Here is a 230686-nt window from a genome sequence, read left to right as displayed (position 1 = left end):
CCGAACGCCATCGCCGAAATTGCGGCTGCCTCTTCCCATGTGAAACTCTCCGCCTTTTTGAGCGCTGCTTCGCAGCATTTTTTGTGGTCGCGCCATTTGATCTCCCGCATTGCTTCAATAAGACTCGAACCGTCCGAACGTAGATCGTATTTAATTCCGACTTCAGTATCCACCACTTCGGACATAATCCCTATATTTGGGCAAACGACGGGTCTGCCGAAGGTTAGCGCAAGGAAGAGGTTTCCGGATGTGAAGATTTTTTTGTAGGGTAGTAAGACAACGTCGGAGGCCTGGAAGTAATATTGGACATCCTCTTTGAGGACGAACCGTAAGCGCGGGACTATCCGCGGGTCGAGATCAGCGGTGGTGGAAAGCCATTCACTAATGTGCCTGTCGGATGGATTACCCGCGACAAGAAGGATGTCTTCGGGGGCGGCAATCTCACGGAATGCTGCAACCGCCTCCTCGATACCTTTGTATGGCCTCACAGGACCAAAAATAAGGTAGACAAATGACTCCGGCTGCAGACCTAGTCTCTCCCTTGCTTCGGCCCTTGTACAGTTATTTGGGAAAACCGTCCTAAAGTTGCCGTGGGGAATCTTGTGGATGTTCTTGAATGTTAAGAACCTTCTTGAAACCGTATGTCGCGCCCCCTCGAAGTGCACGAAGATAACATCTGCAAGATGCGCAAGGCAGAAGCGAGTTAGATACTCAAGGAGGATATTGTGTCTTTCATGGGGAAATATATTATGTACAGTCCAGGCTATCTGGTAGCCTAGAGATCGCGCCTTTAAGAGCAGCTTACAGAAGGAAAGAAAACTCTTGAAGAACTCCCATGGCGCCTCTTTTGAGTAAATGTATGCCGGCCAGTGAAAATGTATAATGCTGATCTTACCTGCATTTTCTTCCAGCCAGGTTTCTCCCAGCCTTACACCTCGTGTATCGACAAGGTGATAACCCTGTTTCTCAAGAGCTTCATAGTATAGCCAAAAATAGTATGTGTCGTCGGCGGGGGTGGGGAAGGATGCAATATAGACAGACGGTATGTACTTGGCTTTTTTGTGAGGACAGTCTGTATTTTGCATAGCTCTTACTTGCTCTTTTGGACGTGTAATGTGTCTAGGATTATTATTTTTTTTCAAAAAAGTCCAGGGCTTTCCTCAAAGGTGATGTAATCCGCCAGCTCCAGGAGTTCAGCAAGGCCGCTAACTGTTGTTCCCTCGTCTCCAAGACCCCTTCTAACCTGATGCATTCCAGTTCCCTTGCTTGTTCAAGCTCTGCCAGAGCCTCGCAGCGTTGCTCGTACTCTGCCGCCTTAGCGGCCATGGCCTGGAGCTGTTTTTCAAGTTGTGTCCGTATCCTTTCTGCGGTCACTACCTCTACTTTTGTTAATGCTAAATCTTGCTCCTTGTTTGCCAGCTGCTGCATTAGGTTGATGTAGCGTTGGTACGAATCTAGAAGAGACCTGAACATGGCGGGATCTCGTTGGGGTTGGGTTGCCAATCGTGGCGTTGCGACTAGGTCCTCATAAAGTGACTGGAATCTCCTGACGTAGATTTGGGCATCATAGCTTTTGACGAAGTGTTTATAGGCTGCCATCCCCATTAATGACATCGTCTCACGATTTCGGCATAACGCGCAGATGTTCTCGGCTAAGGCCTGAGGGTCATCAACAGGCACGATGAACCCAGTTTCACCGTTCACAATCATTTCCGCGGTCCCACCGCAATCGGTGGCAACAACTGGCTTGCCTGAAGCCATAGCTTCTAATGCGACAAGTGGGAAGCCTTCTTTTCGGGACGGGAGCACGAAGACGTCGGCGCCAGCAAGCAATTTAGGGACGTCTGTTCTATGTCCGATGAGAAACACGGTGTCGGCGAGGTCTAATCGGGATATAGTTTGTAGCAGTGCGTTACGGGTCTCGTCTGGGCCCTTTCCTGCGACAACGAACTTGATCCTCGAGTCTTGTGTCTTAGTCATTGCAGCCGCTTCAATTAAATTGTCTACTCCTTTGTACTTGCGCAAAGAAGCGACCGTCAGGGCGACGATATCATTCGGCGCAAATCCCAGCTCAGTTCGGAGAGAATTGTCGGAACCCGGGTTGTATTTGCTACTCTCGATGCCGTTGTGGATCGTCACAAGTTTCGTTTTCGGAATATCTCGCGCCAGTTCGGCCATGGCTTCTGAAGAAACTACTACGACTACTTCTGAAAGAAGATCGATGACTTTGTGAAGTAAGGGGATTGGAATGAGGGGCGAGAGGCTCGGGTGTCCCTCTAGTGCTTCATGGATATGCCAGATATGCCTTGTCCCGGTCAATGATGCAGCAACCGCGCCTTCCCAGATGACAGATGTGCTAGTGTGGACAATATCTGGCACCTCATCCCTGATTATTTCCACAAGGTGTTGAATTCTAGCTTCGCTATCCTGTTGGCCAAAGCACATGTCTCCTTCGTTTTTTGCCCACCATTCACACCGGTGCACCAAGGTTTTGACGCCCAAGTTGTGAAGGCGTGCTTGAAGCGGGCCTTCCGCAGGAACTACCACAATAGGCACAAACTTGCTTAGATCAAGATGCTGGACCAGCGTGAGCAGACATCCTTCGGCGCCATACATGTATGGGGAGTGAGATATGTAAAGGACTTTTATCTTAGGCATTTTCAAGTACACGTTCGAGCTGGCTTCTTGAAAGAAGATGTTTTGTAAAGGTAAATCGCGTCCTGAAGACAAAACTAGGATGGTACTTAAAAACGGCGCTCATAAGGGCCCTAGCAGCGTCAAGTTTGTTTTTGTTCAATAGCAAGCGGCACCATGGCTTATAACTCTGCACGATTTCTTTCCCTTCTGCACCGGTCAGTGGTGCGGCAAGAAAGGTGGAGAGCCCTTGGAGCACTGCGTCTTCAGGTTGGCCATTTTCTCTTGCTTTGGCAAGTTCCCTCGCTACTTGCGCCAATCGTTGTTGTGAAATTATTCTTTTGAATGTAACTGCATTGGGATTGAAGCGGTAAGCGTACAAAGGGGTCGGAAGGTTCTCAAGTGGATATCTTTGTGCGAAGCGCAGCCACAAGTCGTAGTCCTGCGCCGTGGTGAAAGCTTCAGTATATCCGCCCACGGCCTTGATTGAGCTATGCCTGAAGAGGACGGATCCGTGCCAGAAACAATTGTAAGATTTGAGCTTGTGCCGGATGGTGTCTGAATCGCAGGGAGGGTTGAAGAAAGCAAGCTCGTCGCCTTGCGTATCTATGACTTTTACAGACGAACCAACCATGGCGACATCTGGCTTGTCTCTTAGAAACTGGACTTGCGTCTGGAATCGATCTGGCATGGAGACGTCGTCTGCGTCCTGCCGACCTATAAATTCTCCTCTGGCTAAGCTGAGAGCTCGATTGAGTGACTTGGTAAGCCCCGCGTTCTCCTGGTGGAGCAAGAGGATCCTCTGGTCTGAATAAGACTCGAGAATTTCCCTCGTGTGATCTGTGGAACCATCGTTGATGATGATAAACTCTAAGTCTCTGTAGGTCTGATTGAGGATGCTGGACACTGCCTCAGCTAAGTAGTCGGCAGCGTTGTAAACGCTCATAATAACCGATACTAAACCACTCACAGATTCCCGTTGAAAGTTGTAATTATTGTTTTTCAATCAGGGTGTCTCCAGCACACTTACGGGACAAAATGTCGCCTAACCTCTTATCCCAAATAGGCGGTTCAAAATGTTCACGTCCCGCAGAAGGGTGAAGGGTTATCTCACCAAAAATTGGTCTCCCGTTGACATCGTAAAAGTCAATCCGAATAAACTTTTCTTTTCCTGCTAACTTTTCAGCAAGGTTTATCATTTCATCTAAACATGCTGGCCTGACTAATGTTCCCTGATGGCAAGGATACACATGACGTATAGGTAGGACCTTAAATTGTCTATTAAGCAGAGTCAATGTGTGGTTTGTAAAGCGATCCATGTCGACTTGAATTAGTTCAACTTTTCCATTGAAGCAAAAGAACTTATAGTCATATGGGATTCTGCCCTCAAACGTAAGCAATGGTTCGATTAACAATTGAGGCCTCACCCACCGATATTGCCATTCTGCAAAATATTTCGAAAAGTCACGGCATAGCCATTGTTGTGTGAGGCTATGAATGCTTAACCAGTCAGCTGCTTTTTTATCTGGAACTACTAAGTTCATTCCTGAACCGTTATTCGCTTTAATAATGAAAGATTCTGGAAGCCTTTCCTTGTTAACGTCGCGAATATCTGTCCCAGTCCATAAAATTTCAATCAAATATTGTTTGCCAATAATCTTCTCAACGTAATCTCTGACTCTAATTTTGTCAGCAAAATCGATGTAAATCATTTTTCGTGTAGTCAGCTTGGATCGCTGTATATGCTCGTTGAATGTTCTCGGCACTACTAGGTTGGGAGTCGAGCCAAATCTTTTTTTATAATCAGTTAGGATCTTGTACAAATCAGATGGCCATAGTATGGCATCAATAATAAACATTAAAGGGAAGCAATCGTAGGGGCGATATTTTCCCTTTAACTTGACTCCGAAGCGCTCAGTTACTTCTAAAAAACTAACAATGAATTTCAACAAGGAATTATTTCCCATAGTTATGGTTATTGAATAGAAATTGATCCATTGTTATGTACTAAGCCAAAAGCAAATTCTTTACCGTATACTTCAAGTACCGCTATACTTGATTTGACGTCAATACTAGTATATTCGTAGTCAGTAGAGTGTTCCGAAATTGATAGGTTCAGAAGATACTTGCCTGGATTTAGTAACATCTTACATTTAAAAGTAACCATCATTTCATCATTGTGATGCTTGGCGCCGATATGCATTCGACGCTCATGGTAGGAATGGACTCCTAGTAAATTCTGCCCTTGGAGACTTTTGATCATCATGCCTACGCAAGGGGTCATGACAGTGTCCCGGAAAACAACTTTCATCCAGACACTGAACGTGCTGCCAGTCTGAAGTGCAACAGTTTCTGCACCATCCTCATCAAAGACCTTGAATTCTATGATTTCGGCCGCGCCACTGATGAAGTTTTCTTTTCCCGCTGTTGGATTTTTCTCCTGTTGAGTTGTTGTCTTCGCGGGTTCCTGGGAAGCGGGCTTTGGAGTTGCAGATGTTATTGCTTGTCGTGCATGTTCACGCTCCCTCTGTAGTCTGAAGTAGGCCTGCGCTACCTCATTCGGAGGACCTTGGGCAAATACCCTGCCGCCGTCGAGCATGTAGGCTCTGTTGCAAAGTGAGGAAATTGTGTTCATGTTGTGTGTTACGAAGAGCGTGGTAACCCCGTTTGACATCAAGTCTCTGATTTTGTCGTAGCATTTTGCTTGGAACATCATGTCGCCGACTGAAAGGGCCTCGTCTACTATCAGTATTTCAGGCTCAACGTTGACCGCAACTGCAAACGCCAGACGGACAAACATGCCACTGGAGTACGTCTTCACCGGTTGACGGATGAAATCGCCAATATCTGCGAAAGACAGTATCTCTTGTAATTTGTCATCGATCTGGGCGTGCGTGTAGCCCATAAGCGTTCCATTGAAGTAAACATTTTCAAGGCCGGTCAACTGTGGATTGAATCCGGCTCCTAGCTCTAGTAGAGCTGATATTCTACCGTTCACTGTGACAGAGCCAGTAGAAGGTGTAAGAACGCCTGTAATCATTTTCAGTAAAGTGGATTTACCTGCACCGTTTTGACCGATAATGCCTACAGTTTCCCCGCGGCAAATGCTGAGAGTGACATCTTTTATGGCATAAAATTCTTGGTGATACTTCTTGCGTAATGGGTGAAGTGCCTCCTTTAATCTATCCCGAGAAGAGTCGTAAAGCTTATATGTTTTAGTTAGATTGCATACATCGATAACAGTTTTGTCACTCATGTAGTCCTTCTTCGCCTGAAGTCTGGCGTTTATCTATGAACTATTCAAATTACGTCAGCAAAATGTGGACGAAGTCTCCTGAATACGATCGCGCCAACGAAGAAAATGAATGTGGTAACAGACCAGAAATATATAGTGAGTGTGTAATGGGATTCCCAAAACCATTGCTTGTAAATGAAGCTTTCTCTATATCCTTCAACTATATAATAAACTGGGTTCAGCTTGATTAAATTCAAAGTGTTGGTCGATAAATGTTTAGGAGACCAGAATATAGGGGTCATCCAAAAAGCAAATTGAAGAATCATGTTCACTATCTGACCTGTGTCGCGTATGAATAATGTCAGTGATGATGTTAGCCATGATAGACCAAGCAACAAGATAATTGCACAGATAAGATAGTAAAACACCTGGAGATTGTACAGCGAAGGAGAATACCCGTATATGCCAAACATTGTGAATATGATTAAAATGAAAAATACGTGAATGATCAGGCTTGAAAATATCTTTATAACAGGCAACATTCCAATACTGAAAACAACTTTTTTCACAAGAAATGAGTTTTCTACAATGCTGCTAGCCCCGCTTGATAGACATTCGGCGAAGAAGAACCACGGGACTATGCCTGATAACATCCAGAGGACAAATGGGAAGTTGTCCATAGGTTGAGTTTTAAATCCTACTTGGAATACAAACCACACGATGGCTATATAAATAGTGGGATGGATGAAGGCCCAAAATATTCCTAGGTATGACCCAAGGTATTTTCTCTTAAAGTCGGCTTTCGTCAGTTCTACTATGATGTGACGTTTCGTCAGAAGTTCTGCCAAAAATGCTAGAAACTGTCTTATGGCATTCATAATTTTTTTTCCAAAAGTTTTTAAGACGTAAGCTAAGACATTTGGGGTATTCTGGCATTGAACGCAGAGGAAATTCCCGAGCCCCTTGCATTGCCACTTCCGGGAAGACAAGATAGCGACAGCCTAAAACACGTGGAAACAAGCCTTGTTAACATAAACGAAAGGTGAGAAAAACTCCAGGGAAATAAGGAGTCGTACATGTAACAGCTGTCAAGGTTATAGTAATGCAGGCTTAAAGACAAAAAGGGGGTAGCCTATGCTACCCCCCCCCTCTATGTTTGAAAAAGATTATTTTTAATCTACCACAAAATTCTCTTCCACTGCAGCACCCCACCTACTTTGGCACAAACCTCAACGGCGTCATCAGTAGCCCCCTGAGTCACCCAGATGGTGCCACGGGTTGATTGATTGGCATCGTCGCAAATGGGTTGTGAAAGGGCGTTAGTATTTAATTTGACTCCACCGGCCACCTCTAATTTCTGAGATGGTGTGCTGCTGCCGATACCGACATTGCCGGAAGAAGTTACACGTAAGCGCTCCACGGGATCTTTGGCTCCAGAGGGCGATGTGGAAAATACAATGTATCCAGGGGAATATGTTGAGAGCGGCCCTTCTGTGAATACTTCTATGCTCGCAGCACTACTGTCTTGGAGAGATGGATTACTATTCTGACCATCGTATGCCTTGAAGAACATACTACCGATCCGATCGCCTGTGTTCAGTGGCGAGGGGCTGGCAGAGGTTCCGCGTGCGTGAGAGAATATGAATCCGCCCGCATATGCCGAGCTGCGGATTGTGGTGAACGCACCATAAGGTCCGGTGCCATCTGCCCCTCGAACCTCGAGGGTTCTTGCAGGAGTTCCTGTCCCGATGCCAAACGTCCCACTTGGTGTTGCCGCAACTTTGATGTTACCTGCAGTGTCCTTAATGGCCAATTTCACGGCGGTCGCAGCTTCAGTCGCACCTTGCTGAACTGTTAAAGTAATACCATCTGTAGGAGTCGCTACTTTGCTTATAATGGTAGATTGGGTCTCTGTATTCGGCAACTGAGAAGCTGGAACTTTTCCCGTTGCATCCAATGACGCGTAACCATTTGCTATACCTTTAGACGCTACAGACTCTGGCGTAAAACCGAGAGTGTTCTGTTTTGCGTTTAAGGCATTTTGAAGGTCGGTCTGACTGGTCAGGGAGCCGGTTATTGCCCCCCAAGACCCGCCGATGGGGAGGTTGGTGAGCTTAGAGCCATCACCGATGAAGGCTGATGCTTTTACACTTCCAACTACCTCCAGTTTCTCCGAAGGAGATGTGCTGCCGATGCCAACATTGCCTGTTGACGTTACTCGTAACCTTTCGACTGGGTCCTTCACTCCTGTCGGAGTTGTAGAGAACGTTATGAAGCCAGGGGAGTAGGTTGAGAAAGGACCTTCAGTAAAGACTTCTATACTCGCAGCACTGCCATCTTGCTGAGACGGGTTGCTGTACTGCCCATCATATGCTTTGAAGAACAAGCTCCCTATCCTGTCACCTGCTGATAGGGGGGCTGGGCTGGCAGAAGTGCCGCGTGCGTGTGAGAAAACGAAGCCACCAGCAAACGCTGAGTTCCGTATCGTAGTAAACGCGCCGTAAGGGCCTGTACCATCGGCTCCTCTTACCTCCAATGCTCTGGCGGGAGTTCCTGTGCCGATACCGAACGTGCCATTGGCAACTGCTGCAATCTTGGTATTACCAGAAGCATCTTTTACTGCGAATTTTACTGATGAAGAAGCTTCTGTGACTTCCTGCTGGACAGCAAGCACCCCGCCATTTATCGGAGTGGCGATCTTGGTGATGATGTCATTCGGGGTGTCAGGTGATCCTGCGGGGCCTTGCGGGCCTTGGATACCCTGCGGACCTTGCGGACCCGTTGCACCGGCATCACCCTTCGGACCTTGCGGACCGGTCGCGCCTGCTACGCCCTGCGGCCCTTCGGGACCGGTTGCCCCGGTGTCGCCTTTGGGACCTTGGATGCCCTGCGGCCCCTGCGGACCGGTAAGACCGATCAACCCGGGAAGTCCGGGCTCTCCCGGAGGTCCTTGGATACCCTGCGGACCAACCGGACCGGACGGGCCTTCCGCACCCTTGGCTGCCATAAGCTGCCATGCCTGGCTTGCACCGGGAACGTCGTTGACGGTTGCGGCGGCTACAGCGATGTAGCTGCTGCCGTTGTACTGGATGGCATCGTCGACAACGTAGTCTCCGGCTGCCCACTCTCCTTTCCAGTTCATCCCTTTTTGCCCTTGCTGACCTGCCTCGCCTTGCGCCCCCTGGATACCCTGCGGACCCGCCGGACCAGTGAGACCGGCAACCCCCTGCGGACCTTCGGGACCTGCAGGACCGGTAAGACCGGTGTCACCCTTGGGACCTTGCGGACCGGTCGGGCCTGCGGGACCTGCGACGCCCTGAATGCCCTGGGGACCTTCCGGACCGGTCAAGCCGATCGGCCCTTGGAGACCCTGGTCGCCTTTGGGACCCTGCGGACCAGCCGGGCCTGCCACACCCTGAATCCCCTGCTCGCCTTGCGCACCTGCCGGGCCGGTAAGGCCGGTGTCACCCTTGGGCCCTTGCGGACCGGTCGGGCCTGCGGGACCTGCGACGCCCTGAATGCCCTGGGGACCTTCCGGACCGGTCAGGCCGATCGGCCCTTGGAGACCTTGGTCGCCTTTGAGGCCCTGGCTGCCTTGGTCGCCCTTGAGACCTTGCGGGCCGGTCGCACCGTCGAGACCTTTTGCGGCGACAAGCTGCCACACGCTGCTTCCCGGGCCGGGGACGTCGTTAACGGTTGCCGCCGCTACGGCGATGTAGGTGCTTCCCTGGTACTGCACGGCGTCGGTCTTGACGTAGTCTCCGGCTGCCCACTCGCCTTTCCAGGTCATCCCCTGTCCTGCGGGACCCTGCAGACCTTGCTCGCCTTGCGGACCGGTCGGGCCCATCGGACCTGCCACACCCTGCGGGCCCTGCGGACCGGTTGCGCCTGCGGGACCTGCTACACCCTGAATGCCCTGCTCCCCTTGCGGACCCGCCTGGCCGGTAAGACCGGTGTCGCCTTTGGGACCTTGCGGGCCGATCGGACCCGCGGGACCTGCCACGCCTTGAATGCCCTGGGGACCTTCCGGGCCGGTCAAGCCGATCGGGCCTTGGAGACCCTGGTCGCCTTTCGGACCCTGCGGGCCGATGGGGCCTGCGGGACCTGCCACACCCTGGATACCTTGCGCCCCTTCAGGACCGATCGGGCCGATATCGCCCTTGGGTCCCTGGATGCCCTGGATGCCTTGATCGCCCTTCGGACCCTGAGGACCGGTCGCGCCTGCTGCACCGTCTGCACCTGCCGGGCCTTGCGGGCCGGTCGCGCCTGCGGCACCATCGAGACCTTTAGCGGCTACGAGCTGCCACACGCTGCTTCCCGGGCCGGGAACGTCGTTGACGGTTGCATCTGCCACGGCGATGTAGGTGCTGCCGCTGTACTGCACGGCGTCGGTCTTCATGTAAGTTCCGGCTGCCCACTCGCCTTTCCAGGTCATCCCCTGACCTGCGGGACCCTGCAGACCTTGCTCGCCCTGCGGACCGGTCGGGCCCATCGGACCTGACACCCCCTGCGGACCTTGCGGGCCGGTGAGGCCGGTGTCGCCTTTGGGACCTTGCGGACCGGTCGGACCTGCGGGACCGGCTACGCCCTGAATACCTTGCTCGCCCTGCGCGCCTTGCGGGCCGGTGAGACCGGTGAGACCGGTGAGACCGGTGTCGCCTTTGGGACCCTGCGGACCGGTCGGACCTGCGGGACCGGCTACGCCTTGAATACCCTGCTCGCCCTGCGGACCAGCCGGGCCGGTGAGACCGGTGTCGCCTTTCGGACCCTGCGGGCCGGTGGGGCCAGCGGGACCTGCTACGCCCTGGATGCCTTGCGCCCCTTCGGGACCTTGCGGACCGGTGAGGCCGGTGTCCCCTTTGGGGCCCTGCGGGCCGGTGAGGCCGATGGGACCGGTCTGGCCGGGTTCGCCTTGCGGGCCGGTTGCACCTGCGGCACCGTCGAGCCCTTTCAGGGCGACGATCTGCCAGATGGTGGTGCTGGTGCCGGGGACGTCGTTCGCGGTCGCCGCGCTGGTGGCCAAGTAGGTGCTTCCCTGGTACTGCACGGCCTCGGTGGTGTTGTAATCACGCGGGGTCCACTCGCCTTGCCAGATAATGCCTCTGGGGCCCGGCCCACCTTCAGGCCCTTGCGGTCCCTCCAGACCCTGCGGACCCTGCGGACCTTGCGGACCCTGCGGTCCGGTCGCGCCCATGGGGCCTACGGCACCCTGAACACCCTGGATGCCCTGGATACCCTGCTCGCCTTGCGGACCGGTTGCGCCGGTGTCCCCTTTGGGACCCTGCGGGCCGGTGAGGCCGATGGGGCCCTGGATGCCTTGGATGCCTTGGTCGCCCTTCGGTCCCTGCGGACCGATCTCACCCTGGATACCCTGCGGACCTTGGAGGCCGGTGTCACCTTTCACACCCTGGATGCCCTGATCGCCCTTGGGGCCTTGCAGACCGGTCGGGCCGATCTCCCCCTGGACGCCTTGGATACCCTGAATACCCTGGGGACCCTGGGGACCCTGGGGACCCTGGGCTCCGGTGGCGCCGGTTTCACCCTTGGCGGCCATGGGCTTCCAGTCGAGCGGCGACTGGTCGGGTACGGCGTTGATGTTGGCGCGAAGCGCCACGTAGGAGCTGCCGTTGTATTGCACCACGGAGTCTTTTGCGTAGCCGGGCGTAGCACTCCAATCACCCTGCTGGTGCAGCGTGTTGGTGAGGTTCGAGCCGTCGCCCGCGTAGGAGGTGGCGCTTACGTTGCCGTCTGCGGTCACGTTGAAGGTGGTGCTGCCGGTACTGTCCTTGACGGTGAGTCGGTTCACCTCGGCGCTGGCTGCGCCGGAAACCAGTCCCACGAGCAGCGTGGCCATGCCAAGGCTCCTGTAGTACTGCCTTCTCTTGAACTTCTTTCCCATTGGATCTGCCTCCTTTAAAAATTGAGCATCGAAAATTTCAATAAGTAAGTTTCACAGGGCTATTGCAGTACCAGCCCATCGAGGACGGCCTCGCCGTTGTTTATCGTCAGCGAGTGGAGCTGTGTCGAACCGGTCTGGTTCTGGAATTGGCCGTCGTAGCCGCCTCTTACCGTGACGGAGCGGTCCGCGTCAAAGAGCAGGTCCTCGAGGGTGGTCACCGCGAGGCTCTGGATCACGCTTCCGGAGAAGGATGCCTGGTAGGCCGCCTGCAGCGAGCCGTAATACTCCTGGGTCCCCATGATGCGGAAGGGGGACTTGAAGAAGGCGTAGATGGCGTGGTCGCCGTTCACCGGGCAGAAGGTGAAGCTTGTGGATGCGCTGTTCTGCCAGGCTCCGTCGACCTGGAAGTCGCCGAAGGTGAACCCGTTATCCGGCATGGTGGTGAAGCTCTGGCACGCCCCCGCGGCAACGTTCACGTCGCCGGAAGGGGTGATGCTTCCCCCGGCCCCAGCGCTCGCGTGGATCACGTAGCTGCTCACGCCGCTGCCGGAGAGCGATACCTGCCGGTCGGCAGCGTACGGGTCGTTGGACGGGATGTGCAGGAGCGCGCTCTTCGCCCCCGCGCTTGCCGGGGTGAAGCTCATGGTGATGTTGCAGCTTGCCGCCGGTGCGAGGGAGACCCCGGCACAGCCGTTGGCGGTGATTGCAAACTGCGCCGCGTTGGTTCCGGTGATGGTCGCGCTCCCCACGCTCAGGTTGTATTGCCCGGCGTTGGTGACCGTGACCGTCTTCGTGGCGCTCGCGTTGATGGAGACGGAGCCGAAGGCCGCCGGGTTGGGGGTGGCGGAGATGACGGGGAGGAGCTTCGTCGCGACCTTCAGGGCCGTGTTGGTGACGTCGTAGTAGGCGATGTTCACGTTGTGATTCGCGTCGACGACGAGCGCTGTGTACTGGCCGTAGTTGGTGCTGCCGCTGTCGGGGACCGCGGCCGGGGTGGTCCAGACGCCGTTAGGGGAGCGCTGCGCGTACATGAGCTGGCCGGTGCCGCCTCCGTTGTTGCTGTAGAAGGCAACGTGCACGATGTCGAGCCCGTTTGCCTTGATCGAGGTGAAGGCCCCGGCGCTGCCGACGGGCCCGAGGTCGTAGGGGGCGCTCCAAGTGCCGCCGGTGGCCGCCTGCTTGTTGATGTACTGCAGGCGTTTGTTCGCGTCGACGTAGACCACGTGCAGGAGGTCGTTGTTGTCGACGGTGATGGCCGGCGAGGAGACCGTGGTGTCGGTGAGCGTCGAGGTGACGAAGCCGCTTTCCAGCGCGGTCGGGTTCTCTGCGTACATCAGGCGGCCGTGGCTGCCGTTGGTCGGGTTGTAGTAGACGATGTGGATGTTGCCCAGCGAGTCGAGGGCGAGGTCGCTTTGTTTCCCCGCGCCCGCCTGGGGAAGCGTCGGCTCGAACTCGTGGTAGTACATGTCGCGCTCGTTCGCGTACCAGAGGTTGTAGCCGTCGGTGTAGCTTATGAAGGTGTTGCTGTTGGTCATGCTGCAGGGGGAGCCCTGGCAGAACTGCACCGCGCCGGTGAAGGTGTCCGTGGTGGTGTTGGAGATGGCGGGCTGCGGGTTACCCATGGGGTCGAGGCCGCCCGCTATGTCCTGCAGCTGCCAGTTGTTGGCGTCCACCGAGACGTAGAAGGGGGCGCCCGCGTAGCCCGCAGGGTTTAGGTCGCTCCACTTTCTCGCCGAGACGTACTTCCTCTTCAGGGTTACCGGGTCGTAGGTGTAGGCCATGACCCTGGGACCGGCCGGGGTGTAGACCGTCGCGGTTCCCGCGTTGGTGACGTTGGGGATCGGGATCGTCTGCGACGCGCTCCAGGAGCCCGAGGCGTTGGTGGCGAGTTTCAGCACCGGTGTCGCCGCGGAGTTGTCCAGGTAGCCGATGGCGAGCTTGCCGTTTTCCGGGTTGGTCGCCATGGAGCAGAACTTGCCGGTGTCGGTGCCCGTGTTGTCGACCGTGGTGACCCCCCAGGAGGTGACCGGCACCACCGGGTAGAAGACGGCGGTGATGCTGTGGTTCGCGCTCACCTCGGGGAAGGTGTAGGAGGTGACCGCGCCGAGCGGGGTCCCCATGTTGTCCGGTCCGGTGCCGTCCACGTAGACGCCGGCGATCAGGTAACCCGGGTTCGGCGTGATGGCGAAGGTCTTGTTGAGCCCGCCCGTAGCGCTCACCGCGCCGGAGGGGGAGATGGTGCCGCCGATGTCGGGAACCATAGAGGTGTTGTAGACCGCGGTGTAGATGGTGTAGTTGGCAGCCTGCGTGGTGGTCCCCTTAAGCGTCACCTGCTTGACCGGGAAGTTCGGGTCGTTCGAGGCGACGTTGAGGAGGGCGCTCTTGTCGCCGGCGGCGAGCGGCGAGAAGCGGACCTCGGTGCTGCAGCTTGCCCCGGGGGCGAGGGAAAGCCCGGCGGTGCAGCCGTTGTTGCTAGTCACCACGAACTCGGAAGCGTTCGCCCCGGAGATGGTCGGGACGCCGGAGAGGGTGAGGTTGGTGGTGCCGCGGTTGGTGACGGTGACGTTTTTCACCGAGGCGGAGCCCTGTGCCGTATAACCGAAGAGAAGCGGCGCAGGGGCGGCGTCGATGGCCGGGGCCGGTTTGGTCGCCACCATGAGCGCGGTGTTGGCCGCGTCGTAGAAGGCGATGTTCACCCGGTTGTACTGGTCGATGGCGAGGGCGGCGTACTGCCCGTAGTCGCGGCTCGCACCGGTGTAGGTGATGGTGTCGACGGCGCCGAAGGAGGAGCCCCCCGCGCTCTTCATGGCGTAGGCGAGGGCATTCGTGCCGCTGTTGTACCAGGCGGCATGCACGTTGTTGGCGCCGTCGACCTTGAGCGAGAGGTAGCCGCCGGTCCTGCCGCAGGCGCCGAGGTTGACCGGAGCGCTCCATACGCCTCCCGAGGCGGGTTTGCTGGTGTACCAGACGTTGTAGCTGGAGCCGCTGCCGTAGCTGTAGACGACGTGGAGCACGTTGTTGCCGTCGATGGCGATGGCGGGGTTGACGAGGGCGCTGCCGGTGACCGACTGCAGTACCGAGGCCTGCCCGGCCGCGGTCGGGTTCTTCGCGTACATGAGCTTGCCGTTTGAGTCGGCGTAGACCACGTGCACGCTGCCGAGACCGTCGATGGCGAGATCGCTTTGCACCCCGGTCGTAGAGAACTCGTACCAGGCCATGTCGCGCTCGTTGGCGTACTTCAGCTTGTTCCCGTTGTTGAAGGTGATGAAGGTGAAGCCCATGTACTGGACGGCTCCGGTCTGGGTGCCGGTGGCGATGGCGGTCATCGCCTCCTCCGTGCTCCCGTCGAGCGGGTTGATGCCGCCGCCGATGTCCTGGAGCTGCCAGCCGTCGCCGTTGATCTTCCTGGCCCCCTGGTACATGGTCCGTCCGGTGGCGGAGTTGTAGGAATAGGCCATGATGCGCGGCCCGCCGGGCGTATAGACGGTCGCCGTCGAGGCGTCGCTCGCGTTCGGGAGGACGTTCTTCAGGCTCTCCGTGTACCAGCCCCCAGACACGTTGTTGGCGTATTTAAGATACGGGGCCCCCGAGGTCGAGGTGTCCAGGTAGCCCAGGTAGAGCTTGCCGGCCGGATCGACCGCCACGGAGAGGTTCTTTCCGGTGGCGCTCGCCGAGTTGTCGACCACGGACGCATTCCAGGTGGAGGCGCGGGCCGGTTGCAGCGACAGCAGTAATAGAATAACGGCTGCTGCGAGGTGATAGGCGCTTCTAAGTGTCACGGTACCCTCCTTTAGATTAAAATCTGCCGGCAGGTGGACGGCAGCGCTGAAATGAGAGCCGGGCGGGCAGTGCCCAGGCTCTCGCAAGTCATTTTGGTTAAGGACCCCTGTGCGGAGGCGGATTTAGGGGGGGATCGTGGCCTGACAAAGGCAAATCCCCCCTGCCCCCCCTTCGCAAAGGGGGGAACGTGGTGTCATGTTCACTGCTTCAAGAGGAACGCACACCTGCTTCCCCTGAATTCCTGATGAACCCTTCGCAAAGGAGGGGCTTCAGGCCCTATGCGACCCTTCGACGCACTTGTCGCCGTTCCCCGGAAGTCTCCGATGAAACCTCTGCGAGAGGAAAGGGGCTGTGCTCTTTGTACGTGTCATACGAAAGTCATTGTCCGTTACGGGTGAGGCTGATTGCGGTGATGGAGGGCAGGGCGCTTGGTAACGGTCAAGCAATGGGTGGCGAAGTTAGCAACATTGGTACCAATGTATGAATTATTTATAAGTATCGAATTTTCTACATTTTCATATGTTGGTGTGGGGGAAAGGCGTAGGACGTTGTAAGTGTTTTACCCACATGTGGGTGAGGAACGGGTGGATTTGCCCCATATCTAAAGGTATAGAGGGGGCTGGCCCAGCCATCTGTCTGTCCCCTCCTCCCTACATCCAAAGATATAGAGGGGGCAATGTTGGATGATTGATGAGCGGGTAATAATTAACAGTGAGGGCGCCGGTGGCACTGATGGAGAAGATTTTAGTAGAGGAGGGGGAGGTAGGGACGGGGGGGAAAGGGGGGGGAAGGGGGACTGGGGAAAGGGGGACTGGCACCTGCGGAGCCAGTCCCCTTGTCGTCACATTATCCGGCGTCCAGGAGCTCGTGGAAGGTGAGACGGTAGCGCTTGAGAAGCTTCAGCATCTCCAGCGTCCCGATTCTTCGGTGCCGCATCACTTCGGCACGCTTCGCCAACAGCTTCGGAAGGGCGATAGCGGCGTCGCGCATACCCCTCGCCACGGCCAGGACGCATTCCTTCTTGCTCCCGCTGGTCAGAAACTCCCCGCCTGTTCCTTTTGCCCCAATGACGACGCGTGCCTGCGCGAAATAACGCATCAGGGTGGTCACCGGGAGAAGCAGAAGGAGCGGGAAAGGAAGATTTTTTAACGCGGCGTAAAAATGATTGCGCTCGACCAGGTAGAGCTTGAACGGGGAGAGCGCACCGCCGGTCATGGAGTATTTATGGTAGACGACGGCGTCCCGCGCGAGTACCGCGCGCCACCCGGCGACTCTTCCCCTAAGCCCCAGGTCGGTGTCCTCGCAGTAGGCGAAGAAGTCACCGTCGAAAAAACCGATTTCATCGATCATGGCGCGGCGGTAGAGCGCCACGCAGGCGGAGGGGAAAAGGATTTCCGGGACCGCGGCCGGAGCGACTTCGGCAAAGCGCTTGCCCCTGCTGTTGCCGCGCGACATGCCGTCCAGGCAGACCGCCATGCCGAGGCTGTCGACCCGTTCCGGTTCCTGGTAGCTCAGGATCCGGCACCCCACCATACCTGCATCGGGATGCGCCTCGGCTGTCGATACGAGCTTTTCGAGCCAGTCCGGCTCGGCCTTCGTGTCGTTGTTCAGGGTGACGAGGTATGCGCCGCGTGCGAAGGGGAGGGCGGCGTTGTTGCCGTCGGCGAAGCCCCTGTTTTCACTGAGCGCGACCAGGCGCACCTCGGGGCGTCCCATGAGGTACTCGACCGAGCCGTCGCTCGAGCCGTTGTCCACCACGATCACCTCGAAATCCCTGAAGGTTTGGGCAGCCAGGCTGTCAAGGCACTCCGGTAGATGGATCAGGCCGTTCCAGTTCACGATGATGATCGATACGCGCATCCATGCCTCTGTCTAAAATAACTACATAAAGCTTTCTTGGCGACAAAACATAAGCAAACAGGGATGAATGGGATAAAGGGGATAACAACAAAGGCAAAAGGCTTGAGGTTTTGAACCCTTGGATGTTTAAAGGTTTAAGCCTTTATCCCTTTCCTTCCCTTCATCCCTGTTAAATTGGTTTTTCCTTAACTTTCAGGCAAATCCCCCCTGCCCCCCGGTGCCATAGTGTGACATTTACCGTGCGGCTGACACGCCTGTCGGTGTTTGTCTGTGTTTTTTTTAATTGCTTGCGCGGAGATATTTATATTAATATCGACCGCCTTTCAAGGAAAAACGGAGCCTCTCTGCGGCGGCATAGATCGAGAGATTCGAATTTATTGGTCCGGATCTTGTATTCATTACCGGTCAACGTGTTTTGCGATGGTTCGCTACGCCATATGGCGTTGGCTCTGTGAGGGAACATGAGGATTCTGGCAATAATTCCGGCGTATAACGAGGCCGGCAACATAAAGGCCGTGATCGAAGACCTCAAGTCATTTGGCGGGGATATCCTCGTCGTCAACGACGGGTCGACCGACGCCACCGCCGCCATCGCCAAAAGCATGGGGGTACTGGTGGTTTCGCACCCCTTCAACCTGGGGATCGGCGGCACGGTGCAGACCGGTATCAAGTACGCCTTCCAAAACGGCTACGATGCGGCGATCCAGTTCGACGGCGACGGCCAGCACAGAGGCGACCAGATCTCCAGGATCGTCGAGCCGGTGCAAAGGGGGGAGGCGGACCTGGTCATCGGCTCACGCACCCTCCCCGGCGGCTACAAGATGGGTGTCACCCGCTTCATCGGCTCGCGCATCTTCCACTGCCTCATCCGCTTTCTCGCCGGCAAGGCGATCGAGGACCCGACCTCCGGCTTTCGCTGCTACGGCAGGAGAACCCTCGCCCTTTTTTCCCGCTTCTATACCGACGACTACCCTGAGGTGGAGTGCATCATCACCGCGGCCCGAAACGGCCTCAAGGTGCTGGAGGTCCCCGTGCTGATGCGCGGGCGGCTCTCGGGACACTCCTCCATCACCAGGAGAAAATCGGCCTACTACATGATGAAGGTGACCCTCGCCATGGTGATCGACGCCATGCGCGGCAAGGAACTGATCGAGGAACCTTAATACGTGGACCTGACGAAACTCGCTTCACTTGCCATCAGCATCGGCATCTTCCTCTTCGTCCTGTGGCTCGTGCGCCAGCGCCGCCTGCGGGAAAAATACGCCATCCTCTGGCTTTGCACCTCGCTTTTCGTGGTGCTTTTGACCGCATCCAGGCGGGTGCTCGAGGTGGCGGCGCTTTCCGTCGGCATCTACTATCCCCCATCGCTTTTGTTCCTGGTCGGCGTCCTGTTTCTGCTTATGGTGGTGATCGGGCAGTCGGTCACCCTCTCCAGGCTCTCCGAGAGTAACCACAACTTGGCCCAAGAGATGGCGCTTCTGAAAAAGAAACTCGAGGATCTGGGCGGGGAGGGGAAGGAAGTGAAGAAAGGGGCGGAGAAGGGGTGAATTACTGAGCCGTCGCCCCTCATTGTCGCACATCTTTCGAGCAGCACGCGAAGATGCCGGTTTTAAAAGGTTGTATTTACTGGCAATCTTTAGTATATGAATGCTTTGCCCTGGCCTGCGGGCGCTTCTTTAAAGCGTGAACCGGGCCGGGCGGTTGCTATGTTTTATACTCCGCCTGCTCGCTGGAGCGGGATATCGGAGATGGAGGGCCCTGTTTTGGTCAAGTTCGTTCTTTCGTTGTTGTTGATGTCTTTTCTCGTCTCTTGCGGGTCCATCTCGGCTCCTTCGGTCACCGGCAACGAGGCGGCGACACCGCCGACCGAACTCGCGGTGGCGAAGACGACCTCCACCTCGGTCGTCCTCACCTGGAGCGCCGCTGCAGGCGACGTATACGCCTACAAGATCTACCGCGACGGCACCGAGGTCGGCACCACCATCAAGGCGGGCCCGGCAAGCGCCGCGCCCACCGTCTACAGCGACAACAACCTGAACCCCGCCACCACCTACGTCTACTCGGTGGCCGCCTCCTCCACCTTCGGCAAGGAGACCGCCTCGCCGAACACGGTCATCGCCACGACCCTCCCCGCGGGGCCGCTCGACCCGCCGACCCGGGTCACCGTGACCCAGACCACCGTCGATTCGGTCTCCCTCACCTGGGAGGCCTCCAACTACACCGTTCCCGGCGCCGTGCTCACCTACTCCATCTACCGAAACGGCACCCTGATCGGGACTACCACGGCGGCGGCGGGGCAGGGTGGGACCTTCACCGACACCAAGCTCTCGCCGGCGACCACCTATTATTACAGCGTCTCGGTTTCCACGGAGTCCGCGCTTTCGCCGCCGGTCCAGGCGACCACCGCGAGCACCAGCATTTCGCTTTCGAGTACCGTGATCACCTTCGCCGGGAGCCCCGCACGGCAGGGTTCCGCCGACGGGCTAGGCGGTTGGGCGACCTTCTACCAGCCCTACGGGATGGTGCGCATGGGAGGCTACCTCTACCTGGCCGACAGCGGCAACCACACCATCCGCCGCATCGACATCGCCACGAGCGAGGTGAGCACCGTGGCCGGCACCGCGGGAAGTATCGGCGCCGCGGACGGCATCGGTATCGCCGCCCGGTTCAACACCCCGCGCGGCGTCGCCACCGACGGCATCTACCTCTACATAACGGACAGCGGCAACAACGCGATCCGCAGGTTCGACCCGGTCTCCGGATCGGTCGTCACCTTCGCGGGCACCATGGGGGGGAGGGGCTTCCTCGACGGCACCGGCGCCGATGCGCGCTTCTACGCCCCGCGCGGCATCACCTCGGACGGGACGTACCTCTACGTGGCGGACACCTACAACAACGTCATCAGGAAGATCCGCATCGCCGACGCCGCCGTCACCACCTTGGCCGGCACCAAGGCCAAGGGGACCAACGACGGCACCGGACCGGGGGCTGCTTTCTTCTACCCGTACGGCATCACCTGCGACGGTCCGAACCTCTACGTCACCGACACCTGCAACCACACGATCAGAAAGATCGTCATCGCCACCATGCAGGTGACCACCTTAGCGGGGAGGGCCGGGTACTCCGGGAGCGGGGACGGTGTCGGGAGCGACGCCGGGTTCTACTATCCGGACGGGATCCTGAGCGACGGCACCAACCTCTACATCTGCGACACGAGCAACAGCACCATCAGGCAGGTGAAGATCGCCACCGGCATGGTCGCGACCCTTGCCGGGAAGGCAGGTGCGGCGGGCACCACGGACGGCTCTGGCACCGTGCCCCGTTTCCGCACCCCGCGCGGCGTGACCATCTCCGGCAGCCAGCTCTTCATCACCGATTTTGCAAGCCACACGGTGCGCCGGATCACCTTGCAGCCGGCAAACTGACGCAGACTCTAGCCTATCGTTTGACATGGGAGGGGGGCCGTGGCTATAATGGCCCCCTTTTCCATCACCACACACACCTTTGGAAAGGCGGTAGCATAATGCGCGCATTTTATCTGTTGGCGGTACTCTTTGGGCTCATTCTCGGCGGCTGCGGCGTCGAGTGGTTGCCGCCTCCTCCCCAGGTGCAGCAATTCTCCTTCACTCCGAGCTCCGTGGACGGGGTCGCCACCGGTTCGACCCAGACCTCCAACACGGTGACGCTTTCCATGGACACCTCGAACGCCAACATCAGCGTGAGCGGCGGGGAATACTCGGTGAACGGGGGGACCTTCACCTCGACCGCCGGGACCGTTGTGAACGGTGACACGGTACAGGTGCGGCATACCGCGGCGAGTACAGCAGGGGGCACGGTAACCACCACGCTTACCGTCGGCGACAAGCGCGCCAGCTTCTCGAGCACCACGGCGGGGGGCGCCGACGCCTTCTCCTTCTCGCCCGCCGCGGTCTTCAACGTTGCCGCGGGCTCGACCCAGACCTCCAACGCGGCCACCGTCAAGGTGAACGGCACGGCGCCGATCAGCGTGACCGGCGGGGAATACTCGGTGGACGGCAGCGCCTTCACGAGCTCGGCCGGCACCATCGGCGCGGGCACCCACACGGTCCAGGTGCAGCAGACCGCGGCCGACGGGTTCCTCGCCACCACGGCCACCACCACGGTCACCATCGGCGGGACCAGCGCGAGCTTCCTCAGTTCCACGACGAGCGTGGCCGACCAGGTCGTTGCGGCGAGCGGGGCCGCCAACTCGCTGGTGACGACGCAGGTGACCCTGCACCTGGTCAGCGGCAATTACACCCTTCAGGTCGTCGACGGCTCCGGCTCCTACTCTTTGACCGGGGGAGACGACTACAAAGACATCTCGGCGGGTGCCGAGACCGTCGCCCTCACCGACGGGCAGACCATTTACCTGCAGGACCTCGCCCTGTCAGGGGGCGTCTCGACCACCTTCTTCGCCATCGACGGCGGCACCATCGAGTACGACGTCACCGCGAAGTAGCAAAACGCGTCGCAGGGAATCATCAAGGGAAGCCGGTTTATGCCGGCTTCCCTTTTTTTGCGCCTTCAACCCCCGTGCGCTGCCTTTCATTGGACCGGTTTTACCGGGGAGGGGACGGCCGCAGGGGGGGGAGGCGCGCCGCGAAGCGACTTCGTCCGTCGGGTTGCGGGGTAACTCCCCTCGCCCTCGCCTCTTTTTTCTTATATCCGTACAACTTTTTCTTACAAAAGCTTGCTTTTTTACCTACAACGAGTAGAATCTCATGAGCCTGCGGCACCTCTCCGCCTAATTAACCCGTCGTCACCTTCCTCGTATCCATCGTAAAGCGTAACCGTTTCGGAGGTCGGCATGATCAAGAAGGCACTGCTGTTGCTCGTCATCCTCACCTGTCTCCCCTCGCTCGCACTGGGGTGGACTCTGACCGCCAGGATCGGAAGCCCCTCGGGAAGCATCGCCGGCGGCTCCCCTTACAAGACCATCACCACCGGAACCGGTTACCTGACCATACCGGCGGGCGACACCACGGTCGCCGTCACCCCGTCGGCCGGTTACACGGTCTCGATGGTGACCCTGGACGGCGTCACCCTTGCCGTCCCCGCGGCGGGGGGGAACGTCGCCATCCCGCAAGAGGGAAAAACCTCGCGCACCCTGATCGCCTACTTCACCGCGGCGACCTATTCGATGACGGCGAACCAGTCGGCGGGGGGCGTGATCTCGCTGCAACGCATAACGCCGACGGTAAGCGCCATAACCACGACGACCCTCACCGGGCTGCGCACCGGCAACGTGGTGCGCGTCACGGCGACCCCCGACTCCGGAAACAGCGCCACTTCACTCTCCGTGGCGGGGAGCCAGGTCTGGAGCGGAAGTTCTCCCACGGCGGTCACCTACGACTACACGGTGGGGACGAGCAGCGTGAGCGCCCAGGCGAGCTTCGTGAGCATCCCGGTGGTATCGGCGCGCATAGCGACGGCCTCGGTGCTTACTTCGGTCAACACGGCGGTGGCCCTCGACGCCTCCGGCTCCACGAGCAACGATCCGCCTCTTTCCTACCGCTTCCAGGTGGTCTCCGGCGACCCCGCGGCGGTGACGCTCTCCCCGGCCGGGCCCGGGACCGGCGCAGTCACGAGCTTTTCCGCTTCCCTTCCGGGTGACTACGCGGTGCAGGTCACGGTCACCTCGGCGCGCGGCGCGACCTCCACGGCGACGACACCCGTCATCACCGTGCTGACCAAGGCGGGCTACGACTCCGCGCAGTGCGTCTCCTGCCACGGCAACCGGGACCCGGCGGTGGTCGCGGCGTACCAGCAGTCCACGCACTACCTGGCCGCCGGGGTGAGCTGTTCCGGATGTCACAACCCGGACGGCAGCCTCGGGCATCCATACCTCACCGCGCCGGGCACCTCCTGCCTCCCTTGCCACACTACGGTCACGCCACAGGTGGCGGTCGACTTCTCCGCCTCCCCGCACGTCAATACCGGCTGCAGCGGATGCCATTACGACCACACGGCGACCTCCACCTTCAACCGTTGCAGCGCCTGCCACGGCTCGCCGCACCCCTGGGAGAGCCTCGGCATCTGCGGCCGCTGCCACCTGACGCACAACCCCTACACGATCACCGCGCCGCCGCCGCACTTCAACTCCTTCTCCACGGCGCGCTACGTAACCTCCCGCATCACCTGCGACAACTGCCACCGGGCCATCGACGAGGCGGGGGTGAGCACGTTTAACATCTACAGCGCGAACCGGCAATGGGGCCGCTCCGGCAAGAGTGACAGCAACTCGGCGGCCTACGTCTCCTTCGATTTCAAGACGCTCGGGACCGCGCTCCCGGCGACGCCGGCGACCTCCGCGGGAGTCGACTGCGTACGCTGCCACACGACGACGGGATACGTGAAATACGTCGACTCGGCCTTCCAGGACATCGCCCCGTTCGAAGATCCCGTCGGCCAGCGGGCCCGTGAGATGATCGTCTGCTCGGCCTGCCACACTCCGACCCCCTTCCTCTCCTACGACATCGTGGACTGGGACACCTACACCTACATCCCCGCCTTCAGCAGGCGCGACGTGGCGCAGGTGACCGCCTACTACAACTACAGCACGGCCGGCGTGAAGGTGCTGAACCCGGTCACCATGCCGTACGACGCCGGGGAATCGAACAACTGCATCGTCTGCCACACCGGCCGAAGCGGCGGCAGCACGCTGCGGATCCTAGCGCAGCGCTACGGGAGCTCGGGCACCTTCTGGGGCAACGTCACCTTCATCGACCCGCACGGCATGGCGGCGGCGGGGATCCTGTACGGCAAGAACGGCTACGAATTCTTCGGCAAGAGCTACAGCGGCACCTTCGCGGTGCACGGGGCTTTGGGGGGCGACGACCCGGGCGCGTGCATCTTCTGCCACATGTCCGCGGACCAGAAACACACCTTCTCGCCGGTGGAGAAGGACCCCTCAGGGGGGATCACGGCGATCACCGCCTTCGCCCCTACCTGCAGCGGCTGCCACGACCAGACGGTGAAGCCGATCCCGCTCAACGACCCGGCGCAGCTTGAGGCGAAGAGGCTGGAATACGGCTCGGCGCTGAAGGCGCTCGCCGCGGTACTGGCCCGCAAGGGGATCAACTACAACGGTGCGCTTGCGCCGTACTTCTTCACCACGGCAAACCAGGCGCTGCAGGGCGACGCAACCGCCTTCCGCAACTGGCGCGCCTTCTACGTGGCCGGCAGTCCTCCCCTGTACAGCGGCAGCGACCTCATGGGGGCCGCGTTCAACCTGAAGCTGCTCGACGCAGAGAAGGGGGGGTACGCCCACAACAGCTACTACGCGAAAAGGCTTACCTACGATTCCATCGACCTGGCCGACGACGGCAAGCTGAACGCGACGGTCGCGGTGACGCTGCAGAACCTCGCGGCGACGGACAAGTTCACCGAACAGGACCGGGCGCGGGCCGTGGCGTGGGTCGGGACAAGGCCTTAGCCAATGGGCGGTTGATGATGGATTGTCGATGAATAACGGCAGGTTGGCGTCCGGATGAGGGGCGTGCGCCCGGCTTGTGTGAAAGCCCTTCCCCCGATGCGCGGGGGGAGGGCTTTTTTGCAATTTTCAATATTTTTTCATCTGGACAAAGGGTCTTGGGCTGGCGTATTATAAAGCGCCGTTTTGACCTTCGCCGCACGCCATTCACCCTATTTCCCCTCGCCTCACGGAAGAAGGTCGAGTGAGGGGGGTAGGCTGTGCTGCGGCCAACCGTCCCTTGATGGCAACGCCCTCACCCGGCCTTCGGCCACCCTCTCCCGGAGGGCGAGGGTATGGGCGTAGGCCGTTGCGTATAAGAGGCGGGCAAAAGGCGATGCCGTTACGCCAATTGGCGGAATGGCGGGGGAGCGTACCCCAATGATAGCCGGCACATCGTGCCAACCTCCCGTTTTGTCACGCTAAAGTCGCGTTGTTTCGTTATTTTCCCTGCCGCTTCTCTTTGGGAGCGCTTATTGCTACAGCATCTCTCGTCCCGGCACGGCCGGGGCGAGAGCCGCGCGGGGCGCGGTTCTCGGGGAGGCAGACCGAGTCGTCCGGGTGAGGATACCCGCACGTGAACAAAGAGGAGGCAGGATGCTGTTTCATATTTTCAAGCGATTTAACGTAATTTCTGCCGCAGGCACGCTGCTAGCCGCCGCGTTCGTCGCGCTCGTACTCCTTTTGGCGCCGCAGGCTGCGCTGGCGACGGTGGCGACGGTGACCAACAACAACGTCACCACGAGCCACTGGAAGCAGGGGAGCCAGGAAGGGTATTCCGTCACCGCGACGGTTACGGTGCCGACCGCGCAGGGGGGGTGGGCCGTGATGAACCTCTCCGGCGCGCAGATCTCCACCCCGGTCGCCCTCACCCCCGACAGTGCCGGGACCACCTACACCGTGACCGTACCGGTGGCGGCGCGTCCCGCCGTTGGCGAGGCCTATGCCGTTGACATCACCTACTTCGACAACCCGGACACCCCGACGCCCCCCGAGACCCTGAACCTCACCGTGGGCGCGGTGCTCGACTCTTTCGCGACCCCCACCTCCCCCAACTGGGGCGTCGGGGCGACCACCAACCCGACCTTCACCTGGCAGGCTCCGGCAGCCCCCCCTGCGGGAGGCGTGGCCGGGTACCAGCTTTCCATAAGCGGCCTCGACGAAACTCCCTGGGTCTCCGCGCAGCTCGGCGCGACGACCCTCTCCGCGCAGTACACCCAGAGCGGGACGTTCCCGGCCGGGCTTGCCGTAGGGGTCACCTACCCGTGGTCGGTGTACACCCTGGACGCTGCGGGCAACAGCGCCGAAAACCGCGACGGCCTGGTCATGATCGGCGCCAACATCTCCGGCACCGTGACCGATTTCTCCGGCGCCCCGGTGGCTGACGCCACCGTCTACGTGTACACCGTCGGCACCAACAGCCAGCTCGTCACCTCCACCACCACGAGAGCGGACGGCAGCTACCTCGTCGGCGGGCTCAACACCACCAACTACTGGCTCAAGTACTCCAAAAACGGCAAGACCGTCTATTACAACAACCGTCTCGACGCCTCGGACACCTACGCCAACACCTACGCGGTGCTGAAGAGCGGGGTGAACGCGGTCCTTGGCGGTTGGGGCGCCATCTCCGGCAACGTGGTTACCAGCACGGGCGCCGGCCTTGTCGGGTACACGGTGCAGATTCTCACCTCGGGCGGCCAGGCGACCTCCTACCCGGCGGTGACCACGACCACCGCGGGGGCTTTCACCTTCCCGCTCCTCGCCCCGGGGACCTACAAGGTTCGGGTCATCGGCGCGAACGGCTACGCCACCCTTGATTACCCCTACTCGCTCACCGTCACCGACGGCTCCATCACCCAGCTTCCCGGCAACGCGGTGCTCTACAAGATCAACTTCACCGGCACCGTGACCAACTCCCAGGGGGCGCCGGTTTCCGGCGTCTGGGTCTACCTCTACACCTCGGGCGGAGTGCTGACCGATTTCCCGGGCGCCGTGACCGGTGCGGACGGTACCTATACCGCCGCCGGAGTCGCCGTCGGGAGCTACAAGGTCCTCTTCGACGCGGGGTCGAGCTACGCGAAGCAGTACTACAACCACAAGGCGAGCCTCGCCGCCGCGGACACCCTCACCGTCGGGGCCACCGTGACCACCGGCATCAACGCGGTGCTAGGCTCCGGGATCCCGACCGTCACCGCCTTCACCGTCCCCGCGACATCGTCGTCGCTTACCGTGAGCGGGATCACCTTCACCGCCAGCGAGCCGACCTACGGCGTCGCAGGCTACATGATCACCGAGAGCGCCACCGCCCCTGCCGCGTCCGACTCCGGCTGGAAGGCGACCGCCCCCACGAGCTACACCGTCAGCGGGGTGGGTGATATCACCCTATACGCCTGGGCCAAAGGGGCAACCGGCCTCGTCTCGGACTCCGTCGCACGCAGCGTGACGGTAACCTACGTCGCCCCCGCTGTTACCATCTCCACCCTTTCCGACCAGGCGGTGACCGCGAACCAGGTGCTCAACGTTGCGGGCTCCGCGGCAACCGGTGTCACCACCCTTACAGTAAATGGCCAGACGGCTAACCTCGCGGCAGACGGGAGCTTCAGCTTCCCGATCAAACTAGCCGCCGGAGCGAACACCGTCGAGGTCGTGGCGAACGGGAGCACCACCTTCACGCGTAGCATCACCTACGACGCTACGGCGCCGGCCCTTTCGGTCACACAACCCGCCGACAACCAGGTCACCACGACGGCTGACACCACGGTGTCGGGCACAGTTGTTGCTGGTGCTACCGTGTCCGTTTCGGTCAACGGCGGCACGCCGGTACAGGCGATCGTGAGCGGGACCGACTGGATCGCGAACGTCACCCTCGCGGCCGGGATGAACACCATCGAGGTGGTGGCCGACCTCTCCGGCAAGAAGAACTATGGCAAGCGTACCCTCACCCTCGTTTCCACGCTCCCCGACCTCGTCGTCACCGCACCGGTACAGGACGTGATCATCGACAAGAGCACCCAGGTGATCACCGGGACCGTCTCCTCCGGGGCTACCGTCTCCATCAGCGCCGGGGGCACAACCTACACCCCGCAGGTGACCTCGGGGAGCTTCAGCCAGGAGGTGAGCTTCGCGGCGCGCGGCTCCTACCCGGTCACCGTGACGGCGACCTCCACCGCCGGTACGAGCACAGCAGTGAGGAACCTCATCGTGGAGCGCAGGATCGGGGACTGCAACAACTCGGGCGGGGCGATTTCCGCGGCCGACCTGCAGTACGCGATCAACATCACCATCAAGAAGGCCGGCTTCAACTACAGCACCTTCTGCGACGTGAACCTCGTGAGCGGCGTCCTTACCCCGGACGGCAAGACCAGCGCCACCGACGTCCAGACCCTCATCAACGTGCTGATCAAGAAAGCGGGGTGGACCCTCCCCTAAGGGACGCCCCGACAAGGAGAGTACATGAAACTGAAGACCTTGCTGTTCACGCTGCTCATGCTGTCCTGCACCGGCCTCGCCTTCGGGGCGACCGTCACGGTCGGCAAGCCGTACTACACGGCGAACAACACGGTGACCGTGCCGGTGATGCTGGCAAATAACGGCGCCAGCATCTCGATCCTGTCGCTGGATCTCACCTACGACCCCGCCCTCTACAGCGCGCCGGTCGGGACGGTGGGGACCGCGGCGAGCTCGGTCGGCAAGGCTCTTTACGGCAATGTGATCTCCTCGGGTAAATACCGGCTCCTCATCGCCGGCGGGATGACCGAGAGCGCCACCGATCCCAAGGGGGGGAGCCTGAACGACGCCTCGACCGGGACCAGCGCGGCGCTCCCGGACGGGGTCGTGGCCACGGTCACCTTCACGCCGTCCGGCTCCACGCTCTCCGACATCACCCTTTCCGGGGCGGCGGACGCCGCCGACGCGCAGGCGAACCAGGTGGCGGTGAACGGGGTGGTCGGCGGGACCTCGGGGACCCAGTCGATCGGCAAGATCGGTGACTGCAACGCAAGCGGCACGGTCTCCGCGGCGGACCTGCAGTACGCCATCAACATCGTCATCAAGAAGCCGGGCTTTACCTACAACAACCTGTGCGACGTGAATCTCGTCTCCGGCACGGTCACCCCGGACGGCAAGACGACGGCAACCGACGTACAGACGCTCATAAACGTGCTGATCAAGAAAGCGGGGTGGGTACTCCCCTGACGGTCCACATGATTTTGTTTCAGGAAAACAATAGACGGAGGTCACAATGAGAAGAAGATGGTACTTTTTGCTAAGCCTGCTGATGCTGGTGCTGATCCCGCACCTCGCCATGGCAGCGCCCTCCCTCACCATCAGCACGGTCACCTCGGCCGCAAGCGCCAATGCCACGGTGAACGTCACTCTGGCCAATAACGGTGCTGCGCCGTCCGCGTCGACCCTCATCCTGGAGATCGGCTACAACCCGACCAGGCTGAGCGCCGCCCCGACCGCTGCGATCGGCGCCGCTGCGACCGCCGCTGGAGCGAGTTTCGCCTCCACCGTGAACACCGTGAACGACACGCTCTCCACGGTCAACCTCTCCATTTCCGGCAGCACCGCCATCGCCGATGGAGTCGTCGCCTCGATCACCTTCCCGCTGGGAAGCGCCACCGGTTACGTCATGCCGGTCACGTTCAACGTGGCGCCTGACGTCTCCAACGCCGACGCACAGCCGGTGACCGTTACCGCGGTGAACGGCAGCATCACGGTGGCCGATGCCACTGCGCCGACCGTATCCACCTTCACCATCCCGGCCACCTCGACCTCCAAGACGGTTACCATCTCCGCCCTCACCGCGACCGACAACGTCGCCGTCACCGGTTACCTCGTGAACGAGTCGAGCACCAAGCCCTCCGCCACCGCGACCGGATGGAGCACCACCGTTCCGACCAGCTACACCGTGACCACCTCCCTGTCGGTGGGTGTTGCGAAGACCGTCACCCTCTACGCCTGGGCGAAGGACGCCGTCGGCCTCGTTTCCGCCTCCCAATCCGCCGCGGTCAGCATCACGCTTGCCGACTCCGTCGCTCCGACGGTGACCGCGATCACCGTCCCCTCGACCTCCACCTCGCTCACCGTGTCCGTCTCCGGCTTCACCGCGACCGACAACGTGGCGGTCACCGGCTACCTGCTGACCGAGACCTCGACGAAGCCTGCGGCAACCGACGCCGGCTGGAAAACCGCAGGTTCAGGTTGGACCAGCTTCACCTTCACCTCGGGCGGCGCCAAGACCCTTTACGCCTGGGCCAAGGACGCGGCGGGCAACGTCTCCAACGCGCTCACGAAGAGCATCACCATCACCCTGCCGGACGCTGAAGCGCCTGTGGTCTCTGCCTTCACCGTGCCGGCCACCGCAACCTCGCTCACCATCCCCGTCAGCAGCTTCACCGCTACCGACAACAAGGGCGTCACCGGTTACCTCGTTACCGAAAGCGCAACCAAGCCCGCCTCCACCGCGACCGGCTGGAGCGCCACCGCACCGACCAGCTACACCGTGACCGGCACCGTGCCGCAGGGTGTAGCCACGAACGTCACCCTTTACGGCTGGGCGAAGGATGCCGCCGGCAACGTCTCCGCCGGTGTGAGCGACGTCGTCGCCATTACGCTTCCCGACACCACGAAACCGGTGGTCGGCACCTTCACCGTTCCCGCCACCGCAACCAGCGCCACCGTGGCCGTCACCGTGGCCGCCACCGACAACCTGGCCGTCACCGGCTACCTGATCACCGAGAGCGCCACCGCGCCCGCGGCCGACGCGACCGGCTGGACCGCCAGCGCCCCGACCAGCTACACCTTCACCGGCCTGCCGCAGGGGAGCAGCAGCAAGACCCTGTACGCCTGGGCAAAGGACGCAGCCGGCAACGTCTCCGCCGCGCTTTCGAAGAACATCACCATCACCCTGACCGGCCCGACCCTGACCCTGACCGGCATGCTCGCCGACGGCGCTACGACCAAGAACCCGGCCCTCACCGTGGCCGGCACCGTGACCGGCACCTCGCTTTCCGCCCTCACCGTGAAGGTGAACTCCGGTGCGGCGCAGAACATCACCTACGATCAGAACGGCGCGTTCTCCACCGCGGCCACCCTCGCGGAAGGGGCCAACACCGTCGTGGTGACCGCCACCGACGCCAACGGCCAGACTTCGGTGACCAGGAGCATCACCTACAACCCGACCGCCGCCGACCTCTCGGTGACCACGCCGGTTACCGACAGCTTCGTCAAGAGCTCTCTCGTCGACGTGACCGGTACCGTCGGCGCGCCGCAGACTACCACGCTGACCATCGCGCTCAACAGCGGCACCCCCGCGACCGTCGCCCTGAACGGCGGCAACAACTTCACCTATCAGCTGACCCTCGTGAAAGGGGCGAACACCATCGTGGTCACCGCTAACGACACGGTGAACGGCCCGCACACCCAGTCCATCACCGTCACCTACGACCCGGATGCGCCGGTCCTCGCGGTAACCGCTCCGGCCGACTCCTTCGCCACCGCCAAGTCGAGCGTAACGCTCAGCGGTACCGTGACCGATGCCCTCACCGCCCCCGCTGTCGTAGTCAAGCTCGACGGCACGAACATCCCGACCCAGCCCGTGGTGGGCACCAACGGCTCGTTCAGCGCGACCATCGACCTGCCGACCGTTAAGACCTACTCCGTCACGGTAACCGCCACCGACGAGTCCGGTAACAGCTCCGTGGTGACCCGCACCGTCATCAGGAAGAACCCGAGCGGCAACCTGAACGACGGCGTTTCGACCCCGACCATCACCGACGTACAGAACGTGCTCAAGTTCGCCCTCGGGCTCGCAACCGCAACCGCCGATCAGAAGACCAACGTCGACGTAGCCCCGCTCGTCAGCGGCAAGCCGGCCCCGGACGGGTCGGTGGACGCAGGCGACGCCCTGGTGATCCTCGAGAAGATCACCGGTGCCGTAAGCTGGCAGTAGGCCATCACTAACTAACAGGAGAGAAACCTATGAAAATCTGGAAAGGACTATTCGTCGCAGCTCTTCTGATGCTCACTGCAGCCTGCGGTGGCGGCGGTGGGGGAAGTAAATCCACCACGGTCACCGGGGTCGCGGCCGCCGGCGTCATCAAGGGGGGGACCGTGAAGGTCTTCGCCCCTTACAGCAGCGCAACCGGGGCCGACAAGAAGCAGCTCGGCGCCACGGCAACCACGGATGCCAACACCGGTGTCTACTCCGTAAATATCGGGAGCTACACCGGTCCGGTGATCGTCGAGGTGTTCGGCAACTACACCGATGAGGCGACCAACCAGACCGCCACCATCCCGTCCACCGCTCCGCTGCGCGCCATGGCGGTCACCACCGCCGGTAAGGTCGATGTCGCCGTCACGCCGCTCACCGAGCTCGCCGCGCGGCAGGCGATCACCCTCTCCGGAGGGGCGGGCAAGAAGGTCACGGCTGCCAACATCGACACGGCCAACGCCCAGATCTCGGACCTGTTCAAGGTGAACGACATCATCGCCACCCAGCCGCTCGACGCGAGCGCACCGCTTTCCGGGAGCGCGGACCAGAAGAACTACACCCTGGTGCTCGCCGCGCTTTCACAGGTGGGGAACGACCCGACGAAGCTCGCCACGACGCTCGACACGGTGGCCGCAGGCATCAACAGCGCCGGGGTCATGACCGATCCCGTGGCGACCAGCATCACCGATGCACTCGACGCCTTCGTGGCTCCCACGAACACCAACAACAAGACCGGGATTACCACTGCGACCCTTCCCGGCGAGCTGGCCGACATCGGCGCGACCACGGTGACGCTCACCATGGTCCTCACCGGAACGGGCGTGAAGAGCGTGCAGACGGACATCACGCTCCCCGCCAACGTGAGCGTCGAGACCGACAACACGGGCGCCTTTGCCGCCGGCGTGCTGACCAACCTGATCGGCGGGACCAACGTCTCCCTCGTCGGGAGCGAGCTCACCGCGAGCAGCGTGCGCGTGATCTTCAACCGTGCGGACGCGACTCCCATGCCGGCCGGTGATATCGCCACCGTGAAGTTCCTGGTGGCCCCCGGTGTAGCCGCACCCGCCGCTACCGCCTTCACCACCGCCAACACCATGCTGAAGGACGCAAACGGGGTTGTGGTGACCGGCGCAAACCTCGCCCTCGTCAAACGCTAGCGAGACGGCCTTCGGGCCTGATTTGCCGCAGTACAAAAAAGGACCTTCCCGGCAGGGAAGGTCCTTTTGTCGTTATGGGTGGCGGATTGCCTTAACCGCGAAGCGCCGTAGCTCAACTCGCACTCACCCCGTGCGAAGCTTTCCAGGAAATTCCTTAAAGCAGGGTGATCATCCCCACGAAGCAGAGCTGTCGGCACCACGTTTCCCCCCTTCGCAAAGGGGGGAACATAACGCCTGCTGCTCTGCTTCGTGGAAACGATCACCCTGCTTTCCCGGAATTCCCTGATGAACCTTCGCGAAGGGGGGAGCGCGTGGTCACCGGCGGCGCTTCGTGGGCGCACTTGTAGTCATTCCCTGGAAAATGAAAAGGGGGCCCTGGTTGTGGCCCCCTCTGCGATGCTGCCGTGCTCTTCGCTTATTTACTGGTCTTCGTCGAGCACGAGCCCCCTGGAGAACACGATGTTCTCGAAGGTGCGCTTCAGGCTCTTGCTGGTGAAACTCGGCATGATGGCTCCGGGGAAGATGGTGATCTCGGCACCGTTTTTCAGCTTGGTGACGGGAATGGCGGCCCAGGTCTTGCGCCCGTCCTTTTCGAGGCAGACGTAGGTGTAGCCGTTGGAGTCCAGGGTCTCGACGACCTTACCGGAGAGAACCGGCTGGTAGGCCGGCTTGGCCTCAGCCGCGGGTTGCCCCATCGGCGGATGATTTGACGGCATCGCGCCGGGCGCCTTGGCATCGCCCGCAGCCGCCTGATCGAGGGCTGGGTGGTTGGTGGGCATCCCAGCCGGTTGCCCGGCAAGGGCGGACTTCTGCTGGGGGATGACGTAGGGCTTGCCCCCTTTTACCCCGGCGGAAAAATGGATGTACGGGAAGACGCGCCCAAGCGCCGTGCTCTTGAAGTTCACCATGTCGATCCCAGGGACGAGGGCGATCTGTTCCCCGGTCTTCACGTCGGAGAGGGGGATGGCGGACCAGGTGCTGCGGCCGTCCTTTTCGATGAGGAGGTAGGTGTAGGAATCGACGTTCATCATCTCCAGCACCTTGCCTTCCAGCACAGGTTCCGGCATAGGAGCCTCGGCGGGCGCGTTCTGCGGCTGGGGCGCCACGCGCGCATTTTTGCTGGTCCCTGCACAACCGGTCATAGCAGCCACGGCCACAAGGCCGACGGCGATTCTCATAGCAGTTTTCTTCATTCAATGCTCCTTCTCTGGTTATATGGGACCGGCCGGTGGAAGTACCGTAAGAGACGGGTGACCGGCGACACGCCCACTATTTTTACCTCATTTCCACTATTTTTAAAAGATTATTGTGCCGCCGGCGTTTTTCTGATGCCTGCTCCTAGCTGTCTCCATTTCCGGCGTTTCTGTCACAGCGCTCGCTCCTTCTGAAGCGGATCGCGTTCCCCGATTTTTATGACAATTTCCTCGCCGTTCATGCAGCGGCATCGGTGGCGAGGGGGGCGACGGTTCGGGCAGTTCAGATTTTGCTCACCCCCGCCCTGGCGGCTGCACACCCCTCGTTAACGGCACTGCCAGCCACCTGCGGTGCCACCCGTCCCGGGCCGGTGCGCCTGGCGTCGCAGACTTCCCGTGCCGAGGCAGGCGAGCGATGGGGCTCCTGCCGGGAGGCTTGGGGGAGGGGGGGGCGCCCCCGGCCGCACGGGCTTGGGAGCGGGAGGTGAAAAATAGGTCGGGTGAAAGTGTGCAGCTCTTGAACAGGTGGTTTTTGAAAGTAAATTTCATCGTCTTGGAATCTCTTGTGGAAATAAACTGCAATTACGGTGGTTTGTAAGTTTTTTTCCGACGTGCCATGTTCCGGTATCCCCCTTGTAATGGGTAAGACAAACACCCAAGGAGGTAACGGAACATGCGAGCTAACAAAAGAACCAACAAAATCGTGTTGACGGCCGCTGTTGCGATGACCCTTTGCTCCGCTCTCACCCAAGTGAACGAATCGGCGGCTTTCCAGCCCATCGGTGTGGCTTCCAGCGGTAACGGCGAAACCTGTGCCCTGACCCTGCAGATGCAGAACAAGCAGTTCCGGGCGCTCTACATGCAGAAGGTGGCGCAGTACCAGGACGGCGCGGCCCCGAAGGTGGCGAGCGTCGAGGAGATGTACCAGAACATCGAACCGGCCTCTTTCTTCCCCGACGACAACGAGCCCGTTTCCAACACCATCGGCGTCGATCCTCTGAGCCGCGACTGCCTCGGTTGCCACGACGGCTCCAGGGCAAGCGACGTCACCATCAACTTAAGGAACGACCCGTTCCGTCGCCAGCAGATGCAGGGGACGGCGAAGGATCACGCGATCGGGATGGATTACGCGGCCTATGCATCCAACCCCCGCGATTTCAAGCCGGTGTTCGGCAACCCGAAGATGGTCTTTGTGGACGGCAAGGTCGGCTGCCTCACCTGCCATGATCCCGCCAACCAGGAACGCGGCCACCTCGTCATGAGCGACCGTCGCAGCGCGCTCTGCCTCACCTGCCATAACAAGTAACGAAAAAAAAGCGGCGCGGGAATCTTCCCGGCGCCGCCTTTTGTCTGCAATTGCTTCCCCTTTTAGGGCGGGGTCACCTCGATGGTGGCCCTTCTGTTTTTCGACCTTCCTTTTTCCTCTCTGTTGCTCTCGACCGGCAGACGGCATCCGAAGGCCTGCTCGGTAAGCTTCACCTTCACCCTGCCGATCTTCTTGAGGAGCGCCTGCTTTACGCTGGTCATGCGTGCTCTCGACAGGTCGACGTTCCTGTCTGAAATCCCGCTGCGGTCGGTGTGCCCCTCTATGTGGACCTCGCTTCCGGGGTGTTTCTTCACGTAGGCGGCGATCCTGTTGATCTCGGCCATGAACTGCGGCTTTATCGCGGCACTGCCGTTGTCGAAGAAGATGGTCGTCGACGGTTTCTTAAGTACCCGCGGTTTCTGCGTCGCCGGAGGATCGATGGGGCAGAGGATGGATTCGATCATCCCCTGCGAGGACGCATCGGGAAGCGGCGCCGCGAGCGGCTCGGCAAGCTCGACCTTCACCGGTACTTTCGTTTGCGGGGCGGGCTCGGGCTGTGGCTGTGGCTGTGGCTGTGGCTGTGGCTGTGGCTGTGGCTGTGGCTGTGGCTGTGGCGGCGCCTCGACCGGTTTCGCCGCGGCGGTTACCGTCTCCTGCGGCGCTTCCGTCTTGGGTTGCTCCGGCTGGTTCAAAAGACCGGTGACCGCGGCGACCGGTGCCGCGATAACCGCGGCGGGAAGCGGAACCTGCGTCGGTGTTTCCGGCTCGGCCGGTTTCTCGGGCGCCTTCTTGCCCGGTTCCTGCTGCTTGTCGAAATCGATGACCGGGACGGCGGGTGCCGCGGATCCTTTTCTATCCGCCGGGGGAGGAGGAGGCAGCGGCAAGCGCCTGATCTTCGTGTCGCGGTCCATGAGGAAGCTTAAGCCGAGCATGTACTGGAAGTCGTTGCGGCTTCCGACGTTGAACAGGATGTTCTGGCGCACGTCGAGCCGCAGGGCCAGGTACTCGGTGAGGAAGTACTTCATCCCGCCGCCCCAGGCAAGCAGCGGTGAGCCCCCGGTCGTGGTGGGGCGCTCGATCACCATGCCTCCGGCGCCGACGGCTAGAAAGGGTACCAGGCGCTTACGGGGGAGAAACGGATAGATCGCGTCGACCCTCATCAGGTAGGCGCGGGCCTTGGTGTTGTCCTTGGAAGAAGTGGAGGAGGCGTAGGAGAGCCCTCCCTCGATGCCGAGGCTGTCCACTATGCTGGTGCCGACGATGTCGTAGCCGAACCTGATGTCGTACACGAGGCTGTGGCGCAGTTCATCCTGCCCGGAGAATTTGAGGCCGCCGGCGGAGACGTTCAGGGTGTAGTCGTGCGGGGTGTCGGCGGCCCGAACCTGGGACGTGTCGGTGAGCGCAGCGAGGAAAAGCAGGGCGCATGCCGCGGCTTTGACTCTTGATACCGGTTTTTTTACGGTTTTTTGCATAGGTGGCACTCTGTGGATGGTTGTCTGCAAAAAGATGTTCAAGGCGCGTTCCCGCGCTCCATGTCACACGTATTTCTCGATGAGCTCCTCGAGGATCTCGCCGATGGTGGTTCTGCGGTAGGCGGAGGCGATCTTCAGCTTCAGGTGCAGGTCCTGTCGGATGTTGGCGGTAAGGCGCACGTCCCCCTCCGGTACGAGCCCCGAGACCCCCTTCGGCGCCGCTTTGGAGACGGGCGCCTTCTTCCGCCCGGGGGCGACGTCCTTCTTGGGGCGCTGGGACTTTGCCGGCACCTCGCGTACCGTGGCGGCAGGACTTTGCCGGGGCGCTTTGGGAGCGGGTTGCGCTGCCTGCATGGCCGGAGCGGGGGGAGGGACCGGCGCCGGGGCGGCCTCGAAGAGCCCCATCTGGTTTTCCATATCGGACATAGGTGTTCCTTTGCGAAAAATCCCCGGCACTATAGCAAGCAACCCCTTGCCGGGGCAACTGTTTTTCGGACTCCGGCGGCAGCGGAGCAAGGCATGCCCGTCGCCGGCAGTCCCGCCTCGGGAGAAAGCAAGGGCATGCGCGTCGCGTCGGGCTCGAAGGGGCTTTGACCGGGCGCTTTCGCCGCTTGGCGTGCCGGGATAGGGCTAAGGGGACGTGCGCCGTTTCCGCAGCTCGAGGTAGGCCGATTCGATGCGCTCCAAAATCGCCTCCATGCTGAAGTTTGCCGTGACGAAGTCGCGGCCGCTTTGGGCCAGACGCTCCCTTTCCCCTTCGTTTCGCAGCAGTGCGATCACCGCGTCGGCGAAAGACTCCGGGGTGTCAGCCACCAAAAGATGCACTCCAGGAGAGGCGTTGATCCCCTCGTTGCCGATGCTCGTAGTGACCACCGGGGTGCCTGCGGCCAGGGCGTCGAGGATTTTAACGATGATGCCGCCGCCGGTGAGTATGGGGGCGACGAACACCGAGGCGCTCTTGTAGACCGGATCGGTGTCCTCGACGAACCCGGTGACCTTGGTGCCGGGATCGGTCTCCGGCAGCCGCAAAAGCTCGTCGGGGGGGCCGTACCCTGCGATGACGAATTCCGCCCCGGGAAACTCGCGGCGCACGAGCGGCAGCACGCGGGAGTGGAACCAGAGCGCAGCCTCCACGTTCACCGGCCGGTAACGGTACGAGGCGAGGAAGAGCAGGCGCTCGGGAATCCTCGGATAGCTGACGTCGGTCACGTCCATTCCGGCCGGAATGGGAACGGTGGAGACGTTCAAGCAGGGCGCGAGCTCGAGCAGGTAGCGCCGGTCGAATTCGGACATGGTGAAGATCCGGTCGAAGCGGGACATGACGGCGCGTTCCACGCCGCGCACCAGGCGCCAGCGCAGGGCATGCCAGAGTCTTGCCGCACCGCTGGAGCGCTCGAAGGCGCGCCTTGCCGGCTTGGTGATGACGTCGTGGGCATCGAGTACCATCGGGGTTTTCCCGCGCCGGATGAAGAGGGCGGTCTCCACCCATTCGACCTGTACGAGGTCGTAGTCGCCGGTGCGGATGAGCCGGTCGGCGAAGCGGCTGAAGGCTAAGTAGTTGGCGACAAGGCGCAGTGAGCCGAAAATTCCCCTGCGGGAGATGCGCGGGTAGCTGAAGGGATGGATGCGGGCGCAGTAGGGGGATAGCTCGGCGAGGGATGCTTCCTCCCCCTCTTCGAACCGGGTGGCCAGGTGGATCTCGTGCCGCTCCGAGAGCCGGCGCAGCAACTCGTTGACGTAGCGTCCCCCGGCGTGGTAGGCGTTTTGCTGCGGCAGGAACAGGGAAACGAACAGGATCTTCATGGCGGGGCGTGCTCCGCTTGCGGGGCGGCGCGTGGACGCCCGGGTGATGTTCTCTGGGGCGACAGAGTAACCCGATTGCGGCGCATTGGTAAAGCTAAATCTCCGAGTGGAGAGCGTCGGAGTTGTTGACACTCTTGGCTCCCCATTTAGAATGTTTAATCGTGCAGGCAAGTCACAACGACGCGGAGCAAGACATGAATCCGGATCTGACAAGGTTGACACCGGGGCAGAAGCTGATGAAGCAGGCGATCCACGAGATCGACGATTATTTCGGCGAGGGAGTGGCCTTCAAGAACATCGATTTCCTGGGAGAGTACATGCAGGCCCTTGCCATCCTCGAGCTGAAGGAGACGCTCAGGAACAAGCTGTAGGGCGCCCCCGGGGGTCACACGGACGGCGGGAGTGTTTTCGGAAGCGAGAACCAGAAGCTCGCGCCGCCGTCCACGGTCCCTTCGGCCCAGACGCGTCCTCCGTGTCTCAGCACGATGCGCTGGACGATGGCGAGCCCGACGCCGGTACCCTCGAACTCCTCGTTGGCGTGCAGGCGCTGGAACAGCCCGAACAGCTTGTTGGCGTATGCCTCGTCGAAGCCGACACCGTTGTCCTTCACGAAGATGTCGGTTTCCCCTTTCAGTTCCAGGGAACCGACGGCGATTCTCGCCACCTCTTTGCCGCGCGTGAACTTGACGGCGTTGCCGATCAGGTTGATAAGCACCTGCCGCAGCATCGCCGCGTCGCCTAGCACCACCGGAAGCGCGGTCACGTCCCATTCGATCTTTCTGTCCCGCACGTCCGTCTGCAGGTCCGCCACGATCTCCCGCACCAAAAGACCCAGGTCCACCCAACCCTTCATCATGTCGCTGCGCCCCATGCGGGAGAAGGCGAGCAGGTCGTCGATCAGCATTCCCATCCTCGTGGCGGCGCCGCTGATCACGTTGAGGTAGTGCCTGCTCTTGTCGTCGAGGTTCGCCCCCCCCTTCGCGTTCAACAGGTCGACGAAGCCGATGATGTGCCTTAAAGGCGCGCGCAGGTCATGGGAGACCGAGTAGCTGAAGGATTCCAGCTCCCGGTTGGTCGCGGCGAGCTGGTCCAACTGGTTCCTGAGGGCGAGGTTCAGTTCCAGGATCTTGGCCTCACCCTGCTTTTGCAGCGTGATGTCGCGGATGACGGCGAACACCCAGGTGGCGTCCTGCGCGGCGATCGGGTTCAGCATGATGTCGACCGGGATCTCCGCGCCGTTTTTGTGGCGTCCGTAGAGCTCCAGGCCTATCCCCATCTTGCGGGCCCGCGGGTCGCCGAAGTAGTTGCGCAGGTGCTGGCGGTGGCGTTTGTGGAAGCGCTTCGGAATTAGGAGCTCGATGCGCTGTCCGAGCATCTCCTCGCGCATGTAGCCGAAGATCACCTCGGCCTGCTGGTTCACCTTGCGGATCACCCCGCCGCCGTCCACGACGACGACGGCGTCCGGGGCCGTCTCGAAGAGGCGCTCCAGCATGTTGCGGCTCTTGGCCATCGCCTCTTCCGAGGCGCGCCGCTCCGTGTTGTCGTGGAGGATGAGGGAGTAGCCCAGAATGACGCCGGTATCGTCCTTCAGCACGGTGAGCGCGATGGAGGCCCAGAAGCGGCTGCCGTCCTTGCGAAGGCGCCACCCCTGCAGCTCCAAACTCCCCAACGACCCCGAGACCGTCAGTTCCCGCTGTGGTGCGCCGGACTTCACCTCTTCCTTTGGATGCAGCAGGGAGTAGTGCCGTCCCAGGACCTCGTCCGCCTGATACCGGGTGATCCGCTGGGCCCCACTGTTCCAGGAGACGATATCCCCTTTGGCGTCCAGAAGGATGAGGGCGTAATCCCTTACCTGCTCTGCCATCAGACGGAAGAGCAGGTCCCTTTCCGGCGTCGATGCCTGGGATGAGCCTGCGGCTTTCATTTCCATGTCATCTTTTTCTTTCATGACGTCCGCCCCGCCGTTTCTTGCCGCCGCCAGTGCGCGCGGGCATATGCTATCTTGCCGGGACCACGGTGACGAAGCTCTGCATCCAGTTCGTGCCGTCACCCTTGGCGCCGTCGCCGCCGTCGCTTCCCAAGTACTTATAGGTGAAGCGCAGCCGCTCCCCCGCCGTGACGGGGACGGGGAGCTTGACGGTGAAATCGGCGCTCCGGTCAATAGGCAGGTCGTTCGGAATGATGTAGCTCACGTTGCGCGTTATCTCCTTTCCGGCTGAGTCAAGGGGCGCCACCCATATCTCCAGTCCGTGCATCATGAAGTAACGGACGTTTTTGACCATCCCCTGCACGACGGTCCCGCCGTCGGAAGGCTTCACTTCCCATCCCATGACGAGATCGAACTGGCTGTACCGCTGCGGCATGGCCTGAAGGCGCTGCTGCTGCGGGTCCGGGTAAGTCGCGCAGGCGGAGAGAAGGGCTACTGCTAATAAAAGAATGACGGTCGGTCTTCTCATGACTTTGGCCTCCTTTGAACCAGTGCCTATTTTACGCCAGGGGAGGGTAATGCACAATGCGGGGCGCCGCAATGAAAGGGCCACGGAGGGGATGGGAGTGATGGGAGTGATGGGAGTGATGGGAGTGATGGGAGTAGGCGGGAGTAGGCGGGAGTAGGCGGGAGTAGGCGGGAGTAGGCGGGAGTAGGCGGGAGTAGGCGGGAGTAGGCGGGAGTAGGCGGGAGGGGAGCTTCCCTTGCTCCCCTCCCGCCGGGGGTGAAGTTGCACGAGCGGGCACCCTGGTCCGGGGCTAGCGCTCCTGCTCGAGGCACATGCCGCCTAAGCCGCGCCCCTTCTTGAGTTCCTTGAACTTCGCTGCCTGCTCAGGCGTCAAAAGGGCCAGGACTTGCTTCGCGACCGCTGCACGGGCGACGGCTAGATCGGCCTGCAGCGCGGCGACCTTGGCGGACTGGGCTCTGATCGCCCCCTCGTCGGCACTGCCTGAATGCACGAGGTCCCTAAGCGCGCGGCGCTCGGTTCCGAGGGCCTCGAAAGTCGGTTTGTTTTTCTGCCGCTCCGCCTCGAAGAGCGTGCGCACCTGCTGCTTCTGCGCGTCGGTCAGACCGAGCTCGCGGGCCATCTTTCTAAACATCCCGCCGTGCCCCTTGTGCTTTTGCTGTTCGCATCCGCCCATGCGTCCACCTCCATCGGCGCCATAGCCGGCAAAGGCGCTCTGGCTTCCGAGGACGGTGGTGGCGGTAATGCAGGCAAAAAGTACCAGACGCTTCATTTGTCTTTTCATGTCGACACTCCTTTTGTATTTCACTCTGTGTTGAGTCTCTTTGTTGTTGCCGAAGATGAAAAGACTCTACCTCCCGAATGTGTAGACAATGTGGAAGAAGTGAGGAAATCACGGCAAAGGTCACGGGAGGCGTCCCACGCTCAAAGGGGGCAAGGCTCTTACTCACGGCGTTTTTTTTTGCCTGTGGGGTTCTTGCCATTGCCTTAGGTATTGCTAAGATATCTTAACGATGCTTGCGCGACTGACCAGTATCTCAAGGAGGGATAGGTATGAAGATTCCGGTTGTGTTTGCAGATGAAAGACGCGGGTTGGTAAAGGCGGAGGAACTCCAGAAGCTGATAGATCAGGCGGCGATCGTCTCCTTCCTGCGTAGTGACGGCGAGTGCGTCCAGGTCGGCGTCGACAGCGTGCGGGGGATGGGGGGCAGGGTCTATCGCGGCCCCGAACGCAGGGGTAACGTACTGTTCTGCTGACCTTTTCAGACGCCGCACGGCAGCGGGCCGGCCCCCATGGGAGCCGGCCTTTGCTTTTTCTTCAGTCGCCGTCCCCACTGCACACCTCTCTCTGTTATACAAATCGGCCAAAATTTTCAATTTTGCAAAACATGGTGCATGCCTTTCGCATTTTTGCGAAGCGCCCCGCCGGGTCGCTCTCTCCGCACCAAGCTGCTGATATCACGCATCATACCGGTAAAACGATGCCGGTAACGGACGCGAACCGCTTTTGCCGTTGTGCGAAAAGGGGACGCGATGAAAAACCGCTCCGGGACGATGCGCTTCGTCGTAAAGTACCGTAAATACAGCACAAGCAAAAAATATACAAAACTTTAAAACGTTGGTATGCAGGTTGCTAAGGTCTGTGGCAAGAGTCGTAAATCCAACTATGGAGGTATAAAGGCATGGCACAAGCATCATCTAACAAGGGCTGGCAGGTCGTCTTCGCCGGAACCGGAATCAACCTGGCGCTCGGGGTGTTGTATGCCTGGAGTATCTTCAAGGGGGCCATCAAGTCGTCCATCGAAAAGGGCGGCCCCGATGCCTTCCAGTGGAGCTTGAGCTCCATCAACGATCCCTACGCACTCTGCTGTCTCGCGTTCGCCTTCTCCATGATCCTCGCGGGCAAGTGCCAGGACAAGATCGGTCCGGCCAAGACCGCGCTGATCGGCGGCATCCTCGTCGGGGCGGGCTTCACCCTCATGGGTTACTCGAACAGCTACGCCGCCTGGGTCACCGGCTTCGGCGTCCTTGCCGGCTCCGGCTTCGGGTTCGGCTACTCCGCCGCCACCCCGCCGGCTCTCAAGTGGTTCTCCTCCAAGAAAACCGGCCTCATCGCAGGCATCGTGGTCGCCGGCTTCGGTCTGGCACCGGTCTACATCGCCCCGCTCTCCAGCTACCTCCTGGGCGCCTACGGCATCCAGCAGTCCATGTACATCCTCGCCGCCGGCTTCGCCGTCATCGTCTGCGGCCTCTCCTTCGCCCTCGTGAACCCGCCCAAAGGTTACGTCCCGGCCGAGCCGGTAGTGAAGGGTGAGGAGAATGCGGCTCCGGCCAAGAAGTCCGGTTACGACGCGACCGTCAGCGAAATGCTCAAGTCGCCCAAGTTCTACATGCTGTGGGCCTGCTTCTTCATCGGCGCCGGCGCCGGCCTCATGGTGATCGGCTCCGTGGCCGGTCTCGCCAAGCACAGCATGGGCTCCATGGCCTTCGTGGCGGTAGCCATCATGGCGATCGGCAACGCCTCGGGCCGCGTGGTGGCCGGTGTCCTCTCCGACAAGATCGGCCGTCGCGCCACCCTGACCATCATGCTCGGCTTCCAGGCCATCCTGATGTTCGCCGCGGTCCCCGTGGTCGGCTCCGGCTCCGCCGCGATGCTCGTTCTCCTCGCCTCCCTGATCGGCTTCAACTACGGCTCCAACCTGACCCTGTTCCCCTCCTTCGCCAAGGACTACTGGGGCTTCAAGAACTACGGCCTCAACTACGGCGTCCTCTTCAGCGCCTGGGGCGTGGGTGGCCTCGTCATGGGTCGCGTCTCCGAGATGATGAACGCCCAGCCGGGCGGCCTGAACAAATCCTTCATCCTCGCCGGCTCCTGCCTGGCCTTTGGCACCGTGATCACCTTCTTCCTGCGTGAGAAGAAAGCGGTCGAGGTCGAGGCCGCCGAGGTGGCGGGCGAGAAGGTCGCCGTCAAGGTTTCCGCATAGGATGGTTTTCAACTGATGTTGTAAAAAAGAAGGGCCATGCAATTTCTGCATGGCCCTTCTTCGCGTGATGATGCTATTATGTCGCACCCGGCTGTAACAAAACACCGCCCCATCTGGAGATCCCCGTGTCCGGAGAAGATTCAGCCTTGGATACCAGCTACGTCACCATCATGCTGGTCGTCTTCCTCGTGGTGACAGGTCTTGCCATCGACATCGGCTACATGTACGTAAGCGAAGAGGATCTGCAGCATTCCGCCGAGATGGCGGCGCTTACCGGCGCCCAGAACATCAAGCAGCGCTACCTTCAGCAGGCCCAGACCGACCCCAAGCTGCTTGCCGGGGTCGCGGGCGACCTGGTGCAGGCGCAGGCGCGCGGCGCGGCGGTCGATCTCGTCACCGGCAAACATGACGCCGCCGCCCTGGTGGGACTCCTCAACAACAACGGCAACGCGCTCACCGGCGACAACGACATCACGGTCGGCTTCTGGAACATGAGCAGCCGCAGCTACACCCCCGGCGCGACCCCTGTGAACGCCGTGCAGGTGAGAACGAGGCGCACCGCCGAGAGCAGCTCGGTAGGCCTTGGCTCCCTGGGGACCTTCATCGCGAAGATCAGCGGTACCGACAGCTTCGGCACCACCCCGGTCGCCACCGCGGCCCTGGTCCCCGGGACCCGCGCCAACATCGCCGTCTGCGCCGAGGCGACCCCCGCCTCCTGTACCTTCCCGGAGATCTGCAGCATCCCGGAGCGGCGCATGAGCCACGCGCCGTGGGGCGCGCAGGAAAAAGGCGCCCTCGCGAACCGTTATCTCTACACCTCCCTTTTGCATCCGGTCACCATCACGAACGCCATGTCCGATCTCGTTTGCCAGGAGATGCCGGTCCAGGAGGTGTGCGGTCTACCGATCTTCACCGCGGCAAGCGGCAGCGATGCGATCCTGCGTGACATCAAGGCGATGATGTACGATCCGCAGGTGGACCGCTCCAACAAGGAGTACGACAAAAACGGCAAGCTTGTCGGGTGGTGGCTCATCGTTCCCGCTACCGACTGCTCCTCCTTCGAGCCCGGCGGCAGCTATCAGCAGCACACCGTGACGCGGTATGCGCTGGTGCGCATCAGCAGGATCTGCACGACGGGAGCGCCGGGATGCGGCAAGACGCAGACACAGGCGGACCAGCCGGCCAACGCCTGCGTTCCCGGCGGGGAAGGGCTCTACATCGACCGTATCTCAAGCGTCGCCTGCAACGATCCGCGAAAGCGCCTTCTGCCGGGCCTGCGCCCGGTGCTGGTCGATTAGGAATGGTTGCCAAGGCGTGAGGTGCCCCATGGATCCGCGCCGGGAAGATACCCCGCAGGAACTTTTTCAGGCGATCGAGGAGTTCAACTCCGGCGCCTGGTTCGAGTGCCACGAGACGCTAGAAGAACTCTGGGTGGGTTCCAAGGGGGAAATGAGGGACTTCTACCAGGGGGTGCTGCAGATAGCCGTCGCGCTGCACCATTGGCGTAACGGCAACTTCAAGGGGGCCGAGGGGCTTTTGGAGCGCGCCTGCGACATGCTGCGCCGGGTCGCCACGCCATGCCGGGGGGTGGATGTCGCGCGGCTCGTGGAGGACGCCGGCGTGATGCGCGCGGCGCTTGTCTCGCTTGGGGCCGAGCGCATGGCCGAGGTCGATGCGGCCCTCGTGCCAAGGCTGCATCTCCTGTCCCCGACGCCATCGCCCTAACCCTCTCCCGAGGGGAGAGGGGAGACGCCATGTAGCTTAAGTCATCAGTGGTCTGGAAACATAAACGCCGCCCCCGTAAGGAGGGCGGCTTTTTTGATACGGTAAGACGTTTCTACTTGAGCAGGGTGACCTTGCCGTCGTCGAGGTCGTACTTGGCTGCGACGATCTTGATCTTCCCTTCCTTCACTTCCTTGGCGAGGAGCTTCGACCGCTTGGGAAGCTGGGCGGCGACCGCCTTCGCGTTGATCTCGGAGGCGCACTCGATGATCTCTTCCTTCGCCTTACCCTTGCACTGCTCCTTCGCCTTCTTGGCGGCGGGGGCGATCTCCTTCACGATGGCGCCGATGTTTCCTTCCGGCTTGCCGCCTGCCACGGTCGCGGTGACGGCGCCGCAGCGCTCGTGCCCAAGCACCATGATGAGCGGGCTGCCGAGGTGCTCGGCGGCGTACTCGACGCTCCCCAGCACGAGCGGATCGGCCACGTTGCCGGCGACGCGCACCACGAAGACTTCGCCCAGTGCCTGGTCGAAGATCAGTTCGGGCGGGACGCGGGAATCGGAGCAGGAGAGGATGATGGCGTAGGGGTGCTGGCTCTTCGCCAGTTTGCCGCGCGCCGACGCGTCGCAAAGCGTCCCGGCGGTCATCTTGCTTTCCACGTAGCGGGCATTGCCGTCCATCAGTTTCTGCAGGGCCTGGTCGGCGGTGACGCCGCTACCCTCGCCGGAGGCGAAGGCGATGCCGGCCATTGCCGCCAGAGCCGTTGCCGCGATTGCGATCCTGCGTGCCAACTTGCTGCTTTTCATATGAACTCCTCCTTTTGATGTGTCGGGGAGGCCCCGAAACTGGTTCAGCCGCCGGTCGGGCCGGGGCAATTGCAGATCATTGGAAAAAGGGGCGGCCCATTTTACATGAAACGCAGGATTATGCCAGTCCAATATGGAGGCTCTAAAGATGGAGCGGATGGCGCGCGATGGGTTCGCCAAGCGGCGTGATGGTTGACAAGGGGGAGCGCTTTGGGGCAGAGTGGGGCGGCAAATCAACCCAGTGAGGTGAGGATGTTCCTGTTGAAGCTGTTGGCGGTCGGGGTACTGGTGATGGTCGGCATCGCGGCCATCGCGTTTTTGGAAGAGAAGCTCGTGAGCGGGCCGCGCCGCAAGCAGATCGCCGAGCGGGCGAAGCAGAAGCTTGCCGCCTCGAAGGAAAAGAGGGAAGGCTAGTCCCCCTTGCCGAAATATATGCCGGCGGCCATGGCGCAGAGCACCACGATGGAGAAAAAGGCGAAGTGCCAGTCCCGCTCCTTGGTGAAGATGATGCTTGCCGCCACCACGCGCATCACCGGGGTCCCCAGCAGCACGAGGAGTCCGGCGGTGATCAGTTTCGGCGCCACTACGGTCATGCCCATCGCCATGAGCGCGATTCCCACCGCGAGAAGCGCTGCGGCGATCAGTGAGCCCAACCGCAAAAGCCGCGCCAGCACCAGCTCGATCGGGTGCACCTCCGCGCCCGCCTCGTGATCGTTACCTACCACCACTTCACCCCCTTGTAGATCATCTCGAGCGCCGTGTAGGCCAGGATCGGCATGAAGAAGAGCCTGATCTTGCTCGCTTTCATGTGCACCATGAGGCGCGCGCCTACGATCGCCCCGATCAGCACCCCCAGAACGACCGGCCCGGCCACCAGCGGCTTCACGTCGCCGCGCGCGAAGTAAACCACCGCACCGGACGCCGCGGTAACCCCGATCATGAAGTTGGACGTGGCGCTCGAGGCCTTGAACGGCATCCCCATCACCTGGTCCATGGCCGGGACCTTGAAAATCCCCGCCCCGATCCCCAGTAGTCCCGCGGCCGCTCCCGAGAAGTACATGATGATGAGCCCCGGGATGGTGCGGCTCACCTGGTAGTCGATCCGGCGTCCGAGCGCCTTGTCGTAGTAGGACCCCTTGAGCTTCAGCCGCTGCGAGATGGCGTCGGGAATCACTTCCTCTTTATGCTCCTCCTTCCTGGTGCGGAACATGTTGTAGGCAGAGTAGGCGAGGAGGACTCCGAAGAGGATGAACAAAAGGCGCTGGTTCACCCAGGCGGCAACGAGCGCGCCGGTCAGGGCACCGGTGGCGGTTCCCATTTCGAGCCATATGGCGACCCGGGTGTTGGTGAGGCGGTCTCTCAGGAAGGCGACTGCGGCTCCCGTCGAGGTGGCGATGATGCAGACCGTGGAGGCGGCCACCGCGGTGCGCATCGGCATGTCGAAACCGAGGGTCAGGGCGGGCACGATGATGATGCCGCCGCCAAGACCGAGAATGGCGCCCACCACCCCGGCCAGAATCCCCAATACAAAAACGAGTATGAAGGTGATGACCACTTTTAAGCCCCTCCGACCCGGCAAACGCCGGCGCTTTGCAACCGGCACAATCTACCTTTTCTGCACATCCTTTACAAACAAAAAAGGCTAACAGGAAACCAATGTTACGCGGTCGGAGGCCCGCTCCTCACGCATGCCGGTGCGCAGGTGAGACTGCTTAAACATTGGGCTTCTCTGCCTCTTTTTTGCCTTCGCCGGGAGCCGGTTGTATGTCTGTATCGTGTGATTACAGCAGCTTAGCGACATGAACAGGAGCTGGCACGGCTCCTGCTAATTACAGCGCAAGGTACGAAGCACAGCGAAGTGCACGTGACCGAAGAATGACAGGCAAAGGCGCCTCTCCATTATGGGTGAGAGGCGCCTTTTTTTATGCAAATTCAGTGAAAGGGGGAGGTTCAGCCGGAAGGCTGAAAGTCTGAGAGAGTTTGTCGAAAAGAAGATAGAACAAAAAAACAATTACAAAGGAGTAACGACATGAAAAGAATCACCAAGAGTCTCATCATGGCAACGGCGCTGACCATCGCAACTACCGGGATCGCAATGGCGACCCCCTCCACCCAGATCTGGATCCCGTCCACCGACGTGCAGGCCTTCAAGTCGCTGCACCTTGGCATCGACAACTACACCCGGACCTCCTCCGGCGGCTCCGATTTCCGTCCCAACGTTTACGACCTTGGGCTCACCGCCGGCGTACTCCCCTTCGAGAAGGTTCAGGCCGAGGTCGGCGTGGACTATATGACCTACGGGGTCAACGCGCTCGACAGCAACCCGATCTCCTTCAACGCCAAGCTCGGCACCCCTGAAGACTCCCTCTTCTCCGGCTCCCCTGCGATCGCCTTCGGCGGCTACGGCTTCGGCACCAAGAAGGACCTGACCGACAGCAACATCGTGTACGGTCTCGCCGCGAAGACCCTCCCGGTAGTGGGACGCCTCTCCGCCGGCTACTACGTCGGCAACGACAAGGTGATCGGCGACAAGAACGACGGCGTGCTCCTCTCCTGGGACCGCACCATGAGCGAGATCTCGGACAAGCTCTGGGTTGCCGCCGACTATCAGGGTGGCGACAACACCGTGGGCGCTTTCAGCTTCGGTGCCTCCTGGGCCTTCACCAAGAACGTCTCGGTGATTTTCGGCTACGACATCTACAACGACCAGTCCATGGCCGGCAAGAACACCTTCACCACCCAGCTGGACATCAATTTCCCCTAAGCCGGGAGGCGTAAGAACCAGTACAGGTGGGGGAGGTGCCGTGGCATCTCCCCCATTGCTTTTGCCCGACTGACATATTTTCCCGCATCTCGAAACTTTTTTCGACAAAAGGGTTGACTCTGCCGTGAAGGCTGTGTTACAAGTTGGGACTCAATGACGCGGGGTGGAGCAGTCTGGTAGCTCGTCGGGCTCATAACCCGAAGGTCACAGGTTCAAATCCTGTCCCCGCAACCAAAATGCTACAAGGGGTTAGCCGAATAGGCTAACCCCTTTTTGCGTTCAGCGTGTACCAGCTCCCAGCATGGGATTCCTGCCCCTGATAAGCGTCATGCACCAAAAATGAGTCTGTTTATTGATGCAGATCAAGGAATCGTGACTGTCACAGTGCTATTCCTGTAATCATGAGCATCATTCGCATGACCATACGGAACGTTGTCATTATCCTCCTGATGCTCGTTCTGACTGGGGCTGCCACTGTTCGTGCATATACCCTGGAAATGCCGGCGGCTGAAACGGCGCACGCCGGCTTGTGCCATGATGCGGACAGCGGCACCGATCACGGCTCGACCGGCAATGACCAGTCCGATATCCATTGCTGCGAACTTGATTCCCCATACCTCCTGCCATCTTCCATTTGCCTCATGGCTCCCGCCGTGACCGGCATGCTTGCCTCCCCTTTCTACTGCAGGCCGCTTGACGGTTACGCCCGAAGGATATATAAGCCACCCCGATAATCCGGTTGTTGCAGTTGATTCCCTGATCCCAAGGCTTAACTGACATGCAAGACAACAGGAGATATTCGACATGAAAATCATGCATACACTGAAGATAACTTTGACAGGACTCGTCGCAGTCTTGGCGCTTTCTTTCGGCTCGCCCCGCGATGCGGCGGCCCACTGTGACACGCTTGACGGCCCCGTCATTCAGGACGCGCATAAGGCGCTGGAGGCGAAAGACATCACCCCAGTTCTCAAATGGGTGAAAGCGAAAGATGAAAAGGCGGTCAAAGCGGCGTTCAACAAGGCACTGGCGGCGAAAGGCGGTCACAGTGAAGCGGCCCACCACAAGTTCTTCGCTACTCTCGTGAAGATCCATCGTGCGGGGGAGGGCGCCCCTTTCACCGGATTGAAGCCTGCCGGTGAGGTGGAGCCTGCGGTCGCGGCGGCGGACAAGGCTCTTGTCGGCGGTTCAGCTGATGCCCTCGTGAAGCTCGTCACCGATGACGTTACGGCGGGCATCAAGAAGCGCTACGAGCGTGCGGCCGAGGCCTACAAGCACAAGGACGAAAGCGTCGCCAAGGGGCGCGAGTTCGTCGAGGCGTATGTCGAGTTCACGCATTACGTGGAAAGGCTGCATATGGACGCCACCGGCAAAGGTCCCCACGGCGAGCATAAGGAACATAAGGAGCAGGGCAAGCAGCACGGCGACCACGCCGAGCACGGCGCCGACAAGCATTGACGTTTAGACGAAAGAGGCTACGAGCCTGAGATGAAAAGGGAAGTGCCGGTTGCGATTGCTGCAACCGGCACTTTTTTTATGCGCCCACGGAATTCCTCTCTTGCGCAAGAAATTCCGACGAAGGGGGAAGCGTGTTTCGGCTTGTGCTCCGACGTCTCCTCAATATGTCAGTGCCGCTTCGGTGGGCCCACAGCAATTGCCTCCCCTTAAGCGAAATTCCTCCGGGCGCAGTGAAGAGGAGAGTTGTCGACGGACCGTAGCACAGTGCGAGGCCGGAGCGGACATCCTCCCCATCAGATACCGCTCGAAATTCTTATCGTGGGTTCCGATGTGGTGGAGGACGACTTCGCGCAATTCATAAAGATCGTTCAAATTGTGCTGGGAGCGGGACCAGCGCCAGCAAAGAGCGGCGATTGTTTTGCAGATCACCACATGATCGAGTTCATGTCTCGTCCTCTCGGGATAGTAGGTAGACAGCATGGCCGTGTTCTCCGCGCGGGCGTGCTCCATGGTGTTGCTCAGGAGAAGCTGGAGCCCCTTTTCCGCCCTTTCCGCACAACCATGCTCGGCATTAAAGATGACGTAGTCCATGACTTCGAGGATATTGGCGTCTCTGCTGTCGTATCCGTACCCGAGTTCATCGCGTAGCTGCAACTGCTGTTCCATGGCTTTCCCGTCTCCATTGTGATTCCCGACACTCGCCAGGTACGCCCTTCCGCCCTGATGCCCTACAAAAGGTCGAAGGTCTTGCTCAGTTTCAACTCGATGCGGTACCCCTCTGAGGGAGTATTGGCTTCATACCAGCGGGCGAAGGGGAACATGGCGGCAAGTCCCGCCGCGAAGCCGCAGGGTTTGTACTTGAACGCCACCTTGGGCCCGGCATACCACTCGTTCTTGGAATCGTTCTGACTCTTGCCGTCCTTCTCGCTGCTGGCGTTCCAGTCGAACTGCGATTCCGCCCCCATGTCGAAATAGTCGTTCACGGCATACCCCCAGGCGCTGGTGCTCCTGACGTAGGTGGGCTTGCGGTAGGAGTGGGAGCCTTCGGTGAAGGTGTAGACGTGGATCTCCTGGTCGAGACGGTGCGAACCGGTGGAGTAGGTGAGGCCCACGGCGCCGCCGGTGCCCCAGGCAGCGTTGCCGACGAAGTCGACGCTTTTGCTGTTGACGTCCGTCGTCGGCACCACGAGGCCCACGTCGACCGCCAGGTCGAAGAGCGCCCCTTTGGATTGGTTCATCAGCACCTTGTGCAGGGCGATGGCGGTGTCGCCTATCCACCCCAGGTGTTCCCCTGCGCCGGTCACGTTGTTCTTCTTGTAGACGTCGTAAAGGGGGGTCGCCGTGCGGACGTCGAGACCTTCGGTGATGCCGTAGCGCAACTTCACCACCCCGACGTTCTTGGTCAGCTCCACGTTTTCGTTCACTTCGTTGCTTCCCTTGCGGATGCCGTCGGTCTCGCAGTACTGGTAATTGAGAAGGACGCCGAGCTTCCCCACCGGGAAGCCGGTGCCGGCGGGACCGAAGGCCGAGATGGTCGGCCCGAAGGGGCGGGGGGCGGTGGGGGCGTCGGCGCCCCAGGAAAGGCCGGCGCAGGTGCAAAGTGCCACGAGGGAAAGCGGGATGATGCGCTTGCTGAATTTCATGACTTACTCCTTTGATCTGTGTCGCGTCGGTTGCTTACCGAACTGCGGTGAATGAAGCGTTGTCCTGCGGATAAGGCACCAGCCTGACGCCTGCCTCTTTCGCCCTGGTCACCCCGCCGTCGACGTTCGTCACCGAGGTGAAGCCGTGCTGCACGAGGTACCGGCTGACCTTGTCGGAGCGATTGCCCGTCCTGCAGATAATGGCGATCCTCTCGTTGGGGGTGACGTATCGCTTCAGCTTGGCCAGAAAGGCGTCGGCATCGTAGCTTTTGTCCTCCCGGAAGAAGGTGAGGCCGAGGGCACCCTTCACGACGCCGGTTTCCCGCCATTCTTTTTCCGTTCGGATGTCGATGATTTTCACGCCTGACGAGAGAAGCTCGGGAGTGAGCGGGGCGTAGCGGACCTGGCCGGCGGCCAGGGCGGCCAGGCTGCTGAGGATCAGGAGGAAAACGGTAAGGATCAGAATTCTCATGGTCATATGCCTTTTTGCGGATGGATTCAGGTGCCGGCCGGGAGCAACTGATACAGCACGGTGCTCATGGTGTTGAAGAGGCCGAAGAAGAGCAGGATCCCCACGACCATGAGCAGCAGACCGGTGAAGAACTCCATCTTCCTGATGTGCGTCCTGAAGCGTTTGAAGAAATCGAGAAAACCGTGGAAGAGCAGGCCCGAGACGATGAACGGGATGCCGAGCCCCGCGGCGTAGCTCCCCAGGAGGAACATGCTTTTGCCGGCCGAACCGGAAGTGCCGGCGGCCATGGCGAGGATGGCGCCGAGGATCGGGCCGATGCACGGTGTCCACCCAGCGGCGAAGGCGATCCCGACCAGGAAGGTGCCCGCAAGGCCGCTTGGTTTGCTGTGCAGCTGGATCCTTTTGTCCCCGAGCAGGAGTCCGAAATGGAACAGCCCGGACATGTGGACCCCGAAGAGGAAGATGAGCACCCCGCCGGCGCGCTGCAGCCAGACAAGCCCGTCCTTCATGACCGACTGGAAGGTGGAGGAGGCGACCCCGGCTAGTGCCCCCATGCCGATGAAGACTGCGGAGAAGCCGAGCACGAAGGTGACCGAGTGGATGAGGACGGTCAGGCGCACCTTCCGGGCCGGGTGGGCTTCCTGCAACTGCCCGAAGGAGAGTCCCGTGATGTAGGTGATATAGGAGGGGATCAGCGGCAGCACGCAGGGGGAAAAGAAGGAGAGAAAGCCCGCCGAGAACGCGATCCAGAAGGTGATGTCCGAGCCGAAAAAGGTCATGACTGTCTCTCCGCTACAGCGACTTCAGGTAGCTTACGACTTGGGAGGAATCCCACGGGATGCCGCCGGTCACCCTTTGCCGCAGCACTCCCTTCCGGTCGACGATGAAGGTGTCGGGCAGGCGGCTCGCCCCGTAGCGCTGCTGCACGAACCCGTTCGCGTCGCTCAGGAAATCGAAGGCGAAGGGGAGCTTGCGAAACCTTTCCGGGACCTTTTTCTCGACGTTGACCGCGAGGATCACGATGTCCCCCTTGGGGAAGGACTTGACCAGCCGGTCCATGGAGGGCATCTCGTCGCGGCAGTAGGGGCACCAGGAAGCCCAGAAGTTAACGAGGACGATCTTGCCTCGGTACTGGGCGAGGCTTTTGCCTTCACCGGAGAGGCCGGGGAGCCTGAAGTCCGGGGCCGGCACGCCGATCCGGACCGAAGCGGCGTCATCCTGGGCTTTGCCAGGCGCCGACACGGCAAGCACCGTCAGGGTCATGAGGCAGGCGCAGATGTAGCGGACCAATCGTTTCATGGTGACAACCTCTTAAATGCTGTTTCCGGGGGTGGTGGCGTCGTGCGGCGCCTCAGGCTGAAGGAGATCCTTCAGCCTGAGGCGTTTCGCAGGATGGTTACTTGTTGGTGAAGGCCTTGTCCACGCTGAACGGCATGGCCTGGTAGCCGGTCGTATCCTTCAGCTGGATCTCGACGGCGGGCTCTTTGGAGCCGTAGTTGAACTCCATGATGTACGGGTTCGGGTCGCTCTTGAACGCGCCGGTGGTGATGTCGAAATCGGCGCCGGCGGTTGCCGAGTAGACGAAGACGGAGTCCTTGTCGGTCTGGTATTCGGTGAGCGAGGTGACCGGGCTGTACCAGCCGTTGCCGCGCTCTTTGCCGAACTCCCAGATCTGTTCGATGGTCATCTTCTTCTGGTCGATCTTGTAGATGACGGCGCGCGAGTACTTCATGCTCGGCAGGGCAGGCTGCTCCATGCCGCGGCTGTCGCCGTTGTCGAAGACGCTCAGGTAGAGGATGTCACCCTTGGACTTGCTGTCGATCTTGAACGCGGTGTGCTGGGTCCAGGTCCAGTCGAAACCGCCCTCGTCGTTCTCGTAACCGGGGCACTTGGAGCCGCCGGCCTCGCATACGATCTTGTTACCCTTGGAGTCGACCGGGGTCAGGAACTTGCCCAGGTATTCCTTCTTCCACCCTTCGGGGCTTCCCAGGATCCACTTCACCTGCTTGTCGCGGCCGATCTTGACGACCGCCGACTGGTGACGGGAGCTGATGATGATGGAATCGTCCTCGGCGTCGTGGTCGACGCTGTTCACGTGCGCCCAGTTCCTGCCCGGTCCGACGCCGACGATGTCGCCGAACTTGTCGCTCGCGTCCTGTTTCGCGAGTTCCTCGGCGGTCATGGTGTGGCCCGCCTTGCTGGCGTCGATGTTGAGGCACACCGCACCCTGGTCGAGCACCTTCATGTTGACGTCGCGATACGGGTCGAGGATGTCGAAGAGGCGCCACTCGTCCTTGACGAAGCCGGTGGAAGGCTCGACCTCGATGATCACGTCGCGTACGGTGCGCACGTTTCTACCGTCGGCGCGCTTCAGGTTGGAGCTTGCCACGCGGAGGAAGTAGTTGCCGTTGGGGGAGTTGTCCATGGAGTGGGAGAAGTCGTTGTAACCGGCGGGAAGCTCGCGGTTGAAGATCGCCTTGCCCATGATGTCGTACTTCACGTAGCGCTGGCCGAAGCCCCAGCTCATGGCACCGTCGTTGTTCTGCTTGAAGCCCATCATGACGCCGGCGTTGTAGATCGATTTGAGGTCGTAGATGCTGTCGGCTTTCATGTACCAGCGGACTTCGCCCTTGGTGTCGACGATGAAGTTCTGCGGGTAGTAGTTCCACTCGAGGGCGCCGCCGGTCGGGTTGTTCCAGACCGCCCTGGTTCCTTTGCCCGCCTTGTGCAAGAAGTTGTTCACGAAATAAAGCCGGTCACTGAACTTCTTGTCGACCTTCTTGACGTTAGCCCCGGAGAAGAGGGCGGCCTTCAGCGTCTTGGTTGCGTTCGGCTCGGAATACACCGGGGGGGCGTAGAGGGTGTAGCTTTCTTTCGCCTGCTCCCAGTTGCCGTTGAAGAGTTTCGAGTATTCGACTTCGACCGTGTTGACGTAGTCCGCGTAGAGACCGAAGACCGGGATGCCGCCGTGGGTCAGAAGGTGCTTGTTCGCGACGCGGTATTTGATTTCCTGGCCATCCGCCTTGGGGACGATCCGTACCGTGACGTCCTTGAGGACGTACCCGCCGTTTTTGATCACTGCGGTCAAGGGGGCCAGGTCATAGGGGTTCATGACGACCTCGCCCAGCTTCCCCTGGACCTGGTAGTCGACTTTAGCACCGCTCGCGCCGCCGATGGCGAGTGCCATGGTTGGGACTGCGGCGCCTAACATGGCGGAGCACAACACGAGCCGCGCCACTCTTCCGGTTTTCACCAATGCTGCTTTTCGACAGTTCATACTGATCTCCTTTTTTGTTGTCGGGGGCGGACATGCCGCCCCTCACGTCGAGATTGTCGTTATGCCAACTTGCCGGTGTAGCTCGAAGTTTCCACGTGTGCCGCGGCTTGGCGCTTGCGCACCAGGGTGACGACCCAGCAGCCTGCCGCTACCAGCAGGGCCAGGAGGATGACGCCGAAGGTGATGACGGTGCACTGCGCCATGTTCATGAAGTGTGCGGGAGGCCAGAGGTACCACCCTTCGGAGTAGAAGTCGGTGATGGCCTTCTGCATGGAGCTAAGCTGCGCCCCGTCGGGAATGATCGGGTTGTCGTAGCCGCAGTCGCCCGTCGGCTTGAACCATTCCGGAGACCACTTGTCCAGCGGCAGGTGGAACGGGAAGGTGGGCTCCGGGGAGCACCCCTGCACGCCGAAGAGGTCGTCGCTGTGGGCGGCGTGGTGGATCTTGTTCAGCTTTATGCTGTAGAGCACACCCTTGAAGCTTCCCCAGATGGCGAACAGGTAGCCGACGATCTTCAATCCCGCGTTTGAGGGCTTTATTGCCGCGAGGATGCCGCCGAAGGCCATGGCGAAGAAGGCAAGCCTTATGTACACGCACTGCTCGCAGGGCCTCATGTAGAGCCAGATCTGAAACACGGAGTGGGCCAGGATGACCATGAACAGGCTGAGTGCCGCCATGAAGATCCAGAGAAACCGCTTGTCCTGCCAATTGCTGATGGTTCCTGCCGGGTCAGACCTGAAGTTGCCGATCATTTCTGAGAGTTTCACGACGCGTCTCCTTATTTGGTCTTGAGCTCGTTGATGAGCTTCAGCATGCCGTCTATGGAGGTGATGCTCTTGGTCATGACGAGGTACTTGCCGTTGACGACGAAGCCGGGAACGCCCTGAACTTTGGCGACGTCATAGGACTGGTCCCACTCTTTCAAGAGCGCCTTGACCTTGGGATCCGCTTTCGCCTTGTCGAACTCTGCCTTGGACATGCCGACTGCGTCGAGACCGGTCTTCAGGTAGGCGTCGGGGCCCGCATCCCAGCGTTCTTTCTTGTCGTGGTAGGCGGTGTAGTAGGCCATCTTCGCTTTTTTAAGCAGGGATTTTTCGGTGTAAAGATCGCGGTCGGAGAGGCCGGCCTTCTGGTCCTTTAAGAGCAGCACTGCGAAAAGCTCGCTACCCTGGACGCCGTATTTACCTTTGGTCTTCAGATGGAAGGGGCGGAACTTGAGATCGCTCGGCAGCTTGGGAACGAGGTTCGGAGTGATCTTTTTGTCGTACTTGTAGCAGAAGGGGCAGTCGTAGCTGAACACCTTGATCAGGGTACCCTGGGCGTTCGGGATCGGTTTCGCGAGCTTCACGTAGTCGGTTCCCTCGGTGAAGGCGAAGCTGGTTGCTGCGAAAAGGGTTACCATGGCTAAACTCTTGGCGATTGTTTTGACGAATTTCAACATGATCTCTCTCCTTTGTGACTTATGGTTGTTAGTGCTGTTCCTGGCCTCGTTCGGTCTCGTTTGACATGTGATGCGGTGTCTCCCTCCTTTCCTCCTGGTGCCGGGTTGGTGATAGCCCTCACCGTGTTTATGCTGTTGTCGTGAACCGTTTTGCCGATTTATGCTGTTGATTGCCTTTGATGGTTTCTTTTGGTGTCATATTTTGCTTTTTGGTTTATTTAGCAAAACCAAAAGCTGGACGTCAAGCATTTTTTTACAATTTTTTTTACTGCCGTCGCCGCCGGTCCGTGCCATGCAGTCCGCCTGCTGTATTGGTCAGGAAGGTGAGCGTCGGTGAGATCGCTAAAGTTCAGTGATGCATGGAGGTTGCGTTGTGGCAGGAAAACGCTTGATGAGTTGGGGCAGGGGGCGGCAGGAGAAGCTTGATGGGCTTTTGGAGTTGTAGGTTTACAGCGTTTGTGATATTGAAGTAAACTAAATTGGTTTCAAGTGCAGTCACAAGTCCCCCCACCCCTTGCGGGAGGGTGGGCTGTAAACGGGCAACGCTGGTACTAACAGTTTTGACGAGGGTGCCTCAATGAAGCAATTTCTCGAAGCGAGCAAAAGCCGTATCGTTATAGTCACCTATGTCCTGCTCTTCTGCATGTTCTGCTTCTTTTCCTTGATGGACCTGCACAAAAGGACTTCCGATTACGCCTATTTCGCCAACAAGATTAATACCTTCATCAAGAACGCGCACGACAGCGAATCCGAGTATCTCTGCTCGCGCCTGGTCAACTACGTAAGCGTCATCGCAAAAGAGAAACGCTTCGCTGAACTGTTGAAGGCAGGCGACGCGGAAGCCTTTGAGAAGGCGGCTGAACCCATTTTTCAGGACTTCGGCAAGCGGTACGTACCGGTCATCTCGGTGCTGATCTATGACGCTGCTGGAAAACTCATGTATCACATGACCCCGCCGTCGATCCCCCACGCCCCTGAGACATTCAGACCCGTGGTCGGCAAAGAGGTCTTCGCTACCAAGAAATATACCTACGGGTATGAAACCAACATCGTTCCCCTCTATTTCTGCACCGTTCTTCCGGTGCGGGACGCTCGGTCAGATGTGGTCGGAACGATCGAGATAGGTGTCGACCTGTCTTTTTTCCACTACAATCTCAAATGGTTTTTGCACGACGTCAGGACGGCGATCTTCTCCAAGGGGAAATTGCTCGAACTCGACAGGAGCAGCAAGACGGACTCCGCGGAGTTCGTTTACGATTATTACAAAAGGCTGCAGGCCAATGACGCAGAGTTTTTCAACCAGTTCAAAGAAAGGATCGATTTCAGACGGACGAAAAACGACATCCAAATCGGCGACAAGTATTACCTGGTGAGTACGTCGCAGGTACTGAGAGACAACGGAGGTCGCGAAGTCGGCAAATATCTTGTCGCCTACGACATGACGGAGCTGCGCAGCAGACACTGGGGCTATTTCTACGCATGGCTGCTGTTCTTCGCCATCACCGCCTGCGTCATGCTCTGTATCAACCTGGTCGGCTTCAGAAAATATGAGCGTATCATAACCGATCAGAGTAAGATGCTGGCCCAGCGCTCGAAGCAGTGCGCTCTCGGGGAAATGCTCGGACACATCGGACACCAGTGGCGGCAACCTCTCTACAACCTGTCGCTCATCGTTCAGAACATAGGGCTGCAGAACCAGTTCGGCAAACTGGATGACGCCATGCTCAACAAGCAGATCACCCAGGCGAACCAGAACATCGAGTACATGTCGAACATAATAGACGACTGGCGTTCGCTGCTTATGTCCGGCAGCAGCCGGACCGTGATCGAGCTGCAGAGTTCCGTCGAGCGCGCCATCGCAATGGTTGCACCGGTCATGGAGCAGAGCCGGGTCACCATCGAGAACCGGATCACGACGCCGGTCTACACCATGGGCTTCGTGAACGACCTGGTGCAGCTGACGATAAACGTGCTGTTGAATGCGCGCGATCAGCTCTCCATGGTGCAAGGTGACCGCGTCATACTGCTCTCCTGCAGCGAAGAGGGGGGAGGGGTGGTGACGGTTACCTTTCAGGACAACGGCGGCGGCATTCCCAATCACCTGCTGAAACGCATTTTCGAGCCTTATGTCACCACCAAGGACAAGGCAGACGGCACAGGACTGGGACTGTATCTGTGCCACCAGATCGTCGAGAATCTCGATGAGGGGAAGGTCTGGGCGGAGAACAGGTCCTTTGAACTGCATGGTGAAACGCGCTATGGCGCCTGCATCTGCCTGCAGTTCGCCAGAACAACCGAAGGAGGAAAACAGATATGAACGTCACCGCCTTGCAACAGATGACGGTGCTCTTTGTTGATGACGAGGAGACGGCACGGGAGCAGATGAAGATGGTCCTGAGCAGTTTCTGCAAAAACACGATCTGTGTGGGTAGCGCCGACCAAGCCTTGGCCGCGCTGCAGGAGCATCACCCGGATATCGTGCTCACCGATATCCGCATGCCCGGCTTGTCGGGCCTGGAACTCCTCAACGCCATAAAGCAGAAGGATCCGGCGGTCGCCGTAGTCATGGTGTCGGCCCATTCGGAGTCGGAGTACCTGCTGGACGCGTTTCGCTACAAGGCGGACGGCTACCTTCTGAAACCGTTCAACTTCCACGACCTGCTCGAACTGCTTTCCGACATAGCGACAGAGAAGGTGGCCACCGGCAGGGACACCGGCAACGGCCCGGAGAAGAAGGCGTTCGTCCTCAGAATTCTCGATACCCTCGGGGGGAGACGCGCCGAGATCATGGAGTACGTCATCAACCATCTCGATGAGGAGAACCTGTTCCACGGCACCTACGACGAGGTTGCGGAGGCGCTGAGTGCCAGCAAGCCGACCGTGGTCGCTACCTTCCAGATCATGCTGGAAAAGAAGGTGCTGACCCGCCTCAAGTACGGAACGTACCGTATGAACGTGGAGGAGCCTGACTGATTTTCTATTTCCCCCTTTCTTTCAACGCAACGGCGCGGGCAAGGTTTTGACGCGCCTCGGCATTGTTCGCATCCAGGGCCAAAGCGGCCTGGAACTCCCCTACTGCCTCGTTCAGTCGTCCTGCCTTGGCGAGGGCGATGCCCAAATTGTTGTGCGCCGCTACGAATCCGGGGTTCAAGGCCAGCGTCTTCCGGTACATGCGCATGGCCTGCTCGATGGCGCCCTGCTTCGAGTAGACAGCTCCCAGATTGTAAAAGGCATCCGCATTCTCCGGTTCGACGCTCACCACCCTTCCGTATTCAGCCGCAGCCTGTTCCAGCTTCCCCATATCCTGCAGGACCAGGGCATGATGGTACCGGGCCGCTACGTCGTTCGCGTTGATGGCAAGGCACCTTTCGTACTCGCTCGCCGCGTCTAAAAGTTCCCCTTTCCATTCCAGTGCCAGCGCGAGGTTGTAATGGGCGTCGGCGTAGCCCGGACTTAAGGACAAAGCCTCCTTGTACTCGGCGATTGCCTTGTCGAGTTCCCCTTTGGCTGCATAGGCGGCGCCCAGGTTGTGATGGGCAAGGATGTTGCGGCTGGTGACGCTTACGGCACGCTGTAAAACCGTGACGCTGTCCTTCCAGAATTCCAGCTGCCGATATGTCAACAGCATGGCCGCCACCAGTGCGACGCCGGCTGCGGCTGGAAGGAGGCGGGCTGTCTTTGGGAGTCGTGCCGTGAGGCGGGGGACTCCCCACGCCATCATTATGAAAAGGCCGGTTCCCGGGATGTAGCTGAAGCGGTCGGCCATCGACTGGTTGCCTGCCTGGATCAGGCCTATCACGGGGGTGAGCGTGAGAATGAACCAGAGCCACCCGGTGAGGAGGTAGGGATGGTCGTTGCGCTTTCGCCAAAAGAGGCAGGAACAGAAGACGAGCACGAAGAGGGAAAGTAACGGTTTCCAGAGCGGTATGGAGAGCGGGTAGGGGTAGTAGATGGCGAGGTTGGCCGGCCAAAGTGTTTTCAGGATGTAGGCGATGTATGACGTGAGCGCGTTTTCGATCCTGAAGAAGACCGACGTGTTGTAGGTGAGCTTGGTGGCTTCCGCCGTGTTCTGGGTAGAGACGGTCAGTACAGCGACTGCGGCCGAAAGTAGGAAGAAAGGGATCTTCTCCTTGGCCATGGTCCAAAGTCTCAGCCAATGTTCCCTCGCTCCCGTCACTCCTTGGTAACGGCCCAGCGGCCAGAAGTCCATCAGGAGCATCGCCAGGGGCAGGGTAACCGCCATGGGCTTTGACATGAGCCCCAAGGCAAAGGCGACCAGCGCCAAGGCGTACCATGCCTTCCTTCCTACCGCCACGTACCTGGAGTAGCAGATGAGTGCGCTGAACCAGAAAAGAGCGTTGAGAACGTCCTTTCGTTCAGCAACCCAGGCAACCGATTCGACGCGAAGAGGATGGAGGGCAAACATGGCAGCCACGAAGGCGCTGCGCCAGAATGCGCCGGTGGTGCGGAAAAGCAGGACCAACAGCAGCAATGAGCAGAGGATGTGGATGAAGAGGCTGGTCAGGTGATGCCCCCCCGCGCTCATGCCGTATAACGAGACGTCGGTCATGTGGGACAGCCATGTGATGGGGTGCCAGAAACCTGCCTGGTTGTTGAACGAGGTGAAGGCCCATAGCAGGTTCGCCCAGGTGAGCCCCCTTTGCACCATGAGGTTGTGCGTTACGTAGAGGTCGTCGTCCAGATTGATGAATTCGAAGCCATGGACTTGGTAGTACACCGTGGCGGTGACGATGGTGAGCACGATGGAAACAGCAAGCAGACGCCGCATCGCAAATCCTCCTTTGCCTGAGGGACCAAATTGCATTTCATATAAAACAGGGCGATCTGCGGAATGGGGCAGTCTGGAGGAGGCAATGGGGAGGGGCTGCTTTCCGGGGCGCGACCCTGATTTCGACGGCAGATGCCCGGCCATGTGGCTGTCGGGCGAATATCGCAAATGTACATCCTGTGACTGTTGTTTGACAACATGATTTTTTATGGGAAATGCATCTATTCTGGGGTGTTGCCGGTCATTGTCGAGTGTCAGGAAGGTCTTTGTAGGACGGCAAAATGCCTGTGTAGGTAGTACAAAAACAACGCGTAGGATCAATGCCGGTGGGGTGCGAGGTTTATTCTTACCAAGACATTTTATTGAGTAAAAGGCCTGTTTTGACAGACATCCTTGCTTGACCTGAGACTTAGTTTGGTCTAGCATGCCGGAACCTGCATGCCTCATTCAGGGATGCGCGCAAAGTACACGCAATCGGTGCCGCCTCTCCCTCGACTCCATCTTCGTCACTCTTCGGCAGGATCGATCGACTCGAACCAGTGGAAAGATCAGATGAAGTTATCCATCGTCATCCCCGTCTACAATGAAGTGAACACGATCGCAGCGATCCTGGAGCGCGTCCGCGCCGTCGATCTCGACAAGGAAATAATCTGCGTCGACGACTGTTCCACGGACGGAACGAGAGAGATCCTCGCCGACCTGGCCGACGAAAGCACCCGCATTTACTTTCATGACCGCAACCGCGGCAAGGGGGCCGCGCTGCGCACCGGTTTCGGCGCAGCTAACGGCGATATCGTCATCATCCAGGATGCGGACCTGGAATACGACCCCCAGCAGTATCCACGCCTGATCCAGCCGATCCTTGAGGGGAAGGCGGACGTGGTCTACGGTTCCCGTTTCACCACCGGCGAATACCGCCGTGTCCTGTTCTTCTGGCACATGGTGGGCAACACGTTGCTGACCCTTCTTTCGAACATGCTGACCAACCTGAACCTGACCGACATGGAGACGTGCTACAAGGTCTTCCGCAGGGAGGTGCTGGAGCGCATAACGGTTGAGGAAGACCGCTTCGGCTTCGAGCCGGAGATTACGGCGAAGGTGGCGAAGCTGGATGTCAGGATCTACGAGGTGGGGATTTCCTATTCCGGCAGAACCTACAAGGAAGGGAAGAAGATCGACTGGAAGGACGGCGTGTCCGCCCTCCGCTGCATCCTGAAGTACAACCTGCTGCGGTAAAATTGCCGCTTTAAAGGCTGCTGCGGCAGTCTCCCCGGAAGTCGCCTTTACGGCACGCTCTCCCATGAAAAACATCAGCGTTTCGAACTACAGCCGCATTTACGCCGTCGTCGCCGCGATCCCGAAGGGGAAGGTGGCCACCTACGGACAGGTGGCGCTTCTGGCCGGCCTGCCGGGGAGGGCGCGCCAGGTGGGGTACGCCCTGCATGCGGCTGCCGCCCCGTCGCTTCCCTGGCATCGCGTGGTGAACGCAAAGGGTGAGATCAGCCTGCGCTCAGGGGGGAGTGAAGGGGACCGCGTGCAGCGCCTGCGTCTTGAGGCGGAGGGAGTCGTCTTCGACCGGTGCGGGCGCATCAGCCTGGAGCGCTACCGGTGGCGGCCATGATGCTCATCCCCTCTCGATGTTAACCTCTCCTGCTGTAACTGTCGGGCCGGCAGGATGCCGAATCTTTTTCTCAGCAATGACTGTGGCGTTAACTCACCGCAATGTCTCATACCCCTTTTGCCTTCCGCTAGCACGCTAGCCGATACATTCAATTTCCGCCGTTAGACAGGTACATACCTCGACGCTATATTTCTATGACAGTAAATTCCCCGCGAAAGGAGCCAATGTCATGAGTATGGAAGAGAAGTGCCCGGTAACGGGCAAGACCGGCAGGCCTGCCGCTTCCCGCGGCACGTCGAACCGGGATTGGTGGCCGAACCAGCTGGACTTAAAGGTCCTGCACCAGCACTCAACCCTGTCGAACCCGATGGACAAGACATTCAACTACGCAGAGGAGTTCAAGACTCTCGACCTCGATGCCGTGAAGAAAGACCTGTTAGAGTTGATGACCGATTCGCAGCAGTGGTGGCCGGCGGACTACGGCCACTACGGCCCGCTCTTCATCCGAATGGCGTGGCACAGTGCGGGCACCTACCGCGTCGGTGACGGCCGTGGCGGTGCCGGGATGGGGGCACAGCGCTTCGCCCCGCTCAACAGCTGGCCCGACAACGCGAGCCTCGACAAAGCACGCAGGCTCTTGTGGCCCATAAAGCAGAAGTACGGCAGGAAAATCTCCTGGGCGGACCTCATCATCCTTGCCGGGAACTGCTCCCTCGAATCGATGGGGTTCAGGACCTTCGGGTTTGCCGGGGGGCGCGAGGATGTATGGGAGGCGCCCGAAGACATCTATTGGGGGATGGAGGAGACCTGGCTCGGGGACAAGCGCTACTCCGGGGAGCGGGAGCTTGAAAATCCCCTCGCTGCGGTCCAGATGGGGCTCATCTACGTGAACCCGGAAGGGCCGGGCGGCAACCCTGACCCGGTCGCCGCGGCCGGGGACATACGCGAGACCTTCGCGCGGATGGCCATGAACGACGAGGAGACCGTAGCGTTGATCGCCGGCGGCCACACCTTCGGCAAATGCCACGGTGCGGGACCGGCTTCGCACGTGGGGCCCGAGCCCGAGGCTGCGGGGATCGAGGAGCAGGGGCTCGGGTGGAAGAGCAGCTTCGGGACCGGTAAAGGTCCGCACACGATCACGAGCGGCCTGGAGGGCGCGTGGACCCCGGACCCCGTCAAGTGGGACAACGGCTATTTCGACGTCCTCTTCGGCTACGAATTCGAACTAGTCAAAAGCCCCGCCGGCGCCCACCAGTGGATACCCAAGGACCCGGCGGCGCGTAGCACGGTCCCCGACGCCCACGACCCCGCGAAGCGGCACGCCCCGATGATGCTCACCACCGACCTTGCCCTGAAGGTGGACCCGATCTACGGGCCGATCGCCAAGCGCTTCCACGAACATCCCGACCAGTTCGCCGACGCCTTCGCCAGGGCCTGGTTCAAGCTGACGCACCGCGACATGGGGCCGCGTTCGCGCTATCTAGGTCCGCTCGTCCCCTCCGAAGAGCTGATCTGGCAGGACCCCGTTCCCGCGCCCACCCACCCGCTGATCGAGGAGGACGACATCGCGTCGCTCAAGGGGAGAATCCTTGCCTCCGGGCTCTCCGTCGCGCAACTGGTCGCGACCGCCTGGGCCTCGGCCTCCACCTTCCGCGGCTCCGACAAGCGCGGCGGGGCGAACGGGGCGCGCATCCGGCTCGCACCGCAGAAGGATTGGGAGGTGAACCAGCCGGCCCAGCTCGCCGTCGTGCTGCAGACCCTCGAGGGGATCAGGACGCAGTTCAACGGCGCCCAGTCCGGCGGTAAGCAGGTCTCCCTCGCCGACCTGATCGTCCTGGGCGGCTGCACGGCCGTCGAGGAGGCGGCGAAAAGCGCCGGCTGCGAAGTCGCCGTCCCCTTCACGCCCGGGCGCACCGACGCCGCGCAGGAGCAGACCGACCCCGCCTCCTTCGCCGTGCTCGAGCCGGTCGCCGACGGCTTCCGCAACTACTTAAGGAAGAAGTACGCGGTTAAGGCGGAGGAGCTCCTGGTGGACCGTGCGCAGTTGCTGACCCTGACCGCGCCGGAGATGACCGTCCTGGTCGGGGGGATGCGCGTCCTCGGCGTCAATAGTGAGCAATCGCCGCACGGGGTGTTCACGAAGCGCGCCGGGGTGCTCACAAACGACTTCTTCGTTAACCTGCTGGATATGGGGACGGCCTGGAGTGCGGTGCCTGGAGACGACGAGGTCTTCGAGGGGCGCGACCGAGCGACAGGCGCGCTCAAGTGGACCGGCACCCGCGTCGATCTCATCTTCGGCTCCAACGCGCAGTTGCGGGCCATCGCCGAGGTGTACGGCAGCGCCGATGCTAAGGAGAAGTTCGTGCGCGATTTCGTGGCTGCATGGCAAAAGGTCATGAACCTCGACCGCTTCGATCTGGCCCGTTCCTGATCGGCCGCAGGGCAGGGGACTGGCTCCGCAGGTGCCTGTCCCCCTAGTTCATGTCCCCCTAGCCCAGGGCCAAAGGCAAATCCCCCCTGTTCCCTCTTCGCCAAGGCTGCGGGGGACAGGCTCCCCCTTTGCAAAGGGGGGAGCTTTAAGGCCACCGCTTTCAGCAAGTGAGGACACGCGTTGCTCTGGAACTCCATGAAGAACAAAAAAAGGCACTTGGGGAAACCCCAAGTGCCTTTTGTCGCATTATCGGAAGAGGCCGCTACGGCAGCTCGGTCTCTCCCATGAGGAAGCGGTCGCACTCGCGTGCCGCGCCGCGACCTTCGTTGAAGGCCCAGACGACGAGGCTCTGGCCACGGCGGCAGTCGCCTGCGGCAAAGACGCCCTCGACGCTGGTGGTGTAGCGGTTGAACTCGGCCTTGATGTTGCTGCGGCCGTCACGCTCGAGGCCGAGCGCCTCGGGGAGCTCCTGCTCGGGACCTAAGAAGCCCATGGCGAGCAGCACGAGGTTCGCGGGACGGACCTTTTCGGTGCCGGGCACCGGGACCGGGATGTACTGTCCCTTCTCGTTTTGCTTCCATTCCACCTCGACGGTGTGCACCGCTTTCACGTTGCCGTCGGCGTCCCCCTCGAACTTGGTGGCGGTGGTGAGGAACACGCGGGGATCGGCGCCGAACTTCGCGGCGGCCTCCTCCTGCCCGTAGTCGACTTTGTGGACCTTCGGCCACTCCGGCCACGGGTTGTCTGCGGCGCGGGTGTCCGGGAAGCGGGGCATGATCTCGAGCTGGGTAACCGACTTGCAGCCGTGGCGCAGCGAGGTCCCGACGCAGTCGGTGCCGGTGTCGCCGCCGCCGATGATGATGACGTCTTTGCCTTCGGCGGAGATGAACTCCGCCCCTTCGTTCAGCACCGCCTTGGTGTTGGCGGTGAGGAAGTCCATGGCGAAGTGGATCCCCTTGAGCGGACGCCCATCGATCGGGAGGTCGCGGGGGAGGGTGGCGCCGGTGGCGAGGATGACCGCGTCGAACTCGCCCTTCAGCTTCTCGACCGGGTAGTCGGCGCCGCCGATGGCGGTGTTGCAGACGAAGTTGATCCCTTCCTGCTCCATGAGCTTCACGCGGCGCAGCACGACTTCGCGCTTGTCGAGCTTCATGTTCGGGATGCCGTACATGAGAAGGCCGCCGGGGAGGTCGGCGCGCTCGAACACGGTCACCTGGTGCCCGGCCTTGTTGAGCTGGGCGGCGGCGGAGAGACCTGCCGGGCCGGAGCCGACCACGGCCACCTTCTTGCCGGTTCTCATCTGCGGCGGGTTCGGGGCGATCCACCCTTCCTTCCAGCCACGGTCGATGATGCTCACCTCGATGTTCTTGATGGTGACCGCGGGGTCGATGGAGCCCAGGGTGCACGACCCCTCGCACGGGGCGGGGCAGACCCGGCCGGTGAACTCGGGGAAGTTGTTGGTCCTCAAAAGCCTCGTGAGCGCCTGTTTCCACAGGCCGCGGTAGACGAGGTCGTTCCACTCGGGGATCAGGTTGTTGATGGGACAGCCGCAGGCCATGCCGCTCACCAGCATCCCGGTGTGGCAGAAGGGGATGCCGCAGTCCATGCAGCGCGCCCCCTGGGTGCGGAGGTGATCCTCCGGCAGATGCAGATGGAACTCGTTCCAGTCCTTGAGCCTCTCAAGCGGCTCGCGGTCGGCCGGGAGCTCGCGTTTGTATTCCATGAATCCGGTAGGTTTTCCCATAGCTATTTCCTATCTGAAGAAATCAGTTGATCTGCTTTTTTAGTGCGCCGCCTGCTTGGCGTTCTCCTCGAAGGCCGCCGCAAGGGCGTCGTCGCCGGTAAGGCCCGCAGCCTTCGCGCGCTCGATGGCCAGAAGCACCCGCTTGTAGTCCGTCGGCATGACCTTGACGAACTTGTGGGCGTGGGTTTTCCAGTCGTGCAGGATGCGGGTGGCGCGGGCGCTGCCGGTCCTCTTCGCGTGCTGGGAGATCATCTCCTTGAGGGTCTCGAGGTCCTGCTCTTCCAAGAGCTCCAGCTTCACCATCTCGGTGTTGCAGCGCTCCTTGAAGTCCCCAGCGCTGTCGAGGACGTAGGCGACCCCGCCGCTCATACCTGCCGCGAAGTTCCTTCCTGTCTCACCGAGGACGACGACGATGCCGCCGGTCATGTACTCGCAGCCGTGGTCGCCGACCCCTTCAACGACCGCGTTTACGCCCGAGTTCCTGACGCAGAAGCGCTCGCCTGCGATGCCGCTTATGTAGGCGGTGCCGCTCGTGGCGCCGTAGAAGGCGACGTTGCCGGCGATGATGTTCTCTTCCGCCTTGAACGGCGAGCCGTCGGGCGGGTAGACGACGATGGTGCCGCCGCTCAAGCCCTTGCCGACGTAGTCGTTCGCGTCGCCTGCAAGTTCCAGGGTCATCCCCTTGGGAATGAAGGCGCCGAAGCTCTGGCCGGCGGAGCCGTGGAACTTGAGCCTGATGGTGTCGTCGGGGAGCCCTTCGGCGCCGAAGGCGCGGGTGACTTCGTTGCCGACGATGGTGCCCGCCACGCGGTCCACGTTGGTGATAGTGAGCTCGGCGCTCACCTTCTCGCCCTTCTCGATGGCCGGCTTGCAGATGTCGAGGAGCTTCTTCATGTCGAGGGACTTCTCGAGACCGTGGTCCTGGCTCTCGACGCAGTAGCGGCTGCCGTTGACCGCCATCTTCGGCTGGTACAGCACGTTGCTGAAGTCGAGCCCCTGCGCCTTCCAGTGGGCGACGGCGCGCTTGGGCTCCAGACGGTTTGCGCGTCCGACCATCTCGTTGAAGGTGCGGAAGCCGAGCTCGGCCATGATCTCGCGCACCTCCTGCGCGATGAAGCGCATGTAGTTCACCACGTACTCGGGCTTGCCGGAGAAGTTCTTCCTGAGTTCCGGGTCCTGCGTCGCGACGCCGGCCGGGCAGGTGTTGCTGTGGCAGACGCGCATCATGACGCAGCCGAGTGTCACGAGCGGCGCGGTGGCGAAGCCGAACTCCTCGGCGCCCAAAAGCGCCGCGATGGCGACGTCGCGGCCGGTCTTCAACTGGCCGTCGACCTCGACGATGATGCGGCTTCTAAGGTTGTTGAGCACGAGCGTTTGGTGCGTCTCGGCAAGACCCAGCTCCCAGGGGAGACCGGCGTGCTTGATCGAGGAGAGCGGGGAGGCGCCGGTGCCGCCGTCGTAGCCCGAGATGAGCACGACGTCGGCGTGCGCCTTGGCCACGCCGGCCGCGATGGTGCCGACGCCGACCTCGGAGACGAGCTTCACGCTGATCCTCGCGCGGCGGTTCGCGTTCTTCAGGTCGTGGATCAGCTCCGCGAGGTCCTCGATGGAGTAGATGTCATGGTGCGGCGGCGGCGACACGAGGCCTACGCCCGGGGTGGTGTGGCGGGTCTTCGCGACCCACGGGTACACCTTGTGACCCGGCAACTCGCCCCCTTCGCCCGGCTTCGCGCCCTGCGCCAGCTTGATCTGCAGCTCGGCCGCGTTGGTTAAGTAGTTGCTGGTGACGCCGAAACGCCCCGAGGCGACCTGCTTGATGGCGCTGTTCTTCGAGTCGCCCAGCTCGTTGGTCCAGGTGAAGCGTTCCGGGTCCTCGCCGCCTTCGCCGGTGTTGGAGCGGCCGCCGATCCTGTTCATGGCGATGGCCAGCGCCTCGTGCGCCTCCTGGCTGATGGAGCCGTAGGACATGGCGCCGGTCTTGAAGCGCTTCACGATCTCATCGACCGACTCGACCTCCTCGATGGGGACCGGGATGCGGATCTCGGTGTTGAAGTCGAGAAGGCCGCGAAGGGTGTAGAGACGCTCGTTCTGCTCGTCGATCAGCTGCGAGAAGACCTTGAACTCCTTGTAGTCGTTGGTCCTGGTCGCCTTCTGCAGCGCCTGAATGGTGAGCGGGTTGAAGAGGTGCTCCTCACCCTCCTTGCGCCACTGGTACTGGCCGCCCGGGTCGAGGGTGGGGTCGGCCGGGACGCGGTGCGGGTACGCCTTTTTGTGGCGCTGCAAAAGTTCCTGGGCGATGCCGTCGAGATCGATGCCGCCGATCCTGGACGGGGTCCAGGTGAAGTACTTGTCGATCAGCGACTGGTGCAGGCCGACCGCCTCGCAGATCTGGGCGCCGCGGTAGCTCTGGATGGTGGAGATACCCATCTTCGCCATGGTCTTGACGATCCCCTTGATGGAGGCCTTGACGAAGTTCTTGACGCCGGTCTTGTAGTCGATGCCGGTGAGCATCCCCTCCTTGATCATGTCGTCGATGGACTCGAAGGCGAGGTAGGGGTTGATGGCGGTGACGCCGTAGCCTAAAAGCACCGCGAAGTGGTGCACCTCGCGCGGCTCGCCCGACTCGAGGATCAAGGAGGCGTGGGTCCTCGTCGCGGTACGGATCAGGTGGTGGTGCAGGCCCGCCACGGCGAGCAGCGCCGGCAGCGCCGCGTACTCCTCGTTCACGCCGCGGTCGGAGAGGATGAGGATGGTGGTCCCCATCTCGATGTGGCGGATCGCGCTGGAGAAGAGGCTCTCCAGGGCCTTCTCCATCCCCTCGGCGCCGTCGGCGGCCTTGAAGAGGAGCGACAGGGTCGCGGTCTTGAAGCCGGGGCGGTCGAGGTTCCTGATCTTCTCCACGTCCTCGTTGGTGAGGATCGGGTGCTCGAGGCGGATGACGCGGGCGCTCGTCGCGGACGGCTTCAAGAGGTTCGACTCGGAGCCGATCCTTACCGCGGTCGCGGTGATGATCTCCTCGCGGATCGGGTCGATCGGCGGGTTGGTCACCTGGGCGAAGAGCTGCTTGAAGTAGCTGTAAAGAAGCTGCGGCTTCTCGGAGAGAACCGCTAGCGGGGTGTCGGTGCCCATGGAGCCCAGGGGCTGCACGCCGGAGGTCGCCATGGGACCGATGATGGTCTCCTGGTCCTCGAAGGTGTAGCCGAACGCCTTCTGGCGCTGCACGAGGGGGGATTCCTCCTCGGCCTGCGTCTTCGCCGCTTTCGGGAGGTCGGCCAGCAGGTGGTGGTTCACCTTGACCCAGTCGGCGTAAGGCTTGGCGGTGGCGAGGTCGTTCTTGATCTCCTCGTCCGGGATGATGCGACCCTGTTCGGTGTCGATGAGGAACATCTTGCCCGGCTGGAGGCGACCCTTCTTGATCACCTTAGCCGGGGACACCGGCAGCACGCCCGCCTCGCTCGCCATGATGACGAGGTCGTCGTCGGTCAGGTAGTAGCGGCAGGGACGCAGGCCGTTTCTGTCCAGCACCGCACCGATGATGCGGCCGTCGGTGAAGGTGAGGGCGGCGGGACCGTCCCACGGCTCCATGAGGCAGGAGTGGTACTCGTAGAAGGCACGCTTCTCCTTGCTCATGGTCTCGTGGTTTTCCCACGGCTCCGGCACCATCATCATGACGGCGTGGGGAAGCGTACGACCGGTCATGAGCAGCAGCTCGAGACAGTTGTCGAACATCGCCGAGTCGGAGCCGTTGGTGTTGATCACCGGCAGGAGCTTCTTGATGTCGTCGCCGAAGAGCTCGCTGTTGAACATGGACTGGCGCGCGTGCATCCAGTTCACGTTGCCGCGCAGGGTGTTGATCTCGCCGTTGTGAGCGAGGTAGTGGTACGGATGCGCGCGGTCCCAGGAGGGGAAGGTGTTAGTGGAGAAGCGGGAGTGCACCACCGCGATGGCGCTCTCTACCGCTTCGTCGCGCAGCTCCGGGTAGTACTGGTCCAGCTGGGCCGGCATCAGCATACCTTTGTAGACGATGGTGCGGGTCGAGATGCTGGCGACATACCAGTACGGATCGACCTCCTCGTCGCGGATCTCGTGGATGGCGCGCTGGTTGACGAGGTAGAGCTTCCTGTTGAAGGCGTCCTCGTCGGCGCACGAAGCGTCGCGCTTGAAGAAGATCTGGCGCACGAGCGGCTCGCCCGCCTTCGCGGTATCGCCCAAGGACGAGTTGTCCGTCGGCACTTCGCGCCAGCCGATCACCTCGACCCCTTCCTCGCTGATGATGCGCTGGAAGACGTGCTTCGCCGCGCTCCTCTCGGTGGCCTCGGGGGAGGTGAAGAGCATGGCGACGCCGTACTCGCCGGGCGCCGGCAGCTCGAAGCCGAGCTCGGGGCAGGCCTTGCGGAAGAAGGCATCGGGAATCTGGATCAGAATCCCGGCGCCGTCACCGGTGTTGTGCTCGCTCCCCACCGCGCCGCGGTGGTCGAGGTTTTCCAGGACGGTTATCGCCTGCTTGACGATCTCGTGGGATTTCTTTCCCTTGATGTTGGTGACGAAGCCGACGCCGCAGGCGTCGTGCTCGAACTGGGGATCGTACATCCCTTGCTTCTTGGGTAATCCGATTGTTTTCATGATGCAACCTTTGCGGGGTTAGTGATCGTGCGCTGCGTCCGCGAAGGGGAGCAGTTACTGTGCCAACTCGGCAGAAACACGCGCGGAAAAAATGTTTACGGTGTAAGTGGCGGCTTTTCCGCCATCCCTTCCCCGCCGCTGCAGGCAGGGCGGCAGCCCGTTGTAATACGAAGTGATTACTCTCGCTACTCAGGAGTGTACTCAGGTTCTTCTGCGGTAGTCATCGGTCTGACATGCTGGAGCAGAGAAGGTACATCGAAGGATATAGGAAAATGTACCCGATGCCGTATTCAATATCATCCTTTCTTCGGTTACTTTGTAGGAAATTTTCCGGCGACATAAGCCGCTGGAAAACGTAAGACTAAATTCTCTCATCCAGTGATGTGATGCTCAATGCCTGACTATGTTAACAGAAACTCCGTACGCTACCAGGGCCAGATCCCGGTGGAGGTCAAGCAGGGGATGGGCCTTACCAGGAACTTCAGCACAAGCGGCATCTATTTCGTGACTGATCAGCCGGTGGCACTGGATGAACGCCTCGAAGTGGTGATGCTGCTTGACTATCAGCACTTGGGCCAGCGGGTCAGACTTCACTGTATGAGCGATGTGGTGAGAGTCGAGCCGTGTGACGAGTTGCTGGGGGTGGCCGTAGCCGTCGAAGGGTGCCGCTTCGAGCTGGTGACGGATGACGCCGAACCGCCGCGCGTGGATGGCGGAGCCTGCGGGCACGCCTGAGCTGTGTAGGTCTTTTGAACGATTACCGTCCTGTCCGGGTTTTTAATTTAAATGCATGGAGATAAAAGGAGGAAGTGAAATGAAGATGAAGACCTTGTTTTCGGCTCTGGCCATCACGGCCGCAGGTTTTGCCACCGCGGTAAGCGCACAGGCGGCTTCGGTCCCCAAAAATGCCGCCGACTTGAGCGTAGTGCCGGGGATTACGGCCTCGAACGTCATCCCGGAGCACCCGGCGCAGCCCGCCAACAGCTATTTCTACAAGTATTCCGTGAACGACGGCGGGAAAATCATCGACTCGATTCCGGTAAAGATGTGCCTCAATACCTCCACCGGCACGTGGTCGCTTTTCTACGTCAACTTCAGTGACCCCAACGGGAGCACCTTCGGGATTTCCGTTCCGGGCAACACGATGATCACCCCGACGGATCTCAACACCTGCAAGGACACGACGATAACGATCGATACCGAGCCGCTTGTCTTGGCCGATGCTACCAAGGCGGAGGTCCGGGAAACCAACATCAACGTCAAGCCCGAGGGCAAGAACCCCAACGACATCAACATCAGCAACAACTTCCCCAACATCCACATCCTCTACGAGATCAACCCGGTCCTGAACGACACCACCTGCTTCACCACCGACGGTGACGGCAACCTCCTTGCCAAGTGCGACGGCACCGCGGTCACCGCATCCGGCAGCGACGACGGCCGTTTCTCCATCGTCACCAACAATAAGAACGTTCAGAAATCGACCAATCCGGGGCAGTTCTACTACAACGTCCTCTGGACCAACATGACCGGCAAAGATCAGGTGGTGAACGTTTCTTTGGCCGTAACAGGTGGGGCCGCCAAAGGGGCCAACGCCATCCACGCCTACGCCTTCGCGCCGTCCTTCTCCGGTGTCACCCCCGAGGCCTTCCAGATGGTCAACGACGGCATCGACAGCCTCGCGGGCGGTTCCGACGGCTCCATCGATGGGATCACCGTTCCGGCCGGTTGGACCCTCTGGACTAACTACCACATGGATTGGGCCGGGATCGGCACCACCGCTCCGACCGGCGCCGCTAGTACCTGCGGGGGGGCTGACCAGATACTCAGTGTGATCGGCACCGTAACCGGCGATGGCTTTACTCGCTCCTGCACCTCCGGCGCGAAGGGTTACAAAAAGTAACCAGCGCGTATCAGCCGCAATCACAAAGGGGGCCGGAAAATTCCGGCCCCCTTTTTCCGTTCCTGTTAGCGATGATCTTCCAGTAAGAAGAGGGGAGACGGATGTCATGTCGCGGGACTCATTGCTGATCAGGTTTCTTGACCGGGGAGTAAGAAAAAAACGCCGTGCCTCGATAACGCGCTAAAGAAGAGGGAGATGCTTCCGAAGAGAATACAACAAAATGTAACACTGTTAGTGCTGTGAGCCCGGACAAGTAAACCCGTCGAGGAAAACCATGAAATTTCTCTTTGATCTCTACCTGCATCTGCGTATCCGCACCCGCATCATCCTGCTCTGTGTCTGTTACAGCTTCTGCATAATCTTCGCCGTGGGGGCCGGACGCTCCTTCTCCCTATCCATCTCGGTCATATCCACCGTGCTCTTTCTCATCGCCGGGGTCTTCTTCAGTTCCCTGCTTTTCTGGTCGGTGAACGACGCGCTGAAAAGGATCATCGGCATCCTGGATACCATGATCAGCGGGGACCTCACCAAGCCGATCCAGGCCAGGCGCAACAACGAGATCAGCACCATCATCCGCTCCATCGATGCCCTGCAGACCACGATGCGGGACATGATCAGCCAAATCCAGCAGAGCTCGGAGCAGGTGGCGTTCACCTCGCACCAGTTGCAGGACAACGCCGACCGCATCTCCGCGGGGACCGATGACGTAGCCTCCCAGACCAACGCCGTGGCCGTCGCCAGTGAAGAGATGGCCGCGACCTCCGGCGACATCGCGCGAAACTGCGTGCACGCCGCCGAGAACTCGACCCGTGCGAGCCGGACCGCAAGCTCCGGCGCAGACGTGGTGCGGCAGACCACGCTCGGCATGGAACGTATCGCAAGCCGGGTGCAGGGGGCGGCCAAGACCGTGGAGGAACTTGGCGCCCAGTCGGATCAGATAGACCAGATCATCGGCACCATCCAGGAGATCGCGGACCAGACCAACCTGCTCGCTTTGAACGCGGCGATCGAGGCGGCGCGCGCCGGAGAGCAGGGGCGCGGTTTCGCCGTCGTTGCCGACGAGGTGCGCGCCCTCGCCGAGAGGACGACCCGGGCGACCCGGGAGATAGGCGAGATGATCAAGGCGATACAGGGTGGGACGCGCGGTGCCATCGCCGCCATCGAGGAAGGGGTGGCCGAGGTGGGAAAAGGGGCGGAGTACTCGGCGCGCTCGGGCGAGGCGCTCGAGGAGATCCTGGCCCAGGTGAGCGTGGTGAGCGATCAGATCAACCAGATCACCACGGCGGCTCAGCAGCAGACATCCACCACCGACGAGATCACCAGAAGCATCCAGAGGATCACCGACGTGGTGCAGCAAACGGCCCATGGCGTCACCGAGACCGCGGCCGCGGCGTCCACACTCTCCCACCAGTCCGAAGAGCTGCAGCGCCTGGTGCGCCAGTTCAGGCTTTAAAAAGGTTCCTCCGGGAATTATGGGAAGTATGTGTACGTCAGTCGAAGCGGTGAGCAGGCATCACGTTCCCCCCTTTGCGAAGGGGGGACAGGGGGGATTTAGCCCTTTTACCAACTCAATAGTCAATGAACACACTGTGGGATCAGGCGCGGGCTGCCAGCAACTTGGGTGATTGCAACCGCTGACAGCGGGAACAAAGACAAATCCCCCCCGTCCCCCCTTCGCAAAGGGGGGAGCGCGAGTTCACCTGCGTCGCTTCGTGACCACGCTTTTTCGCCGTCCCCGTAATTCCCGCGTGAACCTTTGAAAACCCCTCCCGTCGCACCGATGCGGGCGGTCAGCGCCGCAGCGCTCTTTCGATGGCCTGCTTCATCGATGCTACGTTGTACGGTTTCTGGATGAAGCCGCTTGGGATCTCTCCGCCTAATTCACGCGCAATTTCCTGCTCGTTATAGCCGCTGGACATGATCACCGGCACAACGGGCGCAATGCGGCGCAACTCGCGCAGGCATTCCTTGCCGTCCATCCGTGGCATGGTCATGTCGAGGATCACGAAGCCGATCCCCGGCGTCTGCCTGAAGACTTCCAGTGCTTCCTCACCGTCCTTTGCCAGTACCGGCGTGAACCCAAGCTGCTTCAACATCTCCGCTCCCACGTTGCGGACCGCCTCTTCGTCGTCCACGAGCATCGCCTTTACGCACCCTTCCGGCTGCGCGGCCTCTCCTTGAACGTCGGCACCTCCAACATCCTCCTTTACAGCGGGAGTCCCGACAGGGAGGAATATCTGGAAGGTTGATCCCTTGCCCGGTTCGCTCGTGATTCTTATCGCTCCCTTGTGCCCCTTCACGATCCCCTGCACTGCGGCCATCCCGAGGCCGCGACCGGTGAACTTGGTGGTGAAGAAAGGATCGAAAAGCCTCGCGATGGTCTCCCGGTCCATGCCGCACCCGGTATCGGTGACCGTGAGGCAGACGTAGTCTCCCTCCGGTAGCTCATCCTGCCGCGCCTCGAGGATGTGCCTGGGCTCGCCCGTGGCACTGCCGGTCGTGATCACGATCTCTCCCTTTTCTCCATCGATCGCTTCCGAGGCGTTGATCACGAGGTTCATGACCATCTGGCGCAACTGTGCCGGGTCGCCATCGATGACAGGGAGCGGCCGGTGCAGATGGTAGCTGAGTTTTGCCTGCCTGGAGACCGAGATCTCCAGAAGTTGAGCGAGCTCCTCGATCAGCTGGTTCAGGTCCACCGCCTCGATCACGAACCTCCCCTTGCCCGAATAGGCAAGCATCTGCTTGGTGAGGTCGGCGGCTCGTTGCCCCGATTGCAGGATCCTGTGCAGGTTTTCCGCCGCGGATGCACCCTCGGGCATGCGCATGAGGGCGAGGTCGGCGTTCCCCATGATGGCCATGAGGATGTTGTTGAAGTCGTGGGCGATACCGCCTGCCAGCACCCCCAGGCTCTCCAGTTTCTGGGCGTGCAGCAACTGCTGCTCGAGCTGGGCCGCCTGTTTTCTTTGCGTGATGTCCTGAATGATCCAGATGGAGCCGTCCTCTGCGGCATCGGGGTTCACCATCTGCCCCGAGACGTTGCACCAGATGACCGAGCCGTCCTTGCGCTTGGTTCTAAGGTCGGCGGAGTAGATCTCTCCGCGCCGCAGCGCCTCGTAACCCGCTTCCTCCATGCGCTGGTACCACGCCTGGTCGGCGTAGAAGATCGCCGTGTCCTTCCCAAGTGTTTCCCCCGGCTCATATCCCACGATCCTGTCGAAGGCCGGGTTTGCCCGCTGGATGGTCCGGTTCTTGAGCAGGCATGCTCCAAGCGGCATGGTGCTCAGGATGATGCGTTGCTCGCTCCAAAGCCGCTCCACCTCACGCGTGCGCTCTGCGACCCGCTGTTCCAGCGATTCGTTCAGGCCCTTGAGCGCGCCAAGATAGTCGTTGATGCTGTCGCTCATCTCCCTGAAGTTGACGATCAGGTCGTCCGTTTCCGTGATGCCGCTCTCCGGCCAGCAGACGCTTCCCCCCGAGGCGAGCCGCGCGGGGAGGTCGCTGGTGAGCCTGCGCAGGTTCTCGATGCTCCCCATGATGCGACGGCTCAAAAAGTCTGCAAGGGCAAGCGACATGAGCAGGATCACTAGGAGGATGGTGAGCTTGCCGGTGTAGCTGTCGTGCAGCTTCTTCTGGAAAGGCGCCACCGGCTGTTCCAGGATCAGTTTCCATTCCGCGAAGTCGCCGACCGCTGCCTCGGCGCCGTAGTAGGATTTCTTCCACCGTTCCGACATCGGGGTGTTCGGGGGGGCGACCGGCACCCACTGGGTGATGCCGCGGGGCAGGTGCTTGAGGGTTCCCTTCCCCCTTTGCACCGGGGTCATGGACTTCTGACCGGGCCTGTTGCTCATGATCACCTTGCCGTTCTTGTCCAGCAAGGTGTAAAGGATGTCGCTTGATTCGGAGGTCTTGTCCAACTGCTCCTTGATCTGGTGCAGGCTGAGCACGCCGATGAGGTAGCCGCCGTACCCCCCTTTGACGACCACCGGGGCGAGCACGGAAACGATCGGCTCCGGTGTGCCGATCCTGCCCATCACCACCTCCGAGAGCATCGGCTTCAGCGTCTGCTTCAGTTTCGGGACGTAGGGACGGTCCGCGAAGTTTTTGCCGAGGTTGCTCTGACCCATCTCATCGGAAGGCGGATAGTAGGCGATGGTCGTGGCCTCTTTGTCCAGAAGCCCTATGCGCTTGAAGTTAATGTCGCTCCTGGTCGCCTGTTCCAGGAAGGGTTGCAGTTGACGCGGTGAGAGGGTTGCGGCCATTTCGGCAAGCCGCACCACCGGCGCCTTCCGGGCATTAACCCAGGTGTCCAGGCGTTTCGCCTCGCGCCCGATGTCCTGTATGAGCCCCTCGCGGATCATGCGGTCCGTCTCGGCGAACTCGCTTTTGCAGCCGATGGCCAGAAGGATCAGAGACGGGATCAGGACGAAGAAGGCGAGCAGGCTCGAAATCAGCTCCCCGAACCGGATGCGCACCGACTTCGACCTGAGGGCGAACCCGGTGAAGAGGAGCCTGGCGACGATGGCGTTGGCGATGCCGTTCACCGCCTGCTTGGTCATTACGATGTAGGTGTTGCTCAGGGGGACCTGCATCACCACGTGGTAGAAAAGGTAGACGAGCGGCATGCCGACCACGATCCAGTACACGGCGTCGGCTGCGACCATGCCGAACCTGCGTCGCTGCATCAGCAACCCGACCAGGGCGGTTTCGGCTATGAGGATGAGGCATGCATAGGGGTGATTCCAGAGGAAGTAGGTGTAGCTGCCGATGGCGGCTGCAGCGATGATGCCGCGGGTGAGGCCGAAGAACTGCAAGGCGAGCATGGCGAAGATGCTGCCGAAGAGGAAGTCGATGTTGAGGAAGATGGTGAACTTGAAATAGTTGCCGGCAAGGCCGGCGGCCACCAGGACAAAAAGTGGTATCGGTTGTTTCTTCAAGTCGGACAACTCTGGCAAGGTCTTCTCCCGTGGCGGCGGATGACTGCGTCAATAAGGTGCGTTCAACTGTAAGAAGAAATGCATGACTGTCATAGATAACTGAATGCTGGCACAGCTTGGGTGCTAATCAGCATAACAGGTATTCCAGAAAATTTTAGTACAGTAGCTTAGACTTTTTGTGATGTCATTCATCCATTGCGCAGCTCTCTGATACCTTCCGGAGGAGCCCGCCTCGCAAAAAAAAAAAGCCGCCCGAGTGGGGCGGCTTTGGTCAAAACAGGCGCGGCGTCGTCAGGCCCGTACCCTGCGCCTGCCGTAGACGGCGAGTCCCAGGAAGCCTACCCCAAGCAGCAGGAAGGTGCCCGGTTCCGGCACTGGGGCCAGTTCCGCATCGAAGCTCGTGCTGGCGTGACCGTTATGGGTGATTTCCAGAGCCTGGGTCAGGGAGTAGGGGACGTCGAGTCCCAGTGCCGAAGCGGTGTTGACGTCGCTGAAGGCGAGGCCGCTGTACAGCTCCTCGGTCAAAACCGTGCTCATGGCAAAGTCGGTGTTGGCGGCGTCGAAGTAGGTGCTGTACTTGACCGTTCCTCCCGTGGTCCCGCCGATGGCGGCCTGGAAGCTGGAAAATGCGCCGGTAAAGCCGGTGTCGGTGAGGTAGATGTAGAGCTTGCTGGTGCCGCTCGAGCCGCTGGTCACGTCGACCGAGTTAAGCTCCAGCCGCGGGTAGTCCAGGCTCCCCAGGATGGGGTGGGAAAGCCCGGTGCTCACGTTGGTGGTGAAGGCGCCGACGCTGCCGATGTAGGTGACGGCGCCTGCCGCGGGGTTAATGTCCCCCACCCCGTTGTCCCCTATGGTGACAGTATTGGCGCCGCCGTCCGTCAGTCTTATGGACAGTGCGTTCGCAGATGTGGCCATCAGCATCAGGGTGAGCACGATGACCGCCATTCCTCCTCTTCTCACTCGCATGGATTACCCTCCTTGAGATGAGACTTTATGTGACGCCATAACTCTCAGCATCATGCGTGCCAGGCTTGGGAAAGCACCTGATTCCGCACGGTTGCGCCTGGCGTGCTTAGTCGCCTCGCCCCCCCTCATTGCATGCGCGCGCAGCCGTGGCCGGGCGGACACCACGTGAAATCAGGAGGTTACCGATCCGGGACTGTGCCGCCGGTCCGTACACCCGCTTGTCGGTGGCCGCGGCGGCTTTACACACCTTCTTTACACTTCGAACGGTGCCGTAGGAAAAAACGAACGTTGACGGGCTTTTGCCCCTTTGAGTGGGGTGTCGGAAAATCAGACACGTCGCGTGTGCCGCAAAAAGAAAGGGACCGCCCTTGAGCGATCCCTTGTTGGTGTGTGCCGCTGTTGCGGCTTGACGCAACACTGCGTCATTGGCCGATGGCGCGTTCGAGGCGGTGGTCGTAGGACTCGCTCTTTATACCCCAGCGCCGAAGGCCGAAGCTCACCGCACGCATGAGGTTGGTCCTGTTGTACGGCTTCTGGTTCAGGAAGAAGTGGGGATCGTCGCCAAGGCTCATGTAGAACTCTCCCGGTGCCTCGGGAGCCCCGGAGAGCGCGCATACCGTGGTGGCGGGGAAGCCCCGGGTTTTCCCCTCCTCCTGGCGGATGAGCTGCGCAGTTCTCGCACCGGAGATGCCGGGGAGGTTGTAGTCCAGACATACCAGCCCGTAAGGGGTCTGCTCGTCGAGGGCCGCCGTGAACTTCCGCAACGCCTCTTCCCCGCTCGCCGCGCATTCCACATGGCAAAACGGTTTCAACACCCGTTCCAGAAGCTTGCGGTCCAGTTCGTCGTCGTCGACTATGAGCGCGCGCATGGTTCCCTCCTCCGTGTCCGGTTGCGGTATGGTGCGGGGAAGAGGCCCGTCGATGGTCTCCCTCCCCTGTGTAGTGCCGTTCGTGGTGGCGCCGGCTGAATTGGGGCATCCTGCCCAGTCCGGTGCGGACGGCCCGCCTGCCTGCCGGGTTGTGCCGATAGTTGATCTCTCAGGATGGCTCACGCTGTCGTGGCCTTGGGCGATGGTCTCGAACTCGGGCAAAAGCCGCGTGAAAGCTGCCACGACGTGCGGGTCGAACCGGACTCCGCTCATGGAGACTATGTAGGCGCTCGCACGCTTCCACGAGAAGGCCTTTTTGTACACCCGGGAAGTGGTCAGGGCATCGAAGGCGTCGGCCACCGAGACGATGCGTGCCGCAAGCGGAATGGCCTCCCCCGCCAGGCCGTCGGGATAACCCAGGCCGTCCCAGCGCTCGTGGTGCCAAAGTGCTATGTCGGCGGCCATCTGGAAGACGAGGGCGCTCTCCTCCGGGTTGCAGCAGGCCTCGCCTCCGTCCCTGTCGGCTGCGGCGATGATGTCGCGGCCGATGCGGGTGTGGGTCTTCATGACCTCGAACTCTTCGCGGGTCAGCGAGGCGGGTTTGAGCAGGATGCGGTCCGGGATGCCGATCTTCCCTATGTCGTGCAGCGGGACCACCCTGGTCAGGCGCTCTATCCACTGCTCGCTGAGAAGGGGTGAGTATGGTGAATCGAGCTTCAGCGCGTTTCCCAGCGCCAGCGTGTAGTCCCGTACTCGTTTTACGTGGCGCCCGGTCTCCCGGTCCCGCGCCTCGGCGATGCTGGTAAGGAGGTCCACCGCCATCTCGCACGCGTGTCTTTTCTCCCGGCGGTGGCGCTCGAGTTCGCGTAAAAGGCGCAGGTTCTCGGCCTCCAGCATCAGCATGGGGTGGTCCTTTGCGGTGTGTTGCCGAGCTTGCGATGTCGGTACCGGAGTAAACACGTGCGTCTCCTCATGCATCCCCCATTTGAAACGCTCCGGCTCGCGTCATGGAGTATTCCTGCGCGCCTGCTCCATGGCCTGCGGGGAGGATGGATGATGATTTCATTAATAGCAGGGAGCCGTCTTTTTGTATGTCCGGTGCGGGACGTTAAAGGTGAGAGGCTTTTTCCGACATGCGGCGCGAGTGATAAGGGGGGAGTCCTGAGGCGGGAGAGGCGAGGGCATCCGCCTCTCCCGCCGGGGAATCAGGCGTTGTCGCACAGAAGCCCGTTTTTCACGACGTAGGTGGTCAGTTCCGCGTTGTTCTTCATCCCCATCTTGAGCAGGACGCGGGTCCGGTAGGTGCTGATGGTCTTGACGCTCAGGGCGAGCTTGTCGGCGATGCCGGTCAGGGTGAGCCCGGAGCCGATCATGCACATGATCTGGTACTCCCGGTCGGAAAGAAGCGTGTGCGGCTCCGCTCCGCGGGGATTGGCGAGCTCGGTGAAGAGGCGCTCCGCCAGGTTCGAGCTCAGGTACTTGCCGCCGGTGTGGACCTTGCGGATCGCGTGCACCAGTTCCTGGGAGGCGGTCTCCTTGGTGAGGTAGCCGGCGGCGCCCGAGCGGATGGCGCGGATGGCGTACTGCTCCTCCGGATGCATGCTGAGTACCAGCACCGGCGTCGTTATCCCCTCGGCCTTCAACTGCTTCAGGGCGTCGAGACCGCTTCTGCCGGGAAGCGAGATGTCGAGGACGATGACGTCGCAGGCCACACTCCCCAAACGGGCGAACAGCTCCTGGATGTCCCCCGCTTCGCCGACCACGGTGATGTCGTCGGTGTCGTGCAAGAGACCCTTGAGTCCCTCGCGCAGTATCTTGTGATCGTCAGTGAGCAAAACCCTTATCATCTCTTTTTCCTCCTTCGTTCCGCGGGCATCTCCACCCGAATGGTAGTTCCCTTGCCGTGCACTCCCCTGATCTCGGCCGTTCCTCCCCAGCGCAGGGCCCTCTCTTTTATTCCCAGAAGGCCAAGCGACTGCAGGTTGTTGCTCTCATCTTCGTTGATGCCTCGGCCGTTGTCCTCTATCTGCAGCACGATGCCGTCCTCCCTTATGTCGAGCAGGATCTCGGCCCTTGTCGCGCCGGAGTGGCGCATCACGTTGGTCATGCTTTCCTGGAAGATGCGGAATAGGGAGTTGGCCCGTTGCGGGTCCACCTCGGCGTCGCGCTGCGGGACGACGAGCCGGCAGTCGATCTGGCGCTGGCGGTAAAGCTCCAACTGCTCCTCGATGGCGGCGACGAGACCAAGCTCGTCCAGCATGCGGGGGCGGAGGTCCCGCGTGATGCGGCGCGCGCACTGTATGGTGACGTTCAAAAGCTCGTTCATCGCCTTCACCTTCGCGGCGTACTTTTCGTCACCTTCCGGGATGCGTTTTTGGAACCAGGCGACGTCCATCATGAGCGCGGCAAGGAGCTGCCCCAGCTCGTCGTGGATCTCCTGGGCCACCGAGGCCCGCTCGTGTTCGGCTACCGTCTCTATGCGCTCCGCCAGCCGCCTAAGGTCCGCGGTCCGCTCGGCCACGGCGCGTTTCAGCTCCTCCTTCGCCTCGTGCTGTGCCGTTATGTCGCGGGCGATCCCCAAGATCCCCAGCTGGTTCCCGGCGCGGTCCAGCATCGGGGTCTTCTTCGTTTCCAAAAGGATGCGCCTTCCTCCGCTGCTGTCGGTCAGCCATTCCTCGTGAGCGATCTGTCTGCCCGCCGCGAGCACCTCACGGTCCCTTCTTACGAAGAGCTCGGCCTCCTCGGCGTTCCAGATGTCGTAATCCGTCCGGCCGATGATCGCCGCTTCCGGGTGCCCCGCCATCCGCTGAAATGCCGGGTTCGCCGCGAGAAAGACGCCGTTCACATCCTTCAGGAAGATGAGGTCCGGGATGGTGCTGATGATGGTACGCAAGAGCGACCGCTCCTGCTCCAGTTGTTCCTCCATCCGGATGCGGTCGGTGATGTCACGGGAGATGGCGAAGATCCCCGTGACCGCGCCGGAGTGGTCACGGATCGGCCCCTTCACCACGTTGAAGACGCGGGACTGCCCAAGGTGGTTGCGGCGGGACTGCTCGAAGGAGACGATGGCGCCGGTTTCCAGTACGCGCCGGTCGTACGCGAGGATGACCTCCTCCTCTTCCGGTCCGTAGATGCGGGTTTCCTCCCTGCCGATCGCCTCTCGTCCCAGAAACTCGAGACCCGCCTTGTTCATCATGAGGTAGGTCCCCTGGCGGTCCTTGACCGAGATCGGGTCCGGGGTCGTCTCGATGACCGCGTTCAAAAGCTGCTGGCTTTCCCTTAACTGCGCGGTGCGCTCCTCGACGCGCTGCTCGAGGCTCTGGTTCAGCTGTTTGAGCGCCGCGTGCGATAGCGAAAGCTCCCTCGTCATCACCTGCACGTTGTCGGTGAGTCCCTTCAGTTCGCTGGTGACCGGAGAAGGCCACTCGATGGTGGCTCCGGCCGCGATCTGAGCGGGAAGCTCGCGCGTGACACGCTCGAAGTCCGAGAGGATGGAGGCGATCCTGCCGGCGAAAAGCCGCGAGCAGAAGACCAGCAACACGAGCAGCAGGCCGATGCCGGAGAGCGCCGCGGTGATCTTCTCGGACAGCGCGGTGATGGGGCGCCTGAGCGGAGACTCCACCACCAGCTTCCACCCCGGGTACCCGTCCAGCGGCATCTCCTTCACGTAGAACGAGGCAAGCCAGCGCTTGTACGGGCTCAAACCGGGCTTGGCGGCCGGGATCCAGTGTCGTATCCCTTTGGCGACCGGGACCAGGGATCCGCCTGCGGGAAGGGCATAAGGGGTGAGGGGGCTTAATTCCGGCTTGGTACTCAGGACCACCATGCCCCGGTCGTCGACAAGGGTCACCTGCACGGAGTCTTCGTGTACGAGCTTTTGCAGGAGCTCTTTCAGGGTGCCGAGGTCGGCGACGCCGAAAGCGGCCCCCCGGTATCCCTCCTTCTCCAGAACCGGCGCGACCAGGATGAGTCTCGGCCCCGGAGCGCCGATCCTTCCCTGGAAGAGCTCCATCACCTCGGGGTAGGGTGGGGTGGAGACCTTTTTCAGGTAGCTGCGGTCCGACAGGTCCAGTCCCACGGTGGCCGCCCCGTTTTCGTCTACGGCCGGTGAGAAGGCGACGGTGATGCCGCGCTCGTTTGTCATCCCCAGGCGCCTGAAATCGGTGAGCGACTGGCGCATGTTCTCCAGGTCGCGCCGCATGTCGGCCACCGGTCCGCCGCCGGAAGAGGCGAGGAAGCGGATCACCCCGAGGCTGCTGTCCAGCCAGGATGACGCGCCGGTCCGGGCCGCGTTGGCGATGCGCACCGTTGCCTCCTGGTGCCGCGCGAGGTCCTGACGCATCGTGTGTCTTATGTCCAGGTAGAGGAAAAACAGGGTCGGGATGGTGACAAAGAGCGATATGGCGACGAAGATCAGCTGGCGCAGCCCGGGAAGCCTTTCCTGCCGCCGCCGGTAAAAGCCGTAGCTCATGTGGAGCGCGGCGGCGATCAGGGTGTTGACGATGCCGTTGATCCCCTGCTTGAGCCCCATCACCATGGCGGGCAGGAGGGGAAAGTGCATGACCCCGGCGTAGAAGAAGAGCACGAGGGCGATGCCGCCGCTGAACCAGTAGGCGAGGTTGTTGAGGACCGGGTCGCGGTCTTTGGAGAGGTTCAACCGGGCCGTGCAGAGCGTCTCGGCGCAGAAGATGATCACCGCCCAGGGATGGTGCCAGAGAAACCAGGTGCAGCTCGCGGCGATGAGCGTCGCCGTCATCCCGGCGACGAGGCCGAAGCGCATGAGGGCGAACATGGAGAGGATGGAGCCGAAGATGAAGTCGACGTTGAAGAAGAATTCCAGCTTGAACCGGTTCAGCACGAATCCGGCGAGGCCGAAGGCGACCCCGATGGCTATCTGGCGCCGGTGGTCCGGTTGGGCTGAGGACGGCTTGTGCGCTTTCTGGTCCGGCATGGCCTTCTCCTGAGGCTGTTCGGCGTGTCGACGTGGGCGGCGATGGATCATTAATAGCAGAAGCTCTCCCGCTTAAGGATCGGCCCCCTTCCTTTTTTTCTGTAGTCTTTTTCCTACAAGCCGGGAACGCGGGTAGGCCGGTGCCGTAGTCGCAACCCCTACAGCAGTTGCAGCCTCTTTCGGATTTACACGAAAGCGGTCCGGGCGTTAAAGGTGGAGCAGGCGGAGAGTCATGGCTGATATGGCTTGGAAAGGAGGGGAAAATGGGCGCACCAGGGCGTGATGCGGGATGGAGCACGGTGGAAGAGAGGGGAGACGGCGTCCCGGCGGGGAGGGGGACGCGCGTCGACGCCCGCCTCGCCATCTTCGAGGGACCCTACCAGAAAAAGCTGGTGCTGAACTACTCGGTGAACGTGAGCCGGGGCGGCCTCTTCCTCGAGACCTCCCAGATCCGGCCGGTGGACACCCTCTTGACCATCAAGTTCAAGCTCTCGGACCGCGACGCCATCATCTCCTGCCAGGCCCGGGTGGCCTGGGTCCGCGAGCCGGGAAAGAAAAAACAGAAGCTCCCCTCCGGCATGGGACTTTGTTTCGTCGGGCTTTCGCTTGCCGACCTGCACGCCTTGAGGAGGTTTTTGGAGCGCACGAGCATCACCCCGGTCTGGTAGGTCACAAAGGGAGCGAGGTCCTGCTGACGACGGTGCGCAGCGCGAAGGATGACTGCACCCGCAACACCCCCGGGAGCCCGGTCAGCTTGTTGTGCAGGCGCAGGTAGTCGTCGGTGTCCTTCACCGCGACGCGCATCAGGTAATCGACGTCGCCGGACATGAGGTAGCACTCCATCACCTCGGGGACGGTGGCGATCGCCTCCTCGAAGGCCGAAAGCCTTTCGCGTTGCTGCCCGTCGAGCGTCACCCGCACGAACACGTTCCCCGGTTTGCCCGCCCGCCCCTGATCCACCAGCATCACGTAGCGGTCGATGATGCCGCTTTGCTCCAGAAGGCGCACCCGGCGCAGGCAGGCCGACTCGGACAGTCCGACGAGCTCGGCCAGCTGCACGTTGGTCAGCCTGCCGTCCCTTTGCAACTCGTTCAGGATGGCCCGATCAATCCTGTCTACGGCCGATTCCGCAAGATTCCTCATCGATTACCTCGCATAGTGAAATATCCTGCGAAAAAATACCGCTTATGTCGCCGATTCGCAAGAAAAAATCCCCGCCGATCTGGTATGCTGAGTCGCCGGTCTAATGAACCCGGCCCGGACTGCGGTACAATGCTGACAGTCGGCACACTCATCAAGGGGAGAGGGAGCGCAGATGGTCGTCGGGATACTGAAGGAAATCAAGGTCGAAGAGAATCGTGTCAGCATGACCCCCGCCGGGGTCGAGGTCATGGTGGGGCGCGGGCACGCCATGCTGGTCGAGAGCGGCGCCGGCAACGGCAGCGGGTTCTCCGATGACGCCTATCGCAAGGCGGGCGCCGAGATCGTGGCCGAGCCGGCCGAGATCTACGCACGGGCCGAGATGGTCATGCACGTGAAGGAACCGCAGCCGAGCGAGTACGGGATGATCCGCGAGGGGCAGATCGTATTCACCTACTTCCACTTCGCCGCCTCGGAAGGGCTCACCCATGCGTTCATGAAGAGCGGTGGGGTAGCCGTCGCCTACGAGACCATCACCGGTCCCGGAAACACGCTCCCGCTTTTGACCCCGATGAGCGAGGTCGCCGGCCGCATGGCGGCGCAGCAGGCCGCCAAGTACGCGGAGCGTGCCCAGGGTGGGCGCGGCATCCTCTTGGGGGGCGTTCCCGGCGTCGCACCGGCCACCGTCGTCGTGATCGGCGGCGGCGTGGTGGGGACCCATGCGGCGCAGATGGCCTGCGGCCTGGGTGCCAAGGTCTACCTCCTCGACATGAACCTCGAGCGCCTGCGCCACCTCTCCGAGGTCATGCCGAAGAACTGCTTCCCGGTCATGTCTTCTCCCGCCGTGATCCGCGAGCTGGTGCAGCAGGCGGACGTGGTGATCGGCGCCGTGCTCGTGCACGGGGCGAAGGCGCCCAAGCTCGTCACCCGCGACATGCTGAAGGGGATGAAGCCGGGCGCGGTCCTGGTCGACGTCGCCATCGACCAGGGGGGGTGCTTCGAGACCTCGCGCGCGACCACGCATCGCGAGCCGACCTACCTTGAGGAAGGGGTGCTGCATTACTGCGTGGCGAACATGCCCGGCGCGGTGCCGCTCACCTCGACTGCCGCCCTCACCAACGCAACGCTCTCCTATGCCGTGTCGCTGGCTGATCGCGGCTGGCGCGAGGTCGCGCGCGAAAGCGCCGGCGTGCGTGAGGGGATCAACATCGCTTTGGGGCAGGTCACCTACCGCGGTGTCGCCGACGCCTTCGGGCTCCCCTACACCCCGGTGGATACGCTGCTCGACTAGCAAACATCCTGCCCGTCTCCATCCCCTCTCCCAAAGGGAGAGGGGATGTGGACGTTCTGTAGCGAGAGATCAAGGCTGGCCATGAAACGAAAAGAGGCCGCCCCGGAAAGGGGCGGCCTCTTTTGCGTCAATGGCGTCAATGGCATCAAGGGGTAGGCGGTTTCAAGTGCAATTTGCGCAGCACGCTCTCGTTGACCTGGAGACGGACCTTGCGCGGGTCGACGATGGGGACCCGGTGCCCCCCGCCGGAACGCAGCAGCGACTGGGCCATCTCGCCCGCCTGCCCCCCCAGGTCGTACGGATCGATGTCCAGGGCGGCCGCGGCGCCGTTTTTCACGTACTGTCCGGTGAAGCTCACCGCCGGGACCGCCTGGGTCATGGAGAAGACGAGGAGCGCTTCCAGGTTGACCGTGGTGATGGCGGTGCTGTCTGGCAACAGCCAGAGCAGGTCGATGTCCCCCTTCAATTTCTCCAGTTTCCCCTGCAGGTCGCGCGGGTTACGCAGCGCCTCGGTGACGATGGTGACGCCGTACCCCTCCGCCTCGGCGAGTGCACGTTTCATGTAGAGTCCCGATTGCCTCGGGTCGTAGAGCACCCCCACCCGCTTGGCCCGCATCTGGGCGAAGAGCTCGAGGTAGCGCCCCGGCGCGGCGGTCATGGCGATGCCGCCTACATGATCGGGGACCGGCTTCTGGGTGAGCGCCAGGGAGAGCAGGGCGAGTACCGGGACCTCCCTGGTCTTGCGGCACTCGTTCAGGGCGCGGTCTCCCATTGCGATCAGAAGCCTCGGGCGTTCCTCCCTGACCAGGCGCTGCACGTCGACGTCGGAGTAGTCCGAGAGCACCACGGTTCTGGAGTCGAGTTTGGCGGCGCCATGCAGGCCGCGCAGCGCGTCGGTATAGACGGGGCTGCGGCCGCTTTGCAGGATGAGCACGTCCAGGGCCTCGGCCAGGCGTGGCGACACCAGCATGACGAGGAAAAGCAGCATGAAGGGGATCGGTGCGCGCATCAGAAGCGTAACCTCCCCCCGAACTCAAACCACCGCGGAGCCGCCGGGCGGAAATCGTACTGGTACAGCTTGGTGTCCAGGAGGTTGCGCACCGAGAAGAAGAGCTCCGGTGACCGGTCCGAGGACGGCGCGAGCTTCTGGGTCACGTGCAGGTCCACGAGCATGCCGGTCGAGTCGGCACCGACCGTGGTGAGGTTCCAATCGCTGTAGTTGCCGGTCAGGACAGAGGTGAGACCGATCTCCTCGTTCTGGTAGGTGAGCGCCCCCTTGACCGCGTGGCGCGGGCCGCTCTCGCCGCCGCTTAACTGTTTCCCGGTCTTTTTGTCGCGGGCGTCCATGAAGGTGTAGCCGCCGCTTAGCATGAAGCCGTGCAGGGAAGAGGTGCGCCATTCCATGTCGACCCCTTCGCGGCTTTGTTCGTCCAGGTGCAGCACGTTGTAGCGGTCGAGGGTCTGGATGTTCCAGACCTCGTTGTCAAACAGCATCACCTTGAACCACAGGTAGGGAATCGCGGTGCTCTCGATCCCCGCTTGCACGGTACGTATCTGCTGCAGCTTGTGCGGCACCTGTCCGTCCGGAGAGCCGTAACTGCTGATGAGCGGCATGCTGTAGCCGTACGCTGCATAGCCGCGCAAAAGGGTGTTGTCGGTCAGGCGGTAGGTGGCGCCAAGGGTGCCGCTGCGGGCGTCGTCCAAAAGGTTGAAACGGTCGAAGCGGGCCCCGGGGAGCACGGAGAGCCTTCCGATGGTATAGGTGCCGTTCAGGTACGCGCTGTAGCGGGTGAGGGTGGTGTCGATGTCGTACGGAGTCTCCCTGAGCAGTTCACGTTGCACCACCCCGGTCTGTTCGTACTCCGCCCCGGCCTTGAGTCCCCGGCTTGCGTCCCCCCAGTTGAGTGCAGCCTCGTATCCCTGGTACACCTCGCGCGCCATGGCGTGGCTGAAGGGGTTAGGCCAGCCCGGCGACGGGACGAGGTTTCCGATCATGTGTTCCGTCCTGCGCCGCCCCCCCCGGGCGTTCGCCTCGAGCGTCAAGCGCTCGGCGAGAGGGTACTGTACGGAGAGGTAGCCGTTCAGGTAGCGCACCATCCCGGTTTCCCAGAAGTTGTAGCGGGAGGACTCGCTGATGCCCGCGTCGGTGTCGCGGGCATCGACGGCCAGGACGGCCCTGCCGCCGTTCAAGAAGTCGTAACTCAGTTTTCCGAAGCCGTGGTTGAAATCAACGTCGTTTCGGGGGATGAGGCCGTCCGAGAAGAGCTTTCCGCCGGTCAGGTAGTACCCGAACTGATCCACGGTGCCGCTGACTTCCGCCCTCAGGTCACTGGTGGCGTCACTGCCGATGGAGGCCGAGGCAATACCGGTAGCCGGGGTCTCCTGGGCGGGGAGCTTGGTGACTATGTTGATCACCCCCCCAAGCGCCGAGCCCCAGGCTGCCGAGGCTGCCCCCTTGATGATCTCGATGCGTTCGATCATCTGCACCGGAATGCTGCCGATGTGGGCGATGTTGTCGGAGCTTACGAAGTTCTGCGGCACCCCGTCGATCTGCACCAGGATGTGCCGGTTCGTGCTGCCGAGGATGTCGTAAAGGACTATGTTGCCGGGAGTCTGCAGCAGGTCCACCTGGACGCCGGGGACCGTCTGAAGCACGTCGGCCACGGTGTGGGCGTTAAGCCGGGCGATCTCGTCGGCATCTATTACGGTAACGTTTTCCGCGATGAGCGAAGCGGGACGGGGGGAATGGGGGACTGCGGCGACATCTTCGCCGGAAAGGCCGAGCGAGCGCGTCACCTCGTCGGTATCCTCGGCGCGAAGCTGGGTGACGGCCATGGGTGACAGGACCATCAGGGAGGCAAGCAGGATTGTGATGAACTGTTTTGCTGTCAAAAGGATTTCCCCGGAAAAGAGCCGTTGACAGTTGCATGATTCCTAAAAGAACTTGCACAAAGATCGCTGCATACCTATCAGTTTGATGCTTCTCTGTCAAAGGAATTCAGGTAATACAGTGCTTCTGCGGTCAATGATGGACGAATTGGCCGCTTATTACAGTTGAATCCCGCGGCATATCTGGTATAGTCCTCCGTCAGACTCCATGTAATGCCTCGCGTACAAACATTCACACTGCCTCAGGTTCGCAGCCTTAAGCTCAGCTCCAAAGCTCGCCCTGGACGCAGCTGTTACACACAACGATGAAGCCGCCGTCTGCACCACCCGGCCACGATTCGGCCGCGGCGCCGACCCCAACAAAGGCCTTGCCATGGAAACGCCTTCTCCCTCCGGACGCCTGGGCGCCCTTCGCTCGAGCTTCCAATACAAGCTGTTCCTGCGTTTTACGCTCTTCTCCGCGCTGATCACCATCGTCTGCGTCACGCTCTTCGTATTGCACCAGATCAACCAGAACAAGCGGCACGCCGCCGAGATGCTCCGCCTGCAGGCCCATGCCCTGGCCGACTCGGTGCGGCTTCCCCTTTACGCGGAGAACACCGACCTGCTCGAGTCGCACGCTCGCCAGGCGCTCATCCTTCCCGAGATACGGGGCGTGGAGATCGCAGCCGCGAGCGGCAGGACCATGGTGCGCCTTGGGACTACCGCAGGTGCGGATCTGATACGACAGAGCGTGCAGGTGCGGGGGAATCCGCTTGCCGTGCTTCCCGAGCCGGGGCAAGGGGAGCAGCGACCGGGCGAGCTCATCGGCGAGGTGCGCCTTTACCGCGGCACCAAGGACCTGTGGCGCGAGGGAAGGCGGCTTGCCTTTCTGAGCGTGGTGCTGGCCACGGCGAGCTGGCTCTTCATCCTCTTCTCCTGCTACCTGATCCTCAAAAGGGTTACCGCATCGTTCAACTCGCTGATGCAGGGGCTGGAGAACGTCCATTGCGGCGACTACGTCTCACGCATAGCCGTTCTCTCCGATGACGAGCCGGGGCGGGCCTCGGCGTCTTTGAACGATCTGGCCGAGTCACTCCGGCAACGCGAGGAGGAGAACCGTCGGCTGCATGCGGAACTGCTGGCAGCCATGGAGTTCGAAATCGCCTCGAAGGAACAGCTGGTGGCCATCAACCTCGACCTGGAGATGGAAATCGAGCAGAGGACCCAGGCGCGCCAGGAACTGAAGAACCTGGTGGAACAGCTCCCCATGGGTATCGTCTGGTCCGACGAGCGGGGCGGTATCGAGTACCTGAACGCCTTCATGACGAAGAGCTTCGGTTATCGCCAGGACGAGGTTCAAGATGTCGACCAACTGCTCACCCTGATTTGCCCGGAACCCGAGTACCGCGAAAGGGTCGCCGGCAAGCGCCGCGCCGCCATCGAGGCATGGGAGCAGGGGAACCGGGTCACCTTCTACGAGGTGAGCGCGCTTTGCAAGGACGGCGCAGTCAGGCATCTGAACTGCAGCAACCAGCGCTCCGGCGCGCGTATCGTCGACATCATGATCGACATGACCGAACGCGAGCTTTTGCAGCAGCAGATCGTGAGAAACCAGAAGCTGGAGTCGATCGGCGTCCTGGCCGGCGGGATCGCGCATAACTTCAACAACGCCCTGACCGGGGTGCTCGGCTACATTTCGTTTGCGAAGAAGTTCATCGATCCGTCGCACAACTCCCACGAGCTTTTGCAGCAGGCCGAAAAAGCGACCATGCGTGCCGCCGGTTTCGCGAACCAGCTCCTTAGTTTCGCCAAAGGGGGAGCCCCCCTGAGAAAAGCCGTTCCGGTCGTGAGGCTGGTGGAGGAGTCGGTGCAGCTAGCCACGCGCGGTTCCAACGTCACCTGCCTCCTTGATCTGCCGCCGGAGCTCCCCCCGGTGTACGTGGATGACGGCCAGATCCGGCAGGCCTTCAACTGCATCTGCATCAACGCGGTGCAGGCGATGCCGGACGGCGGCACGCTGACCGTGCGCGGGAGAAGGGTGTCGACGGACGCGGAAAGGCTTCCGGCCCCCTTAAGCGGCTGCTACGTTGAACTCTCGTTCCAGGACGAGGGGTGCGGCATCCGCGACGAACACAGGTCGAGCATCTTCACCCCGTATTTCACGACCAAAGCGGCGCTCGGCACCGGGCTCGGCCTTGCCACGGTCCACTCGATCATCACCCGGCACGGCGGGGTGATCACCTTCGACACCCTCTTGGGAAAAGGGACCACCTTCACCCTCTATCTCCCCGTTTTTTGTATCGAATCGACGCAGCCGAAGGTGGAAGCCGACGCGGAACGCGAAGCGCAGCAGGCGCTTGTCAGCTGCAGCAGGAGAGTTCTCGTGATGGACGATGAGGAGATGATCAGGCTGCTTGCTGCCAAGGTCCTCGCGGGCAAAGGGTACGAGGTGACTCTCTGTGCGAGCGGCGATGAGGCCGTCGCCATGTACGGGAGGGCATCAAAGGAAGGGACCCCGTTTCTGGCGGCGATTCTGGATCTCACGGTGCCCAACGGGATGGGGGGGAAGGAGGCGGCGCGTCTGATTCTGGCTCAGGATCCGGCGGCGAGGCTCATCGTGTCCAGCGGCTACAGCAACGACGAGGTGATGGATTCCTACCGGGATTACGGGTTCTGCGGGAGTGTGGTGAAGCCTTACGATTCCGATAAGCTCTGCGGGGTGCTGGAGGCTCTGTAGGCGGCACGTTCCCCCCTTTGCGAAGGGGAGCCTGGGGGATTTGGTCTTTGTCGTTGAAGCCGCCCTACTCGCTTAGCTTCCTCAATAACCCGGCAAGGGAGCGCTTCTCGTCGCAGTCGGCGCTGCAGGCTTCATCCTCCACCTGGCAGCTCTTCTCAAGGATCAACCGCGCGTCTGGTGAGGCCGATTCGATGGACTTCAGGCAGTCCGTGTAGTCCGTGGTGCATCTATCCCTGCAGGAAGGGGAATCATCCGCAAACGCCGTAACGGCGGAAGCCAGCACTGTCAGAGAAAACACTAATACTGTAATTGTTTTGCTCATATCATTTCTCCCACTGTCACAGCGAAACGTCACGCCACTATATCACATCCCGCCTTTGCTTTACCATTTCAATGTCGTCTTACATCCGTCAAAGCTTTAGTCTTTTTTCTCACAGAAAAATTTGCGAATGTTCATCCGGGAATTCCGTGGAGCGAATGCTGTTACTTGTCGTGACAGAGAGCATGCCCTAACGTCCCCCCCTTTGCGAAGGGGGGACAGAGGGGATTTGCCTTGGTAAGCCCATGCAAGCATTAGCACCAGCTGGGGCCGTCATCACGCACGCTGCGAAAGATAAAAAAAGCCCGGAACTTTCGTTCCGGGCTTCGAAGTTACTGCAATGCATCAATCAAGTTGCCTGTAAGAGACAGGACTTAGGGAACTTCTACAACGACGGACTGCGAGCTGACCAGGGTCGACCCGCTGAAGAGCTGGATCGTGGTCTTGTAGGTGTACTTGCCGGTAGCGGTCTTGAAGTACTTGCTGTACCGGTTGTACTGGTGCGCCTGGCCACCGGCTGCGTTCGCGGTTGTAAGGGCGTCCGCGGTGATGGTGGTGGATGCGCTGCCGTCGCCCCAGAAGAACCTGACCTTGTCGAAGGTCGGGGTCCCGGCTGCGAGGGTCACCGGCACCTTGGTGATGACGGTGGTGTAGGTGTAGGCCGGCTTGGTGGCGGTTGCCGGCACGGTGGTGGTGGTAGAGGTGGTGGCCGGAGCGGTGACGCTGATGTAGACCGGGTTGGTGACGTTGACGAGCTTGTAGCTGGTCGCGGTAGCGCCGTCGACGTTGGTCACGGTAAGGGCGACCCTGTAGGTGCCGGCCTTGCTGAAGTTGATGGTGGTGCTTGCTGCTGCTGCGTCGGCAATGACTGCTGCGGTGCCGGCGTTGGTAGCCCACTGGAACTTGGCGCCTGCAGCCGGGGTGCCGGTGGCGTTGAGGTTGTAGGAAAGGTCCTTAACCAGCGGAGCCGCGGTGGTGCCGGTTTCCTGGTTGATGGCCGCGATGCCGGCCACCGGAGTCTGGCCGACGCCGAAGGCAGCCGCGTCGATGCTGTTCAGGTAGGTCACGTACTGGGCGCGGGTCGCGTAGCTGTTGGTGCCGCGTACGATCGGGGCATTCACCCAGAGGGCGCCCTTCAGGCCGAACGGACCGACGTCGGAGAGCTTGTTGATGCGGATGGTGTAGCCGTCGGCTGCAGCAAGCTTGATGGAGTTGTTGACCGCCGGAGAAACGGCGGGCAGCCCGGTGCTGGCGTCTACCGCGGTGACGGTGAAGTAGGTGCCGCCGATGCTGCCAAGCGCAGTTACCAGCTGGTCGACGCTGGTCACCATGTCGTTGCCCACCTGTGCGGTGCGGCTGGTGATCACGCCGTTGCTGTCCTTCGCATCCACCTTGAGGGTCCAGCCGAGGGTGGAGGTGGCGCCCTTCTTGGCCGCGTTGAAGATGTAGGTGGCGTTGTCGCAGTAGAACGGACTTGCAGCGTTGCAGACCGCGGCGATCGCGCCGCCCTGGATGCTGGCGACCCAGTCCTGCTTGACGGTCTGGAAGGTGTTCTCGTAGAGGACCTCGCTGCGGTCGATGTTACGCAGCGTCTGCCCCGGGGTCGCGGTCTGGACGTACGGGGTGTCGAACTTGGTGAGGATCGGGATCGGCAGCGAGCGGGTACCGTCCTTGGTCACGACGTTCGGGTGCGAATCGGTGATGTCGACGAGGCCGTTCACCTTGGTGAAGGTGGTCACCTGGTTGGAGTCGAAGCTGAACTTGCCGTCCATGTTGCCGTTGATCGGGTAGGCGCCGTTGTAGAAGCCCGCGCCGGCGGCGTGGCACTCTTTGCAGCCGTTCTTGCCCCACGCCCTGTCGGCGGAAGCGATGTTGTGGCTTGCCTTGAACGGAACCATGAGGAAGGAGAGCTTCGGCAGGAAGGCGTTGGTTGCCTGGGTGGTGCCGTTGCCGAGCTGTCCCCTGATGCCGGCCGCGATGGCGCTCTGCTGGGTGGTGATCTCGGCGGCGTTGACGATGCCGTCCGCGGTCAGGGCGTGCAGGCCGTTCAGGCGGTTGATGTTGGCGACATGGGTCTGCAGCAGCGGATCCATGCCGGCTTCACGGCCGTCGTTGTTGGCGTCGAAGCCGCCGTTGGCGGTCTTCAGGCCGTTCATGTCGCGCCAAAAGAAGGAGGTCAGCAGGTTCGCTGCGTATATCTTGCCGTTCTGCCAGTGCAGTGCGACACCGTTGGCCATGTCGCCTTTGGCGACGTACTCGGTGTCGTGGACGGCCAGACGGCCTTCTTCGTCGGCACCGCTACCGTCGACGAACGCGCCGCCGCTGAAGCCGTCTTTACGGATGTGGCAGGCGGTGCAGTCGATGAGGTCGATGTGGCTTACCTGGGCGCCCGCCTTGTCGTAGGCGATCTTGGCGGTCAGGCCGGCCCTGTCGTGAGCACCTTTGGAGCTCGGTGCGCCGAAGGTGGCGAAGGCAGGAGCGGTGGTGTACTCATGGCAGCCGGAGCAGTCCTTGAATTCCACCTTGTCCATCTTGTTCCACATGGCGTCGAACGGAGAAGCGCCGCCCTTGGCGGGATCGCAAAGGCCCAGCTTGTTGTCGCCGATGTTGCCGCTCACGCCGACGGCGGCAGTGGATCCTGCCGTGGCGCCGGTGCGCTCGTGGCAGCCCATGCAGCCGATGGCGCCGTGCACGTCGAGGATGGTGCCGTTCTGGCTCCACATCTCGCCGCGCTTCTTCCAGTCAACCTGGTACTTCTCGCCGCCGGTCACGGTCACGGTACCGGTGGTTGCGTTCTTGGTCTCGATGCTGTTGCCGAGGTGGCAGGAGGAGCACTGGTTGGAGGTCGGCTTCCCGACGATCTTGTACTCGAGGTTGGCGACCAGGCCGGCCGGGGTGGCGGTTACCGAGGTCGAGTTGTAGAAGACGTTCACGCCGTCCTTGGCGGAGAAAGCCAGTTTGGAGCCGACGGCGCGGGATGCGTCGAACTCGCCCTTGCGGACAGCTTCCTTGCGTTTATCCCAGCTGTAGTCGTTCTGGTGGCAGATGAGGCAGTCCATCTCGAGAACGCCGGTCTGGGAGTAATCCTGCACCACCACGTTGCCCCTGTTGGCCGGGGTTTCGTTGAAGATGTCGATCAGGGCGTTGAAGGCGGTGACGGCGCCGCCGAAGACGTACTCGCGCAGCGACTTGCGCTTGCTTGCGTCGTAGGTCCCGGAGACGGTCGCACTGTCGTCGATCATGTATTCCATCGCGCCGCCGCCGACGTGGCACTCACCGCAGTCGCGCATCTCGCCCGCCACGGAGTTGTCCGCCTTCTGGGCGAAGGTGGCCGCGTCGGTGAAGTTGTACGGCTCGTAGTATTTGGTCGAGCCGCCAACGACGTTGGCTACCCTGGAGCTGCCGGAAGCTACCTCACCGAAGAGTACGGTTTCGAACTGGGCCGTGGTCGCGTTGTAAACCGCACCTGCACCGTCTTTGTACATTCTCGCCAACTGGCGAGCAGACGGCGGTCACCAAGACCCCACATGCCCGGGGCTCTGCACCCAGTTTTTACCCTGGGGGCCTGCGCCGGTGCGGAAAGCGTCGGTCGAGTCGATGTTGAACGGGTTGAAGCCGCGGATCTCGTTCGCACCCAGCTGAGCGTGGTAGGAGTGCTTCTCAATGTCGTTGTAGGTGTACTTGAGGACGCTCGAGGTCCCGGCGGCGGCGTCACCGTGGCAGCCGGCGGTGCCGAAGCAGGTCGTCTTGATGCTGAAGGCCTTGGCGGAGCCGTCGGCGTTCTTGGTGATCGCCAGGCCTGCCGGATCCTTCAGCGGGATCGCTTTGTGGGCAGAGACGGCTGCCGTCGCGATCCCCGCGCCGACCCCGATCAGGGTCGCACAGGAAGCGGCGGTAAGCAGCACCGTCTTCTTGGTGGGTTGTTTCATCATGGGTCTCCTTTGTCTCGATTCAATGGAAGTACGAATCACATCTTGCGTCCGGTATGGGGGTACCGTTCGCCATCTGCAGTCCTGCTTCAGCTTTAGAGAGCCTGACTTCATCATTAGCACGGGGTATGCCGGTATTTTATTTTTCTCACTAAATTTTTAAAACAGTAGTAATTGCTAAAGCTTCCGGGACGAGACTCGTCGGGATGAAAGGGGATGCGGGAGGGGGTGGGGTGTTTGTTGGGGTAAATACCCCAAGTTCACCCAGGGGGTGGGGGGCTTTTACCCCAATGCGGGGGCTGGGGTGCGTGAATGAGAAACGAGCAGGTGGGGGAGCCCCTTCCTGCTCGTTCCATGTCGGTAAGTGTTTGTGAAGACTAGGCTTTCTCTATCTTGGCCTTCTCCCTGAGTTCCTTGATCAGGGCGGGGATCTCCGCCCGCACCTTTTCCCGCTTCAGGAATTCCGTGATCTTCCCCTTGACCTCGTCAAAGGGCTGTACGCTCGGAGGGACGGTTTCGGTGAGCTTGATGATGTGGTAGCCGAACACCGTGGAAACGACGCCGCTCACCTCACCGGGCTTCAGGCCGAAGGCCGCCTTTTCAAACGGCGGCACCATGTCTCCCTGGCCGAAGACCCCCAGGTCGCCCCCTTTTTCCTTGCTGGGGCAGGCGGACTCTTTCCTGGCGATCTCGGCGAAATCCTCGCCTTTCTTGATCCGCTCCAAAAGGGCCTCGGCTTTGGCCTTGGCCTTCTCCCTATCCTCCGTGGACGCGTTCTCGGCGGTGCCGACCAGGATGTGGCTCGCTCTTACCCTGGCGCCCTGCTCGAAGTACTTGGTGCGGTTGTCTTCGTAGAACTTCTTCGCCTCCGCTTCGGTGACCCGGGCCTTGGAACCGAGGCGGGCCTCGATCATGTTGTTGATCGCGACGTCCTTGCGGGTGAACTGCTCCAGGTCGCTTTGGGTCATGACCAGCTCATCCAGTGCCGCCTGGTACTCGGCGTCGCTCTTGAACTTCGCGCGGTTGTCGGCGAGGCTCTTTTTCACCTGCTGGTCCAGATCCTTCATCTCCATGCTCTTTGCCGCCTGGTACAGGAGTTCGGAGTCGGTGAGCTGCTCGAGGATGGTGTCCTGTGCTTTCTTGAGCGCCTCGGGGATGAGCTGCTTCGTGCCGCTCTGCTTCAGCATGATCTTGAGGGCGCGGTTGACTTCCTTGCGCATGATCGGCGTGCCGTTCACCTTCACCAGCGTGTCGTCGGGTGACGGCTGCGCCGCCTGGGCTGCCTGGGCCGCCTGGACCGCGGTCCCTTTCACGGTGGCCTCCTCTGCAAACGATGGTCCTGCGCCAAGGGCGGCGAGCGCTATTGCGGCAAGGGTGGACGATACGATCTTCTTCGGGTGCGGCATGTTGATTCTCCTTGTCTTTGAGCTGCTCCAGGCGCGTCTTGCTCTCGACGTCGGCCCGAAAAACTTGTCCCTCTACCAAAAAGGGCCCGGAACTTTCGTTCCGGGCCATGGGTTTACCTCAATGCATCTTCATCGAAGTTCCATCTAGGGGACTTCCACAATGACAGACTGCGAGCTGACCAGGGTCGACCCGCTGAAGAGCTGGATCGTGGTCTTGTAGGTGTACTTGCCGGTAGCGGTCTTGAAGTACTTGCTGTACCGGTTGTACTGGTGCGCCTGGCCACCGGCTGCGTTCGCGGTTGTAAGGGCGTCCGCGGTGATGGTGGTGGATGCGCTGCCGTCGCCCCAGAAGAACCTGACCTTGTCGAAGGTCGGGGTCCCGGCTGCGAGGGTCACCGGCACCTTGGTGATGACGGTGGTGTAGGTGTAGGCCGGCTTGGTGGCGGTTGCCGGCACGGTGGTGGTGGTAGAGGTGGTGGCCGGAGCGGTGACGCTGATGTAGACCGGGTTGGTGACGTTGACGAGCTTGTAGCTGGTTGCGGCAGCGCCGTCGACGTTGGTCACGGTGAGGGCGACCCTGTAGGTGCCGGCCTTGGTGAAGGTGATGCCGGTTGTTGCTGCGGTTGCTGCAGCGATGGTTGCGCCGTCGCCAGCGTTGGTGGCCCACTGGAACTTGGCACCGGCAGCCGGGGCGGTGGCCGGAGCGAAGTTGTAGGAGGAACCTTTGACGAGCGGAGCCGCGGTGGTGCCGGTCTCGCCGTTGACTGCCGCGATGGTTGCGACCGGCTGCACGCCGACGCCTGCAGCTGCGGCGTCGAAGTTCGCCGCGATGGTTTCCATGTACGCGGCATACTCGCGACCGGTCATGGGTACTGCGCCGGCCTTGACGCTGCCGTCGTCGTTGGTGTCAGCGATCTTGTAGTAGATGGCGCCGTCCTCATCAGGATAGAGGACGTCGGCACGCTCGAGATCGGTGGTCCAGGTGTAGGTCGCATCGCTCTTCTGGAACTTCACGGTGCGTGCCTGGCCCAGCTTGTTGAAGCCTTCGAATGCGGTGCGCAGATCGCCGTTGTAGGCTTTCACGCGGACCGGCTCCAGCGGACGGCTCATCAGGTTGCTGGCGGAGTCGAGGCCCGGGATGCCAGGCATGCGGGTGACCGTGCCGGTGGACTGGTCGATGCTGACCTGGGAGGTCGGGTTGAAGGTGCGGTCAGCCGGGATTGCGGTGCCGACCATGTCGAAGCCGCCGGTGAAGAACCCTTTCTCGGGGGCGTGGCAGTCGGCGCAGCTCTTGCCGACTACGTGCTCACGTACGGACTTGACGCCGTGGGTGACCATGAACGGAGCGCCGATGTAGGCGAGTTCGGTGCCGTTCCAGCTCTTCTGCAGAGCTGCGGGTTTCTGGCTCTCGAGGGCGTTGCGGTAGTTCTTGTAGTCGCGGATCTGGTTCGGCTCGGTGAAGGTGACCGCGCCGCTCCAAACACTGACGTACTTCCAGTAGTTGGCCGGAGAGAAGGTGCCGTCCGGCATGAATGCGGAGCCGGAAGCGGTGCTCATCGGGTCGTTGAAGCCGATGGAGATGACGGAGAGGGCGGAAGGACCGAAGTTCATGCCGGCCTTCAGGTCGCGCTGGATCCACGGGTCGTAGATCGGCTCGCCGTAGCCCTGGGTGTTGTTCTTGTGCGGAGCTTTCTCGTCGAATACGTCGGTGTAGCCGGCCAGCGAAGGCTTGACGGTACGGCCGAGTTCGTCGTTGTCGCCGATCAGCAGGCCGCCCGGGACGGTGTCGCCGTTTGCGTCGACGTTCGGGTCGGTGTTGTTCCAGATGACCGCGGAGATCGCGTTGCTGAGGTAGATCTTGCGACGGTACTGCATGCCGCTCTTGGTGCCGTTGCCGAAGGTGAGCGGAGCTTCCATGTTGCCGAGCCTCTGCCAGAGGTGCAGCGGTTTCCACTCTTTGAGCTGGCCGCCCACAACGTGGGTGCCGGCCGGGATGGGTGCGTTGTAGCCCGGCATGCCGGCGGTGAGGCCCATGGCCTGGTTGATGGCCGCGTACATCTGGTTGTACTGATCGACTGCGCCCGCGTTGAAGGATGCCGGAGCCGGATCCTCGAACAGGCCGATCATCCCCTTGGAGGAGTCGGTGCCGACGATGGCCGGGAAGCGCATGCCGGAGGTGGCGTCGAGGGCGCGAACCGCCATGCTGACCTTCTTGACGTGGCAGACGGTGCAGTCCATCGCGTCGAGGTGGTTGCCGCGGCCGAGCTTGGTGTTATCAGTGGTGAAGTTGGTGTGCTCGGAGATCCCCTGCCCGCCGTAACCGGTGCTGGAGATGTCGACCTTGTCGGCGATCTGGACGATGTTGTTCTTCAGACCGTACTGGGTGTGAGCCGCATCCGGGTTCGGTGCGCCGAAGGTCTGGATGGCGTTGCCGTAGTAGTCCTTGCCGGTGATGTGGCAGAACTCGCAGCGCTTGACGGTGTTGCGGGTGTCGTGCTTCTGAACCGCTGCGCCCGCCTCGGTGGCGTTTGCGGCCACGATCGGCTTGCCGTCCGCGTCGAAGTCCTTGACGACCTGACGCTTCCAAAGCGGCGGAACGCCGTCTGCGGTGGTGCTGGACATGTCGAAGCCGCGGCCCGGGTCGCACTGGTTCTTGTTGGTGCTGTTGCCGGTGAAGTGGCAGCCGGCGCAACCGAAGGAACCGTGGACATCCTGGCCTGCCTGCCATGCGTCGCCGCGCTTGAACCACTCAGCACGCGGGAACGGCATGGTGGAGCGCTTGAGGGCGTTCTGGTCGGGCATGGAGCCGTCGCCGTTGTAGTAGTAGAGCGGGCCGGACATGGCCGGGTTGCCGCCGCCCAGGAAGCCGGTCTCGCTGGCTGCGCTCTTGAAGGTCTGCTGAGCCTGCAGGTACGGCATGCCCGGCATCATGTACTGGGTGTAGTTGCCGAAGTTGATGACCGGGGAGGACCCGCTGGTCAGCCACATGGCGTTGATGTCGTAGGAGGTCATCCTCTTGCCGTTGGGGCCGACGGCGTTGGCCGGGTCGTAGATCATCGGCGCGGAGGAGAGGAAGCCGCTGCTGCCGCCGGTGACGCCGAACATCTCGGGGAGATCCTTCAGGGTCTTGGTGGCGTGGCACTGCATGCAGTTGTTGGACTCCGGGGCGGCCTTGATGCGGCCGATGAAGGTCGGGGAGAACGACACCATCTGCATGTTGTTCGCATCCGGATCCGTGAAGGTCACGTTGCCGTTCTGCGAGTTGTAACCCATGTAGGTCGGGCTGGCCGGGTTCATGTCGAAGAGCATGGCGCCGGCGCCCGGGGCGGCGTTCAGGCTGCCGGCCTGGGTCATGACGGAGGACATGACGTTGTCGTAGCCGGAGAGGTGGCAGAACAGGCAGTCCATCTCCTTCACGTTCGGCATCATGAGCTGGCCGGAGAACACCGGCATCATCGCCTTGGTGTTCGGCTCGAGCATGTCCATCGCCTTGACGCCGAGTGCGACGGGGTTACCCATGGGGTCGGTCTTCACCCATGCGTTGGCGAGGCTCGGAAGGAGCACCGGGCCGTTGGCCGGGTTGTTACCCTTGTACTGCGGGTAGACCCAGGGGGCGATGGTTGCGAAGGAGCTTTCGATCCCCTGCGCGCTGAACTGTTCCCAAACCGTGGTGGTGAAGGGGTTCACGTTGCCCATGGCCATGTCGGTCAGGGTCTTGAAGGGGAGGCGGTTGCCGTTTCTGTCTTCCTCGTAGGTTACGCCGCCCGGATGGCAGGTCGCGCACATGGTCGCCTGGTCCCAAAGGGAGAGGTCGACTTTCGGATACGCCTGGCCGTTAACGGTGCCGCCGTTCAGGAAGATGTAGAGCTTGGTGCCGGGGGTCTTGGAGTCGAGAACCGGGTCGCCGGTGTTCGGGGTGCCCGGATAGGTGATGCCTTTGCCGTCTGCTTTTTTCTGTAAGTCCGCCACCTGGCGGAGCGAGGGGGTTCACCACTTGCCGTTGTGGCCGTGGGACTGCAGCCAGGGTTTCTGCGGGTTGAGGCCCGTCTGCTTGCCGTTTTCCATGAAGAGGCCGCTGTCGGAGTTGTCCATCCACTCAGCGACGCCGAGGGTGGCGTGGAAGGCCCCTTTCGACATGTCTTCGTAGCTCTTGAGCCCGACGGTGTTACCAGCGGTGTGGCAGCTCATGGAGCCGCCGCCCATGCAGGTCTGTTTCGGGCTGTACGGCATGCCCTGCTTCGAGGTCTGGTCGACCATAACCGGCATGGCGGGTACGCCGTACTGCTGCGCTACCTCCTGATAGGTGTAAAGCTGGATTGCCGGATGCGCCGCTTGGGCAATCGTCCCGCCTACGGTGAGGCCGGCTACCGCCGAGGCCCCCGCCAAAAGCGAGATTTTCAATCCCCTTTTTTTCATAGGTTGTTTCCCTCTCAGTCTCTTGATTGGATTTGAAATGAATTGCATTGTGCTGCCTTCTTTGTTGCTGCTACTTCGGACCTTCAGGCCGCCGCGTGAATGGGGGCACGTGACGACTGCGCCGGACCAGGTTTTAAGGCATCACCGGTACGGTGTGAAGAGAGCTTGACTGGATAATAGCAATTGTCGTACCTGCGATGCCGGTCGCCGCGCGTCAGGGGCGAAAAAAAACAACCCGGAAGGAGATGAGGCTTGGAAACTTATATAATAATTGATATATTGCACTCGCTTTAAAACACCGCGATGCCCCGACGGGAGGAGGTCCCCTTGACGTCCGGTCCCGCGAAGGGACGCCGAGTCTTGAAAAGGTGCGGTGATATCCCCCGCATGGGGGACCATTGGGGTGAAATCGCCCACGATCGGATGGCGCCGCCCGAGGTGCCGGCGGGGGGAGGGAGGCGGATGCCCCGCAAGGACGCGAAGCTGCGTCGATGTGCCGGGGCGCACCTTGCGCGGCTCAGATGCGACTGATGTTGGCAGAGACGTTGCACGGCTTAGCGTGCAGTATCTTATCTATACCAGGAGGTCGGATGATGAAGAGGGTTGGTTTGTTGGTTGTTGGCGCGTTGTTGGGCGGTTGCGCGCACCAGGCTGTGAAAAGTGAAGTGGCACCGGCAGCGGCAACCGCTCCGGCACCCAAGAAGGTCGAGCTGAGCGAGGCGTCCCTTGCCGAGCTTATCGTGAAGGACAAGACCACCAAGGCCGAGGTGCTCGCGGCCTACGGGAGCCCGGTGGCGGTGGAGCAGAACAAGCGCCAGCTTTCCAAGGATATGCTCGCCACCATAAAGGTGCCCCTGCCGCCCATCGCGCGCACGAAGGAGTTCTGGACCTACAACGCCTCCCCCTTCAACGCCGACGGTTCCATGAAGAGCAAGGTTCTCAGCACGATGATCTTCATCGACGACAACGGCGTCGTGGTCGACTACCTGACCTCTTACACCCATGTAGCGCCTCCCCAGTAGCGCTCGGCATGCATCGCCCTCGGGTACGCCTGATCGGTGCGGCGCGCGACGGCAACGAAAAAGGCTCCTCTTCTTGCGAAGGGGAGCCTTTTTCGTTCTTGCGATGGCGCGTCTAAAGCTGGGGGCGGGAGCGTTGCGGGTGGCAGCTCATCGAGACGCCGCCCGCGCAGCTTTGCACCATCACGTTTGCCGCATCTGAGCCTTGCCCGGTCACCTCGGTGGCAAGGCTCGCGGGCCGCTCCAGCCCCCTCGGGGTCATCTCGACCCGGGGGGCCAGTCCGATACCCGCTGCGAGGCAGGTGAGGGCGCCTACGAGGATCGCCGTGCACTTCTTGCTGAGTCTTTCCATTTTCAGCTGCTCCTTACCCCTTTGCTACCGCGTGGGCAGGTTTTTCTGCACCTGCTTGAAGGTGGAGAGCTCGTCCACGGGATAGCCCGCCACCGGCTTGGCGAGGTTGTACGTCTGGGTCGGGTCCACCGTGGACATGAGGTTCTTGTCGGTCACCGTGTCGCCGTCGAGTTCGAAGACGGTCCAGGTGTTGCCGGCCTTGTTGGGGACGGTGTAACTCTTCACCAGGGTGGTGCCGCGGTAAAGCTTGAGCTGTGCGCCCGACTCGGCGAGGTAACCGGCGGCCGAGTTGTTGTAGACGTAGAAACGGTAGACGCCTGCCTGTTGGGTCAGGATGGTGAAGGTTTCGCTGCCGTTGTCGACGCCGTGGTTCGCTTGATCCTGGTCGAGGTATGCCTCGGTGGTAGCCCCGGGGATGTTCCTGAGGGTCGTGCCTGTGATGGCGCTGCCGTACGGGTAGCTCACCTGGGGGTCGGAGGTGCTGGTGCCGACATGGAACCTCGGGGTGTTGCTGGACCCAATGGTGGTGGAGGTGTCGTCCGGGTTCAGGGGACCGGTGACGTGGAGGTCGAGGTCGCGCTCGGCGCTCCCCCAGCTGAGGACGGCGCGGTAGGTGGTGGACGGCGTCGTCCCGGTGTCCGCGGTGAAGTTCTGGCTGTTGTTGTAGGTTGATACCCCGGGGACGGAGTAGACGGTGAAGTAGCCGTAGCTCGTTTCCGCCCCGTCAACGAGCTTCAACACCTCCGCCGTGTAGCACCCGGCGGGGAAGTAGTCCTTGTAGTAATACCCGTAGCCGTCGGCCGTCTTGGCCAGGTAGTTGCCTGTGGTGGCGCCCAGCCCCGGGCGGAACCTGAGGGTCAGGGCCGCACCGGTGTTGTTGGAGGCGTTCAGGACATAGCCGTTGATCGACGTGGTGAGCGAAGCCTTGTCGGTCGTGAGCATGAGTACGGTTTCCAGTGCGGTGGCGGCACTCTGGCTCGGCTTGACGCCGTAGTAGTTCACGTCGGCGTAGCCGGTTTTGCTGAACACGAGCTGGTAGGTGCCGGCCGCCGAGAGTCCTGAGAAACTGTAGCTGCCGGTGCTTTGCACCGTGGCGGTTGCCGCGGGGGTGCTTGCGCCGTCGGCGTACGCGGTCACGGTCGCCCCGGTGACGGCGAGCCCGGAGATCGGGTCCTTCACAGTGCCGGTCACGGCAAGCGCCGGGATCATCACCGGGAGCCCGAGGTAGGCGTTGACCACGTTGCGCAGCTCTGTTATCGTGACCGCGCCGCTTTGGTCGGTGTCCACGCAGGATGCCACCGTCTTCGTGCCGAGGAACATGTTGATCGCCCCCTGCACCTCGATCATGGTGACGCTTCCGTTGCCGTCGCAGTCCCCGGGTAGCGCGGTGGCGAACGCGGAAAGGTTGGAAATGAGGAGGGCGGCGCAGGCGAGCGCGACGATGAGTCCCCGTTTGTACAGGTCTGCCAGCTTCATGTAGGTTCTCCTGCTTTGCGGTGCGAAAAATGGCCCGTGCGTCCTGCTGCGGCGCCACGGCGGCTGCCTTTTTCCAGCAAATAGGGTGCCACTTGCCCCGTGCGCCGTGAGTGCCTCCCCCGCGCGGGTTTGCGTGTTTCGCCTCACGGGGAGATGGGGGATATGCCCCAGTTTTTCTCGGGCGCCGAGGTCGGAGGTGGGGCAAATCGCTCGATTGTGCCCCGGGAGCGGGGCTCACCCCCGTCTGCAGGCACGTCCGGCGCTCTGGCGCAGGTTTTGCTCCGCTGCACTTCATTTACGGCGAGGTGATCATGAGTACCAACCTTTTTACCAGCATCGTGCTTAACCTGACCGACGGGATCTACGTGATCCAGGAGGGGAAGGCGATTTTTTTGAACGACCGCTTCGGGGCCATTTTCGGCTACGCGAGCGTCGAGGGGCTGATCGGGCGCGACATGTACGCCGATGTCTACCCCGACCGGCAGAGCGTCGACCTGTTCCGCCACGTGCACGAGCAGCTCTTGAAGGGAGAGCGCTCGACGGTCTCCTGGGGGCAGCCGTCGGCCAGGCTTGACGGCAGCGTCTTCTGGATCGAGGTGGAAGCGCGTCTCATCGAGGTGGAAGGCAAACCCGCCATCTTCGGGACCTTTCTGGACCGCACCGACTGCAAGCTGATCGGCGAGGCGATGCATGCGACCCAGGAGACCCTTAGGCTTCTTTTGGACGCCATGGAGGACCGCGTTTACGTCGTCACCGACGACTACCGCATCGTCTATGCAAACCGCAAGATGCGCGAGGGGCTTTTGGGGGACCTCGAACAGGACTTCTGCTACCAGGTCTGCCGCGGCCAGCAGACCCGCTGCGAGGACTGCTGCGTCGACGACGGGTTCTTCGACTCCGAGCGCCCCCTGCACAAGGAGTTCTACAACGAGGTGACCAAGCTTTGGTACTCGGTCATCGAACTTCCCGTCCGGATGCCCGGCATCGAGCAGCGCACGAAACTGGCCGTTGCCCGCGACATCACCGTGCGACGCGAGGCCGAGAACAAGGTGCGCGCCCTCACCCGGAAACTTTTGAGCGTGCAGGAAGACGAGAGAAAGCATCTCTCCAGGGAGCTGCACGACGACCTAGGTCAGCGCCTGAACGCCGCGAAGATCATCGTCGACGTTCTCGCCGAGGACCTCGCCTCTTCCCCGGGTGATGCTCCCGCCCGGATGCGTCATCTCTCCGAGGTGCTCAGGGACAGCGTGCAGTCGATCCGCACCATCTGCGCCGGCCTGCGTCCCTCGCCGCTGGAGAAGCTGGGGCTTGTCGACGCCATCCGCCACGACTGCGACAGTTTCTCGACCCATCACGGGGTGAACGTCCGCGTTTCCGCCCACGGCCTCGACGGGGTGCGCCTCCCCCATGAGGGTGAAATAACCCTATACCGGGTCTTCCAGGAGGCGCTGCATAACGTGGTGAAGCACGCGCGGGCAAGCGAGGTGACCGTAAGCCTCGTCGTTTCCCACCCGGTGCTCAGGATGCGCATCACCGACAACGGCAGGGGGTTCGACCCCGCCCGCGCCGTTCCTGCCGGGAAGGGTGGGCTCGGGCTTGTCGGCATGGCCGAGCGGGTCGAGCTTTTAAACGGCTCCTTCGAGCTCACCTCGCGCCCCGGGAAGGGGACGCGCATCGCCGTGGAGATTCCCATCGCCTAGCGCCCCTTGCGGCGCCGGCTTCAATTCGAGGAGGTTTTTTGCATGGAAGGAAAAAGCAGGGTCATCATCGTTGACGATCACCCACTGTTTCGGGAAGGGGTGAAGGGGCTTGTGGAGCGAACCTCCGAGTACAACTGCATCGGTGAAGCGGGAAGCGGCGCCGAGGCGCTGGCGCTTGCCAGGGAGCTGAAGCCCGAACTCATGACCATGGATATCTCGCTTCCCGATATAAGCGGCATCGAGGCGGTGCGCCAGATCATGCGCGAGGTCCCGTCGGTGAAGATACTCATGCTGAGCATGCATCCCAAGTTCGAATACGTCGCCGAGGCCCTGAGGGCCGGAGCGCGCGGCTACGTGATGAAGGAGGCGACCAGTACGCGACTGGTGGCCGCCATGGACGCCCTAAGCCGCGGCGAGTACTTCCTGGACGGGCAGGTCTCGCAGGACATCGTGGCGAACCTGGGGAATTCCGGTCAGGGGGAAGCCACGGTGTGCGACGAACGGTACGCGCTTTTGTCCCCCAGGGAGCAGCAGGTGATGCGCCTGGTCGCCGAAGGTGGGGTGATACGACAGATCGCGTCGGATTTGGGGCTCAGCGTGAAGACGGTGGAGAACCACCTCACAAACCTCATGAAGAAGCTCGATGTGCACAGCCGGATGGAACTCGTGCGGTATGCGGCGCGTCTTGGTGTTATTGATCTGGAACAGTGGAAATAGGTGGGAGTTTGGAGGGCCCCGCCGGCAGATGTGACTGCTGCCGGCGGGGCCGAAGCGGTCGTTAAAGCCTTGCGGTCGCGTCTTTTTTGTTCTGCTGTTCCTGCATTTCCTGCTGTTTCTTGCGTTCCTTGAGGATCTCCTGGGCCTTGTGCTCCCTTTCTTCCGCCGCCTTGCGGTAGGCGGCATCGTAGTCCACCCCCTTCAGCTTGCCAAGGCCGTACACCCCGATCTTGTTCTCGCCGAACTGGTTCGCCACGAAGATCACCTCGGTGAGCTCGAAGTTCTTCTCCGCGAGCTTCTGGAAGTAATCCAGGTTCTTTTTGCTGATGGAGATGTCGCTCGGCAGGTTCATCCCCCCGACCGGGAGCTTCGCGGATCCGAAGTAGCCAAGCAGGCGCCCCTTGTCGGTGAAGATCTGCACGTTCTGGTGCCCGGAGTCGACCACGTAGACGTATCCGTTCTCGTCCGTGGTGATACCCTTCGGGCGGGCGAACTGCCCCATGCCGTCGCCGAACTTGCCGAAGGTGCCGAGGAAGTGGCCGTCGCGGTCGTAGGAGGTCACCGTGCCCCTGCCGGCGTTGGTGACCCAGAAGACCCCTTTATCGTCCAGGCTCATACGGGTGGGGAGGCTCAGGGACTGGTTCGGGTCGTCCGTCTTTCCGATCTCGCGGATCTGCGATCCCGTCATCGGGTTCAGTACGCGGATCACGGATTTCCTCGTGTCGAGCACGTACAGGTTCTCGTCGTCGACCGCGATGTCGGTCGGCGTGAAGCCCAGATCTCCCCCTATCGCTTTCAGGTACTCGCCGTTGTTGTCATAGATGAGCACCTCCTTGCGTTCGATGTCGGAAACGAACACAAAGCCCGTGCTGTCTACGGCAACCCCCACCGGTTTCTTCAGCTTGCCCATCCCGTCGTTCCCCTTTAGCTGCTCCATCTTCTTGTTGGGGAGGTCCACGACGAAGAGCTGCCCGGCGATGTCGGTCACGTAGAGCTTGCCGTTTTGGGTGGTGATGCCGCTGGGTTTTATGATCCTGCTCACCTTCTGCTCTTCCTGTTTGCCGAAGGAGACGATGGACACCGAGTCGCCGGAGCTTCCCGCTACGTCTGCGGAGTTGCTGAAACTGGTCAGGTACTGGAGCCTTGGGAGGTTCGGGGAGGGAGGGAAGAACACCGGGCCGTGGCTTTGCTGGCTCGGGCCGGTGGCGCAACCGGCGGTTAGGGTGAGAACGGAGGCAGCGAGGAGCGCTACTGCGGAACGAAAAAGACGAACATGCATGTCTTGTACTCCTGTTTCTGTGTTGCGGTTGCCTGTTTCTCTTTTTTACCGTCCCGGGGTCACCCCCGGGACGGTCGACTGCTTGTTACTTGTCGTGGCACATCACGCAGAACTGCGAGTTAAGCTGCTTCTCGTAGAGGAACGCGGTGTCCTTGTTGTCCTTGTTGTGGACGTCGTGGCAGGAAGCGCAGGTCATGAGCATCTGCCCTTTGCCGTTGTTGAAGCCGAGGGTGGTGATCGGCTGGGTGTTGAGGGTGCTGTTGTTCGGGGCCTTCAGGGTGTCCCTGATGCCGGGGTCGGTGGTGTGGATGCCGGTCAGGTCGAACCCGATCGGGTGGTCGTTGGAGAGGTCGGAGAACTTGCCGATGGCGATGTCGCCGAAGCCGTCAGCGGTGATCTTGCCGCCGAGAGCGGTACCGGTGTTGCCGTAGTGCTGGTCGACTGCGATGACGCCGTCATGGCAGCTCATGCAGAGGCGGCTCGGGCCTGCGAGCGGGTCGCCGGCGATGGTGCTGTTGAAGGTCACGGACTCGTACGGAGCGAAGCTCGTGTCAACGTTCACTTTGTGGGACCAGAGCGGGTTGTAGTCGAGCTCGGTAGCCTCGACCTTGTGGTGCGGGGTGTGGCAGAAGGCGCAGACGCGGCCCTGGGAATCCGGTGCGGCGCCAGAGAGCATGTTCATGTCGTGCTTGGAGCCGACGACCCCGCCGCCGTCGGCAGTGTAGCCGTAGGCGAGAGAGGCACCGAGGGTGAGACCGGCAATGGCGGTCAGGATGGTGATCTTCTTCATAGAGAGTTTTCCTCCGTCTTTTTCATTGAATGTAGAAAAGTTTTCAGCTTGCCTACGCAATGCTGCGGCTCTCTTCCGCTGCACCTGCCGACGTGCCTCCCCCCCAGGAGACGCGCCGGTTGCCGAATCGAATGCAATGTTGGTGCCCGCATCATGCCGTTTTTGCAAGAGCGGGTAACCACTGGGGTTTTACCTTTGCTCGACGGGGATCCACGGGAAAGCCGGGGCGGTTGGGGGGGATTTGCCCCCATCACCCCCGGCGTTATGGGTGAAATGTCTCACACGGATCAACGCACCGCGCTTCCCTCGAACCCGTTTGTCTGACTGCGGCTGGGTTCATGGGGTATTTTCCCCAAGGTGGCAAGGTCCTTGCTGTCAGGGGAGACACTATTAAGAATGCTCGGGAGGTGACATGAAATTTGTAACTCTGGCGGCGGCAGCGCTTCTGGCGGCCTTTGCCGCGGCGCCCGCGTGCGGATATGACGGCGTCGACGTGGTACAGCTGAAAAAGCAGGCCGAGGCGGGGAGTGCCGAGGCCCAGTCCCGTCTCGGCGTGCTCTACGCGACCGGGGTGGGGACCCCCCGGGATGTGCAGGAGGCGGCACGCTGGTATCGGAAATCTGCCGATCAGGGGTTCGTCCTCGGGCAATACAACCTCGCCATGCTGTACCTGCGGGGGGAGGGGCTTGCGGAAGACCCGGTCAAGGGGCGCGAGCTCCTTTTGAAGGCGGCCGAGCAGTGGCTCCCGGCGGCACAGTACGACCTGGGCGTTGCGTACCTCTACGGTGTGGGGGGCGAGAAAAACCGCGACGAGGCGGAGAAATGGCTGCGCCGCGCCTCGACCCAGGGGTACCGCGCGGCGAAAAAGAAGCTCGAGGAGCTTGCCGACGCGCGCTAGTGGGAGAGATTTAACTTGCCTGGCTCGGCAAATGCCGCTAAGTAAACGGGGGGGACGGCCGGTGCCGTTTCCCCCATTGCTTTTAGCGGCATGAACCAGGGTGGTCCCGCAGCCTCATGTTCGTGCCGCCGGGGTGTGCATATGAAGACGCGACAGTTCAAGAAGATCGAGTTGGCCGCTCCCAAGCGCGAGAAGGTCTGCACCCCTTCCCAGGATCCCGACGCCCCCCCTTGCTGAGGGCCGCGTACCTCCGCCGGTGGCGGAGAGATCACGGAAAAGGTGCCCGGGTTCATGCGCTGGCTCGAGACCGAAGGAGGGCGTGTCCCGCAGGTGACCTCCCGGCTCACCCCGGCCGACCATCTGGGCGCCTGCAAAGCCCGTTGGGGCATCAACAGGATGAACTTCCTCGTTCCCCCCGGCCTCTACGCGGTGGGCGAGCCCGACGCACAGGCGCCGGTCGTGGTGACCGCGAACTACCGGATGACCTACGACATCGTCCGGGGCGCGCTTTCCGGGCGCAGCGTCTGGCTCCTCGTGCTGGAGACTTTCGGGATCAACGTCTGGTGCGCGGCCGGCAAGGGGACCTTCGGCACCGGCGAACTGGTGCGGCGCATCGAGGCCGTCATGCTTAGCGAAGTGGTCGGGCACCGGCGCCTCATCCTCCCCATCATGGGGGCGGCCGGCGTCTCTGCGCATCGGGTGAAAAAACAGAGCGGTTTCGAGGTGGCCTACGCCTGCGCCTACGCCGCCGATCTCCCCGAATACCTGGACAACGGCCAGGTCACCACGCCTCGCATGCGCGAGCTCTCCTTCAACTGGTACGACCGGCTGGTACTGATCCCGGTGGAACTGGTCCTCGCGGTAAAGCCGATCGCCCCGGTGGCGCTCCTCGTTTTCCTGGCAGGCTGGCTCCTCTTCGGGATTGCCGCCGCAACCGCCGCGACCCTTGCCTTCTTGGGGGCGGTCTTCACCGGGGTGGCGGTCGGCCCCGCGCTCCTTCCCCTGCTCCCCTCGCGCAGCTTTGCCGTCAAGGGGGCCTTTGCCGGGCTCGCCTACTGCGCTCTGCTCTACCTCTTTTGCGGAGGGAACGGGTGGGGGGGGACGACGGCGCTGGCCGCTTTCCTCGCCCTCCCAGCGGTCTCCTCTTTCTACACCCTGAACTTCACCGGCTGCACCACCTATACCTCGAGATCCGGGGTGAAAAAGGAGATGCGCCTGGGACTTCCGGTCATGGCGGGGGCGGTTTGCGTCGCGCTTCTGGTCCTTATCGCCGGCCGGGTCCTCACCTGGGGGATGTCATGAAAGGGTTCAGGTACCTGGCATCGGTGGTGACGCTCGAACTGAACGCTGCGCTTTGCGTCGGCTGCGGCAGGTGCGTCGAGGTCTGCCCGCACCAGGTGTTCCGCATCGAGGAGAAAAAGGCGGCCCTTGCCGACCGCGACGCCTGCATGGAGTGCGGCGCCTGCGCCCTCAACTGCCCCACCTCCGCCATCAAGGTGGACGCAGGGGTCGGGTGCGCGAGCGGCCTCATCAACGAGTGGCTGAGGGAGAAGAAGCTCCCGGGCCTTAAGGGATCCGGTTGCTGCGACTAGCGGCGCACCCTCCGGCTTGACTATCTAACCCGGTCTGTTAAAAACTCCCAATGCGCGAAGGGGGCCGAAAGGAGACAGACTATGGAAAAGCAGATGGTCAAGATCACTTCCTGCAACGTTACGCAGTGCGCCTACAACAAACACAATTCCTGCCACACGCTCGCCATCACCGTTGGCGGTCCCGGTGACACCTGCCCCGAGTGCGACACCTTCATGCAAGGGAGCCAGAAGGGGGGCATCATCGATGTCCAGGGGGGCATCGGGGCCTGCAAGGTGGAGAACTGCAGTTACAACCAGTCCCTCGAATGCACCGCCTCCGCCGTTGATGTCGGCATGCACGAATCGCATCCCGACTGCTTTACCTACAAACCGAAGTAACCACCTCGCGGCGCTTCCCCGTCAACCGGCCCCCTTCCGCATACCCATTGCCGCACGCGCCGCGATCGTTAGACTTTTTCCCGCCATCGTGTATCTTTTACCCGTTTTGATCATGGCAGGCGCGAGGAGGGAGACCATGGGGAGCGAGCCGTACGTGGACCAGGAGATATGTATAGGATGCGGGCTTTGCGTCGGCATCGCGCCGGAGGTGTTCCGGCTTAACGAAAGCGGCGTCTCCGAGGTCTACGCCAATGACCCGGGGGAACGTGACAAGGTACAGCAGGCAATAGACAGCTGCCCGGTCAACTGCATCAGCTGGCGCTAGGCACCGGGAGGGGAGGGGGCGATGACGAACGAGCTGCGGGACGAGAGGCTGAAAGAGCTGGCCGAGAGCAACTACGTGATCCTGAAGCAGACCTACTGCTCGATGCGGCAGCTAAAGGATCTGGTGGACCGCCTCCACGAGCGGTACCTCGAGCAGGGTACCACCTTCGAGATGGATACGGTGAGCGCGCTCAAGCTGACCGCCGATGGCGCTTTCGAGGAGCTGGAGCGCTACCTGCGCCCTGAATGCGATCCCGACAGCGCCGATGACAAGGCCCGGGCGGAATGAGCAAGGCCGCCCCCCCCCTGCATGGAAAAAGCCCGCCGTTACGGCGGGCTTTTCCTTGTCCCGGACCTTTTTCCCGCTACAGCTCCCTCAGGTTGCTGAACTCACCCCATTCAAGGTAGGTCCTGGGCGTCTCCACGAAGGAGTAGATGTTCTCGATCTTCTCCAGGTGCCGGCGCTCTTCCGCCGCCAGCATCTTCAGGCTCCTGCGGGTCCTCCGGTCCGGGGCCGCGGCCGCCAGCTCCTCGTAAAAGCGGATGTCCCGCTCTTCGTTTCCCACCGCGAAACGGTACAGGTTCGGATCCCGCTCGCACTCATCCAGGAGTTCCCGCTGACTCAGAAGCGGCCTGAAGCTGCAGGCTCCGTGGTTGAGCCCCGTCACCGCTCCCCCTTCCATCCGTTGTTTCAGCCTCAAAAGTCTGCCTTTGTGTTCCTCTTCCGAGGCGGCCAGCATGGAGAAGAGCATCTTCATCTCGGGCTCCATGGCCTCCTCCTTCAGTCCCTCGTAGTATTCCCTCGTCTCTTCCTCTATCTTTATCGCGCAATCGAAAACGTTCATCGTGTGCCTCCTTTGCACAGTGACAGTGCTGCTGTCTGTCCATGACCAATTATACCAAAACGCGCATCGTTAATGATAGATCAACGCTCTGCTGTGAGATGAGGTAAACACGGTGGAAAAGCGGGCGTGATTGAGGTATCTTTGTCCTCCGCCGCGGCCGCGGCCGCGCAAAAGAGCAATTGCATCATCGGGAGGTCCCTTTCATGGCACAGGAAGAAAAAAAAGAGCCTTGGCTCAACTACCTCGCCCTCACCACCGTGGTCCTGGCCGTCTGCGCCACCCTGGCCACCTTCAAGGGGGGCGGCTATTCGACGAGGTCCATCCTGGTGCAGAACCAGGCCTCGGACCAGTGGGCCTTCTACCAGGCCAAGAGCATCAAGCAGTCGCTCGCCGAGATGGACCGCGGCCTTTTGGAGCGCGAAGCGCACCGGGGGGGGAAGACGTCCGATCCGGCGGCGGTGGCGGCCCTCAAGGCCTCCGGCGACCGCATCGCCAAGTACGAGAAGGAGAAGGCGGAGATAAAGCAGAAGGCGGAGCTTTTGGAGAAGGAGCGGGACGCGGCCCAGCGCCACGGGCGTCCGTTCGGGGTGGCGGTCATCTTCCTGCAGGTCGCGATCCTGCTCTCCTCGATCGCCGCTTTGTTGAAGAAGAAGTACGTCTGGGTCGCCGGCGTCTCGGTCGGTCTCATCGGCCTCGTCGAATTCGCGAACGGCTTCCTCCTCTTCATGTAACGGGAGAAAGCCCGGCCTAAGGCGCGCGGCACCGCTGCCTTGACCCGGAAGGAGGAGAAGTGCGGTTTTCATCCGGACAAATCTGCGCCGTTCTTGCCGCCGTTATGTTCGGCGTGTCACCGGTTTTGTGCAAGCTCGTCATAGGCGGGATGTCGCCGCCCCTTCTTGCCGGGCTTCTCTACCTCGGCTCCGGAGTCGGGCTGCAGGGTGTGCTCCTCGCGCAGAAGAAAAGCTCACTTCGGGAACTGCGCGGGCTCTCTCTTAGGCACCGGCTGAAGTTGGCGGGTGCCGTGGTCGCCGGGGGCGTCATCGCCCCGGTCTGCCTTGCCTTCGGCATCAAGCACGGCACCGCCTCCGAGGTGTCGCTTCTTCTGAACCTGGAGACCGTGGCCACCACCCTCATCGCCTGGCTTGTTTTCAGGGAGTACATAGGTCCCTACGTCTGGTCCGGCAAGGTGCTCATCCTGGCCGGGGCGTGCCTCGTGGTCCTGAAGGCGCAGGGAGGGCTCACCTTTTCCCTGCCGGGACTCCTGGTGGTAGTCGCCTGCGTCTTCTGGGGGATCGACAACAACCTCACCCGCGACGTCGACGAGATCTCCTCCACTGTGCTCGCCTCGGTGAAGGGGCTTTGCGCCGGTGCCTTCTCCTTGCTCCTCGCCCTCATATTCCCCGGTGGGGCGGTGACGGCGGGACAGGTGATCGGGGCGATGTCGATCGGCGCCGTGAGCTACGGGCTGAGCCTCGTCCTCTTCGTCGAGGCGCTGCGCAGGATCGGTGCCGCGAGGACCGCGACCTTTTTCGCCGTGGGCCCCTTCTTCGGGACGCTTCTGGCTGTCGTGCTTCTGGGTGAGCGCCCCCCCGCCGCCTATTGGGTCGCCACCGCACTCATGCTTGCGGGGATCTTCCTGCTTTACCTCGAGGTTCACTGCCACCGCCACAGCCACGAGGAACTGGCGCATGCCCATCCCCACGTGCACGACGAGCATCACTTGCACGAGCACGAGGAGGGAGAGAAGGGGGAGCCGCACCATCACTTCCACGTCCATCACCCCGTGACCCACTCCCACGTCCACGCACCCGACCCGCACCACCGGCACGGGCACTGAGCTAGAGCCAGCCAAGCCGCTTCGAGGCGCCGTAGACGAGGTAGATGCCGAGGCCGGTAAGGAAGACCCCGAACATGAGGCGCAAATGCGGTCCCTTCATCTCGTTGGCCAAATAGGCCCCCATCCAGGCCCCGACCAGCATGGTCGCCGCGATGAAGAGCGCCGCCTTTATGTCCACGTTGCCGTGCCGGTAGTACTCGAGCGCCGCGGCGAGCCCGATGGGGGGAAGGAGGACGGCGAGGCTCGTGCCGGTCGCCCGGTGCTGGGAGAAGCCCGCCCAGTAAACCAGCGCGGGGACGATGACGATCCCTCCCCCCACCCCGAAAAGCCCCGAAGCCACCCCTCCGCATATCCCTATGATGCAAAACAGCACCCACTGCGGCATGTTCACCTCCCTGCCTCATTAGTTCGGCACGACCGCCTTTGAGAGTACCAGATGCGGTCCCCTTTTCACCTCCGCGCCTGCCCCGGCTGCCTGCTGCGCGCACCCGATCGATTGTAAAAATAAAATTAAAGTTTACAAATTCGCATCCGATATCCCACCCATGCTCTTGAAACCGCGCGGAAGCGGCCGGCCTCCGCGCACCACGACAAAGCCAGGGAGGGTATATGTCGCTTGCTTCGAGGTATTCGTTGGCAACCAAGTTGGGAGTGGGGCAGGGGGTGGTGATCATCGCCGTCATGGCAGTTCTGACCGCGGTCCTCACCGCCGCAGTGAGCAGGCGGGTAACCGGGGACGCCGAGCGGCACTTCGCGCTGCAGACCGAGCTATTGGTAAGCTCCATGTCCTCCTACCATGGCGCGCTCAGCGACGGCGCCGTGAAACTCGGCGACCTCTTCCGTTCCGGTTTCCCCGGAAGCTTCGAGGTGGACCACTCAAGTACGGTCAGGACCGGAGAGCGGGAAACTCCGGTGATGCTTGCCGGCACCACGGTCCTTAACGGGAACACCGGGATCGTGGACCGCTTCACCAAGGCGACCAGGGGTGTCGCCACCGTCTTCGTCAGAAGCGGCGACGATTTCATCCGCGTCGCCACCTCGCTGACGAAGGAGGACGGCAGCCGCGCCCTAGGTACCGCGCTCGACCGCAACCACCCCGCCTACCGGCGCCTTTTAAACGGCGAGGACTTCACCGGCAAGGCGACCCTTTTCAACAAGGACTACATGACGCGCTACCTGCCGCTTAAAAACGGCCAGGGGCGGGTGATCGGGACCCTGTTCGTCGGGCTTGATTTCACCGACGGCCTGAAGGCGCTTAAGGAACGGTTCAAGGGGGCCGTGGTGGGGAAATCCGGTTACGCCTTCGCTCTGGAGGCGAAAGACGGACCGGACCAGGGGAAGATGGTCATCGAGCCGGCGAGTGCCGCGGCGCTTCCCGCGGAGGTCGGCAAGTCGGTCCGGGATATGGTGCTCAGGAAGTCGGGGGTGAGCCGCTACGCCGCGGCCGGGACGGGGGAGGAAAGGGTTCTGTTCTTTCGGTACTTCCCCGAGTGGAACTGGATCGTCTGCATCGGCGCAGCCGATGAAGAGCTCCACGCCGTGGCCCACGTGGTGCGGAACACGGTTGCAGGCTCCATCGCCGTTGTCTGCCTCCTGCTGGTCGGCGTATCCACCCTGCTCGTGCGCCGGTGGGTGACCCGCCCGGTGGTGCGCCTGCTCGATGGGATCGCGAGCTATGCCGCCGGGGACTTTGCCTCGGTCGGTTCTGTGACGGAGGACGCGGCGGAGCCGGTGGATGAAGTGGAGCGCCTCACCAGGGGGGTGGATGCCATGGCGCTTTCGCTCAGGCAGATCCTGGTCAGGGTGTCGGACTCCGCCCGGGAGGTGAGCGCCGCCGCGGCACAGGTGAGCGTTTCGGCCGAGCAGATCGCGACCGGCGCGGACGAGGTGGTCGGCAAGACCGCAGGTGTTGCGACCGCCGGGGAGGAGATGTCGGCGACCTCCAACGACATCGCCCAGAACTGCCAGATGGCGGTCGAGGAGGCCCAGCGGGCGACCCAGTCGGCGCATAACGGCATGGAGGTGGTGGGGAGAACGGTTGCGGTGATGGACCAGATCGCGGCCAAGGTGCAGGAGTCGACGGCGACCGTGGCGAGCCTCGGCGCGCGCAGCGACCAGATCGGGGAGATCATCGGCACCATCGAGGACATCGCCGACCAGACGAACCTCCTGGCATTGAACGCCGCCATAGAGGCGGCCCGCGCCGGAGAGCAGGGGCGCGGCTTCGCCGTCGTGGCCGACGAAGTGAGGGCACTCGCCGAACGGACCACCAGGGCCACCCAGGAGATCGGCGTGATGATCAAGGCGATCCAGGCGGAGACCAAGGACGCCGTGGCGGTGATGGATCAGGGGGTGCAGGAGGTGAAGGCGGGGACCGACGAGGCCTCCCGCTCGGGGGCGGCACTTGCCGGAATCCGGGAGCGCATCGAGGCCTTCACCATGCAGATAAACCAGATCGCCACGGCGGCCGAGGAGCAGACCGCCACCACCTCCGAGATCTCGCAAAGCCTCCTGCAGGTGACCGACGTGGTGCAGGGTACCGCTTCGTCGGCACGCGAGTCCGCCGTCGCCGCGGCCCAGCTAAACGGCACCGCGCAGGAGTTGCAGCGCCTGGTCGGCCGGTTCCGGCTCGCCTGATGGGCCGGAACATCAGGGCGCGCCGTTGCAACGTAGCCCCATCGAGGTAGCACTTTCCAGCCGCTGAATCTGAACACCCCCCCGGATGTCTTTAGTTGTTTGACACGGAAAACTGTATATGGTATTGAAGTGCGCAAATACCATTATATGGTTTTGTCGGGCAGCCGCGGGGGGCGTTCAGAGGAAGCGGGCCATGAAAAAGGGGAAGGAAAAAACGGACTTCAACCGGAGCGTCATCCGGGCGCTCGACGTTCTGGAACAGTTCCTCGGGGACGACCACGAAATCAGCTTGACCGAGCTGAGCCGCCGCCTCGGGCTGCCCAAAAACAACATATTCCGGTTGCTGGCCACCTTGGAAGTGCACAATTACCTCGGCAAGGACGCTTTGACGGAACGGTACCATCTCGGCTTCAAGACGGTCGAACTCTCCCAAAACGCCTTCAGGCAGCGTGGGCTGGGAAGGTCGCGTGGTGTTATGGAGCGGCTTGTCACCGCCTGCAACGAAACCGCCTGCGTCTCCATCATGTCCGACTACAGCGTGATCAACCTGGACGCCGTGCAGTGCGATCACAACCTGCGCGTCATGCCCCCCCTCGGCGTGCAGCTCCCCGCCTACTGCACCGCGCCGGGGAAATCCCTCCTGGCCCACTTCGCCGAGGAGGCCATCGTCAGGTATGCCTCCACCAACAAATTCGAAAAGCACACACCCCACACCATCGTCGATCCGGAGCGCTGGAGACACCAACTGCGGTTGGTCGCCCAGCAGGGGTACGCGGTCGAGATGGAGGAATTGAACGAGGGGGTGACGAGTGTCGGAGCGCCGATCCGCGACTACACCTCGCGCGTCATCGGTGCGCTCAGCATCCTGGGGCCTTCGCAGCGTTTCCCGCTCGAGCGGATGGAGCGGGAGCTGGTGCCGTTGTTGAAACAGGGCGCCGCCGACATCTCGGCCAGGTTCGGGTATTAGACGGCGCCGGTCGCGAAACGGGCGACGGCCGACTGTGGATGAAATGGGTTCAATACATATGCGCTGCCGAAGTCGAACATTTCCAGTTCTCCCCTCCCTCGACGGGGTGGGGCTGGCGGTGGAGTTGCTGAACAGATAGCCGGGAGTTTCAGGAGATCGCCATGCGAGCATACGCAGGGTTCGAACAGGGCCCCATACGTCCCCCAAGCGAGGCGGAAAGCCTCCTCATCCGCGTGAACCGGAACTGCCCCTGGAACCGGTGCACCTTCTGCTCCCTCTACAAGAAGCGGAAGTTCTCCATTCGGCCGCCGGAGGAGGTGATCCGCGACATCGACTGCATTCATCACTTCATCAAAAGGATCGCTGCGGGCGAGCCGCTCCAGTCACTGGTCGGGAACCGGCAGGAGGTGCCGGCGGCCTGGAGCTGGTACTGCTCGGGAATGGAATCGGTGTTCCTTCAGGATGCCGACGCCCTCACCTACCGCCCGGAGCACCTGGTGCGGGTTCTCGTCCACCTGAAGGAGCGGTTCCCGGAGGTGAAGAGGATCACCTGCTACGCACGCTCCGCGAGTCTCGCCCGCATACCGGACGCAGCCCTCAAGGAGCTCGCCGCCGCCGGGCTGAACCGGATCCACGTCGGGATGGAGACCGGCTCCGACAAGCTTTTAAAGCTGGTGCGAAAGGGGGTGACGAAGGAGGAACAGATCGTGGCCGGCCTGAAGGTGAAGGGGGCCGGGCTGGAACTCTCCGAGTACTTCCTGGCCGGGCTCGGCGGGACGGAGTTTTCGCGGGAGCACGCCGAGGAGAGCGCCGAGGTGATCAACAGGATCAACCCTGACTTCATCCGCTTCAGGACGCTGCACATCCTGGAGGGACAGGATCTCTTCCCCTCGAACGACATGGATTTCCGCTTCGCGCCGGACCTGGTGCTCGCGAGGGAAATCCTCACGTTCCTGGAAGGGCTTGGCGGCATCACCAGCTCGGTCAGAAGCGACCACGGCTACAACCTCTTCCAGGAGTTGAACTGCGACCTCCCCGGCTGCAGGGAGCGGATGGCCGCGGTGCCGAGAAGGTTCCTCGAGCTTGAGCCGGAGCAGCGGATGTATTTCCAGGTGGGGAAGCGGACCGGGCACCTGCTGCGGCTGGACCAACTGAAGGAGACCGGGCGGATAGCCGCCGTGCGCGATATCTGCCTGAGAAATGGGGTCACGCCCGAAAATGTCGATGCGCGGATGCACGAGCTGATGCAGGAGCGGATGAGAAGAGGGATCTACGGGTAGCGTGTGCCGAGCCTTCAGAGGTGAAAATGCCCGGTTGTTCATTGTTGATTCAATTCCTTGTCCTAATGCCGTAGTTGCCAGTCGCTTAATACCCGATATGCTCATTAATAACGCACGCAAAGAAGCTGCGTCTCTACGTCCGCGCGTCCGGCACGGAAGCTCTTAATATCGGGAGGGCATATGGAACTGGAAAACCTGTTGCTGGAAGTGACGGATCGCATCGCAACGGTGACGATCAACCGCCCCACGGCCATGAACGCGATGACGAGGGGTACCCTGGAGGAGCTCGAGCAGGTCGTCGTCGAGATCGAGCGGGACCAGGAGGTAAGGGCGGTCATCGTGACCGGGGCGGGGGCGAAGGCGTTCGTGGCGGGTGCGGACATCGCGGTCATGCGTGACATGATCTCGGCCGAGGCGCGGGAACTCGCGCTTTTGGCGCACCGCATTTTCGCCTCGATGGAGGCTTCCTCCAAGCCCTTCATCGCCGCCGTCAACGGCTACGCCCTCGGCGGCGGGTGCGAGCTGGCGCTCGCCTGCGACATCCGCCTCGCCTCGCAAAACGCGAAGTTCGGCCAGCCCGAGATAAACATCGGCATCCTCCCCGGCTTCGGCGGGTCGCAGCGGCTTCCAAGGCTTATCGGCAAGGGGAGGGCGCTCGAGATGATCCTGACCGGGGAGATGATCGACGCCGCCGAGGCGTTGCGCATAGGGCTCGTGAACCGGGTGGTCCCCCAGGATGAACTGCTTTTAGAGGCGCGTACCCTGGCGGCTAAGATCGCCTCCAAGGGGCGCGTCGCGGCGAGGCTCTGCAAGGAGGCGGTCGTGCACGGCCTGGAGATGGACCTTGCGCGTGCCTGCTTCTACGAGGCGGAGCTCTTCGGCTACAGCTTCTCTACCTTCGACCAGAAGGAGGGGATGGGGGCGTTTTTGGAGAAGCGGCCGCCGGAGTTCCAGGACCGCTGACGGGGCGGGGGGATCACCCCTTTTTCTTGATCACGAAGAGGGCGCGGAATTCGGCCACCTTCGTCTCGCCGTTGTAGATGTCGGCCTCCCCTGCGATCTTTCTCTCCCCCTGCGGGACTGCCCTTGCCTCGGCACGGACCGTCCCCTCATGTACCGGGGCGAGGAACTTCAGATTCATCTCCACGGTGACGAAGTCGGTCCCCTCGGGGACCATGCTCTTGATGGCCATGGCGACGGCGGTGTCGGCGATGGAGGTGACCGCGCCGCCGTGCATGAGCCCCTTTCCCTGCGCGAGCTTCACCTTGAACGGCATGCTGAGCACGGCGCGGCCGTCCCTCACCTCGTCGATCCGCATCCCCAGGTATTCCTCGAAGGGGGCGCAGGCGATCCATCCCGGCAGCCGGAATCCCGGCCGGTCAGCGCTTACCAGCTCCTCGTAGTCGTACATCTGTCGCTTTCCCCCCTCATGGTCGTTCCCCCCCGCACATGCTAAGCACCTCGTCCATGGCCTTCTCGTCGATCCGGTGCCCGGTGTCGCAGACGACGTGGCGGTACTCCATGCCGCGGCTGAAGCTCAGCCAGGCGTAGCAGTCGAGGACGTAGTTGTTGGCGAAGATCTCGATGACGCGGCCCCCCGGCTGCGACCAGACCACGTTGGTGAGGCCGGCGCCGTGCGTCCCCACCACCGTCTCCGCATCGTGAAAGACCCGTATCTGCTCGGCGAAGGATAAATCCTCGCAGTGCAGGATGGTGAAGCCGATCTCCTTCAGCCGCTGCTCCAGCAGTTCTTCGCCGGCCAACCGCCGCCTGCTTTTCCCCCTCGAGACGTAGATCCTGCCGCCGCGTCCTGCACGCGGTAGAGCCCCATCCGCCACTACCTTCCCCTTCACCGCGCTTTGCAGCATGGCGATCACCCGGGGATCGGTGAATTCCGGCTGGGTGTGGTACTGCGGCACCACCAGTCGCTCGACACGTACCGGGCCCGGACATCGGATGAAGCGCTTCTCCGCGTCGGTGCCGAGCGCGGTGGAAAGCCCTTCGCTCACGTAGCGCGGCACCTCTTCCGGGAGAACGATCCTCACCTCGGGGAACCTGGCAACGGTGAAAAGCAGGTTCGGCAGCACCTCCATGAGCCAGTGAAAGTAGTTTGCGGGGTGGCAAACCACCACAGGCTCCGCACTCGCAAGTGCGGTCACCGGCAGGAGCGGCTCGTGCAGCACGTCCCCCCAGTCCATGATGCGGCGCAGGGAACCGACGCTCTCTTCGATGATCCGGTTCCCGATCCAGGCCATGCCGGAGAATGGGGAAACCGTGGCGTCATTCAAGAGGTAGAGGTTGCGCCTGTTGAATACCGCCTCGGTTCTTATGAATGGTGGATACGTGGCGCGGGTCTCGTGTTTCACGATGCGCGCGTCGGTTACCGGGATGATGTCGAGGATGTGTCTGCGGATGTTCGGGAAGTACGAGGCCTTCTCAAGGGACTCGATGCTCGATTTCGGCATCCTGCCCACCACCGGCCCGAGCAGGTCCCTCGATATGAAGCGCAAAAGCTGCTGGCGCCTTTTTGCCGTCGTTTCGCTTGCCTTCATGGCCTAGAGCCTGTTCGCCTCGTTCTTGTGGTAGACGTCGAAGAAGATGACGCTGTTGTCGGTGACTTCGGAGCAGAAGCCGCATTGGGAGTGAAGCTTGTGCCCTTCCTTGCGGCAGAGCTCGCACCAGTGGTAGATGAGCCGGTAGTCGCGCCGCCCCACGTACTTCTTCAGGCGGCCGTGGTACTCTCCGTGCATCCAGCCGTCGGCGTCGCTCGGGTTCAAAAGGAGCCGGTCGATGACCGACTGGATGCGCGCGTGACCCGGCGGGTCGTGTTTTTCGATCTTCGCGATCTTCGTCTTGAAGGAAGGGGTGGCGAAAAAACTAAAGGGCGTCATAACGACCTCTTCGGCATCGGACGGCTCCGGGAGCCGTCGGGATTTTCCTGACGTGCGGCCGGGCCCGATGCTAGCACACCGCATCTCTTCTTTCAATGGCCTCCCTGCAGCCTGAAGGCGCCGGTCCCCTCACGCAGGACGCCCACCTGGCCGGTGAGCTTCGCCGCCCCCGCCTCGAGAAGCGCCGCGGCCTGCAGGCAGCGGTCCGCGTCGGCGTTGATCTCGGCCACCGCCGCTGCGATCTGGGTGCTCTCCTTGGCCTGCACCGCGCAGGCCTTTTCGATCTTCTGCGACATGTCCGAGACGTCCAGGATCGAATTTGAGATGTCGCGCCCCACCTTGCTCTGCTCGCGGGTCGCCCACTGGAACTGTGCGGCCAATTCTTTCATCTGCTCAGAGGCAACCATGATCGCTTCCTTGGCTCCGGACTGCTCCCTGATGGCGCGTTCGATCCGCTCGGTCATGTCGGTCACCCGGTCCATCGCCTCCCGGATGAGGCCCGTCCCCTTCGCCTGTTCCGCCGTGGCCCGCGCGATGCCGCTTATGTGGCTTCTCGCGGTGGAGACGCCGCTCACGATCTTCTCCAGGGCGTCGCCGGAGCGTGAACTCAGCTCCTCTCCCGCCGCGATGCGCTGATCCGTCTCCTTGAGCGCGTTCACCGCCCGCTCGGTCTCTTCCTGCACGCCGGCGATCAGGCCGGCTATCTCGCTGGTGGAACGGGCGGTGCTCGAGGCGAGCATCTTGATCTCCTCGGCGACCACCGCGAAAGCCTTGCCGTGCTGGCCGGCCTGCGCCGCGATGATGCTTGCGTTCAGCGCGAGCAGCGAGGTTCTCTTGGCGATGTCGTCGATCACGGAGGATATCGCCCCGATCTCGTGCGTCCTCGCGGTGAGCGTCGTGATGACCTGGTTGGTGACCCCGGACGAGGCGCGGATCTCGCTTATCCCCTGGCGCATCGCCCGTACCGCCTCGACCCCCTTGAGGGCGTCTTGTTCCACGACCTCCGCCACCTCTGCGGTGAGCACGGCGTTTCCCTTTACCGTGTTGGTGGCCGCTTCCATCTCCAGGATCGATGACGCCGTCGACATGGAGGAGGAGACGAGCGCCACGGTGTGTTCGCCGATCTCGCCGCTGGCGCTCGCGCTCTGCATGATCGAGGCGGTCACCTCGGCGATCAGCGAGGTGAGTCGCTCCGCGTTGAGGGCTACCTCCTCCGTTGTCGCCGTCATCTCCAGGATCGATGCGGAGGACTCCGACGCAGCACGGGCGAGCCGCTGCGTTTCATTCTCGATCTCCTCGGCCTTGCCGGCGATGGTCTCGACGTAGGACGACGTCTCGATCACTTTGCCCTGCTGGCGGCGCGCGGCCGCCACAGCACCCGCGGCTTCGGCGGAGAGGTCGGCCGATATTCCCTGCACGCTTTCCGCGGACCCGCTCACCCTGCTGATCATGCCGCGCAGCTCGGTCACCATTGCCCTCAACGACTCGAGGAGTTTACCGGCCTCGTCGTCTCCACCCGCCGGAATCGCCACGGTGAGGTCCCCCGTCGCCACGGCCTCGGTGATGGAAACCGCCTTCTTCAGCGGGGCGAGCAGCAGGCGCGTGAACCAGGCGGCGATGCAGCTGGCGAAAAGGGTGAAGGCAAATGCCAGGGCGATCACCGTCGTTCGCGTGTGTTCGAAGGATTGGAGGAAATCCGCGGTCTTCACCCCGACGTATAAAGCGCCGATCACCTGCCCGCTGTTGTCACGGATCGGATCGTAGGCGGTGAAGTAGGGGGTGTTGAGGATCGGCGCGACGCCACGGTAACCTTCCCCCTTCTTGAAGAGGGCATCGTAGGCGGGACCCTCGAGCCTCGTCCCCACCGCTCGGCTGCCGTCCTCCTTCACTACGTTGGTGGCCACCCTGACGTCATTCATGAAGATGGTGGCCGTCCCGCCGCAGATCTTCGCCACCTTGTCGGGAAGCTCGTTGTCGCCGTTTAGGACGCAGTCCCCCGCCATCAGGCGGCTCCCTTCGACCCGGCATGCTCCCTTTTGCCTGAGCAGCTCCCAAAAGGTGTTGAGCCTGCTTTCCTGTGACGCGGTGGCCACGCGCACCATCTCCCGCCTCATTTTGGCCAAAGAGACGTACGTGGTGACGCTCACCGCGGTAATGACGATGGTGACGGTCAGTATGGTGCCCTTCTTTACGATGCTCAAATTCACCTGTGATCCTTGTCGTAACTTAGAAAGCGGTCGTTGCCGGTATAAAAGTTGGATGTTGTCGTGCATGAAAAGCTTTTCGATAAGACATGCACAATTAACCGTTTCACTTGGTGATTGTCGTGGTGCGGTTTGTAGTGCAATATTCGGTAACGTAATTTTAAAATTACGTATATATCACACGGCCGGGAAGAAAATAAAGCGCGATCCCGGCCTTTGATGTATACGGTATCCTGCTTGTAACTTATCGACTGGCCGTTTTATTTTTCAATAACAGATGGCGATCGGTCAATAACTTCTTAAGTGGCGAAACGAAGGAACTTTGCGGGCAGGGGCCAGTAGAAAGGTACTGTAGATAATTCTGGGAAAACAGGGCGTCGGTCTCCACGAAGTGCCGCACTCGGCTTCAGGTTCCCCCCCCTTGTGAGGTTCATCCGGGAATTCCGGGGATGGCAACAGGAGTGTCCACGAACAACAAGAGTGTCCACGAAGCGCTGCAACTGGCGTCGCGTTCCCCCCTTTGCGAAGGGGGAGCCTGCCCCCCGTAGCCTTGGCAAAGGGGGGGCAGGGGGATTTGATTTAAATGGGGGGACTTACTTTAGGGGCTGCTTCTTCTCAGGCATCCGAGGGAGACCCCCGCCCCGATGAGAGAGGCGCCGGCCGCGAAGCGCAGCAACCGGGAGACGCCCGAGCCTACGCTGCAGCGACCTAAACGCGAGGAAGACGCTGCGTAGATGATGAGCACGCAGGAAGCGGTGGAGAGGTGAATGAGCGCGAGGGCGGCAAGTTGGACGGCAATCGGCTTGCCCGGCGTCACGAACTGCGGGACGAGGGACCCGAAGTACAAAAGCGCCTTCGGGTTTGCCGCGTGCAGGGCGAAACCGCCCAGGAAGGAGCGACCCGTGCCGCAGTTGGCTGTGGCTGTCTGCCGCGCAACCGAAGCGGAGAGCCCCGAAAGCAAGATCCGCACGCCCAGGTAGACCAGGTAGACGGCGCCGGCCCATTTCATGATGGTGAACAGTTGGTACGATGCGGCGAGTATCGCGGAGAGTCCCGTCACGGAGAGGACGATATAGAAGGCGTCGGCGGCAAGGATGCCTAGTGCGGCCGGAAGTCCGGAGCGCATGCCGCCGCGCATCCCCTGCGTTGTCACGTACAGGACCGCCGGTCCGGGGATGGCGGTTGACGCCAATGAGACCAGAAAGAAGAGGGTGAGCAGCTTCATCGCGGCGCGGTGGTCAGTATTCCCTGGGGGGCTCGGCGTAACCGCACTCGGGGTTTTCCTTGAGATGCACGAAGTGCGCGACGTGCTTGTCTCCCGCCGCGCGCGGGCGGACCGGTTTGCCGCATTTGTCGCATTCGAAAAGAAGGGAGTACTTCTGTTCTGCCGTAGCGCCCTCGCGTATGGCGAGCGCTTTGTCGACGCTGATGATGTGGCCGAAGAACTTGCACTGTAATGCCATGCCCATTTCCTGCTCCTTCACGAACTCGGTCTGTTTTTTCGGGCGGATAGCCGGATGCTTCAAGCTCTGCTCCCCCGTAGCACCACATCTCCAGCAAACGCGACGGTGGTGCCGGATTGCTAAAACAATGTATTATTTTTCGTCAAAGTTGTCAACGGTGCATATCGGTGCCAGGGAGAGGGGCGTGCCGGAGGTGATGATGGAAGGGGGGCTTTTCATTTTGTATTACTAACTTTATTGTATGTGTTTTGCGCCGTTGCTGTATGAAATGTCCCAAAACCAACACTCTTTACTGTTACTCGCAGTCAACGACTGTATCTACATTCAAGCGTCCTCTGTAAGATTCGTAAAAAAATGCACACGTGAAAATTTTTACAGTGTCTTTAAATGGCAGTAATAATTCAAAAATACCGCGAGTGACAAGTTGCTAGTAAAAAATGGAACACTTAATGTTTTTTCAGCAAGGAAGCGCGGTAGTGATTTCGCATGCTTACAAAAGGCATGCTTTGTGTTTCAAGTGAGATTGCATATTCCGCGTCCGCGGTATGCGGGCTCTACGAGCCGATCCCAGCAAAGGAGGACAGTCGCATGAAACTACGGATTCTCACGGCAGCATTACTGATGGCGGCACTTACCGCTGTCGCAACTGCAGCGCAGGCAGGCCCCTATGTTGGGGTCAACGGTGGAGTCGCATTCTTCCATGACAGTGATTTCAACGATGGCATCGAGACGACAACCCTTACCTATGACCTGGGCTTTGCCGTCGGGGCCAGCGTCGGATTTCAGTGGGAGAACGGAGTCCGCCTGGAGGCCGAGTTCGGCTATCGAAAGGCGGATACTGATACCATCGATCTCGTAGGGATGGGTGCGGTGCCCGTCGAGGGGGATCTCAGGGTGATGAGCTACATGCTCAATGGTTTCTATGACTTCCCGATCAAGTCGGTTGTGCGTCCCTTCCTTGGGGCGGGTATAGGTTTGCTCGACGGCAGGCTCTCCGACACTGAAGAGCATGCGAGCGACACCGTTTTCGGGTACCAGGCCATGGCCGGCGTGGCCTTAAAGGCGGCCCCGCACATCACCTTGGACCTCTCTTACCGCTACCAGGGCGCGGCAAAAGACTTCAGCCTGAAGGGTACCGAACTCTCCTACGGTTCCAGCAACGTCATGTTCGGGGTGCGTTACGATTTCTAAGCTGCCGGTTGCTCAGTTCCGGTAGAAGTCCATGAACTGGTTCCTCAGCCGCTCGTCGGGGTTTTGTTCGTAGAACTCGTCCTCGGTGAACGAGAAGCGGTACCCTGCTACGTACTCCGAAACGATCCGGTAGGCCGCGTTTATCAGGCGGATCCTTTCCGGGTCCCCCTGCGCACCGGCATCGGGATGATGGCGCTTGACCAGCTCCCGGTGCCGGGCCTTTATCTCGCCCAGCGTCGCCCGCTCCCCAAGCCCCAGTATCTGCAGCGCCTCCTGCAGGTTCACGTAGGTCATGTCAGCGGCTCCTAAAGAGAGCGTCCAGCGTCGCGTCTATCTCGGCCAACACCTCGTCGGGCAAGCGCTCTATGTGCACGATCCGCTGCACGAGATCGGCCTGGACGAAGTCGGGGAGGAGCTTCACGATCTCGCCGGCGTCTTGCGCCGGGAGACGGGCGAGAAGGACCGCGATGGTCTGCGGCTGTTCCTGCAACAGCTTTTTCGCTATGGCTCGGTAGTTCATGCTCTGCTCCTTTGCGGCCGGGTCTCCCGCCCGCTGCACTATGGCACCTCGGCCTCCCGGCGCGGCGCGTTCTTGAGGAAAAGGGCCGCGAGCAGGGGAAGGGTGAAGATAAATGCGTAGAAGAGGAAGTAGAAGCTGCGCGCCACCCCCGCCGCGTCGGCCAGCTTTCCCACCAGCGGACCGCTCACCACGAAAAGAATCCTGAAGGAGACCGATTGCAGCGAGAGGGTCGCCGCCCGGTTCGCGCTCGATGACTCCTGCTGGGTGTGGGAGAGCATCATCGGTCCCCGGAAGCCGCGCATGCAGGTGAGCAGGTAGTAAAAGAGGAAACCCCAAATCCCCGCGCAGAGTCCGAGGCCTAGGTACCCCGCCGCCGTCAGCGCGAGAAAGAGCAGCACCATGCCGCGGTCGCCCAAGCGGTTGTGCAGCCGGTGACTCCCCAAGGCGCAAAGCGCCACGGTGAGGTTGGCGCCGGCCCAGACGGGACCGAACCAGGCGACCGGCACGCGGGCGTGCTGCATGTAGGGCTGGATCAGCCAGACCGGGTAGAAGGACGCGACCCCCAGCACCGTGTTGAGGAGGATCGTATAGCGCAGGTGCCGGTTCTCCTTAAAGGCGTAGCGTGCGGTGGCGATCGCCTCGGCGAGATGGGAGCGGGCGGGCGTATGCTCCCGTGGCGTTTCGACAAGGCGGCTCGTGACGGCGAGACCGGCTCCCCATACCGCGACCTGCAGCACGAAGGGGAGCCTCGGCTCGAAGGCGTAGATCACCCCGGCCATCACCGCTCCGGCTGCCTCGCCGATCTGGGCGAAGCCGTGCATGCGTCCCTGATGCAGGGCGTAGGAACGCTCGTCCCCCTGTGCGCGCAGCGTCTCATAGAGAAGGGCGCTGTCCGAGCCGCTTATGAAGGAGAGCGACATCCCGAGGGTGATCTCCGCCAGCAGCACGGTGGTGAAGGAGTTCGCATAGATGTAGATGCCCCAGCCCGCCATGCCGAGGGCCGCGGCGATGTTGAGGGCGCAGCGGTAGCCGACCCGGTCGCTTATGTAGCCGGCCGGGTAATCGAGTGCCAGGGTCGCCACCGAGAAGATGCTTTGCAAAAGCAGGATCTGGGTCAGCGAAAGCCCGATGTGGTCCTTCCAGAAGAGGGTTATGATCGCCATCGGAAACAGCATCATCTGCAGGAAAGAGAAGACGTAGAGCTTTCGTATGTTCCCGGAGAGACTATTCATCACAGCATCCGTACCCGCTCACGTGCGAATTTGCAAGGAGATTCTGGACGATCGGCGGCGTCAGTCGACCGGAGCGGGCATGAATCTGTTGACATTCAAGAAGTTGTATATATATGATTGGGCAACGGAAGCATCCCCGAAAGAGCGGTTGCGACAGTTACCGTCAGGCTTGGGAAAGGTTCTTCAGAGAATACTGGGGAACGGGAGTGCAGCTTCCCACGAAGCACTGCGTGAGCCTGACGAGGGGGGATTTAGCCTGGCCTGCCTGGCATCCGGGTGAGCAACGGAGCGCTTTTGTTCCCTTTGTAAAAACGGGAACCCTGGGCGCGGCGACGGCAGGTTTAGTGGGGCTACTTCAGTCAGAATAAGAGTTCAAGGGGAGGGACATGGCCGTACTTATCTTCATCATATGCTGCATCTGGCTCGCGATCGCGCTCATAGCGCTATTCTGCAAGTCCGATTGCTTCACCAGGTGGTAGGGGGCGTCATGGAGGCGTTACGCGAGAAGATGGAGACCTGCTGCAGGGACCTTCGGTCCGCACCGCAGTCTGCCCGCCGCTAAAAGTCCGGCAGGAACTCCTTATCGCACGGGCAAAGCAAGCGGGTGAGAACTCCCCCGACTGCCGGACCGCCTCCCCTTGTTGACGCCCACATGCAAAGATGCTAGGGTTGGGAACCTTAACGACTAAAAGATTCGAGGAAAACACAGCCGTGATCTCAACCCGTCTTTTTCATGCCGCCCTTTTTACCCGCCTGACCGCAGCCGCGTTGCTGCGCGGTCTCGCACGTTCCATGTCGGTGCCGGAGGGAAGGGTTTAGCTTTTATCGTACAGACCAACACCAAGACCCCCGCCGGCATGAGCCCGCGGGGGTTTTTTATTGCCCGAAAAAAGGAGAATAAAATGAAGCAAAGCGGTAAGGGTAGGCAGATATTCATCACGGAGTTCGACCTGGAGCGTCTCGAGGAGATGATCGGCGGTGTCGAACAAAGGTCGTCGCGCGACGGCAGATACCTTGCGGAACTGGAGCAGGAATTGACAAGGGCAGAGGTGGTCCCCTCCGCGGGCATCCCCCCTGACGTCATAACCATGAACTCGCGGGTGCGTCTGCAGGATCTCGATTCCGGCGAGGAGTTGGAATATACCCTCGTGTTCCCGGCAGACGCAGATCTGGAAAAGGGACGGATATCGGTGCTAGCCCCGGTAGGGACCGCGCTGATAGGCTATCGTGCCGGCGATCGCATCGCCTGGGCGGTGCCCGGCGGAAAGAAGAAGCTGAAGGTGAAGAAGGTCCTCTACCAGCCTGAAGCGGCGGGAGATTTCCACCTGTAACTGCGGTCAGAGCAAGCCCCGCCGGAGGCGCAGTCCCGGCGGGGAGCATGGTGTCAGGCGGTGAGGCGTGTCAGCCAGTAGACGGCGGGGATGGTTCCGAAGGAGAGGATGATGCCTATCCCTATCATGGCCACGGCGAGGTCGGCCTCCATCCCGGCGACGACGGCGAGCGCACCGGCCGTCACCATAGGCGGCATGGCCGCTTCGAGGATCGACACGTCGACCACCATGCCGGCAACCCCCGCCATCCGGCAGACCGCGAGGGCGAGGAGCGGTGCCGCCGCGAGCTTCAGCGACAGCCCGAAGGCAAGCGGCCCGAGCACCCTGCGCGGCAGTCTCAGCCTCATCTGCAGGCCGATCGCCGTCATGACCACTGGGACGAGGGTGAGAGAGACGTTTTGCAGCGCCTGGGCGAGCTTCTCCGGGTAAGGCCAGGAGCGGGCGGCAAGGGCGACCAGCAGGGCGATGGTGGGGGGGAAGAGAAGCATCTTGCGCACCATGGCCGACAGGCGCACCGATCCGTCCTTGCCGTAGAGGGCAAGAATCATCGAGCCGTAGGTCACCATGATGATCATGGTTCCCAACTGGTCGTAGATGATGAGGTAGGGAAGGCCGGCCGCTCCGAAGAAAGCCTGGACCATGGGGACGCCAAGAAACGAGGTGTTGCCTAGCGGTACCACGAGGAGCAGCACCCCGACCGATGCACGATCCCAGTGCCACAGCCGTGCCGCCCCGAGTACTGCGGCCACCGACAGGAAGAGCATCCCCCAAGGCACGAGCGCGGCGGTGAGGATGTCGCGTGAGAAGACGATCTGCGGCACCTTGAGGAGGATAAGCGCCGGCAGCGACACGTAGAGGGCGAACATGTTCAGCACTTGCGCCGAATCCTTCGGGAAGGCCTCGAGACGGCGAAAGAGCATCCCGAGCAGTACGAACACGCCGATGATGATGAAATTTTCCATTCCTGCCTGATTCTCCTGCAATGCCGCAACCGGCAACTCAGATCCGGTTCACGTCTATCATAGCCTCGCCCATGACGTACTCCGTCTTCGCGTCCCTGGACGCTTCCGCCAGTCGCGCCACGATGCGGCGTATCTTGTCCAGCTCAAGCTGCATGTCCGAAAGATGCGTCCGGACCTTTTCTTCATCGCCGACATCGCGGGAGGCGAGGCGGAGGTGCCAGAGGATCGCGGTGAGCGGGTTGTTGAATTCGTGGCTTATCGCGACCGCCATTTCCCGCAGCAACTTGAGCCTTTCGAGCTCTAGGGCCATCTGCTTTTCACGCCTCGAAGCGAGGTGTAGTGAGACCCGCGCCAGGAGTTCCTCGGGGTGGAAAGGCTTCACGATGTAGTCGTCCGCCCCTGCCTCGAACCCCTTCACCTTTTCCCCCCCGGAATCGCAGCCGGTGAGGAATATGATGGGGATCTCGCGCGTCCTCACATCACCCTTCAACCGGCGGCAAACGTCATAGCCGTTCATCACCGGGAGGTTCACGTCGAGCAGAATCAAGTCCGGGGGCATTTCCACCACGGCGGAGAGCGCCGATGCGCCGTCTTCTTCCACCCTGACCTCATATGCGCCTTCGAGTATGTCGCGCAGATGGGCCTGCGACACCTTGCTGTCTTCTACGGCGAGTATCTTTTTCATAGGTGCTCCCGAAAGACCTGATCTCCCGCTAGGCCAAGTACCATTTCATAAAAAGGGGAGTTTGCCAATGCAAAAAAGGTCCGATGGTCAAGTGATCGTCGTCGAAGGAGCGGTGCCTTGGAATGAAGGGACCGGTTGGGGAGGTCGGTACGGGCAGCGCCGAGTTTTTTGCAAAGGCAGGAAAAGTGGGGAAATAAAACACGAGAACCCGCCGCCGCGGGTTCTCGTGTAAGTCTCTTGCGGGTGTTGTGGCGCTGTCAGATGTCTAGATCTCCGGTGAGTAGCGCTTCTCGCACTCGTTTTTGAGTTTCAGGTACTCATCCTTTGAGATGGTACCCGCTGCGAGTTTCGAGTCGAGCGTCGTGATCTCCTTGTTGCGTTTCTTCTCAACCACCGATACCGTGCTCATGTAGTTGAGCGTTTCGGCACCGTTGTACCCGCTGACCGGGTCCCATGCCACGGATATCGGCCAGCAAAGCAGGTTGACGATGCCTATGCCGTAGTTCCTGGTATAGAAGGACCCTCCACCAGGAAGGATGCCCAGCCATGCCGCCGTAGCGGGATCCTTCTCCTGGACCGCCAGTCCGTTGTTGCGGTACCACTTGAGCTCCGCTTTTTGCGGTCCGCTCAACTCCGTGGCACAACCGGCGAGCACCGCGAGCAGCAAGATCACCGCTGTCGTCATTGAGGCAACTGTCCCTTTAGATCTCATGATCGTCCCTCCTTTTCCGATTTCGGTGCGGCAAAAGGGTGCCGGGTTTTCCGGCCCGGTCGACGCCCCTTGTTGCTTAAAGTCGGGGAGATCTGTATCAGTGGAGCAGCGCCTTGTATCCGGCAATGATTAAAGAGGACCATGCATCACAGACCTCTGTCAAAAGAGTATGTCTTAGTGAGATGAAGTCAAGCTCTTTGATGCATGAAAAAGAGTGTAAGTTTCTGATTAGCTGCATGAATTGCATTGAAAAGAGGGTGGGCAGGAGACTGCATCGGGCCGACGGCAAAAACCGGAGCTCCTCTGCGAGAGGCTCCGGTTTTTGCATCCGGTCACTTAACCAGCTCAGACAGCGCCCGTTGCGCAAAAATGGAATGCACCTTCTCCGTTGGATGTATGCCGTCCCAGAACAGGAAGGTGTTGGGAGTGCTACAGGCGTAGGGGGCGAAGCCGGGCGTGACGCAGGTGGCGTCGACGACGCTGAGTCCGAATTCGGCCGGGTTGCCGACTATTTCTCCCAGCGTGCTGAAAAGGTCGACTCTTACCACCTCCATGTCGGCTAGCTGGGAGGACATCGAGGTCAGAAGGTAGTCGAGCAGGTAGTTGTAGTATTGCGATATCTGGCGGGCTGCGGTAGCCGCTCCCGGCACTACTTTGTCGGTAGCGATGAGCGCCGGGGTAAGAGAGAGATCCGGAGCGAAGCAGACCAGGAACTTCCTGGCGCCTGCGTTGTAAAGGGCGGTGATGTTTGACTGTACCGACGACACCGCCTGATCGATGATGCCGGGATTCTGCTCATCGAGGGCGTCCCTTATGTCATTGCCTCCGAATTCAATGACGTAAAGGGCGTCTGCCGGGGCGTGGCCGCCGAAAACGTTGAGGAAGGTGTTTACCTCGTAGCTCATGGTTGCCTTGCCTGCCTTGTCGCATGCCCTGGCCCCGCCGATTGCGTAGTTGGTCGCGGCGCCCCCGAAGTCGCGGAAGGCCGGACGGGTGTTGCCCGAAAGCGAGAGCTGACGTGCCAACTGCTCGATCCAGGTCATGCCGTTGCTGAAGTGGTGGCCGCCTCTTGCGTAAGGCCTGTCTGGTATCAGCAACTCGTCGAGGAACTGGTAGGGAGGTGTGTTTGCCGTGCCGGAGATGGCAAATGCGTTGCCAGGGTCGGAGAGGCTGTCGCCGAAGACGATGATCCGGTTGAATGATGTCTGTGCCCCGGCCCACGCCGGTACCATAAGTGAGAAGACCAGAAGAAGCCCCAGTGTTGCCCGCAGCTTGGGAAGAATCGTTGCCATAGAATCCTCCTTTTGAGTGACTGCTTGTGACAGCAACTAAAGATCCATCCTGCTCGAGCCGCCTACCCTCCTTTCTGCAGGTGCAATGAGTGCAAGTCTATGACTTTTAGTGCTTCCTGCAACTTTTATTGATACAGTAAGCCCACATCTTTTCCCCGGTCCGCCTGAGACGGCACTACTTCCGTTGCTGGTTTGCCCCGTGACCTGCCAGCCAAACTCCGGCGGCAGTCAGCATCGTTTCCATTCCGGCGCGCATCCCCCCACAAACCAATAGTACCCGCATTGATAGGTCCAATACTACATGCTCAGCGCGTCCGTCTTAATGCCACCCTCGTTACTACTTTGCTTCTTGTTTCATGCGGTGCGGCTTCCGACCCGTGACGCTACGCCACGGGCATTCGTTAAGCGATCCACCGGGTATGGGGGGGAGCGGTGGTGAGACGAGCCACTTGACGGCGTGGAATGCTCTGGTAGATTGGAGAAAATTCATTTTACGGGAGGAGAGACATGAACCCTACGGACAGATTCGTGATGAACCATGCGAGTATGGCCCCTCCGCAATTTGTGACGTGGCTCGATGATGCCGCCACTTTACAGGCTGCGCACATCAAGATCAGTACCCTGATGGACTCATGGGTGCCGACGTCACCGCAATTCAGGATCCACAAGGAAAACATCGCGAATGAATGGGAGAAGGCTTTGGCGCTTAACTTGCGCACGACGAAAGGACTCCAGATGGCCACCTCGGCGGCGGTGGACGATGTTTATATCAACGCCGCCTACCTCGTGATCAGGGCAAAGAAGGATAAAGACGAGGCGTGGCTTCATAACAACGGCTTCACCTTGAAGGAAAAGACTAAAAGGATTTACGCCCGGCCCGTTTCTTTTTTAGGCCACGTGCTTAGGGTGAAGAACGGCCCGCAAATCGGGGAGGTCACCGTGAGTTGGGATAAAGACCCCGGGGCCGGTTCCTACCAATTGCAGATTTGCAAGGGACATCCGCAGGGGGAAGAATCATTCGAAGATTACGCTCAGTTGACGTTGGTTCGGACCATCATTGGCAATCGGGAACGGGCGACCTGGTATTATTTCAGAGTCAGAAGTGTCGGCAACAACGAGTACGGTCCGTGGAGTGAACCCGTTGGGATCGTTATTACCTAGCCCGCCGACGTGACCGCAGCAATCGGCCGGTCCCTATGCTGCGGGGACCGGCCCCCGCCTCCATGCATCTTGTCACATCATCCGTTCAACATCCGGAAGGCCCCTCGGTCCGCGAACCCATTCTTGGAGTGACGGAACGCTTCCCTGCCCCGAAGAATGCATCCGTCGAGTGACGGAAGGCTTCCGTGTCCCGAGGAATGCATCCGCTGAGTGACGGAACGCTTCCCTGCCCCGAAGAATGCATCCGTCGAGTGACGGAAGGCTTCCGTGCCCCGAGGAATGCATCCGCTGAGCGACGGAACGCTTCCCTGCCCCGAAGAATGCATCCGTCGAGTGACGGAAGGCTTCCGTGCCCCGAGGAATGCATCCGCTGAGCGACGGAACGCTTCCCTGTCCCGAAGAATGCATCCGTCGAGCGACGGAACGCTTCCGTGCCCCGAGGAATGCATCCGCTGAGCGACGGAGCGCTTCCGTGCCCGGAGGAATGCATCTGTCGAGCGACGGAGCGCTTCCGTGCCCCGAAGAATGCATCCGCCGAGCGACGGAACGCTTCCGTGCCCCGAGGAATGCATCCGCTGAGCGACGGAACGCTTCCGTGCCCCGAGGAATGCATCCGCTGAGCGACGGAACGCTTCCGTGACCCGAAGAATGCATTCGTTGAGCGACGGAACGCTTCCGTGCCCCGAGGAATGCATCCGCTGAGCGACGGAACGCTTCCGTGACCCGAAGAATGCATTCGTTGAGCGACGGAACGCTTCCGTGCACCGAAGAACGCATTCGTTGAGCGACGGAACGCTTCCGTGCCCCGAGGAACGCATTCGCCGGGCGACGGAACGCTTCCGTCACACGAGGAATGTCTTCCTAATAGGATCTCAGGCATTTAACGTTGTTTGTCACGATCATTTGTTGTATTAAAATATTTTGCCTTCGTCGCCCTGCATGGTTGAAGCTCTGAAATGTGAGGCAGGCGGCGGTGATGAATTTCAATGAAGGAGGAGACTGCTACATGAAGAAAATGATTACGGCTGTACTGGGAGGAGTGCTTTTGACCGCGGGCGCGGCCCACGCGGAGCACAAATTGCTCGTCACGGAGGTTCTCAATAAGAACCAAGTTGAGGCACAGGCGCAGTTCGAGTACGCCCACGCAAGCGGCGACGTGAAAGGCGCTGTTGAATCGGGCAAAATTTTTACGAACACTACGGAATCCATCTACTCCCTCGGTGTCGGCCTTGGGCACGGCTTGGAAGTGTCCGCTTTCATGCCATACGTTTTCAGCGAACGGATGAAAGTGCAGGTTGACGGGCTCGAGCCCGAGTATGAGAAACGGGACGGCTTTGGGGACTTCGCACTCCAGGCGAAATACCGCCTGCTCGGCGGTGAGGAAGAGCCGTTCACGGTGGTTGCGGGCCTGGGCCTCAAATTCGATACGGCAGGCAACGATGACGCCGGCACCGGCACCACCGACGTGAGCCCCTTCATCGCCGCGAGCACCAACCTGGGTGATCATAACACCCCGTATGCCATCTATCGCGCCACCATTCGCAATCACGGCGAGCAGGACACCCATACCATCTCTCTGGGCCTGGAGAAGGAAATGAACCATACGGTGACCCTCGACGCGAAGATCGACGCCAACTTCAACACCTCAACGAGCAATGTTACGGCCAATGAGGAATTCAACTTCGAACTTGCCAGCTATATCCAGATGGCGCACAACCTCTATCTGCTTCCGAGCGTCGCCTACGTAGTCGCCACTGACCAGAAAGAAAAAGGATCCGACATCCGCCTCGAATCCGTGGACGGTTACCGCGCCGGGCTTTCCCTGTATTACCTCTTCTAGCAGGAGAGTAGAATCAGGTAGTAGCCGCCCGCTTCAGGACATGCTGAAGCGGGCGTTTTTTCAGGTCGGGATATTTTGTAAGCCAAAGGCTAGGGGGGGGCATCAGGGCTGGTTCGAAAACGAAAAGGGGACCGCACATGCATGCGGCCCCCTTCGTGTAATGCTACTTCATTTTTACTCTTTGCTCAGCGCGTCTTTAAGACCCCTCGCAGCTGTCCCTTCAAACTACCTCGCTACGCGCACTCGGAGTAGCCGCAGACGCGGCAGACGGCGCAGCCGCCTTCGTGCTCCACGACACCGCCGCACTCGGGGCAGGCGCCTTTCTCGAAGGCGGGGGCTTCGACGACTTCACCATGGCCGGTGATCGCCAGGTGCGACTGGATCGCCTTGGCGACTGCGTCGGCGCAGGAAAGGATCTTGTTGTCGCCGAAACCGCTCGGGCTGTGGCAGGAGATGCCGAGGAGCTGCTTCACGACCTGACGTGCCTGCACGCCGCTTCTCCAGGCAAGCGACACCATGCGACCGATCGCCTCGGACTGGCTGGCGGCGCAACCGCCTGCTTTGCCCATGGTGGTGAAGACTTCGAAGAGGCCGGTGGCGTCTTCGTTGATGGTGATGTACAGCGGCCCGCAGCCGGTCTGCATCTGGTAGGTCCAACCCTTGAGCGCCTTCGGACGCTCGCGCTTGTTGCGCTTCTCTTCCGCGGTCATCGGCGCGACAACCTTCGGCTCTTCCTTCTTGCCGACGGAGAGAACCTGCTCGTCGCGGGAGCCGTCACGGTAGATGGTCACCCCTTTGCAGTTCATCTCGTAGGCGAGACGGTACACCTTCTCGACGTCTTCGATGGTCGCTTCACGCGGGAAGTTGACCGTCTTCGATACCGCATTGTCGGTGTGGCGCTGGAAGGCCGCCTGCATGGTGATGTGCTCTTCGGGGGTGATGTCGTGGGCGGTGACGAACACGTCGCGCACGTCCTCGGGAATGGCGCTGATGTCTTGTACGGTGCCGTGCTCGGCGATACGCTGCATCAGCTCGTCGCTGTAGAAGCCCTGGTCCTTGGCGATCTTCTCGAAGAGCGGGTTCACCTCCACGAGGATGTTCTTGTCCATCACCTGGCGCACGAAGGAGACGGCGAAGAGCGGCTCGACGCCGGAGGAGGCGTTGGCGATGATGGAGATGGTGCCGGTCGGGGCGATGGTGGTGACGGTGGCGTTTCTCACCGCGGCGCCGCCGGGGACGTCGTACACGCTACCCTTGAAGTTCGGGAACGCGCCGCGGGTTTTGGCGAGCTCGCGGGAGGCGGCGTGCCCTTCGTCGTTGATGAACTGCATCACCTTCTCGCCGAGTTCGATGGACTCCTCGGAGCCGTAGGGGACGCCGAGCATGATCAGCATGTCGGCCCACCCCATGACGCCGAGGCCGATCTTCCTGTTGGAGCGGGTCATCTCGTCGATCTGGGCCAAGGGGTAGTTGTTCACCTCGATGACGTTGTCGAGGAAGTGCACGGCGGTCTTCACCGTCTCTTTCAGCTTGTCCCAGTTCACCTTGCCGCCGGCCACCATCTTGCCGAGGTTGATGGAGCCCAGGTTGCAGGACTCGTACGGAAGCAACGGCTGCTCGCCGCAGGGGTTGGTCGACTCGATCTCGCCTATGTGCGGGGTCGGGTTGTCCTTGTTCAGACGGTCGAGGAAGATGATGCCCGGCTCGCCGTTTTCCCAGGCCTGCTTCACGATGCGCGCGAACACCTTGCGGGCGTTCTGGCTGCCGGCCGGTTTCTTGTCGCGCGGGTTCATCAGGGTGTAGTCGCGGTCCGCGTCGACGGCCTTCATGAACTCCTCGGTGATGCCGACGGAGATGTTGAAGTTGTTCAGCTGGCGCTGGTCGTTCTTGCACATGATGAAGTCCATGATGTCGGGATGGTCGACACGCAGGATCGCCATGTTCGCACCGCGGCGGGTGCCGCCCTGCTTGATGGTCTCGGTGGCGACGTCGAAGACGCGCATGAAGGAGAGCGGGCCGCTGGAGATGCCGGTGGTGGACATGACCACGTCGTTGGCCGGGCGCAGGCGGGAGAAGGAGAAGCCGGTGCCGCCGCCGGACTTGTGGATCAGCGCGGTGTGCTTGACCGACTCGAAGATTTCGTCCATGCTGTCGCCCACCGGAAGCACGAAGCAGGCGGAGAGCTGCCCAAGCTCGCGCCCCGCGTTCATGAGGGTCGGGGAGTTCGGGAGGAACTCGAAGTTGGTCATCATCGCGTAGAACTTGTCGGAGAGCGCGGAGAGGTCGGCTTTCTTGTCGAAGACGGCGTCGGCCTGGGCGATCGCGGTCGCCACGCGACGGAACATGTCGGCGGGGGTCTCAAGAGGCTTGCCTGACTGGTCCCTCTTCAGGTAGCGCTTCTCTAGTACTGTCTGTGCGTTCTTGGTGAGGCCCGGGATCTGTCCCTTTTCGGCGGTCTTCTTCATAACGTTTCGTTCTCCTTGGATAAATTATCATGTCGCCATGCGAATCGCTCAATACCACATTTAGTGGGCGGCGAGAAATAAACCACAAGATGTATGACGAAGTCAAGCGTTAATAGATTAAAATTTCGGGCCGTCATAAAAAACGAAAATGCCGGTGTTTACGCCTCAGGGGCATTTACAACGGGAGCCCCGCTGTGTTATTAATGACGGGTTAATTTTCCTTCCCGGAGGCTCCATGAGCCAGTGTGATTGCAATAGCCAGAAGGAGTCGCTTGAGTCCCAGGTAAAGGGGCTCAAGGATCTGATAGAGGTCGCCAAAGCCGTCGTCTCTACCTTGGATCTGGACACGGTGCTGCAGGCGATCCTGACGAGCGCGATGCGGTTCGCGGGCACCCCGGCGGGGAGCGTCGCGCTCTACTACGATGCGAGGCGCGAGCTTAGCCTGCACGCGCACTCGGGTCTCACCGCCGATTTCGTGAAGAAGGAGCGCTGGGAGGTGACCCCCGGAGGGCTCACCGAGCAGGTGCTTCTGGCCGGCGAGATCTTTTACATCGAGGACACCCAGCAGACCCCGTTCTTCAAGAACCCGATTGCCCTAAAGGAAGGGATCCGCTCGCTTGTGTGTGTTCCGCTCGTTTTCCAGGAACGCATCGTCGGCATCCTTTATCTCGATGACTTCGAGCCTAGGTGCTTCGACCGCGACAAGCTGAACCTCCTCTCGATTCTCGCGTCCTTCGCCGCGATGGCGATCCATAACGCGACGCTGCACAAGCGGACCAAGCTTCTGGCCATCACCGATTCGCTCACCGGACTGCACAACCACCGTTACTTCAAGCAGTACTTCCGGCAGGAGATGGCGCGCGCCAAGCGGTACCACAAGCCGTTCTCGATCATCATGATGGACGTGGACGACTTCAAGAGCTACAACGACAGCTTCGGTCACGCCACGGGCGACAGACTCCTCGAGCTCATGGGGGAGCTGATCCTGCAGACGATCCGCTCCGTAGACGTCGCCTTCCGCTACGGCGGCGAAGAGTTCATCGTGCTTTTACCCGAAACCCGCCTCGACCAGGCGATCCTCGCCGCGGAGCGCCTGCGTGACAGCGTGCAGCAGGGGACCGCGAAGAGGCCCGTGGACGGGGCGAACCGCGGCGTCACCGTGAGTATCGGTGTCGCGAGCTACCCGGACAACGCGGACAAGATGGACGAGCTGTTCAACATCGTCGACTCCCTGCTCTACCTGGCCAAGCGCCGCGGCAAGAACAAGGTCTATCACCAGGAAAGCCTGCAGATACCACCAAAATGAAGAGATATCCCATACTACTTATCCACGGGCTGCTTCTGGCGGCCCTTTTTTGCCATCAGGCCCAGGCCGCCGATACTCCCGCCGCCGCCGCGCCGACCGCGCCTGCTTCTGCCCCCGTTCCCGCTCCCGCTCCCGAGCGCGCCGAGGCGCCGTTCAAGCCGCAGAGCACCTTTGCCGACCGTGTTCTCGCCGAGGACACCGTCTGGAAGGGGGAGGTGCTTGTCGAGGGGGCGGTGACCGTGGCCCCACAGGCGACGCTCACCGTCGAGCCCGGGACCGTGGTTCGTTTCAAGAAAGGGGCCGGGGACCCGGTCCTCGTGGTGCAAGGACGGCTGGTCGCCTCCGGGAGCAAGGAGGAGCCGATCCGTTTCACGTCGCTCTTCGCGGCGCCCGCCGCCGGTGACTGGCAGGGGATCGTCCTACTCGGTAGCGAGAAGAACAACCTCCTGGAAAACTGCCGCATCGAAGGGGCGGCCGCCGGGGTCGAAGCGCTTTTCGCGAACGTGACCCTGAAGGGGGTGCGCGCCGAGCGCAGCACCACCGGGATGCGTTTCCAGGATGCCCTTGTGACCATGGAGGGAGGGGGCGCCTCCGACTGCGACACCGGCATGAGCTTTTTGCAGAGCGAGGCGACCGTACGCGGCGTGAGCGTGGTCGGCAACCGGGTCGGTATCGAGGCGCGGCACACTTCGATCTACCTGCAGGACGGAAGTCTTGCCATGAACCGCTCCGCCTTTTCCTGCGACAGCTGCAGGTTGAAGCTCGCCGGCGGGGCGGTGCTCGACAACGGCCGCGGCGTTACCCTGTTCGAGACCGAGGGGAGCGTGACCGGTGCGAAGCTTGCCAGAAACAGCGACTACGGGCTTTCGCTCACCGGTTCGCGGGTGAGGGTGAGCGACAACGTGATCACCGGCAACGGTGCACAGGGAGTGCTCGTCTTCGACGGTTCCGCAGTAGCGTGGGACAACGTGATCTCCGGTAACGGCGGGCATGATATCTACAACGCAGGCAACGAGGAGTTCCGCGTCCCCAACAACCGCTGGGGCGAGGGTGGACCTAAGATCTACGACAACGGCGGACGGGGCAGGGTGAACGTGAACCCGAAGCGGTGAAGCCGTTCTACGTTCGGCGTTCAACGTTAGGGCTTTGACCTTTGCTGAAAGCTAGGGCAGACGTGGCGGCACGGACCGCTGTACGAGAAAATGATAGTATCCGCGCTTGTTCGAGCGGGTATACAGAACCAGCAAACAATTAACGTAACTGCTGCAAGGTTGGCAAATGACACGTTGAACGCTGAACGTTGAACGTTGAACCGGTTTTAAAGGAGCTTTATGACACGCAGAAACGGCCGTGCGGCTGATGCATTGAGGGAAGTAAAAATCACGCGCAATTACCTGAAACACGCCGAGGGATCGGTGCTGATCGAGTTCGGGGACACCAAGGTCATCTGCAACGCGACCATCGAGGGCAAGGTCCCTTCCTTCCTGAAAGGTAAGGGGACGGGCTGGGTCACCGCGGAGTACTGCATGCTGCCGCGCGCAACGCACACCAGAAACCAGCGAGAGTCGGCAAAGGGGAAACTCTCCGGACGCACCCACGAGATCCAGCGCCTGATCGGCAGATCGCTGCGCGCGGTGGTCGACCTGGAAAAACTGGGCGAGCGCTCCATCCTCATCGACTGCGACGTGATCCAGGCCGACGGCGGCACCCGCACCGCTTCGATCACCGGAGCTTACGTCGCGCTGGCCGACGCCCTGCAGACCCTGGTCGACGCCGGGGAACTCTCCCAGAGCCCGCTGCGCGAGGCGGTCGCCGCGGTGAGCGTCGGCATCGTCGATGGAACCCCCTTCCTCGACCTCGACTATCCCGAGGACTCCTCGGCAGAGGTGGACATGAACTTCGTGATGACCTCCTCGATGCGTTTTGTCGAGGTGCAGGGAACGGCCGAGGCGGAGCCTTTCACCCTCGACCAGATGGACGCGATGCGCGGCCACGCCATGCTGGGGCTCACCCGTCTCTTCGAGATCCAGAGAGAGGCGCTTCAGGCATGAAAGAGCTCCTGGTCGCATCGGGAAACAAGGGGAAACTGCGCGAGTTCGGAGAACTGTTGCGGGGCGTGGTGGATACCATACTCTCGCCGGCCGACTTCCCCGATCTCCCGGACGTCGTGGAGGACGGGGCGACCTTTGAGGAGAACGCGATAAAGAAGGCGCTCTCCGCGGCGCGTTGCACCGGGCGGCCGGTTCTTGCCGACGACTCGGGGCTTTGCGTAGATCATCTCTGCGGTCGCCCAGGCGTCTACTCGGCGCGCTTCGCCGGTGAGGGGGCGACCGACGCCGACAACAACGCGCTCCTCTTGCGCGAGCTTGAGGGCGTTCCGATGGAGAAGAGGGGCGCCGCGTTTCACTGCGTCATAGCGCTCTGCCTTCCCGACGGGACCTGCCGGACCTTCGACGGCGCCCTTGCCGGGGTGATCCTGGAGGCGCCGCGGGGGGAGGGGGGCTTCGGTTACGATCCCCTCTTCATGGTACCGGAGTACGGGCAGACCTTCTCCGAGCTTCCCATGGAGATCAAGAACGCCATCAGCCACCGCGGACGCGCCATGCAGATGCTCAAAGAGGCACTCACGCAAAGCAGCTAAGACGCAAGCAAAGCGGAAAACCGTTTAACAGGGATGAAGGGGATAAAGGGGATAAAGGGGATAAGGTCAAAGTCCCTTCGAAAGCAAGAAAGGGCTTTGCCTATCAACGCAAATAAGCCAATGGGCGGAGATGCAAGGAAGGCAAGGCTGGGTAAATATTATCTTTTTTGCATATCCTCTTTGTGTCTTTGCTGCTTCGCGTCTTTACCTTGAAGGGGTTGTAAAACGGCTTCGAGAAAAACTCGGGGGGCATAAAAAAGGTGTTGCGCGGCTCCAGAGGCTGTGCTATAAACGTGCTTCTTGAATCGGGGTGTAGCGCAGCCTGGCTAGCGCACCTGCCTTGGGAGCAGGGGGCCGGAGGTTCGAATCCTCTCACCCCGACCACTCAACAGCAGGCTTTACTTCTGCGCCTGTAGCTCAGCTGGATAGAGCAACGGCCTTCTAAGCCGTAGGTCAGAGGTTCGAACCCTCTCAGGCGTGCCACAACTGAATATGGTGGGTATGGTGAAGCGGTTAACACAAACGACTGTGACTCGTTCATACGTGGGTTCGAATCCCACTACCCACCCCAACCATAAAGGCCAACCCCGTTAACAGCGGGGTTTGTCGTTTCAAGCGTACGATTTTGCGAGAGTGGCGGAATTGGCAGACGCACCAGACTTAGGATCTGGCACCGCAAGGTATAGGGGTTCAAGTCCCCTCTCTCGCACCACCCGTCATTCAAAAGGGTTACCTCTTCCGGGGTAACCCTTTTTGTTTGTGCAGCAGTTCGTGTAACCTTTCGTGCGACCTATCATGCCCCCTCTGGGGGTGCGGCTTGCTTCAAGTCTGCACTATCCGGGGGATCAGTTCGCAACCTCGGCTGATGCCCGGTTTGCCGGTTCTTCTGTGTGTGCCGCAAGTTCGACAGCTTTGCGGCAAGGCGGCTTTGCACGCTGTGCTGGCGAAGTGCGACGGTGTGATCGACTCACATCTGGTTCAGGACCACCCCAATGATCTTGCGCTGAGGCAACCTGGCCATGGCATTTACGATTTCCTTTCTAGGTGTCCTGCCTGATCTGACCACGACGATGATGCCGTCAACCAGCGGGGCCAGCGCCATGGTGTCGGCGCAGGAAAGAACCGGCGGTGCATCGAAAACTATGAACCGCTCTGGGTAGCGGTCTCTCATTTCTTCGGTCAGGCTGCGCATCCTCGGGGAACCGAGCAGGTCGCTGAATCCGTTCATCGTCTTGCCGCCGGAGACGACAGTCAGCTTTTCAATCCCGGGCCAGACTACGATCTCCGAAAACGGGACGTCATGCAGCAGGTGGTCAATGAGCCCCTTGCTGCTCTCATAGCAAAGTAGCCGGTGCACGTGCTGTTGCCGGAAGTCGCAATCCACCAGCAGGGCCGTTTGGCTGAACTCCTTGGCGAGGGTAATGGCCAGGTTGATCGCCGTCGTTGTCTTTCCTTCCCCCGGGACGGCACTGGTGACCATCAGCGTCTTGCCGCACCCCATTTCCTCAAATCGGCTCATGATCTGTGCGCGCAGAATTCTGTACGTCTCTACCTCCGGGATCCGGTTGTCAATCGCGATGCATCTGTTATTAAGCACCGTCTGCATGTCGAGTCGCACAGTACGGGAGACGGAATACACCGGGGAAAGCCATCCGACCTTCGCCTTGTCCCATGACGTTTCCGCCATTTCCTGCTCCTCCGAAGGCGCAATCACTTGCTCCATTTCCTTCGGCTCCAGGTGGGCGGCCGCCTCGTTCTCCTGCAGCTTTTGCGCCATCTCCGGCAGTTTTATGAGCCGAACCGCGTCGGCACTGTTCTCCATGGACATGATGGTCTCCTCTTCTAACCTGGCGATTTGCGATAAATCTGCGTCAAGAGGACATTCAGATCCATCACCAGGTAGTGTACGGCAACGAGGCCGATGATGGCCCCAAAGGCTACCAGGGCCGTGGCCAGGTAGCGCCTGTTCCTGGCTGAGCCCCGATCCGTCGCGGTGACGATGTGCGGGACGGTCACGAGGACCGTGACGCCGGTGAGCTCGGCGAGAGCGTCCGCTGATCTGACCGATTGGTCGCAGGCCTCCTTTACGGCCGCCCATCCCACCCCCGAGCCGATGCCGAGTGCCAGTCCGATCAGGATGATCGCCGGCACGTTGGGGCTGAAGGGGCGCTCCGGCAGCCGGGCCGGGTCGACCAGGGTGAAACGCTCGCCAAGCTGCTCTTTCTCCATGCTGTGGGCCATCCTGACGTCCATGGATTTTTTGGATAGGTCGTCGTATTTTTGCTGCAGGTTGTTCCGCTCGACCATCAGGCTTTTGTACGCCTCTTCTACATGGGGGGTCGCGAAAATCCGGCTCTGGTAGCTTGCACGCCGCTTGGCGGTGTCGGCAATCTGGCGCCTCACCGATTCGATTTCGGAACGGGTTCCTGCCAGTTGGGATTGCAGGTTGATGTAGGCCGGGTTGTCCGGCGTACCTACGGCCGGCTCACGGTTGGCTGACCGGATCCGCTGCTCTAGCTCTGCAATCTCTCTCCTCGTCTTGATCACGTCCGGGTAGCGGTCGGAAAAACGGCTGGTCAGATCGGCCAGCCTCAAATGAAGTTGCCTCAGCGCCTCCTTGTCGTTCGCGGCGAGTTCCGGCTGCACGTTGCTCAGCTGGCTTTGCAGGAACTCTTCTCTCTCCCTGAGGGTTCTCATCTGGTCGTTCAGCTGCCTTATGTCGCGGTCGGCCTGGTCGTATGACTGCATGTTGACCTGCGACAGCTCGGGAAGCGACTGGATGTTCCTTTTTTTGAATGCCGCGATTCTCCCCTCGATGTCGGCAAGGCTTGCCTGGACCGCCTCCATCTCGCCCTGGAAAAACTTGGAGGTCCCAAGGGACTGCTTCTCCCGTTCCTTGAGGTTTTCCTCCATGTATAGCGATGAAAGTTCGGTGGTCACCTGTTGTGCGACCTCCGGCGTGGTGCCGGTGTAGCTGATGGAAAACGCGATGGTCGCCTGGGCCGGTCTGCCCGAGCGGGGGTCGATGACGTCCGCGCTTATCGTGGTGAATTTGATGTCCTTGACCATCTCCGCCACCACGTCCTCCAGGGATACCTTGTTGCGCAGATCCGCATACAGGTTCAGCCGCTTGATCAAATCGATGAGCCTCGGCGTCCCCATGATCCGTTTGTTGATCGCCTGCAGTCGCTGATCCGCAAAACTGGTGATGTTCGCCTTGATGTACTCGCTCGGCACTTCCTGCGCCTCGATCAGGATCGTTGCGGTCGAGCGGTACTTCCGCGGCAGGGTCAGGGCGGCAACGACGGCAACCAGGAGGATGATCGCTGCGGGAACGAGGAGCTGACGCCTGCGCCTCTTGAGAATTTCCACGATGTCCTGAACGCTTTTGATTTCGCTGTCCACTGCACCCTCCCTGTCCTGACACTTCACTCGAAAAGATCGGTCCGGGCCGTCAGCTGAACGAACAGCTTGTTCCGGAAGGCGGTCCCGGCCGGGCTCTCATTGTCGAGGAGAAAGCATTCGTAGCCTAAGTCTGCGGTAAAGCTGCGGTTGAACTCGTAGCGCAGCGACAGCGAGCCCCGCACGCTGGACTCGTCCGCGTTCCCAAGAAGTGCGGAGACCGCATCCGCCTTGCTTCGGTAGTACCCGGCACCGGCCAGCGCGAAGAGTTGGTAACTGATCCGTTGACGCAGGTTGAGGGTCACGATGTTCCTTTCCACAGACGTTCCGTAGCTTCCCGACGCGTTGCTGAGTTCCCTTGCGTATGCGAGGCTCCCGTTGAACTTCTCCCCTGTGTAATCAAGCGCCCCCCTGAAGGTCCATCCGGCGCCGTGGTGCGCCATGCTGTAGGTGGGAAGTGAGGCCCCCTGGAGCTCGGTTTTCGTGTAGCGTCCCCCCGTATCGACGGAGAAGGACCAGAGTTCGTTTAACTGCATGCTGCCGCCGACGCTCAACTCGTAGTTCTCGGTGAGCGAGGCCGTGTACTCGCTGCGGCTGAAACGCAGGGCGCAGCGTAATTTGAGCAGGGATAGAAGCCGCTGCGCGTCGTAGCCAAGGGCGGCCCCAAGGCTCTGGACGGTCACGTCGGATAAGGCATCGTCACGGGCGTAGTCGATCCTTTCGTAGCGGTAGTCAAGGAGGACCGACGTCAGTTCGCCGACACGGCGTTCGGCCCGGGCTCCGTAATTGTGGCGTCGGCTGGCACTGCTTAGCGGCTGGCCGCTGCTCTCGATTTCGCGGTCGGGCCACGACTCCCTCCGGTATGAAGCGTCAGCGGCAAGGGCGAGCAACGGCGTCAGGCGCCAGGTGCCGTTCCCTTCATAGATCTGGTCCACTTTGTCCATCTGGCTGTCCCTGCTGTAATGCAGCGCATCGAGCCGCGCCGCCAGGGAACCGCTCAAGAGCTCGTTCCTGCCGGTCACGCGTATCCCGGGTCTGGCGTGGGAGATGAAGGTTTGGAAGCGGTGAGAGGAACTGGTGAAAAGGTTGTCCGTGTATTCCTGCATCACTGACAGCGACGGGGTGAGCGCGGTCTGGGCAGCGGGCGCCGCCGCGGGGTGAGCCAGCGGGAGCAGCATGGCGCAAACGGCCCCGGCGCACCAAATCCCCTTGGGGTTGCTACGGCACGAAGAGCACATCGCTGCGTTTGAGTGTGATGTTGTCCTGGAGGCGTGCGCCGCTTGTCACGTCGTCGTAGTCGAAGGGGATGATCCGGGTTGCGCCATCTTCCTCCCGGAATATCTTGATGCTCCCCCGCTTGGCGTAGGGGTTGAGCCCTCCTGCCATGGCGAGTGCCTGCAGGACGTTGACATTACCGTTCAATTGGAGCCGGCCGGGGTTGTTCACCCGCCCAAGGACATAGACGAACAGGCTGTTCACCTGCTTCACCTCGAGGGTCAGGTTCGTCTCCGGGACATAGATCGAGATCCGCTCTGCGAGCTCGCTTCTGAGCGCTGCCACGCTTTTGCCGCCAGCCGCCACTTCGCCGATCAACGGGAAAACGATCTTGCCGTCGGCGAGGACGACCACGGTCCTAGTAAGGCTTGGATCCTTCCATACCTCGATGCCCAGGATGTCCCCCGGTCCGACAAGGTACTCGCCGACGGTGGTGGGGAGCGCCGCGGGAGGGGCCGCCTGGGCGCAGCTGACGCCAAGGCAGAGTACGGCGGTGACTGCTAGCGAAACGATCTTCAGCATGACCGAACTGACGGTTTCCAGCATGGCTGATCCCCTTTCTGCCGTGAGGTTCTGATCTTCACGGCGCATGCACCGTTTAGGCATGGCATGGCCGGTTCTGCCGATGTCAGAGCTGGCTCAGCATCGTGGATGCAGTCTGTTTCTCCGGGAAATCACCCCCTGCCAGCGCCTTGCTCAAACAGTTGCGGGCTTGGTCTTTTTTACCCACACGCATGCATGCCATGCCGAGGTGGTAGCTTATCGTCTGGTGCCCCGGTCGCCTGGCGTCCGCTTTTTCCAGCAGTTCCATCGCTTTTGGGTAGTTTCCGCGTTTGTACTCGATCCAGCCGAGGGTATCCAGGAGGCTCGGGTCGTCCGGCCGCTTTCGCGCCAGATCGCCGACCAGCCGTCCGGCCCGCTCCAGGTCGGCGGGAGAACCGCCGTTTTCGGCGAGGAAGTATGCGTAATCGTTCACTACGCGCCACTCTTTCTGATGGCTGGCGAAAAGCCTCTCGTAGGTTTTCTTCGCCTTCGACACCTGAGAGGCGCGCGCGTAGAGGCCTGCCAGGGCGAGTGACGCCTGGACGTTGTCGGGGCTCACTTTGCCGACCACGACTTCCATTTCCGAAGCGGCGCGTGCCGGGTTCCCTTCCTGCGCATGCAGGTCGCTAAGGCGCCAGTAAGGGAGTGGCGAACCGGGCGCCTTTTGCTTCACATGCCTGTACGCCGTCTCGGCCCCGCGGTAATTTCCGGCCAGGAAGTGGAGGTCGCCCAACTCCAGTTGCGCCTCGAGGTCGTCAGGGTGCCTTGCCAGGTACTGCGTCATTCTCCGTTCCCCCTGGCGATACTCTTTTTGCAGCAACGACAACCGCGCGAAGGCCCGGTTGACCCGCAGCGAATCCGGCTCCAACCGTTCCGCCTGCTGCAGCGTTTCCAGGGCCAGCTTCGGCTCGCCGTTGATCTGCTGGGCATCGGCCAGGAACAGGTAGCCGTCGATTTCCTGGGGGCGGTCACTGGTGACGGTGCGGAAAGCGGTCATCGCCGCCAGGCCTTCCTTCCTTGCCAGGTGTATGCGCCCCTTCAGGTAGGTGGCGTCGATGTTGCGGGGGCTCGCTTTCAGCACCTCGGCCAGGTATCCTTCCGCCGCGCCGAGCTCGCCCCTCAGGAAGCAGCCGCGGGCGAGCAGGTTGTTTGCCTGGATCGCTTCAGGTTTTTTGGCGTTCCCGGCGAGAGCGATGCACTCCTTGAGCAGGACGGTTGCCTGCTCGTTTCTTCCCGTTGCCGCATACAGCTCGCTAAGCGCGGTGCGGAGACGGAAGCTTTCAGGAACATTCACGATCCCCTCTTTGAGAAGCGCTTCGGCTTCGTTTTGCTGCCGGTGCAGCAAGTAGAACCGTCCCAGGTCCAGCAGGCACTGTTCATGTTTGGGGTGCGTGGCCCGCAGCTTTGCCAGGAGGGCGCGGGCGTCGTCCAGTCGGCCGGCATCCCAGTACAGGCCGGCGAGGGTGATGCCGTACCCGTACTTGGCCGGTTCCAGCCTCATCATCTCGCTGATGCTCCCCGCAGCGTCGTCCACCCGATTCTTCGCCGCGTAAAGATCCGCCAGCGACTTCAGGATGCCGACAGAGGTCGGATTCCTGCGCGCCCCTTCCTTCAGTGTCGCCTCGGCACCCGCGTCATCCTTCATGGCCCGGCGCGCCAGGGCGAGGCTCTGGTATGCGTCCGGCTTCGTTACCCCTCCCGCGATCAGCCGCTCGAGTATTTCGCGCCCCCGTCCCCAGTCCTTTCTGACCATATGGATGGCTGCCTGCAGCATCATCCCTTCCCCGTGGTCCGGGCGCGCCTTGAGTACCAGGTCGGCCTTTTCCTGGGCCTGGGCCTTCCCCTTTTCGTCCAGAAGCAAAAGAAGCTTGCCCAGTTCCACCTGGCCATTTAGGTGGTCGGGGGCGATCTGCACGACCTTCTGGAAGCACTGGAAGGCCCGGAATACGTTCCCCTTGCGCAACTCAACCAGGCCCAGCAGGTAATGCGCGTCGGCGAATTTCGGGTCGATCTGGATGGCGTTCCTCATTTCCAGGGAGGCCTTTACCAGGTCCCCCTTGTCCATGAGTTCCTTCCCCTTGTTGTAGAAACGCATCTTCTTCTCGTCGGGGCTGCTGCACCCGTTCAGGAAGGTGAGCAGCGCGAGCACGAGCACTACCGTTGCGCGAGGCATATCGTCCTCCCTTGCCGATATGAATGGCATCACACGGCCCACCGTACCACCGGTATCGCCAGGGCGGCTACCGTGCCGCCCGCCAAGACTGCGTACTCCCCTCGCAATTCAGCCATCAGCACCTCGCAGCCGTAATAGAGGATCAGGATCTTCACTGCGACCATGCCGAGCCTGAAATCGGGCGTCGCCGCTTCCGGCAGCAGCGCAGCCGCGGCCAGGAAGACGATGAGGAAATCCATCGGGGTGCTTTTGAAGGCCGCGTTGCGTCGCGTCACCTTGGGGACCAGGATGAAAAGGAACGTGACGAGGCCGAACACGACGTTGCATGCCCTGGCCGCAAGGGGCGCCTGGCTGTCGAGCCACTGCCCCGAGAGGTAGACCCCGTAGGGGACGATTAGGTAGATGATGGCGTGGAGCAGAGGTTCAAAGCCCGCCGGGAGCAAAAAACGCATGGCGGCCAGCGCCAGCATGAACACAACGGCCGAAAGGGCAAAAGGGGTGCTGGGAGGTCCTGACAAGGCGAAGGTCAGAACGAGTAGCGCCGGGTACAGAAAGCACAACGCGCGAAACATGTAGATGACCACCGGCGTCTCGTCGCGCATGACGCGCAGGCGCTCCTTGACACGCGTCAACGCCCGGGTGCGCCTTGGCTCCCAATTCCTTTTCCGCGACAGGGCAAAAAGGGCAAGCACCGCCGTCGAAAAGAGCAGATAACCTCCGAGCAGGAGCCAGTCGGAGAAGAAGCGCAGGTAATAGGCCGCCACCACGAGGGAGACCTGGATCAGGTAGATCACCAGGACCGATTCGGTATGGTGCAGGCCCAGGGCAAGGAGGTTATGGTGGAAGTGGGTCTTGTCGGCCGCGAAAGGGGAGCATCCCCGGGCGATGCGCCCTGTCATCACCGTCATAGTGTCGAGAACCGGGAAGCCGAGGATGAGCAGCGGAACGACCGGGCTAAGGGGCGTCACACCCTGGGTCAGGGACAGTGCGAGCGTGATCGCCGAAAAGCCCAGGAACTGGCTTCCGGTGTCTCCCATAAAGACCGATGCGGGAAAGGTGTTGTAGCGCAGGAAGCCGAAGATGGCGCCGCAAAGCGCCACGGCGATGAGGCAGATGATGGCGTCGCCCTCCTGCCAGGCCATGAAGCCGATCTCGGCGATGCACAGCAGGCTAATCCCCCCGGCCAGGCCGTCCAGCCCGTCCGCCAGGTTGATGGCGTTGGTCACGCCGACGATGGTGATCAGGGTCAATGCCGTCAGCATCCAGGCCGGGACGGTCAGCCATGCGGGCAACAACGAGCCGAGGGTCGCGATGCGCACCCCTCCCTCGACGATGATTACCGTTGCGGCGATGGACTGGCCGCATAATTTCCAGAGTGGGGAAATGTCCCACAGGTCGTCCGCCAGGCCGAAGAGGACCAGGACCAGCGCGCCCGCAAGGTAGGCGTGCAGGAACTCGTTCCCCCATTCCCAGCGGATGAGCGGCGCGCAGGTTCCCAGCACCATGGCGAGGCCTCCCACCCTGGGGATCGGCCGGTTGTGCACCTTGCGCTCGTTTGGGAGATCGACCAGGTTACACCAAAGCGCCACCCGTGACAGGATCGGGATGGCCACGGCTGTCAGCAGCATCGATGCGATGAGTGTGGTCAGTAGGTTCATTTAACGACTCGGCAGAAACGTTGCCAGGACCGGCATGGCCTGCCGGGCGAAGTCGGCAACCCGGCGTTCCGAATCGGCGGCCTGTTCACCGGCATCAATAGGCGTAATCAATCGCACGAGGGCCCCGTCGGTACGGCGAAGCATGAGTGCGTCCCAAAAAGCGTAAAGCTTCAGTTCAAGCATGTTCGTCAGCACCCGCCCTCGCTGGGGGAACCAGTAGTAGACAAGAAGCCTCTCGCCGTTTTTCTGCAGCGCGGCCCGGTTGACAGAACAGAGTTCGCCACGGGGGCCGATGGGGAGCATCGTCAGTCCGGAACCTTCAAAGAGCCAACCGCTTCCGGGGAGGCAGCTGGAGGGTGAATGGCTTGATTCGCCCTTGCGCTGGCTCTCGTTATATGCCACGTACAGGCTCACCGTTTTGGCACCGGTGTCCCTGAAATCAGCCAGCAGGTAATCGCTCGGTTTGAGGGAATCAAGAGTTGCGCGTTCCATCGTCAATCGATTTCCTTGCCACTGGCCGAGGGATCGGGGGAATTCCGACAGAGGCTTGGCCAGCGGCACCCGCTCACGGAAATCCACCACCCTCACCGTTATCACCAGCCCGGCCAGCAGAAGGGCTGCGCACCACTTGAGCCAGAGCGCCGAAGCGCCGCCGGCAGCGATGTCGTGACGGCTGCATTTCGGGGACGAAGGTTCAGCCGGGTTTTCCGGGAGCCGTTTCAGCAGCCGCATTTCCCCAAGCAGGGCCACAAGGCTCACCATGAAGATCAGCCAGCCGGAAAAATCGTGGAAAAATCCTTCTGCCACCTGTGCGCCGAAGACGGGATAGAGCAGCCCCACACTAGCGATACGCATACCGTTGACGATGATGGTCAGCGGGACGGTCGAAACAACCAGCAGCGCACGTTTCCAAAACGGCGCGCGAAAGAAATAGGCCAGCAACACCCCGAGAATTAGCAACGGCAACAGGTAGCGCAACCCGCTGCAGGCATCCACCACTTGCAGTCGGGTGAAGCCCAGGTCGATCACGTTGCCCTCGCGAAACGCGGTGACGCCCAATACCTGCAGGATGTGCACGCCGAGCGCCGAGGAGACCAGCTTAAGGTTGAGGGACAGGGTGTTGTTGATGAGACCCGGAAAGGGGAATATGGCCATGCTGAAGAGCAGGGGGAACAGGATAACGCGGAGCTTTTGCCATCCGAGGTGCATCAATAGCAGCCCTGCTACCATGCACCAGGATGAGAGGAAGAGCGTGTAGAACTCCCCTCCCAAATCCCCTAACAGGTAGAGCAAAATCCCGACTCCCAACGGCAGTAGCCCCCACGCGGAAGGAGTTGAGGGGCGAGCCCTCAACATGCAGCGCTTATCCCAGAGGAGGTATCCCACGATGAACGGGACAACATAGCAGTAGGTATGCTCCTCACCGTTCCACATCCTGATCAAGTAGGAGGTGCTCTCCCTGAACAGGAGTAACAAAAGAATCAGGTAGATGCTTGCCAACACGCGCTGATGCATGAAGGAAATTCCCATGACGTTACAGGTCAGGATGCCGTTGTTGTGAGGCGGAGCGTTCTACCAGGGCGGTAAGTGCGTCCATAAAACCGGGCGTGCGGGGATGGTCTATCGCTTGAAGAGAATCTTGTATTTTTCACGGGCGATCCAGTAAAGGAATATGGGGGTCGATCTCATATTCCTCTCCCAAAGTCGACAAGGTTCATGCAAAAAACGGGGGAGCCATTCAAGTCCAACCTTCTGCCAAAAAACGGAGGAGCGTTTCTTGGTACCGGCGTAAAAATCAAACACTGCTCCGATTCCAGCGATAAACGGCACGGTGAGTTTGTTCCTGTTCCGGTATATCCACTTTTCCTGCTTCGGAGCAGTCATGCCCACCCACAAAACATCTGGCTTAGATGCGTTGATCGCTGAAATTATCGATTCATTTTCTGTGTCACTAAACTCTTTAGTGAATGAAGGTGAGAGTGTTCCGCATACCGTTATCGATGGAAATTCACGATTCAGTCGTACTGTTATCTCATTTAAGACATGATTTGAAGAGCCGAGAAAAAAATATCGTCCCCCCCCTAACCGATCTAAAGTCTTTGTGAGCCCATAAAAAAACTCGAAGCCTGCAACCCGACTCAATGTAGTTTGATTGAGAGTTCGCGAAGCGAGAACAATTCCTACGCCATCTGGGAGCAGAAGATCCGCTTGCAGAAGGGCTGTGTGGAAAGGTGCGTCTCTTGATGCGATCACGAGTGAATGGGGGTTTGCGCAGGCCATGTACTGTCCGTGGTGTCCCACGAAAATCAATCGACACGCTTGTTCAATGTCGCCGCTAACGCCGCGGGCGCTGACTTGATATCCAAAGATGTCAACCACCGGTGTGTGTTGTGTCATTTTGATAAAAATAATTTTATGGCATCGGGGTTGAGAACCTTCTGAGAAATGTGAAGTAACATTTTATGAAAAAAGTGATTAAGTGTAGTAACGTTGAGTGAGACAGATGACGTTTGTTTATTTTGCTAAAATTTTTTATTTCTGTAATCAATGGCAAATTGATAAATTTGGATAAGCTCATTGTAGTTAACATCTGCTGTATATTTTTGCAAAAATGATTCTCTTGCGTTTGTACCCATAGTTGATAATTTGTGATCATTTTCCCAAATATTTTGTATCTTGTCTAAGAGATCTTTGGCATCTCCTGGCTGGAATAGTGTCCCCGTACTCTCTTCTGCAATTATCCAAGGCATTGATCCAAGTCTGGAAGCTACTACTGGGATGCCGAAAGCAAAGGCTTCCCGAATGACCATTGGGAACCCCTCGAAGCAGAGCGATGGGATTACTAGCAGGCGAGCCGTTGACAGCCTTGTCTGTGCCTCATTGAAGGATAATTGGCCTCGGAAAATTATCTTTTTAGATAAACCGGCAGCAGATACTGAATCTTCAAGTTTTGAACGCTCAGGACCATCTCCAATGATCTCGAGGAGTGGTGCCTCACGGCCCCACAGTTTCCACGTCTTTATGAGGACGTTGCAGCCTTTTTCAACACTGAGCCGCCCGATAAACGCAACCTTGCGTATTCTTTCCCCCCACGGCAATGGCTCTGGAGGGGTAGGGTAAAAGTTGGGTTTTACGAATACACGGGCGCTAGGGAGTCCGGCATTGCAGAGGATATATTTCTGGAATTCGGTCAACGCTATAAAAGCGTCAACCTGCTTCTCCCAGGTTTTCAGTGTGCGGTGAAGCCATATCATAGTCGCCAGAGGGGCCGTTGCGAAGATTCCACCCCTGTAACATTTGTGGCGTAAGGCTGGGCCAACGCTTCGCTTATCAAGGCATTCGGTACATGGACGTCCCTCCCGCATCAGGATGCCGGCTGCACAGAAGGTTCGGAAGTTATGAAGGGTTAGAACCGTTGCTGGCCTTGAGTTCTTTGCGGCATAAAATACTGAAGGTGAGAGAAGTGGGAAAGTGTTGTGGATATGGAGAATATCAAATGATTTCGTCCTGCTTAACTGTTCTGTGGCCCATTCGCTAAAAGGATTCCAAGGAGCACTCAGCGCGCCACGTACGCAGCCCCACACTCCCTGGTTTCGAATCTCGTCATTGTGCCGCACTAACTGTGTAAGCGTGTGTCCGTGCTGGCGCAATAACAAGACCTCCGCATCGAAAGCCATGTTTTCGCCACTGGGTGATGATGAACCATAGTAGTTATGACCTAAGATAATATTCATTGCTTTGCTAGAAGGTCTTCGATTGGTTTTGCCGACTAATTCTGCCTGTGTTTGAATGCCTCGGCAGAGACAGCTTCGATGTAAAGTTCCCTTTGAGCGTATCCCTGCTGCTCCCAGAGAAACTCTTCCAATCGCCTTCTTCCCTCAGCGCCGAGCGCCTGCCTCAACGCCTTGTCATTGCCTAGATGAATGAGCGCTGCGGCTAAATCTTCTACTGCTTGACGTGGGTTCTTGAGAGTGATCTTGATGCCGGATGCTTCAGTTACGACCTCGCCAGGCCCCCCGCAATTCAAGCAAACTACCGGGATTCCGACTGCCATGGCCTCAAAGATGACGGAACAGGCAGAGTCTTTCAGGCTTGGGTGTAGTAAAATATCAGCTTTTTCAAAGTGGCCCAAGGCTTCCTGGTGGCTCGTTTGGCCGTGAAAAATGACCTTCTCGCCGATACCAATGGACGAACAAAGGCTTCTCAGGTGTTTCTCTTCCGGGCCTGATCCGACAATATGTAATTTTGCGGCAGTGTTAGCCGTAGCCAATCTTTTAAAGGCCTGGATTCCCATGTCAAATCCTTTCCAGTGGATCATTCTTCCCACCATTAGCACGTTGAGTATGGGCGTATCAATTGGGTTGCAATAACTCAAAAATTTATCTTCAATTTCGTATCTGTTAAGACCATTTCCTGGCATAGATCGAATCTTGCCTGGAAATGCTTTTAACAATGCTAATTCGGTCTCAAAAGTGCGACTTATTATAATTGACGCCTTTTCCCCTGTTCTCATGGTTAAAGGATCAAGATAGCGTGCCCAGAACCGAATTAGGCATCTGATGAATTCAAACAACTTCCATTTCAATTTGAACATCCTCCAAAATGTCAGAGGAATTGTTTCGTACCCCCCCAGTGGCCCCCAAATAAAAGGAATTGGTAGCTTCCAAAGGAGGGTGGGGAGCCAGACGTTGCCAAACGTCAGGTGGTGTGCTAGATCAAAGTCGATTTCTCTAAGAAGGCGTTTTGCGTGACGGTAAGCCGCAACCTGCCAGAGACAGTAGTAAATATGGAGTCCTTTTGCGCCTCTTTTCCAAAAACAAAACCAACCAGGTAAATCTATGTATATAAAGTGCAAAGACGTGCAAGGATTTAAACGCATTTCCTCCTCAATCACTTCGCGATTGTTCCTTCTGGTCAGCACCCATACTTCATGGAACAGGGCAGCTTGTTTTGCCAGATTCCATCCAATTCCTGGTTCTGAACCTTTATTGGGTTCGCAGGCATAGGCGGAGACGAGTACTTTCATGTGATGTCTGGATAGTTTGATTGCAAAAGGAGACTGTGTATGCAGGCGAGGACATAGGACGTGGAGGTGTTTTCTGAAATGGCAACGGTTTCTTGACGGGTTACCTGCCTCAACAGGTAAAGCATTAGATACCCGGGTAACTCATGATCGCGCACTCCTGAATAGTCCAGTATCGGCCCCCAAAAGGTGTCATTGCGTATGGACAGCAGGCGCATGATGAGTTGCTTCGGGGAGAGAGATTCACTCAACTTGGCCGGCATGAAAATTCGGTGGAAGAAATCCTGCAATGCAGGCGCTTGGACATCGAAATATTCCCAGTCAAATACATAGAGGGAGTTGTCACTGAGCAGCAGGGTGTTCCACGGGGCGTAGTCTCCGTGGCTGGGCCACGCACGCGCAGCGCTTTCCTTGAAACTGGTTCTCACGAAGTCTATGGCGCTAGTCAGAACTAAGGGGAGGGCGCTTTCGTAATAGTGTGTGACAATGTTCGTAAGGAGGTCGTTTAACTGAATTGATGCTGACTCTGCATCTATCCAGTACGTAAGAAACAACCTGTCCAAGTGGTCCGGTTTTAGATGTCGTGCGTGTGAACCATTTTCTGGCCCACTAAGGAATAAATACCGAATGTTTTCCACTATTGCGTCATAGAGAACTACGGGATGCCTGAATGGAGTCGCTTGAGATTTAGTAATTAACGTCAGGGCAGCGTTCTCTGTATCAAAAAGTACTTTAAGTGTGTTGTTTATGTCGAGCTTGACATACGCGCTTACTGTATCGTCCACTGCGACCTGGGCTACCGTTTTGCGGTGCGGTCCTGGAGTGCCTGTGGCAAAACTGACTGTGGCTGTTGGCTCAGATAAGATACTTTGTATTGTCTTGGAATATTGACACAGCCTTTCAACTACTGCTGATGATGGCAATGTGCGGAAGAGTAAACGGGTGGACAGAGGGGATGGGAGAATTGACGCGACAGATTTTGCCAACCGCCCTGTCGTTGATGCGGGATGATACAATTGTAGCGCTCTCCGTGGGGGGACTTTGGGGTGTCGCCAGACTTTGGTGCCGGAACGGGGCCCAAATCCAACCCATGTCAGAACGTGTTTAAGACGTTGACCGGTAACCCGTGCTGATTCTTCCAAAATTTCGAACTGTACCCTCTGGATTGAACTCAATTCATCTGTTCCCGTGTCAATTTCAACTGTTGGCTCGTTGACGAGAAGAAGATCGAATTTATCAATTTGAGTCTTGATTTCTTCGGTAGTCAATTCTGGCTTGCGTCTATAAACTTCAGTCGCTGAAGCCTTCAGCATAAAAACAATATCAGGTCTCGGCACAAATCTTTGTCCAAACCGCAAAACAGAAGAAGGGAGGCGGAAGCCATAGCGTTGCGGATTAACGATGATGTCATAATACCATCGCTCGCCGACAATGAGGGCGGTTGCCACTTTTTGTGGGTAGACCAGAAACCAATAGCCAAATGTGAAATCGGTAAGATAGTATAGATACCTCACAAATGAAGTGACTGTTCCGTAAACGGCTTCTCGTTGTGGTTCAGGACTCGCTGGAGTTGGTCTCTGCATATATCTGGAGAGTTTTGGCAGAAAACCGGGACGCCAATGGAAAGACCATGATCGCCTGTATATTCGTGGTCGTTTCTGGGTTACGGCTTGGGCGATCGTGGATTTTCCACAACCGTCTGGCCCCACAAGAACTACGAAAAGGCCCGTGGGGTGTAACAGTCGGTGAGTCAGCCGGAGAAAGTTTCTCCACAGACTGTGAAGCCACAGCAACGGGTGTCTACTCCAGCGATGTTTTCCCCAGGCTTGCCAAACGCGCATTATTGCTGAGTTGGCATCTTTTAAGGTTTTTGCTGTCCCAATGGATTTGATGATTCCCTCTGTATCGCAGCCTTGGAAACTCTCTTTTATTATAAGGTAATCCGCCGCTTGCAGTCGTTGAAGAATTTGCTGTAGATTGTCCAGTTGGCTCTTGTTAGTAGTGAGCATGAAATGGGCAGCTTTGGCCGCTCTTTTTTTCAAAAAATAGACGGCAAGGTCTACATCGCTAGCCCGGTACCCCCATTGCTCCTTTACCCGTCTTGCCACCAACTCAAGAGTATTTATGTTGTAACGACTGATGCCATAAGGATCCCAGAGGCAATCGAGGGACAAAATATCTTGATTTTGTTGCTCGTTTGAAACCAATGTGTAGCAAAAGCCTGCCGGCACCTCGTAGTACAACCGCTGAAGGATCTTAACCTCTCCTAGACCCTGCATTTCTAGAAGAATAGGCTCTATTGTGCTTCTAGGATCAGCATCAAGCGCCAGATCAACATCGGAAGTAGTGTCAGGGACCTGACCGCTAGCGGGCGTTAAGATGGCGTAGGGGACATGTCTTGCCTCAATCCTTTCGAGAATCGCCAAAAGGAGGTATGATCTAGACGTTTCAGTTCCTGTCATAGCGATGTTCCTTCTTCTTCTCTAATGGCCTGAGTGTACGTAAAGGGAAGGAGTTGCTTGGGGAACAACATCAGGAATGCAGTGCTCTCTCGCATGCATAGGCTAAGGAGTCTACAGCCTTGTCCAAGGTGTAGGCAGAAGCAATTTCGAGTGACCTCCTGCTGAAATGGGGGATAATAGCTGGCGACTCCAGAAAGCGTGAGAGGATTTCGACCAAAGCCTTGGTATCTCGCGGTTCGATTGAAAATCCATTTCGCCCCTCGTCAACGGTTTCTCCGATGCCACCGTCATGAATAGAAGCTATGATTGGCAGTGCCATGGATATTGCCTCGAACGGTGCCAAGGCCCGATAATCCCCTAACGTTGGGAATAAAAATACGTCGGCTTCCTTATACCACGCCCATAATCCAGAATATGGTTGTTTTCCATGGAAGACAACGTGATCGGATAATCCCAAAGCGTGGGATTGTTGCTCCAGGTTTTCTCTGTATGGTCCATCTCCCACGACATCAAATATGAAACGCCCACGATACTTGTGCATAAGTAACTTCATACCATCTAGTACATACTGCAGTCCTTTCAGTTCGACTAGACGCCCTACGAAAAGGAAACGTATTGTGGGGGGGGACTTCCTTGAGGGTTGACCTTTACAAAGATCGTTTCTTGCTATTCCGGACATTAATGCCATATCAGATACTACATAAGGGCGTACTACAATATTTCTCTCTGGAGCATGCAATACATCGACAAGATAATCCTGTCCCTCAAGGTTATTTGTAAGGATGACATCAACATTATTGGCTACTGCAGTACGAAGTACCCGCCTAAGAAGTGATATTAGTTTATTTTGGGCAAAACAAGGCCGTGTTTCCATCACCAGTAATACGCGGACTCCATTAAATAGTAGACGATAAATTATTGCGTAAAGGGACAAGAGGCTGAATTCATTCGTTATGAGAAGGTCAGGGCGGTAATAGCGTAGAGGTGCCATTACTGCAGGATTGATCAGGCAGATTTCATCAAGGCGCCCCTGTGTTCCCTGGTTGGCTATCCTTTCGGGCGGGTACATCCTTCTGATTCCGCCAAGGCATTCAACTTTGAATTTCAAAGGCTCCTTGTCTCCATGGAATTCGGTCGTAAATACACGGAAAGAGTGGCAGCGTTCCGAAAGAGATTCAAACAAGGATTGATTGTATAGAAGGCTACCGCCTGAGCCTAGAATTGGCACAAGCCAACCAACGGTAGCATTTCGAAGTTTTAACATGTTGAGCCGTTCATTTTGTGTGGAGAAGCGCTCGGGTTTCTGGTTCCATACTTGGAGTCGCTGTAGGGAGCGACCTGATCGGGTCTACCCGTGGCCGCAGATTAGTTTATTGATGGACGACTATACGGCGAATGGCAGAGGCACAGACCATTACGAAAACAAAAATCGTAAGGTTAAAGTTGAGATTTTGAAAGGATGGGCCTGTTAAACTACGAAAGAAAAGGAAAATAAAGATCACGGCGATTTCTGTCCAAATCAGCCGATGTTCAAGCGACCCAGTGCACGCTTTATGTCTGGATAGCCAGATGTTGTACGTGACGCTTGCGACAACGATCGAAAAGGCAGCAAGCCCGATAATTCCAAGTCCGAGTAATACCTCAAGATACGTATTGTCGACGCTCGGCACGCCGAACAGCATAAACTGACTGGCATAGAAGCCATGTCCAACGATGGGAGATTTATAAACTTGGTCAAGGACTAAGGGCCAGAAAAGAGTACGTCCTGTGAGAGAGGTGAAATGCTCAGACGACTGACCTCTCATAAAATAACTCATCAAGAAGTCGCATAAAGGGAGAACTAATGTCATAAACGCTCCCAGGGTTATGAATGAAGCAGCTAAAAGTATTTTCCTGTATGTTATAACCACCAATGTCGTGGCAGCTATAAAAGCAAACAGTGAGGTGCGGCTATGAGCCAGGATCATGGTAGTGATGCTGACACAGAGAATGATTGAGAGTCCTATGTAACTATTGTGTCTTTGCTGAGTGAACAACCAAGAAATGACACACACGGCTAAGATCCCGGAAAATTGTGTCAGGGAGTTTGGATTGATGGCTGGGAAAACACCTCCAAAGGTAAATGTAAAAGAGTTATCAACAAGCGGATTGCCCAACGCCTCTTTATGGGCAAGTGCTATTCCGACCGAGGCAGAAAGTACGAGGTACCATACCGATACGAGAACAATATTAACTGCATCTTCTATATCGCGCCACGTGTGGAGATAGGCGCCTACCGCGAGCCCTAAAGCCACAAATGTGATTACTTCAAATGCTTTATACATGGATAACATTGGGAATAAGGAATAAGTCCCTGACAACATCGCAAGAAGACCGTAAATGGCGAAAAAGAATAAACTGGCACTGGCGCTAGCTCGCTTACTTTTCAATAGATAGGCCAATAGCGCCATTGTACACATTACGGAAAGAATGATGATTCGGAGAAGACGCAGCGCGTCAATTAGTTCGTCACCCACGGCTTTACCCTCTCGTGCGCCGCTTAGAAAGATTGCTGCGACGAGTGACAGGAATACGAGGAACGCCACAAGCGGCTTTCTTCTTAAAGACATGAACCAGTCCCGCGGTCCTGGCAGAAATAGGCTGAGGACGAAAAAGCAAATAGTGGTGGCTGCTATTATAAAATGGTTGTTTTTCACGATTGTTTTGTTCGTGATTTACACTTTGCACAGCTAGTACATGTATTTACTTTGAAGGCAAATTTAGGGGCCTGATTCCGGTTAGATCAGTGGCTGAATCGTCATTTACCAGCCTTTTGAGCGCATTGAAAATTTCCTCGTGTTTACGTATGGTGTCAAATCTGGGATGGTACTTCCTTGCGTTATCGCTTAAACGTTTTCTTAGTTCCTTGTCCTTGTATAATGTGAACAACTTTCCTGCAAGATCATCAGCATCTCCAGCCCGATGTAGGATTCCGTCTTCTCCATCTACGATCATCTCAGAAATTCCAGCGACTTTAGCTGCGAGCACAACTTTCCCTTCTGTCATATACTCCATTACCTTGGTTGGATAAAGTTGAGCATTGTCAACCTCATTGCGCCATGGGATGACACAGACATTTGCTCGCCTGATCATGTTCATTAATTGCTTATGCTCCAAAAAGCCAAAATACTCTACATCCTCGACGGCAGCAAATTGTTTAATCGAGGATTCAGCATCCTCTCTAATTTTCCCAATGATCCAAAGACGAGAATCTGGTGCTTGAGCTTTAAATATTGAAAAAGCCCGCAGGAGGATATCCAGACCGCATTCATGAGAATGCAAACTCTTCATGCATAACACGTTGAATGGAGAGAATTCATTATCGCTTGCGTCCATACTTTGTTCTGGTAACCATATTGTGGTTTGCCAAGCAAGGATCTTCCTCTCTGGAATTCGGTAAAATTCAAACTGAAAATTAGTTTTGATACCCACAATAAACAGATCTGCAGTTTTGTAGACCAACCTCATGACTCGTCTGGTGAGCGCGATGCGGAATTCAGCAAGTCCGTTTACTGTGTCAGGACTCTTGATGTGTCTAATGGGGATATCCCAAACGTCAACGATCCATTTGATGTTGGCGAAGTGTTTTGCGATGAAACCTACCACACCTGTCACTGTGGGCTCACAAACTAATATGGCATCATCCAGATACTTACGGTGCTTAAATAACCAGTAAGTTGAGTAAAAAATCAGGCCTAATTTCCCAGAAAAAGGAGATCTGACGGTCTTGGTGCCCGGATGAAGGTAGCGGTCAAAATTTGCTCCAGATGTGACTATGATGGTGAGTGCTGAGAATCTGCTTAGGAAAATGACCCTCATGATATGTTCGAAGTTTTGGCCTTCGTCTCCCTGTGAGGCCGTTATGAATATGCTTTTAAACATGTTGGTATTCCTTGTTGTGATAAAAGAGGATGCTACCGTTTTAAGCTTCACAGTACGTCAATGTTTTTTCTAAAACTTGCATTGATTTGTAACCAAATCTCATGCCTGATTGGATGAAACCACATTGAAGTCAGGATAAGTAAAGACACTACAGTTAAAACTAAACTGTAAACTGCGCTTATTGAATCAAATGAAACGTGGTATAACAAATTTAATGAAATAGAGGCGACAATACCCAATGAACAGGCGCTGAACATTAACCTACTTGATTCTGGCAACAAATCCTTCAATGAGATACCGTTCTTGAAGTGAAATGAACTGGTTATTACACAACTCCCTAGTGCAATGGAGCACGCTCGACCTGCAACAACTCCTGCCCCTCCGAAAATAAGGCCAAGTAAAATTCCTATGAGTGTGTTAGAAACTGCGATGGTGACATGTGAGAACGTATTCCAGTAAAGATCGCCTGTTCCAAGGTAAGCGAAGTAGGCCGGGCTGTTCAAGGAATTAAGAAGCCATCCAACTGTGAGAAATGTTGCAAATATTACAAAGCTTGGTTCGTAATGGCCTATCCATAACTTGGAAACAAAAGGTGCGATCATTATCACAAACGAATATGACGGTAGTGATATATAAAACATTGCTTGGTAAGAAGTTAGATAGAGATGTTTGATCTTCTCCGGTGATTTTTCCTGTAATTCTGCTACAACAGGAACAATGACACCGTTGGCAGAGGTAGTGACAGATTGCAGTTGCGCTACCATTCGCGACGCCATCTCGTAATATCCGACAAGAGTGAGTTCGCCGAACTTGCTAAGTATCGCTTTTGTAATTGGATCATAAAGCATGCTCATCAACGACATGACCTGGAAGCTTGTCCCATACCCGATCATTTCTTTAAATAATGATCTGTCCCAACTTTGTGGAAAAAGTGAGATTTGTGGATGATATCTTTTCAGTAAAAAGCAGCTTGAGGCAACAATGTAGAAATTTTGGATGATTCTGGCCCATGCCAAGCCAAGCAGGCCGAAATCCCTCACAAGCAGAAGGCAGAACGCGAGGTAGACCAGCGCCCCTGTTATCTGCGTTGTACTCCTCAGGTCCATTCTTTGGACACCGTCCAAGCAAGATTGAAAAACCGTGCCTATCAACATGATCCAAACTGCAATAAGAGCATGAGGCAAGACTGCTAATGCTTCCGGTAACCTGTTTGAAGTTAAGACCAAAGATAGAACGTAGTAACATGCAGGATAAGAAAGTAAAAGCATTAGCCCGCTCACAACTGTTAATGCTAACAAAGCAGTTTGAACCACGCCATTTACTTTTTCTGGTTCACACTGTGAAAAGTATTTGGCTACGAATTTGACTATCCCTCCTGACATACCCATGTTTGCAATCTGAGAAATTGACGTTGAGGCAAGTACTAGTGACCAAATTCCAACTTTATCCACACCTATGGTCCGAAGAAGGAATCGGTATAGGAAAAGGAGAGTACTAGTTACGACCAGTGGTTGGATGATCGCTCCTAGAATGTTTATGAAGAGTCGCCGTTTGTTTAAATGTGCACCGGGCATTTAGATAATGGGAGCTGCTTTAAGTAGAGTTATTGCAGCGATCCTTGAATAGCGCCTCTGAAGGGGGCGTTGCCAGGAGTTTGGCCGAAATAATCGACATTGTACTCAAGCGGCAGGTCGGGCTCCAAAGTAGTTACAGAAAACGGTCCACTTTTCGGGCGAGCTCCCACTGGAGGAAGCAGCTTTATCCAGGCAGGTGACGCTGGTGATGGGACAAAATGCTCGGGTCGTGTCAATGATGTATCTGCAAATAATGGATCGCCGACTGAAGACCCTTTTTCACCTCCTGTTTGAGCACGCCACCCCGCGAAGTTTAGTGTTCTTAAAAGCTGAATTCCGAACAGACCAGTGCCATCAGGAAAGTAAAGGTTTTCTGCGAAAATATTTTGACTCAAAGGGACTTCGAGTAACACATGGAATGAAAGAGGTGAAAAAGATATGTTTTTACTGATAATTGCATAATCTGTTAAAGAATATAGATAAATGTTCACGTCATTTCGTGCTAGGGTATTGTGAATAAAGAAATTTTTGCCACGATTCGATCGGTTTATCCTCAAACCACCATCGAACCCATCTCTTGATCCGTTATCTGTAATAATATTGTATATCCACCTATTGTTTGAGCTATTATCCTGACCTTCTCCCGTCAGGGCCATGCCAAATTTCTGGTTGTGATGTGAGTAGTTTCTAGCAATGATATTGTTGTCACTTCTACGGTCGAGACTTGTCCAGATTATAGGTCCGGTATTGTTGTACCTAAACTCATTTTTGCCGAAATAGCTATTGCTGGTATTTTGGACTCCAAGACCGTGACCATCTAAGGTCTTATGTTTCCAGACCTCATTGAAGTCGTTATACTCCACAACATTTTCGACTACGTTTATCTTTTCTAGTCCTGCAGCTCCGTTTTCTGAAATTAAGTATATCCCGTTTCCATTCCAGCCTATGGTGTTCCCTTGTATTAAGATGTTTGAACTCGGCGAGCCGGCCTTAGTCGGGTCATTCTTTATTCCTATTCCAGCCCAAGCGTTGGCTGTAATTGTGCAGTTTATTATCTGTATATTGCTAGAGTTCACCACTCCTACTCCTATGCCGGCCCCTCCATAAAAGGCTATATTTTTTAGAGTAACATAGTTTTGTGCAAGGATCTGGACGACGGTCAGCTTGCATCCTTCGACACTATGGTCACTAGCAGAGCCGGTTGTAGGTTTATAGTAAATTCTTGCTCCATCAAAATACCAGCTTCCATCCAAAAGCTCAGAGGTAGATGCTCTAGTAAGAGGTAATCCATCTTGGAGCAAGCCTTCACATGTACCAGTATAATCTAAATAAAATTTACCTTCTGCGCTATTAGTCCAGCCAGATAAGACTACACTCCCATTGATTACCGGCATTGATCCGCTACCATATGTACTATATTCAATGCTGTTGCTAGAATTACCTGAATACGAAATAATTATGCCTGGGCCTTCGCGCCAAACATCACCTTTTTTCAGATATATATGGTCGCCTGGACTCAATATCGTGTGATTGAGTTTGTACAGCGATTTCCATGGTGTATCAGGATACAACCCAGAATTATTGTCTGATCCTAACGATGAACTGACATAATAATCAACTGCTAAAGCCCTAGCTGTGCAGCACATGGTTAATAGTATTGCTGTAAGTAACACACACACAATATTTTTACTCTTCCCCAAGAACTGAGGCCATTTATTGTTGTGGTCATAGCTAATCCCTCACACGCATGTTCCAGTTGTTCGCGGGAGATGTACCCGGTGGCAACGAGTAGTTCTCCAAGTCTTAAAGGGCTTTCGGCGGTGGCATCCTGGCTCTGCTGAAAATCAAGTAGGGCGGTTAGCTGCCTCCTGGTGAGCAGGCCGAGGCGGATAAACACCTCACCCAGCCTCTCCCCGCTGCGCTTTTGTTCGGCAATCGCCTGGTCGAGCTGTCCGCTGCCGATCTGGCCGGACTCGACTAGCAGGGCACCAAGCAACCGACGCTCTCCTGCCGCAACCTTTACCGCGTCCTCGATGTGGTTTAGGTGTCCTTGCAGGTGAAGGGTGATATCGACCTCTGGCGACGTCAGTACCCCCATCCTGACAAGTGTCTGTCCCAATAGTTCCTTGGTGCGCTTTAGGTTTGTCAGGGCGCTTTCGAGGTTATGCGGGGATAGAAGCTTGCCATCGACTAACAGCTTCCCGAGAGGGCGTCTCGACAGATTCAGCATGACATGCACTCCTTCCTTCCAGAGAGGAAAGTATTGCACTTATAGGGAGGGGAGGGGTATAGCTTCGCCGTGTCAGTCACATTCGGTAACTCCTGCCGAATGGCCGAGCGTTGCATCGCTATGGGGGAGGGGGCTACTTCTCAGAGTCGGCTTTTGTCCTAGGCCAGTTCCACTTCATCCTGATACATCTTCACGGCAACGCATCTTCCCATGATCGTCACGTTTACGTGCAGGAACAACTGGCCGTTCTTTCTACATATGCATCCTTCCACGCCCTTCAAGGGACCTCTGGTTATCCGCACGACCTTCCCAGGCTCCAGCTCCGGATGGACGTCCAGCTCACGATCGTTTGCCAGCAGGATCTTCAGGGCGGCGATCTGCGCTTCTGGCACCGGAGTGGGTGTCCCCGGGACCGTTGAAAGGATGCGGATGACACCTTGCGTTTTCAATAAATCCAAAAACTGGTCATGTACGGGAAGCAATCGGGTGAAGAGGTAGCCGGGGAAAAAGGGGGAATCGATGCGTTTTATCCTGTCTTTCCAGTGCCGCATCCTGTTTATGGTAGGGAGGTATACTTCAAATCCTTTTTCCCAAACGTGCTTTTGCACAACAAATTCGTGGTGCGCTTTCACGTACAAGGCGAACCATGCGGCAGATCCGCCCGTCGCTCTGTCTACTGGGAGTATCAAAGGCTGTCTCCTGATGACCGACCCTTGGAGGGAGTGCTCTACGGTTCAGTAGAGCGTCAGTCGGAGCGCGGGCCGCCTGTTGAATGTAGTTGCAATTCTGCCTTTTGGTAATGGATTTAGCAGCTCATTTGACGCAATTCTAGATAGCAAACCCACGTTGTCAAACCGCTCCACTGTGAGAAAAAAAGACGCAAGGCTGTGAAAAGTGACTACGATGGGGCCTGCTGACCTCATGCTTGCAAAGTGAAAGCGGGAGGATAGAATGGGCTCGGCATCTTGGTAAACTTTGTGAGTCACACAGAAAGTGATGAGACCATAACACCCTGTTTACACACAGAAGTCGGATCCATCTGCGACTCTCATTTTGAAACGTGGTTCAATGCTTGTGTGGGCAAGTCCAGCATGCATGCTAAACGCCGTGTACGAAATGAAAGGTGGTGGTGGCGATTGGGGATGGCCGTGCGCGGCCCGTTGTTTACCGTAATCATTACAGTATTTTCAACACCAAACTGGCTTCGTGAACAGATGGAGGATAATATGAAATGGTCATTTCGAAACATCCTCACATTGGTCGCCTGCCTCACGATCATACCAACTACTGCACTAGCATTGAGCTCTGACAGCTATACCTTGAGCACCAGCAACATCGGCCTTACGGGAGGGCCATACGCTACCGTAACGGCCGCTGTTTCCGGTCCGACGGCAACCTTTACTTTCGACGCCTACGATGGTTACAAACTCGGCGCCATAGGCCTGAATCTGATTCCTGATCCAGCTACGGTCAGTTGGACCAGTGACCCTGGGGGGCTTTACAACAATCCCACCGAACGGAACATGGATGGTCTTGGCGTTTTCAACTACACCTTTTCCATGATTGGCAGCGAAGGGCTTGCGGGAGCCGTTGATGGAGTCACCCTCACCCTGACGTGGGATGGCCTGAACCTAACCGACCTGAGCCAAATCATAGCGCTCAATGCCAAAGATAACTTCCTGGCCGCTCACGTCCTACCCCTGACCGGTGACACGTTCTACGCTACAACACCTATCCCAGCGACGGCCTGGCTGCTCGCCAGCGGCCTTCTCGGACTGCTAGGTGTCAGGAGGCGGATGCAAAGCTGAGGTCCCAGTTCCAAAGAGTCGGGTAACCGCAAGCGTGCTGGAAAACTTGCCCACCAACGAGGCCGCCGAATTCGGCGGCCTCGTTTTTCTTTGACTGTCAGTGCTCGCAAGCATATGAGTCAATGCTTCGACCAAAGCCTTCGCTCTGGCTGCGCACCGGCGCCGCTTAATACGTCTCAGCCATGGCGAGGGCGCGCTCTACTTTCACGGCGAGGGTGGCTTCGCGCAGCGGCTTCGGGATGAAATCGAAAAAGCCGCGCTTGAGTGCGGTAGCCTCCTCGTCCACCGTGGCGGTGGAGGTGATCAGGATCACGGGCACTTTCTCGGTTTCGGGGAAGGTGCGCAGGCTCTCCAGAACGGCGTAACCGTTCAGCTTGGGCATCTCCTTGTCGGTGATCACGAGGTCGAAGCGGTTCGACATGATTTCGCGGAAGGCTTCCATGCCGTCGCCGGCGCACACGGCATGATAACCCTTGCGCCTAAGCGATGCGGAGATGAAGCTGCTCACCGCCTTGTCGTCATCGACGACGAGCACGGCTTTCCTGTCGCCGGCTGCGGCCGGGGTCGATTTCAGGTAGTGCAGCTTGATCGCGGTCATGATCTCCCGCCGCGTGGAGACGTACGGCATTACCGTCACGCCGTGCTCTTTCTCGATGGCCTGCAGCACATCGCGCAGGGTGGGATCGCTGGTCGCGACGGCAAGCCTGTTCCCCTGCAGCTTCAGCGGGAAGACGAGGTTCGCCATGGCCACCTTGGGCGGAATCATCTTGAGCAGTTCGTCGGAAAACCTGTGGCGGTGAAAGTCGCCCAGGAACTTCTGGTTGTGCTGCCGCGCAAGGGCCTCGGCAAGCTCGTCCGGCGTCACCAGTTCCAGTTCTTCGAGTACGGTCCCGAATCGTTTTCCCTTCTTGCGGGCGTACGCAACGAGCCTTTCCACCGTCAGGGCGGACAGGATCCCCTGCTCCACGAAAATCTCGCCCAGCTTCTTCCTGGAACTCCCTTGGCCTTGTTGTGCCGCCTGATTTGGTGGGTTCATCGGGGCCTCCCTGGTAGCTCCGGCTTCTCTTCTGGACACAAAAAAGCCGGGGCTGAATATCGCATTGGATACTTCGGCAACCCGGCTGTCTCTTGGAGACCCTTTAGGCTTTCCGCCCCACTCTCGCGAATGGTTTAGTATTGTCGTTTATCGCTGAAATTATTTTCATTATGCTTACACTCATAGGCCTTCTTTTGTCAAGATGAAACAAGATGCGGTAATGACATACTTCTTCCGGACGCCGATCCTGACCGATCAGGACAACGAATAGCTCTGTGATTCGGGTACTCTCACAAGCTGGAGTTTTTCCGGTTCTATGTAATAGTTGTTAAACTTTCACTCAGGGAGGTCGCATCATGCAAAAGCTGATTCGCATCGAGCCGTCCAAGTGCATCGGCTGCAAGAGCTGCGAGATGGCCTGTTCCTTCAGGCATCGCGGCGAATTCGCGCCGAGCAAGTCCCGCATCATCAACGAGGTGTTCATGGAGGAAGCCCAGTTCATCACGGTGACCTGCATGCAGTGCAACGAGCCGTGGTGCATGAAGGCGTGTCCGAAGGGGGCCATAGAGAAGGACATGGCGTCGGGCATCGTCACCGTGGACGAGATGAAGTGCGTAGGGTGCAGAACATGCGTCAGCGCCTGCCCCTTCGGGATGATCAAGTACCTGGACGAGACCGGTAAAGCGGACAAGTGCAACCTGTGCGGCCCTGATTTCCCCGAGTGCGTCGCCTTCTGCCCGACCCATTGCCTGCAGTATTCCGAGGAGGATCTGCCGCTGAGGGAGAAGGTGCTGAGATTCGCGAGAACGATGAAAGACGGCCAGGGGGAGGTGTGATATGGGAAACGGCTGGCATGGCAAAGTGCTGCGTGTGAATCTGACCGACAAGAGCTGTACCGTTGAGCCCCTCAACATGGAGTGGGCGGCCGCCTTCATCGGGGGGCGCGGACTTGCTTCCAAATACTTAACCAGCGAGGTCGATGCGACCGTCGACCCATTTTCCGCCGAAAACAAGCTGATCCTCGCCACCGGCCCGCTCACCGGGACCTACGGCGCCGCGAACGGCCGGTACATGGTGGTGACGAAGTCGCCGCTCACCGGGACCATCGCCTGTTCCAACTCGGGGGGGTACTTCCCCTGCGAGCTTAAGTACGCGGGGTACGACCTCGTCATCATCGAGGGGAAGGCGGAGAGCCCGGTTTACCTGAAGATCAAAAACGGCGAGGCGGAGCTCGCCGACGCGGGACATCTCTGGGGGAAGACCACCGCCGAGACCGAGGACGCCATCCGCGCCGAATTCCACGGCGACGCCAAGGTCGCCTGCATCGGCCCCGCCGGCGAGTCGCTCGTGCACTACGCCTGCATCGTGAACGACAAGCACCGGGCCGCCGGACGCAGCGGCGTCGGTGCGGTCATGGGGAGCAAGAACCTTAAAGCCGTGGCGGTGCGCGGCACCGGTGGCGTGGCGACCGCAGACAACGCCGCCTTCCGCGCCGCGGCCCGCGACACCATGAAGATGCTGCGCCAGCATCCGGTGACCTCGGAGGGGCTCCCGGCGCTCGGGACGGCGGTCCTCGTCAACATCATCAACCAGAGCGGCGCGATGCCGACGCGCAACTCGCAATGCGGGACTTTCGACAAGGCCGAGGATATCTCGGGCGAGCGCCTGGCGCAGACCTATCTGAAGCGCAACAAGGGGTGCATGGGGTGCGTCATCGCCTGCGGGCGGGTGACCAGGCTTGCCGACCCGCGCTTCTCTGGTACCGGGGAGGGGCCGGAGTACGAAACGCTCTGGTCGCTCGGTGCTGCCTGCGGCGTCTCGGACCTCGCTGCCATCGTCCAGGCGAACTACCTCTGCGACGAGTACGGCATGGACACCATCACCATGGGGTCGACGGTGGCATGCGCCATGGAGCTCTACGAGCGCGGCCTGCTCGGCGACGCCGAGACCGGGATGCCGCTTAAGTTCGGCGACGGGGACGCGATGGTCAAGCTCGTGGAGATGACCGGCAAGGGGGAAGGCTTCGGTGTCAGGGCGGGGCTTGGTTCCTACCGTCTCGCGGAAAGCTGCGGTGCGCCGGAGCTTTCCATGTCGGTGAAGAAGCAGGAGTTCCCCGCCTACGACGGCAGGGCGATCCAGGGGATGGGGCTCGAGTACGCGACCAGTAACCGCGGTGCGTGCCACGTGCGCGGCTATCTGGTCTCCCCGGAAATCCTCGGCGTCCCGGAGAAGCTCGATCCCGAGGCGGTGGCCGGAAAGGCGGTATGGGCGAAGGCGTTCCAGGACGTGACCGCGGTGGTTGACTCCGCCGGGGTATGCCTTTTCACCACCTTCGGTATCGGCATTCCGCAGGTGACCAGGCTTTTCAACGCGGCGACCGGCAGCGGCTATTCCGACGAGCAGATGATGGAAATCGGCGACCGGATCTATACCCTGGAGCGCCTGTTCAACCTGAAGGCCGGGATCGACCCGTCCCAGGACACCCTCCCGAAACGCATCCTCGAGGAGCCTTTGCCGGACGGCCCGATGAAGGGGGCGGTGTCGCACCTGCCTGAGATGCTGGCGGAATACTACGACGTGCGTGGATGGGAGAAGGGGATTCCGACGGCGGAGAAGGTGAAGTCGCTGGGGCTTGCATAGGGGGCAAGGGATGACCATGTTGCAGTTCGACATCGTGATCGTCGGCAACAGCGCGGCGGGACTCCAGGCGATAAGGACAATACGCCGCCACAACCGCACGGTGCGCGTAGCGCTCGTGGACCGGGAGGCTTGTCCCGCCTACTCCCGGGTGCTCACCCCGTATTTCATCGGGGGGAAGACGCCCCGGGAGAACCTCTACATCGTGGATCTCCCCTTCTACGACGGGATGGGGGTGACGACGTTCTTCGGCAAAAGCGCCGTCTCCCTCGACCCCGAGCGCCGCGAGCTCGGCCTTTCGGACGGCACGACGCTCAGGTTCGGCTCGCTCCTGCTTGCCATGGGGAGCGAGGCGCGCCCCTTCAAAACCGGTTCCCGGCGCATCAGTACGCTCAGGCACATGGCGGACGCGGAGAAGCTCGCGTCCCTTTTGCAACCGGCCAGGAGCGTCACCGCGCTCGGCGCGGGGCTCGTGAGCGTGCCGGTGCTTTCCCATCTCTCCCGGGACGTTGAACGGCACCTGATCGTCGCCTCGGGGCGCATCTTCAGCCGTCTGCTCGACGCGGAGTCGGCGGCGCTTTTGGAGGAGCACTTCGGTACCGCCGGTGTAACCCTGCACAAACACGACGAGATCGCAGAGGTTCGGGAAGGGGAGCGGCTGCAACTAACCCTAGCCTCGGGAGGGACGCTCGCTACCGATGCCCTCGTCGTGGGGAAGGGGGTGATCCCGAACACCAGGCTCGCCGCCGGGGCGGGGCTTGCCGTGAAAGACGGCATCCTCATCGACGCGCGGTGCCGCACCTCGATCCCCAACGTGTACGCAGCCGGGGACGCGGCCGAAGGGAAGGACTTCGTCACCGGGGAGACGACGGTGCAGGGTAACTGGATCACCGCCGTCGAGCAGGGGGAGGTGGCGGCCTGCAACATGCTCGGGCTGGAGCACGTCTATGAAGGGAGCATGAAAAACAACATCACCGAGGTCTTCGGCCTCGAGGTGGCGGCCATCGGGTTCTGTTCCGACGAGGCGCCGCGCTCTATCGTGCACGGCTCGCCAGCCGCGGGGCGGTTCCGCAAGGTGTTTCTCGACGAGAGGGACCGGGTGATCGGCGCCGTGGTGGTCGGGGAGACCAACGATTCCGGGCTCTACTACCAGATGGTGCGCGCGCGACTGCCGTTTCCGGGGAAGCGGGCGCTGCAGGGGGAGAACCGGTACGCGGGCTTCATGCGGCAGATCGCCTGAGGGGCCGCGCTCATGGTGCTTCTTCGCATTTACGGAACGTTGCGCATGATGCTTGGGGGAAGGGAGTCCGTGGAACTCCCCTGGCGCGAGGGGGATACCGTGGGGGCGCTTCTCGCGCGCTTCCAGGCCGGCGAGCGGATTCCGGTGACCCACAAACTCGTCGACGACCGCTGCATGCTGCACACGGGAACCATCATCCTTTTGAACCGGCGCAACATCCTGCACCTGGACAGGCTTGAGACGCCGGTGCGGGACGGGGACGTCCTGGCGCTCTTTCCACCCGGTGCCGGAGGGTAGCATGGAGGAGCGTTACGCGAGGCAGCGGCTTTTCTGGGGTGATGAGCGGCAGCGCCTGATAGGGGAGAGCGAGCTCCTCGTTGCAGGCGTAGGCGGGCTTGGAGCCACGGTGTGCCAGATCATGGCGCGCGCGGGGGTGGGGCGCCTGCTTCTCGTTGACGATGGTGCGGTGGCCCTTGAGGACCTGCACCGCCAGAGCCTCTACGGGGAGTGCGATCTCGGCAGGAAAAAGGTGCTCGTGGCGCGGGAGCGTCTTCAGGCGATCAATTCGACCGTGGAAATCGTGGTTCGCGAGGAGAGGATCGGCTGCGGTTTCGCCGTTCCCGGCGGTGTCCCGCTCGTCGCCGACTGTCTCGACAACTACGAGGGTCGTTTCGCGCTCTGGGACGCGCTGCCTGCCGGATGCCGCTTGGTCCACGGTGGTGTGCAGGGGGACCGCGGGCAGGTGCTGACCCTGGTGAAAGGGGAGTCGCAGCCGCTGAACGAGATCTACGCGGGGAGCGTGCAGCCGGCGGGGGCGATAGAGGTGAGCCCTTACAGCGTCTTCGTCATAGCGGGGCTCATGTGCAGTGAGCTTTGCCACGTCATCGGGGGCTCAGCCAAGCTTCTCGACCGCTTCCTGGTGGTCGATCTCGTCGACCTTTCCCTATCCTTCCTCGACGTCTGATTTTCACCGAAGCCATTATTTTGATGGCCGCTTACAGGTCTCTCGCCTAATCCTTCAGGATGGGGAGGCGCATGGTGACCCTCGTGCCTCTCCCCGGTGTTGATTCGAATTCCAGGCTGCCGCCATGCTCTTTGACGATGGAGGAAGAGATGTACAGTCCGAGCCCGGTCCCCCCTTTATCGATTCTCATGGTGAAAAACGGCTCGGTCAACCGCGCGAGCACCTCCTCCGACATGCCGCTCCCCTGATCCTCGACACTCAGGTTCACCGTCGTCCGCTCAAGGTCGCACCATGTCCGGATCAGCACACCGCTGTTCTTGTCGGGCAGCGACTGCAGCGCGTTCATGACCAGGTTGATCACCACCTGGTCGATCTGCTGCTGGCTCCCCTGCACCGCGGGAAGGTCCCGTGCGAGCTCCAGGCGGCAGTTGTCCGTGTGGCGCTGGATATGGTGCCACAGGATCGAGGCGGCATTCTCCACCGAGCGGTTCACCTCGATGGTCCCCTGCATGTCCAGCTCGGCGGGCTTGCTGAAGTTCTTCATGTCCCGCACGATCTTGTCGATCTGCAGCGACCCTTCCCTGATGCCGTCATGCAGCTTGGGGACCATCTCCAGTACCTCGTCGTAGGGGAAGCCGCCGAGGCTGAAGTTCCCCTCCTCCTCCCTCAGCGCCAGCAGGCGGACCAGGGCGTCCCTCACGATCTGGGTGAGCACGGTGTTGTTTATGGAGATGCAATGGTTCGGGTTGTTGATCTCGTGCGCCACGCTGGAGACGAGCATCCCAAGCGAGCTCATCTTGTTGGTCTGGATCAGCTTCGCCTGGGTGGCCCGGATCTCATCCTCGAGCCGGAGCTTTTCGGAGATGTCGCGGATGGAGCAGAGCACGAGCTCCTCGTCTTTGAGCCTGATCCGTGTTCCCCTGAAGGAGATCACGATCTTTTCGCCCCCCGCCTTGTAGCTCACCGCCCGCTGCAGGACCCCCTGCGAGCCGTCGTGGTGGGCGAGCGCCCCCCTGATTCTCTCCAGGTCCCCCGCTTCGATCAGCGACTTCACGTCGAGGCGCGGCAGTTCTTCGTGGCGCAGCCCGTAGAGCGCCAGTGCCGCGGGGTTTGCGTCGATCACCTGCAGGGTCTCAAGCTTCATGAGGATGACGGGGTCGTCGTTCTGCACGAAGACCTGGTAGAAGCGCTCCTCGCTCTCCTTCAGTTCGCTCTTCGCCTGGGCGAAGTCGGTGATGTCGCGCCCCTCGGCGATCAGGTAGATCACCGCCCCCTCCTCGTCGCGGATCGGGGAGAGTGAGAAGTCGATGTGGTGTACCCCCCCCTCCTGGTCCAGGTGTGTGGCCCCGAAGCGGGCCGGGACCCCCTGCGCGCCGATCGATATCGAGGTGCGCAGCCGCTTGCGCAGTTCGGCGTCGTGGTTCCACCACGGGGTGTCCCAGTAGGGGAGGCCCAAGACCGCCTCCTTCTCGGCTCCGATGAGGGCGAGCGCGGTGCGGTTCGCGTCGACCAGGGTCCCGTCGGGGGTGAGAAGCCCCTGGTAGTGGAAGGCGTGGTCGGTGATGGAGCGCAGGAGCCTCTCGCTTTCCATGAGCTGCTGTTCCCGGTGCTGGATCTCGTTCGCCATGCTCTGCAGGTCTTCCGCCAACTGCTCGACCTCGGCGATATCCCCCTTTTGCCAGCGGGGAGACCTCTCGCCGCCGGCCACCCTGCGGGCGAAGGCGGCCAGTTCCTCCAGGCGGCGCGAGAGGCGGCGGGCAAGAAAGAGCGAGGCGGAAAGGGCGAGGAGCAGGGCGGCAAGCGCCCCGGCGGCCACGTTGCGCGTGGTGATGACCACGGAACGGTAGGCGGTCTGCACCGGCTGGGTCACCAGGACGTACCACCCCATGTGCGTGGACTTCATCATGGTTCCCACCAGGGTGCGCCCCTTGAGGGTGAACTCGCCGCTCACCGGCTTTTCCGAGAGGAGTCCGCGGCGCACCAGCGGGATGTCGCCCAGAAAGCGGGGAGGAGAGGGGGCGGTCCCATCCTTGGCGGCGATCACCTGGCCGTTGTGGTCGATCAGCACGATCTCCTGCCCGGTGCTCCCGGCGATGTCGCGCAGGGAACCGATCAGCTTCGCGAGGTCGATCTCGCCGATCACCACGAGGTCCCCGCTCGGGACCCCGACCGCGACCGACACGCCCCTGCCGGGTGCCGAAAAAAAGGTGTTGGACCAGACGATCCCAGCATAGTGGCGGGTGTCGCGGAAGAGCCGGTCCCGGGCGAGGCTCGTCCGCTCCAGGGCGCGGTGGTCCCGTTCGGTATGGCGGTGGTCCTTGCGGATGCCTGCCGCCTTGATCGTTCCGTCCGGGAGGACGGTGTAAAGCACGTTGAGCGATGCGGACGCCTCGACCTCGGCGTCGAGGATCTCCTGGAGGTCTCCGAAATAGTCCGGTTTGCGCAGTGGGAGGGCGGCCACCGCCTTGACGTCGGTGAGCGCGGCGGAGAGGTAGTGGTCCATGGCCACGCCGAAGGCGCGCGCCAGTTCCCGTTGCCCCGACTCCACGTCCTCCTTTATGTGCGGGAGCAGCAGGAATACGTTCAAAACGGCGACCAGCAGGAAGGGGATGGCGGCCAGAAGGGTGGACTGCAGCGACAGTATCCTGCGAAAACGGTGCGTAGTCACGGTACTCCTTGCCGTCTAACGCCCCAGCGCGGGGCACCGGCCATGGGAATGGTCATAAAAAATTCTTTTACTTATTAACATTTTGACGATAAGGTGGCAAACGGTCATTTGACTATGTGCATTAGCCGATAGTAAGCCGCGACGGAGCACACATGTCAGCACAGGGAAAAAACAAGGGGATGGCGGACCAGATACTGCTGGTGGACGACGAGCCCCACATCCTGTTCGGGTCCTCGGTCATGCTGCGGCAGGCAGGCTTTGCGCGGGTGAAGACCCTGGACGACATCCGCCAGCTGCTGCCGATGCTCATGGAGGAAGAGCCCGGGGTGATCGTCCTCGACCTGCAGATGCCGCACATATCCGGCAAGGAGATGCTCGGCGAGCTCAACTGCAGTTACCCGGCCATCCCGGTTATCATCGTCACCGCGGCGAACGAGCTGGAAACGGCCATCGACTGCATGAAGCTCGGCGCCTTCGACTACATCGTGAAGCCGGTGGACGCCACCCGCTTCGTGACGAGCGTCAGGAAGGCGCTGGACCGAAACGCCATGCAGCGCGAGATAGAGTCGCTGCGCGAGTCGCTTTTGGGCGGAGCCCCGGCGAACGAGAAGGCCTTTTCCGCCATCAAGACCAGAAGTCCACGCATGAAGGCGATCTTCAGCTACCTGGAGGCGGTGGCTCCCACGGAGCAGCCGGTCCTCATCACGGGAGAGACCGGGGTCGGCAAGGAGCTGATCGCCCGCGCCCTGCATGAGCTTAGCGGACGCCGGGGGGCCTTCGTCCCGGTCAACAGCGCCGGGGTGGACGACCACGTCTTCTCGGACACCCTCTTCGGGCACAGGAAGGGGGCCTTCACCGGCGCCGACCACGCGCGCGACGGCATGATCGTTCGGGCCGCCGGGGGGACGCTCTTTCTGGACGAGATCGGCGAGACCTCCCCGGCCACCCAGGTGAAGCTTTTGCGGCTTCTGCAGGAAGGGGAGTACTACCCGCTCGGCTCCGATCTCCCCGCCGCCAACCAGGCCCGCGTGGTGGTGGCGACCAACCGCGATCTACCCGCAGCCATCTCCGAGGGGAGCTTCCGCCGCGATCTGTACTACCGTCTCTGCGCCCACCAGGTGAACGTGCCGCCCCTGCGCGAGCGCACCGAAGACATCCCGCTTCTTCTGGAGACCTTCGTGGAGGAGGCGGCGCGCACGCTGCACAGGGAGGCGCCGGGATACCCGTACGAACTCGCGAGCCTCCTGGCCGGCTACTCCTTTCCGGGAAACGTGAGGGAGTTGCGCGCCATGGTGTTCGACGCGGTGACGCGGCAGCAGGGGGGGACGCTTTCGGTTGCCGCCTTCCGCGACGCCACCGGGGCGAAGCTTCCGACGCCTGCCCCGGGCCTGGAAGAGGGGGGAGAATGGCTGGATCTCTCCGCAGGTTTTCCCACCCTGGCCGAGATCACCCAGAGCCTGATCCGGGCCGCCTTGAGCCGTTCCGGCGGCAACCAGCGTGCGGCCGCCGAGCTGCTGGGGATCACCCGGCAGGCCCTCAACCAGCGCATTAGCAGGAAATAATTCCCCTTTTTCCCCCACGATTCGCCCACCGCAGGAGGTTTCGCCCCCCGCCTGACCACCTCCGGCGGCAAGAAACCTTGTCACTGTCAACTTTTCTTGCTCGTCTCGATAAACCCCGGTAATACGCGGGACAAACCTCTCCGATCCCCCCTTTGTCAAGAAAGCTTGCTCCGCTTCTCTCGCCGCCGGATCGCATCCGTCGGCGCAACTAGCCGTATACAGTGACGGAATTCTTCCTACGCCGGATGGCACGCCCTTTGCCTTAATGAGGAAGCTGCGGTGCCGTGCCTTCTGGAAAGGGCGCCGTTTCGCGCAAGAACAAGGATACGACGAGGTGCGTGATGCTTAAAAAAGTGCTGGTGGTTGATGATTCCGAGATGATCCACAAGATGTACCGCCTGGTTCTGAACCGTTACGAGTGCGAGATCCTCGACGCCATGAACGGTCAGGAGGCGCTCAACCTGCTGGACCTGCACCGGGACACCGGGCTCATCCTGCTCGACATCAACATGCCGGTCATGAACGGGGTGCAGTTTCTGGAGAAGGCGGGTGCGCTGGGGATCACCGCAAGGGTTCCGGTCATCATCATCAGCACCGAAGGGAAGGAAAGCGACACGATCCGCGGCCTGCAGTTGGGCGCCAAGGGGTACGTGAAGAAGCCCTTCAATCCCACCCTTTTGCACGACCTGATCGGGAAACTCGTGCTCCCTTCGCCCGCGCCCCCCCGGTTCGAAGAGCGCTGCTGCGCCACCCTTTAACCATCGCCGGAAGGGGCATGGCTTGCGCCGGTGCCCTGCCGAGGCACTGAAAGGGAAAAGCAGATGAAACTGAAAAAAGTCCTCGTAGTGGATGATTCTCCCCTGATCCGCCAGATGTACCACCTGGTCCTGGCGCGCTACCGCTGCCAGATCCTGGACGCCGGAAACGGGCAGGAGGCGCTCGACATCCTGGTGCGGCAGGACGACGTGCAGCTCGTGCTTTTGGACATCAACATGCCGGTCATGAACGGGGTGAAGTTTCTGGAAAAGGCCTCGCTTCTGGGGCTCGCGCAGAGGACCCCGGTGATCATCGTCAGCACCGAGGGGAGCGAAGCGGACACCGTCCAGGGGCTTAGGTGCGGCGCGAGCGGGTACCTCACCAAGCCGTTCACCCCGAGCCAGCTGCATGAGGTGATCGTAAGGGTGCTTCAGGCGGGCGGGGCCTGTCCGGAGCCGGAGGAGATGGCCTTTGAACGGTGAGTGCGATTTTTCAGCCCTGGCCCGGGATTTCGTCGAGGACGCGGGGGGACACCTGGACGCGGTCGAGGAATGCCTCCTCGAACTGGAGCGGCGCGCCTCGGGCGGGTGCGACCCCGAGCTGGTCACCACGATCCAGGGGCACCTCCATACCCTCAAGGGGAACTCCGGGATGATGGGGCTTTCCCCCGTGCAGCAGTACGTGCACCGGCTTGAGGAAGTGATGAAGGAGCTCGGGGCGGGGCTTTTGCCTCTCGGCCCCGCCTTCTTCTCCGCTCTCTACGGCGGCGTCAACGCGCTCCGCTTTGCCCTCTCCCGCTTCGCCGAGTCCCCCGACACCGGCTTCGATTTCACCGGCGAAGAGACCGCGCTCGAGCTGCTGCGCTCCGCTCCCGGGCCCGCGGCCGCCCCCCTTGCATCCCAACCCGCGCCCGCAGCGGAGTTCGGCTACATCACCAGGAAAAGCAGCACCCTGAAGGTCGATTTCGAAAAGCTCGACGAGCTTTTGAACCTCATGGGCGAGCTCGTCGTCCAGCGCACCGCCCTTGCCGCCATGGAAAAGCGCCTGCGCGAGCAGGTGTCCGACCGGGAGCTTTTGAGCGCCTTCAGCGAGACGAGCCAGCTGATCGTGAAGAGCACCGACGACCTGCGCCAGTCCATCATGAAGGTGCGCATGCTGCCGGTGAAGAGCGTGTTCCAGCGCTTCCAGCGCCTGGTGCGCGACCTCTCGCTCGCCCACGGCAAGAGGGTGCGCCTGATGTTCGAAGGGGAGGATACCGAACTGGACAAGACGGTCCTCGACGAGATCGGCGAGCCCCTTTTGCACCTGATCAGAAACGCCGTCGACCACGGTCTCGAGACCCCCGCCGAGCGGCGCGGCTGCGGCAAGGATGAATGCGGCACCCTGACGCTCAGGGCACGCCATGAAAGCAACCACATCGTCATCCAGGTCTGCGACGACGGACGGGGGATGGACCATGAGGAGATCCGCGGCAAGGCGGTGGCCCGCGGCGTGCTGGAGCCGGAGGCGGCCCGCGCTATGGGGGAGGCCGAGCTGCGGCAGCTCGTGTTTCTCCCCGGTTTCTCGACGAGAAGCGAGGTGACCGAGACCTCCGGGCGGGGGATCGGGCTCGACGTGGTCAAAAAGATCGTCACCTCCCTAAACGGCATCATCGAGATCGATTCAAGGGGGGGGCGCGGCACCACCTTCACCATGATGCTTCCCCTGACCCTGGCGATCATCACCGCCCTCATGGTGGAAGTGGCGGGCGAGACCTACGCGGTGCCGCTCTCCGGGGTCCTCGAAAGCGTCCAGGTGCAGGCGGGAGATTGCCACGACACGGGAAACGGCGAGGTGATCGTGCTGCGTGACCGGGTACTCCCGCTTTACCGGCTGGACCGCTTCTTCGGTCGGGAAGGCGAGGCGCAAAGGGAGCAGGAATACGTGGTGGTGGTGGCAAGCGGCGACAAAAGGGGAGGGCTCGTGGTGGACCGGCTGGTCGGCCAGCAGGAGATCGTCATCAAGGGCCTGGACGATTACCTGGGCGAACTCCCGGGGATCTCGGGCGGCACCGTGCTGGGTGACGGCCGGGTCTCGCTCATCGTGGACATCCCCTCGATTCTGGGGACGTGACCCCGAAAGGCGTCAGAGTTTTCAAAAAGGAGAAAGGCATGGCAGAGCAATTTTCCCTACCAAGCTCCGGGCTCGCCGAGGACGTGCTGGCCCGGTTCATCGAACAGGCCCAGCTGGAGGTGGACCGGGACGTGACGGTCTCTTCCGGCGCAGAGGGGGAGGCGACGCTGCAGTTGGTCACCTTCAGGCTCGGCAAGGAGGAGTACGGGGTCGACATCAACAGCGTCCAGGAGATCATCCGCGGGGGGGGGATCACCGCTGTCCCGGGGGCTCCACCCCACGTGAGCGGCGTCATCAACCTGCGCGGCAAGATCATCCCGGTGGTGGATCTGCGCCGGCGCTTCTCGCGCCCCGAAATCGAGGCGAACGAGGAACAGCGCATAGTGGTGGTGGAACTTGGCGAGAAGCGCCTTGGGATGCTCGTCGACTCGGTGCGCCAGGTGATCCGGTTCTCGACCTCCCTCGTCGAGGAGATGCCCGAGGACGCCACCACGGCCGAGGCGAGCTACATCCGCGGCATGGGGAAACTCGACGGCCGCCTCATCATCATTTTGAACCTCAACCGGGCACTGCTGCTCTAGTACGGGCACTACCAGTAAAGGAGAAGGAGATGTTAAAGAACGTTCGCATAGGGGGCCGGCTCGGCCTTGGTTTCGGCATCATGCTGCTCATCGTCATCGCCGTCGGCGGTACCGGCTACTGGGGGGTGAGGGAGAGCACCCAGACCACCATCGCCATGCTCCAGGGGGACGCCAGCATCTCGGAACACGCCTCGAGGGCGCGGGCCAACGTGGTGGGGATGCGGCGCTACGAGAAGGACCTCTACCTGAACATCGGTGACCGGGGCAAGGAGAAGGAGTACCTCGGCAAGTGGAGCGAGCAGCGCGACCACCTCTTGAACCGCCTGAAGGACCTCGAGAAGATCGTGGTGCTGCAGAAGGAAAAGGACGAAATCAAGGCGATGCGGGAGGAACTCGCCGCCTACGAGGCCGGTTTCAACAAGATCTACCAGGGGATCGAGTCGGGGCGCATCAAGAGCCCGGCACAGGCGAACGCGGCCATCGATCCGTACAAGGCGGGGATCCACAAGTTCGAGGAGGTCTCCAAGGATATCGCCGACGAGAGCAACCAGCGCATGGACAGCAAGGAGAAGGTCATGAACGACCTCGCCCGGCACGTGTCGCTCCTGGTGGTGGCGAGCATCCTGGTGAGCCTCATCGTGGGGATCCTGGTGAGCTTTTTGATCACCCGCAGCATCACCGTGCCGATCAACGCGGCGGTCGAGGTGGCGAAGACCGTGGCAAGGGGCGACCTCACCGTGGCGGTAGTGGTGAACTCGAAGGACGAGGTGGGCGAGCTTTTGGCCGCCATGCAGACCATGGTGCAGAGCCTTCTGGCCATGATCGGCAAGATCCGCGGCACCTCGGGCGAGGTCGCCTCGGCCGCCGGGCAGATCTCGGCCAACACCCAGCAGCTCACCAAGTCCGCCCACGGCCAGGCCTCGGCCACCGAGGAAACCTCGGCCACCATGGTGCAGATGGCCGCCTCCATCCAGACCGTGGCCGGCAACGCCGATTCCCTCGCCGCCAACGCGGATGAGGTCTCCTCCTCCATCGAGGAGCTCGGCGCCTCCAGCGAGCAGGTGGCGAAGAGCGCCGACGTGATGGCGAGCGCGGTCGCCGAGACCTCGGCCACCATCGAGCAGATGACCATATCCATCGAGAACGTGGCGCAAAACGCCGAAGAGCTCATGTCCTCGGTCGCCGAAACCTCGGCCACCATCGAGCAGATCACCGTCTCCATCGACCAGGTGGCCGGCAACTCCCAGGAGCTGCAGAAGGTGATGGCCGACTCCTCCGCAACCATCGAGGAGATGGCCGCATCGATCCGCCAGGTGGCGAAGAACGTGGAGGAGGCGGACCGCGTGGCCAAGGGGGCGGCCAAGGAGGGTGAGGCGGGCCTCGAGGCCGGGCAGCAGGCGGTCGCCGCCATGGGGCGCGTGGCCCAGGTGATCGAGAAGACCTCCGACTCCATCCTGAACCTCGGGCGTCGCTCCGAGGAGATCGGCAACATCGTCAAGGTGATCGGCGAGATCGCCGACCAGACCAACCTCCTCGCGCTGAACGCCGCCATCGAGGCGGCGCGCGCCGGCGACGCCGGGCGCGGCTTCGCCGTGGTGGCCGACGAGGTGAGAAAACTCGCCGAGCGGAGCATGTCGGCCACCAAGGAGATCGCCATGGTGATCCGCCAGGTGCAGGCGGATACCGGCGAGTCGGTGAAGTTCGGCGAGGTCGCCTCGCAGGAGGCGAAGAACTCCATGGAGCTCATCACGCTTGCGGGCACCGCGCTTGATAACATCGTCACCAGCATCGACCGCACCAGCACCCTCATGTCCGACATCGCCCGCATGACCGCCGAGCAGTCCAACGCCTCCAACCAGGTGATGCGCGCGGTGGAGCAGATGAGCGGGGCCTCCGACGTGGTGGCCAACGCCGCCCGCGAGCAGGCGACCGGCGGCAGGCAGATCCGCATCGCCGTGGAGCGGATGAACCAGTTGACCCAGGAGGTGACCGGCTCGGCCAAGGAGCAGGCGCTCGGGAGCCGCCAGATCCGCATCGCGGTCGAGAACATGAACCAGGTGACGAGCCAGGTGACCGTCGCCACCCGCGAACAGTCCCTCTCCGCGCGCCAGATCGTCTCCGCGGTGAACAGCATGACCGCCATGACCCAGGCGGTGGCCAACGCCACCGCCGAGCAGAAGAAGGGGGGCGAGATGGTGGTGGTCGCCATGGACAACATAAGCGACATCACCCGGGAGAACCTCTCCGCCGTCGAGCAGCTCTCGCGTGCGGCCCAGAACCTCACCCAGCAGGCCGAGGAAATGACGGCCCTGGTGGGGACCTTCAAGGTGGCCTGACATGGAAACGGCGGCAAGCCGGGCATACGGGGACGAGCTCCCCGACCCCTGTCTGGACCGGATCAGGGAGCGGGTCTTCCAGCTGAGCAGGCTCTACTTCGCCCCCCGCAAGCTCTCCCTGTTCCGGCAGCGTGTGGAAAGCAGGCTCGCGCAGCTCGGGTTTGCCGACTGCTGCGGCTACCTGGACCACCTGGAGCGGACCCCCGGCGAGTACGCCACCCTGCTCGACCTCTTGACCATCAACGAGACCTTCTTCTTCCGAAACCCGGACCAGTTCACCCACCTGCGCCAGGTGGTGCTGCCGGAACTGGAGCTTGTCCGGGGGCGGGAGATGATGCGCTCGTGGGGGGGGAGCGGGGAGGGGGGGCAGGGGATCATGAAGCTGCGCATCCTCTGCGCCGGCTGTTCCACCGGCGAGGAACCCTACTCGGTCGCGATGACCCTTTTGGAGGGGCTGCGTTATCCCAGGGCCTGGGACATCGAGGTCGTCGCCGGCGACATCAGCAAGAGCTGCCTCAACGCCGCGCGGGAGGGGTTCTACGAGATCGAGCGGCTGCACAACATCCCGCCCCAACTGATCCGTAAGTACTTCACCGCCACGGCCGGCGGGGCCTTCGTGGGGGAGGAACTCAAGTCGCTCGTGCGGGTCATCCCGCTCAACCTGAACGACCTCATGAAGGGGGAGCTTCCCGCCGGGATCGATGCAGGCTGGGGGGAGTTCGACCTCGTCTTCTGCCGCAACGTGATGATCTACTTCTCGCCCGCCTGCCAGCAGCTCCTCGTGGAAACCCTCTCCCGGCTGCTGGCGCCGGGAGGGCACCTTTTCACCGGCGACGCCGAGCCCCTGCACCTTTTCGACCACGACCTCGTCGCGGTCCCCAAAGCCGGCTGTCTCGTGTACCGCAAAGTGGAGAACATAGAACATGCTTCATCCTTATGAGCCCGTTGGAGAGGAATTGACCCGCTTGCAGGAACGTTCGCTATCGGAGCTCCTCGCGTTCGTCGGTGACGGCGAGCGCGGGCGCAAGAGCGAGGCGCTGGACATCATCATCGGCCGCGGCCTGGAAGGGATCTATCCCGCGCTGGAAGCGGCGGTGCGCGACAACGACAACGCCGACCTGAGAAACGGCGCCATGGAGGTGCTGGTCAAGTTCGGCGGGGAGGCGGTGCCGTGCCTTAGCCGGCTTCTTTCCGACGGCGATGAGGAGATCCGCAACTTCAGCGCGGTCATGTTGGGCGACATCGGCAGCCGCGACGCGGTGAAAGACCTGATCGCGGCGCTCACCGACCCCGACAGCAACGTGAGTCATTCGGCGGCCGAGGCGCTGGGCAAGATCGGCGACCGCAGCGCGCTCGTGCCGCTATTGGAACTGTTGAAGGGGGATTTCTGGCTGCAGTATCCCGCCGTCTGCGCCATCGGTGAACTCAGAGACTATCGCGCCGTCCCCCACCTCTTGCCGCTGCTCGGCGACGAAATGCTGCGCGGCGCGGTGGTCGAGGCCCTGGGGAAGGTCGGCGACCAACGCGCACTCTACGCCCTGGCCGGCATCCTTCCCTTCGTGGAACAGGAGTTGGCGCGCAGCGTGGCGTGCGCCATGGTCTCCATCATCAACATCCTGAACGAGCTGGAGAGCTACAAAAACCGCATCGAGGTGGGGACCCGGGAGGAACGGCTGCTCCGGCTGGTCTCCCCGCGCGGGGTGGAACGGCTGAAGTCGATGCTCCGGGAACAGGATGATCTGCAAGCGTCGCAGGCGGCTGCGATGCTGCTTGGGTGGATGGGGGAACTCTCGGCCCTGGAGGGACTCTTCACGCTGCTTGCCGACGAGCGCAACCACGAGGTCGTGGAGAACGCGGTCCTCGCCATCGGGAGGCGGGCCGAGGGGGAGCTGCTGGCGGCGCTTGATCATGACAGCGCCGCCGTCCGACTGGTCGCGCTGCGCGCGTTGCGCTCGCTCGGCCTTCCCTGCCACCCCGGAGAACTGGCGCGCCTGCTCGCCAAGGAGGACGAGCAGGGACAACTCGAGGTGTTGGAGACGCTGCAATCCTTCCCGGATGAGTCGTTCCTGCCGCAGCTGCAACTCCTGCTGGCAAAGGGGAGCGATGCACTGGCGCGCCGGGCGGCCCTCGCCATGGCGCACCATCGCGTAGGTCCCGTGCTGGATCTTTTCGCGAAGCTCGCGCATTCTCCCGAGCCGCAGTCGCGCCGCCGCGCCGCCATGCTCCTTGGGTGCCTCGACAAGGGGGGGGGCATCGAGAACCTGCGCCTGCTAAGCCTCGACGACGATGCCGAAGTGCGGGGGGAGCTCGCGCGTTCCATAGGGAAACAGCGGGTATTGCAGGCCGTGCCGCTTTTGTGCCGCGCGCTGTGCGATCCGGAGGAGCTGGTGCGCGAGGCTGCGGTCCTGGCCGCGGCGGAACTGGGGGAGCCGATGCTCGTGGATGAGCTCCTGGCACTTTTGGGGAGCGGACGCGAGGATCTCGACTACTGCGTGATCCGGGCCTTGGGCGACATCGGGGCGCGTGAGGCGGGCGCCTTCCTGGTGGAGTACCTTTCCCGGGGCGTGTCGCGTCAGTTGGAGTACGCCATCGTGGAAACCCTGGGCAAACTGGCCTACCGGGAGGCGTCCGATCTGGTCACCGGGCGTTACCTGCAGCATGATGATCCCGACATCAGGCGCCTGGCGGTCTATACCCTGGGCGAGCTGGCCGACCGGGACTCGCTCAAGGCGGTGGAGGACGCGGTAGGCGACCCCCACTGGAGCGTGCGCATCGCGGCCCTGCGCGTCCTGGGCAAGATCGGCGGCGGTCGCGAGCTCCCTTTGCTGCTCAAGGGGGTGAACGATGCCGATGCCATGGTGCGCAAGCACGCCATCACGGTCCTCGGGGAGCTGCGCAACCCCGTCTCCGTCCCGGAACTGGTTGCGCTGCTTGAGGACCCGGAGGTGGGGAAAGACGCCTTCGAGGCGCTCGTGGCGTTCGGGCGCGGCGGGCTCCCCTGGCTGCATCGTCTCATGAAGAAGAACGACGGCGCGGAGCTGCGCGAGCGGGTCATCGACGTCATCGGCAAGATAGCCGACGGCAAGAGCGTGGAGCCGCTCCTGGAACTGCTCGACGACGAAAGCGAGATCGTCAGGCTCGCCTGCATCGACGCGATGTGCCACTGCTACGACACCCTCCCCTTGAAGCGGCTGATCCAGGTGAGAAAGGAGGATCAGAGCGCCGAAGTGCGGGCGAGGGCGGAATTGGCCCTGATGAGTTTCGCACAGCGGGAATTGCTCGGATGACGGCGGAGAAGACCGCCATGCAGGCTGAGGAGTTCAGGCTGTTCAAGGAGCATGTGGCCGAATCCCTGGGGCTCGTGCTGGAGGAGGGTAGCCGGAGGAACCTGGCGGCGAAGCTTTGGCCGCGGCTGGAAGAGCTGCGGCTGAAAAGCTTCACCGAGTACTACTGCTACCTGAAGTTCTCGCCGGGAAGAGAGGCCGAGTGGCAGCGCCTGGTTCCGCTGCTCACCAACAACGAGACCTACTTCTATCGGGAAGCGGCCCAGTTGTCGGTCCTCGCGCAGGAGGTGCTGCCGGCGCTCAAGGAGAGGAAGACGGCCCGGGGCGAGCGCGCCATCCGCATCCTCTCCGCCGGCTGCTCGAGCGGCGAGGAGGTCTACACCCTGGCGATGCTTCTTTTGGAGTCGGGGTGTTTCTCCTGGGACTGGGACGTGCGCATCACCGGCGTCGATATCGACACGCGGGTCCTCGACGCGGCGCGGCAGGGGCTCTACGCCCAGCGGGCCTTCTGGGCCGCCGACCCGGAGCTCGTGCGCAGGTACCTGACCCCCCATGGGGACAAACTCGCCGTCAGGCCGATCCTGCGGAAATGGACCTGCTTCGCGGAAGGGAACCTGCTCGACCTTAGGGAGCGGCTGGCCGGGGAGCGCTTCGACGTCATCCTGTGCCGCAACGTCCTGATCTATTTCGCGGAGGAAACCGTCAAACGGGTGGTGGACAACTTCACGGCGCTGCAGGCGTCCGGAGATTACCTGTTCCTCGGGCATTCGGAATCCCTTTCCAGGACGGGCGCCTCCTATGTGCCGCTTCGTTTTCCGGGTGCCATCATCTATCAGAAAAGGACGTGACGCTTTGGGGGACTTGAACGGGAAAATAAGGGTGCTGGTGGTCGATGACTCCGCCTTCGTGCGGCGCGCCATCATGCGGATGTTCGAGGAGAGCCCGGAGATCGAGGTGGTCGGTGTCGCGGCCAACGGCGAGAGGGCGGTGGAACTGGCGAGGTGCCTGCGCCCGGACGTGATCACCCTCGACGTGCAGATGCCGGTCCTTGACGGCCTTTCCGCGCTGGAAGCGATCATGAACGAGTGCCCCGCGCCTGTGATCATGTTCAGCAGCCTGACCGGCAAGGGGGGGGAGAAGACCCTCAAAGCGCTGGAGATCGGGGCGGTGGACTTCATCGACAAGAGCTCGGCGGGGGGCGCCATGGACATCGGCGCCCTGGCGAGGGAGCTGGCCGGCAAGATCAAGGTGGCGGCCTGCGTCGACCTGGAAAAGCTGCACGGTGCTGCGCGCAAGCGGGAAGCCGCGCCCGCCTCGCCGGGTAAAGCGCGCAGCGCAGGGACCGACGTCGTGGTCATCGGGACCTCGACCGGCGGCCCCCCGGCACTGCAACAGGTCTTGAGCCGGCTCGAGCCCACACCCTGCCCGATCCTCATCGTCCAGCACATGCCGCCGGGGTTCACCACCTCGCTCGCCGCGCGGTTGGACCGTTGCAGCACCCTCACGGTGCGGGAGGCGAGCGACGGGGAGACGGTGCTCGCGGGCAACGTCTACGTCGCGCCGGCCGGCTGGCACATGCGGCTTCGGCGCAAGGAGGGCGCCCTCCAGGTATGGCTCGATCCGGAGTCCGGAGGACACCTGCATTGCCCGTCCGTCGACGCGCTCTTCGAGTCGGCTGCCGAGGTCTGCGGCAGCCGCTCCCTGGGGGTCGTCCTGACCGGCATGGGCAAGGACGGGGCGGCCGGCGCCCGCGCCATCAAAAAGGTCGGGGGGCGGGTCGTCGTCGAGTCGGAGGAGACCGCGATAGTCTACGGGATGCCGAAGGCGGTGGCGGAAACGGTCTGCGTCGACGCCGCGGTCCCGCTCTACCAGGTCGCCGATACCATAGCGGGCATGGTCCAGGGGACGGCACGGGCAAAGCGTTCGTAATTAAAGGGGCAGGAGCTTAAATTTCCCGGCCGGCTGCCGATAAGGGTAAAGACATCCGCACTCGGGAGCCAACGCCACATGCCCAACACCACCAGAATACTCGCCGTCGACGATGAACCGGTCTTCCGTTTCCTACTGGAAAAGCAGCTGCGCGACATAGGCTATACCGTCCACACCGCGGTTGACGGCCTGCAGGCGCTGGAGCTGCTGGACCAGCAGCCGATCGACCTGATCCTCTCCGACCTGGTCATGCCGAGGATGGACGGGCTCGCCCTGATCGAGGAGGTGCAAAAGCGCAAAGCGGCCCCTCCCATCATCGTCATCACGGCCCACGGCAGCGTCGAGAGCGCCGTGGAGGCGATGCGGCGCGGCGCCTACGACTACCTGGAAAAACCCTACCAGCCCGACGACCTGCGCATCACCATCAAGCGCGCCATCGATTACCAGCACATCGTCCGGGAAAACGAGCAGATCAAGGGGCTGCTCTCGGACCGGTACACCTTCCAGAGCGTCGTCACCGTGAATGCCGCCATGAAGCAGGTGCTGGAACTCGCCGCGCGCGTCGCGGCGGCGCGACAGACCACGGTGGCGATCTACGGCGAGAGCGGTTCGGGCAAAGAGGTGCTGGCGCGCGCCATCCACTTCGCGGGGAAGGGGCTTCCCGCCGAGTTCGTGGCGGTGAACTGCGCGGCAATTCCCGAGCACCTGATGGAGAGCGAGCTCTTCGGACACGTGCGCGGCGCCTTCACCGGAGCGGACCGGGACCGCGAGGGGAAGTTCAGCCTCGCCCGCAAGGGAACCATCCTCTTAGATGAGATCGGCGACATGCCGCTCGCACTGCAGGCGAAGCTTCTGCGCGTCCTGCAGGAGCGCGTCTTCGAGAAGATCGGCAGCAACACCCCCATCCCCGTTTCCTGCCGCGTCATCGTCGCCACCAACAGAAGTCTCGCCGAACTGGTCGCCGCCGGCCGCTTCCGTGAGGACCTGTACCACCGTATCAACGTCTTCCCGCTCACCATTCCGCCTCTTTGCGAAAGAAAGGACGACATCCCGATCCTGTGCGACCACATCCTCGAACAGCTGCGCCAGCACCTGGGGAAGCCTTTGCCTGGGATCTCGCCGCAGGCTATGGAGGTGATGCTCAACTACCGCTGGCCGGGAAACGTGCGCGAACTGCGCAACTGCCTTGAGCGGGCGGCGATCCTCACCGACAACGAACTGATCCGTCCCGCGCACCTGGCCCTGGCCGGTGCCTCCCCCGGGGCCGCGGAACCGGCAGCGGAGGGAGACCGTGTCAGCTACCACCTCTCGCTTCCACCGGACCAGCTCTCTCTCGATGCCCTCACCGAGCAGATCCTCGACGTCACCCTGCAGCGCTGCGGCGGCAACAAGTCGAAAGCGGCACAGCTTCTCAAGGTGAACCGCAAGGCCTTCTACCGCTCCTGACGGGACTCGGTCCGCAGCAATGCCGTCGCCGTCCCTCCCCAGCTCTAGCGCCTTGTCATATTCCCGTCCCCAATCCGTACAGGGTGTCCCTTCGGGGGACACTCCGGTGCTCCTCTTCTTGAGGTAAGTCCTCGAAAACACGAAAAAACATTCTTGGCACCAGTCGTGCTACTTACTGCAGTACAGACGCCGCACTGTTCCGCAGGGAACAGGGGCAAACCGACCGGCCGGAGAGGCAGCCTTCAAGGCTTCGCGGCCACTAAGCAGTCAAGGGAGGATTCACAATGAGAACGATAAGGGATCTCAAGGTAGGAACGAAGCTGGCGGCCGGGTTCGCCTGCGTTGCGGTCATAGCGGCGGTGATCGGCTTCATCGGGATAAGGGTGACCAACAACCTCAACGCGGAAGGGAAAAGGACCTACGAGAGAGTGACCGTCCCGCTCGGGCAGCTGGCCGGGATGTCGGTCAGCTTCCAGCGGGTAAGGATCAACGTGCGGGATGCGGTCGAGGCGACCGACCCGGCACAGCGAAAACTCTACGTCGACACCGTGGTGAGCCTGCGCCGGAAGATAACCGATCTGGCCGGCCAGTACGAGAAGAGCATCGGTAGTGAGGATGGGCGCCGTCTCTTTGCCGACTTCAGCAAGGCCCGGGTGAGCTACCTGGGGTACGTCGACAAGATCCTCGCCCTGGACGAGTCGGGCCAAAAGGCGGAGGCCAGGGAGATCCTGCACGGCGTGGCGAAGCAGGCCGCCCTCGATCAGCAGGCGCTCCTCGACAAGATGATGTCGGTCAAGGAGGAGCAGGGGAAAGTGACGGCGCACAACAACGAACTAGCCGCCGTGGCAGCCGGCCGCACCATCGGTGCGCTGCTGGTCCTGGGGCTTATCCTCGCTCTGGTCCTGGGTGTCACGATCACCCGCATGATCACCCGCCCCCTGGACAAGGCGGTCAAGGTGGCGAACCGGCTCGCCGAGGGGGACCTCACCGTCGAGGTGGTGGTCGATTCCAAGGACGAGACCGGGCAACTTCAGGCGGCCATGGGGCACATGGTGGCGAACTTGAGGGAACTGGTTTCCCAGACGGTGCACATCTCGAGCAGCATAGCCTCCGCCTCGACGCAGCTGCAGGGAACTTCGGCACAGATCGCCACCGGCGCCGAAGAGGTCGCCTCGCAGACCGGCACCGTGGCGACCGGCAGCGAGGAGATGGCGGCGACGAGCGCGGACATCGCCCGCAATTGCGTGCTGGCCGCCGAGGCGTCGCGTCAGTCGACCGAGTCGGCCCAGGGGGGCGCCAAGGTGGTGCAGGAAACCATCGTCGGCATGGGCGAGATCGCAGCCCGTGTGCGCAACACCTCGAAGACCGTCGAGGCACTGGGGGTTCGCTCCGAAGAGATAGGGGACATCGTCGGGACCATCGAGGACATCGCCGACCAGACGAACCTGCTGGCGCTAAACGCCGCCATCGAGGCGGCCAGGGCCGGCGAGCAGGGGCGCGGTTTCGCGGTGGTGGCCGACGAGGTCCGGGCGCTCGCCGAGCGCACCAGCAAGGCGACCAAGGAGATCGGCGCCATGATCAAGGCGATCCAGGGCGAGACGCGCGAGGCGGTGCGTGCCATGGACGAGGGGGTGCAGGAGGCCGAGAAGGGGGCGGTGTCGTCGCAGCGCTCCGGAGAGGCCCTGGAAGATATCCTCAGGTGCATCAGCGAGGTTTCCATGCAGGTGAGCCAGATCGCGACCGCGGCGGAAGAGCAGACCGCAACCACCACCGAGGTGACCAGCAACATCCAGCAGATCACGGACGTAGTGCACCACACGGCGCGCGGCGCCGAAGAGACGGCGATGGCGGCGGCGCAACTCGCCCGGCAGGCCGAGGAACTGCAGCAACTGGTGAGCCGCTTCAAGCTCGCGGCCTAGGAAAAGGAGAACGGTCATGGCAAACGATCTTCAGATAGTAAGGGGTGATGCGCAGCAGCTGCTCCAATTGGTCACCTTTCACGTCGGGGGCGAAGGGTTCGCGGTGGAGGTGGCGAGTGTCAGGGAGATCATGCGGCTTCCCGTCATCACGAGCCTCCCGAACGCCCCGTCATACGTCGACGGCATCATCAACCTGCGCGGCGGGGTGATCCCGATCATCTCCCTGCGCGAGCGCTTCGGCCTCTGCGCCGTGGAAAACGACAGCCACACGCGCATCATGGTGATGACCGTGGGGGAAAAGGTGGTGGGGTTCCGGGTGGACGCGGTCTCCGAGGTGATCCGGGTCCCGCAGGGACAGCTCCAGCCTCCGCCGCCGCTTGTCGCCGCAGGCGGCGGGCGCCAGTGCGTCACAGGCGTCATCGAACGCGGCGAACGCCTCCTGATCGTCCTCGATCCGGAGCAGCTCCTGCTGCTGAGCGAGCTGGACTGGGAGGCGCACGCCGCCTAGCCGCGGCAGAGCACCGACGGTGAGGATGGAAGAAGTCAGAGGGAACCGTGATGAGCGTGGAACGTGGGCTTAAGATAACGGCGGGGGGGACCCTGCTGGCGGTGGTCCTGCTGGCGGCGCACGGCAGCAGGATGCCCGACCTGCGGCTGTACGCCCTGCTCATCTCCTGCGGCGTGCTCGCGTGGTTCCTCGCCTGGTGCTGGGCGCCGGGACGGAAGTGCCCGGAGGGGGAGGCCGGGGAACGGGCGAGCCTCCTTCTGGAATCGGTGGAGGAAGGGGTGGTGGCGGTGGACGGCGCCGGCACGGTGGTCTTTGCCAACCGTGCCGCCCTCGAGCTCCTGGGCTACGGCGACGGTGAGCTGGAGGGGCGGGACCTGCGCACGGTGCTGCACGAAGGGGGCGCCGCACGCTGCGCCGAGTGCGGCAAGACGAACTGCCTGATGAACCCGGCCTTCGGCGGCAGCCGCCGGCGCTCCTTCGACGAGCTCATGTGGCGCAAGGACGGGACCTCCTTTCATGCCGACTTGAGTTGCAGCTCGCTTGGCGGGGGCGCGCATCGCGGCGCGGTGCTCTCCTTCCGGGACGTAACCAAGCGCAGGGAGGCCGAGGAGGCGCTCAGGCAGAGCACCCGGGCGCAGGAGGAGGCGAACCGCCAACTGCTGCGGACGGTGCAGCACGCGAACGAACTCGCCGTGAAGGCGGACCGCGCCTCCGCGGCGAAGAGCGAGTTTCTGGCCAACATGAGCCACGAGATCCGCACGCCGATGAACGCCATCGTAGGGGCAAGCCACCTCCTGTCCGGGACCGAGCTCACGCCGCAGCAGAGCGATTACCTGCAGACCCTGATGATCTCGGCGGACCTGCTCCTGAAGGTGATCAACGATATCCTCGACTTTTCAAAGATCGAGGCGGGCAAGCTCGAGGTCGAACGGGTGGAATTTTCGGTACGCGACGTGGTGGAAGAGCTCCTCTCCGTCTACTCGGCGCGGGCCCGGCAGCAGGGGCTGGATCTATCCGTCGAACTCGACCCTGAGATCCCCCCGTCGCTTATCGGCGACCCTATGCGTCTCTCCCAGATCCTCAACAACCTGCTGAGCAACGCCCTCAAATTCACCCGGCACGGCTACATCCGTATATCGGTACGGCTCGCAAACCGCGACGGCGCCTCGGCGGAACTCCTCTTCGCGGTACGCGACTCCGGCATCGGCATGCTGGCGGAGGAGCAGGCGCAGCTCTTCCAGGCCTTCACCCAGGTCGACGGCTCCATCACCCGCACCTACGGCGGAACCGGGCTCGGTCTCGCCATATGCAGGCGCCTTTGCGCCGTGATGAAGGGGGAGATCTGGTGCGAAAGCATAGCCGGTCTCGGGAGCACCTTCTCCTTCCGCCTGCCGTTCGGCATCGCGAGCGTAAGGGGGCAGGCGCCGCAACGCAGGGAACCCTCGGTCGCCATGTTCCGGCAGCAGCGCGTGCTCCTCGTCGAGGATAACCAGTTCAACCAGAAGGTGGCTCTGGCGCTTTTGGAGCGGGCCGGGTTGCAGGTATCGGTGGCCGGTAACGGTGCGGATGCGGTGGAGCAGGTGAAGCGCAACGCTTTCGACCTGGTGTTGATGGACATCCAGATGCCGGTCATGGACGGGCTCACGGCGGCCCGGCACATACGGGCCCTCAACACCCCCGGAGCCGCCTCGCTTCCCATCCTTGCCATCTCCGCGAACGCCATGGAACGAGATGTTGAGGCAAGCCTCGCCGCCGGGATGAACGCGCACATCGCGAAGCCATTCACCCCCGAGACGCTTTACGGCGCCATCGCGGTCTGGCTCGATGACAGCGGGGCCGTGCCGACGAGGGGGGCGTCAAACGATGTGGCGGAAGCGTCGACGGCCGGACCGATGCTGCCGCGGCTGGATTTCGCGACCGGCGTGCGGCAGACCGGCGGTGACCGGCGCCTGTACCTGGACCTGTTAAGACAGTTCGAGCTCGAGTACCGCGACCGGGGCGAGGAGATCGAGCGGGAGGTGGCCGCAGGAAGGCTGGATGAGGCGGCGCGGCTTGCCCACTCGGTGAAGGGGATCGCGGGGGTACTGGCGGCCCAGCCGCTGCAACGGGCGGCGCAGAGGCTCGAAAGCGCACTCAAGGGGGATGGTGAGTCGGCGCAGGCGCTGGCCGATTTCCGACTGGAGTTGAAGCTCACCATCGCCGCCCTGCGTGCCGAAGCGAGGCCGCTCACCGAAAGCGGCGAGCGCGGCGGCGCGGGGGAGGTGGTCGAGGAGCGGTCGAGCGCCTGAAAACGTGCAGCTGGCGGGCTCTTTGATGGCCATAAAAGAAAAGGTGCGTCCTCGTGGGAGGGCGCACCTTTTTTGTTTCCAACCATGTTCCAGCGAAGGGGTAAGTGTTCTCGGCTGGGCGGAAGCTCCTCACTAAGCGCAGCCTGAGCCCCGACGTCCCCCCCTTGGCGAAGGGGGGGCAGGGGGGATTTTCAAAAGCTGAAATTACTGTTTCGCCTTGATCATCTCGATCTCGAGGTTGATGTCCACTTCCTCGCCTACCGCCACGCCGCCGGTCTCGAGGGCCGCGTTGTAGACCAGGCCGAAGTCCTTGCGGTTGATCTTGGTGCTAGCCACGACGCCGCTTCTGATGTTGCCCCACGGGTCCTTGCTCTCCTTCGCCGGCCCTTCGACGTTCAGCACCACCTGCTTGGTCACCCCGTGCAGCGTCAGGTCGCCGGTCACCCTGAGTTTTCCCTTGCCGGCCTTGGCGACACTCTTCGATACGAAGGTCATGGTCGGGTACTTGGCGGCGTCGAAGAAGTCCGCGCTTCTTAAGTGCTCGTCACGCTTGGCTACGTTGGTGTTCACCGAGGCGGTCTCGATGGTGACGGCAACCTTCGACTTGGTGATGTCCTTGTCGTTGATTTCGACGGTCCCCTTGTGCTTTTCGAAGCTCCCCTTCACGTTGCTTACCATAAGGTGACGGACCTTGAAGCCGACGTTTGAGTGGTCCGGGTCGATGTTCCAGGTCGATGCGGAGGCAAGGGCGGGAAGGGCGAAAGCTGCTACTGCGGCGATGGTTGCGATGGTTCTTTTCATGGCGTTTCTCCTTTTTCTCTGTACGAGTTTTCTTTTTGTTTGGTTTGAATTGTTGTCTTTTGATGTTGAACTATTATCTCAAAAAAAAGCCTCTTTATTCCTGCCCGTCATCCCTCCCGTAATCCGAGTTTTTTGCAGATCCTGCCCAGGGTTTGTTGTTCTTCATCGGTCAGCACCCCCATCTCGGCGACGATGGCCGCCTCGACCTCGGCGAAGGTGGCCTCGATCAGCGTGCGTCCCTTCTGGGTGAGGATGACGGTGCAGAAGCGGCGGTCTTCCAGGGAACGCTCGCGCAGGACGAGCCCCTGCTTTTCCAGGTTGTCGATGACGAGGGTGATGTTGCCGGTGCTTTTCAGTATCTTCGACGCGACGTCGCGCTGGCACAGGGGACCCTTGTGCAGGAGGGCCTCGAGCACGCCGAACTGGCTTATGGTGAGACCGGCTTCCGACATCTTGCGTCCGACTCTTCCGGTCACGGATTCGGCGCCACGCATCAGCTTCGTGTAGGTGTTCAACGCGAGTTTGGAAGTGCCGTCCTTTTTCATGATCTCTCTCCGTTTGCTCTCAACATCTTGTCGATGATGTAAAGCTATAACTGAAACGATTAAATGTCAAACTATTTTTTTACGGGTATGCGAAAAAACGGTAAGTCATCGTCAGGCAAGGGTAACCGGCGTGGCGGTACTTGCCAACGCCGGCTTTTAATGGAAGAATAGCGCGGGTGTCCCAATGAAAAAGGAAGGCGAAAGCGTTAAGAAATTTGAGCCGGTTATTGCGGAGCCGTGCCTGGGCTTCCACGGGAGGTGCACAGATGAAACGGTTTTTACTGGTCATGTTGATGCTTGCCCTGCCGTTCAGCCTAACGGCGCAGGAGCCGCAGGTCGGGCTTATCTCGCTGCGCGGGCCGATCAACCCGGTGACCACCTCCTTCTTGAAGGACAACCTGACCCAGGCGGCTGCGCGGGGGGAGCGACTCGTCCTCGTTGAGCTGGATACCCCGGGAGGGCTCGATCTCGCCATGCGTGAGGCTGTGCAGGCGATCTTCGCCGCGCCGGTTCCCGTGGTGGTCTACGTCACTCCGTCCGGGGCGCGCGCCGCATCAGCCGGAGCGGTCATCGGCCTTGCCGCGGACGTTCTCGCCATGGCGCCCGGCACCAACATCGGCGCGGCACACCCGGTGTCACTTTCAGGCAAACCCGATCCGGTTATGGAAGCTAAGATCGTGAACGACGCCGAGGCCTACGTGGAGGGAATCGCCGGGAAGCGGGGGAGAAACGTCCAGCTCGCCGGGAAGATGGTGCGGGAGAGCATATCGCTCACGGCCGAGGCGGCGCTCAAGGAAAAGGTGATCGATCTGGTCGCCCCGAGCAGGGAAGAGCTCCTCACCCGGTTGGAGGGGCGCACCCTTTTGCGCGGCGGCAAGGAGAGCGTGCTGCATCTCTTAGGCGCCCGCGTGGTGCACCACGAGATGGGGACGCGGGACCGCATCCTCGACGCGATCAGTAACCCCGACGTGGCCTACATGCTGATGCTCCTGGGGATCCTGGGGCTTTTCTTCGAACTCTCCAACCCGGGCGTCATCCTCCCCGGGGTGATCGGCGGCATTTCGCTGCTGCTCTCCTTTTTCGCCCTGCAGACCCTGCCGGTCAATTACGCGGGATTCGCCCTCATCCTGCTCGGCATCGTCCTGTTCATCGCCGAGATCAAGGTGGTCTCCCACGGGATGCTGGCGGTGGGCGGGGTGGTTGCCATGGTCATGGGATCTCTGATACTCTTCCCGTCTCCCGAGCCCTACCTGCGCCTGTCCCTTAAGGTGATCGCACTGACCGTCGGCATCACCGCGCTCTTTTTCACCGTGGTGATCGTGAAGGTGATCCAGGCGCACCGGGAGCCTCCCATCACCGGCGTCGAGGGGATGATCGGAGCCGTCGGGGTGGCCGACACCGACCTCGATCCGGACGGGAAGGTGGTGGTGCATGGGGAGTACTGGAATGCGACCTGCGCCGAGCCGGTGCTGCGTGGAGAAAAGGTGCGCGTGGTCGGGGTGAGCGGCCTGCTGGTCACGGTGGAAAAGGAGGAGTTGAAACGTTGAGGCGGAAGGAGAGGGGCCATGGCGGGCGGTAGCAGGCGGCAATCCGGGGACGTGAGGCTCGGTGACGCCCTTTTAGGGCTTCCCTGCCTGCAGCGGCAGCGGGCGAACCTCACCGGCGGGCTGCGGGAGACCTGGGAGGCGCTGCACGGCGAGACCTGTCCGGTGTGCGGCATGGAAGCGGACGAACTCGTCATTGAAGAAAGCATGCCTGGAAATACGGGCTTGGTCGGGCGCGTGCAGGAGAGGTTTCCCGGATGGCAGCCCGAGGACGGCCTGTGCCGGCCGTGCCTCGAGCTGTTTTGTGGGACGGAAAGCTAGAAGTGCTTAGGCACCGGGAGGCACCCCTCTTCGCTCAGCGCGTTCAGGTACGTTGTGCGCAGCTGGACGAAGGCCTGGGTGAGCCGGTCGATGAGGGCCGTGTTGCTGCAGCCGACCAGCTCCAGGAGCCCGTTTTGTTTGTTCGCGACGAGGCGCTCGATGTGCGCCGCCCTGCGGTTGATGTCCACGTGGGTGTGCCCCTGGGCGTGGCTTACCAGGCTCAGCATGGCGTCGGTGACGAAGACATCGATGGAGTAGATCGCCACCACCTGCGGGTGTTCTTTAAGCTGGAACACCACACGGATGTCGGGGTGGGGGAATTCGATGCCGGGAAGGTGGTCAGGGCCCATGTAATAAGAAGACGCCACCGGCAGCACTTCGATGTAGCAGTTGAGCAGTGTCGATTCGATATCGATAGGTGTCTGTACCGGCAGTTTGAGTGCCGCCCGTGAAAACTGTTCGCCGTGTTCGAGGTATAGTGAGAGCCGCATATGGTCACCTGTGAGTAGGAAGTTCAACGAACCACACAATAAAAATAATACCGACACTCCGTAAAAAGCAAGTGACCGACCGCAATTATCCCGGCCTCTTTCGGAGGTTTTGCCGGCAGTGTTTCAGGCGAAGTCGATTGACAGCGCTGCCCGGTCTATGTCATTAATTTCCCATTGTCCGCTCCGGTTAATCCCCAGTAAAGGTGCCCTGTCCTTGCCTTTTTTTACCTTCCATAGGGAAAAGCCCTCCACAGGCGGTGCGAAGCGCCCCGGCGCAGTCGTGGCCATCTGGGCTTCGCTGCTCTTCCTGCTGCTCGGTTTCGCCCCCGCGCTGCACGCCGACACTGCGGGACCCGGTGGGGGAGGCAAGGGCGTGGTCGTAGTCGGCGGCGATTACAACTACCCCCCCTACGAGTTTGTCGATCACGAAGGGAAGCCGACCGGCTTCAACGTGGAATTGACCAAGGCCATCGCCGAGGTGATGGGTTTCAAGGTGGAGATCACCCTGGGGCCCTGGGACGGCATGCGCCGTGCCCTGGACCGTGGGGACGTCGACATCCTGCAGGGAATGGCCTTCTCTCAGGAGCGCACGAACGAGGTGGACTTCTCCACGCCTCACGCGCTTTTGTTCCAGTCCATCTGGATCAGGCGTGACAGCCGGAAGATCAGGTCGATCGAGGACGTGCGCGGCAAAGAGGTCATCGTGATGAAGAACAGCATCATGCATGATTTCATGACGAGTTACGCCCCCACCTCGAAGCTCATCCTGACCGACACCCTTGCCGAGGCGCTGAGACTTTTGAACCAGGGGCGGGGGGACTGTGCGCTCGTCTCGCGGCTGACCGGCATGTACCTGGAGAAGGAACTGGGGCTGAAGAGGATCATCCCGGTGGCCGAGCCGATCATGACCCAGGCCTACGGCTACGCGGTGAAGAAGGGAAACGCCGAGGTGCTCGCCCGCTTCAACGAGGGGCTAGCCATCCTGAAGCGCTCCGGACAGTTCCAGGAGATCCACAACAAGTGGCTCGGCGTTATGGAGTCGCAGCCGGTGTCGTGGGCGCGCGTGGTGCGCTACGTGACCCTCGTCGCGGCGCCGCTTCTCATCATCCTTTTGGGGACCGTGGTCTGGTCGCGGACCCTGCAGAAGAAGGTGGCGCAGCGCACCGAGGAGCTCGCGCGCGAGGTGGCCGAGAAGCAGGCGGCCCTGGAGAAACTGAGGATGCACCAGGACCAACTGGTGCAGGCGGACAAGATGGCCTCGCTGGGCGTGCTGGTCGCCGGGGTCGCCCACGAGATCAACAACCCGAACGGCCTGATCCTGTTGAACCTTCCCCGGTTCGAGGAGGTGTTCCGCGGCTCGCAGCCGATCCTCGACGAATACCGCGAGCGGCACGGCGACTTCAAGCTCGGGCGGCACAGCTACGACCGGCTGCGCGAAGAGTTGCCGCACATGCTGTCGGAGACGCAGGACGCGGCGAAGAGGATCAAGCGTATCGTCACCGAGCTGAAGGATTTCGCGCGCCGCGACAGCGCCGATCTCACCGAGCTTGTGGATCTGAACCAGTGTGCCCAGGCGGCGTTGCGGCTGGTGGAGAACACCGTGGTGAAGAGCGCGCACGACATCGTCGTGAACCTCTCCGACGCGCTGCCGCCGGTGAAAGGGAACAGCCAGCGCATCGAGCAGGTGATCGTGAATCTGCTTTTGAACGCGAGCCAGTCGCTTCAAGGGAGCGGCAAGAGCGTCCACGTCGCCACGAGGCACGACCGTTTCCGCGACCTCGTGCTCTTGAGCGTGCGGGACGAGGGGAGGGGGGTGGAGCCGGAGCACCTGGCGCGGCTTACCGATCCCTTCTTCACCACCAAGCGCGAGGAAGGGGGGTGCGGGCTCGGCCTCTCCATCTCGGCGGGGATCGTGAAGCAGCACGGCGGGACGCTGATCTTCGACTCGCAGCCGGGCTTCGGCACCACGGTGACCATGGAGCTGCCGGCGCTTAGGGGACGGGGCGAGGGGTAATGGCGGACTTCCCGCTAGCCTTTAGCGCGTCGGATGCAAACGTCCCCTCCCCTGGAGGGGGAGGGCTGGGAGGGGGCGCGCAGCGTCTTGTCGGGCTTCCCCCCTCCCATCCTCCCCCCTCCGGGGGGAGGGGCTCCTATGCACGGTCCAGCCGGATCTGCAGTGGGGCATCGTTCCTACGGTCCACCGTGGGAACGAAAGCCCCGGACGCTCCAGCGTCCGCAGTACGAGACGCGGGAGCGTCTCCCGATTGCATTCCCACGCTGGAGCGTGGGAACGATTTCTTTCCGCGAGGAGTTGCAATGAGCGAAGCACTTTATCCGGCCTTCGGCGTGCTTTTAGTTGACGATGAGGCGCCGTGGCTGCGCAGCCTGCGCATGACCCTGGAGGGGCCGGGGGCGATCAGCAACATCATGACGCTCACCGACAGCCGCGAGGTGATGGGGGTGCTGGACAAGGGGCACATCGGCCTCGTGCTCCTCGACCTCACCATGCCGTACCTCTCGGGGCAGGAGCTCCTGGCGCGCATCGCCGAGGAACACCCCGAGGTGACAGTGGTCATCCTCTCCGGTCTGAACCAGATCGAGACGGCGGTTTCCTGCATGAGGCTCGGCGCCTTCGACTACCTCGTGAAGACCGACGAGGAGGACCGGATCCTCGACTCGGTGCGGCGCGCGATCCGGATGCAGGAGCTGCAGCTGGAAAACAAGGAGATGCGGCGCCGCTTTTTGAACGACCGGCTCGAGTGCCCCGAGGCGTTCGCGCCGCTTGTGACGAACAACAAGGCGATGCGCTCCATCTTCCAATACATCGAGGCGGTCGCGAAGAGCACGCAGCCGATCCTGATCACCGGCGAGAGCGGCGTCGGAAAGGAGCTCATCGCACGCGCCGTGCACACCTTGAGCCGCGGCGACGGGCCGCTCGTCCCGGTGAACGTGGCCGGGCTCGAGGACAACGTATTCACCGACACGCTTTTCGGGCACAAGAAAGGGGCCTTCACCGGCGCCGACGAGAGCCGCAGCGGCATGGTGGAGCAGGCCGCCGAGGGGACCCTTTTCCTCGACGAGATCGGCGACCTCTCGCTTGCCTGCCAGGTGAAGCTCCTGAGGCTCTTGCAGGAGGGGGAGTACTACCCGCTTGGGAGCGACCAGCCCAAGCAGCTGCGTGCCCGCATCGTGGTGGCTACGCACCACGACCTCTCGCGGAAAAAGGACGCGGGAAGCTTCCGTAAGGACCTCTATTTCCGTCTGCGGGCGCACCACGTGCACATACCCCCTTTGCGCGAGCGAAAGGACGACATCCCGCTTTTGCTCGATCACTTCCTGAAGGAAAGTGCGGAGGTCTTCGGGAAGAAGGTGCCGAGCTACCCGAAGGAACTTCTGACCCTCCTCGCCAACTACGGTTTCCCGGGCAACCTGCGCGAATTGCGCTCCATGGTCTTTGACGCGATGAGCGTCCACTCCTCGCGCATGCTTTCGATGAACAGCTTCAGGCAGGCGATGGAGGTGAAAGGGGGGGAGCATGGTGAGACGACGGTGCCGGATCGTGGTGCCGTGAGCGGTGAACAAAACGTCTTCGCCTCCCTGTGTGAGATCCCCACGCTCAGTTCCGCGGTTGAACAGCTGGTGATCGAAGCGATGCGACGCGCCGACAACAACCAGAGCATGGCCTCCCGCATGCTCGGCATTTCCCAGCCTGCGCTGAGCAAACGGCTCAAGCTGCAAAGAAGCGGAAGGGATAAGGACGATTGACGATTGACGATTGACGATTGACGATTGACGATTGACGATTGACGATTGACGATTGACGCGTCCGTCTCTTTACCCGCAAGGGGCACATTCTCCTCCCCCCGGAGGGGGGCGGTCGGGAGGGGGGAAGCCGGATCGAGCCGCTTCGCGCCCCCTCCAACCTTTTGGCGGCCGTGGCATTACTTCCTTTTGACGGTCCATCCTCCCTCTCCCCCCGGGAGAGGGGCGGGGTGAGGGCACCGGCAGCTGCAATCTGGTCTTTTCGTGGCAACGCCCTCACCCTCCCTCCGGGCACCCTCTCCCGGAGGGAGAGGGACTGGCGCCGGCCCCTGTGCGTTGTGCTGCGGCCGATCTGCCTAACTTGCAGGCAGCGTCCTTCCCCGTGTCGTTCTCCCTTGCCGAGGGGCAAGCGCTGTTTTTGCCTCCTTTTTCAGCAACCCCTCCCGGGCCGCCGCGGCACCGTATGAACCTCCCGCCTTACCGTCGTCTGCATGGGGTATAACTTTTGTTAACTCTATGAGAATTGTTATACCCCTGCTAAACCGCCCTTTCTTGGTCCCTTTCCCTTTTCTCTGAAACGTCTTTCTGCTAACGGTTATACCCCTTTGTTTCTAATGCGACGTTTCAAAGTCCTGTATTCGGATATTAATCCGAGTTCTTAGCCGTTTACGCCCGCGTTGGCACCCCCCTTGCTATATATGAGGTCGCTTCATTAGCATACTGCCGAGGCCGGCGGTGAAACGGTGGTTCGCGCCGGGCGTTAAAGGCGGAACTGCCCATATCCTGTGCAGCAGCTTCGACTGACTCGATTGGCAACAAATAGAAAAGGAGCAGCAGATGATCAAGTTTGAAGGGGTCCACAAGTGGTTCAAAAAGCTTCACGTGCTCAACGGGATTGACCTCCACGTCAAGCAGGGGGAGGTGGTCGTTGTCTGCGGTCCGTCGGGGTCCGGCAAATCCACCCTGATCCGCACCATCAACCAGCTGGAACCCATCCAGGAGGGAGGCCTCATCGTTGACGGCATGGACCTCAGGAGCAAGAAGACCGATATCAACAAGCTGCGCGCCGAGGTCGGCTTCGTGTTCCAGCAGTTCAACCTCTACCCGCACCTCTCGGTGATCGACAACATCACGCTGGCTCCGATCAAGATCCGTAAGAGTTCGAAGAAGGAAGCACAGGAGCAGGCGATGGAGCTTCTCGAGCGCGTTGGTCTCGCCGTGAAACGCGACGCCTACCCGACCCAGCTCTCCGGCGGTCAGCAGCAGCGCGTCGCCATCGCACGCGCGCTCGCCATGAAGCCGCGCATCATGCTCTTCGACGAACCGACCTCCGCCCTCGACCCCGAGATGATCGGGGAGGTGCTCTCCGTCATGCAGGACCTGGCATCTTCCGGCATGACCATGGTCTGTGTGACCCACGAGATGGGCTTTGCCCGCGAGGTCTCCGACCGCGTCGTCTTCATGGACCACGGCGTGATCCTCGAGGAGGCCCAGCCGGAAGAATTCTTCCGCAACCCGCAGCACGACCGCGCCAAGCAGTTCTTGAAGCAGCTGCTGTCGCCGATGCACTAGAACTTGCCTGTCTTCGGACCTGCCGGAGGCGCTTGTTAAATACCGAACATCAAAAGGAGATTCACTGTGAAAAGATTGGCTGCTGTTGTTATTGGTCTGGCTGCGCTCATGGGGACTTTCGGAAAGGCGATCGCCGCGGCTCCGGCCGACACCCTCGCCGAGGTAAAGAAGAAAGGCGTTCTCGTGGCGGGCGTTAAGGATTCCCTCCCTCCTTTTGGTTATGTCGATGAGAAAAGCCGCGAGATCGTAGGTTACGACGTGGACTTCGTGAAGGCGATCGCCAAGAAGCTGGGCGTCAAGGTCGAGCTGAAGCCGGTAACCTCCGCTTCCCGCATGCCGCAACTCATGGAAGGGAACATCGACATCATCGCCGCCACCATGACCAAGAACCCGGAGCGCGCGAAGCAGATAGGCTTCAGCCACACCTACTTCGCCACCGGCCAGAAGTTCATCACCGTGAAGGGTAAGGTCAAGAGCCTGAAGGACCTCGCGGGCAAGAAGATCGGCACCGCCAAAGGTTCCACCTCCGAGCAGAACGTGAAGACCGCCATCCCGACCGCCACCGTGCTCTCCTTCGACGACTATCCGCAGGCGTTCCTCGCGCTGCAGCAGGGCAAGGTCGCCGCGGTGACCACCGACGAGGCGATCCTGGCCGGCATCCTCGCCAAGGCCCCGAACAAGGCGAAGTTCGAGATCCCGAACGTCCAGATCTCCAACGAGCCGTACGGCCTCGGCATGAGGAAGGAAGACGCCAAATTCATCGCCTTCGTGAACAAGACCATCCTCGAGATGGAGAAGAGCGGCGAAGCGAAGCGCATCTTCGAGAAGTGGTTCGGCAAAGGGACCCCGTTCGCGCTGAAGAGAACCTTCAAGATCGTGGCTGACAAGTAAAAAAACAGGTCAAGGTTGAGGTCGGGGTCGAGAAAAATCACACGGCTCTCAACCTTGACCTGTCGTTTAACAGTAAACCAGGTTGTCGCTGAGCTTTAGTCGAGAGAAGGGGATTTAGTTGTCAGCCTTTCTCTCAACTTGACCTTAACCGCAACCTGCCTTCAAGGGGTTTTACGTGCTAAAGTACTCATTTGACTGGTCCATCGTCACTTCCGGCAAGTATTTCGAATGGCTGGTATCCGGGCTCAAGGTCACCCTGGAGCTCTCCGCCGTCGGTATCGTCTGCGCCTTCATCCTGGGGCTGATCATCGCGGTCTTAAGGATGAGCCACTTCCGTCCCGTGCGCTGGATCGCCACCGCGTACCTCGAGTTCTTCCGGAACACGCCGCTTCTGGTCCAGATCTTCTTCTGGTACTTCGGCTCCTATAAGGTGCTTCCGGCGGTGGTGAACGACTGGCTGAACAGCACGAACTTCGAGTTCGCGGCGGCAGCCATCGCGCTCACCATCTACACCTCGGCCTTCATCGCCGAGGACATCCGGTCCGGCATCCTCTCCATTCCCAAGGAGCAGATGGAGGCGGCGAGAAGCGCCGGGTTCTCCTATCTGCGCTCCATGCAGTACATCATCCTGCCGCAGGCCGTGCGCATCACCGTGCCTCCCCTGGTGAACCAGTTCCTGAACCTCGCCAAGAACTCCTCGCTCGCCATGAGCATCGGCGTCATGGAACTCACCTACCAGGCGCGCCAGGTGGAAAGCTACACCTTCAAGGGGTTCGAGGCCTTCACCGCGGCCACCGTGGTGTACCTGGCGCTCTCCGTGGTCATCACGGCGCTCATGGACCTCTACAACAAGAAGGTGCTCAACCCGCACCGCGCCTAGGACGCGCTCGCTTCGGGATCGAAAACGGCAGATTTTCCTGCGGGAAATGGAGAACATAAATGGAAGAAGCACTTAACTTTCAGGTAATCATCGACAACTTGACCTACTTCATGATCGGGCGCTACCCCAACGGCCCGCTCGGGGGGCTTGGGCTCACCATGTACCTCGCGGTGGTCTCCTGCGTCCTCTCCTTCTTCGGGGGACTCATCTTGGGCCTTTTGAGCCTGTCGCGCCACGCCTGGATCCGGCACCCGGTGAACCTCTTCATCAACGCGGTGCGCGGCATCCCGCTTTTGATGGTCATCTTCTGGATGTACTTCCTGCTCCCGGCCCTGATGGGCAAGACGGTGCCCGAGGCGACCACGGTCATCATGGGACTCACCATCTTCACCTCGGCCTACATGTCGCAGATCGTGCGCGCCGGCATCCAGGGGATACCGAAGGGGCAGACCGAGGCGGCCATCTCCACGGGGCTCAAGCCCTGGCAGGCGATGCTCTACATCATCCTGCCGCAGGGGTTGAGGAATATGATCCCGTCCTTCGTGAACCAGTTCGTCTCGCTCATCAAGGACACTTCGCTCGCCTTCATCGTCGGGGTCTCCGAGCTCACCCACGTCGGCACCCAGATCAACAACCGCACCATGGCGTATCCGACCGAGATCTTCATCTTCATCGCCGCGGTCTACTTCGTGCTCTGCTTCGCCTTCACCAGCTTCTCGCGCTGGCTCGAGGGAAGGCTCGCCTGGAGAAAGTCGATCTAGTCCTCTTTGCCGCAACGTTTCCGAACGCCCCCCTTGGTCCGCCAAGGGGGGCGTTTTTCGTGGACCCTTGCCAAGCTGGACGGTCTGTCTTATCCTTTGGCTGGCCGATATCGGCTAATGTGAGGGCAGGGGAGGGGAGATCATGAAGGCTGAGGTCGTTTCGGTGCGCTACCGCATCCCGCTTACCGAGGTGCAGGCGGAGAAACTCAGGCGCACCTGGCCCAACGGCGATCCGTTTTACCCGTACGAGAAGATGGAGCGCTACCTGGAGCCGCTCCTCGTCGAGGACCTGAACTGGCACCACTACTCCGGGGACTACCTCTACTTCACCGTCTACGGCGACGACATCGAGGCGACCCTCGCCGATGCCCTGAAGGTTTTCGAGGAGAGACTCGCGCTTTTGGAGGGGAAAAGACGATGAGAAGGATACTGCAGGGTGTCATCTTCCTTTTTTGCATGACCGCAATTTTCCCGGTCGGAGGCGGCGTCGCTTTCGGCGCGCAGGCGGGAGAAGCGGACCTCGCGCGTCAGGTGCTCGCCGAGACCAACCTCGCGCGCACCGCTCCGCAGCGCTACGCGAACTACATACGGGAGTTCCGGAAGAGTTTCGTCGGGAAGGCGTACCGGGTGCCGGGGACCTACAACATGGTGATGACCTCGGAGGGGACGAAGGCCCTGGACGAGGCGCTGCGTTATTTAGCGCGGCAGCGCCCGGTGCCGGCGCTTTCCTGGTCGTCCGGGCTTGCCGAGGCCGCAGCCGACCTGGTGCGGGTGCAGACCGAGTCGGGTGAGACGGGGCACGGGGAAGCGGGAGGACTAAAGGGGAGGATCGAGGGGCACGGTTCCTGGACCTCGACCATTGGGGAGAACATAAGCTACGGCCCCGACACCGCACGCATGGTGGTGATGGGGCTCATCATAGACGACGGGGTCCCGAACCGGGGACACCGCAAAAACATCTTCAACCGCGCCTTCGCCACGGCGGGCGCCGCATGCGGGCCGCATCCGGTGTACCGCACCGTCTGCGTCATGGACTTCGCCGGCGCCTTCAAGGAGCGCTAGCCGCGCTACCCCCGGTTGATGAGGAGTGCCAGGCTCAGCCGGTTTCCGGCCGGCAGCTTGCCGTAGATCGAGGTGAGGTGCGCCTTCACGGTGCGCTCCACGATGCCGAGTTCGGCTGCTATTTCGAGGTTGGTCCTCCCCCCGGCGATCAGTTCGGCCACCTTGCGCTCCATGGGGCTAAGCGGCGCCAGGAGTTCGTCGAGCCGCCTCTCCCTTCCCGCCGCGGCGTTTTGCGCCGCCTCCAGGATCAGTTGCTGGATCACCTGCTGCCCGAGCCACACCCCGCCCCCGTCGATCACGTTCAGCGCTTCCTTCAGGCGCTCCGCCGAGATGTACGTGTTGGCGTATCCCACGATCCCCACCTTCAAAAAGGCGAGACCCTCGTCCGGTTCCGGCCGGTCGGAGAGGAGAAAGAGCCTGGTCGCAGGCGACGCGGTGCGCAGGGCGGCGCACTCCGCCTGGTCCACCAGGTCGCGGTGCAGCATGACCAGGTCGGGCCTTGCCGAAGGGACCGTCCGCCTCAGCTCATCGAGAGTGCGGACCTGTAAGATCTCGTTTCCATCGGCAAGCAGTCCCTGCCAACGGGTGAGGACGGTTCCGCTTGCGCTTGCCAGCAGGATGATCATGCGTTACCTCTCGCGCAGTGCGCTGTACTTCGCCTTCAGGATCGGTTTGAGGATGTACGAGAGGATGGTGCGTTTACCGGCCAGGATGTCGACCGTGGCGACCATGCCCGGTATGATGGGGAGCGGCTTCTCCTTGGTGCCCAGGTAGTTGCGGTCCGTCCTGAGCGTCACCAGGTAGTAGCTCTCCTTCTTTTCGTCGGTGATGCTGTCGGCCCCGATCTGTTCCAGCCGCGCATCGAGCCCGCCGTAGATGGTGTAGTCGTAGGCCGAGAACTTCACCATCGCCTTCTGGTTCGGCTTCAAAAAGCCGATGTCGGCCGGCTTTATCTTCGCCTCGATGAGGAGGGTCCCCTCGGTCGGGACGATCTCCACGATGTTCATGCCGGGCTGGATCACGCCCCCTATCGTGTTGACGAGGATGCGGTTCACCGTGCCGTTCACCGGAGAGCGCACCAGGGTGCGGTCCAGGCGGTCCTTGAGCGCCATCGAGGAGGCGGCCTCCTCGCCCAGCTGTGCCGCGACCTCGTTGTACTCGGTCTTCGCCTTGTTCGCGAAATTGAGCTTCAGCTCCCGCATCGCGGAATAGCTCTCGCTGATCTTCGACTGGATGCGCGGGATCGACTGCTTTATGGTCTCGATCTCCCCCTTCATCTCGCTCGCCTTGCGCTCGAGCTGCAAAAGTTCCATGTCGGAGACGGCACCCTTGGCGACCAGCGGCCTCGTGATGTTGATCTCCTTCTGATAAAGGGAGTAGGTCTGGCTGAGCTCCTTGAGCCTCGTGTTCAGCTCCCTCAATTCCCCCTGGCGCTGGTCGATCTGCGACTGTTTCACGTCGAGGGAGTTCTTCAGTTCGGCGCGGCGCGATTCGAACAGGGCGCGCTCGCTGGCGGCGATGGCCGGGGGGGCGTCGGCGGGCGGGGTGAAGCTGGTACTTCCCGCCGCCTCGGCGCGCAGACGGGCGGCCTTCGCCTTGTTGGCACCGGATTTCGCCTGGCTTTGCTCGAGCGAGGAGACAAAGCGGGTCTCGTCGATCTTCAAAAGGAGCTGCCCCTTCTTAACCGTGTCGCCCACCTTCACGTGCAGTTCCGAGAGGATGCCCCCCTCCAGGTTCTGGATCACCTGCACCTGGCTTGCCGGGATCACCTTTCCTTCGCCCCGCGTGGTCTGCTCCACCTCGGAATAGCCGGCCCAGACGAGGAAAATGACGAAGAGGAGCAGGGTCGACCAGAGGATGGCGCGCCCCCCGCGCGGGGACTGCACCAGGATCGAGGTCTTGATGTCGGTCACGAAATCGACTTCTTCTTCGGGCATCCTGCGGAACACCCCGTTCGCCTTGTTCTTGTTTATCTCCACGACAGTTCTCCGCTAGATGTTCAGATGCCCGCGTTGCAGCGCTTCGAGGACCGCCCCTTTCGGGCCGTCGGCCACCACGGTGCCGTTGTCGATGACGATGATGCGGTCCACGAGCTCGAGCAGCGAGGCGCGGTGCGTGATCAGGATCATGGTCTTTTCCTTCGCCCCTTCGGCGAGGTTGTTCTTGAGCCTCAACTCGGAACGGCTGTCCATGTTGCTGGTCGGCTCGTCGAGGACGAGGACCGGCGGGTCGAGAAGGAGCGCCCGGGCGATGGCGACGCACTGGCGCTGCCCGCCGGAGAGCCCGCGGCCGAACTCCGCAACCTCCATGTCGAAGCCGAGCGGGTGTTTCTTCACGAACTCGCCGACCCCGGCAAGCTCCGCGGCCCGCATGATGGAATGGTCGTCGACGTCGTCCGCACCGAGGGTCAGGTTCTCGCGCACCGTCCCTTTGAAGAGCGAGATGTCCTGCGGAACGTACCCCACGTAGTGGCGCAGCTCGGCGGGGTCGATCTGCCTGAGATCGGTGTCGTCCATGGTCACCATGCCGCTTCCCGGCTCGAAGAGCCCCAAAAGCAGCTTGCCGAGCGTGGTCTTCCCGGAACCGATCGGGCCGATGATGCCGACCTTCTCCCCCGCCTCGATGTTCAGGGTGATGTTGTTGAGCGCGTTCACCGACTGGCCGGGGTAGGCAAAGGAGAGCCCGCGCACGCCGATCCCTCCGTGGAAGCGGGTGCGGTGCAGGAAGGTCTTGCCTGCCGGGCGCTCCACCGGGAGCTTCATGATGTCGTCGAGGGTCTTGTACGCCTCCTTGGCGCGGTGGAAGCGGGTGGCGAGGTTCGCGACCTGGGCGACCGGGGCCACCACCTGGCGCGAGAGGATCACGAGGGCGACGAGTCCCCCCTGGGTGAGCTTGCCGACGGAGATGGCGTAGACACCGGCGACGACGAGGGCGACGACGGCCAGGTTCTGCACGAGGTAGGCGACCTGGTTCACCGAGGAGGAGAGAAAGCGCGAGCGCGCGCTCCATGTCGCGATGTAGCCGACGGCATCCTCCCAACTGCGCTGCACGTGGGATTCGGCACCTAGCATCTTCACGGTCTCGAGCCCGGCAAGCCCCTCGACCAGGATGGCGTTTTTCTGGCTGGAGGCGGCGAAGGTGTTTTCCACCGCGCGGCGCAGGGGCGCCTGGATGCAGGCGGCGTAGGCGATCATGATGACGATGCTGGCGATGAAGATGGCGAGGATGACCTCGCCGCCGATGTACCAGATCACCCCGAGCCCGAGGATGATGAAGGGGACGTCGATCAGGGTGGTGATGGAGAATGAGGTGATGAAGTCGAGGATGGACTCGAATTCCCGCAGGTTGTTGGAGAAGGAGCCGACCGACTGCGGCCTCACCTCGAGGCGCAGGTTGAGGACGCGCTGCAAAAGTACCGAGGAGATCCTGAGGTTCGCCTTTTTCCCCGCCTCGTCGATGAAGTAACCGCGCAGCCCCTGCATCAGCACCCCGAAGAGGTAGACGACGGTGACACCTATGGAGAGCACCCAGAGGGTCTCGAAGGCGCTGTTCGGGATGACCCGGTCGTAGACGTTCAGGACGTAGAAGGTGCTGACGAGTCCGAAGACGTTGATGAGTAAGGAGGCGACGATGACGTCGCGGTAGATGCGCCAGGAGGAGGTGAGGGTGCCCCAGAACCAGTGCCCCGTACCCTCGGCCTCGCGGGCGACGCCCCCCTCCCGCCCGATGCGGTACTTGGGGCGGACGAAGATGGCGAAACCGGCGTAGAGCTTCTCGAGCTCGGCACGGGTGATGCTCTTTTCTCCCGTCCCCGCCTCGGGAAGAAGGATCTTGAAGGTGTCCTCCTCGAGGTCGCGCTCAACGACCGCCACCGCCTGACGGTTATGCAAAAGCAGGACGGCGGGGAGCTGCAACTGGCTTATGCGGTTCAGCGGCCGCTTGACGACGCGGCTGGAGAGACCGGCGCGCTCGGCGCAGCGGGGGAAAAGTTCCACCGTGACGCGATTTTGCACGAGCGGCAGTCCCGCCACGATGCCGGTACGCGAAGCCGGCAGCCCGTGCAGCTTGGCGACCAGCATCAGCGCGTCGAGAAGGGGATCGTCGTGACGATCCATGTCCTCGCCAAGGTTCCACTGTGTTTCAGGGGCGGTTCTATCTGTCTCTTGCACGTCGTTTCCTCTTTATGCAGACAAGCCGTCAAAAACAAAAAGGTGGATTATTGTAGCATAATAGATTTCACATTGGTAATCGTTTTGCGTTATACTTGGGCCTGTTGTCCGGTGTCAATGATTTTCGACTAATGCCTTCGCCCGCAGATCACAGAGAGGAAAACGCATGCTCTACATAGAGAGAGGAGAGGACGGCAAAATCGTCGCCCTGCATCAGACCCCCGTCAACCAGACCGCGGAGCAGAAGCCGCTCATGGACCCGGAGGTGCTCGCCTTTTTGAACGAGTCCGGCGCTTGGGGCGAGTCGCTCGCCTTCTCCGACGCCGCCACGGTCCGCGTCATCGAGGACCTTGTCGACCTTTTGGTCAGAAAGAACGTGATCAACTTCACCGAGCTTCCCGAACAGGCGCAGCAGAGGATCAAGACGCGCCAGAGCCTGCGCGAGAAGATCTCCGCCAGCGACCTCCTCGTGCACGACATCATCTAGGTGAATGAAGAGAGCGGCTTCGGCCTGCCGAAGAAGTAACCCTGCATGGCGTCGAGGTTCAGCTCCTTCAACACCGCCGCCTGCTCTTCGGATTCGACCCCTTCCGCCACCACGGCGATGTCGATGCTGTGCGCCACGCTGCAGAGCGAGGCGACGTAGAAGCCGCTGTCGTTCTCCCCGCTCAAGAGCTCCCCGGTGTAGGCACGGTCGATCTTCACGTACTCGGGACGCAGCGACTTCAGGTAGCCGAGTTTCGAGAAGCTCCTGCCGTAGTGGTCGAGGCCGATGCCGTGTCCGCAGGCACGCACCGCGGCGGCGAACTCCCTGATCAGTTCCAGATGCTGCACCGCGGCGAACTCGGAGAACTCGAAGTTTATGTGCGGTGAGCCGGAGGGAAGCCCCTTCAGGTAGCCGTGCAGCCAGCCGCGGAACGCCTCGTCCTCGAGCGACGTGGGGGAGATGTTGACGGCGATGCGCTCGACGCCGATGGTGCGGAAGTCAAAGCGCAGCGCCTCCTCGATCACCATCCGGTCGATGGCGGAAACAAGCTTCAGGCGCTCGGCGATCGGCAGGAAGAGGGCGGCGTCGAGTGCCGTGCCGTCCTCCTGCGCTATGCGGGCGAAGAGCTCCAGCTGCTTTACCTTGCGCTCCTTTGTGTTCGCGATGACCGCCTGGGCGTCCAGGGTCACGCGCCGCTCCTCGAGCGCCTGCACGAGCGATTCCTTCCACTGCTGCTGCCCCATGGGGAGCGCCGATTCCCCGCTCACCGCGCGCAGTTCCCAACCGTTCGCCCCTTTGCTTTGCGCCGCCGAGAGCGCCAGGTCCGCCTCGGAGAGAAGCCGCGACAGGGTGATGCTCCCCTCGTAGGCCGCAACGCCCAGGTTGGCGATGTTGTCGGAGAGTGAGAGCCTCTCGCGGGCGAGGCGCCCTAAGTCGTTCGCAATCTCGGTGGCGATGATTTCCGCTTCGGAAGAGGAGTGGTGCGGCAGGAAGATGCCGAAGTCGCCGCCGGTGAGTCTGCTCAGTACCGCTTCGCCGTAGCCCGAAACCGCTTCCTGCAAAAGCACGGCGACCCGCTTCAAAAGCTCGTCCCCCGCTTGCAGTCCGCGCTCCGTGTTGAGCGCCTCAAGGGCATGCACGCGGGCCAGCATGAGCAGGCCGCGCCCTTGCCCCTCGGTAAGATCGGCTCCCACCTGGGTCTCGAAGAAGCGCCGGTTTCCGATGCCGGTCAGCGGATCGTGGTAGGCCCGCTCCTGCAGCCCCTCGGCCCTCGCCGCCTGTTCCCCGAACATCTCCTTCACCTTCACCGTCATCCGGTTCATCGCCTCGGCAACGCTCTTGAATTCGCGGGTGCGCGGGAGGGGATCCTGCAGCTCGTACTCGCCGCGCCCCAGGGCGTCCGCCTGGCGCTCCACGGCGGCAAGCGGCTTTAATAGGAGCTTGAGCCCTATGCCGACCGCGGCAAGCATGAAGACGGCGCAGCCGGCGAACCAGACGGTCATGGAGATGACCTCGTTCCAGAGCGTCTCGTAGGCGTAGCCCGGGTGGCTCTTCACCAGGATGGTTCCCCCCTGGTTCCAACCCGCCATCACGTCGGCCTCCGCCTCGGGGGTCTTGAGCGGCACGAGTTTCACGAACCACTGCGGCACGTCCTCGACTTTCACCGGGAGCGTCCTGTCGATGAGCACCTCGCCGCGCGGGCCGGTGTAGGTGATCTTCTGGTAGTAGCCCCGGTCGAATAGGGCGTTGATCATGCCTTCCACCGTGGTGAGGTCCTTTTGCGCCACGTGGGGGGAGATGGAGAGGGCGAGCGAGGTCGCGGTATCCTGCACGTGGGACTCCAACTGGTCGGTCAGGAAGGTGCGGGTGTTGGCGAGCTTCGCGTACCAGGTCCCGGTGAAGAGGAGCAGGAAAAGGACGACGGTGAAGATGATGAGCTGTCGATACAGAGTCATATGTTTTTCCTTTGCCCGTTACAGTTTGTTCTCGGACATCTTCTGCAAAAGATCCTGCCAGAGCCTGAGCCGGTTCGACTTGCCGGCGAGTTTACCCTTGCCCCTTTGTTTCGCGAGCCACAGCCCGGAGCCGTTGAAGCTCAGGATCGGCATGAGGTCGGAGCGTTTGGAGGCGTGGTCTATGGAGTCGACCAGGTTGTCGAGCACGAGCGGCTCGGCCTCGGGGTCGCTGTAGTAGGTGAGCACCATGTGATGGATGTTGTAGCGCAGCGCCTTGACGTAGGTGATGCGCAGCTTGTCGTCGTCGACCCCCATCGCCTTGAGGGAAAAGTACTTGGCGATGGCGAAGTCCTCGCAGTCGCCGGCCCCCTTGGCCAGGAACTCCACCGGGGTCGCCCAGTAGTCCTCTACGCCCCACACCTCGCGGTCGGAAGCGAAACGGATCCGCTCGTTGAAGAAGCGGTTCACCTTCTCGAGTTTCTCCCGGTCGTGGCGGCTCCTGTCGCGTGCGATGAGCTCCTCCCAGGCGACCAGGCGCTGGTAGGCCTCCCGGCCGTACTTCTTTTCCGCCTGCTGCAATAGCTGCCGGTCGACGCTGAAGTTGCCGGCGGTGAAGACGGTGCCGGCAACGCAAAGCGCCGCCAAAAAGGCGGCCAGGGACAGCGATAGTAGTCGTTTAAGGTAGATGCCCACGGCGCTCCAGGGAAAGCCCCTTTTGTTAAAAAAAAGCCCGGACCGTCGGTGACTCGCGGCGATCCGGGACTCTGTGTCACGTCTGTTGGCGGGAGGCTACGGCGCGCTGCTTGCCGTGGTCACCTTCCCGCCGGCGTCCGGCGCCTGCAGGCCGAGGGTTGGCAGAAGGCGCGACATCCCGTTCAGAATCCGGTATTCGGCGTACCTCTGGTCGTATTGCGCGTTCACCAGGCTTGCCTTCGCGTTGATGAGCTCGGCCTGGGTGTCGAGAAGGTCGAACATGGTCCTTCTGCCGATGGACCACTGGGCCGCGAAGGCGTCGGCGGTCTGGGCGGCGGCCTTCACGTAGTCGTCGAGGAACTTCAGGCGCTCCTGCGCGGATTTGTTCGCGTCCCAGGAGAGACGGATCGACTGCACCGTCTGCCTTTTCGTGTTGTTGAGGATCTCCTCCGCCTCGTACACCTCGCTTCTGGTCTGCCCAAGGCGCGCCTTGTTCCAGCCGCCGTTGAAGATGTTGAAGGAGATGGTGGCGGTGCCGAGGAACTCCTCGCGGCGTCCCGGCAAGTCGTTGTAATCCTTTTGCCAGCGATAATCAAGGGCGAGATCGAGGGTGGGGTAGAGAAGGCTCTTCGCGGCCTCGTGCTGTGCCTTTCTCTCCTGCAGGTCGGCGCCTGCCGACTTCAGGGTCCGGTTACCCTGTACGGCGAGCTCCTCGGCCTCTTCCTTGCTCTTCGGGAGCTCCGCCGCGACCGATGCGGGCTCGGCCAGTTCGCCGGGGAGGTAGCCTACCACGGCCTGGTAATCGGCGAGGCTGTCGTCGAGGTTCGCTTGTGCTGCGGCGACGTTGGACTGCGCCAGGGCCAGACGCCCCTTCACCTGCTCGAAGTCGGCGCGGCGGTCCACGCCGGACTCGCTTCTGAGCCGCACCTGGTCATGGATCCTCAGGTGGTTGGTCAGGTTCTCCTGGGCGAGCGCCAGGAGTTTCTCGTTTCTGAGCACGTTCAGGTACACCCTGGAGGCGAGCAGGGCGTTGTTCTCGGCGGTCCCCCCGAGGAGGTACTCGCGGGATCTCGCCCGCGCTTCCTGGCGCTCCACCTCGTGCTGCGTGCCGAAGAAGCGGAAGACGTTCTGGCGCACGCTCACCACGGCGGTTGCGGGGGCGACGGTGTTGAAGATGGGCTCATGCTGGCGCGCTACGCCCGCCGACGCGGATGCGTCGATGGTGGGGAGGTACCCTGCCTTGGCCTGGCGCACTTCTTTCTCGCGCGCCACCTTGTTGTAGTACTGCGCCCGTACTTCGGGGTTGGATTGCAACATGTACTTCACGGCGTCCTGTAGTGTCTCGGCGTGGGCCGTGCCCGCCGCAGAGGTTAACATGCCAAGCGCCACAACGGTCATTACCTTCCTGTTCAGTGCCATAAACTACCTTCCTGTTCGTGGTATCAAGCTAACCACCATTGCACATGCTTCACAAACCGCATGACAAATGGAGCAACTCATGTTGACACACATATTATATGTGAATAATAAATTTGCAAATGGTAATTTTGTATGGTTAATTATATGCAAAGCGCCCAGTAGTCAAGTATAAAAATTTCTAAGAAACGGGAGCATTTGACATGGCAGAATTTGATAGTAGCTTAGTAGTACCTTATGGCAAGCCTATGAGGCAGGCACGCTATCCCAGTGACAGTGCGCCTCCGGGGCTCATTCAGAAACCGAAACGGAGACGTGACTTGAAAACGAATTCATTGGCCATCATGACTGCAGCACTGCTATGCGCCGCCTCCCTCCCCGGGACCGTGTCAGCAGCTACGACCTCACCCTTCTCCATCTCACCGATGGTGGGCGGTGTTTCCTTCGCCGGAAAGGAACACCTGGAAACCTCTCCGGTCTTCGGGTTGCGTGCCGGCTACAACTTCACGAAAAACCTGGAGCTCGAAGCGCTCTACGACTACGCGAAGCTCAGAAACAGCCGCAACGGCAGCGAGCACGACTTCAACCGCTACGGCGCTGACCTTTTGTGGAACTTCCGCCCTAATGAGAAGTTCGTCCCGAACCTCGCCGCAGGTTACGCGGGCGTACAGCTTCCTCCCGGCACCAAGGGGGCCTTCGATCTTGGCGGGGGCTTCAAGTACTTCGTGACCGAGGACGTCGCCTGGCGCGGCGACGTGCGCGGCATCTTCTACAACAACAAGCTCGACGACTACGTGGTCGAGTACACCACGGGGCTGTACATCCCCTTCGGCGGAGCTCCTGCCGTTGCCAAGCTTCCCGAGCCGCCGGCTCCGCCGCAGTCGGCGCCCCGCACCATGCCGCAGGCGCAACCGACGCTGAACCTGACCGTTCCGCCTCCGCCTCCTCCGGTCGTGGTCGCGGCTCCCGAGGTGGCGCTCGCCGCCTCCCCCACTTCGATCAAGAAGGGGGAGCGCTCCATCTTGAGCTGGAAGAGCAAGCGCGCCGACAACTGCGAGATGCGCCCGGACCTGGGTGATGTCGCCGTGAACGGCTCGATGACGGTGACCCCGGCGGTCGACACCGTCTACTCCCTGACCTGCACGGGCAAGGGGGGGACCGGCGCCGCCAACGCCGCGGTCATGGTGGCCCAGCCGACCAAGGCCGAAAAGAGGTTCTGCAACCAGCCCGCGGTGCTCATGATCAACTTCGACACCGACAAGTGGAACGTGAAGCCGCAGTACCACGCCGAGCTCAAATCGGTGGGCGACTTCCTGAACGAGTTCCCCGAGGCGTACGGTGAGATCTCCGGTCACACCGACGGCACCGCCAGCGTCGACCACAACCAGCGGCTCTCCGAGCGGCGCGCCCAGGCGGTGCGCGACTACATCGTGAAGAACTTCCACATCGATCCCAAGCGGTTGACCGCCAAGGGTTACGGCAAGAGCCGCCCCATAGCGAACAACAAGACCGCCGTGGGACGCGCGAAGAACAGGCGCATCGAGGCGAACCTCGTGTGCAAGAAAAGGGAAGCCCTACCGGTGACGGCTCCGGCACCTGCCGCCGTGCAAAAGGAGAGCTCGCTCGGAAAAAAGCCCTTAGCCCTGGAGACAGCGAAGGGTAACGCACCGCTTGACGGCGGCGTTACCCCGGCCTATCGCCAGGGTGAACCGGAAAAACTGTTCGTACCGCAGGCCGGCGCGGCCGACCTGCCCGCAGCACAGCGCAAGGGGGAGACGGAAGCGGTTTTGCTCCCCTCCGCGCCGACAACCGCAGTAGCGGAGGGGGCCGTCCCCCCTCCGCTCCCCTCGGCGCAGCGCAAGAAGGAAATCGACTCCTCCTACGTGGACCGTCCCGTAGAGGCCGCCCCGCAGGGTGCCGCGGCACCCGCGGCGCTCCCCGCGGCGCAGCTTGCACCGCAGCCTGCCCCGCTTGCCGAGGGAGAACCTGCCCCCGGGGAGGTTGCCGCGGCGAAACTGCCGCCTGAACTCCCCTCTGCACAAAGGGCAAAGGAAGTGACCGCCCCCGCCGCAGATACTCCCGCCGCACCGCAGCCGACGCTCCCCGCTGTAGCCGCACCGGAGGTACCGCTGCTCGTTCCCGTTCCGGAAGCCGAGCCGGTCTCGTCCGCGCTCAGAAAGCAGGAGCCGGTGCCGCCCCTCCCCGACGAGGAACCCTTCGTCCTCAAGGGCGCCCCATCAACGCCGACACCCGAGGGAAAGATCGCCCTGACCGGGGTCACCATCGACAAGAACGGATTGAGCCTCTTCACCAACGGCAAGGTCAGCGACTTCCGCGTGATCACCATGGTGGAGCCCTACAGCCTGGTCATCGACCTCATCGGTGCGGTGAACGGCATGGGGGCTCAAGGCGCTGCGGTCGACAAGTTCGACCTCACCAACGTCCGCTTCCGCGAATTCCCCGATTATCTCCAGATCACCCTCGACGCCGGCCGGGAGGAAATCATCCCGTACCGCACCTTCAAGATCGACACGGGGTTGAGGATCAACATCAAGCCGAGAAGTACCCATCACATAGGACCCTGACCGGCGCGGGGCGCGATGCCGCTCCGGGCAGTGGATCACGATAGATGAGCTCGCAAAAGCTCATTCGTGAGAGGAGTCGGATATGGATCACAGCGTTGCATTACGATGGAAAACGGCCGTCGTGGTGACGGCAGTGGTGTCACTTCTTAACGCCTCGGCGCTTTTCGCCGCCGAGCCGCAGGGCGTTGCCGCGCCCGTTCAGGAGCCGACCTCGGAGCAGGCGAACGACCTAGGGCTCGAGCTCAGGCTGCAGACGGTGAAGAAGGATCTGCTTGTCTTTCTCAACTTCGCCGAGCATTTCATCGCGAGCGGCGAGACCAAGACCGCGGCGCAGCTCCAGGCACCGCTTGACGACTACTTGAGAAGGCACGTCGACTATCTGGTGACGCAGGCGGTGGACGGCTCCAACATCGAGATGACGCAGCTCTCGGCCGAGATCGCCCTCGTCAAGACGCGCCTTCTCATCGTGCTCAACTACCGGGACGATGCGGGGAGCGTACTCGCCGAGATGAAGAGGCTGTACGCCCCCTACCAGAAGATGTCGGTACAGATCCAGGGCAAGACCACCACGCTGGACGAAGCCATCCGCCAGTTGGACAGCGACCTGGCGCGCATCGCCAAGAAATAACGCCAAGGAGCCGACGACATGGACATTCTGGGCCTCATCACCATCAACCCCATGAGCTTCAACATCTGGTCGCTCAGGATCTCGCTCACCTTGACCACCAGCATCTTCATCATCGCCATGGTCCTCGCGGTGCGTGCGTTCATCCACGCGAAGTCGCTGGACCACAAGCACCTGGACAGCGTGAAGGACAAGCATGCCTCGCCGCAGGACACCCTCTCCGAGAGTGTCGCGAAGATGCTCTGGGCGACAAGCCAGAGTGAAGGGGCCGCGGGGCAGCCGGCGCCGAAGGAGTTCCTCTACGATGCCACCCGCGAGGTGGCGCAGAACAATTTCAACGGCCTTTTCGTGAACCGCATCTACATGTGCGCGAACCTGCTCCCCCCCATCGGGCTTTGGGGCACCGTGGCGGGGATGATCGTCATCTTCCTCTATACCGGCGACCCGGGGAGCGCCATCAACAACGGGGCCATCGGCGCGAAGCTCTGGTCCACCTATTTCGCCCTCATGTACTACGTGCTGCTGCAGGGGATCTGCGTCTGCCTCGACGTCGTCGCGAAACGCTCGATCAACCGCGGCCTGCAGGTGAAGATCTAGGGGGACGCCATGCGCACCGTCGGAACATCCAGGAACCAATGGCTCATCTCCTTCACCGACGTCGCCTTTCTGCTCCTTCTGGTCTTCACCCAGATGTCGAGGATGGACACCTCCAGCAGCCAGGTCGCCGAGATGAACCTCCCCGCCCCGGTGGTGGAGCGAAGCCCCGAGCTCGTGGCGATGCAGTCGAACCCCGATTACCATCAGCTTCTCGTGGACCGGCACGGCGCGAGGCCCTATTGCCTCGTGCACGTCGTGCGCGGCAAGGAGGCGGCGAGGACCGCGCTGCTTTCCTACGACGAACTCTGCTCCGCGCTGAAAAACCTCCAGGAGACGAACCGGGAACATCCGCGCCCGGTGGTGGTGCCGCTTCCCGAATCGTACAGCAGTGATCTGTTGTCCGCGGCGGCGGTGGTGAGCAAGTACTGGAGTGCGGACGGCCTTGCGGTGGTGCGGACCTCGCGCACCGGTGATAAAAGATGAGCGCGCGCGTCCAGAGCACCTGCGGCTATGGCGGCACGCGGCTGAAACGGATCCTCGTTTGCGCGGACCATGAGCTGCGCCCCCCGGTCCCGTCTTGGCTGCGTCTCTTCGTCGCCCTCGTGCTCGCAACGGTCGCGCTTTGCGTGAGCCGGTTCCAGATGCCGGGCGTACCGGTGTCGAAACGCACCATCATGGACGTGAGCAAACTGGATCTGAAGGCCCCCCCGGCGCAACCGAAAAAGCAGGTGCCGCCTGAGCATCCGGTCGCGGAAAAGGTCCAGCGGCAGCGCACCGTGTACGCCCTGGATGCCAAGCCGCCGCAGTACAACGCGCCGGTGGAAGAGGGGAGGCGCCCGGAGGCGACCTCACCCGGCAAAGCCGCAAAGCGGCACGAGGCGAATTACCCTGCCGAGGCGCCTTACCCGGTCGTCGCCCGGTCCTACGGGTACCAGAGCGGGTCCGAAGTCTCGGTTTCCCCGGTGGTCACCCGCGAGCGTCAGGCCCCCGAGGGATTCGAGCCGGCCGCCGCAGGCAGCATCGGCACCCCGGCGACGAGGCTGAGGAAGGAGGCGACCGCGGAGGTGGGGGCGCGCCCTTCGACGAAGAGTACCTATATCTACCGCGTGCGCGGAGGACCCACGGCCGCACTCCCCTCGGCCAGCGAACCGGCCCTCTCGCCGCAGCGCCCGACCAGGCCGGTCGAGGTTGCTGCGAGCGCCCCGGCGCCGCGTGTCGCCGCGGTACGAAGTGTATCCGAGGCGACCATCGAGGAGCCGAAGGCAAAAACGTCCCCGGCTGCCCGGGAGCGCAGCAAGAGCCCGGCGGGAAGTGCCGCTGCCGGCTCCGACGTCTCGTTGTCGCGCGGGGTGTCCCTTATGAGCCTCAAGATCTGCGACAGCGCGTTACAACAGGAGGAAGCGATCAAGGCGGTGCTGAGCGTCGTCGGCTCGCGCCACAGTTGCACCAATGACAAGGGTGAGTTCCAGTTCAAGGGAACCAAACGGGTATCGTCCTTCAACCTCATCATCTTCCCCTCCAGGGGACGAGAGCCATCCCAGCGATGCGAGGAGTTGGAATATGCGTACGACTGCCTTAGGAAAAACTAGCCCGAAACGGATACTGTCATTCATCATCTTCTGCGCCATCTGCCTTTTGCTGGCGATCGCACCCTCCTGGGGCGCCACCAAGAAAAAAGGGCACGCCGCACCGGCCAAGAAGGAACACAAGACGACCCCGGCCAAGGTCGCCGCCCCGGTTGCCGCCCCGCAGATCAGGGAGTGGGGGCCGTATCTCGATGTCGCCTACGAGCTGACCTACTGGGACAAGAACGAGATCAAGGATTGGCGTGAAAAACGCGACCAGGAGATCGGCGAGACCCTCGCCTCCTACATCGCCACCTGGAGCGGAAAACTGGCGCCCGGGCAAAAGGGAGCCGAGCGTCACGGGGAGCAGCCGCAGCTCTTTCGCGACCGCGACTACCTGAGGCTCGCCATCGCCCAGACCATCGATTACCTGCAAAGCGACAACCCGGAGAGCCTCGCCGCCGCGGCGAAGACCATCGAGAGCCTGAAAGGGAAGGCCTCCATGCCCGAGATCGCCTACTGGAGCGGCATGGTGAAGGCGCTGCAGGCCCTGGAGCGTGACGACGCCGATGATTTCGTGGCGCAGGTCTACGGCATCTGGAACGGGTCGATCCTCTACATCGAGAAGAACGAGATCGCCACCGGGGCGACGAGCGGCGCGGTGCCGACCAACACCCCCTTCTACTATCGAAACCTCATCAACCTCGTGGTGAACCGGGCCATCATCGCCCGCAAGCTGGACGGTCTGAACGCGCTGGGGCCCCTGTTCGTCATGATGAACGACAGGAACCTCGGAGAGAAGGACAGCGAAGGGAAGTACACGAAGACGCTGGTGCAGCGCATCGTGGACGGGCTTGGCGCTCCGGATTCGGACCGCTACCGGCTCAACTTCACCGTCGCGGCGATCGAGTCGAAGCGCCTGCAGCAGGTGGCAAGTTCCAAACTCGACGCCGAGGGGATGACCGAGTCGGTGCAGAAGACCTACGAGCGGGCGAAGACCTTCAACGACCTCTGCTTCAAGTGGGCTGCGGGACCCAGGTCGAGCGGCGTGGTCATGGCGGCGGTGGACTACCTCGACATGACCAGTTTCGCCATTCCGCGCCTTGCCGACAACGAGAACGCGGCCGCCTACAAGTTCTTCTCGACCCTCCCCGACCAGGAGGGGCGCACCGCGTTATTGAAGTCGATGGCGATCTTCAACGACATCGCCCCGTACTCCGCGGGAGGGTGGGAGCGTGCCGGCTACCAGAGCCGGGAGCTGTACCTCAAGTCGACGCACCGTCTCTGGCGGGCCATCATGGAGCTCTCCCTTTGGACCGGCGACTATTACCTCGTGAAGCTCAACACGACGCAGGACGCGCAGAGCATCCAGAGCTACGCCACCTCGATGCAGATGGCGCTCAACTCCTACCTGAACTTCCTCACCGCGCAGCAGGGTAGGGGGTTCAACGACGTCATCCCGGATTCGGCGTACTTCGGGGCCTTCGAGGCCTCCGACAAGGTCTCCTATGCCTACCGCAGGGTGAGCGAATTCAGCACGGACAACGGCGCCTACAACCTGTGGTTCACGCACCGCCTGCTTTCGGCCGAGCTCTTCCCGCTCTCCTTGCGCGAGGTGCGCCAGACCTCGGCGGCGCTCAAGAAGGACGGGCGTTACAACCTGTACCTCGACTACTTCCTGCCGCTGGCGAGCCGGATCAAGCAGTCCCCGGCGATCAAGAAATGGGTGAGCGCGCAGCGTCCCGAGACGGCGACGTCGAGCCTTGCCTACATAAACGCGGTAGACAAGCTCTTCGCCGGCACGGCCCCGGCCGACGTACCGACCGACACGCAGCTCGTCGCGTCGTTCCAGAGCATGCGCGAAGAGATGCAGAGAAACCCCGATCATCCGACCCACAACCTGTTGAAGCTCTTCTACCTGGAGGAGATCCAGAAGAACTCGAACTTCACGAAACTCGTGAAGGAGCCCAACCGACTGGATCGGCCGTTCTGATTTCAGGCTGTGCTACGAAGCGCTGTTTGTGAACCAGAGATCTCCTTTTGGGCGCAGGTTCTTCGAAGAATGTCGGGGGAAGTGCAGTAACAGTATCTACGCAGCGCCGTATGCGAACACACGTTCCCCCCTTTGCGAAGGGGGGGCAGGGGGGATTTGCTTCTGCCCCTCAATCATAAAAAAAGCCCTCTGTCTCAAGGAGGGCTTTTCTTGTCAGTCCAAAGGCAGCGGTTCTGGCAGACGAATTATCCGTTGTCACGGCAGCAGATATACAGGACGACTGAAGGTGAATGAGCTCCGTGTAATCTTAATCACTATGTCAATCTAGTACCAAGGTACAATAGACATAGTCCTGCCTGAGAGATATGTTTACGCTAACCGAATTTAGACAAGCCCCCTTCAGCCAATAAATCTAACAGTGGAGAATGGTCATGGCACAGAACACTCACGCAGCAACGGCAGGCGCCGGGAACCAGGTGGTTGGTAAGGTTGTGATTCTGTACGGGACGGTGAAAGCGATATCCCCGGATGGAGCGGTAAGACTCCTCATGCCGAACAGCCCGATCTATGCGAATGATCGTATCGTCACCGAGAGTGACGGCAGCGCCTCGATCGTTTTTGACGGAGCGCAGGAGAATCATCTGGATCTGGGGCGTATGACCAATGTGACCATCGACCATGATGTATATGCGACGGTGACCCCCGAAGAGGTATCCGATGCGGTGTCAGAAGTAGAGCAGATTCAGCAGGCCCTTCTGACCGGCGATCAGCCCATCGAGCTCGAAGCTCCGGCAGCCGGTGGTCCCGCCAGCGCCGGCGGTACCCATCCGATCTTCGTCGTAGCGCCGACCGGCGCGGAAGTCACCCCCACAAGTGGTGTGACGACCACCGGCGTTACTTTCGGCGCCACGGGAACCATCGAGGCGGCGGCCGCAGACGTACAGTCCCCCGCTCTTACAGGGCCTGGCCTTGGTTCTGATCACGGATCCGTTTCCGAAGATGCATCGAACCCCAATCTTTCCACTACTGGGACGCTAACCGTTTCTGATGTGTATGGTAACCAGTACAGCGTTAATACGACTGTCGCACCTGTCGCTAGCGAGGGTGCCTTGGGCCACATCACGATCGACAGTGCGGGGCACTGGACTTACAGCGTTTCCAATTCCGCCGTTCAATATCTCGGCAATGGAGAGACAAAAGTCGAGACCTTCACGGTGCAGAGCGTTGACGGCACCACCCACGAAATCGTCATCACGATCAACGGCACCAACGACATCCCGACCTTCACCGGTGCCGACCATGGCTCCGTGACCGAAGACACCCCGAGCGCTCAAACTGTCAATCTGACTACCACCGGGACGTTGGTTGTAACTGATGCGGACCAGCACCAGTCTGCAATCAATACGGCAGTCGCACCTGTTGCAAGCGAGGGTGCTCTTGGCCACATCACGATCGACAGCGCCGGCCACTGGGCTTACAGCGTTGCCAACGCCGACGTCCAGTACCTTGGCAGCGGCGAGAGCAGGGTTGAAACCTTCACGGTGCAGAGCGTTGACGGCACCACCCATGACATCGTCATAACGATCAACGGCACCAACGACGTTCCGACCTTCAGCGGTGCCGACTCCGGGTACGTCACCGAAGACACCCCGAGTGCTGAGACCGTTACGTTGTCCACTAATGGCACACTGGTAGTTGCCGATGCTGATCAGCACCAGTCGGCGATCAATACGGCCGTCGCACCTGTCGCCAGCGAAGGCGCCCTGGGCCACATCACCATCGACAGCGCCGGTCACTGGACTTACAGCGTTGCCAACGCCGATGTGCAGTACCTTGGCAATGGCGAAACCAAAGTCGAA

At 60.8% G+C, this 230686-nt stretch carries 185 protein-coding genes, 5 tRNA genes and 1 riboswitch (1 of these 191 cut by a window edge); of the genes, 98 read left to right on the top strand and 92 right to left on the bottom strand.

All coding sequences use genetic code 11. The features are described from left to right. The 7 genes from D6Z24_RS17865 to D6Z24_RS21550 form a co-directional block, all read right to left on the bottom strand. Window positions 1-1085, bottom strand: the 5' portion of a protein-coding gene (locus tag D6Z24_RS17865; protein WP_129127972.1) for a glycosyltransferase. 19 nt of this gene lie to the left of the window's left edge; the window shows 1085 of its 1104 coding nt (coding positions 1-1085); its start codon is at window positions 1083-1085; the stop codon falls past the left edge of the window. Window positions 1086-1128: 43 nt separating this feature from the next. Next, a complete protein-coding gene (locus D6Z24_RS17860) occupies window positions 1129-2658 on the bottom strand; it encodes a glycosyltransferase (RefSeq protein WP_129127971.1) in 1530 nt (509 codons plus the stop codon). After that, a complete protein-coding gene (locus D6Z24_RS17855; RefSeq protein WP_129127970.1) occupies window positions 2651-3640 on the bottom strand; it encodes a glycosyltransferase in 990 nt (329 codons plus the stop codon). The genes D6Z24_RS17860 and D6Z24_RS17855 overlap by 8 nt, the downstream gene beginning before the upstream one ends. Further along, a complete protein-coding gene (locus D6Z24_RS17850) occupies window positions 3627-4586 on the bottom strand; it encodes an ATP-grasp fold amidoligase family protein (protein WP_162605179.1) in 960 nt (319 codons plus the stop codon). Before D6Z24_RS17850 ends, D6Z24_RS17855 begins: the two co-directional genes overlap by 14 nt. Before the next feature lie 23 nt (window positions 4587-4609). Next, window positions 4610-5890 (bottom strand): ABC transporter ATP-binding protein, encoded by a 1281-nt coding sequence (locus D6Z24_RS17845; RefSeq protein ID WP_129127968.1) that lies wholly within the window; start codon window positions 5888-5890, stop codon window positions 4610-4612. A gap of 44 nt (window positions 5891-5934) precedes the next feature. Next, window positions 5935-6747, bottom strand: coding sequence for an ABC transporter permease (locus tag D6Z24_RS17840; RefSeq protein ID WP_129127967.1), 813 nt, complete (start codon window positions 6745-6747; stop codon window positions 5935-5937). 299 nt (window positions 6748-7046) lie between these two features. Continuing rightward, complete coding sequence (locus D6Z24_RS21550) at window positions 7047-8789, bottom strand: collagen-like protein (RefSeq protein ID WP_162605178.1); 1743 nt, start codon at window positions 8787-8789, stop codon at window positions 7047-7049. Between the two features lie 30 nt (window positions 8790-8819). On the opposite strand from D6Z24_RS21550, the gene D6Z24_RS21740 reads away from it, so the two are divergent. Both D6Z24_RS21740 and D6Z24_RS21735 read left to right on the top strand, forming a co-directional pair. Beyond that, window positions 8820-10370 (top strand): hypothetical protein, encoded by a 1551-nt coding sequence (locus D6Z24_RS21740; protein WP_162605177.1) that lies wholly within the window; start codon window positions 8820-8822, stop codon window positions 10368-10370. Window positions 10371-10421: 51 nt separating this feature from the next. Then, window positions 10422-11786, top strand: coding sequence for a hypothetical protein (locus D6Z24_RS21735; RefSeq protein WP_162605176.1), 1365 nt, complete (start codon window positions 10422-10424; stop codon window positions 11784-11786). A gap of 41 nt (window positions 11787-11827) precedes the next feature. On the opposite strand, the gene D6Z24_RS17830 is transcribed toward D6Z24_RS21735, so the two are convergent. Beyond that, entirely contained in the window at window positions 11828-15547 is a 3720-nt protein-coding gene (locus tag D6Z24_RS17830) for a choice-of-anchor D domain-containing protein (RefSeq protein ID WP_129127965.1), read from the bottom strand. Window positions 15548-16394: 847 nt separating this feature from the next. Next, window positions 16395-17408 carry a glycosyltransferase family 2 protein gene (locus D6Z24_RS17825; protein ID WP_129127964.1) on the bottom strand — a complete coding sequence of 338 codons (1014 nt, stop codon included), beginning with the start codon at window positions 17406-17408 and terminating at the stop codon, window positions 16395-16397. 461 nt (window positions 17409-17869) lie between these two features. On the opposite strand from D6Z24_RS17825, the gene D6Z24_RS17820 reads away from it, so the two are divergent. The 9 genes from D6Z24_RS17820 (at window position 17870) to D6Z24_RS17780 (ending at window position 33054) form a co-directional block, all read left to right on the top strand. Then, window positions 17870-18571: a glycosyltransferase family 2 protein gene (locus D6Z24_RS17820; RefSeq protein ID WP_129127963.1), complete on the top strand. Its 702-nt coding sequence runs from the start codon at window positions 17870-17872 to the stop codon at window positions 18569-18571. A gap of 3 nt (window positions 18572-18574) precedes the next feature. Then, window positions 18575-18955: a DUF2304 domain-containing protein gene (locus D6Z24_RS17815; protein ID WP_129127962.1), complete on the top strand. Its 381-nt coding sequence runs from the start codon at window positions 18575-18577 to the stop codon at window positions 18953-18955. A gap of 216 nt (window positions 18956-19171) precedes the next feature. Next, window positions 19172-20833, top strand: a complete 1662-nt coding sequence (locus D6Z24_RS17810) for a fibronectin type III domain-containing protein (protein ID WP_162605175.1) — start codon at window positions 19172-19174, stop codon at window positions 20831-20833. Between the two features lie 98 nt (window positions 20834-20931). Continuing rightward, entirely contained in the window at window positions 20932-21888 is a 957-nt protein-coding gene (locus D6Z24_RS17805; protein ID WP_129127960.1) for a hypothetical protein, read from the top strand. A gap of 348 nt (window positions 21889-22236) precedes the next feature. Continuing rightward, a complete protein-coding gene (locus D6Z24_RS17800; protein WP_129127959.1) occupies window positions 22237-24864 on the top strand; it encodes a hypothetical protein in 2628 nt (875 codons plus the stop codon). 633 nt (window positions 24865-25497) lie between these two features. Further along, window positions 25498-28329, top strand: coding sequence for a beta strand repeat-containing protein (locus D6Z24_RS17795; RefSeq protein WP_129127958.1), 2832 nt, complete (start codon window positions 25498-25500; stop codon window positions 28327-28329). 24 nt (window positions 28330-28353) lie between these two features. After that, the gene (locus tag D6Z24_RS17790) at window positions 28354-29094 is read left to right on the top strand and encodes a cohesin domain-containing protein (protein ID WP_129127957.1); all 741 of its coding nucleotides are present in this window, start codon (window positions 28354-28356) and stop codon (window positions 29092-29094) included. Between the two features lie 46 nt (window positions 29095-29140). After that, on the top strand, window positions 29141-31855 hold the full coding sequence (locus tag D6Z24_RS21970; protein WP_129127956.1) for a beta strand repeat-containing protein: 2715 nt from the start codon (window positions 29141-29143) through the stop codon (window positions 31853-31855). A gap of 29 nt (window positions 31856-31884) precedes the next feature. Next, window positions 31885-33054 carry a hypothetical protein gene (locus D6Z24_RS17780; protein ID WP_129127955.1) on the top strand — a complete coding sequence of 390 codons (1170 nt, stop codon included), beginning with the start codon at window positions 31885-31887 and terminating at the stop codon, window positions 33052-33054. Between the two features lie 419 nt (window positions 33055-33473). Here the strand turns inward: D6Z24_RS17780 and D6Z24_RS17775 are convergent, their stop codons facing one another. Continuing rightward, window positions 33474-34247, bottom strand: coding sequence for a hypothetical protein (locus D6Z24_RS17775; protein WP_129127954.1), 774 nt, complete (start codon window positions 34245-34247; stop codon window positions 33474-33476). Between the two features lie 673 nt (window positions 34248-34920). On the opposite strand from D6Z24_RS17775, the gene D6Z24_RS17770 reads away from it, so the two are divergent. Further along, window positions 34921-35553 (top strand): cytochrome c3 family protein, encoded by a 633-nt coding sequence (locus D6Z24_RS17770; protein ID WP_129127953.1) that lies wholly within the window; start codon window positions 34921-34923, stop codon window positions 35551-35553. Window positions 35554-35615: 62 nt separating this feature from the next. On the opposite strand, the gene D6Z24_RS17765 is transcribed toward D6Z24_RS17770, so the two are convergent. From D6Z24_RS17765 to D6Z24_RS17755, 3 genes are all read right to left on the bottom strand, one after another. After that, window positions 35616-37025, bottom strand: coding sequence for an OmpA family protein (locus D6Z24_RS17765; RefSeq protein ID WP_129127952.1), 1410 nt, complete (start codon window positions 37023-37025; stop codon window positions 35616-35618). 63 nt (window positions 37026-37088) lie between these two features. Further along, on the bottom strand, window positions 37089-37451 hold the full coding sequence (locus D6Z24_RS17760; RefSeq protein WP_129127951.1) for a hypothetical protein: 363 nt from the start codon (window positions 37449-37451) through the stop codon (window positions 37089-37091). Window positions 37452-37655: 204 nt separating this feature from the next. Continuing rightward, entirely contained in the window at window positions 37656-38828 is a 1173-nt protein-coding gene (locus tag D6Z24_RS17755) for a glycosyltransferase family 4 protein (protein WP_129127950.1), read from the bottom strand. 194 nt (window positions 38829-39022) lie between these two features. On the opposite strand from D6Z24_RS17755, the gene D6Z24_RS21685 reads away from it, so the two are divergent. After that, window positions 39023-39199, top strand: a complete 177-nt coding sequence (locus tag D6Z24_RS21685) for a hypothetical protein (RefSeq protein ID WP_198419478.1) — start codon at window positions 39023-39025, stop codon at window positions 39197-39199. A gap of 14 nt (window positions 39200-39213) precedes the next feature. Here the strand turns inward: D6Z24_RS21685 and D6Z24_RS17750 are convergent, their stop codons facing one another. The 3 genes from D6Z24_RS17750 to D6Z24_RS17740 form a co-directional block, all read right to left on the bottom strand. Further along, complete coding sequence (locus D6Z24_RS17750; RefSeq protein ID WP_129127949.1) at window positions 39214-40776, bottom strand: sensor histidine kinase; 1563 nt, start codon at window positions 40774-40776, stop codon at window positions 39214-39216. A gap of 49 nt (window positions 40777-40825) precedes the next feature. Further along, a complete protein-coding gene (locus tag D6Z24_RS17745) occupies window positions 40826-41284 on the bottom strand; it encodes a hypothetical protein (protein WP_129127948.1) in 459 nt (152 codons plus the stop codon). Between the two features lie 289 nt (window positions 41285-41573). After that, on the bottom strand, window positions 41574-42065 hold the full coding sequence (locus D6Z24_RS17740; protein WP_129127947.1) for a Spy/CpxP family protein refolding chaperone: 492 nt from the start codon (window positions 42063-42065) through the stop codon (window positions 41574-41576). Window positions 42066-42334: 269 nt separating this feature from the next. Between D6Z24_RS17740 and D6Z24_RS17735 the strand changes: the two genes are divergently transcribed. The 4 genes from D6Z24_RS17735 (at window position 42335) to D6Z24_RS17720 (ending at window position 45990) form a co-directional block, all read left to right on the top strand. Then, window positions 42335-42538, top strand: coding sequence for a GSU3473 family protein (locus D6Z24_RS17735; RefSeq protein ID WP_129127946.1), 204 nt, complete (start codon window positions 42335-42337; stop codon window positions 42536-42538). Between the two features lie 425 nt (window positions 42539-42963). Then, window positions 42964-44265 carry an L-lactate MFS transporter gene (locus D6Z24_RS17730; protein WP_129127945.1) on the top strand — a complete coding sequence of 434 codons (1302 nt, stop codon included), beginning with the start codon at window positions 42964-42966 and terminating at the stop codon, window positions 44263-44265. A 146-nt stretch (window positions 44266-44411) separates the two neighbouring features. Beyond that, window positions 44412-45563 carry a Tad domain-containing protein gene (locus tag D6Z24_RS17725; RefSeq protein WP_129127944.1) on the top strand — a complete coding sequence of 384 codons (1152 nt, stop codon included), beginning with the start codon at window positions 44412-44414 and terminating at the stop codon, window positions 45561-45563. Between the two features lie 28 nt (window positions 45564-45591). Next, window positions 45592-45990, top strand: coding sequence for a DUF309 domain-containing protein (locus tag D6Z24_RS17720; protein WP_129127943.1), 399 nt, complete (start codon window positions 45592-45594; stop codon window positions 45988-45990). A gap of 112 nt (window positions 45991-46102) precedes the next feature. Here D6Z24_RS17720 and D6Z24_RS17715 read toward each other — a convergent pair whose 3' ends face one another. Beyond that, window positions 46103-46792 (bottom strand): carbonic anhydrase, encoded by a 690-nt coding sequence (locus D6Z24_RS17715; RefSeq protein ID WP_129127942.1) that lies wholly within the window; start codon window positions 46790-46792, stop codon window positions 46103-46105. Window positions 46793-47044: 252 nt separating this feature from the next. Here D6Z24_RS17715 and D6Z24_RS21680 point away from each other — a divergent pair, with 252 nt between their 5' ends. Continuing rightward, window positions 47045-47206: a hypothetical protein gene (locus D6Z24_RS21680; protein ID WP_198419579.1), complete on the top strand. Its 162-nt coding sequence runs from the start codon at window positions 47045-47047 to the stop codon at window positions 47204-47206. Here D6Z24_RS21680 and D6Z24_RS17710 read toward each other — a convergent pair. Together D6Z24_RS17710 and D6Z24_RS17705 are read right to left on the bottom strand one after the other, a co-directional pair. After that, entirely contained in the window at window positions 47203-47517 is a 315-nt protein-coding gene (locus D6Z24_RS17710) for a DUF1634 domain-containing protein (RefSeq protein ID WP_246014716.1), read from the bottom strand. The two genes, D6Z24_RS21680 and D6Z24_RS17710, sit on opposite strands and share 4 nt — an antisense overlap. Continuing rightward, window positions 47511-48347, bottom strand: a complete 837-nt coding sequence (locus tag D6Z24_RS17705; RefSeq protein ID WP_129127940.1) for a sulfite exporter TauE/SafE family protein — start codon at window positions 48345-48347, stop codon at window positions 47511-47513. Before D6Z24_RS17705 ends, D6Z24_RS17710 begins: the two co-directional genes overlap by 7 nt. 474 nt (window positions 48348-48821) lie before the next feature. Between D6Z24_RS17705 and D6Z24_RS17700 the strand changes: the two genes are divergently transcribed. The 3 genes from D6Z24_RS17700 (at window position 48822) to D6Z24_RS17690 (ending at window position 51014) form a co-directional block, all read left to right on the top strand. After that, window positions 48822-49556 carry a hypothetical protein gene (locus D6Z24_RS17700; RefSeq protein WP_129127939.1) on the top strand — a complete coding sequence of 245 codons (735 nt, stop codon included), beginning with the start codon at window positions 48822-48824 and terminating at the stop codon, window positions 49554-49556. Window positions 49557-49713: 157 nt separating this feature from the next. Next, window positions 49714-49790: transfer RNA gene (locus tag D6Z24_RS17695), tRNA-Met, on the top strand. 570 nt (window positions 49791-50360) lie between these two features. Then, window positions 50361-51014: a DUF6448 family protein gene (locus tag D6Z24_RS17690; RefSeq protein ID WP_129127938.1), complete on the top strand. Its 654-nt coding sequence runs from the start codon at window positions 50361-50363 to the stop codon at window positions 51012-51014. A 159-nt stretch (window positions 51015-51173) separates the two neighbouring features. On the opposite strand, the gene D6Z24_RS17685 is transcribed toward D6Z24_RS17690, so the two are convergent. From D6Z24_RS17685 to D6Z24_RS17650, 8 genes are all read right to left on the bottom strand, one after another. Next, window positions 51174-51680 carry a hypothetical protein gene (locus D6Z24_RS17685; RefSeq protein WP_129127937.1) on the bottom strand — a complete coding sequence of 169 codons (507 nt, stop codon included), beginning with the start codon at window positions 51678-51680 and terminating at the stop codon, window positions 51174-51176. A 62-nt stretch (window positions 51681-51742) separates the two neighbouring features. Continuing rightward, window positions 51743-52657: a transporter gene (locus D6Z24_RS17680; RefSeq protein WP_129127936.1), complete on the bottom strand. Its 915-nt coding sequence runs from the start codon at window positions 52655-52657 to the stop codon at window positions 51743-51745. A gap of 34 nt (window positions 52658-52691) precedes the next feature. Continuing rightward, the gene (locus D6Z24_RS17675) at window positions 52692-53129 is read right to left on the bottom strand and encodes a rhodanese-like domain-containing protein (RefSeq protein WP_162605174.1); all 438 of its coding nucleotides are present in this window, start codon (window positions 53127-53129) and stop codon (window positions 52692-52694) included. Window positions 53130-53155: 26 nt separating this feature from the next. After that, entirely contained in the window at window positions 53156-53908 is a 753-nt protein-coding gene (locus tag D6Z24_RS17670) for a cytochrome c biogenesis CcdA family protein (RefSeq protein WP_129127934.1), read from the bottom strand. Between the two features lie 13 nt (window positions 53909-53921). Continuing rightward, window positions 53922-54428, bottom strand: a complete 507-nt coding sequence (locus D6Z24_RS17665) for a TlpA family protein disulfide reductase (protein ID WP_129127933.1) — start codon at window positions 54426-54428, stop codon at window positions 53922-53924. A 97-nt stretch (window positions 54429-54525) separates the two neighbouring features. Continuing rightward, window positions 54526-56406 carry an aryl-sulfate sulfotransferase gene (locus D6Z24_RS17660; protein ID WP_129127932.1) on the bottom strand — a complete coding sequence of 627 codons (1881 nt, stop codon included), beginning with the start codon at window positions 56404-56406 and terminating at the stop codon, window positions 54526-54528. A 59-nt stretch (window positions 56407-56465) separates the two neighbouring features. Continuing rightward, window positions 56466-57173 carry a protein-disulfide oxidoreductase DsbI gene (dsbI, locus tag D6Z24_RS17655; protein WP_129127931.1) on the bottom strand — a complete coding sequence of 236 codons (708 nt, stop codon included), beginning with the start codon at window positions 57171-57173 and terminating at the stop codon, window positions 56466-56468. A gap of 11 nt (window positions 57174-57184) precedes the next feature. Beyond that, window positions 57185-57847: a thiol:disulfide interchange protein DsbA/DsbL gene (locus D6Z24_RS17650; protein ID WP_246014715.1), complete on the bottom strand. Its 663-nt coding sequence runs from the start codon at window positions 57845-57847 to the stop codon at window positions 57185-57187. Between the two features lie 577 nt (window positions 57848-58424). On the opposite strand from D6Z24_RS17650, the gene D6Z24_RS17645 reads away from it, so the two are divergent. Together D6Z24_RS17645 and D6Z24_RS17640 are read left to right on the top strand one after the other, a co-directional pair. Then, entirely contained in the window at window positions 58425-60164 is a 1740-nt protein-coding gene (locus D6Z24_RS17645) for an ATP-binding protein (protein ID WP_129127929.1), read from the top strand. Continuing rightward, window positions 60161-60820, top strand: a complete 660-nt coding sequence (locus tag D6Z24_RS17640; RefSeq protein WP_129127928.1) for a response regulator — start codon at window positions 60161-60163, stop codon at window positions 60818-60820. Before D6Z24_RS17645 ends, D6Z24_RS17640 begins: the two co-directional genes overlap by 4 nt. A 4-nt stretch (window positions 60821-60824) precedes the next feature. Here D6Z24_RS17640 and D6Z24_RS17635 read toward each other — a convergent pair whose 3' ends face one another. Next, window positions 60825-62636 carry a tetratricopeptide repeat protein gene (locus D6Z24_RS17635; protein ID WP_162605173.1) on the bottom strand — a complete coding sequence of 604 codons (1812 nt, stop codon included), beginning with the start codon at window positions 62634-62636 and terminating at the stop codon, window positions 60825-60827. A gap of 552 nt (window positions 62637-63188) precedes the next feature. On the opposite strand from D6Z24_RS17635, the gene D6Z24_RS17630 reads away from it, so the two are divergent. The 3 genes from D6Z24_RS17630 (at window position 63189) to katG (ending at window position 66688) form a co-directional block, all read left to right on the top strand. Then, window positions 63189-63872, top strand: coding sequence for a glycosyltransferase family 2 protein (locus D6Z24_RS17630; protein ID WP_129127926.1), 684 nt, complete (start codon window positions 63189-63191; stop codon window positions 63870-63872). Between the two features lie 64 nt (window positions 63873-63936). Next, window positions 63937-64257, top strand: coding sequence for an MGMT family protein (locus D6Z24_RS17625; RefSeq protein ID WP_129127925.1), 321 nt, complete (start codon window positions 63937-63939; stop codon window positions 64255-64257). A gap of 229 nt (window positions 64258-64486) precedes the next feature. Continuing rightward, the gene (gene katG / locus D6Z24_RS17620) at window positions 64487-66688 is read left to right on the top strand and encodes a catalase/peroxidase HPI (protein WP_129127924.1); all 2202 of its coding nucleotides are present in this window, start codon (window positions 64487-64489) and stop codon (window positions 66686-66688) included. Window positions 66689-66950: 262 nt separating this feature from the next. On the opposite strand, the gene D6Z24_RS17615 is transcribed toward katG, so the two are convergent. Together D6Z24_RS17615 and gltB are read right to left on the bottom strand one after the other, a co-directional pair. Then, window positions 66951-68432 carry a glutamate synthase subunit beta gene (locus D6Z24_RS17615; RefSeq protein ID WP_129127923.1) on the bottom strand — a complete coding sequence of 494 codons (1482 nt, stop codon included), beginning with the start codon at window positions 68430-68432 and terminating at the stop codon, window positions 66951-66953. A gap of 39 nt (window positions 68433-68471) precedes the next feature. Further along, window positions 68472-73055, bottom strand: coding sequence for a glutamate synthase large subunit (gene gltB / locus D6Z24_RS17610; RefSeq protein WP_129127922.1), 4584 nt, complete (start codon window positions 73053-73055; stop codon window positions 68472-68474). A gap of 393 nt (window positions 73056-73448) precedes the next feature. Here gltB and D6Z24_RS17605 point away from each other — a divergent pair, with 393 nt between their 5' ends. The 3 genes from D6Z24_RS17605 to D6Z24_RS17595 all read left to right on the top strand — a co-directional run bounded on the left by D6Z24_RS17605 (window position 73449) and on the right by D6Z24_RS17595 (window position 76411). After that, entirely contained in the window at window positions 73449-73790 is a 342-nt protein-coding gene (locus tag D6Z24_RS17605; protein WP_129127921.1) for a PilZ domain-containing protein, read from the top strand. 79 nt (window positions 73791-73869) lie between these two features. Beyond that, window positions 73870-74958, top strand: a complete 1089-nt coding sequence (locus D6Z24_RS17600) for a hypothetical protein (RefSeq protein WP_129127920.1) — start codon at window positions 73870-73872, stop codon at window positions 74956-74958. 274 nt (window positions 74959-75232) lie between these two features. Next, the gene (locus D6Z24_RS17595) at window positions 75233-76411 is read left to right on the top strand and encodes a methyl-accepting chemotaxis protein (protein ID WP_129127919.1); all 1179 of its coding nucleotides are present in this window, start codon (window positions 75233-75235) and stop codon (window positions 76409-76411) included. 337 nt (window positions 76412-76748) lie between these two features. Here D6Z24_RS17595 and D6Z24_RS17590 read toward each other — a convergent pair whose 3' ends face one another. The 5 genes from D6Z24_RS17590 to D6Z24_RS17570 all read right to left on the bottom strand — a co-directional run bounded on the left by D6Z24_RS17590 (window position 76749) and on the right by D6Z24_RS17570 (window position 86681). After that, complete coding sequence (locus D6Z24_RS17590) at window positions 76749-79913, bottom strand: hybrid sensor histidine kinase/response regulator (protein WP_129127918.1); 3165 nt, start codon at window positions 79911-79913, stop codon at window positions 76749-76751. A gap of 273 nt (window positions 79914-80186) precedes the next feature. Next, window positions 80187-80861 carry a PEP-CTERM sorting domain-containing protein gene (locus tag D6Z24_RS21870; RefSeq protein ID WP_246014714.1) on the bottom strand — a complete coding sequence of 225 codons (675 nt, stop codon included), beginning with the start codon at window positions 80859-80861 and terminating at the stop codon, window positions 80187-80189. Window positions 80862-81283: 422 nt separating this feature from the next. Continuing rightward, window positions 81284-82633, bottom strand: coding sequence for an HD domain-containing phosphohydrolase (locus D6Z24_RS17580; protein ID WP_162605172.1), 1350 nt, complete (start codon window positions 82631-82633; stop codon window positions 81284-81286). Window positions 82634-82935: 302 nt separating this feature from the next. Next, window positions 82936-83577 carry a response regulator gene (locus D6Z24_RS17575; RefSeq protein ID WP_129127916.1) on the bottom strand — a complete coding sequence of 214 codons (642 nt, stop codon included), beginning with the start codon at window positions 83575-83577 and terminating at the stop codon, window positions 82936-82938. Continuing rightward, window positions 83574-86681: a sensor histidine kinase gene (locus tag D6Z24_RS17570; protein WP_162605171.1), complete on the bottom strand. Its 3108-nt coding sequence runs from the start codon at window positions 86679-86681 to the stop codon at window positions 83574-83576. The genes D6Z24_RS17575 and D6Z24_RS17570 overlap by 4 nt, the downstream gene beginning before the upstream one ends. Window positions 86682-86944: 263 nt before the next feature. On the opposite strand from D6Z24_RS17570, the gene D6Z24_RS17565 reads away from it, so the two are divergent. Next, the gene (locus D6Z24_RS17565; protein ID WP_129127914.1) at window positions 86945-87349 is read left to right on the top strand and encodes a PilZ domain-containing protein; all 405 of its coding nucleotides are present in this window, start codon (window positions 86945-86947) and stop codon (window positions 87347-87349) included. Window position 87350: 1 nt separating this feature from the next. On the opposite strand, the gene D6Z24_RS17560 is transcribed toward D6Z24_RS17565, so the two are convergent. Continuing rightward, the gene (locus D6Z24_RS17560; RefSeq protein WP_129127913.1) at window positions 87351-87824 is read right to left on the bottom strand and encodes an Lrp/AsnC family transcriptional regulator; all 474 of its coding nucleotides are present in this window, start codon (window positions 87822-87824) and stop codon (window positions 87351-87353) included. Between the two features lie 172 nt (window positions 87825-87996). Here D6Z24_RS17560 and ald point away from each other — a divergent pair, with 172 nt between their 5' ends. Further along, window positions 87997-89112 (top strand): alanine dehydrogenase, encoded by a 1116-nt coding sequence (gene ald, locus D6Z24_RS17555; RefSeq protein WP_129127912.1) that lies wholly within the window; start codon window positions 87997-87999, stop codon window positions 89110-89112. 145 nt (window positions 89113-89257) lie between these two features. Here the strand turns inward: ald and D6Z24_RS17550 are convergent, their stop codons facing one another. Together D6Z24_RS17550 and D6Z24_RS17545 are read right to left on the bottom strand one after the other, a co-directional pair. After that, window positions 89258-90121 carry an ABC transporter substrate-binding protein gene (locus D6Z24_RS17550; RefSeq protein WP_129127911.1) on the bottom strand — a complete coding sequence of 288 codons (864 nt, stop codon included), beginning with the start codon at window positions 90119-90121 and terminating at the stop codon, window positions 89258-89260. Continuing rightward, window positions 90121-92004 (bottom strand): TonB-dependent receptor plug domain-containing protein, encoded by a 1884-nt coding sequence (locus tag D6Z24_RS17545; RefSeq protein ID WP_246014713.1) that lies wholly within the window; start codon window positions 92002-92004, stop codon window positions 90121-90123. Before D6Z24_RS17545 ends, D6Z24_RS17550 begins: the two co-directional genes overlap by 1 nt. A 370-nt stretch (window positions 92005-92374) precedes the next feature. Here D6Z24_RS17545 and D6Z24_RS17540 point away from each other — a divergent pair, with 370 nt between their 5' ends. Then, window positions 92375-94720 (top strand): hybrid sensor histidine kinase/response regulator, encoded by a 2346-nt coding sequence (locus tag D6Z24_RS17540; RefSeq protein ID WP_129127910.1) that lies wholly within the window; start codon window positions 92375-92377, stop codon window positions 94718-94720. Between the two features lie 47 nt (window positions 94721-94767). Continuing rightward, window positions 94768-94935, top strand: a complete 168-nt coding sequence (locus tag D6Z24_RS21535) for a hypothetical protein (RefSeq protein ID WP_162605170.1) — start codon at window positions 94768-94770, stop codon at window positions 94933-94935. Between the two features lie 478 nt (window positions 94936-95413). Here D6Z24_RS21535 and D6Z24_RS17535 read toward each other — a convergent pair whose 3' ends face one another. The 5 genes from D6Z24_RS17535 to D6Z24_RS17515 form a co-directional block, all read right to left on the bottom strand. Continuing rightward, complete coding sequence (locus D6Z24_RS17535) at window positions 95414-98524, bottom strand: cytochrome c3 family protein (RefSeq protein ID WP_129127909.1); 3111 nt, start codon at window positions 98522-98524, stop codon at window positions 95414-95416. A 27-nt stretch (window positions 98525-98551) separates the two neighbouring features. After that, window positions 98552-98968, bottom strand: coding sequence for a cytochrome C (locus D6Z24_RS17530; RefSeq protein WP_246014712.1), 417 nt, complete (start codon window positions 98966-98968; stop codon window positions 98552-98554). A gap of 377 nt (window positions 98969-99345) precedes the next feature. Beyond that, complete coding sequence (locus D6Z24_RS17525; protein WP_129127907.1) at window positions 99346-100374, bottom strand: peptidylprolyl isomerase; 1029 nt, start codon at window positions 100372-100374, stop codon at window positions 99346-99348. A gap of 144 nt (window positions 100375-100518) precedes the next feature. Beyond that, window positions 100519-104343 (bottom strand): PKD domain-containing protein, encoded by a 3825-nt coding sequence (locus D6Z24_RS17520; protein WP_129127906.1) that lies wholly within the window; start codon window positions 104341-104343, stop codon window positions 100519-100521. Window positions 104344-104361: 18 nt separating this feature from the next. Further along, window positions 104362-104790: a cytochrome C gene (locus D6Z24_RS17515; RefSeq protein WP_198419578.1), complete on the bottom strand. Its 429-nt coding sequence runs from the start codon at window positions 104788-104790 to the stop codon at window positions 104362-104364. A gap of 590 nt (window positions 104791-105380) precedes the next feature. Between D6Z24_RS17515 and D6Z24_RS17510 the strand changes: the two genes are divergently transcribed. Next, complete coding sequence (locus tag D6Z24_RS17510; protein ID WP_129127905.1) at window positions 105381-105812, top strand: hypothetical protein; 432 nt, start codon at window positions 105381-105383, stop codon at window positions 105810-105812. A 112-nt stretch (window positions 105813-105924) separates the two neighbouring features. On the opposite strand, the gene D6Z24_RS17505 is transcribed toward D6Z24_RS17510, so the two are convergent. Both D6Z24_RS17505 and D6Z24_RS17500 read right to left on the bottom strand, forming a co-directional pair. Beyond that, a complete protein-coding gene (locus D6Z24_RS17505; protein WP_129127904.1) occupies window positions 105925-106161 on the bottom strand; it encodes a hypothetical protein in 237 nt (78 codons plus the stop codon). Between the two features lie 24 nt (window positions 106162-106185). Further along, window positions 106186-107637: a carboxypeptidase-like regulatory domain-containing protein gene (locus D6Z24_RS17500; protein WP_129127903.1), complete on the bottom strand. Its 1452-nt coding sequence runs from the start codon at window positions 107635-107637 to the stop codon at window positions 106186-106188. Window positions 107638-107948: 311 nt separating this feature from the next. Between D6Z24_RS17500 and D6Z24_RS17495 the strand changes: the two genes are divergently transcribed. Both D6Z24_RS17495 and D6Z24_RS17490 read left to right on the top strand, forming a co-directional pair. Beyond that, the gene (locus D6Z24_RS17495) at window positions 107949-109337 is read left to right on the top strand and encodes a PAS domain-containing sensor histidine kinase (protein ID WP_129127902.1); all 1389 of its coding nucleotides are present in this window, start codon (window positions 107949-107951) and stop codon (window positions 109335-109337) included. A gap of 42 nt (window positions 109338-109379) precedes the next feature. Further along, window positions 109380-110054 (top strand): response regulator, encoded by a 675-nt coding sequence (locus D6Z24_RS17490; protein ID WP_129127901.1) that lies wholly within the window; start codon window positions 109380-109382, stop codon window positions 110052-110054. Between the two features lie 61 nt (window positions 110055-110115). Here D6Z24_RS17490 and D6Z24_RS17485 read toward each other — a convergent pair whose 3' ends face one another. Both D6Z24_RS17485 and D6Z24_RS17480 read right to left on the bottom strand, forming a co-directional pair. Beyond that, a complete protein-coding gene (locus tag D6Z24_RS17485; protein ID WP_129127900.1) occupies window positions 110116-111333 on the bottom strand; it encodes an NHL repeat-containing protein in 1218 nt (405 codons plus the stop codon). 85 nt (window positions 111334-111418) lie between these two features. Next, on the bottom strand, window positions 111419-112123 hold the full coding sequence (locus tag D6Z24_RS17480) for a cytochrome c3 family protein (protein WP_129127899.1): 705 nt from the start codon (window positions 112121-112123) through the stop codon (window positions 111419-111421). Between the two features lie 412 nt (window positions 112124-112535). On the opposite strand from D6Z24_RS17480, the gene D6Z24_RS17475 reads away from it, so the two are divergent. From D6Z24_RS17475 to D6Z24_RS17450, 6 genes are all read left to right on the top strand, one after another. Next, complete coding sequence (locus D6Z24_RS17475; protein ID WP_129127898.1) at window positions 112536-113021, top strand: tetratricopeptide repeat protein; 486 nt, start codon at window positions 112536-112538, stop codon at window positions 113019-113021. Window positions 113022-113162: 141 nt separating this feature from the next. Then, window positions 113163-114323, top strand: a complete 1161-nt coding sequence (hgcA, locus tag D6Z24_RS17470; protein ID WP_281275046.1) for a mercury methylation corrinoid protein HgcA — start codon at window positions 113163-113165, stop codon at window positions 114321-114323. After that, window positions 114320-114613 (top strand): mercury methylation ferredoxin HgcB, encoded by a 294-nt coding sequence (hgcB, locus tag D6Z24_RS17465; protein WP_129127896.1) that lies wholly within the window; start codon window positions 114320-114322, stop codon window positions 114611-114613. The genes hgcA and hgcB overlap by 4 nt, the downstream gene beginning before the upstream one ends. An 81-nt stretch (window positions 114614-114694) precedes the next feature. Next, the gene (locus D6Z24_RS17460; protein WP_129127895.1) at window positions 114695-114991 is read left to right on the top strand and encodes a DUF1540 domain-containing protein; all 297 of its coding nucleotides are present in this window, start codon (window positions 114695-114697) and stop codon (window positions 114989-114991) included. A 136-nt stretch (window positions 114992-115127) separates the two neighbouring features. Beyond that, a complete protein-coding gene (locus D6Z24_RS17455) occupies window positions 115128-115316 on the top strand; it encodes a ferredoxin (RefSeq protein ID WP_129127894.1) in 189 nt (62 codons plus the stop codon). 21 nt (window positions 115317-115337) lie between these two features. After that, window positions 115338-115604 (top strand): hypothetical protein, encoded by a 267-nt coding sequence (locus D6Z24_RS17450; protein ID WP_129127893.1) that lies wholly within the window; start codon window positions 115338-115340, stop codon window positions 115602-115604. Between the two features lie 76 nt (window positions 115605-115680). On the opposite strand, the gene D6Z24_RS17445 is transcribed toward D6Z24_RS17450, so the two are convergent. Further along, window positions 115681-116160 carry a ferritin-like domain-containing protein gene (locus D6Z24_RS17445; RefSeq protein WP_129127892.1) on the bottom strand — a complete coding sequence of 160 codons (480 nt, stop codon included), beginning with the start codon at window positions 116158-116160 and terminating at the stop codon, window positions 115681-115683. 203 nt (window positions 116161-116363) lie between these two features. On the opposite strand from D6Z24_RS17445, the gene D6Z24_RS17440 reads away from it, so the two are divergent. Then, entirely contained in the window at window positions 116364-116891 is a 528-nt protein-coding gene (locus D6Z24_RS17440; protein ID WP_129127891.1) for a DUF4337 domain-containing protein, read from the top strand. Window positions 116892-116950: 59 nt separating this feature from the next. Continuing rightward, window positions 116951-117997, top strand: a complete 1047-nt coding sequence (locus D6Z24_RS17435) for a DMT family transporter (RefSeq protein ID WP_281275045.1) — start codon at window positions 116951-116953, stop codon at window positions 117995-117997. A gap of 1 nt (window position 117998) precedes the next feature. Here D6Z24_RS17435 and D6Z24_RS17430 read toward each other — a convergent pair whose 3' ends face one another. Next, window positions 117999-118382 (bottom strand): sulfite exporter TauE/SafE family protein, encoded by a 384-nt coding sequence (locus D6Z24_RS17430; protein ID WP_129127890.1) that lies wholly within the window; start codon window positions 118380-118382, stop codon window positions 117999-118001. A 248-nt stretch (window positions 118383-118630) separates the two neighbouring features. On the opposite strand from D6Z24_RS17430, the gene D6Z24_RS21865 reads away from it, so the two are divergent. The 4 genes from D6Z24_RS21865 (at window position 118631) to D6Z24_RS17410 (ending at window position 123844) form a co-directional block, all read left to right on the top strand. After that, complete coding sequence (locus tag D6Z24_RS21865; protein ID WP_246014711.1) at window positions 118631-120634, top strand: methyl-accepting chemotaxis protein; 2004 nt, start codon at window positions 118631-118633, stop codon at window positions 120632-120634. 193 nt (window positions 120635-120827) lie between these two features. Then, window positions 120828-121601, top strand: a complete 774-nt coding sequence (locus tag D6Z24_RS17420; RefSeq protein ID WP_129127889.1) for an IclR family transcriptional regulator — start codon at window positions 120828-120830, stop codon at window positions 121599-121601. Window positions 121602-121762: 161 nt separating this feature from the next. Continuing rightward, a complete protein-coding gene (locus D6Z24_RS17415; RefSeq protein WP_129127888.1) occupies window positions 121763-122881 on the top strand; it encodes a radical SAM protein in 1119 nt (372 codons plus the stop codon). Between the two features lie 180 nt (window positions 122882-123061). Next, window positions 123062-123844: an enoyl-CoA hydratase-related protein gene (locus D6Z24_RS17410; RefSeq protein WP_129127887.1), complete on the top strand. Its 783-nt coding sequence runs from the start codon at window positions 123062-123064 to the stop codon at window positions 123842-123844. A gap of 13 nt (window positions 123845-123857) precedes the next feature. Here the strand turns inward: D6Z24_RS17410 and D6Z24_RS17405 are convergent, their stop codons facing one another. The 6 genes from D6Z24_RS17405 to D6Z24_RS17380 all read right to left on the bottom strand — a co-directional run bounded on the left by D6Z24_RS17405 (window position 123858) and on the right by D6Z24_RS17380 (window position 129502). After that, the gene (locus D6Z24_RS17405) at window positions 123858-124292 is read right to left on the bottom strand and encodes a PaaI family thioesterase (protein ID WP_129127886.1); all 435 of its coding nucleotides are present in this window, start codon (window positions 124290-124292) and stop codon (window positions 123858-123860) included. A gap of 16 nt (window positions 124293-124308) precedes the next feature. Next, window positions 124309-125433 carry a glycosyltransferase family 61 protein gene (locus tag D6Z24_RS17400; protein ID WP_129127885.1) on the bottom strand — a complete coding sequence of 375 codons (1125 nt, stop codon included), beginning with the start codon at window positions 125431-125433 and terminating at the stop codon, window positions 124309-124311. A 3-nt stretch (window positions 125434-125436) separates the two neighbouring features. Beyond that, window positions 125437-125772, bottom strand: coding sequence for a type II toxin-antitoxin system RelE family toxin (locus D6Z24_RS17395; protein ID WP_129127884.1), 336 nt, complete (start codon window positions 125770-125772; stop codon window positions 125437-125439). Between the two features lie 92 nt (window positions 125773-125864). Next, window positions 125865-127979 (bottom strand): methyl-accepting chemotaxis protein, encoded by a 2115-nt coding sequence (locus D6Z24_RS17390; RefSeq protein ID WP_162605169.1) that lies wholly within the window; start codon window positions 127977-127979, stop codon window positions 125865-125867. A gap of 595 nt (window positions 127980-128574) precedes the next feature. Then, window positions 128575-129201 (bottom strand): LysE family translocator, encoded by a 627-nt coding sequence (locus tag D6Z24_RS17385; protein ID WP_129127882.1) that lies wholly within the window; start codon window positions 129199-129201, stop codon window positions 128575-128577. Window positions 129202-129214: 13 nt separating this feature from the next. Further along, the gene (locus tag D6Z24_RS17380; protein ID WP_129127881.1) at window positions 129215-129502 is read right to left on the bottom strand and encodes a hypothetical protein; all 288 of its coding nucleotides are present in this window, start codon (window positions 129500-129502) and stop codon (window positions 129215-129217) included. A 525-nt stretch (window positions 129503-130027) separates the two neighbouring features. Between D6Z24_RS17380 and D6Z24_RS17375 the strand changes: the two genes are divergently transcribed. Next, the gene (locus D6Z24_RS17375; protein ID WP_162605168.1) at window positions 130028-130630 is read left to right on the top strand and encodes an outer membrane protein; all 603 of its coding nucleotides are present in this window, start codon (window positions 130028-130030) and stop codon (window positions 130628-130630) included. Window positions 130631-130642: 12 nt separating this feature from the next. Here D6Z24_RS17375 and D6Z24_RS17370 read toward each other — a convergent pair whose 3' ends face one another. The 3 genes from D6Z24_RS17370 to D6Z24_RS17360 are packed head-to-tail and all read right to left on the bottom strand — an operon-like array spanning window position 130643 to window position 132382. After that, complete coding sequence (locus D6Z24_RS17370) at window positions 130643-130924, bottom strand: J domain-containing protein (RefSeq protein WP_129127879.1); 282 nt, start codon at window positions 130922-130924, stop codon at window positions 130643-130645. A 1-nt stretch (window position 130925) separates the two neighbouring features. After that, a complete protein-coding gene (locus D6Z24_RS17365; protein WP_129127878.1) occupies window positions 130926-131150 on the bottom strand; it encodes a hypothetical protein in 225 nt (74 codons plus the stop codon). Between the two features lie 38 nt (window positions 131151-131188). Next, complete coding sequence (locus D6Z24_RS17360; protein ID WP_129127877.1) at window positions 131189-132382, bottom strand: MFS transporter; 1194 nt, start codon at window positions 132380-132382, stop codon at window positions 131189-131191. 902 nt (window positions 132383-133284) lie between these two features. Between D6Z24_RS17360 and rnk the strand changes: the two genes are divergently transcribed. Continuing rightward, window positions 133285-133713 carry a nucleoside diphosphate kinase regulator gene (gene rnk, locus D6Z24_RS17355; RefSeq protein ID WP_129127876.1) on the top strand — a complete coding sequence of 143 codons (429 nt, stop codon included), beginning with the start codon at window positions 133285-133287 and terminating at the stop codon, window positions 133711-133713. Window positions 133714-133766: 53 nt separating this feature from the next. On the opposite strand, the gene D6Z24_RS17350 is transcribed toward rnk, so the two are convergent. The 4 genes from D6Z24_RS17350 to D6Z24_RS17335 all read right to left on the bottom strand — a co-directional run bounded on the left by D6Z24_RS17350 (window position 133767) and on the right by D6Z24_RS17335 (window position 137364). Continuing rightward, complete coding sequence (locus D6Z24_RS17350) at window positions 133767-134675, bottom strand: AEC family transporter (RefSeq protein WP_129127875.1); 909 nt, start codon at window positions 134673-134675, stop codon at window positions 133767-133769. Between the two features lie 37 nt (window positions 134676-134712). After that, complete coding sequence (locus D6Z24_RS17345) at window positions 134713-135360, bottom strand: response regulator (RefSeq protein WP_129127874.1); 648 nt, start codon at window positions 135358-135360, stop codon at window positions 134713-134715. A gap of 265 nt (window positions 135361-135625) precedes the next feature. Continuing rightward, entirely contained in the window at window positions 135626-136072 is a 447-nt protein-coding gene (locus D6Z24_RS17340; protein ID WP_129127873.1) for a hypothetical protein, read from the bottom strand. A gap of 332 nt (window positions 136073-136404) precedes the next feature. After that, window positions 136405-137364: an SGNH/GDSL hydrolase family protein gene (locus tag D6Z24_RS17335; protein WP_129127872.1), complete on the bottom strand. Its 960-nt coding sequence runs from the start codon at window positions 137362-137364 to the stop codon at window positions 136405-136407. 507 nt (window positions 137365-137871) lie between these two features. Between D6Z24_RS17335 and D6Z24_RS17330 the strand changes: the two genes are divergently transcribed. Together D6Z24_RS17330 and D6Z24_RS17325 are read left to right on the top strand one after the other, a co-directional pair. Next, on the top strand, window positions 137872-138525 hold the full coding sequence (locus D6Z24_RS17330; protein WP_129127871.1) for a fibronectin type III domain-containing protein: 654 nt from the start codon (window positions 137872-137874) through the stop codon (window positions 138523-138525). A gap of 1006 nt (window positions 138526-139531) precedes the next feature. Further along, window positions 139532-140365: a hypothetical protein gene (locus tag D6Z24_RS17325; RefSeq protein WP_129127870.1), complete on the top strand. Its 834-nt coding sequence runs from the start codon at window positions 139532-139534 to the stop codon at window positions 140363-140365. 233 nt (window positions 140366-140598) lie between these two features. Here the strand turns inward: D6Z24_RS17325 and D6Z24_RS17320 are convergent, their stop codons facing one another. Beyond that, a complete protein-coding gene (locus D6Z24_RS17320; RefSeq protein ID WP_129127869.1) occupies window positions 140599-142830 on the bottom strand; it encodes a vitamin B12-dependent ribonucleotide reductase in 2232 nt (743 codons plus the stop codon). 235 nt (window positions 142831-143065) lie between these two features. On the opposite strand from D6Z24_RS17320, the gene D6Z24_RS17315 reads away from it, so the two are divergent. The 8 genes from D6Z24_RS17315 to D6Z24_RS17280 all read left to right on the top strand — a co-directional run bounded on the left by D6Z24_RS17315 (window position 143066) and on the right by D6Z24_RS17280 (window position 147489). Continuing rightward, the gene (locus tag D6Z24_RS17315; RefSeq protein WP_129127868.1) at window positions 143066-144136 is read left to right on the top strand and encodes a sensor domain-containing diguanylate cyclase; all 1071 of its coding nucleotides are present in this window, start codon (window positions 143066-143068) and stop codon (window positions 144134-144136) included. Next, the gene (locus D6Z24_RS17310) at window positions 144133-145248 is read left to right on the top strand and encodes a right-handed parallel beta-helix repeat-containing protein (protein WP_129127867.1); all 1116 of its coding nucleotides are present in this window, start codon (window positions 144133-144135) and stop codon (window positions 145246-145248) included. Before D6Z24_RS17315 ends, D6Z24_RS17310 begins: the two co-directional genes overlap by 4 nt. Before the next feature lie 219 nt (window positions 145249-145467). Then, window positions 145468-146187, top strand: a complete 720-nt coding sequence (rph, locus tag D6Z24_RS17305) for a ribonuclease PH (protein WP_129127866.1) — start codon at window positions 145468-145470, stop codon at window positions 146185-146187. Then, entirely contained in the window at window positions 146184-146777 is a 594-nt protein-coding gene (locus D6Z24_RS17300) for an XTP/dITP diphosphatase (protein ID WP_129127865.1), read from the top strand. Before rph ends, D6Z24_RS17300 begins: the two co-directional genes overlap by 4 nt. A gap of 306 nt (window positions 146778-147083) precedes the next feature. Continuing rightward, window positions 147084-147161, top strand: a tRNA-Pro gene (locus D6Z24_RS17295). A 22-nt stretch (window positions 147162-147183) separates the two neighbouring features. Further along, a tRNA-Arg gene (locus tag D6Z24_RS17290) sits at window positions 147184-147260 on the top strand. A gap of 12 nt (window positions 147261-147272) precedes the next feature. Beyond that, window positions 147273-147348, top strand: a tRNA-His gene (locus D6Z24_RS17285). Between the two features lie 56 nt (window positions 147349-147404). Next, a tRNA-Leu gene (locus D6Z24_RS17280) sits at window positions 147405-147489 on the top strand. Between the two features lie 255 nt (window positions 147490-147744). On the opposite strand, the gene D6Z24_RS17275 is transcribed toward D6Z24_RS17280, so the two are convergent. The 18 genes from D6Z24_RS17275 to D6Z24_RS17190 form a co-directional block, all read right to left on the bottom strand. After that, complete coding sequence (locus D6Z24_RS17275; RefSeq protein ID WP_129127864.1) at window positions 147745-148605, bottom strand: AAA family ATPase; 861 nt, start codon at window positions 148603-148605, stop codon at window positions 147745-147747. Window positions 148606-148619: 14 nt separating this feature from the next. Next, entirely contained in the window at window positions 148620-150182 is a 1563-nt protein-coding gene (locus D6Z24_RS17270) for a GumC family protein (RefSeq protein ID WP_129127863.1), read from the bottom strand. A gap of 23 nt (window positions 150183-150205) precedes the next feature. Next, entirely contained in the window at window positions 150206-151357 is a 1152-nt protein-coding gene (locus D6Z24_RS17265) for a porin family protein (protein WP_129127862.1), read from the bottom strand. 40 nt (window positions 151358-151397) lie between these two features. Beyond that, window positions 151398-152000, bottom strand: coding sequence for a polysaccharide biosynthesis/export family protein (locus D6Z24_RS17260; RefSeq protein ID WP_246014710.1), 603 nt, complete (start codon window positions 151998-152000; stop codon window positions 151398-151400). An 82-nt stretch (window positions 152001-152082) separates the two neighbouring features. Beyond that, on the bottom strand, window positions 152083-154170 hold the full coding sequence (locus tag D6Z24_RS17255) for a tetratricopeptide repeat protein (protein WP_162605167.1): 2088 nt from the start codon (window positions 154168-154170) through the stop codon (window positions 152083-152085). Between the two features lie 29 nt (window positions 154171-154199). Continuing rightward, window positions 154200-155828, bottom strand: a complete 1629-nt coding sequence (locus D6Z24_RS17250; protein ID WP_129127860.1) for an MraY family glycosyltransferase — start codon at window positions 155826-155828, stop codon at window positions 154200-154202. Then, on the bottom strand, window positions 155829-157343 hold the full coding sequence (gene xrtD / locus D6Z24_RS17245; RefSeq protein ID WP_246014709.1) for a VPLPA-CTERM-specific exosortase XrtD: 1515 nt from the start codon (window positions 157341-157343) through the stop codon (window positions 155829-155831). Window positions 157344-157448: 105 nt separating this feature from the next. Continuing rightward, on the bottom strand, window positions 157449-158108 hold the full coding sequence (locus D6Z24_RS17240; protein WP_198419577.1) for a WecB/TagA/CpsF family glycosyltransferase: 660 nt from the start codon (window positions 158106-158108) through the stop codon (window positions 157449-157451). A gap of 242 nt (window positions 158109-158350) precedes the next feature. Next, window positions 158351-159562: a glycosyltransferase family 4 protein gene (locus D6Z24_RS17235; protein WP_129127857.1), complete on the bottom strand. Its 1212-nt coding sequence runs from the start codon at window positions 159560-159562 to the stop codon at window positions 158351-158353. 35 nt (window positions 159563-159597) lie between these two features. Beyond that, window positions 159598-160854: a glycosyltransferase family 4 protein gene (locus D6Z24_RS17230; RefSeq protein WP_129127856.1), complete on the bottom strand. Its 1257-nt coding sequence runs from the start codon at window positions 160852-160854 to the stop codon at window positions 159598-159600. Beyond that, window positions 160851-163313 (bottom strand): nucleoside/nucleotide kinase family protein, encoded by a 2463-nt coding sequence (locus tag D6Z24_RS17225; RefSeq protein WP_129127855.1) that lies wholly within the window; start codon window positions 163311-163313, stop codon window positions 160851-160853. Before D6Z24_RS17225 ends, D6Z24_RS17230 begins: the two co-directional genes overlap by 4 nt. A gap of 70 nt (window positions 163314-163383) precedes the next feature. Then, entirely contained in the window at window positions 163384-164421 is a 1038-nt protein-coding gene (locus tag D6Z24_RS17220) for a glycosyltransferase family 4 protein (protein ID WP_162605166.1), read from the bottom strand. A 262-nt stretch (window positions 164422-164683) separates the two neighbouring features. Continuing rightward, on the bottom strand, window positions 164684-165922 hold the full coding sequence (locus tag D6Z24_RS17215; RefSeq protein WP_129127853.1) for an O-antigen ligase family protein: 1239 nt from the start codon (window positions 165920-165922) through the stop codon (window positions 164684-164686). Window positions 165923-166055: 133 nt separating this feature from the next. Beyond that, window positions 166056-167234 (bottom strand): glycosyltransferase, encoded by a 1179-nt coding sequence (locus D6Z24_RS17210; protein WP_129127852.1) that lies wholly within the window; start codon window positions 167232-167234, stop codon window positions 166056-166058. Between the two features lie 47 nt (window positions 167235-167281). Continuing rightward, the gene (locus D6Z24_RS17205) at window positions 167282-168808 is read right to left on the bottom strand and encodes an oligosaccharide flippase family protein (protein WP_129127851.1); all 1527 of its coding nucleotides are present in this window, start codon (window positions 168806-168808) and stop codon (window positions 167282-167284) included. 29 nt (window positions 168809-168837) lie between these two features. Further along, entirely contained in the window at window positions 168838-170202 is a 1365-nt protein-coding gene (locus D6Z24_RS17200; RefSeq protein WP_162605164.1) for a right-handed parallel beta-helix repeat-containing protein, read from the bottom strand. A 254-nt stretch (window positions 170203-170456) separates the two neighbouring features. Continuing rightward, window positions 170457-171038, bottom strand: a complete 582-nt coding sequence (locus tag D6Z24_RS17195; protein ID WP_129127849.1) for a hypothetical protein — start codon at window positions 171036-171038, stop codon at window positions 170457-170459. Window positions 171039-171196: 158 nt separating this feature from the next. Further along, window positions 171197-171727, bottom strand: coding sequence for a UpxY family transcription antiterminator (locus D6Z24_RS17190; RefSeq protein ID WP_162605163.1), 531 nt, complete (start codon window positions 171725-171727; stop codon window positions 171197-171199). A 453-nt stretch (window positions 171728-172180) separates the two neighbouring features. Here D6Z24_RS17190 and D6Z24_RS17185 point away from each other — a divergent pair, with 453 nt between their 5' ends. After that, window positions 172181-172846: a hypothetical protein gene (locus tag D6Z24_RS17185; protein ID WP_129127847.1), complete on the top strand. Its 666-nt coding sequence runs from the start codon at window positions 172181-172183 to the stop codon at window positions 172844-172846. Window positions 172847-173012: 166 nt separating this feature from the next. On the opposite strand, the gene D6Z24_RS17180 is transcribed toward D6Z24_RS17185, so the two are convergent. After that, window positions 173013-173882 carry a response regulator gene (locus D6Z24_RS17180; RefSeq protein WP_129127846.1) on the bottom strand — a complete coding sequence of 290 codons (870 nt, stop codon included), beginning with the start codon at window positions 173880-173882 and terminating at the stop codon, window positions 173013-173015. A gap of 72 nt (window positions 173883-173954) precedes the next feature. Continuing rightward, window positions 173955-174031: riboswitch (cyclic di-GMP riboswitch) on the bottom strand. A gap of 207 nt (window positions 174032-174238) precedes the next feature. On the opposite strand from D6Z24_RS17180, the gene D6Z24_RS17175 reads away from it, so the two are divergent. Genes D6Z24_RS17175 through D6Z24_RS17155 form a run of 5 tightly spaced genes read left to right on the top strand, consistent with a single transcriptional unit; the run spans window position 174239 to window position 178723 of the window. Next, complete coding sequence (locus D6Z24_RS17175; RefSeq protein WP_129127845.1) at window positions 174239-174718, top strand: 4Fe-4S dicluster domain-containing protein; 480 nt, start codon at window positions 174239-174241, stop codon at window positions 174716-174718. Window position 174719: 1 nt separating this feature from the next. Then, window positions 174720-176522, top strand: a complete 1803-nt coding sequence (locus D6Z24_RS17170) for an aldehyde ferredoxin oxidoreductase family protein (protein WP_129127844.1) — start codon at window positions 174720-174722, stop codon at window positions 176520-176522. Between the two features lie 10 nt (window positions 176523-176532). Then, a complete protein-coding gene (locus tag D6Z24_RS17165; protein ID WP_246014708.1) occupies window positions 176533-177759 on the top strand; it encodes an NAD(P)/FAD-dependent oxidoreductase in 1227 nt (408 codons plus the stop codon). Window positions 177760-177771: 12 nt separating this feature from the next. After that, entirely contained in the window at window positions 177772-178056 is a 285-nt protein-coding gene (locus D6Z24_RS17160) for a MoaD/ThiS family protein (RefSeq protein WP_129127843.1), read from the top strand. A gap of 1 nt (window position 178057) precedes the next feature. After that, window positions 178058-178723 (top strand): HesA/MoeB/ThiF family protein, encoded by a 666-nt coding sequence (locus D6Z24_RS17155; protein ID WP_129127842.1) that lies wholly within the window; start codon window positions 178058-178060, stop codon window positions 178721-178723. 46 nt (window positions 178724-178769) lie between these two features. Here the strand turns inward: D6Z24_RS17155 and D6Z24_RS17150 are convergent, their stop codons facing one another. Next, window positions 178770-181391 (bottom strand): PAS domain S-box protein, encoded by a 2622-nt coding sequence (locus D6Z24_RS17150; protein WP_129127841.1) that lies wholly within the window; start codon window positions 181389-181391, stop codon window positions 178770-178772. A gap of 152 nt (window positions 181392-181543) precedes the next feature. Between D6Z24_RS17150 and D6Z24_RS17145 the strand changes: the two genes are divergently transcribed. The 14 genes from D6Z24_RS17145 (at window position 181544) to D6Z24_RS17080 (ending at window position 200112) form a co-directional block, all read left to right on the top strand. Then, window positions 181544-182953 (top strand): sigma-54-dependent transcriptional regulator, encoded by a 1410-nt coding sequence (locus D6Z24_RS17145; RefSeq protein ID WP_246014707.1) that lies wholly within the window; start codon window positions 181544-181546, stop codon window positions 182951-182953. A gap of 341 nt (window positions 182954-183294) precedes the next feature. Further along, window positions 183295-183711, top strand: coding sequence for a response regulator (locus D6Z24_RS17140; RefSeq protein ID WP_129127840.1), 417 nt, complete (start codon window positions 183295-183297; stop codon window positions 183709-183711). A 63-nt stretch (window positions 183712-183774) separates the two neighbouring features. Beyond that, window positions 183775-184191 carry a response regulator gene (locus D6Z24_RS17135; protein WP_129127839.1) on the top strand — a complete coding sequence of 139 codons (417 nt, stop codon included), beginning with the start codon at window positions 183775-183777 and terminating at the stop codon, window positions 184189-184191. Beyond that, the gene (locus D6Z24_RS17130; protein WP_129127838.1) at window positions 184181-185821 is read left to right on the top strand and encodes a chemotaxis protein CheA; all 1641 of its coding nucleotides are present in this window, start codon (window positions 184181-184183) and stop codon (window positions 185819-185821) included. The genes D6Z24_RS17135 and D6Z24_RS17130 overlap by 11 nt, the downstream gene beginning before the upstream one ends. Before the next feature lie 38 nt (window positions 185822-185859). Beyond that, entirely contained in the window at window positions 185860-186402 is a 543-nt protein-coding gene (locus D6Z24_RS17125) for a chemotaxis protein CheW (protein WP_129127837.1), read from the top strand. 29 nt (window positions 186403-186431) lie between these two features. Next, the gene (locus tag D6Z24_RS17120) at window positions 186432-188738 is read left to right on the top strand and encodes a methyl-accepting chemotaxis protein (protein WP_129127836.1); all 2307 of its coding nucleotides are present in this window, start codon (window positions 186432-186434) and stop codon (window positions 188736-188738) included. A 1-nt stretch (window position 188739) separates the two neighbouring features. Next, entirely contained in the window at window positions 188740-189678 is a 939-nt protein-coding gene (locus D6Z24_RS17115) for a CheR family methyltransferase (protein WP_129127835.1), read from the top strand. A gap of 16 nt (window positions 189679-189694) precedes the next feature. Further along, on the top strand, window positions 189695-192025 hold the full coding sequence (locus tag D6Z24_RS17110) for a HEAT repeat domain-containing protein (protein WP_162605162.1): 2331 nt from the start codon (window positions 189695-189697) through the stop codon (window positions 192023-192025). After that, a complete protein-coding gene (locus D6Z24_RS17105) occupies window positions 192022-192870 on the top strand; it encodes a CheR family methyltransferase (protein WP_129127833.1) in 849 nt (282 codons plus the stop codon). The genes D6Z24_RS17110 and D6Z24_RS17105 overlap by 4 nt, the downstream gene beginning before the upstream one ends. 4 nt (window positions 192871-192874) lie before the next feature. After that, window positions 192875-193951 (top strand): protein-glutamate methylesterase/protein-glutamine glutaminase, encoded by a 1077-nt coding sequence (locus tag D6Z24_RS17100; RefSeq protein ID WP_246014706.1) that lies wholly within the window; start codon window positions 192875-192877, stop codon window positions 193949-193951. A gap of 78 nt (window positions 193952-194029) precedes the next feature. Continuing rightward, a complete protein-coding gene (locus tag D6Z24_RS17095) occupies window positions 194030-195397 on the top strand; it encodes a sigma-54-dependent transcriptional regulator (protein WP_129127831.1) in 1368 nt (455 codons plus the stop codon). A 284-nt stretch (window positions 195398-195681) separates the two neighbouring features. Then, complete coding sequence (locus D6Z24_RS17090) at window positions 195682-197316, top strand: methyl-accepting chemotaxis protein (RefSeq protein ID WP_129127830.1); 1635 nt, start codon at window positions 195682-195684, stop codon at window positions 197314-197316. A gap of 16 nt (window positions 197317-197332) precedes the next feature. Further along, window positions 197333-197824 carry a chemotaxis protein CheW gene (locus D6Z24_RS17085; protein WP_129127829.1) on the top strand — a complete coding sequence of 164 codons (492 nt, stop codon included), beginning with the start codon at window positions 197333-197335 and terminating at the stop codon, window positions 197822-197824. A 50-nt stretch (window positions 197825-197874) separates the two neighbouring features. Next, on the top strand, window positions 197875-200112 hold the full coding sequence (locus D6Z24_RS17080; protein ID WP_129127828.1) for a PAS domain-containing hybrid sensor histidine kinase/response regulator: 2238 nt from the start codon (window positions 197875-197877) through the stop codon (window positions 200110-200112). A 204-nt stretch (window positions 200113-200316) separates the two neighbouring features. Here the strand turns inward: D6Z24_RS17080 and D6Z24_RS17075 are convergent, their stop codons facing one another. Both D6Z24_RS17075 and D6Z24_RS17070 read right to left on the bottom strand, forming a co-directional pair. Further along, the gene (locus D6Z24_RS17075) at window positions 200317-200913 is read right to left on the bottom strand and encodes a YceI family protein (protein WP_129127827.1); all 597 of its coding nucleotides are present in this window, start codon (window positions 200911-200913) and stop codon (window positions 200317-200319) included. 107 nt (window positions 200914-201020) lie between these two features. Beyond that, entirely contained in the window at window positions 201021-201458 is a 438-nt protein-coding gene (locus D6Z24_RS17070) for a MarR family winged helix-turn-helix transcriptional regulator (RefSeq protein WP_129127826.1), read from the bottom strand. Window positions 201459-201724: 266 nt separating this feature from the next. Here D6Z24_RS17070 and D6Z24_RS17065 point away from each other — a divergent pair, with 266 nt between their 5' ends. Together D6Z24_RS17065 and D6Z24_RS17060 are read left to right on the top strand one after the other, a co-directional pair. Continuing rightward, the gene (locus tag D6Z24_RS17065) at window positions 201725-203005 is read left to right on the top strand and encodes an NfeD family protein (RefSeq protein ID WP_129127825.1); all 1281 of its coding nucleotides are present in this window, start codon (window positions 201725-201727) and stop codon (window positions 203003-203005) included. An 18-nt stretch (window positions 203006-203023) separates the two neighbouring features. Further along, window positions 203024-203323, top strand: coding sequence for a hypothetical protein (locus D6Z24_RS17060; protein ID WP_129127824.1), 300 nt, complete (start codon window positions 203024-203026; stop codon window positions 203321-203323). Here D6Z24_RS17060 and D6Z24_RS17055 read toward each other — a convergent pair. Continuing rightward, a complete protein-coding gene (locus D6Z24_RS17055) occupies window positions 203320-203814 on the bottom strand; it encodes a hypothetical protein (protein ID WP_129127823.1) in 495 nt (164 codons plus the stop codon). The two genes, D6Z24_RS17060 and D6Z24_RS17055, sit on opposite strands and share 4 nt — an antisense overlap. Window positions 203815-204094: 280 nt before the next feature. Here D6Z24_RS17055 and D6Z24_RS17050 point away from each other — a divergent pair, with 280 nt between their 5' ends. From D6Z24_RS17050 to D6Z24_RS17015, 8 genes are all read left to right on the top strand, one after another. Continuing rightward, complete coding sequence (locus tag D6Z24_RS17050) at window positions 204095-205828, top strand: transporter substrate-binding domain-containing protein (RefSeq protein ID WP_246014705.1); 1734 nt, start codon at window positions 204095-204097, stop codon at window positions 205826-205828. Window positions 205829-206130: 302 nt separating this feature from the next. Continuing rightward, window positions 206131-207579, top strand: a complete 1449-nt coding sequence (locus tag D6Z24_RS17045) for a sigma-54-dependent transcriptional regulator (RefSeq protein WP_129127822.1) — start codon at window positions 206131-206133, stop codon at window positions 207577-207579. An 834-nt stretch (window positions 207580-208413) separates the two neighbouring features. Further along, window positions 208414-209148, top strand: a complete 735-nt coding sequence (locus D6Z24_RS17040) for an amino acid ABC transporter ATP-binding protein (RefSeq protein WP_129127821.1) — start codon at window positions 208414-208416, stop codon at window positions 209146-209148. Window positions 209149-209214: 66 nt separating this feature from the next. Beyond that, complete coding sequence (locus D6Z24_RS17035) at window positions 209215-210039, top strand: ABC transporter substrate-binding protein (protein ID WP_129127820.1); 825 nt, start codon at window positions 209215-209217, stop codon at window positions 210037-210039. A gap of 175 nt (window positions 210040-210214) precedes the next feature. Next, entirely contained in the window at window positions 210215-210919 is a 705-nt protein-coding gene (locus D6Z24_RS17030) for an amino acid ABC transporter permease (RefSeq protein ID WP_129127819.1), read from the top strand. Window positions 210920-210978: 59 nt separating this feature from the next. After that, window positions 210979-211680 carry an amino acid ABC transporter permease gene (locus D6Z24_RS17025; protein ID WP_129127818.1) on the top strand — a complete coding sequence of 234 codons (702 nt, stop codon included), beginning with the start codon at window positions 210979-210981 and terminating at the stop codon, window positions 211678-211680. 142 nt (window positions 211681-211822) lie between these two features. Beyond that, window positions 211823-212101, top strand: coding sequence for a hypothetical protein (locus tag D6Z24_RS17020; protein WP_129127817.1), 279 nt, complete (start codon window positions 211823-211825; stop codon window positions 212099-212101). After that, the gene (locus tag D6Z24_RS17015; protein WP_129127816.1) at window positions 212098-212742 is read left to right on the top strand and encodes a CAP domain-containing protein; all 645 of its coding nucleotides are present in this window, start codon (window positions 212098-212100) and stop codon (window positions 212740-212742) included. Before D6Z24_RS17020 ends, D6Z24_RS17015 begins: the two co-directional genes overlap by 4 nt. 5 nt (window positions 212743-212747) lie before the next feature. Here D6Z24_RS17015 and D6Z24_RS17010 read toward each other — a convergent pair whose 3' ends face one another. Genes D6Z24_RS17010 through D6Z24_RS17000 form a run of 3 tightly spaced genes read right to left on the bottom strand, consistent with a single transcriptional unit; the run spans window position 212748 to window position 216911 of the window. Continuing rightward, on the bottom strand, window positions 212748-213368 hold the full coding sequence (locus D6Z24_RS17010; RefSeq protein WP_129127815.1) for a helix-turn-helix transcriptional regulator: 621 nt from the start codon (window positions 213366-213368) through the stop codon (window positions 212748-212750). Between the two features lie 3 nt (window positions 213369-213371). Next, entirely contained in the window at window positions 213372-214721 is a 1350-nt protein-coding gene (locus D6Z24_RS17005) for an HlyD family type I secretion periplasmic adaptor subunit (protein WP_129127814.1), read from the bottom strand. A gap of 12 nt (window positions 214722-214733) precedes the next feature. Next, window positions 214734-216911 (bottom strand): type I secretion system permease/ATPase, encoded by a 2178-nt coding sequence (locus D6Z24_RS17000; protein ID WP_129127813.1) that lies wholly within the window; start codon window positions 216909-216911, stop codon window positions 214734-214736. A gap of 166 nt (window positions 216912-217077) precedes the next feature. Between D6Z24_RS17000 and D6Z24_RS16995 the strand changes: the two genes are divergently transcribed. Next, window positions 217078-217398, top strand: a complete 321-nt coding sequence (locus tag D6Z24_RS16995) for a hypothetical protein (protein ID WP_129127812.1) — start codon at window positions 217078-217080, stop codon at window positions 217396-217398. Here D6Z24_RS16995 and D6Z24_RS16990 read toward each other — a convergent pair. The 3 genes from D6Z24_RS16990 to D6Z24_RS16980 form a co-directional block, all read right to left on the bottom strand. Then, window positions 217395-219353: a bifunctional diguanylate cyclase/phosphodiesterase gene (locus D6Z24_RS16990; RefSeq protein ID WP_129127811.1), complete on the bottom strand. Its 1959-nt coding sequence runs from the start codon at window positions 219351-219353 to the stop codon at window positions 217395-217397. The genes D6Z24_RS16995 and D6Z24_RS16990 overlap by 4 nt on opposite strands. Before the next feature lie 18 nt (window positions 219354-219371). Continuing rightward, window positions 219372-220046: a transglutaminase-like cysteine peptidase gene (locus D6Z24_RS16985; RefSeq protein ID WP_129127810.1), complete on the bottom strand. Its 675-nt coding sequence runs from the start codon at window positions 220044-220046 to the stop codon at window positions 219372-219374. Window positions 220047-220142: 96 nt separating this feature from the next. After that, window positions 220143-221465: a TolC family outer membrane protein gene (locus D6Z24_RS16980; RefSeq protein ID WP_129127809.1), complete on the bottom strand. Its 1323-nt coding sequence runs from the start codon at window positions 221463-221465 to the stop codon at window positions 220143-220145. 317 nt (window positions 221466-221782) lie between these two features. Between D6Z24_RS16980 and D6Z24_RS16975 the strand changes: the two genes are divergently transcribed. From D6Z24_RS16975 to D6Z24_RS16945, 7 genes are all read left to right on the top strand, one after another. After that, window positions 221783-224047 carry an OmpA family protein gene (locus D6Z24_RS16975; RefSeq protein WP_162605161.1) on the top strand — a complete coding sequence of 755 codons (2265 nt, stop codon included), beginning with the start codon at window positions 221783-221785 and terminating at the stop codon, window positions 224045-224047. Window positions 224048-224129: 82 nt separating this feature from the next. Further along, a complete protein-coding gene (locus D6Z24_RS16970) occupies window positions 224130-224675 on the top strand; it encodes a hypothetical protein (RefSeq protein WP_129127807.1) in 546 nt (181 codons plus the stop codon). Between the two features lie 18 nt (window positions 224676-224693). Beyond that, complete coding sequence (locus tag D6Z24_RS16965; RefSeq protein WP_129127806.1) at window positions 224694-225269, top strand: hypothetical protein; 576 nt, start codon at window positions 224694-224696, stop codon at window positions 225267-225269. Between the two features lie 9 nt (window positions 225270-225278). Then, entirely contained in the window at window positions 225279-225752 is a 474-nt protein-coding gene (locus D6Z24_RS16960) for a hypothetical protein (protein ID WP_129127805.1), read from the top strand. Beyond that, entirely contained in the window at window positions 225749-226858 is a 1110-nt protein-coding gene (locus D6Z24_RS16955; RefSeq protein ID WP_129127804.1) for a hypothetical protein, read from the top strand. Before D6Z24_RS16960 ends, D6Z24_RS16955 begins: the two co-directional genes overlap by 4 nt. Then, on the top strand, window positions 226830-228827 hold the full coding sequence (locus D6Z24_RS16950) for a hypothetical protein (RefSeq protein WP_129127803.1): 1998 nt from the start codon (window positions 226830-226832) through the stop codon (window positions 228825-228827). Before D6Z24_RS16955 ends, D6Z24_RS16950 begins: the two co-directional genes overlap by 29 nt. 431 nt (window positions 228828-229258) lie before the next feature. Further along, window positions 229259-230686, top strand: a 1428-nt coding sequence (locus D6Z24_RS16945; protein ID WP_162605160.1) for a retention module-containing protein, incomplete at its 3' end; no start/stop codon positions are given.

The sequence above is a fragment of the Geomonas oryzae genome, from assembly GCF_004117875.1.
GTDB classification, from domain to species: domain Bacteria; phylum Desulfobacterota; class Desulfuromonadia; order Geobacterales; family Geobacteraceae; genus Geomonas; species Geomonas oryzae.
The sequence above is the reverse complement of the archived record's forward strand: the minus strand, read 5'-3'. Positions and strand labels throughout refer to the sequence as shown.

Excerpts from the sequence above, each read along its gene's own strand:
- D6Z24_RS17550 (WP_129127911.1), bottom strand. The coding sequence starts at position 90,121 with ATGCGCGCACCGATCCCCTTCATGCTGCTTTTCCTCGTCATGCTGGTG.
- D6Z24_RS17625 (WP_129127925.1), top strand. The coding sequence starts at position 63,937 with ATGAAAAACATCAGCGTTTCGAACTACAGCCGCATTTACGCCGTCGTC.
- D6Z24_RS17200 (WP_162605164.1), bottom strand. The coding sequence starts at position 170,202 with ATGCCGGTAATCAATGGGAGTGTAGTCTTATCTGGCTGGACTAATAGC.
- D6Z24_RS17480 (WP_129127899.1), bottom strand. The coding sequence starts at position 112,123 with ATGAAGAAGATCACCATCCTGACCGCCATTGCCGGTCTCACCCTCGGT.
- D6Z24_RS16955 (WP_129127804.1), top strand. The coding sequence starts at position 225,749 with ATGAGCGCGCGCGTCCAGAGCACCTGCGGCTATGGCGGCACGCGGCTG.
- D6Z24_RS17795 (WP_129127958.1), top strand. The coding sequence starts at position 25,498 with ATGCTGTTTCATATTTTCAAGCGATTTAACGTAATTTCTGCCGCAGGC.
- D6Z24_RS17675 (WP_162605174.1), bottom strand. The coding sequence starts at position 53,129 with ATGAGAATTCTGATCCTTACCGTTTTCCTCCTGATCCTCAGCAGCCTG.
- D6Z24_RS17715 (WP_129127942.1), bottom strand. The coding sequence starts at position 46,792 with ATGAAAAGCAGCAAGTTGGCACGCAGGATCGCAATCGCGGCAACGGCT.
- D6Z24_RS17840 (WP_129127967.1), bottom strand. The coding sequence starts at position 6,747 with ATGAATGCCATAAGACAGTTTCTAGCATTTTTGGCAGAACTTCTGACG.
- D6Z24_RS17780 (WP_129127955.1), top strand. The coding sequence starts at position 31,885 with ATGAAAATCTGGAAAGGACTATTCGTCGCAGCTCTTCTGATGCTCACT.
- D6Z24_RS17310 (WP_129127867.1), top strand. The coding sequence starts at position 144,133 with ATGAAGAGATATCCCATACTACTTATCCACGGGCTGCTTCTGGCGGCC.
- D6Z24_RS17455 (WP_129127894.1), top strand. The coding sequence starts at position 115,128 with ATGGGGAGCGAGCCGTACGTGGACCAGGAGATATGTATAGGATGCGGG.
- D6Z24_RS17275 (WP_129127864.1), bottom strand. The coding sequence starts at position 148,605 with ATGTCCATGGAGAACAGTGCCGACGCGGTTCGGCTCATAAAACTGCCG.
- D6Z24_RS17155 (WP_129127842.1), top strand. The coding sequence starts at position 178,058 with ATGGAGGAGCGTTACGCGAGGCAGCGGCTTTTCTGGGGTGATGAGCGG.
- D6Z24_RS17025 (WP_129127818.1), top strand. The coding sequence starts at position 210,979 with ATGGAAGAAGCACTTAACTTTCAGGTAATCATCGACAACTTGACCTAC.
- D6Z24_RS17735 (WP_129127946.1), top strand. The coding sequence starts at position 42,335 with ATGAAGATTCCGGTTGTGTTTGCAGATGAAAGACGCGGGTTGGTAAAG.
- D6Z24_RS16970 (WP_129127807.1), top strand. The coding sequence starts at position 224,130 with ATGGATCACAGCGTTGCATTACGATGGAAAACGGCCGTCGTGGTGACG.
- D6Z24_RS17600 (WP_129127920.1), top strand. The coding sequence starts at position 73,870 with ATGAAGATGAAGACCTTGTTTTCGGCTCTGGCCATCACGGCCGCAGGT.
- D6Z24_RS17365 (WP_129127878.1), bottom strand. The coding sequence starts at position 131,150 with ATGAACTACCGAGCCATAGCGAAAAAGCTGTTGCAGGAACAGCCGCAG.
- D6Z24_RS17440 (WP_129127891.1), top strand. The coding sequence starts at position 116,364 with ATGGCACAGGAAGAAAAAAAAGAGCCTTGGCTCAACTACCTCGCCCTC.
- D6Z24_RS17825 (WP_129127964.1), bottom strand. The coding sequence starts at position 17,408 with ATGCGCGTATCGATCATCATCGTGAACTGGAACGGCCTGATCCATCTA.
- D6Z24_RS16950 (WP_129127803.1), top strand. The coding sequence starts at position 226,830 with ATGCGTACGACTGCCTTAGGAAAAACTAGCCCGAAACGGATACTGTCA.
- D6Z24_RS17215 (WP_129127853.1), bottom strand. The coding sequence starts at position 165,922 with ATGTCTTTAAGAAGAAAGCCGCTTGTGGCGTTCCTCGTATTCCTGTCA.
- D6Z24_RS17195 (WP_129127849.1), bottom strand. The coding sequence starts at position 171,038 with ATGCTGAATCTGTCGAGACGCCCTCTCGGGAAGCTGTTAGTCGATGGC.
- D6Z24_RS17745 (WP_129127948.1), bottom strand. The coding sequence starts at position 41,284 with ATGAGAAGACCGACCGTCATTCTTTTATTAGCAGTAGCCCTTCTCTCC.
- D6Z24_RS17065 (WP_129127825.1), top strand. The coding sequence starts at position 201,725 with ATGAAACGGTTTTTACTGGTCATGTTGATGCTTGCCCTGCCGTTCAGC.
- D6Z24_RS17120 (WP_129127836.1), top strand. The coding sequence starts at position 186,432 with ATGTTAAAGAACGTTCGCATAGGGGGCCGGCTCGGCCTTGGTTTCGGC.
- D6Z24_RS17335 (WP_129127872.1), bottom strand. The coding sequence starts at position 137,364 with ATGGCAACGATTCTTCCCAAGCTGCGGGCAACACTGGGGCTTCTTCTG.
- D6Z24_RS17565 (WP_129127914.1), top strand. The coding sequence starts at position 86,945 with ATGGGCGCACCAGGGCGTGATGCGGGATGGAGCACGGTGGAAGAGAGG.
- D6Z24_RS17145 (WP_246014707.1), top strand. The coding sequence starts at position 181,544 with ATGTCAGCACAGGGAAAAAACAAGGGGATGGCGGACCAGATACTGCTG.
- D6Z24_RS17350 (WP_129127875.1), bottom strand. The coding sequence starts at position 134,675 with ATGGAAAATTTCATCATCATCGGCGTGTTCGTACTGCTCGGGATGCTC.
- D6Z24_RS17370 (WP_129127879.1), bottom strand. The coding sequence starts at position 130,924 with ATGACCTACGTGAACCTGCAGGAGGCGCTGCAGATACTGGGGCTTGGG.
- D6Z24_RS17015 (WP_129127816.1), top strand. The coding sequence starts at position 212,098 with ATGAGAAGGATACTGCAGGGTGTCATCTTCCTTTTTTGCATGACCGCA.
- D6Z24_RS17180 (WP_129127846.1), bottom strand. The coding sequence starts at position 173,882 with ATGAACCCACCAAATCAGGCGGCACAACAAGGCCAAGGGAGTTCCAGG.
- D6Z24_RS17560 (WP_129127913.1), bottom strand. The coding sequence starts at position 87,824 with ATGAGGAATCTTGCGGAATCGGCCGTAGACAGGATTGATCGGGCCATC.
- D6Z24_RS17315 (WP_129127868.1), top strand. The coding sequence starts at position 143,066 with ATGAGCCAGTGTGATTGCAATAGCCAGAAGGAGTCGCTTGAGTCCCAG.
- D6Z24_RS21870 (WP_246014714.1), bottom strand. The coding sequence starts at position 80,861 with ATGCGAGTGAGAAGAGGAGGAATGGCGGTCATCGTGCTCACCCTGATG.
- D6Z24_RS17530 (WP_246014712.1), bottom strand. The coding sequence starts at position 98,968 with ATGAAACAACCCACCAAGAAGACGGTGCTGCTTACCGCCGCTTCCTGT.
- D6Z24_RS17645 (WP_129127929.1), top strand. The coding sequence starts at position 58,425 with ATGAAGCAATTTCTCGAAGCGAGCAAAAGCCGTATCGTTATAGTCACC.
- D6Z24_RS17085 (WP_129127829.1), top strand. The coding sequence starts at position 197,333 with ATGGCAAACGATCTTCAGATAGTAAGGGGTGATGCGCAGCAGCTGCTC.
- D6Z24_RS17690 (WP_129127938.1), top strand. The coding sequence starts at position 50,361 with ATGAAAATCATGCATACACTGAAGATAACTTTGACAGGACTCGTCGCA.
- D6Z24_RS17250 (WP_129127860.1), bottom strand. The coding sequence starts at position 155,828 with ATGAACCTACTGACCACACTCATCGCATCGATGCTGCTGACAGCCGTG.
- xrtD (WP_246014709.1), bottom strand. The coding sequence starts at position 157,343 with ATGCATCAGCGCGTGTTGGCAAGCATCTACCTGATTCTTTTGTTACTC.
- D6Z24_RS17630 (WP_129127926.1), top strand. The coding sequence starts at position 63,189 with ATGAAGTTATCCATCGTCATCCCCGTCTACAATGAAGTGAACACGATC.
- D6Z24_RS17420 (WP_129127889.1), top strand. The coding sequence starts at position 120,828 with ATGAAAAAGGGGAAGGAAAAAACGGACTTCAACCGGAGCGTCATCCGG.
- D6Z24_RS17210 (WP_129127852.1), bottom strand. The coding sequence starts at position 167,234 with ATGTTTAAAAGCATATTCATAACGGCCTCACAGGGAGACGAAGGCCAA.
- D6Z24_RS17095 (WP_129127831.1), top strand. The coding sequence starts at position 194,030 with ATGCCCAACACCACCAGAATACTCGCCGTCGACGATGAACCGGTCTTC.
- D6Z24_RS17450 (WP_129127893.1), top strand. The coding sequence starts at position 115,338 with ATGACGAACGAGCTGCGGGACGAGAGGCTGAAAGAGCTGGCCGAGAGC.
- D6Z24_RS17660 (WP_129127932.1), bottom strand. The coding sequence starts at position 56,406 with ATGAACTGTCGAAAAGCAGCATTGGTGAAAACCGGAAGAGTGGCGCGG.
- D6Z24_RS17075 (WP_129127827.1), bottom strand. The coding sequence starts at position 200,913 with ATGAAAAGAACCATCGCAACCATCGCCGCAGTAGCAGCTTTCGCCCTT.
- gltB (WP_129127922.1), bottom strand. The coding sequence starts at position 73,055 with ATGAAAACAATCGGATTACCCAAGAAGCAAGGGATGTACGATCCCCAG.
- D6Z24_RS17685 (WP_129127937.1), bottom strand. The coding sequence starts at position 51,680 with ATGGAACAGCAGTTGCAGCTACGCGATGAACTCGGGTACGGATACGAC.
- D6Z24_RS17770 (WP_129127953.1), top strand. The coding sequence starts at position 34,921 with ATGCGAGCTAACAAAAGAACCAACAAAATCGTGTTGACGGCCGCTGTT.
- katG (WP_129127924.1), top strand. The coding sequence starts at position 64,487 with ATGAGTATGGAAGAGAAGTGCCCGGTAACGGGCAAGACCGGCAGGCCT.
- ald (WP_129127912.1), top strand. The coding sequence starts at position 87,997 with ATGGTCGTCGGGATACTGAAGGAAATCAAGGTCGAAGAGAATCGTGTC.
- D6Z24_RS17510 (WP_129127905.1), top strand. The coding sequence starts at position 105,381 with ATGATGAAGAGGGTTGGTTTGTTGGTTGTTGGCGCGTTGTTGGGCGGT.
- D6Z24_RS17860 (WP_129127971.1), bottom strand. The coding sequence starts at position 2,658 with ATGCCTAAGATAAAAGTCCTTTACATATCTCACTCCCCATACATGTAT.
- D6Z24_RS17325 (WP_129127870.1), top strand. The coding sequence starts at position 139,532 with ATGAAGAAAATGATTACGGCTGTACTGGGAGGAGTGCTTTTGACCGCG.
- D6Z24_RS17345 (WP_129127874.1), bottom strand. The coding sequence starts at position 135,360 with ATGAAAAAGATACTCGCCGTAGAAGACAGCAAGGTGTCGCAGGCCCAT.
- D6Z24_RS17445 (WP_129127892.1), bottom strand. The coding sequence starts at position 116,160 with ATGAACGTTTTCGATTGCGCGATAAAGATAGAGGAAGAGACGAGGGAA.
- D6Z24_RS17175 (WP_129127845.1), top strand. The coding sequence starts at position 174,239 with ATGCAAAAGCTGATTCGCATCGAGCCGTCCAAGTGCATCGGCTGCAAG.
- D6Z24_RS17300 (WP_129127865.1), top strand. The coding sequence starts at position 146,184 with ATGAAAGAGCTCCTGGTCGCATCGGGAAACAAGGGGAAACTGCGCGAG.
- D6Z24_RS17165 (WP_246014708.1), top strand. The coding sequence starts at position 176,533 with ATGACCATGTTGCAGTTCGACATCGTGATCGTCGGCAACAGCGCGGCG.
- D6Z24_RS17790 (WP_129127957.1), top strand. The coding sequence starts at position 28,354 with ATGAAACTGAAGACCTTGCTGTTCACGCTGCTCATGCTGTCCTGCACC.
- D6Z24_RS17105 (WP_129127833.1), top strand. The coding sequence starts at position 192,022 with ATGACGGCGGAGAAGACCGCCATGCAGGCTGAGGAGTTCAGGCTGTTC.
- D6Z24_RS17805 (WP_129127960.1), top strand. The coding sequence starts at position 20,932 with ATGCGCGCATTTTATCTGTTGGCGGTACTCTTTGGGCTCATTCTCGGC.
- D6Z24_RS16980 (WP_129127809.1), bottom strand. The coding sequence starts at position 221,465 with ATGGCACTGAACAGGAAGGTAATGACCGTTGTGGCGCTTGGCATGTTA.
- D6Z24_RS17395 (WP_129127884.1), bottom strand. The coding sequence starts at position 125,772 with ATGACGCCCTTTAGTTTTTTCGCCACCCCTTCCTTCAAGACGAAGATC.
- D6Z24_RS17265 (WP_129127862.1), bottom strand. The coding sequence starts at position 151,357 with ATGCTGCTCCCGCTGGCTCACCCCGCGGCGGCGCCCGCTGCCCAGACC.
- D6Z24_RS17070 (WP_129127826.1), bottom strand. The coding sequence starts at position 201,458 with ATGAAAAAGGACGGCACTTCCAAACTCGCGTTGAACACCTACACGAAG.
- D6Z24_RS17640 (WP_129127928.1), top strand. The coding sequence starts at position 60,161 with ATGAACGTCACCGCCTTGCAACAGATGACGGTGCTCTTTGTTGATGAC.
- D6Z24_RS17185 (WP_129127847.1), top strand. The coding sequence starts at position 172,181 with ATGGCCGTGCGCGGCCCGTTGTTTACCGTAATCATTACAGTATTTTCA.
- D6Z24_RS17575 (WP_129127916.1), bottom strand. The coding sequence starts at position 83,577 with ATGATAAGGGTTTTGCTCACTGACGATCACAAGATACTGCGCGAGGGA.
- D6Z24_RS17750 (WP_129127949.1), bottom strand. The coding sequence starts at position 40,776 with ATGAAAGAAAAAGATGACATGGAAATGAAAGCCGCAGGCTCATCCCAG.
- D6Z24_RS17670 (WP_129127934.1), bottom strand. The coding sequence starts at position 53,908 with ATGACCTTTTTCGGCTCGGACATCACCTTCTGGATCGCGTTCTCGGCG.
- D6Z24_RS17235 (WP_129127857.1), bottom strand. The coding sequence starts at position 159,562 with ATGAATATTATCTTAGGTCATAACTACTATGGTTCATCATCACCCAGT.
- D6Z24_RS17495 (WP_129127902.1), top strand. The coding sequence starts at position 107,949 with ATGAGTACCAACCTTTTTACCAGCATCGTGCTTAACCTGACCGACGGG.
- D6Z24_RS16990 (WP_129127811.1), bottom strand. The coding sequence starts at position 219,353 with ATGACTCTGTATCGACAGCTCATCATCTTCACCGTCGTCCTTTTCCTG.
- D6Z24_RS17255 (WP_162605167.1), bottom strand. The coding sequence starts at position 154,170 with ATGCCTCGCGCAACGGTAGTGCTCGTGCTCGCGCTGCTCACCTTCCTG.
- D6Z24_RS17570 (WP_162605171.1), bottom strand. The coding sequence starts at position 86,681 with ATGCCGGACCAGAAAGCGCACAAGCCGTCCTCAGCCCAACCGGACCAC.
- D6Z24_RS17535 (WP_129127909.1), bottom strand. The coding sequence starts at position 98,524 with ATGTACAAAGACGGTGCAGGTGCGGTTTACAACGCGACCACGGCCCAG.
- D6Z24_RS17360 (WP_129127877.1), bottom strand. The coding sequence starts at position 132,382 with ATGAATAGTCTCTCCGGGAACATACGAAAGCTCTACGTCTTCTCTTTC.
- D6Z24_RS17410 (WP_129127887.1), top strand. The coding sequence starts at position 123,062 with ATGGAACTGGAAAACCTGTTGCTGGAAGTGACGGATCGCATCGCAACG.
- D6Z24_RS17240 (WP_198419577.1), bottom strand. The coding sequence starts at position 158,108 with ATGGCCTGCGCAAACCCCCATTCACTCGTGATCGCATCAAGAGACGCA.
- rph (WP_129127866.1), top strand. The coding sequence starts at position 145,468 with ATGACACGCAGAAACGGCCGTGCGGCTGATGCATTGAGGGAAGTAAAA.
- rnk (WP_129127876.1), top strand. The coding sequence starts at position 133,285 with ATGAAGCAAAGCGGTAAGGGTAGGCAGATATTCATCACGGAGTTCGAC.
- D6Z24_RS17060 (WP_129127824.1), top strand. The coding sequence starts at position 203,024 with ATGGCGGGCGGTAGCAGGCGGCAATCCGGGGACGTGAGGCTCGGTGAC.
- D6Z24_RS17460 (WP_129127895.1), top strand. The coding sequence starts at position 114,695 with ATGGAAAAGCAGATGGTCAAGATCACTTCCTGCAACGTTACGCAGTGC.
- D6Z24_RS17140 (WP_129127840.1), top strand. The coding sequence starts at position 183,295 with ATGCTTAAAAAAGTGCTGGTGGTTGATGATTCCGAGATGATCCACAAG.
- D6Z24_RS17375 (WP_162605168.1), top strand. The coding sequence starts at position 130,028 with ATGAAACTACGGATTCTCACGGCAGCATTACTGATGGCGGCACTTACC.
- D6Z24_RS17135 (WP_129127839.1), top strand. The coding sequence starts at position 183,775 with ATGAAACTGAAAAAAGTCCTCGTAGTGGATGATTCTCCCCTGATCCGC.
- D6Z24_RS17400 (WP_129127885.1), bottom strand. The coding sequence starts at position 125,433 with ATGAAGGCAAGCGAAACGACGGCAAAAAGGCGCCAGCAGCTTTTGCGC.
- D6Z24_RS17170 (WP_129127844.1), top strand. The coding sequence starts at position 174,720 with ATGGGAAACGGCTGGCATGGCAAAGTGCTGCGTGTGAATCTGACCGAC.
- D6Z24_RS17820 (WP_129127963.1), top strand. The coding sequence starts at position 17,870 with ATGAGGATTCTGGCAATAATTCCGGCGTATAACGAGGCCGGCAACATA.
- D6Z24_RS17635 (WP_162605173.1), bottom strand. The coding sequence starts at position 62,636 with ATGCGGCGTCTGCTTGCTGTTTCCATCGTGCTCACCATCGTCACCGCC.
- D6Z24_RS17650 (WP_246014715.1), bottom strand. The coding sequence starts at position 57,847 with ATGTTGAAATTCGTCAAAACAATCGCCAAGAGTTTAGCCATGGTAACC.
- D6Z24_RS21685 (WP_198419478.1), top strand. The coding sequence starts at position 39,023 with ATGAATCCGGATCTGACAAGGTTGACACCGGGGCAGAAGCTGATGAAG.
- D6Z24_RS17405 (WP_129127886.1), bottom strand. The coding sequence starts at position 124,292 with ATGTACGACTACGAGGAGCTGGTAAGCGCTGACCGGCCGGGATTCCGG.
- D6Z24_RS17515 (WP_198419578.1), bottom strand. The coding sequence starts at position 104,790 with ATGAAAAAAAGGGGATTGAAAATCTCGCTTTTGGCGGGGGCCTCGGCG.
- D6Z24_RS17800 (WP_129127959.1), top strand. The coding sequence starts at position 22,237 with ATGATCAAGAAGGCACTGCTGTTGCTCGTCATCCTCACCTGTCTCCCC.
- D6Z24_RS17505 (WP_129127904.1), bottom strand. The coding sequence starts at position 106,161 with ATGGAAAGACTCAGCAAGAAGTGCACGGCGATCCTCGTAGGCGCCCTC.
- D6Z24_RS17160 (WP_129127843.1), top strand. The coding sequence starts at position 177,772 with ATGGTGCTTCTTCGCATTTACGGAACGTTGCGCATGATGCTTGGGGGA.
- D6Z24_RS16965 (WP_129127806.1), top strand. The coding sequence starts at position 224,694 with ATGGACATTCTGGGCCTCATCACCATCAACCCCATGAGCTTCAACATC.
- D6Z24_RS17525 (WP_129127907.1), bottom strand. The coding sequence starts at position 100,374 with ATGCCGCACCCGAAGAAGATCGTATCGTCCACCCTTGCCGCAATAGCG.
- D6Z24_RS17680 (WP_129127936.1), bottom strand. The coding sequence starts at position 52,657 with ATGAAATTCAGCAAGCGCATCATCCCGCTTTCCCTCGTGGCACTTTGC.
- D6Z24_RS17485 (WP_129127900.1), bottom strand. The coding sequence starts at position 111,333 with ATGCATGTTCGTCTTTTTCGTTCCGCAGTAGCGCTCCTCGCTGCCTCC.
- D6Z24_RS17845 (WP_129127968.1), bottom strand. The coding sequence starts at position 5,890 with ATGAGTGACAAAACTGTTATCGATGTATGCAATCTAACTAAAACATAT.
- D6Z24_RS17490 (WP_129127901.1), top strand. The coding sequence starts at position 109,380 with ATGGAAGGAAAAAGCAGGGTCATCATCGTTGACGATCACCCACTGTTT.
- D6Z24_RS17340 (WP_129127873.1), bottom strand. The coding sequence starts at position 136,072 with ATGAGATCTAAAGGGACAGTTGCCTCAATGACGACAGCGGTGATCTTG.
- D6Z24_RS17740 (WP_129127947.1), bottom strand. The coding sequence starts at position 42,065 with ATGAAAAGACAAATGAAGCGTCTGGTACTTTTTGCCTGCATTACCGCC.
- D6Z24_RS17040 (WP_129127821.1), top strand. The coding sequence starts at position 208,414 with ATGATCAAGTTTGAAGGGGTCCACAAGTGGTTCAAAAAGCTTCACGTG.
- D6Z24_RS17125 (WP_129127837.1), top strand. The coding sequence starts at position 185,860 with ATGGCAGAGCAATTTTCCCTACCAAGCTCCGGGCTCGCCGAGGACGTG.
- D6Z24_RS17415 (WP_129127888.1), top strand. The coding sequence starts at position 121,763 with ATGCGAGCATACGCAGGGTTCGAACAGGGCCCCATACGTCCCCCAAGC.
- D6Z24_RS17615 (WP_129127923.1), bottom strand. The coding sequence starts at position 68,432 with ATGGGAAAACCTACCGGATTCATGGAATACAAACGCGAGCTCCCGGCC.
- D6Z24_RS17080 (WP_129127828.1), top strand. The coding sequence starts at position 197,875 with ATGAGCGTGGAACGTGGGCTTAAGATAACGGCGGGGGGGACCCTGCTG.
- D6Z24_RS17595 (WP_129127919.1), top strand. The coding sequence starts at position 75,233 with ATGAAATTTCTCTTTGATCTCTACCTGCATCTGCGTATCCGCACCCGC.
- D6Z24_RS17475 (WP_129127898.1), top strand. The coding sequence starts at position 112,536 with ATGAAATTTGTAACTCTGGCGGCGGCAGCGCTTCTGGCGGCCTTTGCC.
- D6Z24_RS17700 (WP_129127939.1), top strand. The coding sequence starts at position 48,822 with ATGAAAAGAATCACCAAGAGTCTCATCATGGCAACGGCGCTGACCATC.
- D6Z24_RS17090 (WP_129127830.1), top strand. The coding sequence starts at position 195,682 with ATGAGAACGATAAGGGATCTCAAGGTAGGAACGAAGCTGGCGGCCGGG.
- D6Z24_RS17330 (WP_129127871.1), top strand. The coding sequence starts at position 137,872 with ATGAACCCTACGGACAGATTCGTGATGAACCATGCGAGTATGGCCCCT.
- D6Z24_RS17320 (WP_129127869.1), bottom strand. The coding sequence starts at position 142,830 with ATGAAGAAGACCGCCGAAAAGGGACAGATCCCGGGCCTCACCAAGAAC.
- D6Z24_RS17115 (WP_129127835.1), top strand. The coding sequence starts at position 188,740 with ATGGAAACGGCGGCAAGCCGGGCATACGGGGACGAGCTCCCCGACCCC.
- D6Z24_RS17730 (WP_129127945.1), top strand. The coding sequence starts at position 42,964 with ATGGCACAAGCATCATCTAACAAGGGCTGGCAGGTCGTCTTCGCCGGA.
- hgcB (WP_129127896.1), top strand. The coding sequence starts at position 114,320 with ATGAAAGGGTTCAGGTACCTGGCATCGGTGGTGACGCTCGAACTGAAC.
- D6Z24_RS17205 (WP_129127851.1), bottom strand. The coding sequence starts at position 168,808 with ATGCCCGGTGCACATTTAAACAAACGGCGACTCTTCATAAACATTCTA.
- D6Z24_RS17755 (WP_129127950.1), bottom strand. The coding sequence starts at position 38,828 with ATGAAGATCCTGTTCGTTTCCCTGTTCCTGCCGCAGCAAAACGCCTAC.
- D6Z24_RS17045 (WP_129127822.1), top strand. The coding sequence starts at position 206,131 with ATGAGCGAAGCACTTTATCCGGCCTTCGGCGTGCTTTTAGTTGACGAT.
- D6Z24_RS16960 (WP_129127805.1), top strand. The coding sequence starts at position 225,279 with ATGCGCACCGTCGGAACATCCAGGAACCAATGGCTCATCTCCTTCACC.
- D6Z24_RS17540 (WP_129127910.1), top strand. The coding sequence starts at position 92,375 with ATGGAAACGCCTTCTCCCTCCGGACGCCTGGGCGCCCTTCGCTCGAGC.
- D6Z24_RS17580 (WP_162605172.1), bottom strand. The coding sequence starts at position 82,633 with ATGCTGATGCTGGAGGCCGAGAACCTGCGCCTTTTACGCGAACTCGAG.
- D6Z24_RS17430 (WP_129127890.1), bottom strand. The coding sequence starts at position 118,382 with ATGCCGCAGTGGGTGCTGTTTTGCATCATAGGGATATGCGGAGGGGTG.
- D6Z24_RS17665 (WP_129127933.1), bottom strand. The coding sequence starts at position 54,428 with ATGAAACGATTGGTCCGCTACATCTGCGCCTGCCTCATGACCCTGACG.
- D6Z24_RS17230 (WP_129127856.1), bottom strand. The coding sequence starts at position 160,854 with ATGAAAGTACTCGTCTCCGCCTATGCCTGCGAACCCAATAAAGGTTCA.
- D6Z24_RS17260 (WP_246014710.1), bottom strand. The coding sequence starts at position 152,000 with ATGCTGGAAACCGTCAGTTCGGTCATGCTGAAGATCGTTTCGCTAGCA.
- D6Z24_RS21680 (WP_198419579.1), top strand. The coding sequence starts at position 47,045 with ATGTTCCTGTTGAAGCTGTTGGCGGTCGGGGTACTGGTGATGGTCGGC.
- D6Z24_RS17385 (WP_129127882.1), bottom strand. The coding sequence starts at position 129,201 with ATGAAGCTGCTCACCCTCTTCTTTCTGGTCTCATTGGCGTCAACCGCC.
- D6Z24_RS16995 (WP_129127812.1), top strand. The coding sequence starts at position 217,078 with ATGCTCTACATAGAGAGAGGAGAGGACGGCAAAATCGTCGCCCTGCAT.
- D6Z24_RS17010 (WP_129127815.1), bottom strand. The coding sequence starts at position 213,368 with ATGATCATCCTGCTGGCAAGCGCAAGCGGAACCGTCCTCACCCGTTGG.
- D6Z24_RS17500 (WP_129127903.1), bottom strand. The coding sequence starts at position 107,637 with ATGAAGCTGGCAGACCTGTACAAACGGGGACTCATCGTCGCGCTCGCC.
- D6Z24_RS17020 (WP_129127817.1), top strand. The coding sequence starts at position 211,823 with ATGAAGGCTGAGGTCGTTTCGGTGCGCTACCGCATCCCGCTTACCGAG.
- D6Z24_RS17775 (WP_129127954.1), bottom strand. The coding sequence starts at position 34,247 with ATGAAGAAAACTGCTATGAGAATCGCCGTCGGCCTTGTGGCCGTGGCT.
- D6Z24_RS17760 (WP_129127951.1), bottom strand. The coding sequence starts at position 37,451 with ATGTCCGATATGGAAAACCAGATGGGGCTCTTCGAGGCCGCCCCGGCG.
- D6Z24_RS17765 (WP_129127952.1), bottom strand. The coding sequence starts at position 37,025 with ATGCAAAAAACCGTAAAAAAACCGGTATCAAGAGTCAAAGCCGCGGCA.
- D6Z24_RS21970 (WP_129127956.1), top strand. The coding sequence starts at position 29,141 with ATGAGAAGAAGATGGTACTTTTTGCTAAGCCTGCTGATGCTGGTGCTG.
- D6Z24_RS17055 (WP_129127823.1), bottom strand. The coding sequence starts at position 203,814 with ATGCGGCTCTCACTATACCTCGAACACGGCGAACAGTTTTCACGGGCG.
- D6Z24_RS17605 (WP_129127921.1), top strand. The coding sequence starts at position 73,449 with ATGCCTGACTATGTTAACAGAAACTCCGTACGCTACCAGGGCCAGATC.
- D6Z24_RS17225 (WP_129127855.1), bottom strand. The coding sequence starts at position 163,313 with ATGACAGGAACTGAAACGTCTAGATCATACCTCCTTTTGGCGATTCTC.
- D6Z24_RS17720 (WP_129127943.1), top strand. The coding sequence starts at position 45,592 with ATGGATCCGCGCCGGGAAGATACCCCGCAGGAACTTTTTCAGGCGATC.